Below are 223,409 nucleotides of genomic sequence, written 5' to 3' on the forward strand. Positions count from 1 at the left end.
TGTACATCATCGTGTCCTTCTTGCCCGTTCCCACGGGTATCGGCAACCGCACGGTGGACCGCGCCATCGAGTTCTTCATGCCTGTGGGCCAAAGCGGCGAATCGCAGCAGTGGATCACCTCCAGCATGCGGCTGCTCTCGCTGGCTGCGCGCGGTGGTTTTCTGGAGCGGGCTTTGTCCGACATGCGCAAGGTCGCGTGGGACCGGGGCCCTGTGCGCCTGGGCACCCACCAGCGTGCGGACGGCGCCATGGTGCCCATGTGGCATGACTCGGAAGTGGCTGCCATTGCCTTTGCGGTGCAAAACATCCTGGCGCGCCGCGTGGCCGAGCCGCAGCAGCAATCGCTGCCGCTGGACGAGCCCGAAGCCCCTCTGGGCATGCCCCCCGCCATGGCGGGCAAGAAGTGCAGCGAATGCGGTGCCCACGCGGTGATCCGCAAGGACGGCTGCGACTACTGCACGCAGTGCGGTCACCTGGGGAGCTGTGGATGAACAACCCCCGCCCCACCATTGCGCTGAAGGTGGCCTCGGGCAAGCCATCGCCTGAGGTGCTGGCCCAGCTCGACAAGCGCTGGCGCTGGCAGTACCTCATGCTGGCGCCGCACCGGCTCAGCTTCTTTTTGGCGATGGTGGTGCTGGTGGCTTCGGCGGTTTGGTGGCTGGCGGTGCAGGTCGACCGCGCCACCGGCTGGTGGGGGCTGGGGTACGCGCAGGCCCTGGCCTTGTCGCCCACGCTGGTGCATTCCACGGTGATGGTGCTGGGCTTCATTCCGCTGTACTTTGCGGGCTTTCTCTTCACGGCAGGCCCCAAGTGGCTGGGGGTAGACCCCTTGCCCGTGTCTGCCTTGCGCCCCGTGTTGTTTTTGCAGGCTGGTGGGTGGCTGCTGTGGCTGGCGGGGGCACACCTGGGGGCACCGTTGGCCTTGGCAGGGCTGCTGCTGGCCTGTGTGGGGCTGGGCTGGATGACGGCACAGTTCTGGGGCCGTGTGCGCCTGAGCCAGGCTGAAGACCAGCTGCACGCCCGCGCCATCGCCACGGCCTGTGTGGTGGGCAGCCTGAGCGCGGCTGGGGTGGCACTCGCGATGGTGTGGGGTTCGCATGCGCTGGCCCGTGTCTGCGTGTTCACCGCGCTGTGGGGCTTTGTGGTGGTGGTCTACGTCTCGGTGGCGCACCGCATGATTCCGTTTTTCACCTCCAGCGCCATGCCCATGGTGCAGGCGTGGCGCCCCTTCTGGGTGCTGTGGCTCATGTTGGCGGCAGCGGCCATGCAGGTGCTGGCGGCCTGGCTGGAGTTTGCCGGGGTGTCCGCCAGCGCCGCAGGCCCGGCATGGGCCGTGGTGCACGGTGGCTTGCAGGTGGCTGTGGGCTGCGTGCTGGTTTGGCTGGCCTGGGTGTGGGGGCTGGTGCAAAGCCTCAAGAACAAGTTGCTGGCCATGCTGCACATTGGCTTTTTTTGGCTGGGCGTGGCGTTTGTCCTGGGCGGCGCGGCGCAGTGGCTGGCGGTGGCTGGGGGGCTGGGTGGTTTGGGCCTGGGGGCGTTGCATGCGCTGTCCATGGGGTGCCTGGCATCGCTCATGCTGGCCATGGTCACACGGGTGTCTTGCGGTCACAGTGGCCGCGCGCTGGTGGCTGATCGCATTGCGTGGTCGCTGTTTTGGTTGTTGCAGGCGGCCACGCTGCTGCGCATAGGGGCCACGGTGCCCGGCCTGCCTGGCGTGTGGTTGCCCTGGGTATTGTTGGCCAGTGCCTGCACCTGGGCGGCCACTATGGGGGCCTGGGGTGTGCGGCTGGCGCGCTGGTATGGGCGCCTGCGTCCCGATGGCCGCCCTGGCTGAAATGATGTAGCGGAGGATCTTGCATGTCTGTCATCCCTTGGCCCCTGAAGCCGATGCCGCCCCACACGCCGTCTGGGCGCGCACACGGTAGTGCACGCGGCGGTGCCGTTGCATCCGCATCTGCCGCCCCTGCAGACCGCAGTGGGAGAGGCTGCGCCGCGTCAGCGGCCGCTGCCGGCCCGGACGACACGGCTGCGATGGCGGCTGCGCTGATCCAGTCGCGGCAAACCATCTTGCCCAAGCGCCTGGGCGCGCCTGGCCCCAACGTGGTCGAGCTGGCCGCCATCCTGGAGGCCGCAGCCCACGCGCCTGACCATGGGCAACTGCAGCCCTGGCGCTTTGTGCTGGTGCCCGACACGGCCCGAACCCTGCTGGCCGACGTGTTTGCTTTGGCATTGCAGGAGCGCGACGCAGAGGCCACGCCCGAACAAATCGAACAGGCCCGCGAAAAGGCCTACCGCTCGCCCGTGCTGCTGCTGGCGGTGGTGGACGCTGCGCGTGGCGACGCCGACATCGACCTGGCCGAGCGCCTGGTGTCGGCAGGCTGCGCCATCCAGAACATGCTGCTCATGGCCACGGCGCAGGGCTTTGGCTCGGCGCTCACCAGCGGCAAGGCGCTCAAGGCGGCCAGCCTGCGCGCGCTGTTCCGCTTGGGGTGCGATGAGCAGGCCCTGTGCTTTGTGAGCATCGGCACCGTGGTCTCGCGCAAGGCCGCCCGCGTGCGGCCCGCAGCCAGCAGCTATGTGAGCACGCTCGATGAGCACCGAGGTATCCTGCCCGGGTTTTGATGTGACCGACGGATTTTGAAGAGACCCCCATGAATATTGCCTCCTTTGACGACTTGCTGGTGGCTGCGCGCCAGCAGCCCGAGCCCCAGCGCCTGCTGTTTGTGTTTGCCGGTGTGGAGCTGCCAGACGACGCCACCGAAGCCCAGCGCGCCCGCTTTGAACAAGGGCAGGGCGGGGCCCTGGTGCCGCGGATGTGCGTGGACAAGACCCCGCAGGAGCTGCCCTCGTTCGCCGCCTTGGTCGCCGAGGCCCAGCAGTTCACGGCCCCCGGGCACGATTGGGTCATGGTGTTTGCGGCCGCCATGTCCGGCACGCTGAACCAGGCTCCCACCAGCGCCGATGCCGAGGCCCCCCTGCAGCGCATGGTCGATGCCATCAAGCGCGGCGTCATGGAGGGGTTCATCCCCTTCGACCGCCAGGGCCAGCCTGTGCGCTTGGGCTAGGGGCTGGCATGGCAACGTCTGCGGGCCTGCCCGGTTTCAACACCCCCGCCGTGGGGTTTGAACAACCCTTTGCCATGCTGGAGGCTTGCCACGAGCGCGTGGAGCGCACGCTGACCCTGTTGCAGCGGCTGCGCGCGTATGTGCGCGAGCAAGCCGCTGACGAGGCCGCCCGCCAGGCCGCGCGCGATGTGCTGCGTTACTTTGACATCGCTGCGCCCCTGCACCACCAGGACGAGGAGCTGCATGTGTTCCCGTTGCTGCTGGCGCAGGGCGCGCCGTCGGTGGTGGCGGTGGTGCAGCAGCTGCAGCACGACCACGTCTGCATGGCCGCCGATTGGGCTGCTGCCCGGGGCGCGCTGCAGGCCCTGGCCGAGGGCGCGGCCGCAGGCTTTGGGGCCGAGGACGAGGCCCGGCTCGACCAGTTCGCCCAGCGCTACCAGCAGCACATCCAGGCCGAAGAGGGCACCGCCTACCCCTGTGCCCAGGCCTTGTTGGCCCAGGGCGACCTGCATGCCATGGGCTTGGAGATGGCCGCCCGCCGTCGCGTGGGTTGATGCTATTGAATGTATAGCTGCTAGCGCTTATTGGATAAGCGCTAGGGGTGGATTTGATTGTGAATGGGTGTGCGCATTGCAGCGCAGGCCGTACCGCATGGCGATGGCAGCCCTGGCGGGTGGGCATTCCCTCCAGGCCCATGGCGGACTGGGTGGGCGCGATACTCGACGGGCTCTTTGGCCCCCGTCGCGTTCCATGTCTGTTCGATTTTTTCTCCACACCCTGTTGACCCTGCTGCTGGCCTGGGCCGCAGCCGCCACCTGCGTGGCCCTGCACACCCCGCTGCCGTGGATGCTGGGGCCGCTGGTGGCCACCTCGTTGCTGTCCATTGGCGGCGCACCCACCGAAAGCTGGGGCACGCTGCGCAACGCCGGGCAGTGGACCATTGGCGCCACGCTGGGCCTGTATTTCACGCCCGAGGTCACGGCCCTGGTAGGCAGCCTGTGGTGGGCGATTGCCCTGGGCATTGGGTGGGCGCTGCTGTTGGGCTGGGGCTTTGGTGCCTGGCTGTACCGGCTGCACGCACCGCGCATGCACGGTGTGCCCGCGCCCATGCTGCGCGCCACCAGCTACTTTGCCGGGGCCATCGGCGCTGCATCAGAGATGACGCTGCTGGCCGAGCGCGAAAGCGCCCGCACCGACCTGGTGGCGGCCAGCCACAGCCTGCGGCTGCTCATCGTCACCCTCACTATTCCGTTTGCCCTGCAGTGGAGTGGATTGCATGGACTGGACGTGCTGGCGCCCCCGGTGCGCGTGGTGGACTGGCAGGGGCTGGTGCTGCTGGGCGCCCTCACCGGCGCTGGCGCGCTGCTGATGGACCGGCTGGGCCGCGCCAACCCCTGGTTCATGGGCGCCATGTTGGTCTCCATGGGGCTCACCATGGCCAGCATCACCTTGTCAGCTGTGCCGCAAGGCTTGGTCAATGCGGCGCAACTGGTGATTGGGGTGAGTCTGGGCGTGCGGTTTCGGGCCGATTTCTTGCGCGCCGCCCCGCGCTGGCTGGCCTCGGTGGCGGTCGGTACGCTGGGGTTGATGGCCGTGTGCGCCGCTTTTGCCGCCCTGCTGGCCTGGGGCGCGGGCCTGCCCTGGGCCACGCTGGTGCTGGGCACTTCGCCCGGCGGCATTGCTGAAATGTCGATCACCGCCAAGGTGCTGCAACTCGGCGTGCCAGTGGTCACGGCTTTTCAGGTGTGCCGGTTGATGGCGGTGTTGATGCTGGTGGCGCCGCTGTACCGGCGGATTTACCCGCCAGAGGCGTCAGCAGGCGCAGCGGAGTGAAGGCAGGCGAGCCGCCCAGTTCGGGCGCTGCTCAGTGCACGATCACCGGGTTCTGCGCCAGCCCGGCGTAGCGGTCCAGCGCGTCCTCCACTTCTTCCTGCGTGGGGGTGTCGCGCTGCCAGGCCAGGATTTGCTCCTGGAACATTTCGGCCCAGGAGCCGTCCAGGTACACCTCTTTGCCCGAGCGCTTGTCCACGATTTCAAAGCCGTGGCGGGCCAGTTGGGGTTTGGGGGGCGCGGTGTCGTTGAGCGCCTGGGTCGATTTCTCCACGGCGTCAGGCAGCATGTGGACCACCACAAAGGATTCAGAGTCGTAGAGCATTTGCATGGTGTTCCCCCAGTCGATACAAAAGTCAGATGACAGCGGGTGGGCAGAGTTCAAGGGGCGGGCCCCTGAAACCGCATTCGCAGGCTCGCAACCAGTATTCCATGAATCCGCAACGCATTCAGGCTGGCGGTGCTTTTTTGCTGTTCCGCTGCGCTTTTGCACAACAGGTGGTGGGCGCACAGCGGTTCAGGGCGGGCCGCTGGCGCGCAGGCGCAGGTCGGCAAAGTCGCCGTTGGCCTGGGTGATCTTGATGCGCACGGGCAGGTAACCCATGCTGGGGGCCAGCCACAGCTCGGCCTTTTGGTCGTAGTCGCGCCGGGGCAGGCGCTGCAGCTTGAGGGTGGGTAGGGTGCCTGCGGGCAGGGTCAGGGTTTCCGGGGCTTCCACGGTGAAGGTCCAGCGGTCGGCGCTGGTGGCGCTCACGGTGGTCAGCGTCAGCTGGGTGCCGGGCACAAAGCGCTCAGGGGTTGCGGCCAGCAGGCCCGCGAGCTGGATGAAAACGCTCAGGCGGTCCTGGGCGCCAGGGCCCACGGCGGCTTCGGGGGTGTTGGCGCTGAAGGTGACACGGCCCCGGGCGTAGTCGAAGTGGGCGGCGCGTTCGCTGCGGTTGCGGTCGCCAAATCGCTCGGGTTGCAGGCCCTGGGGCGTGACCATGCCGGTGCTGCGCTGGGTACGTGAGCCCACCAAAAAGGCGCTGATCTCCTGGCGGGCCTCGTAGCGGGCGCCGTCGTGCTGCCACACCAGTTCGGCGCGGGCCTGGTAGTCAAACTTCTTGGCTTGCCCGGCCACATCAAAGGCCAGCTTGACGGGCGCAGGCAAGCGCACGGGGGGCGCGGCGGTGCTGGCACCTTCTCCAGGCTGGCCGCCCGGTGGGGTGATGTCTACGCCGGAGCCTTCCGCACTGGCCTGGGCCGGTGGCGCGCTGGCGGCGGGCTGGGGGGCTGAGGCCGCAGGGGCCATGTCCGGGGCGGCTGCGGAGGCTGGCGTGCCTGGGGCGTTTGCGCCACCAGCCCATAGCTCTGCGTTGGCTGCGGGGTAGGCCGCCGCAGGCCCATCGCCAGCGGTGTCTGTGGCCAGCGTGGTGTCAGCCGGCTCGGGGGGCTGCCCCGAGGGCGTTGGAGCCTTGTGGGCTGGAGGTCGTTTGGGAGGCGCAGGGCGCGGCTTGGCTGCCTGGGGCGCCGCCGCAGGGGTTGCGGCCGGGCTGGCTTGGCTGGGTGGTGGCAGGGCCGCTGCTGATGGGGGCGCGGCCACGCTGCGGGTGCTGAACACCTTGCCCGCAGGGGTGGTGGAGCCTTCCCACGCGAGAGGAATGCCGTGCAGCACCAGCCAGTGCAGGGCCAGTACCAGCGCCGTCAGGGCCAGCAGCGTGCGCCGTGGCATCAGCGCCTCAGGGGGCGGGGCTGTGGCGCCACGGGCTTCACGCGCAGCCCGCGCCCAGGTCGGCCGACAACTGGGCCGCTGCGGTGCGCAGCGGTGCCTCCACCGCGCCGCCCCATTCGGGGTCGAACGTGGCAAGGGAGCCCAGCGTAGTGATGCCCAGCGCCAGGTGGCCGTCGGCATCGAACACCGGGGCGCAAAAGGCGACGATGCCGGGCAGCAGCGTGTCCACCACCCGGGCCATGCCGCGCTCGCGCACCTCGGCCAGCATGGCCTGGGCCTCGGGCAGGGTGGCGGGCAGATCGGTGCGGCGCAGCTTGGCGGCCTGGGCCAGTTCGGTTTGCAGCAGGGGGGCTACGGCATCCGGTGGCATGTAGGCCGCAAAACAGCGCCCGGTGGCAGACGACAGCAGGGGCATCACGTCGCCCAGGCGCAGGTTCGCGGTGACGGCCTGGGGCGATTCCTCCCAGTGCACGATGGTGGGGCCGTGGTTGCCCCATACGGCCAGGGCCAGGGTGTGCTCAATCGCCTCCATCCAGCCGGGCACACGCTCGCGCGCCAGTCGCATGGCATCAAGGCGGGCCAGCGACGCCAAGCCCAGCTTGAGCGCGGCCGGGCCCAGGTCATAGCGGGCGGTGCGACTGTCCTGCGTGACCAGCCCCAGGCGCTGAAAGCTCACCAGATAGCGGTGCGCCTTGGCCGCGCTCATGCCTGCCGCAGCGGCCACGTCCTTCAGCATCAAAGGGCCGCGCGCGCGCGTCAGCCCTTCCAACAAGGCAAATCCGACCTCCACCGATTGGATCCCTGCACGTTCTTTGTCCATGTGCACTAGAATTTGCGAGTTTTGTTTAGTTAAATCAATTTACCAAATCGTAATTTCGCTAGGAAATCCGAATTTCGAAATCCGGTTTGGCGCCATTCCAACCCTGAGAGACAAAGGTCCTGCCACCATGAAACTCGCTACGTACAAAGACGGCTCGCGCGACGGCCAACTGGTTGTGGTCTCCCGTGATCTGGGCACGGCCCATTATGCGACCGGCATTGCCAGCAAGCTGCAGCAGGTGCTGGACGACTGGGGCTTCCTCTCGCCCCAGCTGCAAGACCTGTACGACCAGCTGAGCAGCGGCCGCGCGCGCCACGCCTTCCCCTTCGATCCCGCCCAGTGCATGGCACCGCTGCCGCGCGCTTACCAGTGGGCCGATGGCTCGGCCTACATCAACCACGTCGAACTGGTGCGAAAAGCGCGCAACTCCGAGGTGCCAGAGAGTTTCTATACCGACCCGCTCATGTACCAGGGCGGCAGCGACGACTTCATCGGCCCTTGCGACCCCGTGGTGGTGCCCAGCGAGGCCATGGGCATCGACTTTGAGGCGGAAATCGCCGTCGTCACCGGTGATGTGAAGATGGGCGCCACGCCCGAACAGGCGCTGGACGGCATCCGCCTGGTGATGATTGCCAACGATGTGAGCCTGCGCAACCTGATCCCGGCCGAGCTGGCCAAGGGCTTTGGCTTCTTCCAAAGCAAGCCCGCCACCGCGTTTGGCCCCGTGGCCGTGACGCTGGACGAACTGGGCGACGCTTGGGACAAGGGCCGCTTGAACCTCACCGTGCAGTCCACCTGGAACGGCCGTAAGGTCGGCATGTGCGATGCAGGCCCTGAGATGACCTTCCACTTTGGCCAGCTGATTGCCCACATTGCCAAGACGCGCAACGTGCGCGCGGGCTCCATCGTGGGCAGCGGCACCGTGAGCAACAAGGGCGTGGAGCAAAAAGGGCGCATGGAATGGCCCAAGGGCTACAGCTGCATTGCCGAAAAGCGCTGCATCGAGACCATCCAGGACGGCAAGCCCAGCACCGACTTCATGAAATTTGGCGACACCATCCGCATCGAGGTCAAGGGCAAGGACGGATCCAGCATTTTTGGCGCCATCGACCAAGAGATTGCGTCGCCCGAAGCGGTTTGACCCCTCCCCGGGGATGAGTAACACAACGCCCTGGGTATAGACAAAAAAATGGCACTAGCGCTTGCTGGATAAGCGCTAGCAGCTATCAAAAATAAAGCAAACGGAGACAAGCCATGCAACGCAGAACCCTTCTATCAGCCCTTCCCGCCCTGGCCGCCACAGGCGCGGCCCTGTCGGCCCTCTCTACTCCCTCGGCGCGCGCCCAAGCCGCCTGGCCTGACCAGCCCTTGCGCTGGGTGGTGCCGTACCCCGCAGGTGGCGGCACCGACGTGCTGGCCCGCACCGTGGCCGAGGCCATGCGCCAGACGCTGGGCCAGCAGATCGTGGTGGACAACCGCCCCGGCGCGTCCACCAACATCGGCGCGCAGATGGTGGCCACAGCCAAGCCCGACGGCAACACCTTCATGTCGGCCGACAACGCCGTGCTGGCCTTCAACGAGCATTTGTTCAGTAAGCTGCCGTTCAACCCCGAGAAAGACTTCACCTACGTGGGTGGCATCAGCCGCTTTCCGCTGGCGCTGGTGGTGAACCCGGCGTTTGAAGCCAAGACGGTGAAGGACTTTTTGGCCTACGCACGCGCCAACCCCGGCAAGCTCAACTACGCCTCGCCCGGCAATGGCTCGCCGCACCATCTGGCCATGGAGATGTTCAAGCACCGCACCAAGACCTTCCTCACGCACATTCCCTACCGGGGCGCAGCCCCTGCGCTACAGGACGTGATGGGCGGGCAGGTGCCCTGCATGTTTCTGGACCTGGCGGCGGGCCTGCCCGTCATCACCTCGGGCAAGGTGCGAGCGCTGGCCATCGGCTCGGCCCAGCGGGTGGCGGCTTTGCCGGATGTGCCCACGCTGGCCGAAGCCGGTGTCCCCAATACGGAAGTGTTTGCTTTCCAGGGCCTGTTGGGCCCTGCGGGCCTGCCTGCCGCCATCACCGCCCGCCTCAATGCCGACCTGAACAAAGCCTTGTCCAACCCCGCCGTGGTCAAACGCATGCAGGACTTTGGCATGGAAGCCTTGCCCGGCACGCCCGAGCAGTTCCGCGCCATGGCGCGGGCCGAGTCCAAGCGGTGGGGCGAAATCATCAAGGCTGCAGGCGTGCGCCTGGACTGACCTCTTGCGCAGCCTGGGCTGTCCGCGTCCCTGCACTTTGGGCACTGCGGTGCGGCAAACCATTCGCAAACATTTGCAAATGGCTGCATGTAACAGATGCTTACCGGCATTTGCATACTGTTAGCTAAAATTTTGTTCTCGGCCAAGAGCCTGTTCAGCCCCAAAAAAAGGGTTGAACAGGCTCTTCGCATTTTTCACCGCATAAAGCGGGCCGTTGCAGGGTGTTTGGCCGGTGTTTGAGTGCAACAGGCCCCAGTTCACGACGAGAGAGGGAAAGCCATGGTTTCAAAGTTCGTTGCCATTCGGGAAGGTGTTGTTGCGCCCGCCGCCGCAGCCCAAGGCGCCCAGGTGCCTGAGGGGCAGGTGTGGGCACCCCGTGCCACCACGGCGAGCCGTGCCAGCCTGCGGGCCATCGCCGCCTTCACCACCCTGGTGGCACTGACCGCCTGCGGTGGCGGCAACGACGATGGCAGCACGGTCTCGACGCCCGAGCCCCCAACGGCCGTCCCCACCACCCCGGCGCCAACCCCTGTGGCCGAGCCGAATCCAGTGCCGACCCCGGCACCTGCGCCGGCGCCGGTGCCAACACCGGTCCCGGCTCCGGCTCCCACACCGACTCCGGCTCCGGCGCCAACGCCTACTCCGGCCCCCGCACCGGCTCCGGCGCCAACGCCCACTCCGGCCCCCGCACCGGCTCCGGCGCCAACGCCCACTCCAGCCCCAGCGCCCACGCCTGCACCTGCACCTGCACCTGCACCTGCACCTGCACCTGCACCGGCTCCCACGCCAGCGCCTGCACCTACTCCGGCCCCCGCGCCAGCCCCAGCGCCTGCACCGACGTCCTCCGCCCGCATTGCCAGTGTCGAGCTGGCGCAGACCATGGTCTACCCGACCACCGATGCGGAACTGGTGCTTGTCAAAAACAAAAACGTTCTGCTGTTGGCCAAGGTCACCACCACCAACACCGCAGAAGCCAAGCCCACGGGCAGCCTGCGAGTGGAAAACGGCAGTGGCCAGTTGCTGCAGACCATTGCGATGACGGCCCCCACAGGCCCCATCCCCACCACAGCGCCTACTTCGCCCAGCTTGACCACGGCGTACTCGGCCACCATTCCGGCCGCGTTGATCAACAGCGGCGTCGTTTTGAAAGTTAGCCTGGCCAATGGCCAGACACCCACCACCGTCACGCCCCGCGTGGGCGCAGAAAACGCTATTACGCTCATGGCGGTGCCGGTCAAGATCGAGTCCACCACCGTCGACATGCCTACCGGCATGGCCGCCTACTTCCAGCCCAAGGTACCGGTGGGCAAGGTGACGGAGCAAATCCACGCCACGTTCACCTCCACCGCGGTGCCCACCTTCCCGGCCAACGAGTCCGAGTGGTCCACCGCCATGGGCAAGGTCCTGGGTGAGATGGCGGCCCTGCGCACCAGCGAAAGCGGCAGCAGCCGCACGTACTACTACGGCTTTCTGCCCAAAATCACCTACGGCCAAGTGGGGCTGGGCTATGTGCCCGGCAACGCGGCGGTGGGTGTGGGCAAGTTTGCCAACAACAACATGGGCGTGGCGCTGGACACCATGGTCCATGAACTGGGCCACAACCTGAGCCTGAGTCACGCCCCCTGCGGCGTGACCAACGGCGACCCGCAGTACCCCTACGCGGGTGGCACTCTGGGCGGCAGCGGTCGTTACATCTGGGGCTACAACCTCAGCACGGCCACCTTCATTGACGCCACCGACACCAGCAAGCACGACGCCATGAGCTACTGCGGCGGCAGCAGCTTCTCGGACTACAGCTACCGCAAGATGCAAAAGCACTTGACCCCTGCGGACGCCCTGTACGTCACCGAGACCAAGGCGGCCGAGCTGCCGCAAGAGCTGCTGCTCATCAGCGGCCAGCTCGATGCTTCTGGCGTCAAGGTCAACCCGCTCAAGGCCTTCCAGGGCCTGCTGCAAGCGCCTGCGCCCGGCCCTTACACCCTGCGCATCACCACCACCACGGGCACGGTGCAATATCCGTTTGCCACCGATACGCTGGACCACCGCTCAGACCTGGCCTTGTTCAGCTTCTCGGTGCCCAACCCGGGGCAGGTGTTGTCGGTGGCCATCCTGCGCGGCGACCAGGTGCTGTACAGCAGCCAGGCCGTGGCCAAGAACGGCATCTACACCAAAGCCAGTGCGCCGCAGATGTCTGCGGTGGAGCAGGGCGGGGTGCTGACGGTGCAGTGGGATGCGCAGACCTACCCGTACCTCATGGTCACCCATGTGGGCGACAAGCGCTCCACCCTCATCGTGGATGCCAAGGGCGGCAAGTTGCAGCTGCCCATCCAGGGCGTGCCTGCTGGTGGCCGTTATGAGCTGAGCTTCTCGGATGGCCTGAACGCCGTGCGCATCGAGCAAAAGCGCTGACGCCACCAGGCTGCGGCGGCATTCCACCCAAGGGGGCTTGTACGCCCCCTTTTTTGTGGCCGAAAGTGCCCGCCTCGGCGGATGCCCTGCGCATAGGCTGCACGCCAGGCAGGGTTGTCGCCAAGGTGGCGTGCCGCCGCTGCGCCGCAGCGTTAACCTTCGTGGCTGCAAACAAGCAGGTGCCGCAGGTTTGTCTCTGCAGGCCCGCCTCTCCACACCAAGGAACCCACGCATGCTGAACTTCGACTTCCACAACCCCACCCGCATCGCCTTTGGCCAGGGCCGCATTGCCGACTTGGACAAACTAGTGCCCGCCGCCGCCAAGGTGCTGATTCTGGTGGGTGGCGCCAGTGCCGAGAAGACCGGCACCCTGGCCGAGGTGCGCACAGCGCTGGGCAGCCGCCAGCACGCCACCTTCACGGGCATTGAGCCCAACCCCAGCTACGAAACCTCGATGAACGCCGTGGCGCAGATCCGCGAAGGCGGGTTTGACTTTCTGCTGGCTGTGGGCGGCGGCTCGGTCATTGATGCCACCAAGTTCATCGCTGCGGCGGTGCTGTTCGAGGGGGGTGACCCCTGGGCGATTTTGGAAAAATTTGGCCGCAACGTGCAGCGCGCGCTGCCGTTTGGCGCTGTGCTCACCTTGCCCGCCACGGGCTCGGAGATGAACAACGGCAGCGTCATCACCCACCGCGCCAAGGGCGCCAAGCTGCCCTTCAACAGCGAGCACACTTACCCCGTCTTCTCGGTGCTGGACCCCACCAAGACCTACACCCTGCCGCCCCAGCAACTGGCCAACGGCGTGGTCGACGCCTTCGTGCACACGGTAGAGCAGTACCTGACCTACCCCGTGAATGCCCCCGTGCAAGACCGCTTTGCCGAAGGCATCCTGCACACGCTGATCGAGGTGGGCCCGCGCTTGCTTACGGCCCCCGAGCCCGTGTACGACGACCGTGCCAACCTGATGTGGGCCGCCACCATGGCGCTCAACGGCCTGATTGGCGCGGGCGTGCCGCAAGACTGGGCCACGCACATGATCGGCCATGAGCTGACAGCCCTGCACGGCATCGACCACGCCCGCACCCTTGCCATTGTGCTGCCCGCGCTGCTCAACGAGCGCCGTGGCCCCAAGCGCGCCAAGCTGCTGCAGTACGCCGAACGCGTGTGGGGCCTCACCACCGGCAGCGAAGACGAACGCATCACCGCCGCCATCGCTCGCACCCGTGATTTCTTCGAAAGCATGGGCATCCGCACCCGCCTGTCGGGCTACGGCCTCGGTGCGGAAGTGATCGACACCGTCATCACCCAGCTGGAAGCCCACGGCATGGTCAAGCTGGGCGAGCAGCGCGAGATCACGCCTGCGGTGAGCCGCCGGATTCTGGAAGCGGCGCTTTAAGCCCTTTGCCGTGGCATTGCAGGCGCGGGTGGTGCAGCCCGCGCCTGCATGCTGTGGTTTCGCGCCGGTGCGGCGCGCTTCGTCGCAGACCGCTGGAATGCTGGGCGCGTCTTTTCTACAGTGCCCCCATGCCGCCGCACTGGCGGCCTTCCTTGAAAGGCGCACTGTGATCTCCTCCTCCCGCTCTGGCTTTTTTCCCTTCGTGGCTCGCATTCTTCCCGGCGCATGGCGCGGGGCCATCGTCGGTGCGTTGGCAACGGCCGCCCTGGCTGCGCCAGTACCGGCTCAGGTGCAAGGGCCGGCACAAGGTCCTGTGCAGCAGGCGGGCCTGCGCACCATGACGGTGGCAGGCGACGAGCCTGTGACCGTGGCTCTGTTCTACCCCACACCCGCCCAGGCACGTCCCATTCCCATGGGGCCTTGGAGCCCGGTGGTGGCTCCGGGGGCTCCGGTGTCTGCTGCGGCGCTCAAGGGCTTGATCCTGTTGTCCCATGGCACTGGCGGCAATGAATTCGGGCAGCATCACCTGGCTACGCGCCTAGCGGAGGATGGGTACCTGGTGGCGGCTCTGCGCCATCCAGGGGACAACTGGCAAGACCGGTCCATGGTCACCTCTGGCAGCTATTTCGGGGAGCGCCCACGCCAGGTCAGCCGTGTGCTGGACGCTTTACTGGCCAGCCCTGAATGGGCGCCACGCATTCCTGCCGGGCGCATTGGCGCGGTAGGACATTCCGCTGGCGGCTACACGGTGCTGGCGCTGGCCGGGGCGCAGGCCGAGCCCGCACGTGCCGGGCAACATTGCCGCACGGTGCAGGATGACACGGGCTTTTGCGGCCTGGCCAAGGGCTCCAACGGCGCAGAGGGGGCTCCCACAGCCGCTGCGGCACCGGCACCGATGGCAAGCAGTGCAGGCAGCGCCTCCACTGTGGTGCGGCCGCTGGATGGCGCACGGGTGTCGGCGCCTGATCCGCGCATCCGCGCCGTCGTCGCGCTTGCTCCCATGGCCGTGGTCTTTACCCCCGAAAGCTTGGCCGCTGTGCGTGTGCCGGTGCGGCTGATCCTGGCCGAACACGATCAGGTGCTCAACGGCCAGTACCACGGCAGCTACGTCGCGGCCCATGTGCCGGGTGCGGACGCCAGCACGGTGCCTGGGGCCGGCCACTTTGCGTTCATGACGCAGCCCTCCATGAGCCTGCCCTCTGCCGCAGGGGATGCTGCCGCCAACCCCACAGGCTTTGACCGCGTGGCCTTTCAGCCGCAACTGGACGCTCAGGTGCTGCAGTTCTTTGCTCGGCAGTTGCAGTGAGCAGGGGGTTGAAGAAAAAAGGCCTCTAGCGCTTATTGGATAAGCGCTAGAAGCTATTAATTCAATAGCAATGTTTCGAAGGAAGACCTTTCGGAGGAATCGTGCGCAGCATCACGCTGCGCAAGCCTCCACCTCCACCAGGCAGTCATAAAACGTGGGCGCGCGGCCCAGGTCGGTCAGGGCCTGGCTGGTCAACTCGTTCACGTTGGTGCCGTTCAGCCCCAGCTTGCGCCACCAAATGCCCAGGCCGTTCACCACGCCTGGGCGGGCGCGGGCTGACACCTCGGCGTGGCATTGGTAGCTGCCCCGGTCGTTGAACACGCGCACGGTGCTGCCGTCGGCAATGCCGCGTGCGGCGGCGTCGTCGGGGTGCATCTCCAGCAGCGGGCGGCCTTCGATGGTGCGCAGGCTCTTGACGTTGACGAAGGTGGAGTTGAGGAAGTTGCGTGCGGGCGGCGAGATCATCGCCAGCGGGTAGCGGGCGCTGGTGCCCTGCAGCTCGTGGTTGGGCAGGTGGTCGGGCAGGCCGTCCAGCCCCTGCGCAGCCAGCCGGGCGCTGAAGAATTCGCATTGACCCGATGGCGTGGGAAAACCGCCCTCGGCAAACGGAGCATCTGGCCCCGCCAGCGTTGCAAAGCCCTGCGATTCCAGCAGCGTGTAGTCCACCGCCTTGCCAAAGGCTTGGCGGCACAGGGCCTCGTCGCTGTCGGCAAAGCAGGGGTCGGTCAGGCCCATGCGGGCGGCCAGGTCGCGGAAGATCTGGGCGTTGCTGCGTGCCTCGCCCACGGGGGCGATGGCGGGGCGGTTGAGCATCACATCGGTGTGCCCATAGGCCAGGTGCACGTCCCAGTGCTCGAGCTGCGTGGTGGCGGGCAGGATGTAGTCGGCGTAGTCGGCCGTGTCGGTGTGAAAGTGCTCTAGCACCACGGTGAACAGGTCTTCGCGGGCAAAGCCTTGCGCCACCTTGCCTGAATCAGGCGCCACGGCCACGGGGTTGCTGTTGTAGACCACCACCGCTTCGACCTGGGGGCCGAATGCGGGCGTGGCCTCGCGCAGCAGGTCGTCGCCAATCGTGGACATGTTGATGGTGCGCGGTGTGCGCCCGGCCAGCAGGTCGGGGCGGTGCAGCGCCGCACGCTGCACCGGAAACTGCCCGGAGCTGGACAGCAGCAGCCCCCCCGCGCGGTGCCGCCACGCGCCGGTGAGCGCGGGCAGGCAGGCCACGGCGCGCACCGCATTGCCGCCGCCGCGTACGCGCTGCATGCCGTAGTTCAGGCGGATGGCGGCGGGCGTTGTGGTGCCGTAGTCCTTGGCGAGCTGGCGGATTTGCTCGACCGGGATACCGCACACCTCGGCCGCACGCTCGGGCGGCCATTGCAGGGCGCGCTCGCGCAATTGAGCCCAGCCCAGCGTGTGTTGGGCGATGTAGTCGTGGTCCAGCCAGTCACTGGCAATCAGTTCGTGCATCAGCGCCAGCGCCAGGGCGGCGTCGGTGCCGGGCAGCAGCGCAATGTGCTCGTGGCACTTGTCGGCGGTTTCGCTCTTGCGGGGGTCGATGCACACCAGCTTGGCGCCATTGCGCTTGGCCTGCTGGGCGTAGCGCCAGAAGTGCAGGTTGCTGCCAATCGAATTGCTGCCCCAGATAAGGATGAGCTTGGATTCGGTAAAGAACTCCACCTTCATGCCCACCTTGCCGCCCAAGGTCTGCACCAGGCCCTCGCCCCCGGCGGACGCGCAGATGGTGCGGTCCAGCAGCGAGGCGCCCAGGTGGTGGAAGAAGCGGCGGTCCATGCTCTCGCCCTGTACCAGGCCCATGGTGCCTGCGTAGCTGTAGGGCAGGATGGCCTCGGGGGCGCGCGCGGCAATGCTGGACAGGCGCTGCGCAATGTCAGCCAGCGCCTCGTCCCAGGTCACGGGGGTAAATTGGCCGCTCCCCTTGGGGCCGCTGCGCTTGAGCGGCGTGAGGATGCGCTCGGGGTGGTAAGTGCGTTCGGTGTACTTGCTCACCTTGGCGCACAGCACGCCATCGGTGTGCGGGTGGTCGGGGTTGCCTTGCACGCGGGTGGCCACGCCGTTGTCCACCGTGGTGATCAGGCCACAGGTGTCGGGGCAGTCGTGCGGGCAGGCGCCACGAATGTTCAATACCGGCGATGGTGTGGGGTTTACGCTAATAGATACAGACATTTTTTCGTGGTCATCTGAGAATTCGAATGTAATGAATTGTGTGCACTCGCTACGGCTGCGTGGCAGCTTAGGGCACCATCTCCAGGGCAACGGTTATACGTTCCCCTCCCTCTAAAACCAACAATGAGCCTGCCATGAATCCATCCGTTTTAAGTCGCAGACAATTTTCCGTGGGTGTCGGCGCTGCTGCCCTGGGCGGTTTTGGGTTGGCCCGTGCGCAGAGCGAGGGGCGCATCGTGTTGGGGCAATCTGCCGCATTCTCCGGCCCCGCGGCCCAATTGGGCATCCAGTTCAACCAGGGCGCCAAGCTGTTTTTTGACCAGCTTAACGCCGCTGGCGGCATCGGCAAGCGCACGGTGGAAATCCGCACCCTGGACGATGGGTATGAGCCCGACCGCTGCGCCGAAAACACCCGCAAGCTGATCGCCGACGAGGTGTTTGCGCTGTTTGGCTATGTGGGCACGCCCACCAGCATGGCGGCGCTGCCCCTGTTCACCCAGGCCAAGGTGCCGTTTTTTGCGCCGTTCACGGGGGCCGAATCGCTGCGCCAGCCGTTCAACCGCCTTGTGTTCCATGTGCGCGCCTCGTACTACGACGAAACCGCGCTCATCGTGCGCCAACTGGTCAACCTGGGGCTCAAGAAGATTGCCGTCTTCCACCAAAACGATGCCTATGGCAAAGCTGGGCTGGACGGCGTGAACAAGGCACTGGGCGAGCAAAAGCTGGCCCTGGTGGCCGCTGCCACGGTGGAGCGCAATTCGGTCGATGTTGCCGCTGCCGTGGAGAAACTGGTGGCTGCCAAGCCCGATGCCGTGGTTCAGATCGCAGCCTACGGTGCCAGCGCTGCCTTTGTGCGTGCAGCGCGCAAGGCCGGTTTTGGCGGCACGTTCTACAACGTGTCGTTTGTGGGCACACAGGCTCTGGCCGACGAGCTGGGCAAAGACGGTGCCGGGGTTGTGGTGTCGCAGGTCGTGCCCTCGCCCTACCAGCCCTCGCGCCAGATCACGCGCGAGTTTCTGGAGGCCATCAAAAAAGGCGGCGACAAGGTGCAGGCCAACTATTCCAGCATGGAGGGCTTTGTGGCGGCGCGCATCTTCACCGAGGGGCTGCGCCAGGCCCAGGGCAGCGGCAAGATCACCCGCGACAGCCTGATTTCCGGCCTGGAGGGCATTGGCACCCAGGTCATCTCGGGCTACCCGGTGTCGTTTGGCCCCAACGACCACTCTGCGTCGCATTTTGTGGAGATGTCTATGCTCACCGGGGATGGTCGGGTGAGAACCTGAACCTGCGTGTTCAGCCCCACAAAAAAGCCCGGCGCGCAAGCCCCGGGCTTTTTTGTGGGCGTTCGGCGGGTGTGGTTGATTCAGTCCAAAGACGTGGTCTGGGCCAGCCCCTGCAAAAACGCCTCGCAGCGTGCCAACTGCTCCAGGCTCACAAACTCGTCGGGCTGGTGGGCTTGCTGGATGCTGCCGGGCCCGCACACCACCGTGGGGATGCCCGCGTTTTTGAACAGCCCGGCCTCCGTGCCAAATGCCACCAGCGTGGTGCTGCGCTCACCACTGAGTTGCTGGGCCAGGCGGGTGACGGCGTCGTCCTTGCTGCCCAGAAAGCTGGGGATTTCGCAGATCGTCTCAAAGCCAAAGCCCGCGTCCGGTGCCACCTTCTTCATCGCGGGCTCCAGCGACTTGGCGTAGGCCAGCACCTCGGCCTGCATCTGCGCCGCGTTGGCGGTGGGCAGGTCTCGAAATTCGTAGCGGAACTCGGCGTCGCGCGGCACCACGTTGTCGGCAATGCCGCCGTGGAACTGGCCCACGCTGGCGGTGGAAAAGGGCACGTCAAAGCCCTCGAAGCGGGGCTCGTGCTGCTCAAAACCCTCGGCCATGTCGCGCACGCGGCCCACCACGCGGGCGGCCATTTCAATGGCGTTGACGGAGCTTGGGGTCAGCGACGAGTGCGCTTCCTTTCCGCGCACGCAGCACTTGTAGCGGTACACCCCCTTGTGGGCAATGGCGGGCACCATGAGCGTGGGCTCACCCACAATGCAGGCCAGGGGCTTGATGTCTGCGTCGCGCAAGTCGGCAATCAGCTCCTTCACGCCAAAGCAACCCACCTCCTCGTCGTAGCTGAACGCAAAGTGCACCGCGAACGGGGCCTGGCTGTTCAAGAAGGCTTCTGCATGCGCCAGCGCCAGGGCAATGAAGGCTTTCATGTCGGCACTGCCGCGGCCGTAGAGCTTGCCGTCCTGCACCCGCGCACTCAAGGGGTCCATGCTCCAGTTCTGCCCCGTCCAGGGCACGGTGTCGGTGTGGCCTGACAGGATGATGCCGCTGGGCTTGCCCTCGCCCAGGGTGGCAAACAGGTTGGCCTTGGTCTTGTCGGCGTTATACGTCAGGCGGCTTGCCACGCCCAGCTTGGCGAGGGTGTCGCGCACAAAGTGGATCAGCTCCAGGTTGGAGTTCTGGCTGACGGTGTTCATGCGCACCAGGGTTTGCGCAAGTTCAAGGGCTTGGGGGGAGAGCATGGGTTCTCGCTTTGAGCAGGTTGTGACGGCGGGCGGGGATGACCGAAATACCCGTCTCGCAACGGGTGGTCTGCCACAAGGGTGATGGCATGGGTGTTGCTGGCGGGCTAGACTGTGCCATCGTAAGGATACATACCATCATGAACGTTATCGACTCCATCGTGACCCAGGCTGCTGGTATTGCAGCGGTGCGCCGGGACATTCACGCCCACCCTGAGCTGTGCTTTGAAGAAGTGCGCACCGCCGATGTGGTGGCGGGCAAGCTCACCGAGTGGGGCATTCCGGTGCACCGGGGTTTGGGCAAGACGGGGGTGGTGGGTATCGTGCAAGGCCGTGATGGCGGGGCCTGCGGCCATGCCATTGGCCTGCGGGCCGACATGGACGCGCTGCCCATGCAGGAGTTCAACACCTTCGCCCATGCCAGCCGGCACGCGGGCAAGATGCACGCCTGTGGCCATGACGGCCACACCGCCATGCTGCTGGCCGCCGCCCAGCACCTGGCCCAGCACCGCGATTTTGACGGCACCGTGTACCTCATCTTCCAGCCCGCAGAAGAGGGCGGTGGCGGTGCCCGCGTGATGATTGAAGACGGCCTGTTCGAGAAGTTTCCCATGCAGGCCGTGTACGGCATGCACAACTGGCCGGGCATGCCCGCAGGCACCATGGCCGCCAGCGCCGGGCCGGTGATGGCGTCCACCAGCGAGTTCAAGATCACCGTGCGCGGCAAGGGCGGCCACGCCGCCATGCCCCACATGGGGGTGGACCCGGTGCCCATCGCCTGCCAGATGGTGCAGGCCTTTCAGACCATCATCAGCCGCAACAAAAAGCCGGTGGATGCGGGCGTGATCTCGGTCACCATGATCCACACGGGCGAGGCCACCAACGTGGTGCCCGACAGCTGCGAGCTGCAGGGCACGGTGCGCACCTTCTCGTTCGAGGTGCTCGACCTCATTGAAAAGCGCATGCGCCAGGTGGCCGAACACACCTGCGCTGCACACGACGCGGTGTGCGACTTCGAATTTGTGCGCAACTACCCGCCCACCATCAACACCCCGGCCGAGGCGCAGTTTGCCCGCCAGGTCATGGCCAGCATCGTGGGCGAAGCCAACGCGCTGGACCAGGAGCCCAGCATGGGCGCGGAAGACTTTGCCTACATGCTGCAGGCCAAACCCGGGGCCTACCTCTTCATTGCCAACGGCGATGGTAGCCACCGCGAGATGGGCCACGGCGGTGGCCCCTGCACGCTGCACAACCCCAGCTACGACTTCAATGACGACCTGATCCCCCTGGGGGCCACCTTCTGGGTGCGCCTGGCGCAGGAGTGGCTGGCCGCAGCCAAGGCGGGCTGATCTGCGGGGGGGCGCGGCGCCCGGTGGCCGATCGTCTGCGCCACGCCCCCACTTCCCTTTTCGCCTCTGTCATCGTCTTGGCCCACAGGGCGCGTAGCCTTCGTTTTTCACTCCGGAAAGAAACCCCTCCATGATCGGTATCTCCCAAGCGTTCTCGCCTACCTACGCGGTGGCCCGCAAGCAGTTTCTGGAAGCCGCCGCAGCGGCTGGGCTGCCTATGGAGTCGCACACCCACCCCCTGGCGGGGCGCGAGGGCGAGGTGCTGGCCATGGACGTAGCGCTGGACGGCCCCGCAGATGCCAAGCAACTGCTCATTGTGAGCAGCGCCTGCCACGGCGTGGAGGGCTACTGCGGCAGCGGTGTGCAGGTGTTTGCCCTGCACGATGCCGAGTGGCGCGCCAAGGCCCGTGATGCGGGTGTGGCCGTGCTCTACATCCACGCGCTCAACCCCTACGGCTTCTCACACATCCGCCGTGCCACGCACGAGAACGTGGACCTGAACCGCAACTTCCACACCTTCCAGGCGAGCCTGCCCGAGAACACCGCCTACCGCGAAGTCGCACCTTTGCTGCTGCCCAATGTGTGGCCGCCCAATGCTGCCAACGTGCAGGCCGTACAGGCCTTTTTGGCAGAGCGTGGCGAGGCCGCCTGGCAGGCCGCCATCACCCGGGGGCAGCATGAGTTTGCGCAGGGCTTGTTCTATGGCGGCACCGCGCCCACCTGGAGCAACCAGACCCTGCGCCAAGTGCTGCGCGAACACGGCACCCGTGCGCAGCGCCTGGCCTGGATCGATCTGCACACGGGCCTGGGCCCCAGCGGCCTGGGCGAGCGCATCTACGCAGGCAAAGACGATGCCGCCGCAGTGCAGCGCGCGCGCCAGTGGTGGGATGGCGGTGGCGCCACGCCCGTCACCTCCATCTACGACGGCTCGTCCACCTCGGCCTTCCTCACGGGGCTGATGTGGACCGCCATCTATGACGAATGCCCGCAGGCCGAGTACACCGGCATTGCTATGGAGTACGGCACCGTGCCGGTCACCGAAGTCATCCAGGCCCTGCGGGCCGAGCACTGGCTCAACATCCACCCCGAAGCCCCCGCCGAGCTGGCCGCACAGATCAAGGCCCAGATGCTGGCGGCCTTCTACACCGACACCGATGCCTGGAAGGGCCAGATCATCAGCCAGGCGCGGCAGTCGCTGTTCCAGGCGGTGGATGGATTGGCAAGGGTTTAAGGGAAATAGGCTGCTAGCGCTTGATTTATAAGCGCTAGCAGCTATCAAATTAATAGCATTCGATGGCTGGTGATGGCTGCTGATCGCTGTGGTAACCCGATGAAAGCGCGGGGCGGTGGCCGCATGCGGGCTGCGCAGTGTCGTCTTGGCGTCGCTCGCCCTCTGGGGGTGTACGCGCTGGCTGTTGGCAGGCCGTAAGATCGCTGCGGCCTGTTTTTTGCGTCTTTTTCGCGCCCCTTTTCATACCGATACGGAGACACCCGCATGTCTGACCTGAACGCCACTTTTGAAGCTGCCGTAGCCAACTCCAAGAACCTGGCCGAGCGCCCTGACAACCCTACGCTGCTCAAAATTTACGCTCTGTACAAGCAGGCCACCGCCGGTGACAACACCGAGAAGAAGCCCAGCTTCTCCGACGTGGTGGGCCGCGCCAAGTGGGAAGCGTGGGAAAAGCTCAAGGGCACCGAAGCCGATGCGGCTAAGCAGCTGTACATCGACCTGATCACCGAGCTGAGCTGAGCACTGCCTCAGCTTCTTCTTCGCGACGAGCGGCCTGTGGGCCGCTTTGTTTTGACGGGTCTTGTGTGCCTGTTCGCACGCATGCAAAAACAAGCGCGCTCACGTTGAGCCTGTCGACGCGCCGCGCAAGGCTTCGACAGGCTCAGCCCGAACGGCTTGGGTGGCGTCGAGGTGGGCTCCCATCACTCCCCGCTTGCGCTGGCGGCGCCCCATCCAGCGCCCACCATGCGGGCAGCAGGGCCCGCACCGGGGCGCGGCGGTAGCGGTCGTCGATCAGAAACACCACGCCCTCGTCCTGCTCGGTGCGAATCACCCTTCCTGCCGCCTGCACCACCTTGCGCAGGCCCGGGAAGAGGTAGGTGTAGTCATACCCCTTGCCCGCGCCAAAGTGCCGGTCCATCGCGCGGCGCATTTCTTCATTCACCGGGTTGACCTGCGGCAACCCCAGTGTGGCGATGAAGGCGCCAATGAGCCGGTGGCCGGGCAGGTCCACCCCTTCTGAAAACGCACCGCCCAGCACGGCAAAGCCAATGCCCTGGCCGCCCTCCTGAAAGCGGTCCAAAAAACCCTGGCGGGCCGCGTCGTCCATGCCCGCGGTTTGCTGCCACTGGGGCACCTCGGGGTGGGCCTGCTGCAGCTGGGCCGCAATGCGCTGCAGGTAGTCAAAGCTGCTGGCAAAGCACAGGTAGTTGCCCGGCAGGCGCGCAAACTGCTCGGCCATCAGCGCTGTCATGGGCGCCAGCGACTGCGCTCGGTCGGCAAAGCGGGTCGACAGGTGCCCCACCGTGTGCACCGCCAGCTGCCCGCTGTGAAAGGGCGACTCCACATCCACCCAGCCCGTCTCGGCCGGCAGGCCCAACAGGTCGCGATAAAACGCAGGCGGCGTGAGCGTGCCCGAAAACAGCACGCTGCTGTGCGCCGCTGCGTGGCGCGCCGCCAGGTGCGGGGCGGGCACCACGTTGCGAATGCACAGCGTGCTGAATGTGCCGCGCCGCCCATGGCGGTGGGCGTCCAGCGTCACGTCCAGCAGCGCGTGGCTGCCGAACTGCTCGGCCATGGCGGCAAAGTGCAGGGCGTCCAGGTACAGCGCCAGCACCGGGTCGCCGGGCAGCAGGGGCGCATCGGTCTGCGCCTCGGCCACCGCGCCAATGGCGCGCTGCAGTGCTTGCACAAAGGCCTCGGGCAGCGCTGTGTGTGCACAGTACGTATCCACTTGGTCGCGGTGGATGGCGTTCCACTGCCGTTGCAGTGCGTCCAGCGCCTTGCGCACGCCACCCGTGGCGGCAGCGCGGGCATCGGCCAGCGTGCCCTGGTGCAGCTCGGCGGTGTACATGCGGCGCGCGCGGTCGGGCAGGTTGTGGGCTTCGTCCACCAGCACGCCCACCCTCCAGCCATGCGCCACCGTCAGCGCATACAGCATGGCGGCGCTGTCGTAGAAGTAGTGGTAGTCGGCCACCGCCACATCGCACCAGTGCGCCATCTCCTGCGCCAGGTAGTAGGGGCAGATGCCGTGCGCCAGCGCGGTGGTGCGCACGGCCGGGCCGTCCCATAGGCTGGTGTGCTGCGCCAGGGCCTGGCGTGCAGCGGGCAGCCGGTCGTAAAAGCCCTGGGCCAGCGGGCAGGACTCGCCGTGGCAGGCCTTGTCGGGGTGCTCGCAGACCTTGTCGCGTGCCAGCACGTCCAGCACGCGCAGGGGGGGGACAGGGGTGATGGTCTGTGCGGGCGGGCTCAGTTGCTCGTGCACACGGGCCAGGGCATCAAGCGCCAGCGCGTGGCCGGTGCCCTTCGCGGTCAGAAAAAACAGTTTGTCCAGCCCCTTGCGGGCGCTGGCCTGCAGCAGCGGGAACAGCGTGCCCAGCGTCTTGCCAATGCCCGTGGGGGCCTGGGCCAGCAGGCAACGGCCGCCGTCTTCATTGCCATCTTGGCCAGGCCCCACGTTGCGGTACACGGCCACGGCCAGCTCGCGTTGACCCGCGCGAAAGCTGCCATGCGGAAAGGCCAGCGCGGCCAGGGCTGCATCCCGCGCCTGGCGGTGCTGCTGCTCGCTGTGCGCCCAGTCCAGGTAGCGTGTGCACAGCGCTTCAAAGTGCGCTTGCAGATCGGCGGCGGTGTGGGTTTCGACCAGCTCGGTCTCTTGCCCCGTGCCGGTTTGCACATAGACCAGTGCCACATGCAGCCGCGTGAGCCCCCGCGCATGACACATGAGGTGGCCGTACACGCGGGCCTGGGCCCAGTGCAGGGCACGTTGGTGGGGGCGCACGCCATCCAGCTGGCCCCGGTAGGTCTTGATCTCTTCAAGCTGCTGGCGCGGTGCGTCAAACCCGTCGGCCCGCCCGCGCACCGTGAGCTGCTGGAACAGGCCACTCAGCGCCACCTCGGCCTCATAGCCATCGCCCCGGCGGCCCTGCACCAGGCGGTGGTTTTCCATGCCTTCGAGTGCCGTGGGGGCGGGGGTAAAGCGCAGGTCCAGGTCTCCCGTGCGGGCTGTGAAGGCGCACAGGGCGCGCACCGAAACCGCCAGTGGGGCCGGGGTGGGAAGTGGGGCGGTCATGTGGCCGCCGCGCCTGTGGGATGTTCCACGCCGGGCGCACCTTGCCAGCGCACATGGCACACGCTGGCGGGCAGGCCGTGGGTGTGGAAGTACTGCAGCCAGCGGATCTGGTTGTCTTGCAGCTTGTCGCCCGGGCCTTTGACTTCGACCAGCTCGTAGCGCTGCCCTGGCGGCCGCGTGGGCCAGAACCGCACCAGGTCTGGCAGCCCACTGCGGTGCGCCACGGGGGCTTGCAGCAGGCGAGCAAACAGCAGGCGCAAATGTGCCGCGGGTATGCACTCCAGGGCCAATTGGAGCAGCGGCTCGCTCAGCGCCCCCCAAAACACATAGGGCGACTGGCGCCCTTGCTTGCTGGCAAAGCGATCGAGGATGAGGGCGCGGTAGCGGCCATCCTCCAGCGCGTGCAGGCATTCGGCAAAGAGGGCGATGCGGCGCTCCACAAAGTCGGGCGCATTCAGGTCGGCAGGGGCACTCTGGAAGGGGTGGAAGAACGCCCCCGGCAGCGGCGCGAACACAGCAGGCCAGCACAGCAGCCCGAACAGGCTGTTGATGAGCGCGTTCTCGGTGTAGAACACGGGGGCCTCGTCGGTGTGCCAGTGCTGGCGCAGCGCCCATTCCACCGAGGTGGTGGGGCCGGGGTGGGGCAGGGCCAGCTCCAGCGGTGCTGGCAGGGCCGCCGCTGCGCGTTGGGGCTTGTGCGGTGGCTGCGCAGCGCAGGCGGATGGCCCGGCAGCGCGTTGCAGGCGCGGCAGCATGCGTGCCAGGCGCTGGCTTTCTTCGTCGCTCTCCGGTGCGGCCTGGGCCAGCAGGGCCAGGGCCAACGCATCGGCATGGCGGCCCTGGTGTTCGTGCACGCGGATGCGCCGGTGCCGCGCGCCGGGGTGCGTGCAGTGGGCGTAGGCCTGCTCGGCCAGCGCCCAGTCGGCGGCCTTCTCGCAGGCCTGGCCGATGCGCATCAGCAGCTTGGCGCGGCGGCGCTCCAGCCAGGGGTTGGTGCTGGTGGCTTGCAGTGCGGCGGCCAGCAGGGGCGCGCGCTCGGCCCCCTCGTCCAGCGCCTGGCGCAGGGCGTGCAGGGCCAGGTAGTGATCCACATCGGCGCGGCATTGAAACGCCCGCGACTGCGCATCAAACGGCACCACTTCGTACTGGAACAGGCCCAGGTCGGCCAGCACGAATTCCGACCAGTCCTGGAACAGGTTGCCAAAGAACATGAGCCGCAGCCGCGTGCACAGCGCGATGACGTGTTCTGCCACGCGCCACACCGCCTCGGTGCTGGCGGGGTGCCATTGGCGGTAGGGCTGGGCGGCGGTGTGGTGCGGCAGCAGGGCCTGCAGCAGCGCGGCCTTGGTCAGCGACTTGGGTTGCGCCGGGTGTGGGCCGGGGGCGGAAAACAGCGCCGCCACCTCGCGGTGGGTGTGCAGTGCAAACAGCTCGGCCAGTGCCATGGGGGCAGCGGCATCGAGCCAGCCCAGGGCCAGCAGCGGCGCAGCGGCGGCGTCGATGTCGCCAATTTCCTCGTACACCAGCTTGCCCGCGCGAAACCACGGCCCGCGCCGCATCACCAGCCGCACCAGCAGCGCTTGCGCGGGCTCGGGCAGTTGTGCAAAGCGGGCGATGAAGTCCTGCTCGGGCGGGGCCAGCAGGTCGGCATAGCGCGCGCGCACCCAGTCCAGCGCCTGCACAAAGTTGTGCAGGTAGTACAGGCGGTGTGGGGGCAGGGCGGTGGGGCCCAAGGGTGGTCTCCGTGGGGCGTGGGTGGCCGTGTCAGGCCGCAGACTGCCAGCCCTTGGGCAGGCCAGCCAGCGGGGTCATGCCGTATAGGGGCTCGTTGGGCAGGCCGGCCTGCAGCGCTTGCCGTGCGGCCAGCAGGCGCTCGTAGTCCACCCCCGTGGCAATGCCCATGGCCTCGAACATGAAGACCAGGTCTTCGGTGACCACGTTGCCCGAGGCGCCGGGCGCGTAGGGGCAGCCGCCCAGACCGCCTTGTGAGGCGTCGAACGTGCGCACACCCACGTCATAGGCGGCCAAGCAGTTGGCCAGACCCAGGCCGCGCGTGTTGTGCATGTGGGCCGCGCCCGCCTTGGGGCCCAGCTCGGCACGCAGGCGCGTGAACAGGCGGCGCACCTGGGCCGGGTTGGCCATGCCGGTGGTGTCCGACAGGCCCACCTCGTCCACGCCCGCCTCGGCGCATTGCACGGCCAGGCGGATCACGTCGTCCTCGGGCACCTCACCCTGCAGCGTGCAGCCAAAGGCGGTCGACAGGCCCACTTCAATGAGTGCCTTCGGTGCGGTGGCGGCGCGCAGCTGCACCACGGCCTGCAGCTCTTGCACCATGGCGGCGGGTGTCTTGCGCACATTGGCCAGCGAATGCGCCGCGCTGGCCGACACGGGCAGCGTTACCTTGTGCGCCCCGGCCTGCAGCGCGGCCTCGGCCCCGCGCAGGTTGGGGGCTAGCGCCATCACGGTGATGTGCGGGTGCCGGGCTACGGCGTGGCGCACCACCTCGGCCACATCGGCCATTTGCGGCAGCAGCTTGGCGGGCACGAAGGAGCCGACCTCGATCTCGCGCAGGCCAGCGGCCACCAGCGCATCCACCCAGCGCAGCTTGTGCGCGGTGGGCATGGTGGTGGCGATGGACTGCAGCCCGTCGCGCGGGCCGACTTCGCTGATCAGGACGCTGGGGGGCGTGGCCATGCTGCGCACCTCAGGCCAGCGAGGTGGTGCTGGGCGTGCCCAGCAGCGCGTCCAGCTGGCCGCCAATCTCGGCTTCGATGCGGTCTTTGAAGGCGGTAAACAGGAAGCCGAGCTTGGCCGTCATGTCGAACTGCTGGGCGTCCACCACCAGGGTGCCGCTCACGCCTGCGCGGGTGAAGGTCAGGGTGTCCTGCGTGTCGCCTTCTTCGTAGCTGCATTCCATGTCAAATTTTTCCTCGGCCTTGCGGGCCCAGGCACGCGCCACCTCGCGGGCTTGGGGCAGGCCCAGTTGGTGGTCGCGTTGGATGTGAAGGTCAGACACCAGGTTTCTCCTTGGGTTGGGTCAGAGGCTGAGAGTTTTTTGCCAGTGCCCGCAGCGCGGCGTGGCGCTCGGGTTGGGGCAATTGGGTGAGTTGTCGCACGGCATCATAAAACCGGGGCCAGTCGCGGCCCTCCCGTTCAAACAGGGCTTCAAACGCGGGCACCAGTTCGTCATAGGCCGCCTGGGCCGCAAAGCTGGCGTTGTTGGCCTTGGCCACCCAGCGGTCGTAGCCCGCCAGTTGGGTGCTGGCGGCAGTGGCTGTGGGGGGCGCGGCCGCCAGCCACTGCGAACGCAGTTGTGCGTAGCCCGCACGAAAGCGCTGCATTGCTTCTGATTTGATAGCTGCCAGCGCTTGATTATCAAGCGCTACAGCCTGTTTTTTTTCGTAAATGGCTTGCAGCTCGGCGCGGGTGGTGCGGGTCAGGGCGCGCCACTGGGCGCGGCGCTGCTCGCTGGTGGCCAGGGCGGCGCGGGCCTCGGGGGTGCTGTGCTCGGCCATCCAGCGGGCGCTGCCCAGGCGCTCTACCGCCGTGGCAAACGATTCGTTGAAGACCGTATCGCCCTGGGCGTACACCACCTGGTGGGCCAACTCGTGGAACAGCAGGCGCACAAAGTCGCCCTCGGGCCAGCCCACAAAGGTGCTCAGCAGCGGGTCGCCCCCGGCCCAGTTCATGTAGCCCAGCGTGGAGTAGGCGGGCACGCCGTACACATCCACCTCCAGCCCCTGGGCCGCCAACCGGTCGGCCTCGGCCTGTGCATCGGCCTGGGCAAAGTAGCCCCGGTAGCCAATGCAGCCCGTCACCGGAAAGCACCAGGTGTGCAGTCTGAGCGCGTCGGGCGGCGCTGCCACCACGTTCCACACGGCGGCGGGGCGCTTGAGGTCGGCATAGCGGCGGTAGCTGGCGTTGTCGGGCAGGTGCAGCTCGGCCACCGCAAAGGCGCGGGCGCGCTGGGCCAGTTGCAGGCGCGTGCGCAGGGCGGGCGGGGTGTCGAGCTCGGCAATCCAGTCGTCCAGCGGCCGGGCGGCGCCCATCAACTGGGCGTGGCCGTGCGCCGACTGCCAGTAGTAGCCCAGGGCATCGCGCGTTTGGGCGCAGCCCAGCAGCAGGGCGGGCAGCGCCAGCGCGCCAACCAAGGCGATACAGCGGGGGCGGGAAAAACGAAAACGCGTGCGCATGGGGCAAGGGTACGACATGGCGCGGCCGTTGGCATGGGCGGGGTCGCAGTGGCCAGGCATCCCCTGTCAGCAGCATGGCGCGGCGCGTTCCTAGAATGGCGGCATGACCGACCCCACCACCACCGAGATCCCCGCCGGTGCACCGGCGCTGCCCGTAGGCCTGGTGGCCGATGCGGCCCATGATGCCGACGGCACCGCCCGAGCGCGCTGTGCGTGGTGCAAGGCCAGCCCCTTGTACCGCCACTACCACGACCACGAGTGGGGCTTCCCGGTTATGGATGACCGGCGCTTGTTTGAAAAAATCTGCCTGGAGGGCTTCCAATCGGGCCTGAGCTGGCTGACCATCCTGAACAAGCGCGAAGGCTTTCGCGCCGCTTTTGCCCAGTTCGATGCCGAGCAAGTGGCCGCCTTCGATCAGGCCGATGTGGAGCGCCTGGTGCAGGACGCCGCCATCGTGCGCCACCGGGGCAAGATCGAGTCCACCATCAACAACGCCCGCCGCGTGCTGGAGCTGCGCCGCGAGTTTGGCTCGCTGGCCCGCTACGTGTGGCAGTACGAGCCCGGCGCAGCCGACCGGCCTGCCGTGCTGACGCTCGAAGCCGCGCGCACCCTCACGTCCACCGCCGCTTCGGTGGCTTTGTCCAAAGACCTCAAAAAACGCGGCTGGAGCTTTGTGGGCCCCACCACGGTGTACGCCTTCATGCAGGCCATGGGCCTGGTCAACGACCACCTGGAGGGCTGCCACTCGCGGCCTGCGGCGCTGAAGGCGCGGGCCGCGTTGGTGTTGCCGGGCTGAGCATTGGTGGCTGCTGGTTGAGGACGGTATGTTGGTGCTTCAGCTATCCGTTCGGGCTGAGCCTGTCGAAGCCAGTGCACAGGCTGTGCCAGCCCTTCGACAAGCTCAGGGTGAACGGGGCAGGGGGTGTGCAGGTCATAGGCCCATCCATGCCTCTCTACACCTCCGCCCCCATCCGTTCGGGCTGAGCCTGTCGAAGCCAGGGCGCAGACCGTGCTAACCCTTTGACAAGCGCTGGGTGAACGCTTGACGGATGGATGCCCATCGCGGCGGATCAAAGAATCTCCAACACCGCCTCAATAGGCCGCCCTACGCGCGTGCCGCGGGGGCTGCTGGCCACGGGGCGGTTGAGCAGCACGGGGTGCGCGGCCAGGGCGTCCAGCAGCTGGTCGTCCGTGACACCAGGGGCGTCCAGGTGCAGCTCTTTGAACAGCGGCTCTTTGGTGCGCACCAGGCACAGCGCGCCTTGGCCGCTGCTGGCCACCAGGGCTTGCAGCGTGGCGCGGCTGGGTGGGTGCTTGAGGTAGTCCACCACCGTGGGCTCCACACCGCGCTCGCGGACCAGGGCCAGGGCGTTGCGCGAGGTGCTGCACTTGGGGTTGTGAAAAAAGGTGACGCTCATAGCGGGTTGGACTCAGTTGCTGTTGAAGTTGCAGTAGCGGGCGCCAGCTCAAAGTGGTCTAGCAGCACGAAGTCGTCTTGCGGGTGTTTTTGTGAAAACAGCGCCAGGCTGTCGATGTGTTGCGGCGGCAGGTCGGCAAAGAACTGCTGGGCCACGTCTTCCACCACGTCCTGCAGCGGCGGCTGCACCAGGTGCAGCGGGCCGGTCAGTGGCAGGTGAAAGGTCCAGGGCGTGTCGTCCCCTGCTTCGTGGCTTACCTGGCTCTTGGGTTGCGGCGCAGCAATCGCCTGCAGGGCTTGCTGGCATTGGGTGGCCCAGGCGTTCAGGGCCTGGTGGCTGCGGTGGCCTGGCGCGGGGGCCAAGGCCAGTGCGCCTGCGTGGCGCACCACCTGCAGCGGGGGCAAGGCCATGGGCTGCCACTGGGTGGCCAGCCGGTGCACGGTGGCTTGCAGGGTGAGCCAGTTCGTGCCCTCGGCCAGGGCAAAGCTGGGTGCCCAGGCGGCGCGCCAGCCCCATTGGCGGGGGCTGGCCGTGAGCAGGTGCAGCACCTCGGGCGGCACTTCGGCAATGTCGAGCTGGGGCAGGGGGCGCAATTGCGCGGCGCAGCGGCCCAGCCAGTGGCTGCCCGCCAGCCAGCCCAGCGTGCCGGGCTGGGGCGCCCAGGCCAGGGTGTAGCGGGGTGCGGTCATGTGCCGGTCTGCGCCGGGGCCTTGCCGGGCAGCCGCTTGCCCAAGTCCAGCGGCCGGTCTTCAAAGGCGGTGCTCAGCACCACGGTGCTGGTGGTGCGGGCCACGCCCTCAATGGCCTTGATCTGGTAGATGACGTCTTCCAGGGCGCGGGCGTGGGTGGTGCGGATCTTGGCCAGAAAGTCGTATTCGCCCGCCACGCTGTGCAGCTCCTGCACCTCGGGCATGGCGCGCAGGCGCGGGGCCACTTCGCGGCAGTGGATGCCACCGTCGTTGCGGATCGCCACAAAGGCGGTGAAGCTCAGCCCCACGCGGTCGGGGTCCACGCTGATGGAAAAGCGGCGGATCACGCCCTTGTCCAGCAGCTTCTTGACCCGTTCGTGCACGGCCGCTGTAGACAGCCCGACCTCGGCCCCGACATCGGCATAAGAACGACGGCCATCTTCACCAAGCGCCGAAATAATTCTGGCGTCCATGTCGTCTGTCTGAATATTTGCTTGCATAAGGCCTGTAATTCGGTAAAAATTCCTGAAACCGCTGGTTTTCCATAAATTATTCGGTCAGGTGAAGAATATGCCGACATTTTTCAATGTGCAAGGGTCCAAGTGGGGTCTGGGGCGCTCTGGGGCGCTGGTGCTGGCCTTGTTGCTGGTGTATGTGGTGTGGGGCACCACGTATTTCGCCATTGGCATTGCGCTGCAAAGCATGCCGCCACTGTGGATGAATGCCATCCGGTTTTTGTGCGCAGGCGGGGTGATGCTGCTCGTAGCGCTGTGGCAGGGGCACACCCTGCCCTCGGTCGTGCAGTGGCGCAACGCTGCTTTGGTGGGCGCGCTCATGGTGTTCGGCGCCATGAACTGTGTCGGCTTGGCGCAGAAGCTGGGCATTGGATCGGGCCTGATGGCCACGGTGGTCACCACCATGCCCATGTGGCTGGCCCTGTGGACGCGCTGGGGCGGCGAGCGCGTGCCGTTGACCAGTTGGGTGGGCCTGGCGCTCGGCGTGGTGGGCGCGCTGCTGCTGGCGCTGGAGGGCGACTTCTCGGCCACCTGGCAGGGCGCCTTGCTGGCGTTTAGTGCCCCGCTGTGCTGGAGCGTGGGCTCGTACGCGTCGCGCAAGCTCACGCTGCCGGCGCCCGCCATGGCCTCTGCCGCACAGTGGCTTGTGGGTGGTGTCCTCAGCCTGGTGGTGGCTGCCTGGGTGGAGCCTGTGGGCCGGTTGGCCGACGTCACTGCCAAGTCGTGGGCCGCTTGGGTGTATTTGCTGGTGTTTGGCACGCTGATTGCGCTGAACGCCTACCTGTGGCTGCTGCAAAACGCCTCGGCCGCGCTGGCGGGCAGCTACTCGTTCGTGAACCCTGCCGTGGCCCTGCTGGTGGGCGTAGCGCTGGGGGGCGAGCTGCTCACCGGCTGGGTGTTTGCCGCGCTGCCGCTGATTGCCGGGGCGCTGGTGTGCATTTTGTATGGGCCCCTGGTGCTGGGCCTGTGGCAGCGCAATGTGGCGCCCCGGCTGCGCGCTGCCTGGGCCCCTGGCAGTCGTCAGCGGCAGATGTAGTGCTATTGAAAGCATAGCTGCTAGCGCTTTGGGAATAGGCGCTAGCAGCCTTTTTTATTCAAATTGATGCAGGCAGTCCATTCTCCGGCCTGCCTGGCATCTGTCGGCATGCGCTGACATGCACTGGCAAGAAGGCGGTTAGGCTTGGGCTTTGATTGCCCTGCCGCTCAACCTTAGCCCTGGAGTGCTTTGCCATGCTCTACAAATTCAAATCCCGCGCTGCCGCCGACCTGATCTTGCTGGAACCCCAGGGGCGGCAGATTCTGCAAATCATTGGCAAAGCGCCAGCGTCCACCGGCATCGTGACTGCCGCGCAAATCCCCGCCGCGCTGGCTGCCCTGGAGGCTGCCGTGGCCGCTGACGAAGCCCGCCTGCGCGAGACTGCGCAACAGGCCACAGAGGCGGACCCGAACGCGCCGGAAGACGAGCCCCGCGACACGGTGCGCTTGCGTCAACGGGCGGCGCCCTTCATCGATCTTTTGCGCCGCAGCCTGCAAGAAGACTGCGATGTGGTCTGGGGTGTGTAGCGCAAGCCAGGCGCCGCGGTAGGACGCACTGCAGGGGCGCGCTGTATGGCCACTGCCATGTGTGACCGTGCGCTCTCAATCCACCTTGGCCCCTGATACCTTCACCACCCCCGCCCATTTCTGGTGTTCTTGCTCAATGTGGCGCGCAAACTCGGCCGGGGTGTTGCCGCCCGGGATGGCGCCTTGGGCGGTGAGCCGCTCTTTCACCGCTGGGCTGGCCAGTGACTTGGCGACCTCTTGCTGGATGCGGTTGACGATGTCCGGGGCGGTGCCTGCCGGGGCCAGCAGGCCGAACCAGGAGCTGGCCTCGTAGCCCTTGAGGGCCGGGCCGCCAGCCTGCTCCACCGTGGGCACGTCGGGCAGCGCGGCAGAGCGCTGGCTGCTGGTCACAGCCAGGGCCACCAGCTTGCCGGCTTTGATCTGCGCCATGGACGAAGGCAGGTTGTCAAACATCACATCGGCGTTGCCCGCCACCATGTCCATCAGCGCCGGGCCCGATCCGCGGTAGGGCAGGTGCAGCATGTAGGTGCCGGTCATGCTCTTGAACAGCTCGCCCGCCAGGTGGATGGAGGTGCCGTTGCCGCTGGACGCCATGTTCAGTTTGCCTGGGTTGGCCTTGGCGGCCTTGATGAAATCCTGCACGTTGGCGACGCCCAGGGCTTTGGCCTTGTCGGGGTTCATCACCATCACGTTGGGCACGGCGGCCACCAGGGTGATGGGCACAAAGTCCTTGATGGGGTCGTAGGGCAGCTTGGCGTACAGCGCGCGGTTGATGCCGTGCGTGCCCACCGTGCCCATGAGCAGGGTGTAGCCGTCGTTGGCAGACTTGGCCACGGCCTCGGCGCCCACGTTGCCGCCCGCACCAGCACGGTTTTCCACAATGAAGGGCTGCCCGAAGGCGCGGCCCAGCTCGGGCGCCATGGCGCGCGCCAGGATGTCGGTGGTGCCACCGGGGGCAAAGGGCACGATGATGCGCACGGGCTTGGTCGGCCAGCCAGCGGTTGCGGGTGCCGTCTGCGCGTGTGCCTTGCCTGGTGCCAGCAAAGAGGCCGCGGCGGTCAGCGCCAAGGCGCCCATGGCCGTCAGGGTGAGTGCGAGGGCCACGGCCTTGCGGCGGCTGCGTGCCTGGCTGCGGGCCTGGATTTGTGCACTGGAGCGGGCGGGGGGGTGGACGCGGTGCAGCGATGTCATGGGGCCATTCCTTTTCGAATCGATAGACATTGCAGGTGCTGTGACCTGCATGCTGGTGTTCTACGCGGGTGCGTGCGCAAAGGGCAGATGGGATTACCCGAACAGTGGGACCGCAGCGATAAAAAAAGCCACCGGGCCCGGAAGGCGCGGTGGCTTGTGCTGCACTGGCGTTGCCGCCAGCGGCAGGGGTCAGTCGGCGTAAGTGCCAGCGGCCTTGATGACGGCGCCCCACTTGTCGATCTCGGACTGCACAAACTTCTTGTGCTCGGTGGGCTCGATGCGCTTGTCGGTGGCCACCACGGCGCCCAGGCCTTCTTGCTTCTTGATGAACTCAGGGTCCTTCAGGGCGACCTTGATGGCTTCGTTGAGCTTCTTGAGCACGTCGGCAGGGGTGCCCTTGGGCGCGTACACGCCATGCCAGATCGTCACGTTGAAGTCCTTCACACCCGACTCGGCCAGTGTGGGCAGGTCTTTGAGGGCTGGCGTGGTGAGGCGCTTGGTGGTGGTCACGGCGTAGGCCTTGACCTTCTTGCCTTCGATCTGCGACGTGGTGTTGGTGGTCTGGTCGCACAGCAGGTCGATCTGGCCGCCGATCAGGTCGGTGATGGCGGGGGCGGTGCCCTTGTAGGGCACAGGGGTCATGTCCACCTGCAGCGCGCTTTGGAACATCAGGCCGCACAGGTGCGATGCCGAGCCCTGGCCCGCATTACCCAGGTTGATCTTGCCCTTGTTCTGGTTGATCCAGGCCGACAGCTCCTTGTAGTTGTTGGCGGCCATGCTGGGCTTGGCGATCAGCGTCATGGGCACGTCGTTGACGATGCCCAGGTACTCAAAATCGTTGGCCACGTTGAACGACAGCTTGCGGTACATCGTGGGCATGGTGGACATGCTGATGTGGTTGAGCAGCAGTGTGTAGCCATCGGGAGTGGCGCGGGCCGCCTTGGCGGTACCGATGGTGCTGCCTGCACCGGCCGTGTTGTCCACCACCACGCTCACACCCAGGGGCTTGCGCAGGGCTTCGGCCAGGTCGCGGGCCACGCGGTCGGTGGGGCCGCCCGCTGCGTAAGGAACCACCAGCGTGATCGTCTTGTCTTTGGACGGGAACTCTTGCGCTTGTACGCCGAAGGCGGTGACCACTGCGGCGGCGGCCAGCGAGAGTTTCAGCAGATTTTTCATGGATGCTCCTTTGATTGACGGGGCCATGATAGCGATGGCGTTTTCGCAGGGTAATACGGGTTGTCCGTAGCCTGTGCGCTGTGGTGTTTTAAATCAAAACAAGCTGCAGGTCTGATATATAGAGCGCTGAAAGCTATCTATTTGATAGCAAATGCAAGGGTTAACCCTGACGCCGAGGGACGTGCAAAGCCTTCCTGTCAGGGGTGCAGATTGCCTTGTTTTTGTGACAAATCAACAGCACCAGCACGGCCCGCGCAAGGGCGCGCGCTGGCCCTCTGGGTGGTATCGCTAGATCCCGTTTGCCGCGCTGTCAGCGGTAGCTGCGCGCATCTTCGATCACCCGGCCGTCGTTGGGCAGCGTGCCAGGCGGCACCATCTGCACCTCGCCGCGCAGCTTGGTCACCTCGCGGATGGCGTCCGAGAGTTGGTGGGCCAGGCCCTCGGCGGTCTCGGTGGTCTCAACCTGCAGCACCATCTGGTCGTTGGCCATCTCACCGCTGACCACGAGGCGCGCTCGCAACACTTGCGGAAAACGCTTGGCGATCTGCGCCACCTGCCCCGGGTGCACAAACATGCCGCGCACCTTGGTGGTCTGGTCTGCCCGGCCCATCCAGCCCTTGATGCGCGTGCCGGTGCGGCCTGTGGGGCAGGTGCCGGGCAGCACGGCCGACAGGTCGCCCGTGCCAAAGCGGATCAGGGGGTAGTCGGGGTTGAGCGTGGTGATGACCAGCTCGCCCACCTCGCCCTCGGGCACGGGGTCGCCGGTGCCAGGGCGCACGATTTCGACGATCACGCCCTCGTCCAGCACCAGGCCTTCGCGTGCACTGGTCTCGTAGGCAATCAAGCCCAGGTCGGCCGTGGCGTAGCACTGGTAGCCCGCAATGCCGTGCTCGGCAAACCAGTCGCGCAGTGATGGCGGAAAGGCCTCGCCCGACACCAGCGCCTTGGTCACTGTGGGCAGGGCCACGCCCATCTCGGCGGCCTTCTCGACAATGATCTTGAGAAAGCTGGGCGTGCCGATGTAGCCCGCAGGCTGCAGCTCGGCCATGGCTTGCACCTGCTGCTCGGTCTGGCCCGTGCCGCCGGGGAACACGGTGCAGCCCAGGGCATGTGCGCCAGTCTCCATCATCGAGCCCGCAGGCACGAAGTGGTAGCTGAAGCTGTTGTGGATCAGCTCGCCGCGCCGAAACCCCGCCGCGTAAATGGCCCGCGCCATGCGCCAGTAGTCGGGCCGCGTGCCTTCGGGCTCGTAGATGGTGCCGGGGCTGGCAAACACGCGCGTCATGCCCGGCCCAAAACCCAGCGCACTGAAGCCGCCAAACACGTTGCTGGCCCGGCCCGCCTGCTGGCGCTCCAGCAGCTCGTACTTGCGCGTGACAGGCAACTGCGCCAGCGCCGCGCGGCTGGTGACCGAGGCTGCATCCACCCCCGCCAGAATGCTGGCAAACCCAGGCGATGCCTGCTGCGCATGCGCCACCTGCCGAGGCAGCGCCGCCATCAGCGCCGCTTCACGCTCCGCAGGGCTGCGGGTTTCCAAGGCGTCATAAAACGTGCTCATGCCAGGGTTCCTTTGGGTAGGTTTGAATCAAAAAGGCCTCTAGCGCTTATCTATCCAGCGCAAGCAGCTATCAAATTGAGAGTGAAAACGTTTTGAACTGAGATCAATAAAGGGCGCTGCCTTGAACCCCGGCGCGGCCACCGCCAGCGCACCCGTGGAACTGGCTTTGCCAGGCCACCGGGTGCGTCCCCCTGAGGGGGAAGGCGCGCAGCGCCACAGGGGGCTCGTCAGGCCAACCAGCGCTTGCGCCGCTTGTAGCTTTTGACATCCTTGAAACTCTTGCGCTCGCCGCCGCCCACGCCCAGGTAAAACTCCTTCACGTCCTCGTTGCTGGCCAGGTCACTGGCGGCGCCGTCCATCACCACGCGGCCGCTTTCCATGATGTAGCCGTAGTCCGCGTACTTCAGCGCCATGTTGGTGTTCTGCTCGGCCAGCAAGAAGGTGACCTTCTCCTTGGTGTTCAGGTCCTTCACGATGTTGAACACCTCTTCCACGATCTGCGGCGCCAGGCCCATGGAGGGCTCGTCCAGCAGCACCATGCTGGGGTTGGCCATCAGCGCGCGGCCAATGGCGCACATCTGCTGCTCACCCCCTGAGGTGTAGGCCGCCTGCGAGGTGCGGCGTGTTTTGAGGCGCGGAAAGTAGTTGTAGACCTTCTCCAGATTGGCCTCGATCTCGCCCTTGCTGGTGCGGGTGTAGCTGCCCGTCATCAGGTTCTCTTCGATCGTCAGGTGGGCAAAGCAATGCCGCCCCTCCATCACCTGCACCACGCCGCGCTTGACGAGGTCGGCGGGCGAGAGGTTCTCGATGCGCTCGCCGCGCAGCTCAATGCTGCCCTTGGTCACCTCGCCGCGCTCACCCTTGAGCAGGTTGGAGATAGCCCGCAGCGTGGTCGTCTTGCCCGCCCCGTTGCCCCCCAAGATGGCCACGATCGAGCCCTCCTGCACCTGCAACGAGACGCCCTTGAGCACCAGGATCACATGGTTGTAAATGACCTCGATGCCGTTGACGTTGAGAACAATGTTTTTAGAGTCCATGGTGTTGCCTTCGCTGTGCCAATCGAAAGGGCTGCGGTACATCGCAATCCTTTCGATTGGCGGCTGCCGGGGAATGCTGCCGCTTCGTCATCAGCCGTTGAGACGGTCGCAGCCTGAAATACCAGGGCCACCGCGCAAGGGCCGCCCCGCTGCGCCGGTGGCGTCCCCCATCCCGAATCGCGCCAGCGATTCGAGAGAAGGGGGAAGCGGCAAAGCCGCTCAGGGGGATGTACTTAGCTACTGCAATCAGCAGGGTCCCGCCGCGTCATCTTCTTGTCGCCCAGGTACTTGTCCGCACCGGCCTTCACCATGGGCTTGAGGATCTGCTCGTCAGCCTGGTACCAGTCGGACGAGAAGTTCCACTTCTTGCCATCCCAGGTGTGCACGCGCGACCAGGTCGATCCCATGTGGTCGGCGCAGCTGGTGGACAGCGGACGCATCACATCGTTGAAGCCCAGGGCGTCCAGCTTCTTTTGGTCCAGGGCCAGGTTTTCCATGCCCCAGCGCACTTGCTCGCCGGTCATGACCTTGCCCTTGCCAAAGCGCTCTTGCGCACGGCGCACCGACTCCACGGCCAGCATCTGGATGATCACGCCGCGTGTGTACAGCACCGATCCCACTTCGTCCTTGGGCCCTGTGCCCTGGCCCTTGTCGTGCACGTGCTTCAGGATGTCCTGGATCACCTTGCTTTGCTGGCCGTAGCCGTTCAGCGCCAGCGCGTTGTAGCCCTTGGCGCCTTCGCCCACGTCGCGCACATCGGGCTCGGCACCGGCCCACCACACGCCATACATCTTGTCGCGGGGGTAGCCCGTGGCCTGGGCTTCCTTCAGGGCGGTGGAGTTCATCACGCCCCAGCCCCACAGCAGCACGTAGTCGGGGCGGCTTTGGCGCACTTGCAGCCAGGTGGCTTTTTGCTCCACGCCGGGGGCCGTCACGGGCAGCATCTGCAGCTCAAAGCCGTGCATCTTGGCCCGCTCTTGCAGCACCGGGATGGGCTCCTTGCCAAACGGACTGTCGTGGTAGACCAAGGCAATCTTCTTGCCCTTGAGCTTGTCCAGCCCGCCATTGGCCTTGCCCAAGTGCTGGATCAGGATGTCCGCGCCCGTCCAGTAGCTGCCCATGAAGGGGAAGTTCCACTTGAACGCCTGCCCATCCTGCGCGACTGAGAGGCCATAGCCCAGCGTCATCAGCGGGATCTTGTCCACGGGGGCCTTTTCGGTCAGCGCAAAGGTGATGCCGGTGGCCTGCGGGTCGAACAGCGACACGCCGGGCTTGCCCTTCAGGCGCTCGTAGCACTCCACCCCCCGGTCGGTGGCGTAGCCGGTTTCGCATTCTTCAAAAGTGAGCTTCACACCGTTGATGCCGCCATCGCGGGCGTTGATCATCTTGATGTAGTCCTGCTTGCCATTGGCCCATGGCACACCGTTGGGTGCGTACGGCCCCGTGCGGTACGACAGCAGCGGGAAGAACTGCTCCTTCGCTTGCGCCATCGCGCTGGTCGCCAGCGAGGACGCTCCAGCGGCAACCACCGCTGCGGCAATCACGATTTTGGAAAGCTTCATGGATGTCTCCTTTGGATGAATGTGTTGAAGCACGGGGAAAACTGGCAGGGGATCAATGCGGGAAGGGCCAGAGGCGGAGTTTTTGCTTGGCGGTGGACCACAGCTTGGCCAGGCCATGCGGCTCCACGATCAGGAACCACACGATCAGTGCGCCAAAAATCATCAGCTCGGCGTGCGAGACGCCTGCCGTGGAAATCTCGATACCGAACAGACCCATGAGCGCGGGCAGGAACTGGTTGAGCACGATGGGCAGCACCACGATGAAGGCGGCGCCAAAGAACGCGCCCATCACCGAGCCCAGTCCGCCGATGATCACCATGAACAAGAGGCGGAACGAGATTTCGACCGAGAAGGCTGCAGGCTCCCACGCGCCCAGGTGCACAAAGGCCCACAGTGCACCGGCCATGCCCACGATGAAGGAGCTCACGGCAAACGCGCTGAGCTTGGCGTACATGGGGCGGATGCCGATCACCGCAGCGGCCACGTCCATGTCGCGAATCGCCATCCACTCGCGGCCAATCGCGCCGCGCACCAGGTTCTTGGCCAGCAGGGCCACCACCACCAAAATGGCCAGGCAAAAGAGGTATTTGCTGGTGGCGCTTTCAATCGGAATGCCCAGCACCTGCAGGCCGTTGACCGACACCGAGCCCGAGTCCGAGTTGTTGGTGAACCACTTGATGCGCAGGAACATCCAGTCGCTGAAGAACTGCGCGGCCAGGGTGGCCACGGCCAGGTACAGCCCCTTGACGCGCAGGCTAGGCAGCCCGAACAGGATGCCGAAGAACGTGGCGCACAGGCCTCCCAGGATCAGTGCCGGGATCAGCGGCATGCCCGGAAAGCGCACAAAGAAGTTGTACGCCCCGTAGGCCCCCACGGCCATGAAGGCGCCCGAGCCCAGCGAGATCTGCCCGCAGTAGCCCACCAGAATGTTCACCCCCAGGGCCGCCAGCGCCATGATGACGAAGGGGATCAGGATGGCGCGGAAGATGTAGTCGCTGGCAAATGCAGGCACCACCAGGAAGGCCACCGCCAGGATGAGCCCGATGGCAATGCGGTCCTGCGCGATGGGGAAGATCTGCTGGTCGGAGCGGTAGCTGGTCTTGAACTGGCCGTTTTCGCGGTAGAGCATGGGGTGTCTCCTGTTGTTCTTGTGATGGTTCAGACGCGATCAATGATCTTCTCGCCAAAGAGCCCCTGGGGCCTGAAGAGAAGGAACACCAGCGCCAGCACATACGCAAACCAGATCTCGATGCCCCCGCCCACGAACGGGCCCAGGTACACCTCCGACAGCTTTTCGCCCACGCCAATGATCAGCCCGCCGATGATGGCGCCGGGCACCGAAGTGAGGCCGCCCAGGATCACCACGGGCAGTGCCCGCAGGGCCACGGTAGTGAGCGAGAACTGCACGCCGAGCTTGCTGCCCCAGATCATCCCGGCGACCAGCGCCACGACACCGGCCACGCACCACACGATCACCCAGATGCGGTTGAGCGGAATGCCGATGGACTGGGCGGCCTGGTGGTCGTCGGCCACGGCGCGCAGGGCGCGGCCGGTGGAAGTCTTCTGGAAGAACACCGACAGCAGGGCCACCAGTGCCGCGGCGATGGCGGCGGCAATCACGTCTTCCTTGTTGATCAGGATGCCGCCCTGGAACATGGACTCCAGCGCAAAGATCGGCTCCTTGGGCATGCCCACGTCGATCTTGTAGATGTCGCTGCCAAACAGCGTCTGGCCCAGGCCTTCGAGGAAGTAGGTGATGCCCAGCGTGGCCATCAGCAGCGTGGCGCCTTCCTGGTTCACCAGGTGGCGCAGCACCAGCTTTTCAATCAGCCAGGCCACCACGAACATGATGGCGCCCGCAATCACGAAGGCGGCCAGGTTGGCCACGATGGGGTTGTCGATGCCGGTCCACTTCGGAATCCATTCGGCAAAGCGGGCCATGGCCAGTGCTGCGAACAGCACCATGGCGCCCTGCGCAAAGTTGAACACGCCCGAGGCTTTGTAGATCAGCACAAAGCCCAACGCCACCAGCGAATACAGCATGCCGGCCATCAGGCCGCCGATCAGTGTTTCAAGAAAGAATGCCATGTTGTCTTCTCCTGATCAGTGCGAGGTGCCGAGATAGGCACTGATCACGTCTTCGTTGCTGCGCACTTCGTCGGGGCTGCCGTCGCCGATCTTCTTGCCGTAGTCCAGCACCACCACGCGGTCGCTGATGTCCATCACCACGCCCATGTCGTGCTCGATGAGCACGATGGTGGTGCCGAACTCATCGTTCACGTCCAGGATGAAGCGGCACATGTCCTGCTTCTCTTCCACGTTCATGCCTGCCATGGGTTCATCGAGGAGCAGCACCTGCGGCTCCATGGCCAGGGCGCGGCCCAGGTCCACGCGCTTTTGCAGGCCGTAGGGCAGTTGGCCCACTGGGGTCTTGCGGTAGGCCTGGATTTCCAGGAAGTCGATGATGTGCTCGACATATTCGCGGTGGCGAATCTCCTCGCGCTCGGCGGGGCCCCAGCGCAGGGCCTGCAAGAGCAGGTTGCTTTTGATCTTGAGGTTGCGGCCGGTCATGATGTTGTCGATCACGCTCATGCCCTTGAACAGCGCCAGGTTCTGGAAGGTGCGCGCCACGCCCATCTCGGCCACTTGGCGCGAGTTCATGTGGTCAAACGTCTTGCCCCGGAAGGTGATGGAGCCCTCGGACGGCGTGTACACGCCGTTGATGCAGTTGAGCATGGAGCTCTTGCCTGCGCCGTTGGGGCCGATGATGGCGCGGATCTCATGCTCGCGGACGTTGAAGGAGATGTCGGTGAGCGCCTTCACGCCGCCAAACCGGAGGCTGATGTTCTTGACGTCGAGGATGACGTCGCCGATCTTCTTGGTGGTCATGGTGGGGGGCTTCTCCAGCGGGTAGAGCGCGGGCTTCATGCGGCACTCTTCACAGGTGCAAAGGTCTTGGTGTCTGACAGCTTGAGCGTGGCGCTCACGCTGCCTGTGCGGCCGTCTTCAAACTTCACCTGGGTCTCGATGTATTGCTCGGTGCGGCCTGCGTACAGCGCATCCACCAGCACGCCGTATTTCTCGGCAATGAAGCCCCGGCGGACCTTGTTGGTGCGGGTGAGTTCGCCGTCGTCGGCGTCCAGTTCCTTGTGCAGCACCAGGAAGCGGCTGACCTGGCTGCCCGCCAGCAGGGCATCGGTGGCCAGGTCGGCGTTGACCTTCTCGATGCACTCGCGGATCAGTTCGTACACCTCGGGTTTTTGGGCCAGGTCGGTGTAGCCCGCGTAGGGCAGGTTGCGGCGTTCGGCCCAGTTGCCCACGGCGTCGAAGTCGATGTTGACCATCACGCAGACCTTCTCGCGCTTGTCGCCCAGGGCCACCACTTCCTTGATGTGCGGGAAAAACTTGAGCTTGTTCTCCACGTACTTGGGCGCAAACATGGCACCGTCGTTGGCGCCACCCTGGATGCGGCCCACGTCTTTCACGCGGTCAATGATCTTGAGGTGGCCGTGGGCGTCCAGAAAGCCCGCATCGCTGGTGTGGTACCAGCCGTCCGCCGTCAGCACCTCGGCCGTGGCGGCCGGGTTCTTGTAGTACTCCTTGAGCAGCCCGGCCGACTTGACCAGGATCTCGCCGTTGTCGGCCACCTTGATTTCCACACCGCGAATCGGCACGCCCACCGTGTCGGCGCGCGCCTGGTTGTCGGGCTGCAGGCACACGAACACGGCGGTTTCGGTGGAGCCGTACAGCTGCTTCAAGTTGATGCCGATGGAGCGGTAGAAGGTGAACAGGTCGGGGCCAATGGCCTCGCCCGCCGTGTAGGCCACGCGCACGCGGCTGAAACCCAGGTTGTTGCGCAGCGGGCCGTACACCAGCACATTGCCCAATGCGTACTTGATGCGGTCGAGGGTGCCCACGGGCTCGCCGTCCATGAGTGCGGGGCCCACGCGTTTGGCGACGCGCATGCAGGCCTCGAACATCTTGCGCTTCAAGGCGCCCGCGTCTTCCATGCGGATCATCACGCTGGTGAGCAGACCTTCAAAGATGCGCGGTGGCGCAAAGTAGTAGGTGGGGCCCACTTCCTTCAGATCGATGGTCACCGTGCTGGCCGACTCGGGGCAGTTGACCACGTAGCCGCAGGCCAGCCACTGCGCGTAGCTGAAGATGTTCTGTCCGATCCAGGCGGGTGGCAGGTAGGCCAGCACCTCTTCGCTGCTGGTGAGCTTGTCGAACTCGGCCCCCGCGCTGGCGCGGTCCAGCAGCGTGCTGTGGGTGTGCACCACGCCCTTGGGGTTGCCGGTGGTGCCTGAGGTGAAGAACATGGCTGCCACATCGTCGGGGCGGGCCTGGGCCACTTCGGCCTGGAACCAGCCTGGGTTTTGCGCCACAAAGGCGGTGCCCGATTCGATCAGCGCATCCAGCGACTCCAGGCCTTGTTCGTTGTAGTTGCGAAGGCCCCGTGGGTCGTCATAGAAGATGCGGGCGATCTGCGGGCATTGCTCGCGGATCTCCAGCATCTTGTCGACCTGCTCCTGGTCTTCCACCAGGCAAAACCGCACCTCGGCGTTGTTGAGTGGGTAGATGCATTCGGCCGCCACGGCGTCCTGGTACAGCGGTACGGGGATGGCGCCCAGCGACTGGGCGGCCAGCATGGTTGCGTACAGGCGGGGGCGGTTGGCGCCAATCACCACCATGTGCTCGTGGCGTTGCAACCCGGCTTGGCGCAGCCCCGCAGCCACAGTCTCCACCAGCCGTGCCAGGTCTGCCCAGCTGTGGGTCTGCCAGATGCCGTATTCCTTTTCACGCAGCGCCGGTGCTGTGGGGCGCTCGGCGGCGTGCTTGAGCAGCAGTTGCGGGAACGTGGTCAACATTGCAGGTTCCTAGAAGGTGAGGGCGGTCAGCCTGGGGACATTCTGAGGCGCCGCCCAAGGGCCGCGCTTTTGCCTATGGAGGGGATGCTAGGACCGACTTTGACGTTATCTTGTCTTGCCGACGACAATTTACGGGAAACTACTCCTCGGGTGAAACCCTCCTCTCTTGTGAAAGCCTCGTGAAAGTCTGATGACTTCGGGCTGGGCCGTGCGCGGTGGATGGGGGCGTTATCCTTGCCAGCATGTACGCCCCGTTCTTCGGTCTCCAGCACCCGCCGTTTTCGATTGCCCCTGACCCGCGCTATCTTTTCATGAGCGAGCGGCACAGAGAGGCCCTGGCCCACCTGCTCTATGGGCTGGATGCAGGCGGCGGCTTCGTGTTGCTGACAGGCGAGGTGGGCGCAGGCAAGACCACGGTGTGCCGCTGCTTTCTGGAGCAAATCCCGGAGCACTGCAATGTGGCCTATATCTTCAACCCCAAGCTCACCGTGGGGGAACTGCTGCGCTCCATCTGCGACGAGTTTGGCGTGCCCCACAAGCCCAATGTGCCGGGGGTAGAAACCGTCAAGGACTACATCGACCCCCTGAATGCCTCGCTGCTGGCGGCGCATGCGGCCGGGCGCAACACGGTGCTCATCATTGACGAGGCGCAGAACCTGGAGGCCGACGTGCTGGAGCAGCTGCGCCTGCTCACCAACCTGGAAACCAACGAGCGCAAGCTGCTGCAGATCATCCTGATTGGCCAGCCAGAGCTACGCACGATGGTGGCGCGCCCTTCGCTGGAGCAATTGGCGCAGCGCGTGATTGCGCGCTTTCACCTCGACGCACTGAGCCCGCAGGAAACCCAGCAGTACATTGCGCACCGCTTGGCCGTGGCCGGGCTGCGCGGCCCGGTGCCGTTCAGCCGCCGGGCGCTGCGGCGCGTGCATGTGCTGTCGCGCGGCATCCCGCGGCGCATCAACCTGCTGTGTGACCGCGCCCTGCTCGGTGCCTATGCGGCCGGGCAGCATGCGGTCAGCAAGGCCATCATTGAGCGGGCCGCGCGCGAGGTGTTTGGCACCCAGCCGCCAACCAGGGCTGCGAGCGGTGCACGCTCGCCCCTGCCACGGTGGGCGGTTGCGGGCATGGGCCTGGTGGCGGGGGCGGCCATGGTGGCTGCGGCTGGCTGGGCGTTGGGCGTTCGCCCAGCGCTGAAGGCGCCAGGCGCTGCGCAGGCCGGGGGGGCTGGCGTGGCCGGGCCGCTGGGCACTGCGTCCAGCGCACCGGCGAAGCTGCCGCAGGCCAAGGCCTCTGCGCCTGCACCGGCGGCATCCACCACGCTGGCCACGCTGGCGGCTGCAAGCGCTGCCGCGTCTGCACCGGGCAAGTCTGCATCCACCGCACCCTCCACGGCGCTTGCCGCGTCCGATGCGACCGCCACAGCGGCCACAGCAGTCCTTGGGCCTGCTTCCGGGTTGCAGCAGTTCCTGCAAGCGCAGTCACCTGGCGATGCTTCGGCTTGGCAGGCGCTGGCCTTGGCCTGGGGCGTGGCATTGCCCGAGGGGGCAGATGCGTGCGCCACGCTGGCGCGCGACGGGTTGCGCTGCTACCGCAATCGGCGTGCGGGCCTGAACCTGATCCGGCAGATCGACCGGCCGACGTTGCTCATGTTGTCCCCATCGAGTGATGGAGACGCGACAGTGCCTGCCGTGCTGCGTGGCCTGGACGAGGATGTGGCCACACTGCAAAGTGGTGGCCGCACGCTGCATGTGCCTGTGGCCGACCTGGCCCAGGTGTGGCGCGGGGACATGGTCACCTTGTGGCGCGTGCCGCCCGGCATGCCTGAAAAGGGCGAAATCACCGACAGCACGGCTGGGTTGGCCTGGCTGGACGCGCGTCTGGCATCCAAAGCGGCTGGTGGGGCTGGTCCCAGCGCCCGCCCGGTGACGCCAGCGCTGCGCCAGGCCCGCATCCACCGCTTTCAACTGGCCCAGGGGGTGACGCCCGACGGCCGGGCTGGGCCTCTGACCCTCATGCTGCTCAACCGCGCCACTGGCGTCAAAGAACCTCGTTTGCGCAACGGCGCCTGATTTTTATGTCCTACATCCTTGATGCACTGCGGCGCGCAGAAGCCGAGCGAGGCCGGGGCGCTGTGCCCGGTCTCCATACGCAGGCCATGTCGGCCCCGCGTGCTGATTCCCCCAGCCCGGGCCACTGGCTGCTGTGGGGGGGCGCCGTGGTGGCCGTGGCAGGCCTTGCGGCGGGGGGCACGTGGTGGGCCATGCAGCGCAGCGCGCCAGCGGCTGTCCCTGCCGTGGCGGTTCCTCCTGCGGCCCCCGTGGCCCCGGTGGCCGTGGCCACTGCGCCCACAGTCCCCGTGGCTCTCGCACCGGCACCTGCGCCTGTGCCTATGTCCGATCCCAGCCCCAGCCCACTTCTCCCGCCCGCCCCGGTCACGCTGGAGCCACGCCCCGTGGCACCCAAGCGCGTGGCCGAGCCCGTGCGTGAAAAGCCTGCCGCTGCGCCCGCGCCTGCCCAGGCGCGTGTTCGCGAAACTCCCTTGCCGCCGCCCGCTGCCGCCACCCGCTCGCAGCCCCCCGCACCGGTGACTCCACCTGCTGCCGCGCCTGCAGCAGCCCCGCCTGGGGCCACGCCGCCCAATGGCCCGGTGTTTGCGCAAAGCGACTTGCCGCCTTCGGTGCGGGAACAGTTGCCTGCGTTGACAGTGACGGGGGCGACCTACTCCAGCAATCCTGCGCACCGCATGGCCATCGTCAATGGGCAGGTGCTGCAGGAGGGTGACCAGGCTGCGCCAGGGCTCAAGCTCGAACGCATTGAGCAAAGCCGCACCGTCTGGTCGTTTCATGGCTATCGCTACGCAGTGCGCTTGCAGTAGGGGCGGCATGCCCTGCGCTGCCAATTGGCAGTAAATGGTGGATTGGGCGACAATTTGGCCTGCGATGTTCCGCGCCAATGCGGCCCCATTCCTCCTGCCCTGTGAGCTTCATGAACCAGGACCTGTCATTGCACCAGCGCCGCCGCCCGCCCACGGCGGCCGAGATGGCCAATATCCCGTGGCTGCAGAGGCTGCCGTCCCCTGAGCGCGAGCGCGCCGAGGCGGCGCTGTTGGTGGGCGATGCAGCGCCAGGGGATTTTGTGTGTCGCGTGGGGCGGCCGGTGACCTACTGGTTTGGGGTGGTGGAAGGCTTGCTCAAGATGAGCAGCGACAACGCCCAGGGGCAGACGATGACGTTCACCGGCGTGCCGCCGGGCGGCTGGTTTGGCGAGGGCACCGCCATGAAGCGCGAGCCCTACCGCTACAACATCCAGGCGCTGCGCAAAAGCGTGGTGGCGGGGCTGCCGATTGATACCTTTCACTGGCTGCTGGACCATTCCATTGGCTTCAATCGCTTTGTCATGCACCAGCTCAATGAGCGGCTGGGCCAGTTCATCGCAGCGCGCGAGATCGACCGGCTGACCAACCCCGACGTGCGCGTGGCGCGCAGCCTGGCATCGTTGTTCAACCCGGTGCTGTACCCCGGGGTGGGCGAAGTGCTGCGCATCACCCAGCAAGAGTTGGCCTACCTGGTGGGCTTGTCGCGCCAGCGGGTCAATGAGGCGTTGACAGCACTGCAGGCGCAAGGTGCCATTCGGGTGGAGTATGGCGGCTTGCGCGTGCTTGACCTGGGGGCGTTGCAGTCCAGCGTGTTTGCCCACAAGGCCGTCGTGGCGCATTCCACCACCGTTTGAGAGAACCCTTGCACGGGTGCGGTTGCGACCGCACCAGCCGCCCTGCCATCAGCCCCGAGGCAGAGCGATGCGTTGCGCGGGCCGCGCAACAGCGGGGGCGGGGGAGGGGGCTGCTGTTGCAGGCACTTCCCAGTTGCGGTCGTTGGCGTTGTCCCGCGTCAGGCGGAAGGTGTGCACCACCTGCGTCAGACGGCCCGCCTGGTCCTTGAGGCTTTCGGCCGCTGCCGCGCCTTCTTCCACCAGGGCCGCGTTTTGCTGGGTCATTTCTTCCAGCGACCCCACCGAATGGCTGACTTCGGTGATGCGCTGGCTTTGCTCCTGGGTGGCGGCCGTGATCTCGGCCATGATGTCCGACACCTGGCGGACGGACTGCACCAGCTGCGCGATGCTGGCGCCCGCGTGGTTGACCAGGGTGCTGCCTTCTTGCACCTGCTGGGCGCTGTCGTTGATGAGGGTCTTGATCTCGCGCGCAGCATTGGCCGCCCGGCCTGCCAGGCCACGCACCTCGCTGGCCACCACGGCAAAGCCCCGGCCCTGCTCACCGGCGCGGGCGGCTTCCACGGCCGCATTCAGCGCCAGGATGTTGGTCTGGAAGGCAATCGAATCGATCACCCCGGTGATGTCGGAAATCTTGCGCGAGCTGGCGCTGATGGCGTCCATGGTGCGCACCACTTGCGAGACCACCTCGCCGCCCTGCGTGGCCGCGCTGGACGCCTTGGAGGCCAGTCCGTTGGCCTGGTGGGCCGATTCCGCACTTTGTGCCACGGTGCCCGTCAGGTCGGCCAGGGCGTGCGATGCGCCTTGCAGGTTGTGCGAGGTTTGCTCGGTGCGCTGGCTCAGGTCCTGGTTGCCCGATGCCACTTCCGAGCTGGCCACGAGGATGGAGTCGGCCGTTTGCCCGATCTCGCCGACCAGACTGCGCAGCCGCTCTTGCATGGCCGCAATGGCTTCGAGCAGCCGCCCGGTTTCGTCGTTGATGCGCACCTCCACCTGCGAGGTCAGGTCGCCGCGCGCAATGCGCTCGGCCACCACCACGGCGCGGCCAATGGGCTGGGTGATGCTGGCGGTGATGCGCCAGGCAATCAGCACGCCCAAGCCCATGGCCATGGCCACCAGCAGCCCGCCGCTCCAGCGGGCGCGGCTTTGGGTGACTTCGGCAGAGGCCGTGGTTTCATCGTTCAGGCTGTTTTGCAACGCAATCAGCTCGGCCAGGCGCTGGCGCCACAGGGCTTCGGCGGGGGCTGCGCGCGTCATCAGGTTCAGGCTGGCGGCCACGGTGTCGCCGTCGTCTGCCGACTGCATGGCGCCTTCGATTTCAGGGCGCGCTTTTTTGCTGGCCTCTTGCACTTGCTGCAGCAGGGTCGTTTCAGCCGCCGTGGCTGTCGCGGGGGTGATGAGTTCGGCCAGCTGGGTTTCTTGCTTGGCGTAGTCCTGCAGCGTCTTGCGCACCGCCTGGATTTGCACCTGGGCTTGCTTAGGGTCGATTTCGTTGAGCATGGCGCTGGAGCGGCTTTGGATGCCCAGCGACCCTACGCTTTCAAGCATGCCGTTGACCAGCTTGGATTTCGCAGCCCCCGTGCCGGTGATGTCGCGCATCTGCTCGTGCACCTTGTTCAGCGACAGTTGGCCCACCGTCGCCACGGCAATCAACAGCACCAGCAGACAGCCGAACCCCAGCCCCAGGCGGGTGGAGATGGACAGGGATTTGAAGCGCGAGGGGGTCATGGTTTCCTTGGGGGCACTTGGTTGAAGTGGTCTGCGCAAACGAAGCAAGAAGAGGGCCTGCCTTGGCTGGTGCGGGTTGGAGCGGGGGCAGGCTGCGGCAACAGGGGTGAAGGGCGAAAGTTTAGAGAGAACAACGCATTTGCGTGATGAAGCTTTTGGATGACGTCATGCCGCTGTGGCATGACGGCTTTGTTACAAATGAAGAGGTGTGGTGCATCCGGTGCAAAGTCCAGCCGTTGGCACTCAAGTGGTGCAGATATTTGATGGAGATGCCTTGCAACGCTTTATATAGTGGACTTGTTGCTATCAAATTTATATTCTCAATTCCCCTCTTCTGTGTATGTGAAGACGGTGCAACAATGGCTTGCTGTGCCCCTATTTGTTACAACTGCAGGAGCTTGTTCTATGCCTTCCCGTTCCTCACTCCAGTCTCCGCGTCTGGCTTGGCGCGTTTCGTTGGTGGCGGCTGCTGCGCTCTCTTGGGGGTGCGCCCAAACGGTGGCCGATGGGGGCGCCTTGCGTGAGCAGGTGGTGGCCGTGACGGCCAGCCATGAGCTGATCACCTTCAATGCAGGGCGGCCTGACAACATCCTGGAGCGCAAGCCGGTGCTGGGCTTGCCTGCAGGCGACAAGCTGGTGGGCATCGACTTTCGTGTGGCGCGGGGCGTGCTGTATGCCTTGTCGCAGGCGGGGCGTTTGTACACGCTGGACCTGGGCAGCGGTGCGCTGACGGCTGTGGGCCCGGCGCCCTCGGCCATCGCCCTCAAAGGCACGGCCTTTGGCGTGGATTTCAATCCCGCGGCGGACCGGCTGCGCGTGGTCTCCAACCTCGGGCAAAACCTGCGCCTGCACCCTGACACCGGTGCGGCTGTGGATGGCGATCCCCTGCAGCCGGGCGTGCAGGCCGATCCCTACCTGCGCTATGCCTGGAGCGATGTGAACCACGCCCGCTCTCCCGACGTCGTTGCGGCGGCCTACACCTACAACCCCACCAACAGCAAGATCACCACCAACTACGCCATTGACCGCACCTTGGGGGTGTTGGTGATGCAAGGCTCACGCGAGGGGGAGACCCCGGTGGTGTCGCCCAACCTGGGCCAGTTGCGCACCGTCGGGCCGCTGGGCCTGGGCGCGCTGGCGGACGCTTCGCTGGACATCTCGGATGTGAACAACACCGCACTGGCCGCAGTGCGCACGGCCAGTGACCCCAAGACCCGCCTGCATCTGGTGGACTTGAACACCGGCAAGGCCACCCCGCTGGGCGTGGTGGGCGATGGCAGCCCGCTGGTGGGCATGGCGATTGAGCCATGACGCAACGCCGCACGCGATGGACTGGGTGGCTGGCCGCTGGGCTGGCATGCAGCGCTTGGAGCACGCAGGCGGCGACGGTGCAGGTGGACGTGGTGGACGACGCGGGGCGGCCTGTGGCAGGCGCCGTGGTGTTTCTGGAGTCGCCCGCCGCGCGGGCGCTGGTTAGACCCTTGCCCCAGGCCGAGGTGGCGCAGGAAAAAAAGCAGTTTCTGCCCGGGGTGCTGGTGGTGCCCGTGGGCACGCAGGTGCACTTCCCCAACCGCGATAGCGTGCGCCACCACGTCTATTCGTTCTCGCCCGCCAAGAAGTTTGAACTCAAGCTCTACGCCGGAACCCCCGCCAACCCGGTGTTGTTTGACCAGCCCGGCGTGGTCTCGTTGGGCTGCAACATCCACGACCGCATGGTGGGGTGGATTTTGGTGGTCGACACACCCTACTACGCACAGGCGCCAGAGGGTGGCCCTGGCGAAGGGGGCGCAGCCAGCGTCAGCAGCCCCGGCAGGGCACTGCTGCAAAGCGTGCCGCCCGGCAACTACAAGCTGCGCGTGTGGCACCCCAGGCTGGCGCCGGGGGCTGCGGCCCATGAGCAGGCGCTGGTGGTGCCTTCCACGGGCAATGCGCAGGCGGCCGTGAAGATGGCGGGGTTGGCCCCCTGATGTGGCAAACCCTCTGGCGTAGCCTGATCCTGCGCTTGGTCGGGGTTTCCTTGCTGCTGCTGTTGGTGGTGCAGCTGGCGGGCTTTGCTGTGGTGCGGGCCAGCATTGAGCGCAACGCACGGGGCCAGATTGCGCGGCAGCTGGATGTGGACGAAAACGTGTGGCGGCGCCTGCTGGAGCAGAATGCCGAGCGCTTGCGCCAGGGCTCGGCCCTGTTAGCCGCGGACTACGGGTTTCGCTCGGCCGTGCATTCGGGTGAAGAAGAAACCATCCAGTCGGTGCTGGAGAACCATGGTGAGCGCATTGGCGCTGCCGTGACGGCGCTGCTGGGCACCGATATGGCGCTGCGCGCCATCAGCGCCCCGGTGCCAGCGCAGGCCCTGGTGCCCACGCTGGCGCTGCTGGCGCCCCAGCTGGCCAGCAGCCCGCAGGGCAGCCAGGTGGCAGTGGTGGAGGGCGTGCCCTACCAGTTTGTGATGGTGCCCATGCGGGCACCGGTGGTCATCGGCTGGGTGCTGATGGGGTTCCCCCTGGGGCAGCCCCTGGCCGATGAAATGCGCCAGTTGCTGTCGGTGCATGTGGCGCTGGTGGTGCAAGGCACGCAGGGGCCTGCCGCCGTGCATGTCAGCACGCTGCCCGCGCCGCTGCATGGCCTGGTGCTGGCCATGGGCGCTGACGGGGGGGAACTGGTATCGGCCGACGGCTTGTTGCTGGCGCGCTCCAGTCCACTGCCCAGCCTGAACGGGCAGGTGCATGCGGTGCTGCTGCGCTCGGTCGATGCGGTGGTCGCCCCTTACCGCCAACTGCAAGTGTTGTTGTCCATCATCACCGCCGGGGGGCTGTTGTTGTTTGCCCTGGGCAGCGGCGTGATGGCGCAGCGCGTGATCAGCCCGCTGCGCTCGCTGATGCGGGCCACCCAGCGCCTGTCGCGCGGCGAGTACGACACCCCCATGGAGCACACCGGGCGACGGGATGAAATAGGGCAGTTGTCGCGCTCGTTTGACCGCATGCGGCTGGACATCGGTGCGCAGCAACGCGAGATCAAACACCTGGCGTACTGGGACCGCCTGACGGGCCTGCCCAACCGCGAGCGTTTTCGGGACGCTGTGGTGCAGGCCATGGCACAAAGCCCTGGCGAGGTCCGGCCACTGTGCGTTTTGACCCTGGACTTGGACCGCTTCAAGCATGTGAACGACGTGATGGGCTACGCCTTTGGCGACCGGTTGCTGCAGGCGGTGGCGGGGCGGCTGCAGGCCCTGGTGACCTTGCCTGGCGATATGGTGGCGCGCCTGGGCGGCAACGAGTTTGCCGTGTTGCTGCAAGGGGCGGGCGCTGCCGCGGCCCACACGGTGGCGCAGCAAATTTTGGCGTCGTTTGAAGCGCCTTTGGCGCTGGAAGAGCAAACCGTGGACCTGAGCGCTGGCATTGGCATTGCCTGCTGGCCTGCCGATGCAGAGGACGCCGATACGCTGCTGAGCCGCTCGGAGATTGCCATGTACGCCGCCAAGCGCAAGCTCAGTGGGGCGGTGCGCTACGACGCATCGATTGATTCGAGCAGCGCGCAAACCCTGTCGCTGCTGACCGAGCTGCGCCACGCGGTAGAGCACAACGAACTGCGGCTGTACCTGCAACCCAAGGTGCCCCTGCACGGCCAAAGCGGGTGGGCAGCCGAGGCCCTGGTGCGCTGGCAGCACCCGCAGCGCGGGCTGGTGCCGCCCATGGAGTTCATTCCGTTTGCCGAGCAAACCGGCTTTGTGCGCCAACTGACGCTGTGGATGTTTGAGGAGGTGGCCCGCTTCCTGGCGCTGCTGCCGGCTACGGCGGGCGCGTTGCGCGTGTCGGTCAACCTGTCCACGCGCGACTTGCTTGACCCCGAGTTGAGCCAGCGCCTGGGCGACATCCTGGCGCGGCATGGGGTGGCCGCCAGCGCGTTTTGCCTGGAGATCACCGAAAGCGCCATCATGGACGACCCCCAGCGCGCCGAGGCCATGCTCAACCGGCTGTCGGAGCAGGGCTTCAAGCTGTCCATCGACGACTTTGGCACCGGCTACTCGTCGCTGGCTTACCTCAAGCGCCTGCCGGTGGATGAGCTCAAAATCGACAAATCCTTTGTGATGGGCATGGAGGCGGGTGAGGACGACGCCATGATCGTGCGCTCCACCATCGACCTGGCACACAACCTGGGCCTGACGGTGGTGGCCGAAGGGGTGGAGACCGCTGCCATTCTGGAGCGTCTGCGGGCCCTGGCCTGCGATGAGGCGCAGGGCTACCACATCAGCCGCCCCGTGCCTGCGCAAGATTTTCTGGCGTGGCAGCAACGGCAGGGGTAATCTTCCACACGCTGGCCGTTGGCCCCCGTTCACCCCCTGTGACCAGCCCGTCGGCCCATTTGTCTGTTCGTATGCCCGCCCGCCGGTTCGCCAGCGACAATACGCCCAATGTCTTCATCCAGCTCCCGCCCACCCCAACGTCCCGCCCCCACGGCTGCGCCTGCCGAGGAAGCTCCTGCGCGGCCTGTGCTGCGCCGCCCCACCTTGTCGGCCAAGCCAGCCCCTGCTGCCCCCATGCCGTCCAGGGCCCCCGCAAAGCCTGCAGTCGCAGCGGGCGCGCGGCCTGCTGCTGCGCGGTCCGAGCGCGCCATCGGCCCCACATCGACCCGCACTTGGTCTGCTGATGCAGGCGGGCGGCCTGCGCCAGCGCAGCCACAGCGGCCCTCAGCCGCGCGCTCTGCCGCGCCCCGGCCCGCTGCAGGGCCTGTGGCCCGGTCCGCGCCGGGTGGTGGCGACACCTCGCGCTTGAACAAGCGCATGGCCGAGCTGGGCCTGTGCTCGCGCCGCGAAGCCGATGACTGGATTGCCCAAGGCTGGGTCAAGGTCAATGGCGAAGTCGCGCCCATGGGGTTGCAGGTCACTGCCGCAGACCGCATCGAGGTGGACAAGATTGCCCAGGGTTTCCAGGAGCAGCGTGTCACCATCCTGCTGAACAAGCCCATTGGCTATGTGAGCGGCCAGGCCGAGGACGGCCATACGCCCGCCGTGGCACTCATCAATCCCCGCACCCACTGGCGCGATGACGCCAGCCGCAACCGCTTCTCCCCGCCGCAGCTGCGGGGCCTTGCGCCTTGCGGGCGGCTCGATATCGACTCGGTGGGCCTCTTGGTGCTGACCCAGGACGGCCGCGTGGCCCGGCAGATCATTGGCGAAGACTCCGAGATGGAAAAGGAGTACCTGGTGCGCGTGGTCTACCAGGCACCGGGCCAGGCGGTGCCACGCCACCCCGGCGAGCGCTCTGCGCCGCTGCAGGAAATTGACGAGCGTGACCCTGTCAGCACCAATGTGCAGGCGGTGTTTCCCAAAGAGTTGCTGGAACGCCTGCGCCATGGCCTGAGCCTGGACGGCGAGCCGCTCAAGCCCGCCAAGGTCGATTGGCAAAACCCCGAGCAGCTGCGGTTTGTGCTCACCGAGGGCAAAAAGCGCCAGATTCGCCGCATGTGCGAGCAGGTGGGGCTCAAGGTGGTGGGCCTCAAGCGCATCCGCATCGGCCGGGTGACCCTGGGCAACCTGCCTGTGGGCCAGTGGCGCTACCTGGGGCCGCACGAGCGGTTTTGATGGGAAATTTTCGCGGCAGCACGGTGTGCTGCCCACGGGGCGTTGCTACCATGGCTGCACCCGCATGTTCAAACGAGGAGATGTCTGTGAGTGAAGAAAAATTCCGGTTGGTCACCCGCAGTGACTTTGATGGCCTGGTGTGTGCGGTGCTGCTCAACGAGCTGGAACTGATCGACGAGATCACCTTCGTCCATCCTAAGGACATGCAGGACGGCAAAGTGGCCATCACCAGCCGCGACATCACCACCAACTTGCCTTACGTGCCCGGCGCCCATCTGGTGTTTGACCACCATGAGTCGGAAACCGTGCGCAATGCGGGCCGCCGCGATGTCAACCACATCATCGAAGCCCACGCCCCCTCGGCTGCGCGCGTGGTCTACAACCACTACGGTGGCAAGGCGGCTTTCCCGCGGGTGACGGACGAGATGATGGCGGCGGTGGACCAGGCCGACTCGGCCCAGTATTCGCGCGAAGACATCCTGAACCCCCAGGGCTGGGTGCTGCTGAACTACCTGATGGACTCGCGCACGGGCCTGGGCCGTTTCCGCGACTTCCGCATCAGCAACTATGCGCTGATGATGGACCTGATTAAGTACTGCCGCGACCACACCATTGAGGAAATCCTGGCCTTGCCCGATGTGCAAGAACGCGTGGTGCTGTACCGCGAACACGCCATCAAGGCCAAGGAGCAACTCGAGCGTTGCGCCATCGTGCTGGGCAACCTGGTCGTGCTGGACTTGCGCAGCGAGGACACCATCTGGGCCACCAACCGGTTCATGATTTATGCGCTGTTCCCGCAGACCAATATTTCCATCCACGTGATGTGGGGCCTGCAAAAGCAGAACACCGTGTTTGCCACCGGAAAATCCATTCTGGACCGTGGCAGCAAAACCCATGTGGGCAACCTGATGCTGGAGTTTGGCGGTGGCGGCCACGCCGCCGCAGGCACCTGCCAGGTGGCGAACGACAAGGCCGATGCGGTGCTGAAGACGCTGGTGACGCGCATCAACGCCGACGGCTGATCGGGAGACGGTCAAGGGCGCGGTGAAGCGCCCCCTTGAAACCCCTTCCCGCTGCCCATAAATCACGCCTGCCGGTCTGGCATGCGTGATTTTCTTTTTTGCCAGCCCCTTTGCGTATTCCATTGAATCTACCGAGAGAGAGAACCCACCCATGAGCAAGCAAACCCTGTCGTTCCAGGCCGAAGTGGCCCAGCTGCTGCACCTGGTCACCCATTCGCTGTACTCCAACCAGGAAATTTTCCTGCGCGAGTTGATTTCCAACGCTTCAGACGCCTGCGACAAGCTGCGTTTTGAAGGCCTGAACAACTCCGCGCTGTTTGAAGACGCCCCCAACCTCGAAGTGCGCGTGAGCTTCGACAAAGATGCCAAGACGCTGACCATCACCGACAACGGTATCGGCATGAGCCAGCAAGAGGCCATCGACCACCTGGGCACCATCGCCAAGAGCGGCACCAAGGACTTCATGGGCAAGCTCAGCGGCGACCAGAAGCAAGACGCCCAGCTCATCGGCCAGTTCGGCGTGGGTTTCTACTCCGGCTTCATCGTGGCCGACAAGATCACCGTGGAATCGCGCCGTGCGGGCCTCCAGGCCGACGAAGGCGTGCGCTGGATCAGCGGCGGCACGGGCGACTTCGAGGTGGAAACCATCACCCGCGCCCAGCGCGGCACCAGCATCATCCTGCACCTGCGCGACGACGCCGAGGAATACCTCAACGCCTGGAAGCTCAAGCAAGTCATCGCCAAATACTCCGACCACATCAGCCTGCCCATCCTGATGGAAAAGGAAGAGTGGAAAGACGGCGAGTTGATCAATCCATCGGACGAAAACGGCGGCCGCCAGCCCGGCGGCATGGTCAAGACCGGTGAGTGGGAAACCATCAACAAGGCCAGCGCCCTGTGGTCGCGCCCCAAGAAAGACATCACCGAAGAACAGTACGCCGAGTTCTACAAAGCCATCAGCCACGACCACGAAGCCCCGCTGACCTGGGCACACAACCGTGTGGAAGGCAACACCGAGTACACGCAGCTGCTGTACATCCCTGCCAAGGCGCCGTTCGATTTGTGGAACCGCGACAAGAAGGCCGGCGTGAAGCTGTACGTGAAGCGCGTTTTCATCATGGACGACGCCGAGGCGCTGATGCCCACCTATCTGCGCTTCATCAAGGGCGTGATCGACTCAGCCGACCTGCCGCTGAACGTGAGCCGCGAGCTGCTGCAGGAAAGCCGCGACGTGCGCTCCATCCGCGAAGGCTCCACCAAGCGCGTGCTGAGCATGCTCGAAGACCTAGCCAAACACGACAAGCATGACACCGCAGCGGGCGCCGATGGCGTGACCGATGTGGTGGATGCCGACGACAAGGCCAAGGAAGGCAAGTACACCGCGTTCTACGCCGAGTTTGGCGCCGTGCTGAAAGAAGGCCTGGGCGAAGACTTTGGCAACCGCGAGCGCCTGGCCAAGCTGCTGCGTTTTGCATCCACCACCAGCGATGCCGTGACGGTGGGCTTTGCCGACTACAAGGCCCGCATGAAGGAAGGCCAGGAGGCGATTTACTACATCACCGCCGACACGCTCGCCGCCGCCAAGAACAGCCCGCAGCTCGAAGTCTTCAAGAAGAAGGGCATCGAAGTGCTCCTGATGACCGACCGCGTGGACGAGTGGGCGCTGAACTACCTGCAGGAGTTTGACGGCACCCCGCTGCAAAGCGTGGCCAAGGGCGCTGTGGACCTGGGCACGCTGCAAGACGAGGCCGAGAAGAAGGCGGCCGAAGAGGCTGCCGAAGCCTTCAAGCCCGTGCTGGCCAAGCTGAAAGAAGCCCTGAAGGACAAGGCCGAAGACGTGCGCGTGACCACGCGCCTGGTCGATTCACCCGCATGCCTGGTGGTGCAAGACGACGGCATGAGCACCCAGCTGGCGCGCATGCTCAAGCAGGCCGGCCAGCAGGCGCCCGAGACCAAGCCCGTGCTGGAAGTGAATGCCGAACACGCGCTGGTCAAAAAGCTCGACGGCAGCGTGCACTTCCATGACCTGGCGCACATCCTGTTCGACCAGGCCCTGCTGGCCGAGGGCGGCTTGCCCGAAGACCCCGCTGCGTACGTCAAGCGCGTGAATGCCTTGCTGGCGTAGTTTTGATGCCAAATAGGCTGCTAGCGCTTATGGAGTAAGCGCTAGCAGCTATAAAAATAATAGTAAACCCCGGTGTGCTTGCGCGCATCCGGGGTTTTTTTGTGGGGCAGCGGGAGCCACCAGGGGTTGGGGTGCTATGGATCTATGCGTCTGCCTTGCTCTGCGCCAGCACACGCGCATGCGCTTGGTTGCGCTGCGCCGGGTCTGCATCCAGCAGCTCTTTGAGCGCGGCATCGGGTAGCCATTGGTAGCTGCGCCGGTCATTCTTCACCGGCACATTGCGCCAGCCCGAGAGCACCAGCCAATCCCACAGCTCACGCGGCACGGGGTGGGTGACTTTCATCTTGACCGTGCCACGGATGAGGGCTGCCCCCACCTGCGGCAAGGGCCCTACGGGCGCGGTCTTGCGCTTTTGGCGGATGGACAACAGATTGCGGATCAGGTCTTTCATGGCGGTGGGCGATGAGCGTTGGGTACAAGGGCCTGCGAACCGGGCGTTGGAAATGCTTGCCGGTGCGGTTGTGATGCCGCCAGCGCAGGTGTGCGCTGGGCGACGGTCTGTGCACAGCATAGCGGGGTGGTGTTGCCTGATGGGGTTTGGGCCTGCTGGGCTGCCGATGTTGAGGCGATGGATTGGTGTGCGAAGGAGTGCTTTGGGCCCTGAGCCGCCGTTCGGAAACGCCACCCGTGCGCAGCCATTGACTTGCTACAGCGGCTGTTGGAAATCTCGGTGGCTGCCTACGGCAAGCTATAGTTTGCTGAGTTAACGCGTGCTAGGTTTCACGGAATTTTTATACTTGGACGTTTGAGCAGGTCATCCTTTGCAAACCTGCGCCGCAAGCCGCCTTCAGGAGAATTCAGTGTCCAGAATATCCCGCACAGTCCAGAGTATCTCGCAGGTTTTTCGGGATACATCACGTTGGACCGCATAGCACCATGGCCGACTCCAACCAGACCGAGGGCAAGCCAAAGTCCAAGTTCACGACGTTTCGCATTGTTCTCATTGTCATGGGAGTGTCTGCACTTTTCAGAATTGTGGGCCGGGAGGCTGATCGCGCATCAACTGAGCGCGGCTACGCCAATGCTGTCGCACAGGTTACGAACGAAGGCGCAAATGAAGGGCTGATCCACGCGAAGGCTGCAGCGATGGTGCTCGAGTCACACTACAAACAGCACTCGAACTTTCCAGACAGCTTGGCCGCAGTAGACTTTGATAGGCCTCTGCCCGAAACGGTGCAAAGCATTCGAGTCGAGGCTGACGGAACGCTCCGCGTTGTGCTTATGGGTAGCGGGCGGCAGGACCTAAGGAGCTTTCGACTGCGCCCCCAAATCGATGCCGCCGGGAAGTTCACCTGGGCATGTGTGTACGAGGAGATGCCAGCGGGCACCCTTCCTGCAGAGTGCTCTCGACGGACCAATGATGGCTGAGTTTGATGGCCTGCGGTCTGGCTGGGCGTTCAACACGGACACCTGGCGGCGTCGGCGCGTTGCACGCACTCCTGGCGCAAGCCGCCGGTTAACTCTGCTTTGAGCGTCCGCTTTCATCTGCGGCCACGGGCTGCTACTGGCCGAGAACCGCATCCTAGCGCAGACCAGCAGGCGCTCGAAACGGACATCTAGTTGCCGCTAACGACAATTGCTACGCGAGACGGCCATTTGTCGTCATCGACCCAAACCGCAACTCGGGTTCTCGGCGTCAGCCCGTCAATGCTCCCGAGCGATGCACCTTCGGATGTCATCACCCCAATGGAACCTGTGGGAGTTTGAACGTGGCCATCGAAAACAAGGCTAAGTCCTGAAGGGCCGACAAAACTTAGTGAAACTTCGGTTTCGCCGTCCACATCCGCCTGGGTTCCCACGCTTACACAGCTATCGCTGTGCGAGACCAAGGCTTCATACTCTGGAATCGCAGCGGCTTCGTTGCTTGGATCCAAAATGAAAAGGATGGCGTTAGGTACCGCTAGTTTCATGCTCGTCAATGTCCGTTTCTCCTAACCGCCTTCAGTGACCGCAGTTGGCCGATCAATCACTTTTAACCGATCACCTACCTGCGGTTGTTCTCAGCGAGCATATTGCAGAACATCGCGCCCTGTTCGATTGCGTCGTCAAGCGCAACATGAGTGTGTGGAAGGTCATCGAACCAATGCTTTGGCATATTCCGCTTGCTACTGTTGCGGTACTCACTTTTCAGCATGGCCATCGCGAATGACTTCACATCAAGGGCAGAGTGACTGAACGGGCTCTCCCCTGCAAAGCGCATGAGATACCAGTAAACGAAAAGGAAATCAAAGCCGGCTGGATATGCAACGAACACTGGCTTTCCTGGCAGTGTTTCTATCCATTTGACGTAGGCCCGCATGGCAACTGTCGGAGACAAGAGGTTAGACCTACATGCAGCCCAAGCTTCAGGTTGCGTTGACCACCATTCCGCTGTCTTTGCGTCAGGGATGGCATCGGGCAATGTCTCAAGATTTGCGCTGAATGTGGAAAGGAGTTGCTTATCTGCAGTGTAAGCCGCTGAAGCAAAACTGAGCATTGAATTGGGTCCGGGTATTGGCCCATCGGACTCCACATCCGTGCTGACATAGATTTCAGGCATTAATTTTCTTGTTCACTTCGAATGTCGGCTGCTGGCCGGATTCTGCCCCACGGCATGGGACGCTATCGGTCCCAAAAAGGATGTACGAATTTGCAGACTATTGACGCTCAGCAGGTCCTTGCTTGGAAGTCATGTAAATCTGCCGACCACATCGGGTGGCCACCCCGCTTAGCTCCCCCAGGAAATCTTGCCAGTCTGTCCATTTCGAGCCAAAGCCGGTCGAGCCAATGTCGCCCCAAGCCTTTGGATTGCACATCGAAACAATCCGTTCGCATGCATGCTGCGCCATCGAAGGAGTCGAGGCAGATGTGACTAGCTCTTCAACCGATGCAAGTACGCTGTGCGTAGCCGGGTATGACCGGAGCTGTTCGACTTTTGCGAGCAACGGTTGAAGTTCATGTATTTTGAGTCTCTGCATTTCGCAACGACCGGTTTTGCTAGCAAAACTGGCTAGTAAGTGAAGGACGGCTCCTGGCCGATAGCCGCATTCTCCACCCTTCACGCTGACGTCCCCTGCCCACGTTGCCCCTGATGCGGCGCTTGCAGTGCGCGCACATGGGCCCCCAATTGCGTCAGGCCTTGGCGGGCCAGGTGTTGCAGTTTGGGCAGGCAGCGGTCGATGGTGGCGGCGTCCTGGGCTTTGGCGGCAGCTTCCAGGGGGCGGGTCAGCTCGCCCAGGGGGCTCAGGCCAAAGCTGCCTGCGGTGCCGCCCAGGTCGTGGGCTTCGCGGCGCAGGGTTTCCCATTGGCGGCTGTGTGCGGCCTGGGTGATGCGTTCTACCCGGCGCTCGCAGTCCTGGATGAACTGGTCGATGAGGGGCAGCAGCCGCGCGGTGGGGATGGTGTCTTGCAGGTCTTGCAGCAGCGCTGCGTCGAACACGGCGGTGGTGGTGCTGGTGGCGGTCGAGGTCTGCGGACTCTCAGCGACGACGACGGGGGCTGGGGCTAGGCTGTTGGAGGGCTGCGTGGCCGGTGCGGGGGGCGGTGGCGGGCTGGGCGCGCGGGTGTTGCGGGCCTTGGCCAGCCAGCGCGATAGGGTGTGCCACAGCGGCGCTTCCAGCAACGGTTTGGCGATGTGGTCGTTCATGCCGCAGGCGCGGGTGCGCTCCACATCGGCGGTGCTGGCGTTGGCCGTCATGGCGATGATGGGCAGGGCCTCGAAGCGGGGCAGGGCGCGCAGGGCGCGCGTGGCGCTGAGCCCGTCCATCACGGGCATTTGCATGTCCATCAGCACGGCGGCATAGGTGTTGTCGCTGGCCCGGGTGAGTGTTTCCACGGCCTGGGCGCCGTCGTGGGCCATGTCCACGACCAGGCCTCCGGCTTCGAGCAGGCCTTTGGCCACTTGCCGGTTCAGGTCGTTGTCGTCCACCACCAGAACGCGCAGCCCCGCAGTGTGGGCGGGGGCCAGGGCCGTGGTTTGCAGGGGCTGGGTGAGCACGTCGCGCGCCCAGTCGGTGGCAGGGGCGCGCTGCAGGCGTGCGGTGAACCAGAAGGTGCTGCCTTGCCCGGGCTGGCTTTGCACCCCGGTGTCGCCCCCCATGGCCCGCGCCAGCTGGCGCGAGATGACGAGCCCCAGCCCCGTGCCGCCAAAGCGGCGCGTGATGGAGCTATCGCCCTGCCTGAAGGGCTCAAACAGCCCCTGCATCTGCTCGGGCGTGAGGCCTATGCCGGTGTCTTGCACCGCGCCATGCAGCAGCAGGCTGTTGCCGTCTTGCTGGGCCACGCTCAGGCGCACCAGCACTTCGCCCTGGTGGGTGAACTTTATGGCGTTGTGCACGTAGTTGATGAGGATTTGGGACAGACGCTGGCTGTCGCCCATCAGCTGTTCGGGCACCTCATCGGCCACTTCCAGGCGCAGTTGCAGCGCTTTGGCGTGGGCTTTGGGGCTGAGCAGGTCGACCAGCGTGGCCAGTACGGGCGACAGGGCAAAGGCCTTGTTCTCCAGCACCAGGTGGCCACCGTCGATTTTGGAGAAGTCCAGGATGTCGCTCAGGATGCCCAGCAGGTGCCGGCCTGCCCGGTGCATTTGCTCGATGCGCTCGCGCTGGGGCGGGGGCAACTCTTCTTTCAAAGCCAGCTGGGCCATGCCCAGGATGGCGTTGAGTGGGGTGCGGATCTCGTGGCTCATCACGGCCAGGAAGCGGGCGCGCTCTTGCGCGGCGCGCTCGGCCGCTTCCTTGGCGGTGGCCATGGCGCGGGTCTGGCTCTTGCGCTCGGTCACGTCCATCCATACGCCATGAAAAAGCACGCTGCCGTCTTCCAGCCGCCGCGCGGTGGCCGAGGTCTGCAGCCACCGGGATGTGCCTTCGTGCAGCACTTCGGTGTCAAAGTCGAGTGGGGCCTGGGTGTGCAGCCGTTCCATGAAGCGTGCTTGCACGCGCTGCTGCACGCTTTGCGGCACCGAATACGCCTCGCCCACCGAGCCGCCGCTGCGCAGCAGGGCCAGCACCTGCAGGCCCGGCATTTCCGCAGCCTTGTCGCTCACGAACAAAAAGCGGCAGGTGCCGTTGGGCTGCAGGTGCAACTGAAACACCACGCCAGGGATGGCACTGGTCAGGTCCACCAGCTGTTCAGACAGTTTGCGTGCTTCTTCGCTGCGTTGCACCTGTGCGGTGAGCTTGTCGGCGCGCTGCATGGTGTTCTTGAAGACCTGTAGTGCCCGGGCCATGGTGCCCACCTCGTCGCGGCGGCGGGTGGCGGGGATGGCATCGCCATACTGCTGCGAGGCTAGGCGATTCATGATACGCGCCAAGTCGGTGATGGGGCGCGAGATTTGCGTCACCGCCACGTACACCGACAGCACCAGCACCAGCGCCAGCGCGGCCACGACAGCCGCAGCCATGGACCACAGGGTGTCGCTGGTGGCGTCGTTTTGCTGCTCTACCAGCGCCTCGAACTCGGCGTGCGAGCGGCTGCGCAGGCTCTCCAGCCCTTGCTTGAGCTGCACCATCGCAGGCTCGAAGTCTTGGTACATGTGGTTGTTGGCGTGGGTGTTGAAGCCCGGTCGGGCGGGGGCTGCCTCTGCTGCGTTGAGGACTTGCTGGCCTGCATCGAACACCTCTTGCGAGCGCAGCCGCAGCGCCATCAGATCCCGCCCCTTGTGGGGCATGCGCTGTGCAATGTCGTTCAGCGTCATTTCAAAATCACGCTGCACCGCGCGCAGCCGCTGTGTGGGCTTGGCCGCTGCGGCCTGCACAGGGCTGCGGGGGGTGTTGGCCATGCCAGACACTAGGCCGTGGGTCTCGCTGAGCAGCACGCTCGCGTCGCCAAAGCTGTGGGTCAGTTCGGACTCCAGCGCGATCAAGGTGCGGTACTGCGTGTCCATCTGCCGCATGCTGACCATGGCGTAGCCAATGATGGCCATCGACACTAGACCCATCAGCCCGACCAGCAGGCTGATTTTGGCTGCCAGGGGCAGGTGGGAGAAAAAACGTTCGCGGCGCATGGGGCTCGGTGATGGCGTTCACACCCTGTCAGCAGGCGGACAGGACGGGCTGGTGGGTGAATGGACGGGGTGGGCTGATGGATTGTTGGGGCACTGTGCGCCCAGTTTCTGGGGATCGCAAGAGGAATATGACCCAGGTCAAATGGGCTAAAAGCGCACAGGTGAGGTGGCTATAGCCCCCTTGGGTCGGCGCAGTGTAGAAGGCTGTGGCGCGCGTTCCCAGGGCCCCAAAGGTTAACGATGTTGAACGCATCGCCGTGGCTGGGTAGGGTGGCCTTGCGGCGGGCTGCGGCACACCCGCACGGGATGCCAAGTTTTTGGTGCCATTCGAGGCAGATCGCTTGATAATCCGCACGCCCAACCGGCTGCCGGGTGGGGGTGGCCTGCTGGCACCCGTTTGCGCCCGGCTTCTCTCCCTTCTTTCTCGCTCCAGGTGGTTCATGGCCCGTTTCTTTCTCACATTTTTGGCACTGCAGCTGTCGCTGTTCGGCATCAACATGCTGGGCGTGGTGCAGCAGCATGTGGTGCTGCCCTGGACGATGCTGCTGGCCCGCATGTGCGCTGGGCTGGTGACCTGGTTTGACAGCAGTGCGGCGGCGGCAGGCAAGGTGCTGTGGAACACGGTGACGGGCTTTGGTGTGTCGATCGAGCCCGGCTGCAACGGCATTGAGGCGTGCATTGTGTTGTTTGCGGCGGTGGTGGCGTTCCCCTCGTCGTGGCGGCACAAGCTCATCGGCTTGGCGGCGGGGTTTGTGGCGGTGCAGGGGCTCAACATGGTGCGGGTCATCAGCCTGTTTTACCTGGGGCAGTGGAATACGCAGGTGTTCAACTTTGCGCACGAGTACCTTTGGCAGGCGCTCATCATGCTAGATGTGCTGATCGTGTGGCTGCTGTGGGTGCGCGCCGGCAACAAGGCCGCAGCGGCCCCCGCTGAAGCGGCTGCAGCTTGATGGGTGAGGGCTTGAAGACCATGCTCCGTCCTTCTCCGTTTGCCATTTTTGTCCTGTCCGCCTTTGGCTGGATGTTGGCGCTCACCGTGCTGTGGACGCAGATTTCTCCGTGGACTTCGTATCCCGTGGGCGTGCTGTCCAGCGTGACGCTGGAGCAGACGGCGCCCATGTGGGTGCGTGAGGTGCACCTGCGCCCGGGCGTGATGGACGTGGACACCCGGGTGGCCATTCCGGTGCCATCGGCCGGTGGCCGCAAGGCCGAGGTCACCATTGACGTGAACCCCGCGCGCTACGCCTATGGCCTGCCCATTTTCTTGGCGTTGCTGCTGGCAGCCCGGGGGCCTAAGCGCTGGCTGCGTGCGCTGGTGGGCTACCTGGTGCTGCTGCCCGCGCAGGCTTTCAGCCTGACGATGTATGCGCTGATGCAGGTGGTGCTGACCACCCAGGTGGATGCCCGGCTGCTGCGCATTGCGCAGTGGCAGCTGGAGGCCATCGTGTACGGCTACCAGGTGGGCTCGTTGGTGGTGCCCACCTTGGCGCCTATCCTGGTGTGGCTGTGGCTGGACCGTCAGTTTGTGGCCAAGGTGGTGGTGCCGGTCTGGCTGCCCTCACCGGCGGCTGTGGCTGCCACACCCGTTGTTTCTGCGGCTCCTGCGCCCTCAGAGCCTGGGGCATCCTGAGGACTGTGGTGCGCTGCGTGGGGGTCTACCGCATCCAGCCGGTAGCCCATGCCGTAGATGGCGCTGACCACATAGCCGTTGGCAGGGTTCAGGTCGAGCTTGCTGCGCAGGCGTGAGACATGGGTGTCCAGTGAGCGCGAGGGGGCCTCGCTGGTTTCGCCCCACACCACTTCGCGCAGGTGGGCGCGCGACAGCAGCCGCCCGGCGTTGCGGAACATGAACAGGGCCAGCTCGTATTCGCGGTTTTTCAGGTCCACTTCCACGTCATTGAGCAGCAGAGAACGCTTGTCGGGGTCAAACCGGTAGGGGCCAAACGCCAGGTTGTTGCCCATGGCTTGGGGGTATGCACGGCGCAACAGGGCCGTGGCGCGGGCCATCAGCTCACCCATGCGCAGGGGCTTGGTCATGAAGTCGTCCGCGCCGCAAGACAGCGCTTCGATCACGTCCTGCTCTTCGCGGCGGCGGGTGACAAACAGGATCGGCAATTGCCGTCCTGTGGACTGGCGCACGGAGGCGACGACTTCGGGGCCCTCCATGTCGGGCAAATGCCAGTCCACGATCAGCAGGTCAAACGTTTCGTGGCGGATGTCGCGCAGCAGTTGCGCGCCCGTTTGGTAGGTGTGGCAGACGTGGCCTTGGTGCTCGGTGGTTGCTTTGATCAGCTCCAGCAAGATCGGGTCATCGTCGAGGGCGGCTATTCGCATGGCTTGTGGTCAGCGCTTGAGCGCACTTTTCATAGAACAACAAAGGGGGCCTTTGGATGGTGCCCTAGAACCGCAGTGCAGGTCTTTGTGCTGACAATCGTTTGCAATCCGCGAGGAGCGGATTGGCCAACACACCGGAAACCACCAAAGTATCATTTGAGTGTCATTGTAAACACTTTATAGAAAATTGAAAATCATTTTTGCCATAAATGATATCTATACGCATTTGGACGCGATGCCATAGAAGAGGGCCGCTGAAAGCTGGCTGCGTCAGGCGTACAGCGGCTCTTCGCCCATGGCTTCGATCTGTTCGTGCAACATGTCCACCTGGCCGCGCCAGTAGTCGCTGCTGCCAAACCATGGGAAGTTGACGGGGAACACCGGGTCTTGCCAGCGCCGGGCCAGCCAGGCGCTGTAGTGGATGAGGCGCAGCGTGCGCAGAGGCTCGATCAGCGCCAGCTCGCGGCGGTCGAAGCTGCGAAATTGCTCGTAGCCTTCCAGCAAAGCGCTGAGCTGCTGCGTGCGCTGGCTGCGGTCGCCGGACAGCAGCATCCACAGGTCCTGCACAGCGGGGCCGGTGCGGGCGTCGTCCAGGTCCACAAAGTGGGGCCCCCCGCTGGGCTGGTCGGTGGGCGTCCAGAGGATGTTGCCAGGGTGGCAGTCGCCGTGCAGGCGTATCTGGCGTGCCTGGTTTAAGCCAAATTGGCCTCCATCGCCCGTTGATAAAGCGCTGCTAGCTATCAATTTAAGAGCGTCTTCGCAGGCGCCTTGCCAGGCCGACTGCATGTCCAGCGGGATGATCTCGTGGGCCAGCAGCCAGTCGCGTGGTTCGGTGCCAAAGGTCTGCACGTTGAGCGCCGGGCGGTGCGCAAAGGGCTTGGCCGCTCCCACGGTGTGGATGCGCGCCAGAAAGCGGCCAATCCACTCCAGCACTTCAAAGTCGTCCAGCTCTGGCCCCCGGCCTCCGCGCCAGGGGCTGACCGAAAACGCAAAAACACCATGGGTGTGCAGCGTGGTGCCGTTCAATTCCAGCGGGCCCACAGCGGGCACCTCGGCGGCGGTCAGCTCGGCGGCAAAGGCATGTTCTTCCAGAATCTGCGCGTGGCTCCAACGCTCAGGGCGGTAAAACTTGGCCACCACGCGCTGGCCGTCTTCCAGTGACACCTGGTACACCCGGTTTTCATAAGACGACAGCGCCATGAGCCGCCCGTCGCCGTACAGCCCCACACTGGCGAGTGCATCCAGCACGGCGTCGGGCGTCAGTGCGGCAAAAGGGTGTTGGGCGCTGGTGCCTGCGTCCGGCGGGTTGTCATGGTGTGGGTGCATGCAGCGATTGTCGTCGCTGGCTTGCTTTGCAAGGGGGTTGTGCGACCGGTGACCTGCGGGCGGTGGCAGACGGATGATTACGCCAGCAGGCTCGCCATATGCCCCAGGCGCGGGCTGCCCTGGCCGCCCAGCACCTGCAGGTACACCGCCTGCGTGGCGGCGCGGCCTTGGTGGTGCTGCACCACCAGCCAGGGCTGCGGCGGGGCCTGCACCGCTGCGCTGAACTGCTGCCACGCCTGCACCAGGCGCTCGTTCAGGCCCTGGGCTCCCCAGTCTGCGTTGCGCTTTTTGACCTGTGCCGGGGCGAAGAACATGGTGGGGCGGGGGCCGGGCAGGTCGCCCGCGCCGCCCAGGTCTTGCACATGGCTGGCCCCTACGGCGCAGCTGTAGGCCAGCCCTGTCAAATGCCGGTGGATGCGCCCGCGCAGCGCCACGCTGCCCGCAAAGTCCACGTACACGCTGGCAGGCTTGGCGGGCAGCTGTTCCAAGTCTTCATAAGCCAAGACCCGGTGGTAGCAGCCCAGGCTTTCGCAAAACGCCCGGTTGGTGGCTGAGGTCAGCCCCACCACCTGGATGCCTGGGCGTTTGGCCAGCTCGAACGCCGTGCCGTAGGCCGTTTTGCTGGACGCGCTGGACAGCAGCACGGCGCCCGCGCCAAAGAACTGCTGGTCGGCCAGAAAGTCGTCGATGAGCCACGAGGTGACAAACAGCGGTCGCAGCAGGGCCTGGATGTCCTCGTTGAAGGGTTGGTAGAACGGGTCGGTGCTGGTGCGCAGGTAGTAGTTGTAGACCGCATGCAGCCCCGCGCGGTGCGCAGCGCCGTCGCTGAATCCCGTGTTGCTCACGCGGTGCGGGGCCAGCACCGCATGGGTGGCCATGGGCCAGTAGCCATAGAGGTGCTCGCCCACCGGGATGTCGGGGTGCCGCGAGGCCTGCACCGTGCCAAACCCCCACACCGGAATGATCCCCCAGCCCGCCTCGCCCGAGGGGAAGAACTGCCAGTACTGAAGCATGTCGCCCATGGCCGCGTAGGTGATGTTGTTGCTGGTGAGGGCAAACCGGTCCACCTGGACGCGGATCTCTCCCTCCTGCAGCGCTGAATCGGCCGTGGTGCGCACAGCGGTGTCGGCCAGTTGGTTCTGGCGCACGAGGAGGGTGGTGGTGCTCATGCCGCTACGCTAATGCAAAGGGCGTGTGGGCTCAATAGCCAAGGGCCGCGTGGGTGACAGTTCGCCCATCACTTGCCGCTCTAAGCCGTCCCGGCCAAGCGCGTAAACGGCAGGGCCTGCTTGACCAGGATGACAGTGCACGGCGCGTCGCGGGCCACGCGCATCGGCACGGTGGCTATGAAGCGCTGGGTTTGCAAGCCGTGCGTGGCCGCGCCCAGGATCATCATGTTGACGTGGTTGCCCTCGGCATAGCGCACCAGGGCGTGGGCCACATCGCTGGATTCGAGCACGTGGTAGCTCACGGGGTGTTCGGTCAGGTCCAGCGGCTGGGCCCATTGGCGCAGGCGGGCGTGGTGCTGGCGGTGCAGCGCGGTTTCGCTGCGGGCGCTGTCGCTGGTGCTGCTGGCCGACGGGGACAGCACCGTGACGCACGCCAGCCGCGCCCCGGGCCGGATGCCCAGCGAGCGGGCCACCGCTTCGCGCAGCGAGTACAGCGTGGCGTCCGTCACATCGCTGTGCGGCACGGCCACCATCACGATGGGGGTTTCTTCGATTTGTTGCGAGGGCAAGGGGCTGGGCTGGTAGTGCATGCCCGCAGCCCGCAGCCAGCGCTTGAGGTGCGCGAGGAACGGCGTGCCCTGGGTGCGCCGCCCCCGCTCGGTAATGCGCACCTGGGTGGGGTTGGCCAAGTCCAGCGCCAGGTGGGCGGCTGAGGGGTAGCGCTGCGCGGCCTCGGGCTCCAGGCAGCGCAAGATGATTTCTTGCAGCCAGGGGGCCAGGTCGGGGCGGTGCTTGCGTGGCGGTGCGGGCACCATCCACAGCCGCTGGCGCAGGCCGCCATCGGTGGTGGGGGCGCCAAACGGCAGCTCGCCCGTGGCCAGTTCGTACAGCATCACGCCAATGGCGAAGAGGTCGCTGCGCGGGTCACCCCGCACGCCCACCACTTGCTCGGGCGCCATCCAGGCGGGCGAGCCCACAGCCTTGCGCTGCTCTTCGGCCAGCAGATCCGGGAAGTGCGCGTGGCACGACAGGCCAAAGTCCAGCAGCACGGCGTGGTCCTCGTGCGTGAAGAGCACGTTGCCGGGCTTGAGGTCGAGGTGGCAGGCGTTTTGCTGGTGCAGGCTGTGCACGGCGTGAGCCAGGGCTGCACCCAGGCGGGCGATCTGTGCCTCGTCTGGGCGTTCGCCAGCGTCCAGCCAATACTGCAGGGTGTGGCCCTGCAGGTATTCCATGGTGATGTAGGGCAGCCGGTGCAAGTCGCCAGCGGCCACAAAGCGCGGCACATGCGGGCCGGTAAGAGCAGGCAGGATTTGCAGCTCCACCTCAAACCCCACGATGTTCTCCGCCCCATCACCCACCGTCATGCGCGGGATCTTCATGGCCATGGGAAAGCCGGGGTCTGGCGCGCCGCTGGCGTATTCGACCCGGTAAATGTGGGCCATGCCCCCTGCGTGAATGCATTCGCGCACCACAAAGCCGTCCACCACGGCGCCGGGCTTCAGCAGTTTCATCGTCCTATCTCCAGGCGGTGGGCAAACGTGGGGGGCAGCGCGCCGCCGGTGGCCAAAATGGCGGTAGCAGCCTCGCTCACTGCGTAGGGCACGCGCTCAAATCGCAGCTGCCAGTGGTCGGTGTCCAGCAGGGCGTACATGGCGCGCGGGTCTCCATCACGTGGCTGGCCGACCGAGCCCACCGTGGCCACCCATTGCCGGTGCGGTGGCACGGGCACCGCGACCCCCGCCATGGGCGTAAAGCGCATCAGCCCTCGCCCGGCGCCCCGGTAGTAGAGGGTCTGCAGGTGCACATGGCCGCAAAAGACATGATGCACTCCGGGGTGCTGGGTCGCAGCCTCCAGGCATTGGGCGGCCACCACTTCGTTGTCCACATAGCGCCAGCTTTCGGGGGCATCGGCGCTGGCGTGCACCAGCAGCACGCCGCCCACCTCGGCGGTCAGGGGCAACTGGGCCAGAAAATCACGCTGCTGCGGGGTGAGCTGCTCGTGCGTCCATACCGCGCCTTGGGCGGCGATGCTGGTCGCGCCTTTGTCGGCCCCCACCGGGGGGTGCACGGCAAAGGCGTCGTGGTTGCCGCCAATCACGCTGTGTCCGGCTGCGGCCAGTTCCATGGCCTGCTGCACCACATAGGCGGGGTCAGCCCCGTAGCCCACCAGGTCGCCCAGCAGGGCAAAGTGCTCGGCCCCCTGGTCACGGGCGTGCTGCAGGCAGGCGTCCAGCGCCTGGCGGTTGGAATGGATGTCTGACAAGAGGGCCAGTTTCATGGTGATCTCCCCATGCCTGCATCATGCCCCACAGGGGGGCGCCTTCGGACTGCGGTTTGTCCGGGGTGTGGCGGGTGGCTGTTTGTCAGCCTGCAGCGGGTTTGGATGGCAATAATCAGGGGGCGTTTTCCCCCTCCCATCGCATGCCCTTGGGCTGTTTCCCATGCCGCAAAACCGCGCCTCTCAAAAAATCTACATCGCCCGCCGTGGGGTGATCTATTCGCTGGTGTTGTGCGGATTGATTCTGGGCTTGGGTGGCGTGGGTTTTTGGATGCTGGACCCTCGGGTCGATACTTTCACCGATGGCCTATGGCTGGCCTTCACCACAGCGGCCACTGTAGGTTATGGCGATCTGGTGCCCAGCACCCATGCATCGCGGGCGTTTTCAGTGGTCGTGGTGTTGCTGGGTTTGGCCGTGCTGTCGCTGGCCACGGCGTCGCTGGCCGCCATTTTTGTGGAGAAGGACGTGGCGGCGGAAGAGAGCCAGATCGAAGCGGACTTGCTCAATGAACTGGCACTGCTGCGCAATGAAGTGCGCCAGTTGCGCGCTGAGGTGCTGGCCTTGCACCCCGCAGCGGCAGCGCCCACCGCAGCAAGCGCAGTGCAGGCGCGCCAGCCCACGGATTGAGAACAGGTTCTGTGCGCACCCACCGCAATCCCTGAAAGAAAAACGCCGCTGCCCCCTGTCAAAAGGGGCGGCGGCGTTGCTTGCCTGAAGGGGCTTAGACCAGCGTGATGGTCACATCGATGTTGCCGCGTGTGGCGTTGGAGTAGGGGCACACCTGGTGGGCTGCGTCCACCAGCTTTTGGGCCGTGGCTTTGTCCAGGCCGGGCAGGCTGATGGCCAGGCGGGCGGCGATGCCGTAGGCGTTAGGGATGGGGCCCAGGTCGACTTCGGCGTCGATGGAAACGTCCTGCGGCACGGGGATGCCGATCTTGCCGCCCACGGCTTTCATGGCGCCGATGAAGCAGGCGGCGTAGCCGGAGGCAAACAGCTGCTCTGGGTTGGTGCCAGTGCCGGAGGTGCCGGGCGAGGAGAGCTTGACGTCCAGGCGGCCGTCGTCGGTCTTGGCTGCGCCATCACGGCCGCCGGTCACGTGGGACTTGGCGGTGTACAGGACTTTTTCGAGTGTCGTCATGGTGTCTTCCTTGCAGTGTTTGCCCAAAGGCGGGCGGTGGAGGGAATCGTTCAGCGCTGACCCAATCGGTCACGCAGTTGTTTGAGTTCGGTGGTCAGGGCCACCAGTTCGGGCAGGGTGCACTGGCTGCTTTCCAGCACGCAGGGCGGAATGGCTTCGGCCTTGTCCCGCAGTGCAAGCCCTTGGCCCGTGAGGCTGATGCGCACGCGTCGCTCATCCTCGGCATCGCGCAGGCGGCGGATGTTGCCACCCGACTCCAGCCGCTTGAGCAGCGGGGTGAGCGTGCCCGAATCCAGGTACAGGCGCTCGCCCAGCTCAGACACGGTGAGCCCATCTTGCTCCCACAGCACCAACATCACCAGGTACTGCGGGTACGTCAGTTCAATGGCTTCTAGCAGCGGCTTGTACAGCTTGGTCATGGCCAGCGATGCGGAGTAGAGCGCGAAGCAGACCTGGTTGTCCAGCCGCAACGACTGCGGCGTGGGGGTGGTGGGAGTGCTTGGGCGGGTGGGCATGGGCTGAATTATTGCTGGCAATTAAATTGTGTGCAATGTAATTGGATAAATGTCAGCACCGTTGACGTGGTTAATAAGCCAAGGCCATCCGGCGGGGGCTGTGCTGTTGTGCCCAAAAACGAAGCCACCCGCACGGAGTCCTCCGTGCGGGTGGCTTCAGGCACTGGTTCAAGCACCGGGGTCGCACGGACCCGGTGCGGTCACAGGTTTTGAACTGGCTTGGGAGTCTGTTGGCGACGCTCTGCAGGGTCGTCAACAGGGCTCTGAACCCTCAGGCGCCGTGCTGCGGGACTGCCGGAGTGCCAGGCGCCACGGCTTGGTGGTCGGCATGCGCCGCATCCGCTAACGCCGGGGTTTTGCCCCTTTGGCGGAAGAAGCTCACCATCTGCCACAGCACAAACACTGCAATCAGTCCGAGCAAGGTGCCACTGATGGGGCGGTTCACGAACACCTCAAAGCTGCCCCGGCTGAGCAGCATGCTGCGGCGGAAGTTTTCTTCCAGCATGGGGCCAAGGATGAAGCCCAGCATCAGCGGCGAGGGGTCCATCTCCAGCCGCATGAACAGGTAGCCCAGCAGGCCGAACACCACGGTGATGAACACATCGTCGAGGTTGTTGTTGATGCTGTAGGTGCCAATGCAGCAGAAGAACAGGATGGCCGGGAACAGCACGTTGTAGGGCACCTTGAAGACCGACAGCCAGTAGCGCACCAGGGGTACGTTCAGTGTCAGCAAGAAGCAGTTGCCAATCCACATGCTGGCGACCAGCCCCCAGAACAGCTCGGGGTGCCCGGCAATCATGTTGGGGCCGGGCTGTATGCCCTTGATGATGAAGGCCGCCATCATCAGCGCCATGACGGCGTTCTCGGGGATGCCAATGCTCATGAGCGGGATGAAGCTGGTGCGCGCAGCGGCTTCATCGGCGGCGGCTTGGCCGGCCACGCCTTCGATGCAGCCAGAGCCGATCTCGTGGCGGTATTTACTGACCTTCTTGTCCAGGGCGTAAGCCGCAAACTGCGCAATCACCGGGCCGCCGCCTGGCAGGATGCCCAGGAGGGAGCCGACCACGCTGCCGCGCAATGCGCTGGGGATGATGCGCTTGAACTCAGGCCAGGTCGGGATGAGCTTGATCTTGCCGTTGAAGGGCGAGCGCTCCTCGCGCGAGTCCAGGTTCTTGGTGATCTCGGCAATGCCGAAGCAGCCCAGCGCAATGCTGACAATGCCCACGCCGTCGGCCAGGAAGGGCAGGTCGAAGGTGAAGCGCGCGGTGCCGCTGTTCACGTCGGTGCCCACCGAGCCCAGCAACACGCCCACCAGGCACATGGCCAGGCCATTGATGAGGCTGCCGGTGGTCACAAAGCTCACGCACACAAAGCCGACCAACATGAGTGCGCAGTAGTCCGCCGGGCCAAACAGGAAGGCCACTTCGCCCAGGCTGGGGGCCAGGAAGGTCAGCACCACGATGGCCACCGTGCCACCGATGAAGCTGGAGAAGCCCGCAGTGAACAGCGCCAGCCCGGTCTGCCCCTTGAGCGTCATCGCATACCCGTCAATACAGGCCACGATGCTGCTCGCGTGCGGAATTTTCATGGTGATGGCGCTCACGCTATCTCCGTATTGCGCGCCGTAGTAAATGCCGGCGAGCATGATCAGCGCGCCCGTGGTGTCGATTGAGTAGGTCAGCGGCAGCAGCAGGCTGATGGTGGCCAGGGGGCCCAGGCCGGGCAACAAGCCCACCAAGGTGCCTACTGTGCAGCCGATGGCACAGTACATCAGGTTGTGCAGCGTGAGTGCGTGGCTGAAGCCGAACGCCAGGTTGTTGAGGACTTCCATGTCAGTACAGCGGCAGGTTCACGCCAAGAAGTTTCTGGAAGGCCAGTGCAATGAGCACCAGCACGGCGGCGATCTTCAGGTTGCGCGCGACCGAATAGGTGGTGCTGGCAAACCCGGAGCAGAACACCATGAACACGATGCCAACGATCATGTTGAGGTAGTGCGACAGCAAGGCAAAGCCGCACAGGCTGCCCAGGATGATGCTGATGTTGCGCACCTGGAAATTCAGTGGCACCGGCTTGACCAGGCGCGCGCGCACCACGGTGATCACGCCGATCACAAACAGCATGCAGCTCACGATGAAGGGAAACATCCCCGGCCCCGCCCTGCCCAGGGAGCCCAGTGAGTAGTTCACTGACGGCAGGCCAAAGCCCACCGCCAATGCCATGAGGACAAAGCCCCGTATGAGGTTGCGATCCATTGTCAAAATATGTCTCCTGTAGTGTTCGGCGAAGGGCCTCTGGCCTGCCAAAATCGCGCCGATGGCTGGGGTATGCTGGCCGTTGCACTATTCCCATCGAACCTGATCGCGGGCTGACCTGGCCCATGCGTAATTCCACGTAAACCGATGCGCATCCTCTTGGTAGAAGACGACCCCGTGCTCGGCCGCACCATGGCCCAGGGGCTGGAAAAAGCGGGCCACAGGGTGGAGCTGGCCCGCACGGTGGAAGAGGCCCAGCACTGGTGGGCCGTGCAAGGCTTTGATGCCGTGCTGCTGGACTTGAACCTGCCCCACGCTGCCAGCACCCGCAGCGGCCTGGGCAGTGGGCTGACCGCGCTGCGGGGTGCCCGGGCCCGGGGCGATCGCACCCCCGTGCTGATCCTCAGCGCCCGCGACAGCACCGAAGAGCGCATTGCCGGCCTGGATGCCGGGGCTGATGACTACCTGGGCAAACCATACGAACTCAAAGAGGTGGAGGCGCGCTTGCGAGCGCTGGTACGCCGCGCTAGCGGCACCGCTGACGTGGTCACCGTGGGCCAGCTGCTGCTAGACCGGCTGGCACGCCGTTGCAGCCTGGGCGGCCAGCCGCTGGAGCTGCCCTCCCGGGAGTTTGAGCTGCTGTGGGAACTGATGACGCCACCCGGCCGGGTGTTGAGCAAAAGCGAGCTGTCGCAGCGGTTGTCCGACACCAGCGAAGCCCTGGGTGACAACGCGCTGGAGTCCTTCGTCTCACGCCTGCGGCGCAAGCTGCAGGGCAGCGGCGCGGCCATTCGCACGCTGCGCGGGCTGGGCTATGTGCTGGAGGAAGATGCCAGTCCCTCGTAGCCCCGGCGGGTGGGCGCAGCGCCTGCCGTTGCCAGCACTGCGCCAGCGCATCGGGCGCCATGTGCTGGTGTCGCTGGTGCTGGTCTGGGGGCTGGGCAGCGCTGTCATTTTGGCGGTGGGCAACCACTTTGTGGCCGAGGCCTTTGACCGGGCCCTGCTGGACGATGCGCACGGGCTGGCAGCCCATGTGCGAGGTGGTGTGGGCGGCGTGCCTCTGGAGTTGGGCCTCACGCAGCGGGAGGTGGGCATCTTGTTGCTCGACCAAAGTGCCGCCGCCCCTTTCGCGGTGTATGGGCCCGATGGAGCGCTGGTGGCGGGTGACCCTGAACTGGCCGCCGATGCCATGCCTCGGGGCCGAATGCAGGCCTTTTCCACGATGGAGCGCGAGGGACGCGAGTGGCGCCGTGTGAGCTTGCACGTGGCTGGCCCGCCGTCCTTCACCGTGGTCATGGCCGAGGCCACCGAGAGTCGCACCCAGCTGCTGCACCGCTTGCTCATCTACTCGGGCCTGGCCCAGCTGTGGCTGCTGGTGGTGCTGGGATCGCGCCTTTTGGGCGGTATTGAAAAGCACTTGCGCCCCTTGGCTGCTTTGCAAGATGCCGTGCAGCAGCGGGATGCGGCCGACCTGCAACCGCTGCCCCCAGCGCTCACCGAGCAGGCCACCACCCTGGATGTGCAGCGCCTGGGCGAGGCGCTGGACGGGCTGCTGGCCCGTGTGCGCGAGGGCCTGCACGCCCAGCGCGAGTTTGCGGGCAATGTGGCGCATGAGCTGCGCACGCCGCTGGCAGGCATTCGTGCCCAGGCCGCGCATGCGCTGGCGCAGGATGATCCAGCCGTCTGGCGCAGCGAGCTGGAGGGCATTGCCCAGGCAGAGCAGCGCGCCAGCCGCACGGTGGACCAGTTGCTGGCCCTGGCGCGGGCGGCCGAGGGCGGCATTGCGCTGTCGGTGCAGACGGTGGCGCTGGACGCCGTGGTGCGCGATGTGGTGTTGCGGTGCCTGCCCCGTGCCGATGCTTTGGGGGTAGACCTGGGCGCGCAGGGGCTGGAGCCTGGCACCCAGGTGCGGGGGAACACCGGTTTGATCGAAGGCATCTTGCACAACCTGCTGGACAACGCCCTGCGTTACGGCCGGGGCCATCCGCCCCAGATCACCGTGGCCTTGCATTGCGAGCCGCCCTATGCCGTGCTGCAAGTGCTGGACAACGGCCCAGGCGTAGACGCCGAACTGGCCCGCCATGTCCAGCAGCGCTGGGCGCAAGGCGCGCCGGGGCTGGCGCCGGGGCAGGGGGCGGGCCTGGGGCTCTCCATCGTCGCGCGTTACGCCCAGTTGATGGGCGGTCGCTTGGCCCTGGAGGGCGCAGCCCACGGGTCGGGGCTGGTGGCCAGTGTGTGGCTGCCGCTGGCGGACCCCGCCGCCCCTTGACGCGATGGGGGGCGGCTGCACCCCCGTCGCTTCAGTAGGTGTAAACGCCCTGGCCCGTCTTGCGGCCCAGGCGGCCAGCGGCCACCATTTCCTTGAGCAGCGGGCAGGGGCGGTACTTGCTGTCGCCAAACTCGGTGAGGTACACGTCCATCACCGCCAGGCACACGTCCAGGCCAATCATGTCAGCCAATGCCAGCGGGCCAATGGGCTGGTTGCAGCCCAGCTTCATGCCCGCGTCGATGTCTTCGGGCGTGGCCAGGCCTTCGGCCAGCACAAAGAAGGCTTCGTTGATCATGGGCACCAGGATGCGGTTGACCACAAAGCCAGGCGCATTCTTCACGGTGATAGGGCTCTTGCCCAGCGCCTCGGCCAGTGCCTTGACGGCGTCGTGCGTGGCATCGCTAGTTTGCAGGCCGCGGATGATCTCCACCAGCGCCATCATGGGCACGGGGTTGAAGAAGTGCATGCCGATAAAGCGGTCGGCACGGCCGGTGGCGGCGGCCAGCTTGGTGATGGAGATGGAGGAGGTGTTGGAGGCCACGATCACCTCGGGGGCCACCAAGGCATCGACCTGCTTCAAGATCTTGAGCTTGAGTTCGTAGTTCTCGGTGGCGGCCTCGATCACCAGCTGCGCGGTTTTCAGCGCGTCGTAACTGGTGGAGGTCTGGATGCGCGCCAGGGCAGCCGCCTTGTCGGCCTCGGTGATCTTCTCTTTCTTGATCAGGCGGTCCAGGCTGCCGGCCACGGTGGCCAGGCCTTTTTGCACGGCCGCGTCAGAAATATCCACCATCACCACATTGATGCCCGACACCGCGCAAGCCTGCGCAATGCCGTTGCCCATGGTGCCCGCGCCGATGATGCCAACGGTTTGAATCGTCATAAAACAGAGCCTTCTTCCAAGTGAAACAGACGCCCGCATGGTACGTGACAAGAGTTACTTGGCCCTGTCGCCCCCGGGTAAGTTCCTGAGTAAAAAGCACGGGCGTTCGGTTAAGGTGCTCGCGGGGCTGCTGTGCACAGCCCGGGAGGAGGCAGCCATGTTCGATTACATCGTGGTGGGAGGGGGCTCGGCGGGGTCTGTGCTGGCGGGGCGCTTGTCAGAGGACCCCGCTGTGCGCGTGTGCCTTCTGGAGGCTGGTGCGGCCGATACCAGCGTGTTCATCCACTGCCCTGCGGGCCTGGCGGCCATGGCGCGGCTGCAATCGCACAGCTGGCACCAGAGCACCGTGCCGCAGCCTGGGCTGAACGGGCGCAGGGGCTACCAGCCGCGCGGCAAAGTGCTGGGGGGCTCCAGCTCGGTCAACGCCATGGTCTACGTGCGTGGGCAGGCTGCCGACTACGACCACTGGGCCGCGCAAGGCAACCCAGGGTGGGCCTGGGCCGATGTGCTGCCGTACTTTGTGCGTGCCGAGCACAACGAGCGCATCACCGATGCACTGCATGGCCAAGGCGGCCCCTTTAACGTGGCCGACCTGCGCTCGCCCCACCGCGTGAGCCAGCGCTTTGTGCAGGCGGGCGAGGAGGCGGGCTACCCCCACAACACCGATTTCAACGGCCCCACCCAAGAGGGGGTGGGCCTGTACCAGGTCACCCACAAAAACGGTGAGCGCCACAGCGCCGCCAAGGCCTACCTGACCCCGCACCTGGGGCGCGCCAACCTGCAGGTCATCACCCAGGCGCATGCCACGCGCATCCTGATGGACGGGCGGCGCGCCGTGGGCGTGGAGTACCGTCAGGGCGGGCAACTCAAGCAAGTGCGCGCGGCGCGCGAGGTGCTGCTGAGCGCCGGGGCTTTGCTGTCGCCGCAGCTGTTGATGCTCTCGGGCATTGGCCCGGCGGCACAGCTGCAGCAGCATGGCATTGCCGTAGTGCATGCGCTGCCCGGCGTGGGCGAGCACCTGCACGACCACCCCGATGTGGTGCTGCTGTACGACGCGCCGCACCTCAAAGACCTGTTTGGCGTGTCGGCAGCGGGCCTGCTGCGGGTGGTGCAGGGCATGGCCCAGTGGCGCAAAGAGCGCCGGGGCATGCTCACCACCAACTTTGCCGAGGCCGGGGGCTTTATCTGCAGCAGCGCGGCCGAGCCCGCACCCGACCTGCAACTGCACTTTGTGATTGGCAAGCTGGTGGACCATGGGCGCCAGACCGCGCTGGGCCACGGCTACTCGTCGCATATGTGCCTGCTGCAGCCGCGCAGCCGGGGGCGTGTTCGCCTGGCCAGCGGCGATGCCATGGCGCTGCCGCTGGTGGACCCGAACTTTCTGGCCGATGCGGACGACCTGCGGCGCATGGTGCTGGGCGTGCGCCGCATGCGCTCCATCCTGTCGCAGCCCGCGCTGGCCGACCTGGGCGCACGCGAGCTGCCTGCATCGGCCGCCGCGCACACCGATGCCGACATTGCCGCCTTCATCCGAAACCATGCCGACACCATCTACCACCCGGTGGGCTCGTGCCGCATGGGGCCCGGGCCCATGGATGTGGTGGACGCGCAGCTGCGTGTGCACGGCGTGCAGGGGTTGCGGGTGGTGGATGCCTCGGTCATGCCACGCATCGTCAGTGGCAACACCAACGCCCCCACGGTGATGATTGCCGAGAAAGCGGTGGACCTGCTGCGGGCCAGCGTTGCCTGAGTTTCTTGATCTGCATCAGGTGTCAGGTCCGTGGTGGGCCTGGAATGGGGAGGGGGCTGGGCGGCGTCCCTCAGAATGGCGGCTAGGGTTTACCCTTGGTTCTTGCCGCTGGCAAGAGACGCCGCCGCACCGCCGGCCCTGGAGCACCATGCAGACCGAAGCCGCACAACAGGCCCTGACCCAATACGCCCTGCGCCTGGAAGGCAGGCTGGAAAAACTGGACGAACGCATCGCCGCCCTGTCGCACTTGCTGGACGCCCGACTGGAGCAGCATGGGCAATTGCAGCAGTGGCTCCACCAGCAGCCCGCCACTCCCCAAAGCGGTCCCCACCAAAGCACCCGCGAAAGCCGCCTGCGCAGCGAGCTGCGCGGCCTGCTGGTGCTGCGCTACCAGGTCATCACCCGCTATTGCAACGAACTGGGCGCCCCGCTGGCCTTGCAACTGGTGTGCTACGCCGAAGAGCGCCTGCAAGCCAAGGGCTGGGCACCCGGGGTGGATGGGCTGGATGTGCAGGCCCTCCAGCGCCTGGATGGGGTGACCTGAGTCGCTGCAGCTGCGTGCCCTTCAGCCGCGAAAGCGCCGCCGCGTCAGCGCCAGCGCCAGCCAGAAGGCCACCACGGTGGTAGCCACCAGCACCAAACCATGGCGCAGTGGCTGCTGGGGCCACTGGTCCATGAACAGCGGGCGCACCAGCTCGACCGCATTGGTCAGCGGCAGCCAGTCTGAAATGGCACGCACCAGCGGCGGCAACTGCTCGCGCGGGAAGAACACGCCCGACAAGAACATCATGGGCGTGAGCACCAGCGTGAAGTAGTACGTGAAAAAGTCATACCCCTTGGCCAGCGCATTGAAGATGAGCGCAATGCTGGAGAACATGATGCCCACCCCCAGCAGCACCGGCCACGCCACCAGCAACTTGGGGCTGTGGCTGATGCCCAGGGCCAGCATCACCCCCAGGATGGCCGTGACGGTGAACAGCGCCTTGAAGGCCGCCCACAGCATTTCGGCCAGCACCACGTCGTCGAGCGTGACGGGCGCATTCATGATGCCGTCCCACGTCTTTTGCACATGCATGCGAGAGAAGGCGGAGTACAGCGCCTCAAAGCTGGCCGCGTTCATGGCGCTCATGCAGATCGAGCCGCTGGCCAGGAACAGGATGTAGGGCACCTTGGCATCCCCGCCTGCGGCGCCTACGCTCACCTGCCCCACCAGGGCCCCCATGCCGTAGCCAAAAGCCACCAGCCACATCAGCGGCTCAGCAATGTTGCCCACCAGGCTGGGGATGGCCAGCTTGCGCCACACCAGCAGGTTGCGCAAAAACACAGGCCACCAGCGGGCCGACAGCGCAGGCGGGCGCCAGACCGAAGCCGGCGCGGGCGGGCGGGGCCGCAAGGTGCTGGGTGGGGCTGCGTCGGTGGCCTGGGGCTGCAAGTTGGGCGTGGTACTCATGGGGGCTATTGTGCTGGGCTCCAGGAATCCCCGGCGCGGTGATTCGCGCAGAGGGTTCCCAGGCTTTGCGCAGCAGGCAAAATCCTGGCCGACCCTCTTCTATCCTCTTTTCCCCAATCACCGTTTGAAGGCCCTTGCCATGACCACCCTCGGAACCCCTTTGTCCCCCCACGCCACCAAAGTCATGCTCTTGGGCTCGGGAGAGCTGGGCAAGGAAGTGCTGATCGCGCTGCAGCGCCTGGGCGTGGAGACCATTGCGGTCGACCGCTACGAGAACGCCCCCGGCCAGCAGGTGGCCCACCACGCACGCACCATCACCATGAGCGATCCGGCCCAGCTCAAGGCCCTGATCGAGGCTGAGCGCCCACACCTGGTCGTGCCCGAGATCGAAGCCATCGCCACCCCCATGCTCGAAGAGCTGGAAGCCGCCGGTGTGGTGCGCGTCATCCCCACCGCCCGCGCCGCGCGCCTGACCATGGACCGTGAAGGCATCCGCGTGCTGGCCGCCGAAACGCTGGGCCTGCCCACCAGTCCTTACAAGTTCTGCAACTCGCTCGAAGAACTGCAGGCAGCGATCGATGCAGGCATCGGCTACCCCTGCATCGTCAAGCCCGTGATGAGCAGCTCCGGCAAGGGCCAAAGCAAGATCGACGGCCCGGCCGATGTACCAAAAGCCTGGGACTACGCCATGGCCGGTGGCCGCGTGAGCCACGGCCGCGTGATCGTCGAAGGCTTCATCGACTTTGACTACGAAATCACCCAGCTCACGGTGCGTTCGGTCGGTGCCGACGGCCAGATCGTCACCAGCTTCTGCGACCCCATCGGCCACGTGCAGGTGAGCGGCGACTATGTGGAGAGCTGGCAGCCGCACCCCATGCACCCTGCAGCGCTGGAAAAATCGCGCCAGATCGCCAAGGCCGTCACCGACAACCTGGGCGGCCAGGGACTGTTCGGCGTGGAGCTGTTCGTGAAGGGCCAGGACGTCTGGTTCAGCGAAGTCAGCCCCCGCCCGCACGACACCGGCCTGGTCACGCTGTGCACCCAGCACCAGAGCGAGTTCGAGCTGCACGCCCGCGCCATCCTGGGCCTGCCCGTGGACACCAGCCTGCGCAACCCCGGCGCCAGCGCTGTGATCTATGGCGGCATGGAAGCCCAAGGCATTGTGTTTGACGGCGTAGACGAAGCCCTGCGCGTGCCCGGCACCGACCTGCGCCTGTTCGGCAAGCCCGAGAGCTTTGCCAAGCGCCGCATGGGTGTGGCCCTGGCGCGTGCGGCCGATGTGGATGCGGCCCGCACCAACGCCAAGCTGGCGGCCAGCAAGGTCAAACCGCGCAAGGCTTGATGCTGCGTTTTAAGTGAAATTGGCCGCTAGCGCATATTCGGAAAGCGCTGGCAGCTATCATTTTTGGTATGACGGGTGGGCGCCGCGTCACCCGATGCCACGCTTCAGCCCTACTCCCGAATCTGCCGCCCCGTCAGCTTGAGGAACAAGTCCTCCAGGTTGGCGGGCCGGTGCAGTGTGCGCAGGTGCCCGTGCTGGCCCAGCGCTAGCAGCAAGGGCTGCGGCTGGTGGGTGTAGAAGAACACCGTCTCGCCGCTGACCTCCACGCGCGCAGCCAGGGCACGCAGGTTCGCATCCTCGGCCAGCGCCACGGCGCCCACGCCAAAGACTTCCACCACATCGCTTTCCAGGTGCTGGGCGATCAGCTCGCGCGGCTTGCCTTCGGCGATTTTCTTGCCATGGTCCAGCACCAGCAAGCGTGAGCACAGGCGCTCGGCCTCGTCCATGAAGTGGGTGGTCAGCAAGATGGAGGTGCCTTGCTGCAGCAGCAGTTGCAGGCGCTCCCACATCAGGTGGCGGGCCTGTGGGTCCAGGCCGGTGGTGGGTTCGTCCAGCAGCAGCAGGCGCGGGCGGTTGACGAGGGCGCGGGCCAGGGACAGGCGCCGCTTCATGCCGCCCGAGAGTTCGCCCGGCTTGGCGTGGGCCTTGTGCGTCAGCGCCGCAAACTCCAGCAGCTGCGGCACGCGCTCGTCCATGGTGTGGCCCTGGATGCCAAAGTAGCGGCCAAACACGCGCAGGTTTTCGGCGCAGGTGAAGTCCGGGTCCAGCGTGTCGAACTGCGTGACCACGCCGAGCTGCGCCTTGATGGCGAGCGCGTCGCGCGGCATGTACAGCGGCTCGGTCGCGCCCTCGGGGTAGAACAGCACGTCGCCGCTGTCGGGCGCCGTAAGGCCCAGGCACATGCGGATGGTGGTGGTCTTGCCCGCCCCGTTGGGGCCGATGACGCCAAGGCATTCGCCGGGGGCGATGGCAAAAGATACATCGTTCACCACCGTGGCATCGCCATAGTGCTTGTACAGGTTCTGGACGGCAAAGAGTTCGCTCATGCCGCCATTGTGGCGGCATCTGGGTGGCTCGGCCGCAGAGGTTGAAGCAAAATTGGCCTCTAGCGCTTATTTTATAAGCGCTGGCAGCTATTGAAAATATAGCGTTTTGGGTAGCGCGACTGCTCAGCGGGCCGCTACCAGCTGCCCCCGGCCTGCGGCTTTGGCGGCATACAGAGCGGTATCGGCCCGGGCCATGAGCGGGGCCAGTGCGTCGTCCTGCGGCGTCAGCACGGCCATGCCAGCGCTGTAGTTGAGCGCAAAGCCCAGCTCCGGCACGCTGCACTCGGCCAGCCGCTGGCGCAGGCGCCGGTCAAACGAGGTGCCTGCCGGGGCGCTGTTGTGCAGCAGTAGCACGCCAAACTCTTCACCGCCCAGGCGGCCCACCATGTCGCCGCTGCGGTGGCACTCTTGCAGCAGGCGGCCAAACAGTTGCAGGGCGCGGTCACCGGTTTCGTGGCCCAGGGTGTCGTTGATTTGCTTGAAGTGGTCGATGTCCAGCATCAGCGCCGTCAGGGGCAGGCGGTGGCGCTGGGCGTGCGAGATCATGGCCGCCCCTTGCGCGGCAAACGAGCGGCGGTTGGCCAGCCCGGTCAGCCCGTCGGTCATGGCCAGGTCGCGCAGCTTGCGTTCGGCCTCGGCATGCCAGGCCACCAGGATGGCAACGGTGCCCAGCACCAGGCTGATGTTGGTGGCCACGGCGGCCCCCAGGTTGACGGGGTGGGGCGTGCGAAAGCTGGGGTACTGGTCGGTGAACGCGCCTAGCACGCCGCGCGCCAGCGTGAAGCCCGCCGAAGTGAGCAGGCACAGCATGAGCAGGCGGCGCCAGCGCGCATCGGCCGGCGTGGTGGGTGCTGCCGGGTAGAGCGTGGCACGGGCCACGATGAGCAAAATTGCAGCCATCAAAAAGTTGGCCCAGCCCACGCGAAAGGCGTAGTGCCCAAAGCCGAGGGCGTAACCCAGCGGCATCAGGCACACCAGCGCCAGCAGCGTGCGCTTGAAGGGGCGCGCACCCAGCCATTCGCGCAGCGCCCGGTACAGCAGCCACTGTGCCCAGGCGTTGCAGGCCATCGACAGGGTGGACAGGGCCTGGTCCCACAGGGTGGACGAGGCAATGATGGCGGCCCACGCCAGGGCCTGCAGCAGCATGCTGGCCTGCACGTTGCGCGCAGCCTGGCTCACGTCGCGGCCCATGACGAGCGGCAGCGCCGCCGAGATGGCGAACAGGTTGGCCGCCATCACGGCCATCAGCGTGAGAAAGTCCAGGGTCATTGAAAAGTCAGCAGGCCCGCCACCCAGGCGTTGTGGGCCCGTGGGCAGTGGTCCAAACCGCCAGCGCGCAGTGGTGCGCGCGGCTTTTGAAACGGTGCAGAGCTTACTGGAAGGCGACTTCCGCAAAGCTGCGCAGCTTGCGGCTGTGCAGGCGGGCCATGCCTTCGGCGCGCAGTGTCTCCAGTGCGCGGATGCCGATGCGCAGGTGCTGGTCTACGCGCTCGCGGTAGAAGTGGTTGGCCATGCCGGGCAGCTTGATTTCGCCGTGCAGGGGCTTGTCGCTCACGCACAGCAGGGTGCCGTAGGGCACGCGAAAACGGAAGCCGTTGGCGGCGATGGTGGCGCTTTCCATGTCCAGCGCCACGGCGCGGCTTTGGCTGAAGCGGCGTTGGGGCTGGTTGTCGGGCAGCAGCTCCCAGTTGCGGTTGTCGGTGCTGGCCACGGTGCCGGTGCGCATGATGCGCTTGAGGTCGGCGCCGGTCACACCGGTCACGTCTTCCACCGCGGATTCAAGGGCGAGCTGGATCTCGGCCAGCGCGGGGATGGGCACCCACAGCGGCAGTTCTTCGTCGAGCACGTGGTCTTCGCGCACATAGCCGTGGGCCAGCACGTAGTCGCCCAGCTGCTGGCTGTTGCGCAGGCCTGCGCAGTGGCCCAGCATGATCCAGGCGTGGGGGCGCAGCACGGCGATGTGGTCGGTGATGTTCTTGGCGTTGGCCGGGCCCACGCCGATGTTGACCATGGTGATGCCGCTGTGGTCCGCGCGCACCAGGTGGTAGGCGGGCATTTGCGGCAGGCGCGGGGGCGGGGCGCCCAGCTCGTCACCGGGCTCGGCGGCCAGGCCGGTGCGGCGGGTAACCACGTTGCCGGGTTCGATGAAGGCGATGTATTCGCTATCGGGCTTGGCCATCTCTTCATGGCCCAGGCGCACGAATTCGTCGATGTAGAACTGGTAATTGGTGAATAGCACGAAGTTCTGGAAGGCGCGCGGCGAGGTGCCGGTGTAGTGGCGCAGGCGGTGCAGCGAGTAGTCCACGCGCGGCGCGGTGAACAGCGACAGGGGCTGCGCCTCGCCGGGCTTGGGCTCCCAGGTGCCGTTGGCAATGCCGTCGTCCATGGCGGCCAGGTCGGGCAGGTCGAACACGTCGCGCATCAGGGTGCGGCGCTCGGCGCTCATCTGGCCTTCGACATGGTCGTGCTCGCTGAACGAGAAGTGCACAGGAATGGGCTGGTGGCTGGTGCCCACTTCCAGCTCCACGCCATGGTTTTGCAGCAGCAGCTGGAATTGCTCCAGGTAGTACTCGTGGTACAGGTCGGGGCGGGTCAGCGTGGTCTCAAAGCGGCCGGGGCCGGCCACAAAGCCGTAGGCCAGGTGGGCGATGTCGGGGTTGGGCTTGGCGCGCGAGACGGTGTCGGTCTGGATGCGCACATAGGGGTAGCAGGCGCGCACGTGGCCGGGCAGGGTCTCGCCCGCGACAAAGCGCTGCATGCTGGCGCGCAGCAGGTCGATCTGGTGGTTGTAGATGTGGTGCACCTGCGCCAGGGCCGAGGCGGCCGTCGTGTGGCGGGTGGGGGCGATGAAGTCGGAGGATGTGGGGGCCATGGCGCTATTGTCCACAAGTCCGCTGGCGCGGGGCCGGGCTGGAGTATCGTGCCTGCCATGGGGTGTCCAAGGAAGGGTGTGGTCGTGGGGATGCAGGATTTACAAGGCTTTTATGCCGCACTGGCGGTCCTGGCCAGCGCGCTGGGTTGTGGCTTGCTGATGGGCATTGAGCGTGAGCGCCGCAAGGGCAGCGGGCCGCACCGGGCGCTGGCGGGGGTGCGCTCGTTCACGCTGGTCAGCCTGGCCGGGGCGGTGGCGGCGCTGTCGGGCTCGGTGGTGCTGCTGGGGGTGGGCGCCACCTTTGTGGCGGCGCTGGGCGTGGTGGCCTATGTGCGCGATCGCTCGGAAGACCCCGGTGTGGCCACCGAGATTGCCTTGCTGATGGCCTACCTGATTGGCGTGCTGTGCGCCAGCAACCGCTTGCTGGGGGCCGCGCTGGCCGTGACGGTGACGGGGATCTTGGCGCTGCGCGGGCCGCTGCATGAGTTTTCAAACCACTGGCTGCAGCCCGGCGAGGTGCGCAGCGGCCTGGTGCTGGCGGCGCTGGCGCTGCTGGTGTTTCCGCTGGTGCCCAACCAGCCGCTGCTGCAGGACCTGCTCAATCCGCAGGTGGTGCTGCGGCTGGTGATCGTGCTGTTGCTCATCCAGTCGCTGGCCCATGTGGCGCGGCGGTTGATGCAGGCGCGCCAGGCCGTGGCGCTGTCGGCGCTGGCGTCGGGCTTTGTCTCCAGCACCGCCACCATTGCCAGCCTGGGCATGGAGGTGCGCGCGGGCAAGTCCAGCGCCCGTGCACAGGCCAGCGGCGCGGTGCTGTCGTGCGTGGCCACCATGCTGCATGTGCTGGTGGTGGCCGCCACGGTGCAGCCGCAGTGGCTGCCGCGCCTGGCGCTGCCAGCGCTGGCCGGGGGCTTGGTGGCTGGTGCCTGGGGGCTGTGGCTGCTGCGGGGGGCGGGCGAGCAGACGGCCCCCTCCGCCGCCCTGGCCGCCGACGCTCCCATGTTCAAACTGCGCGATGTGGTGCTGATCACCTTGCTGCTGACGGGCATCCAGGTGGGCGTGCGCTGGCTGGACCGCACCCAGGGCGATGCAGGCATGCTGGCCGGTGCCCTGTTGGCCGGGCTGGCCGATGTGCACGCGGCCACCGCGGCGGTGCTGATGCATGCCTTGCCGGGGCAGCCTGCCGCTATGGGCGTGGAGCACGCCCTGATGGCCGCGCTGCTGGTGCATGCTGTGAGCAAAAGCGGGGTGGCCTGGGTGAGCGGTGGGGGCGCTTACGCAGCCACTGTGGCCCCTGGTGTGCTGGCCCATACGGTGGCATTTATCGGCGTGCTGGCGTTGCTCTGAATACGTTAGAAAGGCTCTTAGAAGCACGGGCCGGATAATCCACCCCATGACCTCCAAAGAAAACCAAGCCAGCACGGACTTCAGCACGCTGGCGCTGAGCCCCACGACGCTGGCCAACCTGCAGCAGCTGGGCTACACCACGATGACCCCCATCCAGGCGGCCAGCCTGCCGCCCGCGCTGCTGGGCAAAGACCTGATCGCCCAGGCCAGCACGGGCAGCGGCAAGACCGCCGCTTTTGCCCTGGCCCTGCTGGCCAACCTGAACCCCCGCCGCTTCGCCGTGCAAGCCCTGGTGCTGTGCCCCACGCGCGAGCTGGCCGACCAGGTGACCACCGAAATCCGCCGCCTGGCGCGGGCCGAAGAAAACATCAAGGTCGTGACCCTGTGTGGCGGCGTTCCGCTGCGCGGGCAGATGCTGAGCCTGGAGCACGGCGCGCACATCGTGGTGGGCACGCCCGGCCGCGTGATGGATCACCTGGAGCGCCAGCACCTGACGCTGGAAGCCCTGAACACCTTGGTGCTGGACGAAGCTGACCGCATGCTGGACATGGGCTTCTTCGACGACATCGTGACCGTGGCGCGCCAGTGCCCCAAAGAGCGGCAAACCCTGCTGTTCTCGGCCACCTACCCCGAAGGCATTGCCAAGCTCAGCGCCCAGTTCATGAAGCAGCCCGTGCAGATCACGGTGCAGGCACAGCATGCCGAGGGCAAAATCGAGCAGCGCTGGTACGAGGTGAAAAACAGCGAGCGGCTGCACGTGGTATCGCAGCTGCTCAACCACTTCCGTCCCGAATCATCGATCGCGTTTTGCAACACCAAGCAGCAGTGCCGCGACCTGGTGGGCGTGCTGCAAGCCCAGGGCTTCAGCGCGCTGGCGCTGTACGGCGAGCTGGAGCAGCGCGAGCGCGACCAGGTGCTGGTGCAGTTTGCCAACCGCAGCTGCTCGGTGCTGGTGGCCACCGATGTGGCCGCACGGGGCCTGGACATCGCCAATCTGGCGGCTGTCATCAACGTGGACGTGACGCCCGACCCCGAGGTCCACATCCACCGCATTGGCCGCACCGGCCGGGGTGATGCCCAGGGTTTGGCGCTGAACCTTTCGAGCATGGACGAGATGGGTTACGTGGGCAAGATCGAGGTGCTGCAAGGCCGCGAATCCACCTGGTTTGCACTGGCCGACCTCAAGCCCACAGGCGACGGCCCGTTGCAGCCGCCCATGGCCACGATCCAGATCGTGGGCGGGCGCAAGGAAAAGATCCGCGCGGGCGATGTGCTGGGCGCGCTGACCGGCGACCTGGGCTACACCCGCGAGCAGGTGGGCAAGATCAACGTGAATGACTTTTCTACCTATGTTGCGGTGGACCGGGCGATTGCCGCCCAAGTGGCCGCGCGCTTGAACAGCGGACGGGTCAAGGGCAAGAGCGTGAAGGCGCGGTTGATCGAAGACTGCTGATTGGCCTGCGTTGGGACCGGGTATGCGTGGCGTGCCTTGGGAGGGCGTCGCATGCATACGACAGGTTACGGTTTTTGCGGCTTGTGGTCTTTGCCGGTGGTGTCTAGAGTGCGTGGAATTTCGGGTTAACAATGATTGACATTCGCAAGAATGTGTATCGTCGACCTTTTCGCCCATTTCCATCGCCATGAACACCTTGCCTTCTGCCGTGCCATTTGCTGCGCCCGTTTCCCATCCGCGCCGTGTGTTTTTATCGCGAGGGCTGGTGGGGGCCGCTGCGGTGGCCGCTCCGGTGTTGGGGCAGGCCCAAAATGGCCCGGTGCGGCTGGTGGTGTCTTACCCGGCGGGCGGTGGCGCCGACCTGATGGCACGCCTCATTGCCCCCCACTTTTCAGCGGCCCTGGGCAGCACGGTCGAGGTGGAGAACATGCCCGGCGACAGCGGGCAAAAGGCGGCACTGCACGTGGCCAAAGCGGCACCCAATGGCCGCACCTTGCTGCTCGATGCGTCGTCCTTCTCGGTCAATCCATCGCTGTTTGCCCAGTTGCCTTACGACTCTGATACGGCTTTCTCGGTGTTGGGCGTGTTGGCGGTGTTCCCCAACGTGCTGGTGTGCCACCCGGCCTTTGAAGCCAAGACCGTGGCCGATCTGGTCCGCATGGCCAAGGCCAAGCCTGACCAGATTGCATTTGCCTCGTCGGGCAATGGCTCGGCCCAGCACCTGGCTGGCGCGCTGTTTGAAGACCTGACGCAGATTTCCCTGAAACATGTGCCCTACAAGGGCGGTGGCCCGGCCATGGCCGATGTGGCTGCGGGAAAGGTGCCGCTGTTTTTTGCCAATGTGGCCTCATCGCGCGAGCAGCTGCAGTCGGGCAAGCTGCGGGCGCTGGCTGTCACATCGCGCCGCCGCACCAAGGTGCTGCCGCAGGTGCCGTCCATGGCGGAAGCGGGTGTGCCCAATTACGAAGTGCAGGAATGGAATCCTGTGCTGGCGCAGGCGGGTTTGCCCAAGGAAGAGCGCCAGCGCTTGTTCGATGCGCTGAATAAGGCCTTGAAGGTGCCCGAGGTGGTATCGAAGGTGCAGGCCCTTGGGGGTGAGGTGTTTCCGAACGCCACCGATGGTTTGGCGGCGGGCTTCATCAAGACACAGCAAGTGCAGTGGCGCCGGGTGATCACGGCTCGCAAGATCCAAGCGGGGTGAATGCTCTAGGAACCCTCTGCTTGAATCGAGCGGAAAGTGTGCGCCGCAGACCGCCCGAGACCGAAGATGCACACGGCGCGGCGATTTGTGCGGAGGTTCCCTGGGCATTGCGAGGGCTGTTTTGGGCTGCGATGCCCGGGCAGATGTCGAATGGATGCAGTGGGGGCTGACCAGGGGCTTGCGGCGTGACCAAACCTGCGGCAAGGCCTCTAGGGCCTAGAGCCGACTCACTGGAGTCGGAAGCGTGCCACCACTGCGATGAGCCGCCCCGCCTGATCGCGCAGTGACTCTGACGCCGCAGCGGATTGCTCCACCAGCGCTGCGTTTTGCTGCGTCATGCCATCGAGCTGCGAGATGGCGGTGTTGACCTCGCCCACGCTTTGGCTTTGCTCTTTGATGGTGCTGGCGATCTCGCCGATCAGGTGGCTGACCCGTTGCACCGAGTCCACCACCTTGTCCATGGTCTGGCCCGCCTCGCCCACGAGCCGGGCTCCGCCCTCGACTTCGTCCACCGAACTCACGATCAATTGCTTGATCTCGCGGGCTGCTTGCGCGCTGCGTTGCGCCAATGTGCGCACCTCGGTGGCCACCACCGCGAAGCCACGGCCTTGTTCGCCCGCCCGTGCGGCTTCCACCGCCGCGTTGAGCGCCAGGATGTTGGTCTGGAAGGCAATGCTGTCGATGACGCCGATGATGTCGCCGATCTTGCGCGAAGAGGTCTGAATGCCGTCCATGGTGTGGATCACACGCGCGACCACTTGGCCGCCCGCCAATGCCACGTCGGACGCTGCCGATGCCAGCTGGTGTGCTTGTTGTGCGGATGCCGAGCTCTGGCGCACGGTATCGGTCACCTGTTGCAAAGCAGCCGAGGTTTGTTCGATGCTGGCTGCGGCAGCTTCGGTGCGCACCGATAGATCCTGGCCACCACTGCTGACTTCCTGGCTAGCGATGGAAATGCTGTCAGCACTGCGCCTTACGTCGCTGACGGAGGCATGAAGGGCCCCTTGCATGCGTCCCAGTGCGCGCAGCAAATCGCCCAGTTCATCCCCTCTCGCGGAGCGAAGTTCGCCTGTCAGGTCACCGTCTGCAATGCGGTCCGCGGTTTTCGCCGCAAAGCCCAGGGGCACAGTCAGCGAGCGCGTGAGAAACCAGCCCACGGCAGCCCCCGTGGCCAGCATCCCCGCCATCATGAGCCATATGCCCCAAAGCACCGTGCGGTAGCTTTGCTCTCCTGCCACATTGGCCTCCCGCGCCCCTTCATCGTTCACGGCACTGAGCTTGCCGATGGCGTCGGTGGTCGAGCGGAAGGCTACACGCGAGTCACCACGCAGGTAGGCGGTAGCTTCATCCGTCTTGGCATCGCGCAGCAGGGCCAGCAGCTTGCTCTGCGTCTCCTTGTACCGATCTACGGTGACTTTGAACACGTTGAAGAGCTGCTTCTCCTCCCCTTCGGAGAGGGTGTCGGCATAGGCTGTGAGCAGTTTGGGCACCAGGGTCCACTGCTTGTCGATGCGCGCGCTCTCGTCCTGGATGGTCTTGGCGTCGCCCCCCAGAATCATTTGCAGTTCGGCCCGCCGCATCTGGTTCAGTGCCTCGTTCAGGCCCGCGAGCTGTTGGGTGCTTGGCAGCCAGTTCGTGGCCAGATCGACCACCGTCCCATGCACACGGTTGACTCTGTGCACCGCAAACAATCCCATGGCCAACACCAGTAGCAGCAAGAGGCCAAAGCCCAGGCCCAGACGCAAACCGACTCGCAGATTCGACAGAGACATCGTCATCTCCTCTAGGGGTGAGCTGGGGCATGGGGATGCCCTGGATGGGCCCATCGCCGCGTTGCTGTTGCAAATGGTAACGCAGAGGCAGCGAATCAGGGCCTCTGTTTTCTTCAGGCAGCCTGGAAGACGGGGCACTTACCCAGGGCCGGGCGATCGCCGCGTGACGCTGAGAGATCGTCAACAGCCTTCTTGGAGGGGGTTCTTCGCATCTCACGCCAAGCGGTGCACTGGGAAATGTGAATAGATATTCACATTTTTGCCATGCATTGGACACGCCAAGGCCTTACACTGAAAGTCCTCTATAGGACTATATCTTTCAGCCATGCCGACACTCCCCACCATGCCCACGCAGGGCCTGGCCCGCTATGCCGCCCTGGCCGATGTGCTGCGCCAGCGCATCGTGCGGGGCGAATGGCAGCCCGGCACGGCCTTGCCTGCCGAGCAAGTGCTGGCCCACGACCATTCGGTGGCGCTGGGCACCATTCGCCGCGCGTTGCAGCTGTTGACCGAGCAGGGCCTGATCGAGCGGGTGCACGGGCGGGGCACGTTTGTGCGCTCGGGCATCCCGGGCGCTTCCATGCTCCGCTTCTTTCGGTTTGGCGACGAGTGGGATGCTGCCGTCCCTGCATCGGCCGCCTCTGCAGGGCAAGCCCCGCAGTCGCGCATCCTGTCCAAACAGCGTGTGGCGGCCCCCGCCGAGGTGTCCCGCGCGCTGGGGCTGCCCGCTGGGGCGCCTGTGCTGCGGCTGGAGCGCCTGCGGTTGCTTGCGCAGCAGCCGCGCTTGCTGGAGCACATCTGGCTGCCATGCGAGTTGTTTGCGGCGCTGGAGCATGACGATGCGGGCCAGTGGGAGCCCTTGCTGTACCCCCTGTTTGCCCAGCGCTGCGATGTGCACGTGCACCGCGCTTCTGACGACATCGGCTTTGGCGCCTTGCCCACCGATGTGGCGGCCCACCTGGCGCTGCCGCCGGGCTATCCCTGCGCCGTGGTGCGCCGCAAAGCCTTCAACCTGGCGGGGCGCTGCGTGGAGTGGCGCACCACCTGGGGCGATGCCAACGCCTTTCACTACACCGTGCACCTGACTTGACCCGGCCTGAGCACGCAGCGCCGGCCCCGGCTGGGGTGGCCTGCTGCCAGGGTTGTGCCCAGGTCCTGTGCCGGGCATCTCCTGATTTTTACTGAGCGAAAGAGAGGACCTCTCATGACACAAGCAACCCGCCTGTCCGCGCGCACGCCGCTGTCGCGCCGCACCCTGTTGGTGGCGTCGGCCGCTGCCGCCGTGGCAGTCCCCTGGCGCCTTGCCACGGCAGCCCCCATTGCCGGTGGCAAGACGATCACCCTGGTGGTGTCGTACCCCGCTGGCGGCGGTGCCGACCTGATGGCCCGCATCATCGCCCCCCGCCTGGGCGAGGCGCTGGGCCAGAACGTGGTGGTGGACAACAAGCCCGGCGCCAGTGGCCAACTGGCCGCATCGGCCGTGGCACGCGCCACCCCGGATGGCGCCACGCTGCTGCTGGACGCGTCCTCGTTTGCCGTCAACCCATCGCTGTACCCCAAGCTGCCTTACGACAGCAACAAAGCCTTTGTGCCGCTGGCCGTGCTGGCCACCTTCCCCAACGTGCTGGTGTGCCACCCCGGGTTTGGCGTCACCTCGGTCAAAGAGGTGATTGCCCGCGCCAAGGCCAAGCCGGACGACGTGGCCTACGCCTCGTCGGGCAATGGCTCGGCGCAGCACCTGGCGGGGGCGTTGTTTGAAGAGCGCACCGGCGTGCGGCTGTCGCACATCCCCTACCGTGGCGGCGGCCCTGCCATGAACGACGTGATGGGCGGGCAGGTGCCACTGTTCTTTGCCAACGTGGCGTCGTCGCTGGGCCACATCCAGTCGGGCAAGCTGCGGGCCTTGGCGGTCACGGCGCCGGTGCGTGCGCGCTCGCTGCCCGATGTGCCCACCATGGCCGAAGCCGGGGTGCCCAACTACGAGGTGCTGGAGTGGAACCCGGTGCTGGCGCCCGCAGGCATTGCAGCAGACACCCGCGCCCAACTGGTGGCCGCCATCCGCAAGGCGCTGGCCGATCCGGAAGTGCTGGGCCGCATCCGCGCCTTGGGGGGCGATGCCTTTGCCGACCCCACCCAGGCCAGCGCGGGCAAGTTCATCCTGGCCCAGCAGGCGCAGTGGGGCAAGGTCATCCGCGAACGCAAGATCGTGGTGGGCTGACCGATGGTTCAGTTGCAAGCGTCTCAGACTTCATCTCCCGCCTGGTCGGCCGATGCAGGCTGGGACTGCCATGTGCATGTGTTTGATGCCAATGCGCCGGTGCAGGGCGGCCACTACCAGCCCGCCCACCAGCCTCTGGAGCGCATAGAGGCGCAGGCCCATGCCCTGGGTGTCGGCCATCTGGTGCTGGTGCAGCCCAGCGTGTACGGCACCGACAACGGCGTGTTGCTGCAAGCGCTGGCGCGCGAGAGCGGCCGCCACCGGGGTGTGGTGGTGGTCGATGTGGACGTGACCGATGCCGAGCTGCAAACCATGCACGCCCTGGGTGTGCGGGGGGTGCGCTTCAACCTCGTCTCGCCCGTGGGCAATGGGCCCGAGGCCCTGCGCACGCTCAGCCCCCGGTTGCGGGCGCTGGGCTGGCATGTGCAGTGGTACGCGGGGCCGCAGCATTTGGCCCAGATTGCCGCCCTGCAGGCCGAATGCGAACTGCCCTGCGTGCTGGACCACCTGGCGGGCATGCATGCGCAGTTGCCCGTGCACGACGCTGCCTGGCAAGACCTGGCGCGGCTGGCCGATGCGGGGGCGTGGATCAAGCTGTCTGGCTGGTACCGGCTGCAGGCCACGGCGCCTTACGGCACGCTGCACGCGGCCACAGAGCGCGTGGCTGGGCTGTTTGGCCCGCGCACGGTGTGGGGCTCTGATTGGCCGCACACCTCTTTTGCGCCGGACGACCTGCCCGCCTATGCCTCGGTGTGGACGCCGGTAGCGGCAGCGCTGGGTCCAGAGCGCGCGCAGCAGGTGTTGCAAGCGGGCGCGCAGCTTTACGCCTGACAGCACAAAGCACAGGCGTGTAGACGTGTGCGTTTGGGAAAGCCGTTCACGCTGAGTCCCTCGGCGAGGCCGTGTGAACGGCACAATGGCGCGGTTTTGATTCTCAAGGAAAGAGGCCGCTTTTGATCGCAGTATTGCAACGCGTGCGCGAGGCCCGCGTCGAAGTCGACAGCCAAGTGGTGGGCGCCATTGGCCCTGGCCTGCTGGTGTTGGTGTGCGCCGAACGCGGCGACACCGATGCCGAGGCCGACAAGCTGCTGGCCAAGGTGCTCAAGCTGCGCATCTTCAGCGACGCTGCGGGCAAGATGAACCAGAGCGTGCAAGACACAGCGGGTGGCCTGCTGCTGGTCAGTCAGTTCACCCTGGCGGCCGACACCACCGGCGGCAACCGCCCCAGCTTTACCCAGGCAGCCGCCCCCGACGAGGGGCGCAGGCTGTATGACTACCTGGTGGCCCAGGCCCGCAAGGCACACCCCTATGTCGCCACCGGCCAGTTCGCCGCCGACATGCAAGTGCATCTGGTCAACGATGGGCCGGTGACGATACCGATGCGGATGGCGCCAACGGCAGCCACCTGAAGGTGTTTGGTATCAAATTGATAGCTGCTAGCGCTTATTGGATAAGCGCTAGGGCATGATTTGGTATGAAAAATCAGGCTATTGCCGCCAGAAAAACAACCCTGCCATCACCAGCCCGGTGATCACAATGCCCGCGCGCAGCCAGGGCGCCGGAATGCGCCGCGCCACGCGGGCGCCGCCCCAGCCGCCTGCGGTGGCAGCGGCCATCATCATCAGCGCCTGCGGCCACTGCACCACGCCGCCTGCGGCGTAAATGGCCACGGCAATGGCGGTGAGCAGGGCAGATACCCAGTTTTTGAGGCCATTCATCGCGTTGAGCTGGGTTTGCCCCAGCAGCCCAAACAGAGCCAGCAGCAAAATGCCCAGGCCCCCATTGAAGTAGCCGCCGTAGAGCGCCACGGCCAGCACACCCACGGTGGCTTTGGTGGTCGACGGGTGTCCCCCGGCCAGCCGGGCGCGCAGCCAGGGGCCAAAGGCAAACAGCGCCGTGGCGGCCAGCAGCAGCCAGGGCACGACGCTGCGAAAGGTGGTGTCGGGGGTAACGAGCAACAAGGCGGCACCGGCGGCACCGCCGATGAGCGAAAGCACCACCAGCAGGCGCATGGACAGCCCCGGTGGCGGCGCGGTGTCCTCCCTGAATCCCCAGGCCCCGGCGATGTAGCCGGGCAGCAGGGCCACCGTGCCCGTGGCGTTGGCCATGACGGGCGGAACGCCGGTGAACACCAAGGCGGGCAGGGTCAAAAAGCTGCCGCCCCCGGCCACGGCATTGAGGGCCCCGGCCACAAAGGCTGCGGCCAGCAGCAAAGCGCTGTCGAACATGTCTCCTCCAGATTCAGGATGTGCAGCCGCTGCTTTGGCGGCTTGCTTCGATCTTAGGAGGACTGCGGGGGCTTCTGCTGCTGGCCCTGCGCTGGGCGAAGTTAAGGTGCTTTGCTTAAAAGTCGCAAATAGCTCTGGGTGGCCCTGGATGACCCAGGCGCGGCGAGCTCAAGGCCAGGTGGGATGCGCTTTACACGCGCTGCTTGCCCAGTTTGCGGCTGAGGGTGCGCCGGTGCATACCCAGGCGGCGCGCGGCTTCGGAGATGTTGAAGTCGCTCTCGGCCAGCACTTCGTGGATGCGCTCCCACTCCAGCGTTTTGATGGAGCTGGAGCGGTTGGTGAGTTCGACCTCGGGGTTGCCCTCCTGCAGGGCAAAGGCGGCTTCGATGTCGTCGGTGTTGGAGGGCTTGGCCAGGTAGTGGCCCGCGCCGAGCTTGATCGCCTCGACCGCCGTGGCAATGCTGGCAAAACCGGTGAGCACAACGATGCGCATCTTGGCGCTGTGCTCGTGCAGCTTGCGCACACAGGCCAGACCCGTGGCTTCGCCTTTGAGTTTGAGGTCCACCACGGCGTACTGGGGCACATGCTCGGTCAGCAGCTCTTCCATCCGCGCCATGCCATCGGCGTGCAGCACCCGGTAGCCGCGACGCTCAAACGAGCGTGCCAGGGTGCGTGCGAAGGCGTCGTCGTCTTCCACGATCAGCAGCAGGCGTTCAGTGTCCATGGTCCTCGGGGGCGGTGGCTTGCAGGGTGATGGCGGGCAGCGATAGCGTGATGGTGACCTCGGCGCCACCGCCTGGTCGGTTGTGTGCGACCACACTGCCGCCCAGCGTGCGCGCCACGTTCATCGACAGGAACAGGCCCAAGCCGCCACCGGGGCGCCCTTTGGTGGACTGGTAGGGCGTCCCGAGGTGCGTGAGCACGTCGGTGGTGAAGCCCGGACCCCGGTCGGTGACCACGATTCGCAACGCATCGGCATCGCGCTGTGCCTGCAAGCTCACCCAGTGCGGCGATGCGTCCCGCGCATTGTCCAGCACATTGAAGACCATTTGCTCGAGCGTGACATCGGCCACCATGGGGCTGTCGTCTTCGATGAGGTTGTCGTATACGAACTCTTGCACCGACCGGGTGGTGCGCCAGTCCTGCACCAGGGTGTCCAGAAACTGGCGCACGGTGGTCTGGCTGGAGAGCTCGCCCCGTGTCTCGCCCGCTGAAAGCAGGATGCCGCTGACGATGGTTTTACAGCGTTTGACCTGGGCTTCCATCTCCGCAATGTCTTCTTGCAGCGTAGCGTCAGAGGCCAGGGCGGGGACGCGTTTCCAGTCACCCAGGATCACGGCCAGGGTGGCCAGGGGCGTGCCCAATTCGTGCGCGGCGCCAGAGGCGAGCAGCCCCATGCGCACGATGTGTTCTTCTTCCGCCGCACGCTGGCGCACGGCGGCCAGCCGCGCATCGCGCCGGCGCAGGTTGTGGCTGATGCGGGTGATGAAGATCACGACCAGGATGGCGTTGAGCATGAAGCACACCAGCAGGCCCAGCACATAGGGGCTGGCCCAGCCGTCGTGCACATTGGTGGCCAGCGGCAGGGGCTGGCTGTGCTGTGAAAGCAGCATGACGCAGGCCGATGCCACCACCACGATGGACCAGATGTAGCCCCCGCGCAGCAGCATGGCCCCCACGGCAATCTGCAGCAGGTACAGGAAGACAAACGGGTTGCCGATGCCGCCGCTCAGGTACAGCTGGGCGGTGAGCGCGCCCACGTCCACCAGCAGGGCAATGAACAGCTCCACGTCGTGCACACTGCGCCGGGTGCGCCAGCGCAGCAGGCTGAGCACGTTGAACACCACCATGCCCGCCACGATGGACAGCATGGCCTGCAAGGGCAGGGGCATGCCCAGGCTGTAGTAGGTGGCCTCGATGGTGAGCAACTGGCCCACCACCGCAATCCAGCGCAGTTGGATGAGCTGGTGCAGGTTTCTCAGCCCTGCAGAGGCGTTGGCCGAACGGGCCTTGCTCTGGGGCTGTGTGGGGGACTGCGCGTGTGGCGGTGTGTGGGGGGCGTTAGTGCTGCTGGTCATGGGCGGGGTTGGATGCGTGGGCCGCGCGCAGCCGACGCTCGTAGCGTGCCACAACCACGGCCGCCCCCACCACCATGAGTGCCAATCCAAACCAGGTCAGCGCATACACCAGGTGGCTGTTGGGGAAGCGCACCACTGTGAGGCCGGGGCGTGGCCAGGGGCCTGCCATGTCGGCGGGCAGGTCGGCCGCTGTAGACCCCAGGCGTGAAGGCAGACCGGCATCGACAAAGAAGGGGGCCGCCTGACCAAGCTGCTGCGCTTGGGCAATGGCGGCCACATCGCGCGAGTGCCAGCGCTGCTGGCTCGGGTCGTTGCTGCGCAAGAAGCCGCCGCCGGGCTCGCTCAGGCGCAGCAGCCCTACCACCGTGGCAGGGGGCTCGTCGGTGGTTGCAGCAGGGGATGCCTGCGGGGCTTGCCACTGCGCGCGCTGGTCTTGCGGCACAAACCCGCGGTTGACCAGCACTTGCACCCCGTCGGCCATCTGCAAAGGGGTCAGCACCCAGTAACCCGCTCCCAGGGCGGTGGTGGCCTGGGTCAGCACCGTTTTGTGGGCCAGCCACTGGCCTTGCAGGCGTACGGCCTGGTATTCGTGGCTGGCGGCGTTCAGCTGCGGCCACTGGTCTTGGGGCGGCAGGGCGCCGGGCGGGGCCTGGATGCGCGCGCTCACGCGTTCGATGAGGTCGAGCTTCCAGGCGCGGCGCTGCACCTGCCACACCCCCAGGGAAATGAAGCCCACAAAAAGGGCGATGCCCACCAAAGTGAGCATCGCCAGGGTCGCATGGGAATGCGGGCGCTTGCGGCCCGCTGCGGGTGTGTGCACGTCCGGTGCCGGTCAGGGCGCCGTGCTGTGCGCGCCACCGTGCTCGGCGGCGGGCTGCTGCTGGCCTGCGGCAGGCACTTGTGGGTGCTCGGGCATCATGTTCGCATTCATGTGGAACATGACCCACAGGGTGCCGGTGATGGCAATGGCCACGAACACCACCGTGAAGATGGTGGACAGCAGCGTCCAGCCGCCTTCGACCTTGCCGTTCATGTGCAGGAAGCACACCATGTGCACCAGAATCTGCACCACGGCAAAGCCGCCCAGTACCAGCACGGCGGTGTTGCGGTCGGCAATCACCTTGGACATGACCAGCCAGAATGGAATGGCGGTGAGGATGATGGACAGCACAAACCCGACCATGTAACCGGAGAAGGTGCTGTGGGGGCCCGCGTCATGGTGGTGATCGTCGTGCCCATGCGCATCGTGCGCGTGCGTTGCGTGTTGTGCGCTCATTTACAGCACCCCCATCAGGTACACAAAGGTGAATACGCCGATCCAGACCACGTCCAAGAAGTGCCAGAACATGGACAGGCACATCAGGCGGCGGTTGTTCTCGGGGATCAGGCCGTGCTTGTTGATCTGCAGCATCAGCACCACCAGCCAGACCAGGCCGAAGGTGACGTGCAAGCCGTGGGTGCCCACCAGCGTGAAGAAGGCCGACAGGAAGGCGCTGCGCTGAGGACCAGCGCCCTGGTGGATCAGATGCTGGAACTCGTACAGCTCCAGCCCCAGGAAGCACAGGCCAAACAGGCCTGTGATGCCCAGCCACAGCAGCGTGCCTTTGACGTCGCCCAGTTGCTTGCGCAGCATGGCAAAGCCGAAGGTGATGGACGACAGCAGCAGGAAGGCCGTGTTGATGGCCACCAAAGGCAGGTCAAACAGCTGGGCGCCGGTGGGGCCTGCCGCATAGCTGCGGCCCAGCACGCCGTAGGTGGCAAACAGGGCGGCAAAGATGAGGCAGTCGCTCATCAGGTACAGCCAGAAGCCCAGGGCGGTGCCGTTTTCGGGATGGGGCTCGTGCGCGAGGTGGTACTCGCGCGGGGCCAGGGCGCCTGCGGCGCCCGCTTGGATGCGGATATCAGACATGGCGTGCGAGTTGGAGTGTGCGGGCTTCTTCGGTGGCGACCACTTCGGAGGCCGGGATGTAGAAGTCACGCTTGTAGTTGAACGTGTGGATGATCGAAGCCAGCACCACGGCTGCGAACGACACCGCAGCCAGCAGCCACATGTGCCAGATCAGCGCAAAACCGAACACCAGCGAGAGGCCCGAGATGACCACGCCAGCCCCGGTATTGGCAGGCATGTGGATGGACTGGAAGCCGCTGAGCGGGCGTTGGTAGCCGTGCTTCTTCATGTCCCACCAGGCGTCGATCTCATGCACCACGGGGGTGAAGGCAAAGTTGTAGTTGGGTGGAGGAGACGATGTGGCCCACTCCAGCGTGCGGCCACCCCAGGGGTCGCCCGTCCAGTCGCGCAGTTGCTCGCGCTTGAGGTAGCTCACCACCAGCTGGATCAGGAAACAGCCAATGCCTGCCGCGATCATGGCGGCGCCCAGCGCAGCGATCACGAACCAGATTTGCAGCGACTGGTCTTCAAAGTGGTTGGCGCGGCGGGTGACGCCCATCAGGCCCAGCACATACAGCGGTGTGAACGCCACCCAGAAGCCCACCAGCCACAGCCAGAAGGAGTACACGCCCCAGGTGCGGTCCAGCTTGTAGCCAAACGCCTTGGGGAACCAGTAGTTGATGCCTGCAAACATGGCAAACACCACGCCGCCAATGATCACGTTGTGGAAGTGGGCGATCAGGAACAGGCTGTTGTGCAGCACGAAGTCGGCCGGGGGCACGGCCAGCAGCACGCCGGTCATACCACCGATGGCGAACGTCACCATGAAGGCCACGGTCCACATCATGGGTAGCTCAAAGCGGATGCGGCCCTTGTACATGGTGAACAGCCAGTTGAAGATCTTCGCGCCCGTGGGGATCGAGATGATCATCGTGGTGATGCCGAAGAAGGTGTTCACACTCGCGCCCGAGCCCATGGTGAAGAAGTGGTGCAGCCACACCAGGTACGACAAGATGGTGATACACACCGTGGCGTACACCATGGAGGTGTAGCCAAACAGGCGCTTCTTGCTGAAGGTGGCGACCACTTCGGAGAACACACCGAAGGCGGGCAGCACCAGGATGTACACCTCAGGGTGGCCCCAGATCCAGATCAGGTTCACGTAGAGCATGGGGTTGCCACCCAGCTCGTTGGTGAAGAAGTTGGTGCCGACATAGCGGTCCAGCGACATGAGGACCAGTGCGGCCGTCAGCACAGGGAAAGAGGCCACGATCAGCGCGTTGGTGCACAGGGCAGTCCAGGTGAAGACGGGCATCTTCATCAGGCTCATGCCCGGGGCGCGCATCTTGACGATGGTGACGATCAGGTTGATACCCGAGAGCGTGGTGCCCACCCCGGCAATCTGCAGTGCCCAGATGTAGTAGTCCAGCCCCGTGCTGGCGCTTTGCGAGCCCAGGTTGGACAGTGCCAGCCAGCCGGAGGTGGAGAACTCACCCAGGAACAGCGACACCATCACCAGCACGGCGCCAGCGGTGGTCATCCAGAAGCTGAAGTTGTTGAGGAACGGGAAGGACACGTCGCGTGCGCCAATCTGCAGCGGCACGAGGTAGTTCATCAGGCCCGTGACCAGCGGCATCGCCACGAAGAAGATCATGATCACGCCGTGGGCGGTGAAGATCTGGTCGTAGTGGTGCGGCGGCAGGTAGCCCATGTTGTCGCCAAAGGCCATGGCCTGTTGCAGGCGCATCATCACGGCGTCGGCAAAGCCGCGCAGCAGCATCACCAGGCCCAGGATCATGTACATGATCCCGATCTTTTTGTGGTCAATGCTGCAGATCCAGTCGCGCCACAGCGGGCCCCACAGGCGGAACTTGGTGATGCCTGCCAGGACGACCAGGCCGCCCAGCACAACGGCAATGAAGGTGGCCAGCACGATAGGCTCGTGCGCCATGGGCACAACGTCCCAGCTCAGGCGGCCCAGCGCCCAGTGGGCGGGAGTTACGGTTTCGGAGGTCATAGCGAGGCTCATTGGCGGATGCTGGCGCCGGAGGTTTGTGCCGGTGCGTTGCGGGTTTCAAGCGCTGCCACCACTTGGGCTGCGTTTTGTGCGTTGCACACGTCCTGGGGCAGGTTCAGGCCTGCTGCGCGCACATAGGCGTCGCCGCCCTGGGCGTCGATGGCCATCATGTGGTGCATGCACATCTTTCCGTCTTCCACGCAGCGGTTGAGCACCTTGTCGTACAGGCCGTCTTCCACCGACGCAAAGCGCTGCACGGGGTCGCGTTCGCTGGGCTTGACGAGGTTCAGGTAGGAGCCCTTGTCCAGGGGCTTGCCCTCGGTCTTGGCTTTTTGCACCCACTGGGCAAAGTCATCGTTGCTCAGGCCGTGGAACTTGAAGGTCATGCCCGAGAAGCCTGCGCCGCTGTAGTGCGACGACATGCCGTTGAACACGCCAGGCTTGTTGATGACGGCGTTCAGCTCGGTCTGCATGCCGGGCATGGCGTAGATCATGCCGGCCAGGTCAGGCACGTAGAACGCGTTCATGGTCGATGTCGCGGTCAGCTTGAACAGGATGGGGCGGTCCACCGGGGCGGCCAGCTCGTTCACGGTGGCAATGCCTTGCTCGGGGTAGAAAAACAGCCATTTCCAGTCCATTGCCACCACTTGCACTTCCAGGGGCTTGACGTTGGCGTCCAGGGGGCGCTGGGCGTCGATGCGGTCCAGGGGACGGTACGGATCAAGCTTGTGGGTGCCGATCCAGGTCAGGGCGCCCAGGGCAATGATGATGAGCAGCGGCACCGTCCAGATCACCAGCTCCAGCGTGGTGGAGTGGTGCCATTCGGGGTCGTAGTCGGCCTCGGTGTTGGCGGTGTTCGACTGGCGGTACTTCCAGGCGAAGAACAGGGTCAGGGCGATCACCGGCACGATGATGATGAGCATCAACAACGTGGCAGTAATGACCATCTGGCCCTGTTGGGCGGCAATGTCGCCGGCCGGGTTGAGTACGACGGCCTTGCTGCAACCGGCCAGGCCGGTGGTCAGGGCGATCGCGGCAAGCCAGGCGGGCCTGCGAGATTCTTTGTTTTTGAGCATGCTAGGGGCGCGACAAAGGGGCGCTTAGGTGTAAACACGAATGGCTGAGGTGTCGAAATGTAGTCTCGCTACCGATTTTGTCGATTGGACATTTTGTCCAACATCAAATGCCAGCCAGTGTTTTTTGGCTCTTTGGTCTGGGTTTGATCTGTCGCAGGCGGGTTTGGCGGGCTGGCAATCAGGGTTTTCCCACGCGCTGGGCTAGCGAAAGCTCACTTGTGAGGGCCCTCCTAGGGGTGTAGAACGGAGTTGTGTCAGTTTCTTGAGGAGCGTCAATATGTACAGCCCAGGTTCTGCAGCCCTGCCCGTCCCAGGCTTTGATAGTTCGGTGTCTTTGGCCAACGCCCACACCGATGAGGATGTGACCCCCGGTGAGATCGCTGTGGGGGTGATCATTGGGCGGTCTTCCGAATACTTTGACTTCTTTGTGTTCGGCATTGCCAGCGTGCTGGTCTTCCCGTCGTTGCTGTTTCCGTTCTTGTCACGGCTGGATGGGACTTTGATGGCGTTTGCCATATTTGCCCTGGCTTTTGTGGCCCGCCCGGTGGGTACCGCCCTCTCCATGGCGGTGCAGCGGCGCTGGGGGCGGGGCACCAAGCTGACGCTGTCGCTGTTTTTGCTGGGGGCCTGCACGGCGGGCATGGCGTTTTTGCCCAGCTACGCGTCGGTGGGCTCCAAGGCGATTGCGGCCCTGATCATTTTGCGCATTGGCCAGGGGCTGGCGCTGGGGGGCACCTGGGACGGTTTGCCCTCCCTGTTGGCCATGAGCGCCCCCAAGGAGCGGCGCGGCTGGTTTGCCATGATCGGGCAGCTGGGGGCGCCTGTGGGTTTTGTGCTGGCGGCCAGCCTGTTTGCTTATTTGTATAGCAGCCTGAGCGTGGCTGAGTTCCTGGACTGGGGCTGGCGCTATCCCTTCTTCGTGGCCTTTGCCATCAACGTGGTGGCCCTGTTTGCCCGTTTGCGCTTGGTGGTGGGGCAATCGTATGCCGAATTGCTGCAGCAGCGCGAGTTGCAGCCGGTGAGCGTGGCCCAGGTCATGCGCGATGAGGGGGGCAATGTGCTGCTGGGGGCCTTTGCCGCCTTGGCCAGCTTTGCGCTGTTCCATATCGCCACCGTGTTCCCGTTGTCGTGGATTGCGATGTACTCAGAGCAGTCCATCACCGAGGTGCTTTCGGTGCAGATCGTGGGTGCCTTCCTGGCGGCGGCGGCCATCATGCTGTCGGGCTGGCTGGCCGACCGGGTGGGGCGGCGCAATCTGCTGGGCTCCATGGCGGTGTTGATTGGGCTGTTCAGCTTCACGGCGCCGTGGTTGCTGGGGGCCGGGTCGACGGGCAACAACGTGTTCTTGCTGGTGGGCTTTGTGCTGCTGGGCTTGTCGTACGGGCAGGCTTCGGGCACCGTCACGGCCAATTTCTCGGCCCAGTACCGCTACACCGGCGCAGCGCTGTCGGCCGACTTGGCATGGCTGCTGGGGGCGGGGTTTGCCCCGCTGGTGGCCTTGGGGCTGTCGGCCAAGTTTGGGCTGGGGGCCGTGTCGCTGTACCTGCTGTCGGGCGTGGTGTGCACCCTGGTGGCTTTGCGTATCAACCGGCTGATTGAGCGCAAAGAGGCTTGAAGGTGGTGCCGGGTGGGGGCTGCCGCACTTGCGCGGAGTTCCTGAACCCCTTGGCCCCACGAGGGGCTCTGCGCCGGGGTTGGGTGTTGGTCTTTATTTAGCGTAAGGGTCGGCAAACCCCAGCTCTTGCAGGATGGCCGTTTCATAGGCCTCCATTTCATCGGCATCCTCGGCGCTGGTCTCGTGGTCCCAGCCCTGGGCGTGCAGGGCGCCGTGCACCAGCAGGTGCGCGTAATGCTCTTCCAGGCTTTTGTTTTGCTCTTGGGCCTCACGCTCCACCACGGGTGCGCACAGCACCAGGTCGGCGGTGACGATGGGCGCCATCGTGTAGTCAAACGTGAGCACGTTGGTGGCGTAGTCTTTTTTGCGGTACTCGCGGTTGAGCTGTTGGCCCTCTTCCGCGCCCACGATGCGCACCGTGATTTCCGCATCGGTAGACAAGGCGTGCCGAATCCAGCGCGTGACCTTGTGGCGGGGCAGGGTGGCGCGGTGTTCTGCCAGGTTGTCAAACTTGCCAAACTGCAAGGACAGGGAGAGTTGGTTGAGTGTCATTTTGGCCTCTAGCGCCTGATATATAAGCGCAAGCAGCTATAAAAATAATAGTAATTCAGTTCAGCCACGTGCCGCTTGGGCACGGCGTGGCGCGTCGTAGGCATCCACAATGCGCGCCACCAGGGGGTGGCGCACCACGTCGGCACTGGTAAAGCGCGTGATGGCAATGCCCTTGACCCGCTTGAGCACCCGCTCGGCGTCGATCAGGCCGCTCATGGCCCCCTTGGGCAGATCAATCTGGCTCACATCGCCCGTGACCACGGCACGCGCGCCAAAGCCGATGCGGGTGAGGAACATCTTCATCTGCTCCGGGGTGGTGTTTTGCGCCTCGTCCAGGATCACAAACGCGTTGTTCAGCGTGCGTCCGCGCATGAAGGCCAGCGGGGCGATTTCAATGGCGTTGCGCTCAAACGCCTTTTGCACCTTGTCGTGGCCCATCAACTCGTACAGGGCGTCGTACAGCGGGCGCAGGTAGGGGTCGACCTTTTGGGCCAGGTCCCCGGGCAAAAAGCCCAGGCGCTCACCCGCCTCGACCGCAGGGCGGGTCAGCACAATGCGCTGTACGGCGCTGCGCTCCAGGGCATCTACCGCGCAGGCCACGGCCAAGTAGGTTTTGCCTGTGCCCGCAGGGCCAATGCCAAAGGTGATGTCGTGCGAAGCAATGTTCTGCAGGTACAGGCTTTGGGTGGGCGTGCGGCCACGCAGGTCCGCGCGGCGGGTGTTCAGCACGATGGCGCCCTCAGGCGCTTCGATCAGCCCAGAATCGCCCGCCAGCATGATTTGCAGCGTGTCTTCAGGGATGGGCCGCTCCGCCATCTCGTACAGCGCCTGCAACAACTCCATGGCCTGGGTGGCTTTGGCCTTGGGGCCGTCCACCTTGAACTGTTCGTGCCGATGGGCGATGCTTACCTCCAGGGCCACTTCGATGGTGCGCAGGTGCGCGTCCGCCGGGCCGCACAGGTGGGTGAGCCGCGTGTTGTTGTGTGGGGTGAAGGTGTGGCGCAGGATCACGCTGATAATTCCAGTCGGCAAAAGCCAATGACGACAAAAAAGAGCGCGCCGCCTGCCTACGCATGCTGCGGCGCCAAAGGACACCAATGATAGGCAAATTGACCGGCACCCTGCTGGAGAAGAATCCCCCCGAGGTGCTGCTGGACTGCCACGGTGTGGGCTACGAGGTGAATGTGCCCATGAGCACCTTCTACAACCTGCCCGCAGTGGGCGAGCAGGTCAGCCTGCTCACGCATTTCATTGTGCGTGAGGATGCGCAGTTGCTGTACGGCTTTGGCACGGCGCAAGAGCGCCAGGCGTTTCGGGAGCTGATCAAGATTTCGGGCGTGGGTCCGCGCACGGCACTGTCCATCCTTTCTGGCATGGGCGTGGCCGACCTGGCACAGGCCATCACGCTACAAGAGGCCGGTCGCCTGGTCAAAGTGCCTGGCATCGGCAAGAAGACGGCCGAGCGCTTGCTGCTGGAGCTCAAGGGCAAGATGGGCGCAGACATTGGCGCCCCCGCCCACGCCGCCAGCGATGCCCAGGCGGACATCCTTCAGGCGCTGTTGGCCCTGGGCTACAACGACAAGGAAGCGGCAGCCGCCCTCAAAGCGCTGCCGCCAGACGTGGGTGTAAGCGACGGTATCAAGCTGGCGCTCAAGGCCCTTGCCCGCTGATAATCCCCCCGACGCGCCGCCGGGAGGTCGCTGCGTGGGCGCACGAAGTGAGCTAGAAGGCTGCTTGGTGCCCGCCAGCGAGTGGTGTCGCTAGAAATCATTGGTCTTTGCTGAACAAAGGAACCCAAAATGACAGGAATTTCCATCAGGCGTTGGGCTGGTGCCCTGACGGCCGTTGCCGCCATGTTGGCGGGGTGTGGCGGGGGGAGCAGTGATGCTGCCTCTACCGCAAAAACCCAGCCCATCACCAGCGTGGACAGCCGTGTCCAGCCCGCCAGTGCGGTGCAGGATGTGGCCAGCGTGAAGTCGCGCAGCGCCAACGCGGCCCCCAAGGCCGCCGTAGTGGCATTGGGCGAGTTGTCTCTGTCCAAAGTAGATACATCGTCCTCCATAGGTCCCCGTTTGGTGGGTCAGGCACGCGATATCGCTGCCACCAAGTCGGCTGCGGAAACCCAGACGCAGTGGCAGTGGAAGGACACAGCAGTGGGGGGCAAGGTCGCTGCCATCAGCTTCCGCTCGGAAGGCGCCTATGGTGTTCGCCTGGGGGTGTTGGTCAAGCAGCTTCCCGGTAGCGCCATTTTGCGGGTCTACACGCAGGCGACTCCTGGCTCGGTCTATCAGATTTCCGGCCAAGAAATCTTGCAACTCATCGAGCGCAACCAAGCTGCGGGTGACAAGACCGACCAGGGCCGCACCTGGTGGACGCCAGACACTGGCGAGGGCGAGGCCACCCTGGAGGTGGAGCTGCCCCCTGGCGTGGCCGTGAGCACCTTGGATATCGCGGTGCCGCAGCTGTCGCACATCTTCGTCAACTTGTCTCTTCCTACGGAGCAAGAGTACCAAGCCCAGGTGGCGACGACCAAAGTCAACGAGTCGGACCCTTGCAACCTGGATGCCACTTGCTACAGCGAAAACGCCACGGAGCGTAATGCTGTTGCTCGCATGAGCTTCGTCAGCGGCGGCTTGAGCTACCTGTGCACAGGCACGCTGCTGAACGACGGCAACTCTTCGGGCAAGCCTTACTTTTTGAGCGCCAACCACTGTATTTCTACGCAAACAGCGGCATCCACCCTGCAAACCAACTGGTTCTATCGGTCGCCCACCTGTAACAGCGGAACATTGCAGTCCACCAGCATTCGCAAGACGGGTGGAGCACAATTGCTGTACGCCAGCAGCAGCACGGACATGTCGTTCATGCTGTTGAACGATACGCCACCTGTGGGGGCCGTCTACGCAGGCTGGGATGCCAACACGGTGATTTCCGGAACGTCCGTCACTGGTTTGCACCACCCCAGCGGTGATTTGCTCAAAATCAGTTTCGGTAAGGTCAATAGCCAAACTTCCTGCCAGTCTTCTGCGGGCAATCAGTTCCAGTGCAATGGCGCGACCGGCAACTTTTATCAGGTGACCTGGAGCCAAGGAACCACGGAAGGCGGCAGCAGCGGTTCGGCACTCTTCCAAAATGGCCGCGTGGTGGGCACGTTGTATGGTGGTGCTGCAGTCTGTACCAACCGAGCGCTCTCTGACTATTACGGGCGCTTTGACGTCGCATACAACGCGGCACTCAAAAATTGGCTGGCGGCAACACCTACCTCTGGCTCGCGCACCGCTGTCTATCGCTTCTTTAACGCCAAGACAGGCGCTCACTTCTACACCGCCAACGCCGCTGAGCGTGATTTTGTGATTCGCACGTATCCCGATTTTTCTTACGAAAATGTGGCGTTCTATGCGTATCCAGATTCCAGCACGGGCAAGGATCCGGTTTTCCGTTTCTTCAACGCAACCTCGGGCGCCCACTTTTATTCAGGCAGCACGGCAGAGCGTGACTTTGTGATTGCAAACTTCCCGCAATTCAAATACGAGACGATCAGCTGGTATGCGCAAAGTGCAGCTGGCAACGGAGCCTCGCCGATGTACCGCTTCTACAACTCGAAATCAGGCGCGCACTTTTACACCATCAATGCGGCAGAGCGGGATTTCGTGATCCAGACATACAAGGACTTCCAGTACGAAGGCGCCATGTACTACGCTTGGACCGCTGCCCAGTAAGCGTTCCTTTTCGCTCTTCGCATGACCATCCAGACCGACGACTTCGTCCCAGCTCCTGCCAAACGCGTGGTTTCCGCCGCGCCTACCTCCCCTCAAGAGGAGGCGCTGGAGAGGGCGCTGCGCCCCAAGCTGCTGCAGGAGTACGTCGGCCAGGCCAAGGCGCGTGAGCAATTGGAGATCTTCATCGGTGCCGCCCGCAAGCGCGGGGAAGCGCTGGACCATGTGCTCTTGTTCGGCCCGCCTGGGCTGGGCAAGACCACGCTCAGCCACATCATTGCGGCGGAGCTGGGGGTGAACCTGCGCCAGACCAGTGGTCCGGTGTTGGAAAAGCCGAAAGATCTGGCGGCACTGCTCACCAATCTGGAAAAGAACGACGTTCTCTTCATCGACGAGATCCACCGCCTGTCGCCCGTGGTGGAGGAAATCCTCTACCCCGCGCTGGAGGACTACCAGATCGACATCATGATCGGCGAGGGCCCTGCGGCGCGCAGCATCAAGCTCGACCTGCAGCCCTTTACCTTGGTGGGGGCCACTACACGGGCGGGCATGCTCACCAATCCGCTGCGTGACCGTTTTGGCATCGTGGCGCGGCTGGAGTTTTATACCCCTGAGGAATTGGCGCGCATCGTCAAGCGCAGCGCCGGGCTGCTCGGCGCGCCCATGGACGATGAGGGCGGCTTTGAGATTGCCCGCCGCTCACGTGGCACGCCACGGATTGCCAACCGGCTGTTGCGCCGCGTTCGGGACTACGCCGAGGTCAAGGGCGATGGCCGCATCACCGTCGACATTGCCAACCGTGCCCTGGCCATGCTGGACGTGGACCCACAAGGTTTCGATGTGATGGACCGCAAGCTGCTGGAGGCGGTGATTCACCGCTTTGACGGCGGGCCGGTGGGGCTCGACAACATCGCGGCGAGCATTGGCGAAGAGGCTGGCACCATCGAAGACGTGATTGAGCCTTACCTCATCCAACAAGGCTATTTGCAGCGCACGCCCCGCGGGCGCATTGCCACACTGGCGGCTTTTCGGCATTTGGGGGTTTCGCCCCCGGCGTCAGGAGGTTACGGTCTGTTTGATGGGGCACCGGGCGCTGCCTGACAACGTTAGACCTGAGGCAGTCGCCCAGGAGGCCGCGTGGAGCCTTCCATCCTGAACGGGCAAGGCCAAGTGCCTTTCAGGTCAGCGCACCCCGCGCATCCACACGGATGATGCGCTCTACCGTTCCCAGCCCCAACCCGCCCCGCACCCCGATCATGAAGTCGTAAAGATTCACCGTGGGGTCGCAGTGCCCGGGGATCAGCCACAGCATGCGGCCCAGGGCGGGCAAGCGGGCTTTGTCACCTTCTGCATACAGCAGGCCGTGCTCGTCACCGCCATTGGCGTAGCGCAGCGCACGGCCGGTCGATAGTTGGCCCACGGTGGGCAGGCCTGAGTCGATGGCGTGGCTCTTGTGGCCTGCGTCGCACACGGCGTGGCTGTCTCGCGCCGAAATCACCTGGGTCTTGACGAACAGGGCGTGCTCAAACGCGGGTTGGGCGGGCTCGCGTTCGTTGCGGGCGTAGTCGGCGTCCATGAAGAGGAACGACCCCGCCTGCAGTTCGCCATACACGCCGCTGGCCGCTTCGTGTACCAGGGTGCCGGTGCCAGAGCCCGTGACCAGCGGAACGGGCAGCCCCGCTGCGACGATCAGGTCGCGCGTGTGGGCTGCCTGTTGCACCACCTGGGCGATGGCTTCGCGCCGCTCTGCGGCGGTGGCCAGGTGTTGGGCGCGGCCGTGGTAGGCCTGCAGGCCAGCGAAGCGCAGCCTTGGGTGCCGGGCCACGGCCAAAGCCAGGGCCACGGCGCTTTCACCGGGGGGTACGCCGCAGCGGCCCTGGCCCACATCGATTTCAACCAGCACGTCCATGCCTGCCTCGCTGCCCGAAAGGGCGATGGCCTCTGCCAGACGCTCAATGCCTTCGGTGCTGTCCACACACACGGCCAGGCGCCCACCACGGCTGGCCAGTGCTGCGGCCAGCCGCGCTGCGCGGTGCAGCTTGGGCATGGCAATCACTTCGTTGGTGATGGTGATGTCCAGCACGCCTCCGGCCGCCATGGCTTCGGCCTCCGACACCTTTTGCACACACACGCCCTGCGCACCGGCCTGTTGCATCAACAAGGCCAGCTCGGCGCTTTTGTGCATCTTGGCGTGGGGCCGCCAGCGCACCTGGTGCTTGCGGGCAAACTCGGCCATGCGCTGGATGTTGCGGTCCATCGCGTCCAGGTCAATGACGAGTGCTGGGGTGTCGATCTGGTCGACACGCTGGCCGATGAGAGAGGTCAGGGCTTCAGGTGTGGCTTTCATCGCGTGCAGCTTGGTCCAGGTGCTGTGTGTCGGCCCAGCCCACCAGGCTGAGGCCGTCGGGCGTCCACAGCAGGCGGTTGATGGCGGCGTTGCCCAGCAGCCAGGTGCGTGGGGCTTGGATGTCTTGGCGGGTGGCGGCGCGGTACAGCACGTCCAGCACACCGCCGTGCGCTACCAGCACGATCTGCCCGCCCAGGTGCTGGGCGGCGATCTCGTGCGTGGTGGCTGTGATGCGTTCGCGCAGGGCGATCAGCGATTCGCCATCCTGCGGGGCAAAGTCTGGGTCGCGCTTGCGCCAGCGGTGGGCTTGCTCTGGGGCCTTGGCCTCCAGCTCTGCAAACGTGTGGCCTTGCAGCACGCCAAAGCTGCGCTCGCGCAGCCCCTGGTGGGCGGTGAGGGGGGCCCGGGTGGTCTCTGCAATGGCGCTGGCGGTGACCCAGGCGCGCTGCAGGTCGCTGCTGTAGATGGCGTCGATGGGCTCATCGGCCAGCGCCAGGGCGGCCTGGCGCGCCTGCCACAGGCCGGTGTCGTTGAGCGGGATGTCCAGGTGCCCTTGCAAGCGGGTGTCCACGTTCCAGGCGGTTTCCCCGTGGCGGATGGCGATGATGCGGGTGGCTTCCATGCAAAGGTCAGGGTTGGGTCGGGAGGGGGATGCGCACTTGGCGCGGGCCCTGGGGGGGTTGTGGAAAGCCATTGAGTGCTGCTTCAAACAGCACGCCGTACACGGCCGGGTCAGACACCCACACATCTTCGTGCACGGCCGAGGTTTCATACACCACAGCCTGGGTGCGGGCGTCGCGCATCACGATGCTGACGGCGCGGCGGTGCAAGGGGGCTGGCTCACCCAGGTTCCACATGCCGCGCATGCCCCAGCCGCCACGGCCGCCGTACCAGCCCCAGCCGCCAAATGCCCAGCCGGGGCCGTCATAAAAAGGATCACGCCGTGGAGTGAAGCCGGCCTGTGCGCCCAGCTGTACCACCCATTGCCCACCGGCGTCGTCACGCGCCAAGCCCGCGCGCGCCAGGGCCTGCTCGGCCAGCGCAAGAATGGGGTCGAACGACGCGTCCTGCTGCGAGGGCAGACGCTCCAGCCGGTAGGTCATGGGTTGCTGTGCGTTGGCGGTGGCGGGCAGCTGCGAGAAGCTGCGCACATCACCCTCCACCACGCGGTGGGTGGCGCACCCTCCCAGCAAGGTCGCCATGCCCAGCAGCACGGCGTATTTTTTCCAAGACGAAGTGGTCATGTGAAGTCTCCTGAAACGTTGGCAGTGGACGGCTGCGGTGCAGCGCGTTGGCTGGGGTGGCCTTCAGGTTGGAGCGGGCTGCCTGGCTGGGGTTCAAAAGTGGTGGGGCGGGGCGCGCTGCAGGCAGATCGTCAGGGAGGACTCAGCCGATGTGTACCACCTGCAAGCCCGGCAGCGCTGGGGGTGCAGCAAACTCTTCCTTGTCAAACGCCTTGTCGCCGTCTTCGTTGGCAATGCCCGTGGCCTTGGCGTTCTTGAAGTCGTAGAGGCTGCCGTCCAGCAGGTGCGAGGGCACCACATTCTGCAGGGCATTGAACATGTTCTCGACCCGGCCAGGGAAGCGCTTTTCCCACTCGCGCAGCATCTCGCCCACCTGCTTGCGCTGCAGGTTCTCCTGGCTGCCGCACAGGTTGCACGGAATGATGGGAAAGTTGCGGTGCGCGGCCCAGCGGGTGGTGTCCTTTTCGGCCACGTAGGCCAGAGGGCGGATCACCACATGCTTGCCGTCGTCGCTGACCAGCTTGGGCGGCATGCTCTTCATCTTGCCGCCAAAGAACATGTTGAGCAGCAGCGTCTGCAGGATGTCATCGCGGTGGTGGCCCAGGGCGATCTTGGTGCAACCCAGTTCGTCGGCCACACGGTACAGAATGCCCCGGCGCAGGCGGCTGCACAGGCTGCAGGTGGTCTTGCCTTCGGGGATCAGCTTCTTGACAATGCTGTAGGTGTCTTCGTTCTCGATGTGGAACGGCACACCGGTGCTGGCCAGGTACTTGGGCAACACATGCTCGGGGAAGCCGGGCTGTTTCTGGTCCAGGTTCACGGCCACCAGGTCAAAGTGGATCGGCGCGCGGGCTTTGAGCTTGAGCAGAATGTCCAGCAGCGCATAGCTGTCCTTGCCGCCCGACATACACACCATCACCTTGTCGCCTTCTTCAATCATGTTGAAGTCGACGATGGCCTTGCCGACCTCGCGGCACAGGCGCTTTTCCAGCTTGTGGGTTTCGCGTTCGATTTTCAGCCGAGCCGCGTTGGCCGTGGGCTCTTGGGGGGCTTCGACCTCGTCGGTCCAGCCGCTGTGGGTAGAGGAGGGGTTGGGGTTGTTGATCACTGCGTTCATAGGTTTACCACTGCCCCGTTTCCATGCGAATCGCCACTTCGCAGTCGTCAAAAATTTCCAGCTTGGCGATCTTCACGCGCACGCCCAGAACGCCGGGCAGCTGCATCAGGCGGTTGGCCAGCTTGCCGATCAGGCTCTCGAGCAGGTTCACGTGCTCTGCGGTGCACTCGTCAATGATGATTTGGCGCACACGCCGGTAGTCCAGCACATGGCCAATGTCATCGTCGCGCGGGGCCAGGGGCTGCACGCCCAGGCTGAGTTCGGCGTCGACCTGGATGGGTTGCGGGTCGGTTTTCTCGTGGTCGAGGATGCCCAGGTTGGCATCAAAGCGCAAACCGGTGAGCGTCAAGGTCTGGAGGCCAGCCCGTGGGGAGATGTTCTGGGTTGGGGTGATCATGTTTGTCACCAGGGTTTGATGGCTATCCGTTCAATACCCACTGACGCGCAGTCGGGGTAGACATCGGGCTTTCGAGTGGAAACACGTACGGCGTGGATGTCTTGCCGTTTGAGCAATCCATCACAAATCCCATCACAAAGGGTTTCTTGCAATTCGTGATGCCGCTCGCCGACACATTCAAAAATCGCTTTTCTGACAAAGTCGTAATCGACGGTTTCCGAGATATCGTCTTTGGCCGCAGGGGCTAGGTCGAGCTTCACGCACAAATCCACATCAAACCAGATGCGCTGTGGTGCTTCACGTTCAAAGTCGTGTACGCCAATGCGTACCATTACCTCATGCTGGCGCAGGCTCAGCGCACGGCAATGTGTGGCCAGTCGTGGGTCTATGGCTCCAAAGGCCAGAAGAATAGAGTTCATCAATTGGCTGCCTCTTCAATGGCCCACATTACGTCCCTGCTCAGTGGAATGAGGTGCTGGCCATTGTCTGTCCTGAGTGTGCAGCCATTGATGCTGGCGTTCTGTGCCATGAAAAGGGCCCCCTGGGCCACATCTGCGGGGTCGATGCGTTTTTGCACCAGATTGACCAAGCTGGCTTTGTCGAAATTGGCTTGGGTTTGCGGGCCGCTGAGATACATCAGCCCGGGCGAGAGTCCGCACACCCTGACGGTGGGAGCCAGTGCCTGTGCCTGCAGCGCCACGCTACGTTCCAGCGCCAGTTTGCTGACCGTGTAAGAGAAGTAATCGGGATTCAGGTTGTGCACTTTCTGGTCTAAAACATGGATCACGCAGTGTGCCCCATGGGGCACGTCAGTTACCTCGCGCAAGCGGTTGTACAGGGCATTGGCCAAAAGCAGCGGGGTTGCCGTGTTGACCTGGAAGTGCTTTTGCAATCCCTCGGCGGTTGCTGATGGGGCGCCATCAGCCTCGAAAATCGAGGCGTTGTTGATGATGCACTGCGGAGGCTGTCCAGTGAGTTGCACACACTGATCCATCAGAAGCTCTGCTGCATTGCCTTGAGCAAGATCTATGTCCACCAGCAGGCAGTCCGCTCCAGCATCTTGCACTTCCTGTTGGGTTCTCTGCGCGCTGTCTTTCGAGGTGCGGTAGTGGCATAGAACGCTCCAGCCCGCTTTTGCGAAAGCCAGGGCGATTTCTCGGCCAAGCCGGTGGGCGCTGCCGGTGATCAAAACCCAGCTCTTAGCGTTCATGTGAGTTTTGCAATGGGTGTTGCTGTAGCGGGTTGCGCTGCTTCCTGCGCTTCAAGGATGCCGCGCACAAAAAAACCCAGATCCTGCGTGAAGTAGAGTTTTTCCATGGGGCGCAGCAGGAAATCATCAGGAAGAGCACGGAAGAAAAGAAGGGCTCTGCCGCCATCTTCGCCTCCGTACTCTGCCAACTCGGAGTTCAAGCGATAGCCCTCTGCTTGGGCTCCTGCAATCACATGCTGGTAGGCCGCAAGTGCCGGATTTTTATCCAGCAGTCCTGCGGGTTGGACGGTGTCGGGCAGGCTGAACATCACATTCACCTTGCGCACATTCAACTCTACGCTGAACCTCAGTGGATACTTGAGCGAGCTGTGTCCTTGCTGTGCGGTTAGTGTGTAGGTCGCCCTGCATCCCGTGCGCAGAAGTGGAGTGAGCTGGAGCTTTCGTGACTGACAGGCAATCTCTTGTACTTGCTGCGGAATGAGCTTGTCGAGAATGGCATTGGTAATGCTGGCAAGACGTTTTTCGCTGCGTTGACCAAACACCAGACCGATCACGATGAGGCTGACAGGCAGCGCTACGGTGAGCAAGCTGATGGCGGCCGTCATCGACTCTTTGTCCCGGTTTAAGGCCGCCCACACAACCAACCCGAGGCCGCCCAGCATGACGGCGAGAAATACAATGATCAGAACTCCACGCGCCCACAACGGCAGGGCTAAAGACTGTAACCAACGCACGACCTCAGAAGAGGGCTGTGCGCTAGAAGGGCTGGATGAATCGCTCATGTGGTGTGCTTAGGGGGCGTTTTGTCGGCGGGCGAATTATGACTGTCCTCACTGAAGAACTTGCTGAACACATTGTCAAGGCCATTGCCGCCGAGGGCGGGTGGCTGGGTTTTGACCGTTTCATGGCCCTGGCCTTGTACACGCCCGGCCTGGGCTACTACGCCAACGATTCCACCAAATTCGGCGCCATGCCCGAGTCGGGCAGCGACTTTGTGACCGCCCCTGAGCTCACGCCCCTGTTCGGCCAGACGCTGGCCATGCAGGTGGGCGAGGCCCTCGCGCAAACCGGCACCGACGAAGTCTGGGAGTTTGGCGCAGGCTCTGGCGCCCTGGCGCTGCAGTTGCTGGATGCGCTGGGCGACCAGGTGCAGCGCTACACCATCGTCGATCTGTCAGGCAGCCTGCGCGCGCGCCAGCAGGCCAAGCTGGTGGCGCATGCCCACAAGCTGCGCTGGGTGGATGCCTTGCCCGACCAATTCAGCGGCGTGGTGGTGGGCAACGAAGTGCTGGACGCCATGCCCGTGCAACTGCTGGCGCGACACGGCGGTCAGCAAAGTGGGGTGTGGCACGAGCGCGGCGTGGCGGTGGCCGAGGACGGCCGCTTCGCCTGGGCCGACCGCCCCACCGACCTGCGCCCGCCCATCGATATTGAAGGCCCGCAGGACTACCTGACCGAAATCCACGCGCAGGGTGAAGGCTTCATCCGCATGCTGGCCGATCGGCTCACGCGCGGCGCCGCGTTCTTGCTGGACTACGGCTTTGGCGAAGACGAGTACTACCACCCCCAGCGCCACATGGGCACGGTGATGTGCCACCAGGGCCACCTGGCCGACGGCGACCCGCTGGTGGAAGTGGGCCGCAAGGACATCACCGCCCACGTCAACTTCACTGCCATGGCGCTGGCCGCACAAGAGGCCGGGCTGCACGTGCTGGGCTACACCACGCAAGCGCATTTCCTCATCAACTGCGGCTTGCTATCAAAAATGGAGCTGCTTGTGCAAGCGGAACGTGCCACAGCGGCCAAATTGATCATGGAGCATGAGATGGGCGAGCTGTTCAAGGTGCTCGCCCTGGGCGCGGGCGATGCCTGGGAGCCCGTGGGGTTTGTGCACGGGGATCGGTCACACCGGTTGTAGGCAAAGCGCCCGCTGGGGCGCTGGACTGGGGCGCCGTTCATATCTGCCCAGCGCATAAGGTTCTGCGAGAAGCTTCGTTGCCGGGCCATCGGGTGGTGCCTAGCCTTGAGGGCTTCTTGCTCTCACGGCCGGGGTGCTCTCCTCGGTGTTGCCATGCGCGTTTTGCTCCACCCCTTTCTTTCGCTGTGCCTGCTGGCCAGTGCGGCCCTGGCGCCTTTGGCCCACGCCGACAGCTATCCGAACAAGCCCGTCCGCGTGGTGGTGCACAACACCCCCGGCAGTGCGCTCGACATCGTGGCGCGGCGCGTGGGCGCGCGCTTGGCCGATCAGTGGGGCCAGCCCGTGGTGGTGGACAACCGCGCAGGGGCGGGTGGCGTGATCGCCACCGACGCCGTGGCCAAGGCGGCACCCGATGGCTACACGCTGCTGGCCGGGGCAGACGGCCCCATCACCATCCTGCCCACGCTGGCCGCCAGCCTGCCTTATGACCCCCGCCGTGATCTGGTGCCGGTGGTGTCCTTGGGTGAGACAGACTTCCTGCTCGTGGCCCACCCCAAGACCGGCTTCAAGACGGTGGCCGACTTTGTGCGCGCGGCCAAGACCCGCCCGGGGCAATACAACTACGCCTCGGCTGGCAACGGCAGCCCCCAGCACTTTGCGGCAGAGCTGCTCAAGCAGCAGGCGGGCATCTACGTCACCCACATTCCGTACCGGGGCGGCCCGGTGGGCCTGGCCGATGTGGTGGCGGGGCAGGTGGATGTGATGTTCATTGCCGTGGGCCCCGCGCTAGCCCATGTGCAGGCCGGGCGCCTGGTGGCCCTGGCCAGCGGTGGCGAGGCGCGCCACCCGTTGCTGCCCAATGTGCCGACCCTGTCGGAGACCTATCCTGGCCTGCGCGCAGGCACCTGGTTTGGCCTGTTTGCCCCGGCCGCCACCCCGCCCGGCGTGCTGGAGGCCTTGGGCGCCGAGGTCGCCAAGGTGCTGGCCGATCCCCGCGTGCGCAGCGACCTGGCCGCGCAAGGCATCCGGGCCACCGGCTACCCGCAAGGCCGCTTCACAGCGTTTGTGAGCCAGGAATCGGGCAAATACGCCACCCTGGTCAAGTCCGCCGGCATCCGGGCCGAGTGAGCAGGGCTGCGCAATGACAACCCCCGTCTTTCCCCCGCTGCAACACGACCCTGCCATTGCCGCCGCAGGCCCACACTACGCCCCCGCCGGGCTGTACGCATACAGCAAATCGCTACCGTTCATCGGCCGCGTCACCTGCAACGTGACCGAGATCGAGGCGGGTAGCTGGCAGGAAATCGTCCTGGACTACGAGGTGGGCGCCTCGGGGGTTGCGGACGGCGCCTGGATCAAGGCCACCTTCAAGTTCTACTCGGACTGGGCCCTGTTCCAGACCTCCGACCCCACGGGCGCAAACTTCATCAGCGCCGAATACCAGGCGGGGCCGCTGTTGCCGGGGCAAAGCCCGGCATCGGTGCAGTCCCTGGCCGTGCGGTTTGACCAGAAAGGGCACGAGCGGCCCTACCAGAAGGCCGTCATCGTGGACGTGGTGGATGGCTACCTGAACGCGGGTGACCACATCATCATCCGCCTGGGGGACCGCCGCCGGGGCGGGCCGGGCACGCGGGTGCAGACTTTTGTGGAAGACGCCTTCCACGTGCGGTTCTATGTGGACCCGCTGGGCACCTCGCGCTTTGTGGCAGTGCCTGAGGACGTGGTGATCCGCGTCTCGCACGGCCCGGCGTCACAGCTCTTTTTGAATGCGCCGCGCTATGCACAACCCGGCCAGCCCCTGCCGCTGCGCATCTCGGCGCTGGACCGCTGGGGCAACATCGTGCGCCACTGGGCACAGCCCTTGGTGCTGCGGGTACTGAAGGAAGGCGCTGTGGTGCAAGAGCTGCCGTTGGCCTTTGACGCTGACCGTTGGGCCAGCACCGGCCTGGCGGGCGACCAGGCATTGCGCCTGCCCGAAGGCCGCTACGAGTTGCAAGCCCATCTGCCCGGTACGCCGCAGGTGCCTGTGGCGCAGTTCACCGTGGATGTGTCTGCCGCCTTCCCAACGGCACGCCCCTTGTATGCCGACCTGCATGTGCACGCCCACGACACCGTCGGCACCAACAGCCCGGCCTACAACGCCGCCTATGCCCGCGAGATCGGCGGGGTGGACATCTTTGGCTACACCGCCAACGATTTCCAGATCACCGACGCGAACTGGCAAACCGGCCTGCAGGCCGTGCAAGCCGCCAACCAGCCCGGCGAATTTGTGGCCTACGCGGTGCAAGAGTGGTGCGGCAGCTCCACCGCGGGCGGGGACCACAACGTGGTGTTTTTGGGCGAGGAGCGCCCCGGCTTTCCGCACAACGCCAAGGGCGAGCACAACCGCACCTTTGTGTGGAACGAAGACATGAAGGGCACGGGCGTGCAGCTGGGCCGCTGGCCCGTGCAAGAGCTGTGGGCTGCGTATGCGGATGATGCTGAGAACCACCTGGTCATGCCCCACGTGGGTGGGCGCCGCTACATCCCTGACTGGCACCACCCGCAGTTGGAGCGGCTGGTGGAGATTGCCTCCACCTGGGGGCACTTTGGCTGGCTGTACCAGGACGTGATCCGGCGCGGCTACCAACTGGGCGTGGCCGCCAGCAGCGACGAGCACCGGGGCCGCCCCGGCGGCGGAGCGCCCGGTGTGCAGGTGTTTGGCGTGCATGGCGGCCTGACCGGCGTGCTGGCCGACCAGTTGGACCGCACCAGCGTGGGCCGCGCCCTGCGCGCACGCCACACCTGGGCCACAACTGGCGAGCATGCCGCCGTCATCACCCGCGTGGGCGAACACCGCCAGGGCGACGCCTTTGACTGGCAGGGCGAGGCGCCCGTGCACTACCAGTTCCTGGGGCAAAGCGGGTGGGAGTATCTGGCGGCCTACGACCACACGGGCCGCATCTGGGAGCGCGATCTGCACCGCGAACTGGGCTACTCCGAGCGGCGCATCCGCCTGCGCTGGGGCGGGGCGCGCATCCCTGACCGCTACCGCTGGGCCGCCTGGCAAGGGCGTATCCAGATCTTGGGCGGCACGGTGCTGGGCTTTCGCAGCCATGGCTTTGAGCACGCCGAAGAATCCGCTTGGCGCGCCGGCCCCACCGAGCTGGGCTTTCGCAGCGACACCTATGGCGATGCCGATGGCATCGAGATCGAGGTCAGCCGCCTGGCAGACCTGCGCATCGTTGTCAGCGGAACCATCGACAGCTTCGTCAAGGTGGGCGATCCGCTGCAGCCCAACCCGTTCGTGCACCGCCCGGACTTTCACTGGGAAGTCTCGGGCGCTGATCTGCTGCAGGCCGGGCGCTTGCAACTGGAGCTGGGCGGCACCGAGCTGTTTGTGGCCATGGAGCGCCTGACCGATGCGCCCTTGCCCCAGTCTGTGGAGGGGGTGGTTGCGGTGGCGCCGCAGAACGCGCCCTTTGGTTTCAGGCCTGTGTACTTCCACGGGCGCCAGCGCAACGACAGCAAGGCCTGGTCTTCCGCGCATTTCATCCGTTTCAAAGAGTGAGCGCATCTCAAAAAACTCCCCTGGCGTTGTTGTCCCGTCTTGTCGTACCGCTTGTACTGCCTGCGACGGAACGCCTAGCCAGGGCCGCTTCGCTGAGTTTTTTGAGCCGCTTTCAGCGCGGCACGGGCGTGGCGCTCGGATGATTTGGTTTTAAACAACCAAATATTTATTCGTTTTGGTTATGGCGATCGCTCCGTACAGTAAAGGTCAGTCCCGTTTCATTGGTTCATCCACGGCGCCCCACCGGTTCGCCGATTTCCAGGTTTTGATGTATGTCCGCTGTCCTGACCCCCACCGCTGCGCCATCTCGCTCCACCTCGCCCATCACCATCGCTCCGCTGGGCGATGTGCTGGGCGCCGAAGTCATTGGGCTGGACCTGTCCCGCCCGCTGGCGGCTGAAGACTTTGCCCGCATCCACCGCGCGCACCTGGAGCACCACGTGCTGGTGTTCCGCGACCAGCACATCACGCCAGCCCAGCAGGTCGATTTCAGCCGCCGCTTTGGTCCGCTGCAAATCCATGTGCTGAGCCAGTTTGCGCTGGCCGGGCACCCCGAGATCCTCATCATCTCCAACATCAAAGAGCACGGCCAGCCCATCGGCCTGGGCGACGCCGGGCACTTCTGGCACTCGGACCTTTCGTACGTGGAAAAGCCCAGCCTGGGCTCCATGCTGCATGCGCAGGAGCTGCCCGCCGAGGGCGGCGACACGCTGTTTGCCAATCAGCACCTGGCTTGGGACAGGCTGCCTGAGCACCTCAAGACCGCTGTGCAGGGTCTGCGCGCCGAGCACACCTACCTGGCCCGCTACGAAGAGCTGCGTGCCCGCAACCCCTGGCGCCCCGCGCTCACGCAAGAGCAGATCGACAAGGTCCGGCCCGTGGTGCACCCCGTGGTGCGCACCCACCCTGAAAACGGCCGCAAGGCGCTGTTTGTGAGCGAGCATTTCACCACCCGCATCGTCGGCATCCCCGAGGACGAAAGCCGTGACCTGCTGGGCCAGTTGTTTGCCCACAGCACACAGCCCGCGCTGCAGTACCGCCATGCCTGGCAGCCGGGGGACATGGTGTTCTGGGACAACCGCTCCGTCACCCACCTGGCTGCAGGCACGCCCGAGCACCTGCGCCGCAAGCTCTACCGCACCACCATCGAAGGCTCTGTGCCTTATTGACCCACTCAGGCGCCCGTTGACGCGCCCGCCGATGTGGCAGGCGCCCCCATGTGATCAACCCCGCCGTTGTGCCTGGCAGAGCCCAGGCGGGCCGCTGCATTTTCTGGAGAAACCCACCATGACCTTTGCCTTCCTTCCCTCCCGCCGCCGCTGGGCGCGCCGCACCACCGCTTTGCTGGCCGGGGCCAGTCTGCTGGCTGCGGGCCTGTCCTTCTCTGCCGCCGCACGGGCCGAGGGGCAGCTGCGCATTGCCGAGCAGTTCGGCATCGTGTACCTGCTGCTCAACGTGGCCCAAGAACAAAAGCTCATCGAAAAGCATGGCCGGGAAGCGGGGGTGGACGTGAAGGTGGACTGGGTCAAGCTCTCGGGCGGCTCGGCCGTCAACGATGCGCTGCTGTCCGGCTCCATCGACATCGCCGGGGCGGGCGTGGGGCCGCTGCTCACGCTGTGGGACCGCACCCATGGCAAGCAGAACGTGCGCGGCGTGGCCTCGCTGGGCAACTTTCCGTATTACCTGGTCAGCAACAACCCCAACGTGAAGTCGATCGCTGACTTCACCGACAAAGACCGCATTGCACTGCCTGCCGTGGGCGTGTCGGTGCAGTCGCGTGTGCTGCAGCTCGCATCGGCCAAGCTGTGGGGCGACAAGGAGTTTGCGCGCCTGGACAAGATCAGCGTGGCCGTGCCGCACCCCGAAGCGGCTGCGGCCATCATCAAGGGCGGCACCGAAATCACCGGCCACTTTGGCAACCCGCCGTTCCAGGAGCAGGAGCTGGCAGGCAACCCCAATGCGCGCATCGTGCTCAAGTCCTACGACGTGCTGGGCGGCCCGGCATCGGCCACCGTGCTCTACGCCACCGAGAAATTCCGCAAAGAGAACCCCAAGACCTACAAAGCCTTCATCGGCGCCTTGACCGAGGCCGCGCAGTTCACCGCCGCCAACCCCGAGAAGGCAGCCGACATCTACATCAAGGTGGCCAACGCCAAGATCGACCGGGACTTCCTCGTCAAGATCATCAAGAACCCCGAAGTGCAGTTCAAGATCGCCCCGCAAAACACTTTTGCATTGGCCGACTTCATGCACCGCGTGGGGGCCATCAAGAACAAGCCTGCATCGTTCAAGGACTATTTCTTTGACGATGCGCATGTCGCCTCCGGGAGCTGATCCATGGCGCAGTCTTTGAACCGTTGGGTGCGCCGTAGCCTGTGGGCCTGCGTGGCGGCCCTGGCCGCGACGGCCACCGCCGCCCAGGCGGAAGGCCGTATCCGCGTGGCGCAGCAGTTTGGCATTGGCTACCTGCTGCTCGATGTGGTGCGCGAGCAGCAGCTCATCGAAAAGCACGGCAAGCAACTGGGTGTGGAGGTGCAGGTCGAGTGGGCGCAGCTCTCGGGCGCCACGGTCATGAACGAAGCCTTGCTGGCCGGATCGCTCGACATTGTCTCTGCGGGCATCCCCCCGGCCCTGGTGCTGTGGGACCGCACACGGGGCAAGCAAAACGTGAAGGTGGTGGCGTCGCTGGGTTCGTTGCCCAATTACCTGCTCACCAACAACCCCAATGTGCGCAGCCTCAAGGACTTGAGCGACAAGGACCGCATTGCCGTGCCCGCAGCGGGTGTGGGTTTTCAGTCGCGCACCCTGCAGATTGAAACCGCCCGCCAGTTTGGCGCTGCCGACTTCAAGCGCTTTGACACCATTTCGGTCAGTTTGCCGCACCCCGATGCCACTGCGGCGCTCATCAAGGGTGGCTCCGAGGTCAACACCCATTTCTCGAGCGCGCCGTTTTACTACCAGGCGCTGGAGAACAAGCAGGTGCGCAAGGTGCTGAGCTCGTACGACATTCTGGGTGGCCCGGCCACGTTCAATGTGCTCTACACCACCCAGAAGTTCCACGACGAGAACCCCAAGACCTACAAGGCGTTCTACAACGCGCTGGTCGAGGCCGAGCAGTTCGTCAAGGCCAACAAAGCCAAGGCGGCCGAGGTGTTCATCCGTGTGCAACAGTCCAAGCTGTCCCCAGACTTGGTGCGCCGCATTGTGGAAGACCCTGAAAACGACTTCACGGTGACCCCTCAGCGCACTTTCGTTTACGCCGACGAGCTGCAGAAGCTGGGCGTCATCAAGAACCGAGCCACTTCATGGAAAGACTATTTCTTTGAAGAGGCGCATGCATCGCCAGGGAGCTGACATGGCCACCATCACCCATTTACCCGGTGCTGCACCCGCCCATGCCGCGCCGCCAGGGCCTGCCACTGCGCTGCTGCAGGTGGACAACGTCAGCCTGGAGTACCGCACGCCGCAATCGGTGGTGCGCGCCACGCACCGCGTGAGCTTTGACGTGTACCAGGCCGACCGCTTCGTGTTGCTGGGTGCATCGGGCTGTGGCAAGTCCACGCTGCTCAAGTCGGTGGCGGGGTTCATTGCCCCGGCTGAGGGCGAGATACGCCTGGGCGGCCAGGTGGTGCGGGGCCCGGGGCCGGACCGCATCGTGGTGTTCCAGGAGTTCGATCAGTTGCCCCCGTGGAAGACCGTGGTGCAGAACGTGATGTTTCCGCTGCTCGCCTCGCGCACCCTGGGGCGGGCCGAGGCCCGCGAGCGTGCCTTGCACTACCTGGACAAGGTGGGCCTGGCGAAGTTTGCCGATGCCTATCCGCACCAGCTCTCGGGCGGCATGAAGCAGCGCGTGGCCATTGCCCGCGCCCTGGCCATGCAGCCCCAGGTGCTGCTGATGGACGAGCCGTTCGCAGCGCTTGATGCCCTGACCCGCCGCAAGATGCAAGAGGAATTGCTGGCGCTGTGGGAGGAGGTGCGCTTCACGCTGCTGTTCGTCACCCACTCCATCGAAGAGGCCCTGGTGGTGGGCAACCGCATCGGTCTGCTCTCGCCCCACCCAGGGCGTGTGCGGGCCGAGATCAACAGCCACGCCTTTGGCCTGCACAGCGCGGGCAGCCCCGAGTTTCAGGCGGCGGCGCAGCGCATCCATCACCTGCTGTTTGAGGGGGATACCCCCGCCGTGGCGACTGCCGCAGCCCCGGCCGAGCCCTGGAGGAAATCTGCATGAGCGCCGCCCCAGGAAATGCTGCCCTCGTCGGCGGCCTGCAGCCGCCGGTGCGGCCTGAATACGAACGCCCGCTGGAGCCCCTGACCGGCGTGGCACCGCAGCGCCCGCTGCCCTGGGCGGCGCGCCTGTGGCAACAGGGCTGGCTGCGCAAGACGGCCATCTTGTTGGTGCTGGCCCTGGTGTGGGAGCTGCTCGCGCGCTGGCAGGACAACGACCTGCTGCTGCCCACCTTTACGGCCACGGCCCGTGCGTTTGTCGATGGCATCGCCACAGGCGAACTGCTGGGCAAGGCCGCGCTGTCGCTGGGCGTGCTGCTGCAGGGCTACCTGGCGGGCATCGTGGCGGCCTTTGTGCTGACGACGCTGGCCGTGTCCACCCAGATCGGGCGCGACCTTTTGGCCACGCTCACAGCCATGTTCAACCCCTTGCCCGCCATTGCCTTGCTGCCACTGGCACTGCTGTGGTTTGGCCTGGGCCAGGGCAGCCTGGTGTTTGTGCTGGTCCACTCGGTGCTGTGGCCGCTGGCGCTCAACACCTATGCAGGGTTTCAGGCCGTGCCCGAGACTTTGCGCATGGCCGGGCGCAACTATGGCCTGCGCGGCGTGCCGTATGTGCTGCAAATTCTCGTGCCTGCCGCGCTGCCGTCCATCCTGTCGGGGCTCAAGATTGGCTGGGCGTTTGCCTGGCGCACCCTGATTGCGGCCGAGCTGGTGTTTGGTGCATCGTCAGGCAAGGGCGGGCTCGGTTGGTACATCTTCCAGAACCGCAACGAGCTGTACACCGACAAGGTGTTTGCAGGCCTGGCCATGGTGATTGCCATTGGCCTGCTGGTGGAGAACCTGGGCTTTCATGTGCTGGAGCGGGTGACGGTGCGCCGCTGGGGCGTGCAGCGCTGAGAGTCTGGTCAACGTGGTGGCGCAAGGCGGCGCAGCCCTACACTCGCAGCATGCTCCGCTGGCTCATCGTTGTCTTTCTCGCCCTGGTGTTGATCAATGGCTTCTCGCCCTGGCTGCAGCGCATGGGGCTGGGCCGCTTGCCGGGCGACTGGCGGTTTCGGCTCTTTGGGCGTGACTGGTACATCCCGTTGGCCAGCACCTTGCTGCTCAGTTTTGTGGCCAGCCTGATTGCCAAGTGGGTGTGATCTGTTGGGCGGGGTTGGTTGAATCGCAAGGGTGTGTCCCCAACTGCGAAGTCAATGCTCTGAGCCCCACGAGAATCCCATGACCGAAGCCCTGCACATCGTCTGCCCCCACTGCCACACCACCAACCGCGTGCAGGCCGCCCAACTGGGCAGCGCGCCCGATTGCGGCAGCTGCCATCGCCCCCTGTTTGCTGGCGCCCCGCTGGAGCTGGATGCCACCAGCTTTGACAAGCATGTGGCGCGCAGCCACATCCCGGTGGTGGTGGACTTCTGGGCTCCCTGGTGCGGCCCCTGCCGCCAAATGGCCCCGGCCTTTGCCCAGGCCGCGCGCGAGCTGGAGCCGCGCGTGCGCCTGGCCAAACTCAACACCGAAGACCAGCAGGCCATTGCTGCGCGCTATGCCATCCGCAGCATTCCCACCATGGTGATTTTCAAGGGCGGGGCCGAGGTGGCACGCATCTCGGGCGCTTTGGGCGCGGCGGACATTGCCCGTTGGGTGCGCACAGCGGTGTGACATAAATCGCGTTTGGCGAAGGTTTGATGGCGGCGTGTGGTGCGGCGGTGGCTTTGCAGCCCGACTGTGCCTCTGCCGCCCGTAAGATGGCGCGCTTTGAGTGGCCACCGCGCTGTGGACTGCTCTGCGTCACCCTATCGGACCCATCGACCATGACCCTCTTTCGCACCTTGTTCACCTGGCTGGCTGCTGCGGCACTGGCCGTCATCACGGCCATGTCCCCGGCCTACGCGCAAACGGACAAACCCATCGTCAACCCCTACGGCCAGTTTCTGGCGGGGGACGGACTGAAGCTGGAAATTGCCACCTACCTGGAGAAAAACCAGCACGGCATGAACGACATGCTGGTCAAGATCACCGGCGCGGCCGCTTACGAGGCGGGTATTGATGGCAAAACTTTGCGCTACTCCGCAGAGCCTGCGGGCACGGGCTACAACCTCAAGCGCGATGGGCGCAACCTGATGAGCGTGCGTTCGCCCTACGGCCGTTGGCAGCAGATCGAGGTGTACCTGGCGGGCCGCACCTACCAAGTCACTCCGCGCGAAGAGATGGCAGAGCGTGTGATGCCGTTGCACCTGTTGACGGACTACCGGCAAAACGGCGGTAAGTAAGCGCGGCTAACACTACTCCCCTGGCGTCGTTGTTCCGTCTTGTCGCGCCCCTCTGTCTGCGACGGAACGCCTACCCAGGGCCGTTTCGCTGAGTCGTTTTAGCCGCTCTCAATACGTCGCTCTTCATCGGTGGCTGCCCTCCGCCCTTCACCGCCGATGCAGCACCCGGGCCAGCGCATGGTCCAGCGCCAGCCACCCGCCACCGCGCCCGGTCAGGTAGAGCATCAGCCCCGCCCATGACAGGTGCGTAGGCCAGGCGTCGGGGTACACAAAGAGCTGAATCACCAGCGTCATGCCCAGCAGCGCCAGGGCCGACAGGCGCGTGCACAGGCCCAGCAACAGCAAGGTCGCAAACAGATGCTCTGACACCGTGGCCAGCTGCGCTGCCAGCTCGGGCGGCAGTATCGGCAGCCGGTACTCCTCGCGGAACAGGGCATAGGCCCCGTCGCTGATGGTGAACCAGCCATCGACCTTGGTGCGGGCCGATGCCCAGAAAATGCCCGCCAGCGCCACACGGGCCACCAGCGCCAGCAGGCTGTGGGGTGTCAGGCGCTGCGCCAGTGCAGCCAGGCGGTGGAGCCCGTGTGGCTCGCCGGGCTTTGTAGAGGTGGTGGGGCTCATGGTTTTTTCCATTCAAGGTGAAGGGGCTGCCAGCGCGCCTGCGTGGAGCAGCAGGGCCATCAGGGCGCTCAGGTCGGCGCCGGGCTCGGCGGCCAGGGCTGCTAGGGCCGCGGTCTCCAGCCGGTCGCCGCGTGCGCAGGCGTTCAGGAATGCCGTCCCGACCGCGGGCAAGGCCGTCCATTGCACAGCACCCTGCGGGCGCGTGAGCAAACCGCCATCGCCCTGCCACGCAATGTCTGCAGGCAGCGCCAGCCCATTGCGGTGAGCCTGCCACAGCGCAAATGCGGGGTGGGCGGGGCTGTGGTGCCAGCGGGCGGCGGGGTGCGGCCGCAGCGCCATGGTTGCCAAGGTGGATGTGTCTTGTGCCGCCAGCCAGGTGGCATCCAAAGCGTCGGCATCGGCAGCCAAGTGGCTTTCGGTCCAGCAGCGGTCCAGCCGTGCCACATCGGCCAGATAAGGCAACTCTGCCGCTGGCCCAAAGTGCTCCAGAAAGGTGGCAAAGCCCCCGCCGTAGTGGGTCAGCCGGGCATCCTGCGGCGGGTGGGCCTGGGCGTAGTGGTGCGCGGCAGCGCGAAACCAAGCCTCCCCCACCAGCGCGCACACCGTGGGGTAGTTGGCCTGCAGTGCATCGATGCAGCCTTTGGTGACGGTGTTGCGGTACACCGCAAAGGCAGGGTGCTGCACGACATCAGGCAGTGCCGCACCGCTGTGGGCGCTGGGCGAAGGCGTGTGCCACAGCGCGGCAGCGAATGCGTCTTGAAAGTGGCTCAAACGCATGGGATGGCCTCGGCCGTGGAGGCGCCCCGCGCCTGGGGTTTGCGGGCTACCTCGGTCAACATGCCATGTGCGCGGTCGCGCTCGGCCATCAGTTCGGCCAAGGCGGGCACATGCTCATCCCGCTCAATCAGGGTGGGGCGTGGGCCGGTGCGCGCCAGCACCTGCTGGTACAGCGCCCACACGGGCTCGGCCACGGGGGTGTCGTGGCCATCAATCAACAGGTTTGCGCCCAAGGCGGGGTCTGCGTGGTGGCCTGCCAGGTGGATCTCAGCCACGGCGTGCATTGGATAGGCGTCCAGATCGAAGGGTTCGCCCAGGTTGTGTGCGCCCAGGTACAGGTTGTTCACATCCAGCAGCAGGCTGCAGCCGGTGCGGCGCACCAGCTCGGCCAGAAAATCGGGCTCGCTCCAGTCGTGGCCAGGCAGGGGCAGGTAGTGCGTGGGGTTTTCGATGGCAATGGCGCGCCGCAGGGCATCCTGCGTGCGGCCAATGTTGTCGGCCACGCGGGCCAGGGCCTCGTGGGTGCGCGGAAACGGAAGTAAATCTGGGTGGTAGGTGCCGCGCCAGGCCGACCAGGCCAGGTGCTCTGACACCAGCACCGGCTCGATGCGCTGCACCAGGGCGGCCAGCCGCGCTAGGTGCGCAGCGTCCAGCGGTGCATCGGCCGCCAGCGACAGCGACACGCCGTGCAGGGAGATGGAGTGGCGGGCCCGGATGGCCTGCAGCCAGGCCAGGCGCGGGCCGCCGTCGGCCAGGTAGTTCTCGGGGTGCACCTCCCACCACAGGCCAGGGGCGGTGCACTGCAGTGCTTCATCAAAGTGCTGGGGCTTGAGGGACGAGCCCGCCGTCAGTGCGTGTGCCATGGCGTGGGTGAGGTTGGCGGTGCGAGGGGGCTGGTCAGGACTTCATGGGCATGAGCGAGCCCATGCCCTTGGGCGTCTTGATGCTGGCGCAGGTGCCTGCAGGCACAAACTTCCAGGCGTTGGCCTGGTAGTCCACCTTGGAGGTGCCTGCGCAGGTGGTACCAGGGCCGGCGGCGCAGTCGTTCTTGCCGGCCATCGACACGCCGTAGCACTTCTCCATGGCGGGCTTGGCGCCATCCATGGGGGCTGCGGTGTTTTGGGCCAAGGCGGCGCCAGAGACCAAGGCGGTGAGGGCCAGTGCGCCCAGGGTGATGTTGCGAGATGTCATGGTGATGGCTCCTGAAGGTGGGTTGAAAAATCCAGACCGTTTGCCGCATGCCGTGACAGCATGTGGGCGTCGATCTGCGTTGTAATTCGCGCTGTGGCGGCGCCGGGTTACACCAGCGGCCACAAAAAACCGGAAGATATTTTTTCGACCTGCTGTAACCGGCGGGGCTGCGGCTGCGAATACCCCGTCATGGAGAACGCATGGAGATAGAAGAACAGCTTCGAACGCTGCTGCTGCTCGGGTTGGCGGCCGATGCGGCGGCGTACCAGCGGTTTTTGAAACAGCTGAGTGCGCACCTGCGGGCGTTTTTGCGCCGCCGCCTGGCCCAGCGTCCCGACGAGGTGGAGGACCTGGTGCAAGAAACCTTGCTGGCCATACACAACCAGCGCCACACCTACCGCCCCGAGATGCCGGTGACGGCCTGGGCGCACGCGATTGCGCGCTACAAGCTCATCGACTGGCTGCGCTCGCACCGCGTGAAAGAGGCGCTGAACGACCCGCTGGACGATGCCAGCGAGTTGTTTGCCAGCACTGACAGCGAGGCCGCACTGGCCAAGCGCGACCTGGGCCAATTGCTGCAGACGCTGCCCGACCGCCAGCGCCTGCCCATCGTGCATGTGAAGCTGGAGGGGCTGTCCGTGGTTGAAACCGCGCAGCTCACCGGCATGTCAGAGTCCGCAGTGAAAGTCGGCGTGCACCGGGGGCTCAAGGCCCTGGCCGCCAAGATTAGAAACATGGCTTACGCCAACCAGGGCACCAGCCCATCGTTGGGTGCCGCAGACTGACCGTCGCAGCGCCTGGCCAGCACGGGCACTCTGATTTGCACAAGTCCCAAGGGGAATGACATGAAGACCGATGAATGGATTGAGATGCTGGCCGCAGGTGCCGCCCCCGTGCCAGCGCACGCGCTGGAGCGGCGCTTTGGCAGCGCCGTGGCTGCGGGCCTGGGGGGCGCCGTGGTGTTGATGCTGCTGGTGTTTGGCCTGCGGTCCGACCTGGCGCAGACGGCGGCGCTGCCCATGTTCTGGGGCAAGCTGGCGTTTGCTGCGGCCCTGGCTGTGCCCGGTGTGTGGGCGCTGCAGCGCCTGGCGCGCCCCGGCGCGCGGTGGGTGGGCCTGGCGTGGACGTTGGCCTTGCCCGTGGCCCTGCTGTGGGCCATGGCCGCCTGGGCCTTGCTGCAACAGGCCCCGGCAGACCGCTGGGCCCTGGTGCTGGGCAGCACTTGGCGCACCTGCCCGTTCAACATTGCGTTGCTGTCGGTGCCTGCGTTCATTGCCAGCTTTTGGGCCCTGCGCGGGGCCGCGCCCACGCGGCTGGCTTGGGCTGGCGCGGGGGCGGGCTTGCTGGCGGGGGCCTTGGGGGCGCTGGTGTATGCGCTGCACTGCCCCGAAATGGCCACGCCGTTTTTAGCGGTGTGGTACGTGGCGGGTATGGCCATGCCGACCGCGTTGGGCGCAGTGTTGGGGCCGCGTTTGCTGCGCTGGTAACCACGGGGCAGGGCGTTTAGAGCGGTTCACAAAACTCAGCAAAGCAGCCCTGGCTAAGGCTTTGGCTAAGCGTTTCGCCGCAGGCTTTACAGGCGCACGACAAGGCGATACAACGACGCCAGGGGAGTTTGGTGAGTCGCTCTCAGCCCACCCGGCGGGTGTAGGCCCGAAACACCGTGTCCAGCTCCCAGCCCATGGCCTCGTACAGCGCCTGCGCCGCGTGGTTGGTGTGCGCCGTGGTCAGGTCCATGCGCACACGCCCTTGCCTGCGGGCATGGTCTTCGGCGGCCAGCAGCAGGAAGCGCCCGGCGCCCTGGCCCCGGGCCGAAGACGCCACAAACAGGTCGTACAGCACATAGATCGGCGCGGCCTCCACCGAGCAAAAGCTGGGGTACAGCTGGCAAAAGCCCACAGCGGCACCCGCGTCGTCCTGCGCGATCAGGATGACGGATTCGTTGCGCTCCAGGCGCTCGTGGACGAAGCGCTGGGCGGCGGCCAGGTCGGCGGGCTGTTCATAAAACTGGCGGTAGGCGTCAAACAGCGGTGCAATGGCCGGGGCGTCGGCCAGCGTGGCGGGGCGGATGTGCAGGCTCATGGCTGGGGAGGTGTTTCGGGGGCTTCTGATGTCGGGGTTGGTGGGGTCGGGGCTGGTGTGGCGCGCAGCCACTGCGCTACGGCTTCCACCCGGGCCTGGTGGATCAAATCGCCCACCTGGGGGCCGGTCACGCCTTTGGCTGCCGCCTTGGCCGCAATCTCGCGGGTAACGACGCTTTGCACGGCCGCCAGCACGGCCAGCAGGCGCGGGCGCTGCGGGTAGGCGGCTTCGTCAAAGCCCAGGCGGCCCCGGGCATCGCACTCGCAAGCCAGCAGCACTTCGGCAAAACGCCCGGGCTTGCGGATGGCGTCGCAGCGCTCGAGCAGGCGCACCAGTGGCCCGGCACCCAGGTCGCCGCTGCGGTGGATGTGGCCGTGTTCGCGCGCCACCACCTCGGCGGTCTCGCGGCAGTCCACGGGCACGCGCAGGCGCTCGGCCACGCCTTGCAGCAGCTCGGCACTGCGCTCTTCGTGCCCGATGTGGCGCGGCAGGATGTCGGCGGGCGTGGTGCCTTTGCCCAGGTCGTGCGCCAGGCAGGCAAACCGCACCGTGAGCGGGGCCTGCAGCTGTGCGGCCATGTCCAGCACCATCATCAGGTGCACGCCCGTGTCCACCTCGGGGTGGTGCAGCGGGGGCTGGGGCACGCCCCACAGGCAGGCCACTTCGGGCAGCAGCACCTGCAGTGCGCCGCATGCGCGCAGCACCTCGAACATGCGCGAGGGCTTGTCCTCCATCAGCCCGCGCGCCAGCTCTTGCCACACGCGCTCGGGCACCAGGTGGTCCACCTCGCCCTCGGCCACCATCTCGCGCATCAGCTGCAGGGTCTCAGGCGCCACGGTGAAGTCGTGGTAGCGCGCCGCAAAGCGCGCCACCCGCAGGATGCGCACCGGGTCTTCGCGAAAGGCATCGGTCACGTGGCGCAGAACCTTGGCCTGCAGGTCTTGCACGCCGTGGTATGGGTCAAATAGCTCACTAGCGCTTGATGAATAAGCGCTGGCAGCTATTGAATTGATAGTGAGGTCGCGCCGCGACAGGTCTTCGGCCAGCGTCACGTCGGGCGAGCTTTGCACCGCAAAGCCCCGGTAGCCGCGCCCGCTCTTGCGCTCGGTGCGTGCCAGGGCGTATTCCTCGCGCGTTTGGGGGTGCAGAAACACCGGAAAATCCCGCCCCACCGGCAGGTAGCCCAGCTCCAGCATCTGCTCGGGCGTGGCCCCCACCACCACCCAGTCGTGGTCATTCACCGGGCGGCCCAGCAGCTTGTCGCGGACGGCGCCGCCTACCATGTAGATTTGCATGGGCATAGTTTAGGGTGGGCCCTCGGTCGTATATTCCAACCCACCATGTCCCTAGCCTCCGACCTCACCATCGCCCAACTCAACCCCGACGGCAGCGTGCCCGTGCCTACGGCGCCTGACGCCGCAGCCAATGCCGCCGCCGAGGCCTTGCAGCGCGAGGCGCAGTTCGAAGCCCTTCAGGCCAAGGTCGAGGGGTTGCAAGAAATCCTGGCGAAGCCGCTGGCCGACATCCTGGCCGAGCACGACAAGTTCAAGGAGGTGGCGGCCGCGTGGGATTCGTTTGGCGCGATGTGGATGCTGTCGCAGCGCGCCATGCGCCGCGTGGCGATGGACCTGGCGGCCCCACAGGGCGTGAGCGAAGAAGAGGTGGTGGCCCGCGCCATTGCCTATGCCAACCAGGTGCTCAATGTGGAAGACGAAGACCTGGGCGGCAGCGTGGCCCCGGCGCAGCTCGCGCACATTGCGCGGCACAAGGCGTTTTTACGCAAGCAGTTTCGCCAGCGCTGACCGCGCGTCCGCTGTCAGGCAAACACCGGCCTGAAAAAGCTCCGCTCGTAGCTCACGATGCAACCGGTTTCCTCGGCGTACCGAAACGCCGCCTGGCAGTCCGCGTCTTGCATGGACCGCTCGCGGTACACCTCGTAGGCCGCGAGGCTCTCAAAGGTGAACAGGGCCAGCGCAATGTTGTTGGCGCCTTCGCTGGGCATGAAGTAGCCGTGGTGTTGGCCGCCGAATTTCTCGACCAGGGGAATCCACAGTTTTCCGTAGTGCTCAAACTCTTTCAGTTTGCTGGTGTTGAGCACGTAGCGCAGGTAGATGGTGACCGCCATGGGCTCACTCCTGGCCAGGGTTCAGGCGGTAGGGTTCCTCGAAGTCGAGAAAGTCCTTCTCGGCCAGCGCGTCGGTGATCCAGGCTTTCACGCCGGGCAGCTCGCGCACACGCTGCACGTAGGCGGCGATGGGGGCGGGCAGGGGCAGTGCGTAGGTGTGCAGGCGCATGCACACAGGGGCAAAGTAGGCATCGGCCACCGAGAACGCACCAAACAGCATGGGGCCGCCGTGTTCTTCCAGCAGCGCGCCCCACATGCCCACCAGGCGGGCCACATCGGCGCGCACGGCGGGCTGGTCGCGCCAGATCAGGGCGCCGGTGTCGGCCAGGTCGGCCTCGATGTTCATGGGGCAGTGGCTGCGCAGGGCGGTGAAGCCGCTGTGCATCTCGGCGCAGATGCTGCGGGCACGTGCGCGGGCCTTGGGTTGGGCGGGCCAGAGTTGCTTGTCGGCCCAGGTCTCGGCCACGTATTCGGCAATGGCCAGGGTGTCCCACACCACCAGGTCACCATCGACCAGCACGGGCACCTTGCCTGTGGGGCTCACGGGGCCCATGGTGCGCTTGAACTCTGAGTCGGCCTCGAAGCTGTCAAAGCGCACGCGCACTTCTTCAAAGACGATGCCCGCCTGCTTGAGCAGCACCCAGGGGCGCATGGACCAGGATGAGTAGTTCTTGTTGCCGATGTAGAGCTTGAGCATGGGGTACCTGCCGATGGAAATCAGGGAAAAGAAAGTCGGACCGCCATGCTAGCGGCAGTGGCGCGCGCCAGCGATGCGAAAAAGCGGCCTGAATGATGCGCAACGCGCATCACAGGCCATCGTGCTGTTCTGGGCGGGCCTGGGCGAGGGGGTCAGACCGGCCAGACCACGCCGTTGTCGTTCAGGATGGCATCGAGCGGCAGGTCAAACTCCTCGGGCTCGAAGTCGTCCAGGTAGCCGTTGGTGAAACCCAGACCCACCGTAAACGGCTTGGGTTGCAGTGTGGCCAGCGTGCGGTCGTAAAAACCGCCACCGTAGCCCAGGCGGTAGCCGCCCGGCGCGTAGCCCACGCAGGGTACGAACAACAGCGTGGGCACGATGACCTCGGTGTCCTTGGGTTTGGGGATGCCGTAGGCGTCCTCTTCCATGGGGCAGCCGGGGTACCAGGCGTGGAAGGTGAGCGTTTTGTGCTGCTTGTTGACCACCGGCAGGCCGATGCGCCGGCGCAGGGGCTCGTCCAGCAGCTCGCCGTCTTCCTTCCAGCGGTGCAGGGCGGGCAGGGGGTCAAACTCGCCCTTGATGGGCCAATAGGCGCCAATCACGGTGTCGGGCCGGTTGACCAGCCAAATGCGCATGACCTGCTGTAACAGGTCGGCCCGTTGTAGGCGATCGGGCAGGTTGAGACGTTCTTCAATCAATGCGCGCCGAAGGGCTGCTTTGTCCATCAGATAATTCCCCCATGCAATTGCTCAGAGCGATTTTGACACCCCTTGTGGCCGCCGCCGTGCTGGCCACCGCTGCGCCCCTTGTCCAGGCGCAAAACCGTGGCGACGATGCCCTGCTGGAGATGGGCCAGGCCTTTCGCAAAGGCGACCGTAAAAAACTGGACCAGCTGCTGCCCACCGTACGTGGCCATGCGCTGGAGCCCTGGGCCGCCTACTGGGAGTTGAAGCTGCGCCTGGGAGAGGCGTCGCCCCAGGAGATCCAGGGCTTTTTGCAGAAATACGCTGGCACCTACCAGGAAGACCGGCTGCGCAACGACTGGTTGCTGCTGCTGGGCCAGCGCCGCGACTGGGCACAGTTTGCCGAGCAGCACCCCAGCTACCGCATGTCGGACGACAAGGAGGTGCGCTGCTACGCGCTGCTGATCGACACCTTGAAGGGCACAGCCCCCGCCACGGCGGCCGATGAGGTGCGCCGCAACTGGTACGCGCAGCGCGACAACGACGACGGCTGCACCCACGCGGCGGGCGAGCTGTATGGCTACAAAAAGCTCACGGCCCAGGACGTGTGGCGCAAGGCCCGCCTTGCGGTGGAGGCCAACCGCGTGCGCGCAGCGCGCAGCGCCGTAGAGATCGTCTCGCCCGAATCCTCTGCCCAGGTCAAGGAACTGATGGACTCGGCTGCCAAGTACCTGCACAGCCGCGCCACGGCCCGCGGCAAGGCGCGCCAGGAGCTGGTGGCGCTGGCCCTCATCAAGCTGGCGCAGGGCGATGTGGACAACGCCGCCGCCCAGCTTGACAGCAAATGGGGCGTGCACCTGTCGCCCGAAGAGCGCAACTGGGTGTGGGGCGTGATTGGCAAGCAGGCCGCACAGCGCCTGTCGAACGACGCCATGACCTACTTTGGCAACGTGACCAAAGATGCCGACCTGAACGACGACCTGCTGGGCTGGAAGGTGCGCGCCGCCCTGCGCGCAGGCCAGTGGAAGGTGGTGCGCAAAGCCGTGGAGGCCATGAGCGACGAAGCCCGCAGCGACAGCACCTGGGTGTACTGGCGTGCCAAGGCTGTGCTGGCCGAAAAGCCCAGCGAGGCCGAACGCACCGAAGCCCGCCAGTGGCTGCAGGGCATTGCCAGCACCCGGGGCTTTTACGAACAGCTGGCGCTGGAGGAGCTGGGCCAGCGCATCAGCATGCCGCCCGCGCCTACGCCGCTGACGGCCGAAGAAAAGGCCGCTGCCCGCGCCAACCCGGCGCTCAACCGCGCGCTCTACGCCATCATGCTGGGCCTGCGCAGCGAGGGCGTGCGCGAGTGGAACTACGCCACCAACCTGCACAACCCCGGTGGCATGGCCGAGCGCGATTTGCTGGCCGCTGCCGACTTTGCCTGCCAGCGCGAGGTGTGGGACCGCTGCATCAACACCAGCGAGCGCACCAAGACCGTCATCGACACCACGCAGCGCTTTCCTACGCCGTTTCGCGCCACCGTGGTGGAGCGCGCCCAGGGTATTGGCCTGGACCCGGCCTATGTGTACGGCCTGATCCGGCAGGAAAGCCGCTTTGTGATGGACGCTCGCTCGCACGTCGGGGCCTCGGGCCTGATGCAGGTGATGCCTGCGACGGCCCGCTGGACGGCCAAGAAGATTGGCCTCACCAACTTCACCCCGGACCAGATCTCCGACCGCGACACCAACATCACCATCGGCACCGCCTACCTCAAGCTGGCGCTGGACGACTTTGCAGGCTCCATGCCCATGGCCGCCGCCGCCTACAACGCAGGCCCCGGCCGTCCGCGCAATTGGCGCAACGGCCCCGTGCTGGACGCCGCCATCTGGGCCGAAAATGTGCCCTTTGCAGAAACGCGTGACTACGTGAAGAAGGTGCTGGCCAACACCACCAACTACGCGGCCATGCTCACCGGCCAGCCCCAGTCGCTGCGCAGCCGCCTGGGCACCGTGGGCCCGCGCGATGCGGCCGCCCCGGCGGTGAATACCGATCTGCCGTGAGCGGTGCAGGGTCTGCTATCAAAAAAGAAGCTGCTGGCGCTTGATAGGTAAGCGCTAGCGGCCTATTTCATTCAAAAGAGGGTGCTATGGTGCAATGGAAGGCAGCGGCGATGGCCGCCATGGTGGTGTGGGCAGTGGGCGTGCAGGCGCAGCAGGTGTACAAGTGGGTGGATGCGAACGGCAAGACGCATTACGGCTCGCAACCCCCGGCCAGCAAGGACGATGTGGAGCCCATGAAGCTGCAGAGCACCAATGGCACGACCACAGGCAGCGACACAGGATCGGGGGGCGCGGAGGGCCGCAAGAGCGCCTCGGGCAGGGGCGGCACCGAGTACAACGCCGACGGCACCAAGAAGGTTTCCAAGGACGTGCAGGAGTTTGGCGAGGGCCTTAAAAAGGCCCTGGGCACGGTCGACAAAAAGGAAGTGCCGATGAACTGCGCGGTGGCGGTGAGCAACATCCACTACCAGGCCGATCTGATGCTGGAGGTGGGCCAGAAGAACGTGCGTGATGGCTACATGACCCAGGCGGCTTTTGACGCCACGGCCCCGAAGATCAAGGAGGCCAAGGGCAAGTACAGCGTGGGCGATTGCCAGATTGCCAGCGGCAACAAGAAATCGTTCTACCAATGCATGTCCAGCAGCAACAACCACGTGACGGGGTGCGATAGCCAGTTCAAACACTGAGCGGTTGCATGGGGCCTGACAGCTTGGCTGCAGGCCTGTGGACACCGCCGTGTAGGTTGGGTTAGCGCAGCATAACCCGACATCAACGCTGCGTGCCCTGTGGGCGTCGGGTGATGCCCTTGCGGGCTAACCCGACCTACGAGGTCTGCGGATACAGAAGAAGCCCGCTACACGCGGGCTTTTTTACGGGGGCGTGAGGGCGGCAGTGGTGGGCTCAGCCATTGAACAGCGCCTCGCCCTGGCGCACCGCTGCACCCGAGCGTTCCAGGTCGGCCACCAGGCTGTGCAGCCAGGCGGCCTGCGGCTGGTCGGCAAAGTGGGCGCGGTGCAGCATGCCAAAGTAGGGCGTGCCCTCGGCCCACTGCTGCAGGGCGGGCACGGTGGTGTGCTGCAGCTCCAGCAGTTTGTACTTGAGCAGCACTTTGGCGGCATACAGCGCGTGCTTGCGCGGGGCGGCCACAAAGCCCTGCAGCCGCTGGCGTGCGGCGGCAATGGCGCGCGGCGCATCGGTAAACACGGGGCCGTGGCCGGGGATGACGCTGCGCGGGGCCAGGCGCTCGATCACATTGAGCGTGGCGGCTACTTCATCGAAAGCGGCGGTGCCTTCCAGCTCTGGAAAGACGACGCCAAAGCCGTTCTCCCACAGCGCGTCGGCCGAGATGAGCGTGGCGCTTTGCGGCTCAAACAGCACCACCGAATGCGGGTCGTGCCCCGGTGCGGCGTGCACCTGCCAGTCGCGCCCGGCCAGGCGCACGGTGGTGCCGGGCTGCAAGGCGGCGTCGGCCTTGAAGCGCGGGCAGTCCTGGCCCGTGGGGGTGTAGCTCAGGGCGTAGGCGTCCCATTGCGCCACCAGCGCCATTTGGCCGGGGGGGATGTGGGTGGCGGCACCGGGCCAGGCCGCCTGCAACGCGGCATTGCCACCACAGTGGTCGCTGTGCAGGTGGGTGTTGAGGATGCGCTGCAGCGGCTGTACGCCCAGCACGCTTTGCACCAAGGCCACAGTCTGGTCGCTGTGGGTGCAGTAGCCGGTGTCCACCACGGCCGCGCCTTCGGGCCCGATGCACACCACGTTATTGGCCGAGAGCCAGCCGCGCTCCAGCACGGTGATGCCGGGCGGCAGGGATGCGGTCAACGGGGCGGTCGAGGGTGCGGGCATGGCGTGAGGGGCAGTGGCTGCGGCTGCGGCAGCGGCAGAGCCTGCAGCGTAGCGCACCGCACGGGCGCGCGGCCTCTCCAAAACCCCGAGAGGGCTTGCGCAGAGAGGGAGCGGGCACTGCCGCTGCCCGTTTGGGGCTTAGCCCGAGCGGTGGAGGTGTCGCTCTGGTGCTGGCAGTCGTGTAGGTCGGGTTAGCGCAGCGTAACCCGACGATAGTGCCGCGCTAGCCCCAGGGTGTCGGGTGATGCCCTTGCGGGCTAACCCGACCTACGGGGGGCGGGGGCTGGCTTCAAGATATTCCGCCCAAACGGTGGTGCACCCGATCAGAACGTGACGCCAGCCACCAGGATCACGTTGGCATACGGCGTGCACTCGCCCGTGCGCACCACCACGCGTGCGCGCTCGGTCAGGCGCTTGAATTCATCGTGGCTGACGGTTTGCGGTGTGACGGGCAGCTGGCACCAGCCGGGCAGCAGGCCCTGGGCGCGCTCCACGGCTTCGGTGGCGATCACGGCTTTTTCCACTTGCAGCTCGGTCAGCACCACGCGCAGTACATCGGCCACGGCGGGGATGCCGGGCGTCAGTGCCAGGTCGATGCGGCGTGGGCCGTTCGGGATGGGCAGGCCCACATCGCCAATCACCAGCATGTCGCCGTGGCCCATGGAGGCAATGGCGTGGGAGAGTTCGGCGTGCAGCAAGGCGGTGCGTTTCACAGGGGGCTCCAGTCAGGGGGCAGGGGGCTTTGCGCCACGGCGGCGCGGGTGGGGATGGAGGGTTGGGCGCCCGCCTGCGTCACGCACAGGGCCGAGGCGCGGATGCCTTCACGCACCGCCAGGTCGAGCGATTGGCCCTCGGCCAGCGCCACGGTAAGGGCGCCCAAAAAGGTGTCGCCCGCCGCCGTGGTGTCCACCGCCTGCACCTTGCGGCCGGGGTGGTAGCGGCTGCCTTGGGCATCGGCCGCCACGGCACCGGCGGCGCCCAGCGTGACCACGACTTGCTGTGGGCCCTTGGCGCGCAGCGCCTGGGCCGCCTGCGCTGCCTGGGCCGGGGTTGCTACCGCAGTGCCTGCCAGCGCGGCGGCTTCCACCTCATTGACCACCAGCACATCGACCAGCGGCAGCAGCGCTTCGGGCAAGGGTTGGATGGGGGAGGGGTTGAACACCACACGCCGCCCGGCTTTGTGGGCGCACTGCGCGGCCGCCAGCACTTCGGGCATGGGGCTTTCCAGCTGCATGACCAGTGCGCTGGCGCGGGTCAGCAGGGATTGCAGGGCCGGTGTGTCGAGCGTGAAACGGGCATTGGCGCCGGGTACGACCACGATGCGGTTCTGGCCCGAGGCTTCCACCGTGATGGCGGCCAGCCCGGTGGGGGCTTCGGGGTCGGTGAGCACGGCGCTGTGGTCGATGCCATCGCGCTCCAGTTCGGCGCGCAGCGTGGCGCCGTTGGCGTCGTTGCCCACACGGCCCAGCAGGTGCACCTGCGCGCCCTGGCGGGCGCAGGCCACGGCCTGGTTGCCGCCTTTGCCACCGGGCACATAGTGCAGGCCCTGGGCCAACACGGTCTCACCTGCGCCGGGGGCGTGCTGCACCTGCAGCACCAGGTCCATGTTCAGGCTGCCCAGCACGGCGATGCAGGGCGCCGATGAGTGCGTCGATGAAGGCGTTGAGGGGGCAGGGGTTGAAGGGGGCGTCGTCATGCTTTGGTTTTTTTGGAGTTTTATTGGGGGCGGGGCGCGGTCGATGCGCGCACGCGCAGCTCGGGCTGCAGCATCACCTTGCGGGCGTCCTGGCGCTTGCCGTCGATGCGCTCGAGCAGCATGTCCACGGCCAGCGCGCCGATGCGCTGCTTGGGCTGGGCCACGGTGGTCAGCGGCGGGCTGGTGAAGGCGGTGAGTTCAATGTCGTCAAAGCCCACCATCGACAGGGCCTCGGGCAGGCGCAGGCCGCGCTCGTGCGCGGCGCACAGGGCGCCCATGGCCATCAGGTCGTTGCAGACAAACACGGCGGTGGGCGGTGTGGCCGCGCGCAGCAGTGCGTGCATGGCCTCGTAGCCGCCCTGGCTGGTGAAGTTGCCGTGCCACAGCAGGCCGTCACCCTGGCCCAGGCCTGCGGCGGCCAGGGCGCTGCGCCAGCCGGCAATGCGCTGCTCGCTGGGGGCCAGGCCCGTGGGGCCGCCAATGCAGGCAATGCGCTGGTGGCCCAGTTGCAGCAGGTGCTGTGTGGCCAGCAGGCCGCCCTGCATGTGGGCGGTTTCCACCAGGTCGCAGGGTTGCTCGGCAATCTCGATCTCACGGTCCACCAGCACGGTGGGAATGCCCAGGCCCGCCAGCTGGTTGGGCAAGGTGGCGTCGTGCCCGGTGGAGACGACGATCAGTCCGTCAATGCGCCGCTCGGCCAGCACCTGCAAATAGGTGCCCTGGCGGTGGGCCTCGTCGTTGGTGTTGCACAGGATGAGGTTGTAGCCCGCGCCAAAGCAGCGGTCTTCCACCGCGTGCACGATTTCCGCAAAGTAGGGGTTGGAGCTGTTGGGGATCAGCATGCCCAGCGTGCGCGTGTTGTTGCTCTTGAGGCTGCGCGCAATGGCGCTGGGCACATAGCCCAGGGCGCGGATGGCGGTCTCTACGCGCGCTCGGCTTTCGGGGCTGACATGGCGGGTGCCATTGACCACGTGCGAGACGGTGGTGACCGATACGTCGGCGTGGCGGGCAACGTCCTTGATGGTGGCCATGGGCGGCTCCCGTGCGGGCTCAGGCCTTGGCCGCGCGGCGCTGGCGCAGCGTGTCCACGATCACGGCGGCCACGATCACGATGCCGGTGATGATGCGCTTGCTGGGCTCGCTGGCGCCCACCTGGGCCAGGCCTGCCTCCAGCACGGCAATGATGAGCACGCCAAACGCGGTGTTCACCACCGAGCCACGCCCGCCCATCAGGCTGGTGCCGCCAATCACCACAGCGGCAATCACCTGCAGCTCCATGCCCGTGCCTGCGTTGGGGTCGGCGGCTTCCAGGCGGGCCGATTGCATCAGCCCCGCCAGCCCGGCCAGCAGCCCGGTCACAGCGAACACAATGATGCGGATGGGGCGCGGGTCCACGCCTGCCAGGCGCATGGCTTCCTCGTTGGTGCCAATGCCCACCACGCTGCGACCAAACACGGTGCGCGACAGCACCAGTTGCGCCACCACCACCAGCACCACGGCCAGCAAGAAGGCGAACGAGATGCCGCCAAAGAACGGTGCCGACAGCCACGAGATCGCATCGCCCACGTACTGCGTGCGCGAGTCGGTGACCACGTAGGCGCTGCCGCGCACGGCTTCGAGCATGCCCAGCGAGACGATGAACGAGGGCAGGCGCCACGCCACCGAGATGGTGCCGGTGATGGTGCCGCACACCAGGCCGGTGGCCAGGGCCAGCGCGGCGGCGGCAGGCACCGTCCAGCCCCACTGCAGGATGGCGGCGGCCGAGGTGGCGGCGGCCAGCGCCATCACCGAGCCCACCGACAAATCGATGCCCGCGATGATGAGCACAAACGTCATGCCCACGGCCATCACGGCCAGGGCCGGGATTTCGTTGGCAATGGTGATGAAGGTCTCGGCGCTCCAGAAGTATTCGGACAGCGACGAGAACAGCGCCACCATGCCCGCCAGCACGGCGATCAGCCCGAGGTAGGTGCCCAGCTGGCTGCGCCAGGCGGAGGGGGTACGCGGTGCAGGGGCCGCTGCCGTGGGGGGGGATGTGGGGGCGTTCATGCGAAGGGCTCGGTCAGGAAAAGGGTCAAAACAGGGCGGTGAAATAGGGCGGTGGTTGGGAGGTGCGTGGGGGCTATGCAGCCGCTGGTTGCTCGGCGGGCGCATGGCCTTGCTCCGAGAAGGCGGCGGCCAGCAGCGATTGCTGCGTCCACTCGCCGCGCTCGAACACGGCCACCATGCGGCCACCGCTCATCACGCCAATGCGGTCGGCCATAGCCATCAGCTCGCGCAGGTCGGACGACACCATCAGCAGGGTGCGACCTTGGTCGGCCATGCGGTCCAGCTCGCTGTAAATCTCGGCGCGTGCGCCCACGTCCACGCCACGGGTGGGCTCGTCCAGCAGCAGCACCTTGCAGGGGCGGTGCAGCCAGCGGGCAAACACCACCTTTTGCTGGTTGCCGCCCGAGAGCTGGCCCACGGGCTGCTCACCGCCCCGGCAGCGGATGCGCAGGGTTTGGATGAAGCCCTGCACCAGCCGGTTCTCCAGCCCCCGCTGCAACCAGCCCCCGCGCGAGACGGCGCCCAGGTCGGACAGCGTGGCGTTGATGCGGATGGGCTGCGCCAGCAGCAGGCCTTGCGATTTGCGGTCTTCCGTCACCAGGCCCACCCCGGCGGCAATGGCCTGCAGCGGCGTGGCAAAGCCCCGCGCCAGGGTGCGCAGCACCGGGGGGTGGGGGGTGGACGGAGTGGAATCAGGGTTTGCTATTGAATTGGTAGCTGCTTGCGCTTGATGGTCGGGCGCTGGAGGCACTTTTTGATCAAAATTTTCATACAGGGTCACGTTGCCCCGGTCGGCACGGTCTGCGCCAAACAGCAGGCGCAGCAGCTCGGTGCGGCCCGAGCCCACCAGCCCGGCAATGCCGAACACTTCCCCCGCGCGCAGCTCCAGGCTCACGTCCTGCACGGCGGTGCCCCGGCCAATGCCTTGCACGCCCATGACCACCGGGCCTGCGGTGCGGCGCGGGCGGTCTTCCAGGTCGTTGACCGAGCGGCCCACCATGCGCTGCACCAGCGCGTCTTCCGTCAGGCCCGCCATGGGCAACACGTCCACCAGGCGGCCGTCGCGCAGCACGGCGGCGCGGTCGGCAATGCGGCGCAGCTCTTCGAGGCGGTGCGACACGTAAATGATGGCCACGCCGCGTGCGGTGAGGTGGGCGATCTGGTCAAACAGGTAATTCGTCTCACGCGGGGTGAGCATGGCGGTGGGCTCGTCCAGCACCAGGATGCGCGTGTCGTCGTGCAGGTTGCGCGCAATCTCCACCATCTGCTGCTGGCCAATGCCAAGGGCCGACACGGGCGTGGCCGGGTCGATGTGGGTCAGGCCAATCTTGGCCAGCTGCTGGCTGGCGGCGGCGTGCAGTGCATCGCGGCGCAGCCACCCAGCGCGGTGGGGCAGGCGCCCCATCAGCAGGTTCTCGGCTACCGACAGGGTGGGGATCAGCCCCAGCTCTTGCATCACCATGCGCACGCCGTGCTGCTCGGCATCGCGGCGCGAGGTGGGGGTATAGGTTTGCCCACCCAGGCGCATACCGCCCCGCGTGGCCGACTCCAGCCCGCAGATGATCTTGGACAGCGTGCTCTTGCCCGCGCCGTTCTCGCCCGTCAGGGCCAGCACCTCGCCCGCGTTCAGGGCCAGCGTCACGTTGTCGAGCACGGTGGCGGTGTAGTCCTTGCCCACGGCGTCAATGGACAGCAGGGGCGAAGGGGGCGTGGCGGAGGTGTGGGGCGTCATGGCGGGGCAGTGCCTTCAAAAAACAAAAAAGGCGCGCGGCGGTCAGGCCACGCGCCTCAGACTGCGCGTGGCTTACTTGCTGTCTTTGGTCACCAGCACCACGTCGGTCTTCACGGCTGCAGGCAGTTGGGCCTGGGGCGTCTTGGCGGCCAGGGCTTTCTGGGCCAGCTCAATGCCGAACACGGCTTGCTTGGCGGCAAACTGGTCGGCCGTGGCCAGCACGCGGCCGTCGGCCAGCATGGGCTTGATGGCGGCGATGTTGTCGTAGCCCACCACTTGCACCTTGCCGGTCTTGCCCGCGGCCTTCACGGCGGCCACGATGCCCAGCGCCATGCTGTCGTTGCCCGCCAGCAGGGCCACCAGGTCAGGGTGCTCGCGCATCATGCCGGCGGCCACGGTGTTGCCCTTTTCGATTTCCCAGTTGCCGGACTGCACGCCCACCACGGTGATGCCTGCGGCCTTCATGGCGTCCTGGTAGCCCAGGGTGCGTTGCTGGGCATTGAAGGTGGTGGACACGCCTTCGATGATGCCGACCTTGTCGCCCGCCTTCAGCGTCTTGGCCAGGTGGTCGCCCACCAGCTTGGCGCCCACCCGATTGTCAGGGCCGACGAAGGGCACGGTGATGTTCTTCTCTTTGAGGGCGGCGGCGTCGAGCTGGTTGTCGATGTTCACCACGATGATGCCCTTGTCGATGGCGTTCTTCACCACGGGCACCAGGGCCTTGGAGTCGGCCGGGGCCAGCACGATGGCGCTGACCTTTTGCGCCACGGCCTGCTCGATCATCTTGATCTGCGCGGCGGTGTCGGTCTCGTTCTTGATGCCGTTGGCGATCAGTGTGTACTCGCTGGCGTGGGCCTTTTGGTGGGCCTTGGCGCCGTCTTCCATGGTGCGGAAGAACTCATTGGCCAGCGACTTCATCACCAGGGCGATCTTGGGCTTGTCTTGCGCCCAGGCGGGGCTGGCCAGCAAGCCGCCCAAAACGGCGATGGCGGCAGCGGTTTGAACGGAACGGCGGGTGAACTGCATGGTGTCTCCAGTTGGGATTGGGGGGCTTCAAAGCGCCGAAAGGCGCCCACAAAAACGCTTCGGGCGACCCGCCAAAGCGATGCCGCGGCGCGAATCATAGCGAAAGCAAACGTTTGCGCAAACGTTTGCTTACTGGGAAAAACCCTGAGGTTGTGTCAGGTAGTTGGACGGGAGAGGTGGGGAAACGGCTTTGCCACTATGCCCGCGCAGGTAGCGCTAAGGAGGTGAGCATGTAGTGGACGTACCTGCATCAAACTCTGGATCCTCGATGCCGGGCATTGCCTGGGCATGAGGCGTGGCAGAGGGCGCGATGCATTGGCATGCGAAAAGCGCTGGAAGCAGGCGCGCTGCCTTATGCCAGAAACACCGCGCAAGGGCCGCCCCGCCGCGCTGGTGTTGTCCCCCTTCCCGAGCGCGAAGCGCGCAGAGAGAAGGGGGAAGCGGCAAAGCCGCTCAGGGGGATGTTCTCAATTCCCGCCGCAGGATCTTGCCGACGTTGCTCTTGGGCAGCTCGTCGCGGAACTCGATGTACTTGGGGCGCTTGTAGCCGGTGAGGTTCTCGTGGCAGAACGCCGCCACATCGTCCTCGGTCAGAGCTGGGTCGTTCTTGATGATGAACACCTTGATGGCCTCGCCCTGCTTCTCGTCGGGCACCCCAATGGCCGCGCACTCCACCACGCCGGGGCACAGGCTGATGACCTGTTCCAGCTCGTTGGGGAAGACGTTGAAGCCGCTCACCAAAATCATGTCCTTTTTGCGGTCGATGATGCGGGTGTAGCCCTGGGCGTCCATGATGCCGATGTCGCCCGTGCGCATGAAGCCGTCGGGAGTGAAGGCCTTGGCGTTCTCTTCAGGCTGGTTGTAGTAGCCGGTCATCACGTTGGGGCCACGGATGCAGATCTCGCCCGAGGCGCCCTGGGGCAGGCTGTTGCCCGCATCGTCCTTGATGGCAATGTCGATGCCCGGCAGGGGCAGGCCGATGGAGCCCGAGAACTCGGTATTGGTCACCGGGTTGTTGGTGCCGATGGCGCAGGTCTCGCTCATGCCCCAGCCTTCGATCATGGTGCTGCCCGTGACCTTCTGCCATTGCTTGGCCGTGCCCTCCGATGCCGCCATGCCCCCGGCCTGCGACACGCACAGGTGTGAAAAATCGAGCGCGCGGAACTGCGGGTTTTGCAGCAGCGCGTTGAACAAGGTGTTCACGGCGGGCAGCATGTGGAAGGGGCGCTTTTTCAGCTCGGCCACAAACTTGGGGATGTCGCGCGGGTTGGGGATGAGCGTGAGGCTAGAGCCCTGGCGGATGGCCAGCAGGCACAGCGTGAGCGCGAAGATGTGGTACAGCGGCAGCGCGGCAATGCTGTTGGCTTTGGTCACATCGCCAATCTTGGACAGCGCGGGGGTGAACCACGCCTCGGCCTGCAAGGTGGCGGCCACGATGTTGCGGTGCGTGAGCACGGCGCCCTTGGACAAGCCCGTGGTGCCGCCCGTGTACTGCAAAAAGGCAATCGAGTCGAGCGTGGCGGGGCTGGGGCTCAGGGTGCGGTGTTCGCCCAGGGCCAGCGCCTTTTTGAAGGTGACCACCTTGCGCCCGTTGGTCAGTGGCAGGTCATACGCGGGCACCATCTTGGCCAGGTGGCGCACGGCAAAGGTGATCCATTTGCCAAACCAGAAACCCAGCAGGTCGCCCATCGAGGCCATCACCACATGCTGGATGCCGGTGTGGTCCACCACCTCGGCCAGGGTGTGGGCAAAGTTTTCGAGAATGACGATGGTGGTGGCGCCGGAGTCTTTGAGCTGGTGCTCCAGCTCGCGGGCGGTGTAGAGCGGGTTGACGTTGACGCAGGTGTAGCCCGCGCGCAGCACGGCCGCCATGGTCACGCCAAACTGGGGAATGTTGGGCAGCATGATGGCCACGCGCGAGCCGGGCTGCAGCCCCAGCCCCTGCAGGTAGGCGCCCAGGGCGCCCGACAGGCGCTCGAGGTCGCCGTAGTTCATCCAGCGGTCCATGCAGACGGAGAACGGACTGCTGGCGTGCTTGCGGAACGACTCTTCCAGCAGGTGGGCCACAGAGCGGTATTGCTCGGGTTGCACGTCGTGCGGTACGCCCGGGGGGTAGCTCTTGAGCCAGATCTTTTCCATGCGAATTCCTTGTGCTCGCCAATGAGGGCCTGAGGCGCAATGGCGGGTTGATAAACCGAGTGGCCGCTGGGATAAACGGCTTGCATTCCCATTCTGGGAGCACGCGGGGCAGCGCGGTTATCGGGCTTGTCCTAGGGTGGATGCGTTCTACGTCTCGCAGGCGACAGAACCCGATGGAAATTGCGGGGCGGCGCCCGTAGCCGGGCGCCCCTGGCCGGGCTGGTGCACACTGCCCGCCAACGTGCTCTGGCCTTGCCGGGCCCTCAAATTTCCCTACCGCGCCACCGCCCATGCTTGCCCGTTCTCAGAAGGTGTTTTTGTTTTCGTTGCTCTTGTACGCCGTGGGGTGTCTGGTGTGGTGGTGGTCTGAGCGGCCGTGGCTGGCCTGCGGGGCGGCGTTGCTGCCGCTGCTGGTGTTTGTGGCCGTCATGGGCCTGGAGTTCATGGCCATGCAGCGCCTCAATCGGCGCGATGCCGTGCCGGTGGCCTCGGTGCCTCAATTGCTGCGTGCCTGGTGGTGCGAGCTGGGGGTCGCCTTGCTCGTGTTTTGCTGGCGCCAGCCTTTTTTTGCCCATACCGAACCCGATTGGCTGCCTGCCCAGCCCAATGGGGCGCGGGGTGTGGTGCTGGTGCATGGCTTCATGTGCAACCGGGGCGTGTGGCTGCATTGGCTGCCCCGCTTGCGGGCTGCGGGCCATGCCCATGTGGCGGTCAATCTGGAGCCCGTCATCGGCTCCATTGACGCGTATGTCGATGCCATCGAGCAAGCCGTGCAGCGCGTCACGGCCGCGACGGGTCAGCCCCCGGCACTGTTGTGCCACAGCATGGGCGGGTTGGCCGCCCGGGCGTGGCTACGGGCCAGGGACGGCGACGCGCGCGTGCACCGCGTGCTGACTTTGGGTACGCCCCACGCAGGCACCTGGCTGGGCCGCTTCAGCCATGCTGAAAATGGCCGCCAGATGCGGCTGGACAGCCCCTGGCTGCAAGCCTTGGCGGGGCAAGAGTCACCCGAGCGGCGCAGCTTGTTCGTGTGTTGGTACTCGCCTTGCGACAACATCGTCTTTCCCGCTTCCACCGCTGCCTTGCCGGGCGCGCAGCACCGCCTCATCAGCGATGTGGCCCATCTGCAAATGGCGTTGCATCCGTTGGTGGTGCAAGCGTGTCTGGACGAAATCGCCAGGCCCTGAAGTCGATTTCAGGCAGGTTTCAGGCTGGCACGGCGGCTTCGCGCTCGTCGGCCGCAAACTCCGGCAAGCCGTGCAATTGCTCGTACAGGGGGGTGAAGTCCGCTGCGGTCATGTCAAACAGCTGCTCAAAGCTGTCGATCACGAAGTAGGTCTGCTGGTAGGTGTCGATCTTGTAGCGCGTGCGCATGGTGCGCTGCAGCTGTAGCGGCAGGCGTTGTGGTTCAGGGCTTTGCACGGCATAGGGCAGCTCGCCCGACGAGCTGAGAATGCCTGCACCGTAAGCCCGCAGGCCGTTGGTCTGGCGGATCAGCCCAAACTCGATCGTGTACCAGTACAGGCGGCTGAGCATCTCGCACGCCCCCAGCCCCTGGGCCTTGAGCCCGCCCTGGCCGTAGCGTTGCACGTAGTCGGCAAACACGGGGTTGAAGAGCAAGGGCACATGGCCAAACAGGTCGTGGAAGATGTCGGGCTCGACGATGTAGTCAAACTCTTCAGGCTTGCGAATCCAGTCGGTGACAGGGAACTTGCGGTTGGCCAGCAGCGTGAAGAAGGGCACCTCAGGGATCAGCCCCGGCACGGCCACAATTTCCCAGCGTGTGGCGCGGTACAGGCGGTCGTTGATTTCTTCAAAGCGCGGAATGTGGTCCTTCACGCCCAGCGAGGGCAGGGCCTCTATGAAGGCATCGCTGGCCAGGCTGGGTAACAGGGCGCATTGGCGTTCGTAAAGGCGCCGGTAGGTGTCGTGGTCGGCAGCGGTGTAGGCCGCGTGGTTTTGCGCGCAGGTGTAGCCCTCGTCTGCGCGAGAGTAGTCGCCACGGGGTGGGCGGGTGGATTGGCCGTAGACGACAGGGGGTTGTCCCATGGTTTGCTCCTGTGCCGCCCAGGCCCTGTTCACTCTGCGGGCCGCGTGCGCCCGACCTTTGGCGGCTAATTGATTTTGATTTTTGCGGCCTTGATCAAGAACTCGTACTTGTTGTACTCAGACTTCACGAACTGCGAAAAACCGTCCAGGCTCAGCTCTTCTGGCGAAATCCCCATCTTTTGCAGGCCTGCCTTGCCCGGCGCCGACTGCATCACTGCAGTGAATGCGTTGGCATAACGGCGAGCGTCGGCGTCAGGCAGACTGGCGGGTGCAAACAGCCCAAACCAGGTCGACACATTGAAGCCTTGCACCGAGTCGTTGATGCTGGGCACGTCCGGCAGCGCCTTGTCGCGGCTGAGGGTGGTGACCCCCAGGGCCTTGAACTTGCCCGATTGGATGTGGGGCAGGGCCGATGCCAGGTTGTCAAACACCAGGCCCACCTGCCCCGAAGTCAGCGCCGCCAAGGCGGGGGCAGACCCTTGGAAGGGGGTGTGGCCCATCTTGGTGTTGGTCAGCGACTTGAACATTTCTGCCGCAATGTGGCCGATGCTGCCGTTGCCGCCAGAGCCGTACTTGAGCTGGTCCGGGTTCTTCTTAAGGTACTGCACCAGATCGGCGGTGGTGTTGATGCCGAGTTTTTTGGCTTGCTCTGCATTCATCACCAGCACATTGGGTGTGCGCGCCACGAGCACCAGCGGCTTGAAGTCCTTGATCGGGTTGTAGGGGAAGCTTTTGTACAGCCAGGGGTTGACGGCATGGGTGGCAACAGCGCCCATGAGCAGCTGGTTGCTGCCCTTGGGTGACTTGGCTACCAGCTCTGCGCCGGTGTTGCCACCTGCGCCGGGCTTGTTCTCCACTGCAATGGCGCCCAGTTGGGCTTTGGCACCGTCTGCCAGCAGGCGGGCAGCGGTGTCCAGCGGGCCTCCCGCAGGGTAAGGCACCACAATGGTCAGCGGTGCGCCGGGGTTTTGTGCCAACGCAAGCGTGGCACCGCCGCACAGCAGTGCGCCAATGAAGAGGGAACGAAGCAGCATGTGGGTTTCTCCGGATGCGAATGCTGCTCAGTATAGGTAACGGTCTGTTTCCGCAGGCGTGCTATTTGGTCAGCACACCCCTGCGCATTTGGTCCAGCTCGATGGACTCGAACAGCGCCTTGAAATTGCCGTTGCCAAAACCGTCGTCCCCCTTGCGCTGGATGAACTCGAAGAAGATCGGGCCCAACTGGTTCTCGCTGAAGATTTGCAGCAGCAATTTGCCCGCCACGCCATCCACCAGGATCTTGCGGTCCTTGAGGGCCTGCAGTGGCTCGCCGTGGCCGGGGATGCGCTTGTCCACCAGCTCGTAGTACGTGTCGATGGTGTCGAGCAGGCGCACACCGCTGGTGCGCAGGGCGTCCACGGTGCCATACAGGTCGTCCGATCCCATGGCGATGTGCTGGATGCCTTCGCCTTTGTACATGTCCAGGTATTCCTGGATCTGGCCGGCCTTTTCCTTGCCTTCCTCATTGATCGGGATGCGGATCTTGCCGCAGGGGCTGGTCATGGCCTTGCTCTTGACGCCGGTGACCTGGCCTTCGATGTCGAAGTATTTGATCTCGCGGAAGTTGAACACGCGCTCGTAAAAGTCGGCCCACTCGGTCATGCGGCCCCGGTGCACGTTGTGTGTGAGGTGGTCGATGTAGGTCAGGCCGTGGCCCTTGGGGTTCAGTGCATCGTCGGCCGAGACGCCAGGCAGGGGCTCGAAGTCCACGTCAAAAAAGCCGATGTTGCCAATGTCGCCCGGCTTGGCGCCGTTCTTGCCGCGCCAGCGGTCCACCAGATAAATCAGGCTGTCACCCACGCCCTTGATGGCGGGGATGTTCAGCTCGCCCGGGCCTGCGGTGCCAGCGTAGCCCCAGGCTCCCAGGCCCAGTGCGCGTTCATAGGCGGCTTTGGCATCGTGCACGCGAAACGCAATGGCGCAGACGCTGGGGCCATGCAGGCGCGCAAAGCGCTGGGCAAAGCTGTCGGGCTCGGCATTGATGATGAAGTTGATCTCTCCCTGGCGGTACAGGGTGACCGCCTTGTGGCGGTGCCGGGCCACGGGCTTGAAGCCCATGCCCTCAAACACCTTGCCCATGGCTTGGGGATCGGGGGCGGCGAATTCGATGAATTCAAAGCCGTCGGTGCCCATGGGGTTCTCCCAGGCGGCGGTGGCCTGGGCGGCCTGTTGGGGCAATGCTGCGTTCATGGTTGGGGCTCCGTTGTGAGGGACGTGTGGCCAGCTGCCACGGTGGAGTCCACTTTAGAAGCCACCCAGATCAATAAAACAGCGTTTGGAGAAAGTGCCCCGAGTGAGTTGCAAGAAAAATCTGTGTTTTTGCATTGGGCGCAGGTTTTGTGCGCATTCAGGGTTAACCATGATGTTTGTGTGCTGGTTTGCGCTGTGGCGTCGATCCGCCGCTTTCATAATCCCGGGCATGACTGCAGCACACACGCTGGATCGCCTGGACAGTGCTGTCCTTCGCATCCTTCAAATCAATGGGCGCGCCACTTACGACGACATTGGCGCCCAGATTGGCCTCTCGCCCAGCGCGGTGCTGCGCCGCGTCAAGCGGCTGGAAGAGGCTGGGGTGATTGACCGCTACGTAGCCCTGGTCAAGCCCGAGGCGGTGGGGCTGGGGCTGATCGCCTACCTGAATGTGCGCCTGGAAAAGCACACCGAGAGCCACAAGCGCAACCCCATGGACCTGTTTCGCGCCAGCGTGCAGACCTGGCCAGAGGTTGTGGAGTGCTCTTCGCTGACCGGGGAGATGGACTATTTGCTGCGGGTGGTGGTGCAGGACATGGCGCACTACAGCCGCTTCATCATGGACACCCTGCTCAAGCACCCCAGCGTGCAAGACTGCAAGACCAGTTTTGTGCTGGACAGCGTGAAGGCCACGACCGCTGTACCGGTCTAGCAAAAGCCGATGTTGCGTATCTTGCGCAGAGCGTGACCAAAGTCACGACAAGCGCGCAATGCATGGCCGTCAGGCGCATGCGGCTGCATAAGGCGCCCTGGTGCGCAGACATAATCCGCCAGCCCGCAGGACGGGCGGGAGGCGGACATGATCCAGATAGAAGGCCTGCACTACGGCTATGGCCGGGCAGCGCTGTATGCCGATTTTTCAGCCCAGATTGGGCAGCCGGGTATTTATGGCGTGTTTGGCCGCAACGGCAGCGGAAAGTCCACCTTGTTGCGGCTGCTGTGTGGCTTGCTCACGCCCTGGCAGGGGCGCGTACGGGTGCTGGGTTTTCAGCCCCGGCAACGTGCGGCGGAGTTTCTGGCCTCGGTCTACATCGTGCCCGAGGAGTTTCATCTGCCCAACCTGACTGCCGCCCAGCTGGCGCGCACCCACGGCAGCTTTTACCCCCGGTTTTCGCACGCTCTGTTCAGCGATTACTTGCAGGTGCTGGATGTGCCGGTGGACAGCCGGTTTGAGGCCATGAGCCTGGGCCAGAAGAAGAAGGCCGCCATTGCCTTTGCCCTGGCCACCCAGACCCCGTTGCTGTTGATGGACGAACCGACCAACGGTCTGGACATCGTGGGCCGGGGGCAGTTTCGTGAGTTGATGCGGCGGCCTGAGCAGGCACAGCGCGTGGTCATGATCAGCACCCACCAGGCGCACGACCTCGAGAGCATCCTGAGCCATATCTGGTTCATCGACCAGGGACGGCTGGCCCTGGCCGCCCGCATGGACGAATTGGCTGAGCGCCTGACCATGGGGGTGGCGGCCACTGCGCAGGCCTTGCCGACGGACGGCCTTTTGTACCAGGAGGCCTTGGGCGCACAGGTGGCCTATGTGGCCCGGCGCGTGGCGGGGGTGCCAGAGGAAGGTGCCTTGCAACTGGAGCTTTTGTACAAAGCCTTGAGTTTGAACCGGGACGCCATGCTGCAAGCCCTGGCCACGGCGGATGGTGCACGCACCGCAGAAGGAGCCCTCGCATGAGCCAAGACACACCGTCGACACCGCCATCCACGCAGGCGTGGAACTGGCAGCGTTTTGAATGCCTGGCGCTGGCCCATTGGGCAGAGCAGCGCCGCCACTACCTGGGCTACCTGCTGGTGCTGGCCATTTTGTATGCGGTGCTGCTGCTGTTGACGCTGGGTGTGTCCAGCTTCAAGGCCTTCGATGCAGAAGTCCAGGCTGCGTTTTATTTTTCAGGGCTTTTCCTCACGGGCTATGTGTTTGCAGGCCGGTACTTTGATGGCATTGCGCAGCGCGAGTCGGCCTTGCTCATCCTGATGCGGCCGGCATCGGTGCTGGAGAAGTGGGCCTTGTGCGTGCTGGTGGTGGCGGTGTTTTACCCGCTGGCCTACAGCGCCCTGTTTTTGCTGATGTCCTGGCCCGTGCTGCAACTGGTGGTGTTTGTGCGGCCCCTGCTCAGCGAAGGGGTGGTGTCGCTGGACAAGTACTTTTTGTTTGTGCCGTGGTGGCCGCACGGTGGAGAGCACGCGGTGATCTCGCTGCGCGCCCAGATGGGGTTGTGGATGGCACTGTGGGCGAGTCAGGCGTTTGTCTTGGCGGGCACGCTGTACTTTCGCAAGGCGGGCATGCTCAAGGCACTGGTGGTGGGGTTTGCGCTGTTTGTGCTGACGGTGCTATGGACGGTGGTGACGGGGGCCCGCACGGAATCCTTGTCCGTATGGTGGAGCTTGGAAGCCGAGGTGTTCACGCCCTGGCTGCATGGGCTCAATGCTTTGGTGTGGATCGTGGTGCCGGGCCTGCTGTGGGGCCTGGTGTATGTCAACCTGCAAGAGAAAGAGCTGCTGTGATGGCCTTCACCACGGCACAGGGCCGTCGCCGCCGAGGCCCCTGGATTTTCATGGCCGCCTTGCTGCTCTTTTGGGGTGGTTTGGGGTTGACGGGCCTCAAGGTGCTCAAGCCACGCTATCGGTCAGACCCCGCCTTTGTGCTGGATGCTCAGGACATTGCAGGCCTGACCCGCTTGCAGATTGTGCAGGGCGCCGATGGCAGGGGCTATCGGCATTCGGTCGATGTCCAAGTGGGGGTTGGCCAAGGTATTCAGGTACACGCCTACACCTCTGGGCTGACGGCCACTGATGCAGGTGATGGCGCGCTCCAACCGAGCGTGTTCCGTGAAGGCAACACCCTGGTCATCATTGAGGCCCGGGAGCCTGCGACGCAGACCCCTGGGCAGCGCAGGCGCTGGCTGCGGCTGAATTCTGTCACGGTGCCATCGCAGTTCCGTCATCTGGTGGTGGCCGAGGCCGACATCCATTCCGCAGAGCCCCTCGCTCGGCTGCGAGTGGATGGTGTGGCCGTGCGGGTCAGTGGCAATGTGGCGTCGCTCGATTTGCGTGCGGCCCAGGCGGATTGCCGCGACTGCACTACGCTCCAAGGTGGTCGTGCTGAGCCCGAAATACCAGGCTGTGAACCGGTACGCCCTTCAGAGCGCAAAGTAGCGCTGCGCGTGGATGCCTCTTCCATGCGTGATGTGGTGGTGAGTGCCGACACGGGCAGCGTGGCGCTGACCCATTCGGCGGGGCTGCAACGCCTGAGCCTGCTCATAGGGCATGGGGTGGGGGTGTCTGTGGACCGTGCCCAGGTCTTGCTGCCCGGTGCTCAGCCGGTGCTGGAGGCGGGGGCTCAGCCTTTGCCGGGCGATTCTGCATGTGCGCAGGCTCAGCCCATCGTGTCGAAGCCGTCGGTTCGGCAGGCGCTGTACTGGAAACCCCTGTCTTGAAAGCCTGGGGGCCCCCGGGTAAGGTGATTTGGCTGCGTTGGCAGCGACCATGAGGCAGTTTGGGTGCACTTGGCAGGTGCCGGAGGTCTGGGGTAGTGGCTCTATTTTGCTGCGTTGCAGCAAAACTGCTGGAAAAAATCAGGGAAAACCCTTAAAGTTCACCCCATGATCGCAACCAAAGCCCTGCTCAAGGCATCCTGGCACGCCAGCACCGGCATGCTGCGCACCCGAAACAGTCATTCTTCCAAGGAGGCAGGCATGCCTTCCACGCCCTTGATGGTTCCTATCCGCTCGCTGGGCCCTTCGTACCGCGAGCGCATTACCGCCCACTTGCTCAAGCTGGAGCCCGCAGACCGTTACCTGCGTTTTGGCTACGCCGCCAATGACGAGCAAATCCGCCGCTACGCCGAGCAACTCGACTTCAGCCGCGACGAAATTTTTGGCATCTACAACCGCCGCCTGGAGCTGGTTGCCATGGCCCACCTGGCTTTCTCCGAGCATCCCCAGCACAAGCACTGCGCAGAGTTCGGTGTTTCCGTACTCAAGCAGGCCCGTGGCCGGGGCTTTGGTGCCCGCCTGTTCGAGCGTGCTGTCATGCACGCCCGCAACGAAGGCGTGAACATGGTGTTCATCCACGCCCTGTCTGAAAACACGGCCATGCTCAAGATCGCCCGCAAAGCCGGTGCCACCGTGCAGCGCGATGGCTCCGAATCCGAGGCCTACCTGCACATCCAGCCTGCCAGCTTTGACACCCGCGTGGCCGAGATGGTGGAGCAGCAGTTTGCCGAGGTGGACTATCAGTTCAAAAAGCAAGCCAAGCAGTTCTGGGATTTTCTGTCCGGCGTGCAGGAAGTGCGCCGGGGTGTGCAGCACGCACGTCACCAGTCGGCTGAGTAAGCGCTGACATGGGCAGGGCTTTCGGCCAAATGGGCCGCACTGCCCTGCGATTTCCTGGGCGCCGCGCACCTGCTGCGCCATAACGCGCCCACACCGTGCCCCTGAGTCTTGTGTGAGCAGCCGCCCTGCGCTGCGTCGTTGCCTTGTCAACGCAATCCGCTATCCTTGGGCTCTGTTCACCACTACTGCAAGTCCTGCAATCCACGACAGTGTCTGACCCGCACCCTGGGCGTTTGCCCGAAAAGGAAGACAAGCGCACTTTTCTGCAAAAGGTGGCCGAGTTCATACACCCCGGCCCTGACTCTGCAGAAGAACTCATTGAGACCCTGGCGGAGGCCGAGGACAACCAAGTCATCGGCGCCGACTCGCGCGTGATGATTGAGCGAGTGATTCGCATGGCCGACATGACCGCCAGCGATGTCATGGTGGCCTCACCCCGCATGGACATGGTGGATATCGACGAGCCGCCCGACGTGCTGCTGCGCTCGGTGATCGACACGGCCCACTCGCGCTTTCCGGTGTTCCAGGGTGGGCGGGAGAACATCATTGGCATCCTCATGGCCAAAGACCTGCTCAAGCTGCAGCGGGCGCCAGAACTCAATATCCGCGCCTTGCTGCGGCCCGCCGTGTTTGTGCCCGAGAGCAAGGGCCTGAACGACCTGCTGCGCGAGTTTCGCGGCAACCGCAACCACCTGGCCATCGTGATCGACGAGTTTGGCCGCGTGGCCGGGCTGGTCACCATTGAAGATGTGCTTGAACAGATCGTGGGCGAGATCGAGGATGAATTCGACATTGCCGAAGACTCGGGCGACATCTTTGGCCTGGCCGACAAGACCTACCGCGTGAGCGGCGACACCCCCATCGAGCGGGTGTCTGAAGCCTTTGGCGTTCACATCCAGGGCAGCGAGCCCGTGGACGCATTTGACACCATTGGCGGCCTGATCGCCCACGAAATGGGCCGCGTGCCCAAGCGCGGCGAACACCTGCAACTGTGCGGGCTGCATTTTGTTGTGCTGCACACCAAGGGTGGCGCGGTGCGCTGGTTCAAGGTGTCGCGGGTGGAAGCGCCTGGCGCTGCCGAACATTGATGGCCCGGGCGTTGATGTCGCGCAGCCGCCCTGCGATGGTGGCTGCCACGGGGCTATCTGCCTTGGCCGGTCTGGCCCAGGCCGCATCGCTCGCCTGGCCCGGCACGGGCGAGCCTGTGTGGTGGCTGCAGTGGCTGTCGATGCTGGTGTTGGCAGGGCTGCTGCACCACCTGCGCCCCAGCGGGCGGCAGGGGGCCTGGCTGGGTTTTTCGTTTGCCCTGGCCTGGTTGTGCGGCACCTTCTGGTGGCTGTTCATTTCCTTGCATACCTATGGCGGGCTGGCTGCTCCGCTGGCCGTGGCCGCTGTGCTGGCCTTGGCGGCGTTCCTGGCGCTGTACTATGCGGCGGCTTTATGGTTTTTTTGCACGCTAGCGCCCGCCAATAAAGCGCTGGAAGCTATGCTTTTTGCAGCGCTTTGGCTGCTGGCGGAGCTGGTGCGTGGCACCTGGTTCACGGGCTTTCCGTGGGGCGCAGGGGGCTATGCCCATGTGCAGGGGCCGCTGGCGTCGCTGCCCCGCTGGGTGGGGGTGTATGGGGTGGGGGCGGTGTCCGCAGGGCTGGCCATGGCGTGCGTGCAGTGCCGCGGGTCGGATCTGCGCCGTTGGTCCACCTGGGTGGCCGTCTTGGCTGTGGTGGCGGTTGGCGGCTGGGCGGCCTTGCAGCGCCACTGTGCGGTAGAGCTGTGTTACACCCCGTCGCGGGCCCCGGCGCCACCGCTGTCACTGGCCCTGCTGCAGGGCAATATCCCGCAAGACGAAAAATTTGAGGAAGGCAGCGGTGTGCCGCTGGCGCTGCAGTGGTACGCGCAGCAGTTGCGCAGCGAGACGGCCACGCTGGTCGTGGCCCCTGAGACGGCGATACCGCTGCTGCCGCAGCAGCTGATTCCGGGCTATCTGGAAGGGCTGCAGGCCCGGTACACCGAGGGCGCTCAGGCCGCTTTGGTGGGCATACCCCTGGGCAATGCCCGTGCGGGCTACACCAACTCGGTGCTGGGCTGGCGCCCCTCCAGCCCGTCCAGCATGCCCGGCATGCCCGGCATGCCCAGTGGCGGGGCGGCCGAGCCCGTCTACACCTACAGCAAGCACCACCTGGTGCCCTTTGGTGAATTCATTCCGCCGCTGTTCAAGTGGTTCACGGCCATGCTCAACATACCGCTGGGGGATTTCAACCGGGGCACGGTGGGCCAGGCCTCGTTTGAATGGGCGGGGCAGCGCATTGCCCCCAACATTTGCTACGAAGACTTGTTTGGCGAAGAGCTGGCCGCGCGCTTTGCCGACCCAGCCCAGGCACCCACGGTGATGGTCAACTTCAGCAACATTGGCTGGTTTGGCAACACGCTGGCCATTGACCAGCACCTGCAGATCAGCCGCATGCGCACCCTGGAACTGGAGCGCCCCATGGTGCGCGCCACCAACACCGGCGCCACGGCCATCATTGACCACCGGGGCGTGGTCACCCACCAGCTGGAGCGTCACACCCGTGGGGTGCTGCGCGCCGAGGTACAGGGACGTGGGCAGGGCGTGTCGGCCGATGGCGGCGTCACCCCCTTTGCATGGTGGGCGTCGCGCTGGGGGCTGTGGCCCCTGTGGTGCGCGGGCCTGCTGGTGGTGTGTGTGGCGTGGGTGGCACGTCGGCGCGGCCCGGCGCCTGGGGCGTATTCCAGGCACCTGCCGTTTGGTATGGAGTGAGCCGCCGACCGACTTTGGCCTGAAGCGGGCGGTGCTGAAACCTCCCCACGGGCCGTGCCTTGGGCGTGCGCTGGCTTGATCCAGGTCATGTTGCGAAAGGGAGCCCCGAGCGCAATCAGGGTGTATCCCGTCCGGCGGACATGCCAAGCCTTGATAATAGAGGCCCGCAACCAGGGGTGAAGGTTGCACGAACGATGATTTGAGGCGGCCAAGCCGCCGTTCTGGAGCACGACTGAACATGGCAGATTCCTTTTCCTACGAACAACTGATCGCCTCGGGCGAGGGCCGGCTGTTCGGCGCTGACAGCGGGCGCCTGCCGCTGCCACCCATGCTGATGTTTGATCGCATCACGCACATCGACAGCGATGGGGGCGCGCACGGTTTGGGAAAGATCCGCGCGGAACTGGACGTCAAGCCCGACCTGTGGTTTTTCGCCTGCCACTTTCAGGGTGACCCTGTCATGCCCGGCTGCCTGGGCCTGGATGCCATGTGGCAACTCATCGGTTTTTACCTGACCTGGCTGCAACTGCCCGGCCGTGGCCGCGCATTGGGTGCGGGCGAGGTCAAGTTCACCGGCGAAGTGGGCCCAGACGTGAAGCTGGTCACCTACGAAATCGACATCAAGCGCGTCATCAAGCGCAAGCTGGTCATGGCCATTGGCGATGCCCGTTTGCTGGCCGATGGCAAAGAAATTTATGTAGCCAACGACCTGCGTGTGGGCTTGTTCAAGCGCGAGGAAGAAGGCAAGGACGCAGCATGACCAAAAAGCGCGTAGTCATCACCGGCGCGGGCATCGTCTCGTGCATTGGTAACGACCTGGCCACGGTAGAAGCCTCGCTGCGTGCGGGCAAGAGCGGCATCAAGGCCGTGGAAAAGTTCAAGGAACTGGGCCTGCGCAGCCAGGTGGGCGGCGCGCCGGAGATCGATATCGAAGCGCGCATCGACCGCAAGCAACTGCGCTTCATGGGCGATGCGGCGGCCTACGCTCAGATCGCCCTGGAAGACGCGATCCAACAAGCGGGCCTGACGCCCGAGCAGGTCAGCCACCCCCGCACCGGCCTCATCATGGGCTCGGGCGGCGGCTCGCCCGCCAACCAGATCGAAGCGGCCGACACGCTGCGCGAAAAGGGCATCCGCCGCGTGGGGCCGTACCAGGTCACGCGCTGCATGAGCTCCACCGTGTCCGCCTGCCTGGCCACCAACTTCAAGGTCAAGGGCATCAACTACTCCATCACCTCGGCTTGCTCCACCTCGGCGCACTGCATCGGCGCTGCGGCACAGCAGATCGCCTGGGGTGTGCAGGACGTGATGTTTGCCGGTGGTGGTGAAGAACTGTCCTGGGGCATGTCGCTGCTGTTTGACGGCATGGGCGCCATGTCCAGCAAGTACAACGAGACGCCCGAGCAAGCCTCGCGCGCCTACGACGCGAACCGCGATGGTTTTGTGATCGCAGGCGGCGGCGGCGCCGTGGTGCTGGAAAGCCTGGAGCACGCTCTGGCCCGTGGCGCCCACATCCTGGCCGAAGTGGTGGGCTTTGGTGCCACCAGCGATGGCGAAGACATGGTGGCCCCCTCGGGCGACGGCGCCATTGCCTGCATGCAGCAGGCCATGGAAGGGCTGAACACCCCCATCGACTACATCAACACCCACGGCACCTCCACCCCGGTGGGTGACATGCAGGAAGTGCGCGCCATGCGTGCCCTGTTTGGCGACAAGGTGCCCCCGTTCTCGTCCACCAAGTCGCTCACCGGCCACTCGCTGGGCGCCACGGGCGTGCAAGAGGCGATTTACTGCGTGATCATGCTGAACCAGGGTTTCATCGCCGGTTCGGCCAATGTGGAAACGCCCGACCCTGCCCTGGGCGACATGCCCCTGGTGAGGCAAACGCGCGATGCGCAGCTGACCACTGTGCTGTCCAACAGCTTCGGCTTCGGCGGCACCAACGCCAGCCTGGTGCTGCGTCGCTTGGAGGCTTGAACGCCCCCTGACGCAGCGCCCCGCGCTGCCGTCGCGCACGGCCTGCCTGTCTTTGGACACGCAGGCTTTTTTGATGCCCTGCACCCGGGGGCGTCAGCGCCTGGCCGGTTTGCCGTTGCCATGCAGCGCCTCGTGCAGCAAGTGCGGCAGCATGGCCAGCATGCGGGTGGCTGGCAGGCTGGGCGGGGACGACCTGGCGTGGTAGCTGTACAGCGACATGGGGGCCAGCTCGTGCAGCTCCAGCGCCACCATCTGCGCGGGGTCCAGCCCCGTGGCGGTCAAAAAGTCCACCACCGTCCAGCCCATGCCCCGGCGCACCAGCTCCAGCGCCAGGCGCGAGGTCTGCACCTGGATGCCCGGCCCGGCCGGGGAGCCCAGCCGCTGCGCAATCTCGTCAATGGACTGGCGCATGGGGTCGTCACCCACCAGCCGGATCACCGGCACCTGGGCCAGCCGGGCGCCGGGGCTGGCGGTGCGCGGGGCCTGCCCCCACACCGTGGCGGCCACGGCCAGGTACAGCCGCCCACTCACCAGCAGGTCGCTGGCCACCTGTGGGTGCGGGTGTTTGTAGAACCCCAGCCCAAAGTCCACGCTGCGCGTGAGCAAAGCCTGCGTCATCTGGTCCTGGTGCAGTGTCCGCACCTCCACGCCGACCTGGGGGTGCTGCTGGGCGTGGTGTTGCAGCAGGCGTGGCAAGAATTCGTGCGTGATGGAGGGGATCGCGGCCAGCCGCACATCGCCCGAGTCGCTGGCCGCCAGGTTGCGCGCGGTGCGTTTGAGCGCGTCCAGCTGGCGGTAGATGCCCGTGGACTCGGTCGCCAGCACCTGCGCTTCAGGGGTGGGCGTGAGACCCGATGGCGTGCGCAGAAACAGCCGGTAGCCCAGCTGCAGCTCGGTGTGCGCCACGGCCTTGCTGACGGCCGACGGGGTGATGCACAGCAGGCGGGCGGCCGCGCTCATGTTGCCGGTTTGTAAAACGGCTTGAAAGACTTCCAGCTGTCGCAGGTTCATGGCGCGCTCGGTGCGGTGGGCCCGCCGCCATCTTGGGTATGGCGTGCTGCAGGCGTCTAGATGGATGTGAATTCAACTCACAGGGTTGGGTTAATTATTCCACTTCACTGTGTGTGGGTTTCTCATAGGATGCGGCACCGTTCTACAAGACGGGCAAGGGGCCGAAGCCGCAACCGGCGGGCCCCGCAAAATCATCTGGAGACTTTTTCATGCACATTTCTTCTTCGTCCTCGTCCATCACCCGCCGCTGGTTTGCGGGTGTGGTGCTCTCGGCCCTGTCTGCAGCCGCCATGGCCCAGGCAGCCCAGCCCCATGTGGTGGTGCTGGCCACGGGCGGCACCATTGCGGGTGCAGGCGCCTCGGCCGCCAACAGCGCGACCTACGCCGCCGCCAAGGTGCCGGTGGACAAGCTGCTGGCAGGCCTGCCAGAGCTGGCCAACGTGGCCAAGGTGTCGGGCGAGCAAGTGTTCCAGATCGCCTCTGAAAGCTTCACCAACGAGCACCTGCTCAAGCTCGGCCAGCGCGTCTCGGCCCTGGCCAAGCAGGCCGATGTGGACGGCATCGTCATCACCCACGGCACCGACACGCTGGAAGAAACTGCGTACTTCTTGAACCTGGTGGTGCGCACTACCAAGCCCATCGTGGTGGTGGGCTCCATGCGCCCTGGCACGGCCCTGTCGGCCGACGGCACGCTGAACCTGTACGACGCTGTGAGCGTGGCGGCCAGCAAGGACGCCGCTGGCAAGGGCGTGCTGGTCACCATGAACGACGAAATCCAGAGCGGCCGCGATGTGAGCAAAACCATCAACATCAAGACCGAAGCCTTCAAGAGCCAATGGGGCCCACTGGGCATGGTGGTGGAGGGCAAGAACTACTGGTTCCGTGCCCCCGTCAAGCGCCACACCGCGCAGTCTGAATTCAACATCGACGACATCAAGGCCCTGCCCGCTGTGGACATCGTGTACGGCTACGGCAACATGAACACCACGGGTATCGAGGCTTACGGCAAGGCAGGCGTCAAGGCGCTGATCCACGCTGGCACGGGCAACGGCTCGGTGGCGGCCCAGGCCGTGGAATCGCTCAAGACCCTGCGTGGCCAGGGCGTGCAGATCATCCGCTCGGCCCGCGTGCCCGATGGCTTTGTGCTGCGCAATGCCGAGCAGCCCGATGACAAGTACGACTGGGTGGTGGCCCACGACCTGCGCCCCCAGAAGGCCCGCATCCTGGCCATGGTCGCTTTGACCAAGACCCGTGACAGCAAGGAACTGCAGCGCATTTTCTGGGAGTATTGATCCCCCCTGAGTCGCTTCGCGCCTTCCCCCTGAGGGGGACGCACCCGGTGGCCTGGAAAAGCCAGCTCCACGGGTGCGCTGGCTTGAAGACGCGCCCTGTGGATGCGTCTTCTGGCGATGAAAGCTGCAGGCGACATTTGGAACGAGACTTGGCGCACCCAATGTGCGCCGACAGGCTGCCCGCAACGGTGGTCACTGGTGCGCAACGGCTTACGGCTGGCGTGACTGGTTGGGAAGGCTGGGGCTCCAAAAGAGCACCGGCCTTTTTTCATGGGCGCGTACTGTCGGCGCGTCAATCGGTGGCCGGGCTGGCTGCGCCGTAAAATCAGGGGTTGCACCGGCGGCCGGGGTGCTGTGCTTTGAGCGCAGTGCGCTGGTCGACCCGCCTTTTCATTCTTTCTTATTGCCCGGCCCTGGCCCTGCCAGAGTGCCTTTCAAAGCCATGTTGACATTCCAGCAAATCATTCTGAAGCTGCAGTCCTATTGGGACGCGCAGGGTTGCGCCCTTTTGCAACCCTATGACATGGAAGTGGGCGCAGGCACCTCGCACACCGCCACCTTCCTGCGCGCCATTGGCCCCGAGCCTTGGAAGGCCGCCTACGTGCAGCCCAGCCGCCGCCCCAAGGACGGCCGCTACGGCGAGAACCCCAACCGCCTGCAGCACTACTACCAGTACCAGGTGGTCCTGAAGCCCGCACCGGCCAACATCCTGGAGCTGTACCTGGGCTCGCTCGAAGCCCTGGGCTTCGACCTAAAAAAGAACGACATCCGCTTTGTGGAAGACGACTGGGAGAACCCCACGCTCGGTGCCTGGGGCCTGGGCTGGGAGGTCTGGCTCAACGGCATGGAAGTCACGCAGTTCACCTACTTCCAGCAAGTCGGCGGCATCGACTGCAAGCCCGCCACGGGCGAGATCACCTACGGCCTGGAACGCCTGGCCATGTACCTGCAGGGCGTGGACAACGTCTACAACCTCAAGTGGACCGACACCCTGAGCTACGGTGACGTGTACAAGCAAAACGAGGTGGAGCAGTCCACCTACAACTTCGAGCACAGCGACGCCGACTTCTTGTTCACCGCATTCAATGCGCACGAAAAGCAGGCCAAGTACTTGATGGAGCAGCAACTCGCGCTGCCTGCGTACGAGCAAGTGCTCAAGGCTGCGCACAGCTTCAACCTGCTGGATGCCCGTGGCGCCATCAGCGTGACCGAGCGCGCTGCCTACATCGGCCGCATCCGCAACCTGGCCCGCGCCGTGGCGCAAAGCTACTACGAGAGCCGCGAACGCCTGGGCTTCCCCATGGCGCCGCGCGAGTGGGTGGAGCAAATGGCACCCACGGCCAAGAAGGCCGCCTGATGGTTCTGGAGATTGCCACCCTGCAGATCAAGCCCGGCCATACGGCCGCGTTTGAGCAGGCCTTTGCCCAGGCGCAGCGCATCATTGCGTCCACGCCCGGGTACCAGGGGCACGAGCTGCAGCACTGCGTGGAAGATGACCACCAGTACGTGCTGCTGGTGCGCTGGGCCACGCTGCAAGACCACACCGAGGGCTTTCGTGGCTCTCTCCAATACCAGGAATGGCGCACGCTGCTGCACCATTTCTACGACCCCTTTCCTACCGTGCTGCACTACAGCGCAGTCACGCCGTCTTTGAGCTGATTGATCCCATGACCACCCAAAATCTCCTCGTCGAACTGTTTGTGGAAGAGCTGCCCCCCAAGGCGCTGCAGAAGCTGGGCGATGCCTTCGCCAGCGTGCTGGCAGACCAGCTCAAAGCGCAAGGTTTGGCCACAGCGGCATCTGCCGTCACGCCGTTCGCCTCACCCCGCCGCTTGGCCGCGCATGTGACCGCCGTGGCTGACAAGGCCGCTGACAAGGCCGTGCAGCAAAAGCTGATGCCTGTGACCGTGGGCCTTCAAGCGGACGGCACCGCCACGCCTGCGCTGCTCAAAAAGCTGCAGGCGCTGGGTGCCGATGTGTCCGACCCTGCAGCCGCAGTGGCGGCCTTGAAGCGCGCACAGGATGGCAAGGCCGAAGCCCTGTTCTATGACAGCGTGGTGCCCGGTGCAACGCTGACTGCTGGCTTGCAAAAGGCCATCGATGAAGCCATCGCCAAGCTGCCCATCCCCAAGGTGATGAGCTACCAGCTCGAAACCGACTGCGAGCTGCCCGGCTGGAGCAGTGTGAACTTTGTGCGCCCCGCGCATGGCCTGGTGGCGCTGCACGGCAGCACGGTGGTGCCCGTGAAGGCGCTGGGCCTGACGGCAGGCAACAGCACCCAAGGCCACCGCTTTGAAGCGGCCGTGTCGCCCGTGGTGCTGGCAGACGCCGACAGCTACGCCGCCACGCTGAAAAAAGACGGTGCCGTGATCGCATCGTTTGCCGAGCGCAAGGCCGAGATCGCCCGCCAGCTTGCTGCTGCCGCGGCCAAAGTGGGCAACGGTGCCCGCCCCATTGAAGACGAAGCCCTGCTGGACGAAGTGACCGCGCTGGTCGAGCGGCCCAATGTAGTCATCTGCCAGTTTGAAGAGCAGTTCCTGGGCGTGCCGCAAGAGTGCCTCATCCTCACGATGAAGGCCAACCAGAAGTACTTCCCGCTGCTGGACGCCGCAGGCAAGCTGACTAACAAGTTCCTGGTGGTCAGCAACATCAGCCCCGAAGACACCAGCTTTGTGACCGGTGGCAACGAGCGCGTGGTGCGCCCGCGCCTGGCCGATGCCAAGTTCTTCTTTGACCAGGACCGCAAAAAGACGCTGGCCTCGCGCGTTGAAGGCCTGGGCAAGGTGGTCTATCACAACAAGCTGGGCACGCAGGGCGAGCGCGTGGAGCGCGTGCGCGCCATTGCCAAGGCCATTGCCGCACAACTGGGCGATGCCGCTTTGGTGGCCGATGCCGACCAAGCCGCTTTGCTGGCCAAGACCGACCTCGTGACCGACATGGTGGGCGAATTCCCTGAGCTGCAGGGCATCATGGGCGGCTACTACGCCCTGAACGACGGCCTGGGCGAGACCGTGGCCCACGCCATTGAAGACCACTACAAGCCCCGCTTTGCAGGCGATGCACTGCCCCGCAACACGGCAGGCGTGGTGGTGGCCCTGGCCGACAAACTCGAAACCCTGGTCGGCATGTTCGGCATTGGCAACCTGCCCACGGGCGACCGTGACCCGTTTGCGCTGCGCCGCCACGCACTGGGTGTGATCCGCATGCTGGTCGAGAAGGACCTGCCACTGGACTTGAGCGCCTTGCTGGCCGGTGCTGTGCCCGCCTTTGGCGACAAGATCACCGACGCATCGGCACAGCTCGCTGACTTCATCTACGACCGCCTCGCAGGCAGCCTGCGCGAGCAGGGCTACCGGGCGCAGGAAGTCGACGCCGTCATGGCCCTGCGCCCGCAGCGCCTGGCCTTGGTCGAAAAGCAACTCGCCGCCGTGCGCGCCTTTGCGGCCTTGCCCGAAGCCCCTGCGCTCGCAGCCGCCAACAAGCGCGTGGGCAACATCCTGAAAAAGGCCGAGGTCGAAGGCCCGGTGGATGCGCATGTGAACCCCGCCTTGCTGCAAGAGCAGGCCGAGAAAGACCTGTTTGCCGCCCTGCAGCGCTTTGTGCCCGAGGCCAACGCGCAGTTTGACGCGGGCGACTACACCGCCAGCTTGCAAACCCTGGCCGTGCTGCGCGCGCCGGTGGATGCGTTCTTTGACGACGTGATGGTGAACGCCGAGCAGCTGGACCTGCGCCTGAACCGCCAGGGCCTGCTCAAAAGCCTGCACGAGGCGATGAACCGCGTGGCCGACTTGTCGCGCCTCGCCGCTTGAGGCGCTGCGGGCGAATGCGCGCTTGGCGCCTCTGGTAGGCTGGTGCTGGTGACCCCCTTCAACGGAAGCAACCCATGAAACTCGCCATCCTGGACCGTGACGGCCTGCTCAATGCCTTGGGCGATGACTACATCACCTCGGCAGACGACTGGGTGCCCGTGCCTGGCGCGCTGGAGGCCATTGCCCGGCTTAACCATGCGGGCTGGCATGTGGTGGTGGCCACCAACCAGCCTGGGCTGGGGCGGGGGTTGCTGGACGTGGTGGCGCTCAATGCCATCCACGCCAAGCTGCACCGGCAGGTGGCCGCTGTGGGCGGGCGCATTGACGCGGTCTTCTACTGCCCCCATGCGGCCGACGAAGAGTGCACTTGCCGCAAGCCCGCACCGGGCCTGCTGGAGCAGATTTGCGACCGCTATGGCGTGGAGCCGCACGATGTGCTGGTGGTGGGCAATTGCTTGGCGCACCTGCAGGCCGGGGCCGCCCTGGGCGCGCAGCTGCATGTGGTGTGCACCGGGCACGCCGCCGCGCTGGTGCCCGGGCAGCCCTTGCCCGCTGTGTGGCCGCAAGGCACGCAGGTGCATGCCAGCCTGGCGCAGTGGGTGGATCAATTGCTGCCCGCCACGGCCCAGGCATCGCCCCCACCTGCGCCACCCTCGGCGCCCCCTGCAGTGCCTGGCGTGGCGGTTTGATACTATAAAAACAATAGCTGCTAGCGCTTATGTATCAAGCGCTAGCGGCCTGAAAGACTCATAACTATGGCGTTGATCCGATCCATCATCCACATGCTGTGGATGGCCATCACCGTGGTGCCCTACACGCTCGCCATTTTGCTGGCGTCGCTGGTGGGCCTGCGCGGTGCGCCGGTTTACCGCATTGCGCGCGCCTGGCTGGCGCTGAGCGTGAACAGCGCCCGCCCGCTGCTGGGCATTCACTACCGCATCACTGGTGCGGAGTATTTGCCCAAGGATGCGCAGGGCGGTGCGGTGCTGCTGGTCAAGCACCAGTCCACCTATGAGACGTTTTTGATGCCCGCGATCATGCCGCGCCCGCTGGCCTACGTGTTCAAGAAAGAGCTGCTGTACGTGCCGTTCTTCGGCTGGTCCATTGGGCGGCTGGACATGATCCACATCGACCGCAGCGCCCGTGCCCGGGCTTTTCACAAAGTGGTGCAGCAGGGCAAGGCGCTGCTGGCCAAAGGCACCTGGGTCATCATGTTCCCTGAAGGCACGCGGGTGGAGCGGGGCGAGAAGGGCCAGTACAAAAACGGCGGCACGCGCCTGGCCATCGACGCGGGCGCGCCGGTGATTCCGGTCGCCGTGACCTCGGCCAAGGTGTGGCCGCGCAAGGCCTTCATCAAGCGCCCGGGCGTGGTGGACGTGTCCATTGGCCAGCCCATCCCCACGGCGGGCCGCCAGGCCGATGAGCTGATGCGCGAGGTGGAGGCCTGGATCGAAGCCGAAATGCGCCGCCTGGACCCAGACGCCTACCGTGATGCCCCCGAGCTGGCATCCACCCCAGACGCAGCGGCGCAGCCGCCAGCGCCCACCGACCTCAGCGACGGCCTGTGATGGAGCGATTGGTGCAACTGGCGCTGGACCTGTTTGACCCGCAGGGCGTGCAGCGCAGCGTGGCGCCCGCCCCGGGGGCTGCGCCCGTGCCCTCGCCCAACCAGGCCAAGGCACCGAGGGGCCGCACCCCACCCGCGCCGCCTGGGCGCCAGCGGGCGGTCCCGGTGCCACAGGGTTTGAAGCAAAAAAGGCCGTTAGCGCCCATTAATAAAGCGCTGGCAGCTCCTGAAGTCATAGCAATGCAGCCTTTGCGCAGCGCTCTGCCTGCGCCCATCGCATCCTTGCTGCCCCCCACCGAATTCCGCCACCCCCAGGCCAACCGCGAGGTGCTGCTGGGCGATGCGCTGGTGGCTTACTCGCTGCACCGCTCGCGGCGCAGCACCATTGGCTTCACCGTGGGAGCCGATGGCCTGGCCGTGCGCGCCCCGACCTGGGTGGCCTTGTCGGCCGTGGATGGCGTGCTGCGCGAGCGCAGCGCCTGGGTGATGACCAAGCTGGTGCAGGCGCGCGAACGCCAGCAGCGGCTGGAGGGTGGGCGCATCTGTTGGGCCAATGGCGTGGTGCTGCCCTACATGGGCCACCCCCTGCAAGTGGTGCTGGACCCGACCCAAAGCCGCAGCGGGCGGGGCGGGGCGCTGGTGGCCGCAGTGCCAGCCCTAGCTAACGCTGACCAGCCTGCCGATGCCCCGGCCGCAGGCACCCCTGCGCAACTGTTCATCGGCCTGCCCGCCGACGCCAGCGCCGCGCAAATCCGCGACGCCGTGCTGGCCTGGCTGATGCGCGATGCGCGCCGCTACTTCATCGAGCGGCTGGACCACTTTGCCCCGTTGCTGGGCGTGCAGTGGACGAGCCTGCGCCTGTCCAGTGCCGAAACCCGCTGGGGCAGCGCCAAGGCCGATGGCTCCATCCGCCTGAACTGGCGGCTGGTGCACTATCGCCCGGCCGTCATCGACTACGTGGTGGCCCACGAACTGGCCCACCTGCAGGTGATGGACCACAGCCCCCGCTTTTGGAACACCGTGGCCACCGTGGTGCCCGACTACGCCGAATTGCGCAACCACCTGCGCGAAGAGCCTGCGCCGCTGCTGGATTAGCCACGCCGGTACCCACTGCCCCATCTGCCCAACGTCCCAGAGTCACAAGGAAACCGCCCATGACCTCCCCCCAAGCCATCGCCCCGGCCGCAGGCTACGCCGGTGACATCACCCCCCAGCAAGCCTGGCAGTGGGTGCAAGACGGCACCGCCGTGCTGGTGGACGTGCGCAGCAGCGCCGAGCTGGAATGGGTGGGCCGCGTGCCCAACGCCGCCGCTGTGCCGTGGAAGCAATGGCCCGGCATGGCCATGAACCCTGACTTTGACGCCCAACTGCGCGCCGCCGTGCCCCAAGGCCAGAGCGTGGTGCTGCTGTGCCGCAGCGGCGTGCGCTCCATCGCTGCCGCGAAGCGCGCGACCGAGCTGGGGCTCACGGCCTACAACATCCTCGAAGGCTTTGAAGGCGACCCCGATGACAACGGCCAGCGCGGGCGCAAGGGCGGCTGGCGCTTTCACGGCCTGCCCTGGCGGCAGGGCTGAGCGCTCACCCTGAGACCGCCTCTGCGGGGGCTTTTCATCCAGGCATAGGCGATGGATGAAATGGGTGCTCCTAAAAAAAGAGCTGCCAGCGCTTGATAGATAAGCGCTGGCAGCTCTTTTTGCTTAAAGACTGCAGCTCACGGAGCCAGTGGTGGAATGCGCAGCTTCTGACCGGGGTAGATCTTGTCGGGGTGGCTGAGCATGGGCTTGTTCGCCTCGAAAATCACGGGGTACTTGTTGGCGTCGCCGTAGAACTTCTTGGCAATGGCCGACAGGGTGTCGCCGCGCACCACGTCGTGGTACTGGGCTTCGGGCGCAGGGGCCGACACGGCCATCAGGTTGTCCACGTCTTTCACGCTGGCCACGTTGCCGCAGCACAGGGTGACTTTCTCCTTGGCCTCCTGCGTGGGGGCCTGGCCTTGCACCACCACCTTGCCGCTGGTGCCGTCAAACGCCACCTGCACGCCTTGTACGCCCAGGTTTTGCGAGGCGATATAGGCCTCAATGGCGCGTGCGGCCTTGTCGTTCAGGTCTTGCAAGGGAGCGGGGTTGCTGCCCGCCTGGGCCGCCGCGGCCTCCACCTCTTTGCCGCCAAACAGCTTTTCGCCCGCCTCTTTGATGAAACTGAAAAGACCCATGAGATACCTCCTAGTGGTGCCAATGTCGGGAGGCCCACTGTAGAGCGAATGTGCGACAAAAGGGTGTAGGCCAAGCGCGCATGAAAATTTTTGACAATTGCACGGAAGTGCATGCAGAGTGCTTTGGCATGCACCGGGGGTGGACTATTCCGGTAACGGAGACTCATCAAGCCAGCGACATGAACAGCAGCAGCGGATATCCTCGGTCACCGGCAGCAAACGGCCAAAACCCGTCATTCACTATCAACCCAAGACGAAGATGAGTCGCGTGACTATTTCAACCGCGCCGTGCGACGCTTCTGCCTCGCTGGTGAGCTCTGTTCGCCGTATTACGAAACTGGGTATTCTCGACGTGCGTGACCGTCTCTCTGCAGGGGAGCCACTCTTTGACCAAGAGCTTTTTGGCAACCGAACAGAAGACGTCTTCGCAAAAGCGCGTGCGCTGCTATCTGCCTTGGAGCAAGGCGGGCATCAACCTGTTGTCGTAGAGGGGGACAGGCGAATCACGCCGGAGGTCCTGCGAAACATCTTTCAAGCGTCAGAGGACTCTGCCGAAGAGCTTAGGCGGCTTGATGAGATGGGCCATTCGTAGGCAAATGCAGAATCGGCCAATAGCAGACATGAGCCGCGTCGGGAGGACTACTGTGGCGGAAGCGCGGAATCTAATCGTCGGGGCTGTAGGGCTCATCAAATGCCGTATCAAAGGCGACGGCCAAGCCGCGCTCGCAGCTAGGAACACTCTCGAGCCAGCGTTGGTGGAGCATGAATTCTTGCGTACTGCACCGTTCAAGACAATCAGCCTGATATTGCGCTATGGAGAGCGCGACAACCTAAATCCTGAGATTGGTTCTGTCGACTTAAAGCGCGCATTCCTTCCCGTGGCGGTTGAACTCAATGCACGGCGCTTGGAGAAGCTTGATGTGTTAACGATGACTCAAGAATTTCGAACGGTGATGATCGAAGTGCTTTGCGATGTGGCAGCCAATTTCGACTTGCCGTACAGATTTCTGGACGAACTCAGGCTGCCTGTATCAGCGCCGAACTCTTGACCTTGCCAATGTGGGCCTTGGGAAAGTCGAACTTCGGCTTAGGGCCCATTGCGGCCTTTGCTTATGCTTGAAACCGATCCTCTCTAAGGAAGGACTTTCCTCGCTACCTTAAAACTGCCCCACAGCGAAAATGGGATGGCGACAAAAAGCACGGGCAGAACCGAAAACATGAGGACCATACCTAACCCCATGTCGTTCGAGAGATCCTCTTGAACCGGAATGCCGTATTTGTTCCTGTACCAAGCGACAGCGAGTGCGGAGGCGCCCCAGGCGACGCCAATCTCGAGCAAGACAAAGGAAGCGATGCAAAGAAGAATCCGAAAAACACTTCGCGGCCGGTTTGGCATTTTGTTCCCTGCTGATGATGTGGAATGTCACTTTTCGTCCGCTTCTGGCCGACTGCGGGTTACCCCATGCGTTCTCCAGCTTCGGCACGTGGGTAGATGATGGTGAAGTCTGCTGGTCGCTCCGACTGATCGAGCGGTGAAGCCCCCACCTTGGCAGAATCGGCAAGCCGGTTGTCGTAGATCATTTCGTTCTCCAAGACTTCGATCACGAAGGGGAGCGCTGCGTCCAAGTTTGCAGTGGAGAGGTAGATGAGCATTGCATTTGTGATTTCCTCATAGTCGCAGCCGCTGTCTGCCAGCAGGCCGTTCGAAATTTCAGCCAAGCGATCAGGCACGATGTACCGAAGATCAGTGTCTGGGTTCACCATGTGCCGGGGATCAAGACGGATCAGGACTGACGGCATATTCCTATCTCAATTTTTGGATGACCAGTTTGCGGAAACTCCTACCAGCAAACGAACGACTCGTTGTGGCCGAAAGAAGTCCAGTCATCAGGTATCAACTCTCGGATCCGAACAGCTTCGGCAGCGTTCGATCCACGTACTCATGCAGGTAGGAATTGCCGCCGCAAAACTCTAAAGTCTTTTCACTGGTGCGGAATGTCAGCATTGGTGAAACACTTTCCCCGTCAGCAACGAATCCTGCCGTATCGTCGATGAGGCAGGCAATTGCAAAGCCTATGCTACTGGTGAGGTGATGGACCATATCCTCAGGCGCATCAACCTTTTCCAGCTCCGACTTGATAGCTCGTAGAAGTTCGGTTGTTAACGCTTGTTGGAGGCGGTCAAAGGCCCCGGTGTTGACCAAATTCATGTTGTTCCCTCGGCTTTTCTCGGCCGTTAGTGGATGTCAGTTTGTGGCCGAATTCTGACCGACAAGATCGCCGTTTACGGATCTCAGCGACCTACATCGCTGCCAGCGGCGTGACCAGATCAAAAGGGGCTGAGCGTTCAGGAATGACCGGAAGCTGGTTCGTCCGGCAGGTGACAGTGCCTGTATCTTTGTGTATCCCCCGTTTCGGGGGGCTTGGCAAAACTCGGGATAATCCGCGCCATGACATTTCTGGCCATCGACGTCGGCAACACCCGTCTCAAATGGGCGTTGTACGACGCTCACCGCCCCGGCGCAGCGCTCATTGCGCACGGTGCCGAGTTCCTCGATCACATCGACCGCCTGGCCGAAAGCAGCTGGGCCCAATTGCCCGTGCCCACGCGCATGCTGGGCTGTGTGGTGGCAGGGGACGCCGCCAAGCGCCGGGTGCAAGAACAGATGGAGCAAATGGTGCGCTGGGACGTGGCGCCGCAGTGGGTGGTGTCTTCGGCCCAGGAGGCGGGGCTCACCAACGGCTATGACTACCCCTCGCGCCTGGGTTCGGACCGCTGGGTGGCCATGGTGGGGGCACGCCACCATGTGCTGGCCCAAGGGCCCGCGCGGCCGCTGGTGGTGGTGGTGGTGGGTACGGCGGTAACGGTGGAGTGCATCGACGCCGAGGGCAAGTTTCTGGGTGGGCTCATCCTGCCGGGCCACGGCATCATGCTGCGCGCGCTGGAGACCGGCACCGCCGGGCTGCATGTGCCCACGGGCGAGGTGCAGACCTTTCCGACCAATACCAGCGATGCCCTGACCAGCGGTGGCACCTATGCCATCGCCGGGGCTGTGGAGCGCATGTACCAGCATCTGCTGCAGCACAGTGGGCAAGAGCCCGCCTGCATCATGACCGGCGGCGCTGGCTGGAAGATGGCGCCCAGCATGACCCGGCCGTTTGAGCTGGTGGACAACCTGATTTTTGACGGTCTCTTGGAGATTGCGGCACGCCGCTTTGGCGGTTGATTGGGGCGATGTGCTTGGGGCTTGGCAGGTCCCTGTCCACTTGCCTCACCGTCGTACCGCCACCTGTACGCGCCTGCCGTTGCTATGTCCCCAACCGATCGGGCTGAGCCTGTCGAGGCCGGGGCACAGGCTGCGCCAGCCCTTCGACAGGCTCAGGGTGAACGGGTCGGGGTGTGTGCTGGTCAGTTGCCTATCCGCCCCCTCGGCACAACCTAATCCAATCCCCAAAACCGTTCGGGCTGAGGTTCTATGGTTCCCGTCAAGCTCTGCCAGCGACCAGCGCGGGATCGAACAGAGCTTGCTGCTTGAACAGTGAGAAAGCCACACGCAAGAGCTTACGGGCAAGCACGACAAGTGCAGCGGTCGTGCTCAAGCCTTTGTCACGCTGAGCACAGTAAAACCCGTTCCAGGTCTTTGTGCGCGCCGCCGACATGGCCGCTGCGTACATCAAACGCCTTGTCTCCGGCCAGCCCCTCTTGGACAAGCGCCTTTGCCCCGTCTTCTTGCCGGAGTCATTGGGGCGCGGGTCAAGCCCGGTGAATGCGATCACAGCATCCGCACTGCGTGTTTGCAAACGCCCAAACAGCATTACCAGCAGCGACCCACAGATCAGGCCTAGGCCGGGCACAGACGTGATGCATTTGAACGTTTCTTGGCTTGCGGGATCGGCCTGAACGGTGCTGGCGAGTTGCTCGTCGATATGTTCGATGGCTTGCTGCAGAGCTGCCAGCACCGGCTCGTCCAGGCGTGCAAGCGTCTTGCTGTGGCAGCCGGCTTGAGCCAGTGCACTGCGCTGACGCACCAGAGTTGCCCGGTGTGCGAGGAGTTCGCGCAATGCGGCTTGGCAAGCGGTGGGTGGCTGCCATTGGCGCAGTTGCGCGTGTTCACGGCAAATATAGCGTGCCAGCACGAGCGCATCCATCCGATCGGTCTTACCGCGCTGGCCAACGGACTGGGCGTAGCGGCGTGCATCCAGGGGATTGAGGACATAGACATGCAGGCCTGCGGCGTGCGCTGCCAGCGCAAGCGGCACGTGGTAGCGGCCGGTGGACTCCAGCGCCAGTACGCTTGCAGGGCGCAACGTGCGCAGCAGCAGGGCAATGCCCTGGGGTGTATTGGCAAACCTGCGCACGCTGGCTTGGCCCTGCACGGCCACGTCCAGATGGGCGCTGGCGACATCCACGCCGACAAACTCAGTAGCTTGTTGAGGGTTCATCGCTCAAAATACGAGCGCCGGGATGTGTCCTGCTGTCGGCGTGAGCTTGCAAGAATTGACGATCGGTGCTGCCAAGCGCAGCTTGCCCTCGTCAGGTTCCTTATCGACGCTCGGCGCAGGGATGGGGTAATGACTCAGTAGGTCGGTCAGTTGGATCTGAAGCAACTGCCGATGCCTGTCGATGTCCCTGCATCCCGGCTCCTCGCCCTTTCTTACTGGTTGGTTGATGGGAGCTAAACCATACAAGCCTGTCGAAGCCAGGGCACAGGCTGCGCAATCCCTTCGACAAACTCAGGGTGAACGGACTCAATCGCACAGTATGGCGATCGGCCCTTTCAGCCCTTTCAGCCCTCTTCGTGCAGCTCGGTGCGGGCCATGGCCACGTGCAGCTCTTCCATCGCATCCAGTGGCTCGCAGGCGGTGGCCCGCTCGTACAGCGCCGTTGCTTCGTCCATGCGGGCCTCGCCTTCGAGCATGACCAGGGCGTTGGCGTAGTCCACCAGGCCAATGGCCGAGCCGGGGTGCAGCGCCAGCGCCTCTTCAAACAGCTGCAAGCCCGTCTCTTTCTTGGCGCCGTAGGTCATGCCGCCAATCAAGGCCCCCACCTTGTCGATCACCTCGGCGTGAAAGGTGCCCAAGGCAATGCGCGCTTCGACATGCCGGGGCGACAAGGCGATGGCTTTTTCCAGCGACTCCTTGATTTGCTGCCCCAGCCCTTGCGCCAGGGCCTTGGCCACGCTGATGCCCTGGCAATACCGGCCCAGGGCATAGGCGTTCCAGTACCAGGCGTTGGCTTGCTGTGGGTCTGCAGCCGCCTGGGCCTGGGCACGTTCTGCCATCTGCATGAACAGGTCGAGCCGGGTCTTTTCGCGCGGCTCCAGGTAGGTGGCGTAAACCGCCGTGGCTTTGTTGGCTGCCGTGATACCCGCGCCGCCCGCCGCCAGCCCGGCGGCCACGGCCTGCTCGAACTCGCCGTTATGGAACAGCACCCAGGCCTGCAGCGCAGCGGGGTCTTGAGGGCAAGGCTCGGCATCGCCCAGGTGCAGCCGGGCCCATTGTTGTTGCACACGGATGGCGTCCCAGGCGTAGTCGCTGGTGTGGGGGAAGGGGGTCCAGTGGGCCATGGTGTGTCTCCTTGGTGTTGTTGTGGGCTGGGTGGCTGGTGATGGGTGGAGTGGCGTGCTGGCGGCCTTGGGCGGTCAGGGGGCTGTGCCTTCGGCCTGGGGCGGGGCATAGGCCCCCGTCAGCGCTTGCAGGTGGCTGCGCTGCGCAGCGTCCAGGTAGGGCGGCAGCAGGCTCAGCACATGCTGGGCGCCCCGCAGCAGGGCCTGCTGGGCATTGGCGGGCTCCAGCGCATGGCGCGGGTTACGCACGTATTCGTAGCTGAGCCAGTAGGTCAGCACCACCACCATGCTGGTGGCGGTGGTGTGTCGGGTGGGGGTGTCCATGTGCAGTGCCTGGGCCGCGCACATGCCTTGCAGCAGGGTTTGCACGGCCTGCTCCTTGCGCTGCAGTACGGCTTGCAGGTGGGTTTCGAGCCTGCGGTTTTTGGACAGCAGGTCGTTCAGGTCGCGGTACAAAAACCGGTACTGCCAGATCAGCTCAAACAGGGTGTGCAGAAAGAACCACGCGTCTTCCACGTTGTGCACGCTGTCGCTGGCCTGCAGCAGCTCGTTCAGCGCGGCTTCGTACTGATCGAACAGCGTGTTGATCAGCGCGTCTTTGGCGGGGTAGTGGTAGTACAGGTTGCCGGGGCTGATGCGCAGCTCGGCAGAGATCAGGGTGGTGGAGACATTGGGCTCGCCGAACCGGTTGAACAGGTCCAGCGTCACTTCCAGAATGCGTTGTGCCGTACGGCGCGGCGCTTTCTTGGCCATGGGTGTCGCCCCCTTTTGCGGTGTTGTAGGTGTCTCCGGGGCGCTGCTGTCACATCGCGTTGCCAAAGGCTACCGAGGTACACGGCGCCGCGACTCGCTTAGAAGCTCCCTGGCACTTACTCTAACCCAGCCAAAAATGCTGCAGTGCGGCATACCCCCGTGAATTTCCTAGGGATTTCCCATGCCGCGGTACGGCAGCACCGCAGGCTAGGGGCACCACGCCCTGCCACCAGCGGCCAGGTGCTGAGCCGACCCGTGCTGGCCGCTGGCCAGGTTGCGCCGTGCAGGCGGTTACTTGGCCGCTGGCTTGCGTGCGCGGGGCGCGGCCTTTTTGGTGGGGGTGGGGTGGGCTGCCTTGCCCGCGGTCTTTCCGGCGGCGGTGCTGGTGGCCTTGCCCGCTGCTCTGCCTGCGGTTTTGGCAGGCGCCTTGGCGGTGCGTGGTGCGCTGGTCTTGCGGGCCTGGGCCAGTTCGGCGGTCAGGGCGTCAATGCGGTCGTGCAGGGCTTGCAGGTCCCGCGCGGTGGGGATGCCCAGCCGCCCCAGGGCCTTGGCCACGCGGTCTTCAAAAATGGTCTCCAGTTTGTCCCACTGGCCTGCGGCGCGCGAGCCCATCTCGTTGGCTGCGCTGGCCATGCGTTGCGTGGCCTCGGTGATTTTTTCCTCGGCCACGGTTTGGGTCTTGCGCTGCAGGGTGGTGCCTTCCTTCACCAGCGCTTCAAACACCTTGCCGCCTTCTGCCTGGGCCTTAGAGAACGCGCCCAGCCCCGCCAGCCAAATCTGCTGCGCCGATTCCTTGACCGCATCGCTCAACGGAACGCCGCCCAAGGGGTTGCCGTCTGTGCCAAAGGGAAAAGATTTCTTGCTTGCCATCGAGAGCCTCCTGTCAGGGATAGTGAATACACACAACAAGCACTGTACGGTGCGCGCTGGTCTATGGGCTAGGTGAGGCTGTCTAGACCCATCCGGGCTGGCGGTAAATCCCGTTACATGCCTGTGCCGGTGGGTGGGATAATCCCCAGCTTCGCCTGCAGGCGTATCAACACTGCCCTTCTTATGATTTTGGTAACTGGCGGCGCCGGCTTCATTGGCGCCAACTTCGTGCTCGACTGGATTGCCAACGGCGACGAGCCCGTGGTCAACCTCGACAAACTCACCTACGCAGGCAACCTGCATAACCTCGCTAGCGTGCAGGGCAACCCCCGCCACATCTTTGTGCAGGGCGACATTGGCGACACCGCTTTGCTCGTGCGCCTGCTGGCCGAGCACCAGCCCCGTGCCATCGTCAACTTCGCAGCCGAATCGCATGTTGACCGCTCCATCCACGGCCCCGAAGACTTCATCCAGACCAATGTCGTCGGCACCTTCAGGCTTTTGGAGGCTGCAAGGCAATACTGGCAAGCGCTGCCAGCTATCAAAAAAGAAGCGTTCCGCTTCCTGCACGTCTCTACCGACGAGGTCTACGGCACCCTCTCGGCCACCGACCCGGCCTTCACCGAAGACAACACCTACGAGCCCAACAGCCCGTACTCGGCCAGCAAGGCCGCCAGCGACCACTTGGTACGCGCTTGGCACCACACCTACGGCCTGCCGGTGCTCACCACCAACTGCAGCAACAACTACGGCCCGCTGCACTTCCCGGAAAAACTCATCCCCCTCATGATCGTCAACGCCCTGGCAGGCAAAAACCTGCCCGTGTACGGCGACGGCATGCAGGTCCGCGACTGGCTGTACGTGCGTGACCACTGCAGCGCCATCCGCCGCGTGCTCGAAGCCGGCCGCCTGGGCGAGACCTACAACGTGGGCGGCTGGAACGAAAAGCCCAACATCGAGATCGTCAACACGGTGTGCGCCCTGCTCGACGAACTGCGACCCCGCGCCGATGGCCAGAGCTACAAGACGCAGATCACCTACGTCACTGACCGACCCGGCCACGACCGCCGCTACGCCATCGATGCCCGCAAGATCGAGCGCGAGCTGGGCTGGAAGCCCGCCGAAACCTTTGACACCGGCATCCGCAAGACCGTGCAGTGGTACCTGGACAACCCCGAGTGGGTGGCCCAGGTGCAATCGGGCGCTTACCGGGAGTGGGTGCAGAAGCAGTATCAGGCTGATCCAGCCGCAAAGGCCTTGGCATGAACATCCTGCTCTTCGGTAAAGGCGGTCAGGTCGGCTGGGAGCTGCAACGCAGCCTGGCCGTGCTGGGCCGTGTGACCGCGTTGGACCATGACAGCACCGATCACTGCGGCGACTTTGCCAACCCCGAAGGTATCGCCGCCACTGTGCGCGCCCTCAAGCCTGACGTCATCGTCAACGCCGCCGCCCACACCGCTGTAGACAAGGCCGAGAGCGAGCCCGAGCTGGCCCGCCTGCTCAACGCCACCACGCCCGGCGTGCTGGCCCGCGAGGCGGCCGCCCTGGGCGCCTGGCTGGTGCACTACAGCACCGACTATGTGTTCGACGGCAGCGGCACCCGCCCCTGGGTTGAAACCGCCCCCCCCGCGCCCCTGAGCGTGTACGGCCGCACTAAGCTCGAAGGCGAGCAGCTCATCCAGCAATCGGGCGCCAAGCACCTCATCCTGCGCACCAGCTGGGTGTATGCCGCGCGCGGCGGCAACTTCGCCAAAACCATGCTGCGCCTGGCGCAAGAGCGTGAACGCCTTACCGTCATCGACGACCAGTGGGGCGCACCCACGGGTGCCGAGCTGCTGGCCGATGTGACGGCCCACGCCATCCGCCACCTGCAGCAGCGCCCGCAAGACGCGGGCCTGTACCACTTGGTGGCGGGCGGCGAAGTGACCTGGAATGGCTACGCAAAATTCGTGATTGAGCACGCCAATAAAGCGCAATCAGCTATGAAAATAGTAGCTAAAGAGGTTGCGCCCGTGCCTACCAGCGCCTTCCCCACCCCCGCCGTGCGCCCCCACAACTCGCGCTTGGACACCACCAAGCTGCAAACCACCTTCGGCCTCACCTTGCCGCACTGGCAAGCAGGGGTTGAGCGCATGCTGACCGAAATCCTGTAAGCACATCGGCTGCGGCGCCCCGTGCGCCTGCACGTACTTCCAAGCCCTTTTACGGACCCGCCCCACATGACCCCATCCACCCCCCAGCGCAAAGGCATCATTCTGGCCGGCGGCTCTGGCACGCGCCTGCACCCGGCCACGCTGGCCATCAGCAAGCAACTGCTGCCGGTGTACGACAAGCCCATGATCTACTACCCGCTGAGCACCCTCATGCTGGCGGGCATCCGCGACATCCTGGTCATCAGCACCCCGCAAGACACGCCACGCTTTGAGCAACTGCTGGGCGACGGCAGCCAATGGGGCCTGAACCTGCAATACGCCGTGCAAGCCAGCCCCGACGGCCTGGCGCAGGCCTTTGTGATTGGCGAGCAATTCGTCGGCAACGCCCCCTCAGCCCTGGTGCTGGGCGACAACATCTTCCACGGCCACGACTTCCATGAACTGCTGGGCAGCGCCAGCGCCCGCACCGAGGGCGCCAGCGTCTTCGCCTACCACGTGCACGACCCCGAGCGCTACGGCGTTGCCGAATTCGACGCCCAAGGCCGAGTCCTGTCCCTGGAAGAAAAGCCCAAGGCTCCCAAGTCCAACTACGCCGTCACGGGCCTGTACTTCTACGACAACCAGGTCGTCGACCTGGCCAAGGGCCTCAAGCCCTCCGCCCGGGGCGAATACGAAATCACCGACCTGAACCGCCTGTACCTGGAGCAAGGCCAGCTCAACGTCGAAATCATGGGTCGAGGCTACGCCTGGCTGGACACCGGCACCCACGAAAGCCTGCTCGAAGCCGGCCAATTCATCGCCACCCTGGAACACCGCCAGGGCCTCAAAATCGCCTGCCTGGAAGAAATCGCCTGGCGCCAACGCTGGATCGACGACGCCCAGCTGGAACGCCTGGCCCAGCCGCTCACCAAGAGCGGGTATGGGCAGTACCTGATGCGGGTGCTCAAAGAGAAGATTTACTAAATTGCCGCTGCCTACCGTTATTTGCATCCAACGCCATTGCCCATGAAAGCCACCCGCCTCGCCATTCCCGACGTTGTGTTGATCGAACCCAAAGTGTTCGGAGACGCCCGTGGTTTTTTCTTTGAAAGCTTCAACCAAAAAGCCTTCAACGAAGCCACGGGAACCCAGCACGAATTTGTGCAAGACAACCACAGCCGCAGCGCCAAGGGGGTGCTGCGCGGCTTGCACTACCAGATCCAGCAACCCCAAGGCAAGCTGGTGCGCGTGGTGCGTGGGGCGGTGTTTGATGTGGCGGTGGACATCCGCAAAAGCTCGCCCAGCTTTGGCCAATGGGTGGCCGAGGAGCTGAGCGAAGACAACCACCGCCAACTATGGGTGCCACCGGGCTTTGCGCACGGGTTTGTGGTGCTCAGCGAGATGGCGGAGTTTCTGTACAAGACCACGGACTACTACGCGCCGCAGTTTGAGCGCTGCATTGCGTGGAACGATCCCGCGCTGGCCATTGACTGGCGCCTGCAGGGTGCGCAGCCGCTGCTATCGGCCAAGGATGCGCAGGGGCTGGCTTTGAGCCTGGCGGAGGTGTTTGACTGAGTTGCCGATCGGCTTGGTCGGCTGGATCGGCTTGGCCGGTTTAGCGGCTGCCTGGGTTGCCGGGCGCGGAGTGCTCCAGCGTTTGCTGTGCAGCCCGGTACAGGGCGTCTGACCGAAACTGCTGGTTCTCCGGGTCAATGGAGAAGATGTTGTGACCGCGCTCCACCCGCTGGCCTTCCCAGCGGGGCTCCATGAAGAATGACAGGAATGCAGCGCCGCGCCGCTGGTGGGCTTGCAGTGTCTTGTTCCACTCGGTGGCATCCATGCCCTTGAGCGGGTGGAACTCTGTCACGCCATAGGCCTCTGGGCCGGAGCGGGGGGCTCGCAAGCGTTGGCGCTGGGCGTACCACGCGCCGAATGAGTCCCCGTAGCTGGCTTCTCCGTACAGGCTTACACCGAGACGGATGTTGTGCAGACCCGCCAGTGATTCCTCGACAGCAAATTTCTGTGCATCCCAACCGGGGTTGGAGAACGGCACGATCTGGTGCGTGTAGGTGGGCACATTGTGTAGGCAGGATGGCTGCACCACTGCTTTGCCAAACGCTTCGATGTACCGCGCCACTTGCTTGGCCCTGAAGGTGTGCCAAAGGGGCACCAAAGGGTTGTAGTAGTAGGAGCTGAGCTGGGCAGGGCTGTCGATATGCGCCTGCCAGGCCGCAGCGGCTGGTGCCGCTTGGGTTGCGGTTTGCGGCAAATGGCCTGTCAAGGGCTGCTCCAACGGGGTGGCTTGTTGTCGGTCCATGATCGCCACTTGGCGGGTTCCCAGTGGGAGCAGGGGGCGCAGATCCTCTTGCAGATAAAAGTCCAGCCGGTGTAGCCCAGCGGGCCAGTGGCGAAAGTCCAGGTCCACCCGCCAGCCTGTGTTGGCTTCGCCAAACTCTGGCTTGGCTTGCAGCACATCCTGGCGGCTCAGGCTGATGGGGGTGCGCCCCGCCAATTCGCCATTGCGATAGACCAGCACTTGGGCGTGGCTGCCTGGTGCGCGGTCCGCACGGAATGCCCAGCCTGATACGGGCAGCACCCCTTGGGCGTAGGAGTCGATGTGTTCATTGAAGTGGGCAAGGGGCTCTGTGCGGATGTCCTTGGACGGGGGGGTGATCGCCTCCCATGAGGCAAAGCTGCCACCCACGGCCTGGTTGAGCGCCTCGATCGTGCCGAATTGGGTGCGCAGAAAGTCCTGAAAGCCTGCTTGCGATGCCGGGCTGTAGTCGGTGACGCGGTAGGGCCCGACAAAGCCCATGCCCTGCTCGAAGTCCGGAAAGTAGTGGTGTACCTCGCCCAGCAGCGTGACCGCGCGGATCTTGCTGCGGTGGCGGGGCTCCAGCGCGCACAAGGCGCCCACCATGGCAGCAGCAGCCTCTCTGCGCCGCAGATTGACGGGGGCTTCGGGGTCGGCAATGTTCCAGTAGTACACCGGCTCGCCGTAGTACTTGCCTGCGGGCATGGGGCCGTCGCGGGTTTGCGCCAGGTTGCGTGGATCGGCAGCCAGAGCCTGTTCCAACGGGGCGTGGGACGCGAAGTGGGTTGCAAACAGGTACACCACCACGGGGCGCTCACTGTCGCGCACAGTGCGCGCCAGTTTGTCCACCAGCGGTTGGTCAATCTGCCAGCCCCCTGCTTGTTCTTTGAAGAGTTGCAGCAGCGGTACGGGCAAGGTGTAGCCCAGCTCCCAGCCCTCCCGCACAGCCGAGTGGCTTACTCCAGCGGTTGTGCGGGTGGATGCGAGTTCCCGCAGGGTGGCCTCTACCAGCGCAGCTGCCGAGCCCTGTGCGTTGCTGCACTGTGTTTGCAGTGAGTCCGGTTGCGGTGCGCTGCTGGCGGGCAGGATGCAGGGTTCGATCACCCCAATCATGGGCGCCAGCACCATGGGCTGCTGGCGGGGTAGTGGGCCGTCAGGTTGGGTGAGATGGGAGTGCAGCCTCCATCCCCCCGCACCCAGTGCTCCCGCCAAGCTGGCTGCCAGCGCACTGAGCCACCAGCCAGAGCGCAGAAGAGAGGGAGAGGTGTTCATGGGCACGTGCGGGCAAAGGTAAAGTTTTGAAATTATGCCCAAATTGGCTTCTGGCGCTTTATTTAAAAGCGTTAGAAGCTATAAAAATAATAGCGTTTATGCGTGTGCTTGCGCCCGGTACGCCTTGTCGCGTAGAGATTGCAAGACCTGGCACAGCCAGCGCATGCAGCCCTGACGAGGCGGCGCAGCTACACTCTGGCCCTTCCACGCTGTTGGTGCCTGCCTGAATTTCCCGCTCCCGGGAAGCGCAGGTGCTAAAAAACCACGGCACGTGATCCTTGATCCGCATGACCCTCACAGAACCCACCTTTGCAAATCCTTTGTCACAGCCCGCGCCTGAGCGTGAGCGACTGGGCGAAATGCTGGTTAAAGCCGGCAAGCTGTCGGCCCGCGACTTGGAGCGCGCCCTTTCTGCGCAGCAGGAGTTGGGCAATCTGCTGGGGCAGGTGCTGGTCCAGTTGGGGGTAGTGTCTGAGCTGGATGTAGCGCATGCGCTGGCCCGTCAGCTCAATATCCCGTTCCTTGCTGTGGATGCGTTTCCGGTAGAGCCACCCGAGGTGCCTGGGCTGCTGTCGGAGTTCCTGCATACCAATGCGGTGTATCCGCTCTCGGTGACGGATGGTGAGCTGGCCGTGGCCATGGCACGTCCGCAAGATGCGTTTGTGCTCAAGGCGCTGCGCCTGTCCACCGGGCTCGCCATCCGCCCTCACCTGGCGCTGGAAGCCGACATTGAAAAAGCCCTGTCCGAGCCGGTGAGCGAGGAGGTGCAGGAAGAGTCCGACGATTTCGACACCGGCAATGATGCGGGCGACTTTGTCGAGCACCTCAAGGACCTGGCCAGCGAAGCGCCGGTGATCCGCCTGGTGAACGCCATCGTCAGCCGTGTGATCGATATGCGGGCCTCGGACATCCATCTGGAGCCCTTTGATGACGGCTTGCATGTGCGGTATCGCGTGGATGGCGTCATCCACAACGCCGATGTGGTTCCCCCTCGACTGAGTGCCGCCGTCAACTCGCGGGTGAAGCTGCTGGCGCACCTGGACATTGCAGAGCGCCGACTTCCGCAGGACGGGCGCATCAAGATGCGTGTGAAGGGCCGCGAGTTGGATCTGCGTGTTTCTACCGTGCCTACGGTGCACGGTGAAAGCGTGGTGATGCGGGTTCTTGACCGTGCCAGCGTGCGCTTGGATCTGGAAAAGATGGGGTTTGAATCCGATCTGCTGGTGCGCTTCAACGCACTGTTGGCCAAGCCGCACGGCATCCTGCTCGTCACGGGGCCCACAGGCTCTGGCAAGACCACTACGCTCTATGCCGCGCTGGCCAAGCTTGATTCGGCCACGCAGAAAATTATCACCGTCGAAGACCCGGTGGAATACCAGCTCGAAGGCATCAACCAGATCCAGGTGCACGCGCAGATCAATCTGACGTTTGCCAATGCCTTGCGCTCTATCCTGCGCCAAGACCCTGACATCATCATGATCGGGGAAATGCGCGACGGCGAGACCGCTCAAATTGCGGTGCAGTCCGCGCTCACCGGCCACTTGGTGCTTTCCACACTGCACACCAACACAGCAGCGGGGGCGATCATCCGCATGCAGGACATGGGAGTGGAGCGCTATCTGATCACCTCCGCAGTCAACGGCGTGTTGGCCCAGCGCCTGGTGCGCACGCTGTGCGAACACTGCAAGGAGCCCTACACCATGGAGCCTGCTCTGATGCAGGGCTCGGGTCTGGAGCGCTTTTGCAAACCCGGCACGCAGGTCTACCGCCCTGTCGGGTGTGAAGAGTGCCGCGGCTCTGGCTACAAGGGGCGCACCGGTATCCACGAACTGCTTGTGCTGGACGAACCCATGCGCCGTGCCGTGCTGGATGGGCGCGATGCCAGCGTGCTGCATGGCATTGCCCTGCAGTCGGGCATGTTGAGCCTGCACGAAGATGGCCTGCGCAAAGTGGCTGCAGGCGTGACCACCTTGGACGAATTGGCCCGAGTGACGCAGGACCAGTCCGATGCCTGATTTTTTCTGGCGAGCCGCTGCCGCAGACGGCAATGTAGCCACTGGGCGGCTGAGTGCTGCCAACGAAGTCGCGGCTATCCGCCAGTTGCGCAGCCAAGGCCTGACCCCTTTGGCCGTTCAGGATGCGGAGCAGGCTGCGCGCACGGGTATGGCACAGGCCGTACAGTCGGCTGCCCCCGTGGCTGGCGAGGGAGGCTTTCGACCTGCCAAGGTGCGAGTCGACAAAAGCCCCGTCAAGGCCAAGGACGTGTTGGCCTTCACTTCTGAGTTGGCCATCATGCTGCGCGCCGGGCTAGCGCTGGACAACGCTTTGCGCGTGCTGATCGAGATGAGCTACAAGCCCGCAGTGGGGGCCTTGCTGCAGGGTGTTTTGGAGGCCGTCAAGGGCGGTACCCCACTCAGCCGCGCCTTGCAAGCCCATCGCGACCTGTTTGGTGACTTCTATATCAACATGGTCCGCTCTGGCGAGGCCAGTGGCCAGATGTCTGGCGTGTTGGACCGGTTGGTGGAGCATCTGGAGCGCCAGCGCGCGCTGCGCGAGAGTGTTGTCTCCGCCACCATCTACCCCGCCATTCTGGTCACGGTGGCCATCATTTCGTTGGTGGTCATGCTGGGCTTTGTGGTGCCCCAGTTTGAAAAGCTGTTTGCCGAGATGGGCGATGCCTTGCCCATGCCCACGCGCATCGTGATGGGGCTTGGTAAGGCCTTCACACAGTACGGTTTGGTCATCGGCATTGCGGTGGTGGGGCTGGGCGGGCTGGTTGGCCGCTGGCTGCGCTCTCCTGGTGGGCGCAGCTGGTGGCAGTCGCGCCTGTTGCGTCTGCCACTGGTGGGTGGTATCGCGCTGAAATACCAACTCACACTTTTCTCGCGCTCGTTGGGAACCCTGCTCGGCAATGGTGTTCCCATGCTCACGGCTCTGCACATCGCTACCGATACGGTGGGCAATGTCGTGTTGCAACAATCGTTGGTGCGGGTCGCCCCCATCGTCAAGGAAGGGGGGCGGGTCGTGCAGGCCCTTCAGTCCACAGGCATTTTTGAGCCCCTGGCCATCAATCTGGTCCGTGTGGGCGAAGAAACGGGCCGCGTGGGCCCCATGATGCTGGAGCTGGCGGCTATTTTGAACCGCGAGGTGGAGACCGGCATCAAACGCCTGCTGACCCTGGTCGAGCCCGTGCTGATTTTGGTGCTGGGGGTACTGATTGCCGCCATCATCGTGTCCATCCTGATGGGGATTCTCTCGGTCAACGATCTGGCGGTGTAGCCCGCGCAGGTTTCCCATTGCATCTCAGTCTTGTCCGTCTTTCATCTGTTTTCACTATTTCGTGCAAGGAGCCTCTTCATGGCAATTTCCCTCATTCAACGCATTCTTGGCAAAACGCCCCGTGCTACGGTGCGTCGCTCCAAGGGCTTCACCCTGATCGAATTGCTGGTGGTGTTGGCCATTCTCACCATGCTGGCAGGTTTGGTCGGGCCTAGGGTGCTGAGCCAGTTGGGCGGTGCCAAGTCCAAGACGGCCAGTGTCCAGATTTCCGATCTCGACAAATCGATGGAGCTGTTCAAGCTGGACGTGGGCCGCTATCCCACGACGGAAGAGGGGCTGGAGGCACTGATGAAGCGCCCAGGCTCCGTCAATGGCTGGAACGGCCCCTACCTCAGGGGTGAGCTGCCCAAAGACCCATGGGGCAATGCCTACCGTTATGCAAACCCTGGTAACGGTAACTTTGAAATCGTCTCGCTTGGCTCCGATGGCGCCCCTGGGGGCGAGGGAGAAGCTGCAGACATCCGCAACAAGCCCTGAGGCCTGAGTCATTTGCATGGAGCGGCCCATTGGGTGCCGTGCAACAGGAGCCGTCGTGTACGCAGCCGCAGCTTTTTCTGACCGGCGCAGGGGCTTGCAACGCCCGGGCGGCTTCACCTTGGTGGAGCTGCTGGTGGTGTTCGCCATCATGGCGCTGCTGGCCGCGCTGACGCCCTTGGCATATGACCGCTTCAAAGCCTCATCCGAATACCGGGACACCGTGCGAACCATGATGGGGCAGATGCGGGCAGCCCGGCAAAAGGCGCTGACCGAGGGGCGTGAAGTACGCTTCTCGCTGGACATGCGCCAGCGCCTGTATCGGGTGGATGGTGCCGCGCCCAAAGTGCTGCCAACCTCATTGGATGTCAAAGCCACGGTGGCGAGCACCGAGACCACCCAGAACGTAGCCGCCATCCGCTTCCTGCCCCAAGGTGGGGCTACCGGCGGGAGCATTGAGATTCTGCGGGCCACAGGTGCAGGCACTCGGCTGCGCGTGGACTGGCTGTCAGGGCGTGTCACACAGGAGGCACTTCTGCCGTGACATCGTCTGCACGCCATCAAGGCGGCTTCACCATTTTGGAATTGCTGGTGGCATTTGCCATCATGGCCATTTCCTTGGGCATGCTCTATCGCGCATCGGGCGGCAGCGTCCGGGCTGTCGGAGACATGGAGCACTATCAGCGTGCCACCGTGCTGGCGGAGTCGATCTTGGCCATGCGCGATGCAATCCCTGAAGAGGGTTGGGCCGAAGCGGGGCAGGTGGCTGGGTTTGACTGGCGTGTGGCCAGTGCGCCCTATCCCACGGAAGTCAACAGCCCTACCGCCACGCCCCTGCACGAAATCCGCGTGGTGGTTTCTTGGCCGCAGGGGGGGCGCATTCGGCAACTGGAATTGGCAACCCTGCGCCCGCAAAAGAAACCCACCCAAGGAGGTGCAAGGCTATGAGACGCGGTGCTTCCTCCTGGCGGCCTCAGGTGCAACTTCGCAGTTCAGGCGGTTTCACCCTGGTGGAAATGCTCGTGGCCATGACCTTGCTGTCGTTGCTGGTGCTTGCCATGGGCTCAGCGCTGCGCGCTACGGCCCAGACGGAGGAGCGTGTGGACCAACGCCTCGCCCGCAACGACGAACTTCGGGTGACATCAGGCTTTTTGCAGTCTGTGCTGGGCCGCGTTTCCGGCCAGCGGCGCGCGGGCATCACGTCGGTGGATGAAAGTCCCTTTCTCTTTCGCGCCGATTCCAAGGAGTTGGTCTGGGTCGGTGTCATGCCTGCCCGCTACGGTGCTGCGGGTCGCCAGTTTTTCCGATTGAGTCAGGCGAACTCTGGTAACTCTGGGGCTCTGCTCCTTCAGTTCATGCCCATGGATGAGCCTGTACTCCCAGCCAATTGGGACGGTGCAACCACCGAGGTGCTGGTGCGTGATCTGACGGATTTCTCTTTGCAATACCAGGATGCTGGGCTTGACAAACCTGAGTGGCAAGCCGCATGGGAATCCAAAGAGCGCGTGCCCACCCATGTTCTGGTGTCGCTTGCCACCCGCAATGGTGGAATGTGGCCTCCCCTGGTGGTGGCCATGCGCCCCTTGATTGGGAGCGATCCATTTGCCGCAGGCATGGCCACATTTGGTGGGTCGCGTTGAGCATGTTGTCTGTGTCGCAATCGTCTGTTGCCTCTCGCTCAACCCGTCGCGCGGTTGGTGGGCGGGTGATCCACCGCCGTGGTGTGGTCTTGGTTGCCGTGCTGTGGATTGTCATGGCGCTTTCCATCATCGTCACCGGCTTGAGCCGTTCCGTGCGCGACGAGGCTCGCATGTTGTCATTGGCGAGGCAAGGTGCCCAGGCCAGTGCTTTGGGGGATGCCGCGATCCAGCTGGTGCTGCAGCAGATGGGCGCGGAGCCGAAGCCGGTAGATCGCATGACCACGGTACAAGTCCAATATATGGGCCAAGAGATTGGCGTGCAGGTCATGCCTCTCAATGGGTTGGTGGACATCAACAGTGCCCAGATTCCTTTGCTTGTGCGTTTGCTGACGGTCGCAGGCGGTTTGGCCGAAGGCGCTGCGACACCGGTGGCTCAGGCCATCGTGGATTACCGTGAACAGCGTTCGGCGCAAGGCGTTCCCCGACGGTTTGAGGCGGTGGAAGATCTCATGCGCGTGCCTGGGGTCAATTACGACCTCTATGCTAGACTTTCTGGCCTCGTTACGGCCGACATACGCAGCAGTGGCATGGTGAACCCCCTGGCCGCGCCGCCTGCGGTCTTGCAGGTGCTGGCAGGGGGCAATGCCGAGTTGGTCAGCCAGATCGACGCTCGTCGTCAGTCGGGCCAGCCGGGGATTGACATGACCGGACTGGATGCTGCCTTTGTTGGTTCAGGAACCGTCCGGCGCTATCGGCTGCAGGCCCGTGTTTCTGCGGCAGACGGCGGCGCCTACTTCGTCACGCGCTACGTGGATATCAACCCTCGTTCTCGCGATGGATTTCCCTGGACCACCTTTCATATGCAGCGCGAGGTTGAGCCCATTCCGCTTCGCTCAAGTCCCTGACAGAAAGATTCATGTCTCTCATATCCTCTGATGCCCGGTTTTTGGGCGTTGATCTTGCCTTGCTGTGGCGTGACATGCGCGAGCCTTGGCGCAATGTCCACCAATGGCCAGTGTTTGCGTGGCTCACCCCTCAACCTGCAGTGCTTTTGCACCAGGCCGACGGTCAGCAGTCGATCTGGGAGGGGGGGCAAAAAACCAGCGCCCGAATTGCTCCGCAATTCTCGGCGGTGGAGTTGCCTGACGAGTATGTTCTTCGCAGATCCTTGCGGCTGCCTGCTATGGCGCATGAAGACGCGATAGCCGCCATGACCCTTGAGGCGCGCAGTGCCAGTCCATTTGATCCTGCTGATTTGGTTTGGGGATACAGCAGTCAGGGCCGAGGTCTTTCAGGAGGGGGGCTGTTGGAGCTCGTCATCGCCTCGCGTAAGCAGGTCGCAGAGTATCTGGCTGCCCTGCCTGCGGGTGTTTCGGCAGCGTTGGCCAAGGCTGCGCCCGAAGTCTGGGTGCTGGGTGGCGCCGGGGCGCCGGCAATACTTTCTGGTTACGGCGAGACTGCCCGCGAAGCCTTTTGCGCGCGCCGCCGACGCTGGGGCTTCATGCTGCTGGCCGGACTGGCGCTAGGGGCCGCGGTGATTGCAGTCACGCCCTCCATTCAGTTGCGCGCGCGTGCGATGGACGCTGCTGCTGCCTATGAAGATATCGCTGCGAAGTCGGCCTCGGCCGTTCGGCAGCGAGAGCAGCTCATGGCTTCGGTCGATTCATTGGGTGCGCTGGCAGAGTTGACCAATGGACGCATCGAGCCTTTGTTGGTGCTTGACAAGCTGACGCAAGTGCTGCCCGACGATGTGGCGCTACAAAGTTTCAAGCTCCAAGGAAATAAGCTTTCTTTTGGTGGGCAGACGGGCAATGCTTCTGCTCTGATGCAGCTGCTGGGAGAAGTGCCGGGCTTTAAAGAGGTGCACGCGCCCACGGCGGCAACCCGTTTTGGAATCACCGGGAAAGAGGTGTTTTCCGTGGAGTTGGTGCTGGATCCGGAGGTGTTCGGTATCAAGACGGTGCCCTTGGCAGCACCTGCGGGATTGGGTAGCGCAATGGCGCCATCGCCAGATACCAGTGCGTCGGCGCCTGTGGAGGCTGCCTCTGCTCCTGTGCAACCTGCGTCGGCTGCATCGCTTGCTGCCAGCAATCCTCAGGCTGCAGCCGGTGTACAGCCGCCTGTACCTGTGCCTAGTGGCTCAACGGGGGCGAGTGGAGGGGCCACTTTTGGTGGGGGTGCTACGTTTGGCGGTCGGGCTACAGTCGCTGCGCCGACACCGGCGGCCTCGTCTCCTGCGACGGCCCCCGCACGCAAAGGGGGGCAGCCATGAACATGCAGAAAAACCGCCGCCAGCTCGCCTTATTGGTCAGTCTGCTGCTCGTTTTGGCGCCGCTGGTGGCGCTTGGGCTCTATGTCTATGAAAAGCACCAAGGCGCCAGTGCCCGTTTGGAGCAATTGGAGCCACGTTACGCGCGTCTGAAGGGGCTTGCTGCCCAAGAGTCCGATATTGCTCTTTTGCTGGAGCATGTCCGCAAGGCGGGCGATCAGTACGTGTACCCAGCTTCTCAGGATGCGGCGCAGGCTGGAAATGCTGCGCAGCAGCGCATCCGCGAGATCCTTACCGCCGCAGGTCTGCAGATCAGCAGCAGCCAAGTCTTGCCACCCAAGCCTGAGAAAGGTTTTGAGCGCATTCCTCTGTCTTTTCGTGCAGAAGGTGAGCTGTTGGCCCTTGAAAGCGCCTTGGCGGTGCTCTCCACTCAGTTGCCCCTCATTCTGATCCAGGACATGGAGGTTCAGCCGATAGGGGGGCTGCAAACCCTTCCTGCCGGTGTATCGCCGCGTTTGGCTGTGCAGTTCAGTTTCAGTATTTTGCGGGGGCAAAAATGAGGCGTAACGCACTTGCACTGCTTGTGGTGCTGAACCTGTCGCTGCTGGGCGCTATCTGCTGGATTTGGATCACGCCTGGGGGAGAGCTGCGCAACATGCAGTGGCAATCCCCTTCGTCTGTCAAAGTAGACCTGCATGCGCTGCTTCCGTCTTTGCCGGGACCCGGCCAGAGTGACACCAGCCAGTTCTTGCGTATGCTTGAGCGGCCGCTTTTTTCTGTGACCCGGCGGCCTCCCCCGCCTCCACCTCCGCCCAAAGTGGAGTCCCCCGAGCCCGTCAACTGGTTTGCTCAGGCAAAGCTCACTGGTGTGTATGAGGGGCAGGCGGGGGGCGGCATCATCATCTTCTATGAAGGCAAAGATCGCAGGGTTGCACTCAATGGTTATTTGGATGGCTGGAAGCTGCAGTCCGTCAGTGGTGCACAGGCCTCTTTTGAAAAGAGTGGCCAGACCCGTGTAGTTCCGTTGCAGCGAGCAGCCCTTGCCACCTACTCGGGGTTGCCGCAAGCGCGGCCAGCTGCTGTTCCACCCAGAGAGGGCGCAGGGCGAGATGCGGCGGCACAGCAGCCACCTGCACCGCCACCGGCAGCGGGCTCCAATGCCGCTCCCGAGAATCGTTCTCGTGCCGTTTTTGGTGGGTCGCGCTGAGTGCGTCGCCCACATTCAACCCGTTTTTTACGATGAACTCTTCACGCTACGTACTTGCCGCTTCTGTCATTGCAGCCTGTCAATTGGCTCAGGCGCAGCCCGTGCCCACTACCCCTGCGGTCAGTGCTCAGCCTGTACCGCAGTCTTCCTCTGCCCCCCAGCCGACATCGCAAACGCCGCCCGAAAAGCCGCGCGTTGCTGGGGAAAAGGCCGCGGTAGATGGAAAGCCTGCTCCTGAGTCCCTTCCAGAGGCGGAGCCACGCATCATCAGAGGGAGCGGCCAAGTCATTGCCGCTCCCAAAGCCGTCGCTGCGGTGAGTGGCGCACCCGTCTCCTTTCGTTTTGAGGAGGCTCCAGTCGCTGAGGTCATCCGCACTGTGTTGGGTGACATTCTGGGGGTGGACTATGTGATGCACCCACCGCTGCAAGGCACGGTGACTTTGGCAACACGCAACCCCATCGCCCCAGACCAAGCGGTGTTTTTGCTGGAGAGTGCGCTCCAGGCCAATGGCTTGGCACTGGTGCGTGATGCGCGTGGAACCTTTCATGCGGGCCGAGCCGATGCGCTCAAAGGAATATCGGGTTCTGTGAGGCAGATGGGAGGCAGCAGTCCTGTGATTGCGCCTGGCTATGGCGCCGTCATTATTCCGTTGCAGTACATCGGTGCCGCGGAAATGGCCTCCATCTTGCGCCCCATGGTGTCTGCGGATGCCTTGGTGCGGGTGGATTCCGTGCGCAATCTCCTCGTGATGATGGGGACGCGTACTCAGGCGGAAGGCTGGATGGAACTGGTTAATACCTTCGATGTGGATCTGCTAAAGGGCATGTCGGTCGGGGTGTTTCCCCTGAAGTACGCATCCGTCAAGGAGGTTGAGGCGGCCTTGCGCTTGGTAAGCGGTGGTGGAGTTGCTTCTGCACCAGCCACAGCCACTGGGGTATCTGCCGCTGGTGGCGCTCTCTCTGCCGCAGGTGGAGGTACGGCTGCGTTGGGGGAGGGTAACCCGCTATTTGGTGCGTTGCGCATCATGCCCATTGAGCGGATCAACAGCATCCTCGTCGTGACGCCGCGTGCGTCTTATCTTGAAGAGGCCAAGCGCTGGATTGACAAATTGGATAAGCCCAGTGACGGTGGGTCCGAACCCCAGTTGTATATCTATCAAGTGCAAAACGGAAATGCGCGTCATCTGGCGGGTGTGCTGGCCGGTTTGTTTGGTGGCTCCGGCTCTGGTGCAGGCTCTGCCAATAGTGGCGTTGCTCCGGGCTTGGGAGCCACTGCGTCCAATACGTTCGGACAGAGTGGGGTGAGCAATGCATTCGGCGGCAATACCTTCGGGAGCGCCGCTGGAAGCGCCAGCAGCACTCGGCTTGGATCGGGCAATTCAGGCTCCGTCGGCTTGAACAGTTCGAACACTCGCAATACCCAAGGGGCCTCCGGGCAAGCTTCAGTGTCGGCCACGCTTGGCACGATTCGTGTTGTGGCGGACGAACTCAATAACTCCGTTCTAATATGGGGCACGCGCGCCGAGTTCAATAAAATCGAAGCTGCACTCAAGCGGCTCGATTTGCCACTGACGCAGGTCCTGATAGACGCCAGCATTATTGAGGTCACACTCAATGACGACCTGCAGTACGGGTTGAAGTGGGCATTCAGCGGTGACGCTCAGTCGGGATACAGTGGCAGCGGCACGGTCGGCTCCATCCCGGCTCTCGCGCAAGGGTTTACCTACACATTGAAGAATGCCGCAGGCGTGACGAAGGCCACATTGTCCGCGTTGGCTGAGAAGTCGCTCGTCAAGATGTTGTCAAACCCCTCATTGATGGTGCTGGACAACCACACTGCAACCATTACGGTCGGTGACCAAATCCCGGTGGCAACCAGCTCCACTGCTACGCCGACCACCGGTAGCACCACCACAACCACCACGATCCAGTACAAGGATACGGGCGTCAATTTGTCCGTCACGCCATCGGTAACGGCAGGCAATATTGTGGCCATGCAGATTGACCAAACAGTAACGGATGCCGGCTCACCGGACACTAAAACCACTGCAGGCGGCGGCGAGCGGCCATTTTTGCAGCGGCAGATATCCAGCAAGGTGGCCGTACGCTCCGGCGAGTCGATTGTGTTGGGTGGCCTTATCAAGAACAACCAAACCAACAAGAAAAGCGGTGTTCCGCTGCTGCAAGACATTCCGTTGGTAGGGAACCTGTTCACGGAGAAGGTGTCAACTGGCGTGCGCACGGAATTGCTGGTCATCATCACCCCTCGCGTGGTTCGCTCGGATGTGGACATTCGTGAGGTCAGTGAAGACTTGCGGGAGCGCTTGCGAGGGCTCAAAGACATTTCCAGCAACAAAGAGGCAAACCGGCCTCAAGCTGCGGAGCCTTTTGTTCCTGCAACTGCAAACTAATTGTGCAAAAAAGGGCAACCCGCTGGCGCAGTGGCTGCGGGCTCTTGGCGTCGCCTGGAATGGGGTTGCCGCTCCTTTGTATGACACCTCTGTGCTCGTCTCTCGCACTGGGCCTGTGCGAACTTTAATCAATTTGATCAACGTGGAGCTTTTATCTTATGAGTAGTAAGTACCCTCACTATCGTCGCCTCGCACTTCTTGCCTTGGCCGCTGGGGTTGTTGGGCTGGCTGGCTGCGCATCTATTGGCACGCAGACGCCAGAGCAGGTCGTAGAAAAGCGCGCTACGGACTATTGGAAGGCGCGAATGGGTGCGAAGTACGAGGTCGCGTACCAGTTTTCTACGCCGGGCTACCGCAAGGTGCGCACGGCTGAGCAGTACAAGCTGCAGTTTGGTGCTGGTGTATCTGTGGTGGATGCATCTGTGTCAAAAGTCGTGTGTGAGCCAGAAAAATGCGAGGTGCAGATGAAATTGGGTGTGAAACCCGCTATCCTCATGCTCAAGCTCGACAAGGTGGAAACCTACATGAACGAGACATGGCTGCTGGAAGACGGCCAGTGGTGGCACTATCAAGACCTTTGAGAGTGCTGGTCCGTACGCTAGTCGAGCAAGGCAACTGCTGCGCATCAACTAGTGTTGCATTTCTTCAACAAGAGGGGTTTTTTGGATGCCTTGTGCTGGACATGCCTCTCGCGCGCTGTGCTACCATACCTTAGCGTAATCAATCGTGGTAGTTGCGCTTACCAACTTTTTAACTGGAGTTCTTGATATGAGAAAAAATGTTCTGGCCCTGAGCATTGCTGCCATGATTGGTGGCCTGGGCTTTGCCGGCGTCGCCTCTGCTGATGTGGTTCCTGGCTCTGGCGTGTTCAACGGCTCAACGTTGATGACCACGACTGACGCCACTTCGCTGCAAGTGTCGCAAGGCGGTATCGGTCACTCGCTGATCGTTCCTTATTTCAACGCTCAAAACGGCAACATGACCGTTCTGCACGTTGTGAACACCGACACCCTGAACGGTAAGGCTGTTAAGGTTCGCTTCCGCGGCGCCCTGAACTCTGACGACGTTCTTGACTTCCAAGTCTTCATGTCGCCTGGCGACGTGTGGACTGCTGCTGTGTCGGCTGGTGCCGATGGCGTGGCCACCCTGGTGACCGGCGACGGCACTTGCACATTGCCTACTCTGGCTAAGGGCGTTGCTCAGTCGTTCGTTCAAGACCGTCTGAACTCTGTTCTGACTGCTGCTGACAAGGCTAACAACACACGTGAAGGCTACGTTGAAATTTTCAACATGGCTGACATTCCAGCTAACCCTGCAACGAGCTCCCTGTACACTGCTATCAAGCACGTGAACGGCGTGGCACCTTGCACAGGTTCCGTGTTGAACGCAACCCTGGTGAACCACACAACCGAAGCTTCTGCAGCAGCTGCTGGTTTCAACACACCTACAACAGGTCTGTACGGTGACTGGTACATCATCAACGTTGCTCAAACGACAACGTTCTCCGGTGGTGCTACTGCTATTACAGCTCTGACACCTGCTGGTGTTGCTGGTCGTGGCAACTTTGTGCACTTCCCACAAAATGCTAACGCCAATGGCAGCCCCATCAACTTCTCGGCAGACCCTCTGTTCCGTACTGACTCCAAGGACGCTGCTGGCGTTACTGTGAGCGGTGCCAAGATTGCTGCTGCGAACTATGACCTGCCTGACCTGTCCACACCTTACACGGTTCTGGCTGGCCTGAGCGCTACCCCAGCTCTGCGCCCTCTGGCACAAGCTACCAACCTGACGAACGCGATCAAGGTGACTTCCATCACCAACCAGTACGCTAACGATGCATCCATCTCTGCTAAGACAGACTGGGTGTTCTCTATGCCTACACGTCGCTACAACGTGGCTGCGAACTACGCAGCTACCAGCAACGGTGCTTTCAGCACTGCTGCTAGCGACTACCGCCTGTTCTCGGACTTGGCAGCTGTTGGTTTCGGCGACGAAATGTTCACTGCAGCCAACACGACTGCTCTGGCAACCAATGGTGCTATCTGCGTGAACGCTGATGCTCAGACATTCTATGACCGTGAAGAAACCACCAAGACCAGCGGTGCCGTGTTCTCTCCAGGTACAGTGTCTGCTACTCGCTTCTGCGGCGAAACCAGCGTTCTGAGCTTCGCTGACTCCGGCGTGTCGGTGTTGGGTGGTGCTGTTGCACGTCAAAACGTGTCCGGCGTGTACACCAACGGCTGGGCTGTTCTGTCCACCAACAACAGCGGCAAGGGTCTGCCAATCTTGGGTTCTTCGTTCATCAAGCTGTCTAACCCAAGCGCAACTGCCAACACATCTGGCACCTACGGTATCACTTGGGATCACCGCTTCACACGTTAATTCGTGGGCACTTAATCACAGCAATGTGATCTGAAAAGGCGGGGGGCTTCCCCCGCCTTTTTTTTTAACTGCTTGGAACGTACTGTCGATGTCTCAAACACTGAAAAGCTTGAATTCACCCTTCTTGTCACGTGCTGTATTGGTTGCTGCGGCCGTGTTGTGTGCTCCCGTTTGGGCTGCTGATGATGCCTTGGTCGAAGGTGAAAAAATAAAAATTACGGTGCAAGACATGCATGCCGATGCGTTGCGTATGCCTGCTGAGATGCGGCCGCAAGTGTTGGGTAAGCCGCAGACAGTGACGCAGATCGCATCCAACTTGTACGCACGCAGAGCCATGGCGTTGCGTGCAGAGAGTGATGGCCTTGAAAAAGATCCCGCTGTAGTTGCGGCACTGCGCATTGCCCGAGACAAAGTACTGTCTGATGCGTACTTGGAAAAATTGGACAAAGCGGCAGCTCCTACCGATGAGGCTGCCGAAAAAATGGCACAAACCGTTTACAAAGCGAAGTCAGATCGCTTCAAGGTAGACGAGCAGATTCGGGTCCGTCACATTCTGATCAGTCCCACAACTCCCAATGCCCGCGAGAAAATTGACGAGATCGTCAAAAAATTAGCATCGGGTGCTGAGTTTGCGGCCCTGGCCAAAGAAGTCTCTGCAGACCCAGGCAGTGCTGCCAAGGGAGGCGATTTGGGCTTCTTTGCAAAAGGCAGAATGCTGCCCGAGTTTGAAACAGCGGCGTTTGCTTTGAAGAAAAAAGGCGATCTCAGTGGTGTTGTCGAAACAAAGTTTGGCTTCCACGTACTGCAGCTGGAAGAAAAGCGTCCCGCTGGCATTCGACCATTTGAAGACGTTCGAGATGAGTTGATCAAGGAAGTCAAAAGCTCTGTGGTTCAAGAGGCGCGGGTAGCTGAAGCGCAAAAATTGCAACAAGGTGCGAAAGTCAATGCACCTGCAGTATCTGCATTTGCAGCAGAATACTCAAACACACCCACGCAAAAATAATTAAATTGCTTTTCGCTAGGCCAATTAAATAGCAATACCTATTGGCTTGGTATGAGCTAAACCAAACCCGCCCGGTAGGCGGGTTTGGTGTTTTTGCTGGAATACATATTTGCTACTGTGAGTGGCGTGACCTTATGATGATTTTGATGGATGAAGCTCGAACCTTGTGGCGCTCCCGCACTCTGGTTTGGGGGCTTACACGTCGAGAGGTATCGGCCCGTCATAGTGGTACCGTGTTGGGCGTGCTATGGCCTTACCTGCAGCCTTTGCTTACGGTTGCTGCTTATTATTTGGTATTTGACGTTGTGTTCTCTATGCGCCTGGGTGATGGTGCCCCAACGCATGCGGTCGGTGCATTTCTTATCGTCGGCGCGCTGCCGTGGATGGCGTTCTGTGACGCAATATCCCGTGGCATGAACAGTTTGCTAGATGCTGGCGGGCTGCTTCAAAAAAATCCGCTACCGCCTGTTCTGTTTGTTACCCGGACGGTCTTGGCGAGCCTCGTCGTTTATGTGCCCCTGTTGCTCGTTGTTGCAATTCTGTATACGCCATCACATCGCTTCAATATTGCAGTGTTGGCCTTTCCTGTATTTTTAGCCTTGCAAGTGCTTTTGAGTCTGCTGCTGGGTTTTATATTGGCCATATTGGCTGCCGCATTGCGTGACACTGTGCAGCTGGTTGGCTTCTTATTGTCTGTTGGAATTTATCTCTCACCGGTCCTTTTTCCACTTACCATGTTTCCAGAAAAATGGAGGTGGGTTTTGTGGCTCAATCCTATGACTTCGCTGGTGCAGGGCTACCAAGAGATTCTTCTTCGCGGCGTATGGCCCCCTTTGAGCGCATGGTTGGTAACTTTGGGTTGGCTGGGGTTGGCCGCAGTTTTGCTGTCGGTGCTGGTAAGCCGCAGTAGGGACCAGTTGGTAGACTGGTTATGACAGTGCAAGCTCCGCAATATTCCAGCGCCGCGAATCCCGTACTTAGGGTTCGATCGGTTAGCAAAGAGTACAAGCTATACCCCTCACCACGGTCGCGCTTGCGCGCGTTACTGACTGGCAGGGCAACGCATCGCAGCCATTGGGCGTTACGAGATGTCTCGTTCGAACTTCAACGCGGCGAATGTATTGGAGTCATTGGCGACAATGGTGCAGGGAAAAGCTCGTTGCTTAAATTGTTGGCGGGGACCATGCAGCCAAGCCAAGGCACTATTGAGCGTGTAGGGCGAGTTACCGCCATTTTGGAGTTGGGCGCAGGCTTTCACCCCGACTTCAGTGGGCGTGACAACCTGTACTTCGGCGGCAGCCTGATTGGTATCAGCCGTGAAGAGATGGAGCGGCTGGAGCCTGAGATCATCGAATTTTGCGAACTGGGCGAGGCGCTGGACAGGCCGGTGAAGACGTATTCATCGGGCATGACGGTGCGCTTGGCGTTCGCGTTGGTCACGGCGGTGCAGCCCGATGTGCTGATCATTGACGAGGCATTGGCAGTGGGCGATCAGCACTTCCAGAAGAAGTGCGTGGAGCGTATTACTGCCTTTCGCAACAGCGGGTGCACCATTTTGTTTTGCTCGCACAGCCCGTACCACATCCGGCATTTGTGTGACCGGGCCCTGTGGCTCAAGGCCGGGCAAGTGGCCCAGTTCGGCGGCACCGAAGAGGTGTTGGCGGCCTACGACGTGTACACCCGCCAGCGAGAAGCGGGCGATTTGGCAGAGGCAGCGCAGCCCATAGCCCCCGCTTTGCCTGTGGACTCTGAATCTGCGGGTTCATGTGAGGCCTCCGTGTCTGCTGTTGCGGAGCCCGCCCCATCGCCTGGTGGCCCTGTTGTCCCTGCCGCCTCCGTCGCTGCCGCCGACGGTGGCGGTGGCGGTGGTGCCTGCATTTTGTCCGTGGATATTTCTAATCTGGCAGAGCCGCAAAATGGGCAGCCTGCTGTACTGCAAGGCCAGGATTTGGTGGTCACGATCAAGGCGCGCGGACGGGGTGCAGAGCGCCCGCACATTGGGTTCATGATTGAGCAGTCCAAAGGGGTGGGCATCACTTCGCTGGCAACCCATGAGGATGGCGCACATCCGGTGCAGCAGCCCGATGGGACATGGTGCTCGGTGCTTACGTTCCCTGACCTTCCGCTGCACAGCGGCGACTACGTGATCAGCGCGTTTTTGTTCGACGAGACAGGGTTGGCGGTGTACGACGAGTGGTTTCAGTTCATGCACTTTCGGTTTATTTTTCCCAAGCCCCTGCCGGGCTTGGTGCGTTTGCCCCACCACTGGAGTTGATGGGCTGGGGCACTTTGGCCCTATAGACAGTGACAGACATTGCAGAGAAAAAGATGAACGATGAACAAGGCCGAATGGACGGCAATGCACATGCTCCCGCTTTGGGTTGCAAGCCAGACCAGCCACCCAGTGCAGGCCAGCAGCTATTGCAAGAGGGGCTGTTCTTGCTGGGCCAGGGTGACCGCACGGGTGCCGCCCAGGTGCTTGCGCGCGCCCGCAGCGAGCGCGACACGCTGTTGCAAGCCCATGCGCTGATCGAGTCCAACGACTTGGTAGGCTCGTTTCGCAACATCATGGGGTTGGACTGCACCATTTCCCCGCAAGACGATATTTTTGGCTTCTTTGCCGGGCATGCCTCCAGCACCAACCCCTTGCGCGACTACCTGGCAGACGGGTGGCGCACGTTGTCGGAGTTGATGCTGCTGCTGGAGGCAGTGGGCCAGCCTTTGCTGCAGACACCCAGCGTGCTGGAGTTTGCCAGCGGCCACGGGCGATTCACCCGCCACCTGGTGAAGGTGCTGGGGCCGAGCCGGGTCACGGTGTCTGACGTGGTGCCCGATGCCGTTGGCTTTGCAAAGCAAACCTTTGGCGTGCAAGGCTTCATGTCTGCCAGTGTGCCTGAGCAGGTGCAATGGCCCCGGCGCTATGGGCTGGTGTTTGTGCTGTCGTTGTTCAGCCACCTGCCGCGCAGCACGTGGTCGCGCTGGCTCAAGGCGTTGTGGGATGCGGTGGAGCCCGGTGGTTTGCTGGTGTTCACCACCCACGGGATCAAGGCGGCAAACTTTGACCATGTTACGCTCGATGAGGAAGGCTATTTCTTCGCTCCCTCGAGCGAGTCCAACGCCATCGACGGCCATGAATACGGCACGGCCTTCACTGCCGAGCCCTTTGTGCTGGCGCGCATTGCTGAGACGGTGGGGGCTGGGAGTTTGGTGCACAAGTCCTTGGTGCATTTCTGGAACCACCAAGACGCCTACGTGCTGCGCAAGCAGTAAAACACCACGGAGCGCGCTGAGGATTGCGGTGGCGCGGCATCCATAGGAGGTTATTCATGGGTTTGATCGCGCGCCTGCAAGAGCGGCTTCTAGGGGTCGCGCCCTGGGATGCTGGGCAAATCACCGACGAATGGTTTCGAGCCCATTTTGAGTACGCCGCCGATGTGGTGAACCACTGGGTGGGCGGCGTTCTGGACATACCCAAGTCGCGGTTTTTGAACTTTGGCTGTGGTGATGGCATTACCGATCTGTCGCTGGCGCTGCGCTATGGCGCCACCTCCATTCATGGGGTGGACGTGCGGCGCGAGTACCAAAAGCTGCCACGCATTGCACGTGAGCAATTGGGCATGCAGCGTGTGCCCGTGGCGCTTACGTTTGAGACTATCCAGTCGGGCGATGCTTTGGCCCAGGCTGGCGTGCAATACGACGGCATCATGAGCTGGTCCACCTTCGAGCATGTGCGGCGTGACCAGTTGGCAACCATCCTGGCCGATTTGCACGCTTGCTTGCGTCCGGGAGGCTATTTCTTCATCCAGATCGAGCCGCTGTATTTCTCCCCGTATGGCTCGCACTTGCGCCGCTACGACGACACACCCTGGCACCATTTGCTGGCGACGGAAGATGAGCTGTGGAAGGTGATCGAAAACCACCAGGGGCCGATCGACCCGGCCGAAGTAGATTTTGGTTTTGCTGATTTTGGTGTGGATGGCTACAAGCGGTTTGTCTTCAATGAATACAAGGCGCTGAACCGGCTGACAGCGGACGAATTGGTGCAATTCGCCAAGGGTGCAGGCTTTAGCGTTGCCCGGGAAGAGCGGCGCACCGTGGACCTTGAGGTGCCCGAAGGTTTGCTGTCGCAGTACCCTCGCGACTGGTTGGTGAACAACGAGATTTTCCTGCTGCTACGCAAGGACTGAGCCCCTGAGGTCGCGACAGGCTCGATCACGCGATGGTGTCCACACTGCGGACCACATCGTAAAAGGCTAGATGCTCTTAAATTTATAGCTGCTAGCGCTTATTCCATAAGCACCAGGTGGTTAAAGCACTGCGCAGGTATGCCGATGGTGCTGTGAAGCCGTGGTGGTGCGAGTCTGTGTTGCGATTTACCGCAGTTTGTTTCTGAATTGCTCATATATTGATAGCTGCTAGCGCTTATAAAATAAGCGCTAGCAGCTACAAAGCGGTAGGCCAGTGGCTGCGGCGCCACCGGGCGGCGCTGCCAGCATGCTAAGCGCGAAGCCAGTTTTTCACCTGAGTTTGCCAGTGCCGTGGAATGCACCGGGCCACGCCGCGCAAAGGGGGCAGAGAACGCAGCCACACGAGGGTTTGCAGCGCTTTGGAGCGGGTTTCTTGCGCGGGCGTTAGTGCTGGCATGTGTGCCCGGAAAAAGTCCAGCGACATTTCGGCAGGCGCCAGCGGGATGGGGGCCATGCTGCGCATGTAATCCGTGGTGTATGCCCATGCTGTGGTTGCAGGATCTGCCGTGTGATGGCGTGCGGCGGTTGCGTGCTCTACCGGTTTGGGTGAGTGTTGGGGCACAAAATTCACTTGCCGGATGTGCGTGAAAAACGCCAGCCAATCGGCAGGAGTCTGGTCCCAGTGTTCGACCCAGCTCCATTCACGGCCTTCCAGCCGCTCGGCAAATGCCCCAATGTCGGGTGCCACAATGGCAAGCCCTGCTTGCAGCGCAGCACTGAGCGTGTAGCTGTAGGTTTCTGGCCACTGTGCGGGGAACCACACCAGATCTGCGTTCAACCACTCCAAAAGCTGCGGAAGCTCTTCCTCTTCATACCCTCCGTGCACCGTGAGGTGTGCTTTGGGCTGGGTCTGTAAATGGCGATACCCATACCCAAGCAAGTGGAAGTCGATGGGTGCTTTTTGCTTGCCCGCCAGTTGGGCTACGGCTTCTAGTACATCGGCACCCTTGATCGTGCTGAGTGCCCCAAGTACCACTACTTTGAGGCGTTCGCCCGAGGCAATGCCTTTGACTGAAACGGGTGGAATGGCCGATTTCAGATCTGTATGTGGTATAGCCATCACGTTGGCATCGGGGGCGAAGGCCGCTATTCTTCGCGCCGTGTCTATGCTGGGTGCAATGACATTCCGAGCGCACTGTAGAAAGCTCTGATTGGCTGCCCGCCATTGGGCCATGGTGCCCCCATCGGGTGCTGCACTGTGGTCTGGGCAGCACCCGCATTTACCGGGCGCTGGCTCTGGTGCGTAGCGATTACCGTTATCTGTGAGTGAAATGCGTGCACAGTAGCTGTAAAAATCATGTGCCGTAAAGTCATATGCAACGCCGAGCAATGCCGGAATATCACGCACTATGGCTTGATGTCCGAGCAAATGGTGGTAATGAACATGGCTAACACGCAAGGCTCGCAAGGCTAAAAGTAGCTCATCCAATTGAGACGGCAGCGAAAACTGCAATGCCATCGCTTCCTCTTCTGCCGCCATGCAAAGCTTCACTGCTTGCCCGGGCAATGGTGTCAATGTGAGGGTATTGACCTGGTCTTGCAGATGTTTAGCAAGCTCCCGTACATGCCTGACAGTACCTCCGGCACGATCATGCAATATTGCCAAAACGGTTGGGCGTTGAGAAGCTTGGATGCGGGCAAAATCCAATGCTGTCCGGTAGGGGCGTGCGGGGTCGGCTTGCACAAAAGCCATGACGTCGGCCTCGTAGCTTGGATGTAGCCGACGCAAAATTTCCATTGCGGCTTGTTCGCGAGGGCTTTTGCTGGCGCCGAAACTTACACCCCCGGTGTGTAGAACGAAGGTGTCCAGCAAATGTAGATTTCTCCAGCCGGCGGAGTGCGCTCGTTGGCAGAAGTCATTTTCTTCGCCGTAGCCTTTGCCAAAATTGGCAACGTCGAAAAGCCCCACCCCTCTGAGGCAGTCTCGACGTATATACATACAAAACCCTACCCCTGTGGGGACATCCACCACGGCTCCAGGGTTGGTTGCTGCACACAGCAGATCCAAGGTGCGAGTGGTGTGGCCATGAGGCAATTCATTGCCTTTGCAGAAATTCGGATAACTGCAAATCGTGGCATTGTTCGACAGGGGCGTGACGGACCCTACTCTTGCGTCACTGTACGCGGCTCGGCGAATGCGATCCAGCCAATCATTGGCCACTTCTGTATCACTGTTCAGTAGCAGGACGTCATTGTCTTTGCTGAAGGCCATTCCTCGATTGACCGTCCCCACAAATCCCAGATTTGCCTCGTTTTCCAGAAGGACAATCCGATGGTCGTCGTCAGCTTTAGCGCGCAGCCATTCAGTCACCTCTGCTTCGGGGCTTGCATCATTGATCACGATCAGACGATATGGCGTCTTGTTATCGCTGGCCAATACCGTGTTGATGCATAGCTGAGTGTCTGCCAAACCGCGATAGACCGGAACGATAATGTCAACGGGGTGATTTGGCTGTGCGATAGGGGTTGCTGGCCTCTCGCTAGTTGCTGGATTGGATTTTGATGGTGTCCGTCCCAACCATTGATCCAATTTCATTTTGATGTTAACCAATGGACGCGTTGCTCGGAAAACTGTGGAATTCTCTATCGACTTCAGATAAGAGGCCAAAGCATCAAATTCCTTGGAAAGTTTTTGGTGCTCATAGATCAGGATTTGTCGGTGGGCAACCAGCTCTTGCTTTTCTTTTTGCATCGCAAGCTGTGATCCCTCTTTCTTTTGGAGCTCGATCGTCAGGTTTTTGAGTTGGGACTGTGTATCCCCAAGCTGGGACGCAATGTCGTCAGCGCGTTGTCGAGTTTGATCCGCAAGTTTTTTTAACCCGCTGTTTTCAATCTGTAGTGGCAACACCTGGCTTGAAAGTGCGAGGTAATCCGCAGACATTGGCCAACCCATTTCGACATCAAGCGCTATGTGGGGTGAATTTTGCGCTGCTGTCGCAAGTATTTCGCTGGGAATCGATATCTGGAACCAAGGGTCATCACCCGTCAGCAGAACCAATACGGCTCCGCTAGCAGCTGGAAGCAGTGTTTGCCAGACGATTTGTTGATGCGCCTCCACGTCTGTGGGTGTGGGTAGACCATTTGTTGGGGTCCAGCGCCATAGCACTTGGTTTTGACCGCCTCGCAAGGTCAGCGCGTAAAGATGCGCGAACCCCGGACGATCTGCTGGGTCCAGCCGCAGATGTGTTATTTGGGGGGCATTCAAATCTCTAGCAGGGAGCTCAAATCGCAGTGTCTGGCGTCCCTCGCCCATGACGCCAGTGGCCGTGAGTTTCTTGTCTTCTGCATATTCACCATTGGTGCCAAGGTAAAGCTGGCTTGTGAACAGTGCTTTGGCCGTAGGCAACGGTGTTTCGCTGGGAGGCGAGATGCCGGTGTCGCTTATGGGGCGTGCAACGCCAATGAACTGGTAGGTCAGTGCATCGGGTGTTCCCAGCATGTGCCTGGCCACTGCCGGTGGCAGATTGTCAAATCGAGTTTGAAACTCGGAATCAGGCAGTTCGCGAGTCACCACGTCCAACGCATCAAGTGACCAATTTTGCTCATTCAGGAATCTGGTGAGCGATCGCCGTGTGAAAAATCGCAGATGGGTCTTGTCCAGCAAACCCTCTTCGCGATAGCGAAACTCGCCTTGCAGTAGTTCTGCGATCAGGCCGCAATAGGCCGCGTTAGGCACGGAGATCAGCAACTTGCCGCCTGTGCTCAGCAGTTGCCTGCAGGCTTGCAAAATCCGTTCGGGCTTGCGCAAGTGCTCCAGTACATCTGCGCAGATGATGTAGTCGTATCGTTGACCAGAAAACATCTTCAGGAGATCGCAGGTCTCCAAATCGCTGACCTCGACCCTGCGGTAGTGAGGGCGGGCATGCTCTGCTTCGGCCTCACTCAGCGTGAGTCCGTCCATGGTGCAGCTGCGGTGCTCTTTCAAATACTGCCCGAGGGCACCACTGCCACAACCTAGATCCAGTACCACGGCTTCCGGATGCACCAGACTGGCCAGTACCGATAGCGATGTGCGTTCATCTGCCTTGATGCTGCGAAGATAAACGTGCAAGTCCTCAATTGAATGCGTCATTCTTTGATTATCGCCGTCGTGTCTGTGCTGCCGGGGCGGGATGCGTTCGATGATTGGAGTCTCATTGCGCAAAGCTGTAACAATGACGGACTTATGGCGCATGAAACATGGGCATCTACAGGGCTGGTGCTATCTCTGGTAAGCCACGGACATCGGGAGCTGGTGCAGGCGTTGCTGCAGGATTTGGCGCACTTGTGCGCAATGTCTGTTACGCGGGTCGTACTCACTCTGAATGTGCCTGAGCCGCCGCCCATTCCGCCAGCGGGGGGCTGGCCTTTTCAGTTGGATGTCCGCATGAACCAACATCCACTGGGCTTTGGTGCCAACCACAATCGTGCCCTTGAGGGGGCTTCTGAACGATTTGTCGGGGTTTTGAATCCTGATGTTGGTCTGCGTGGGCAAGATCCCTTCGTGGAAATGGTCGCCCTGGCCGGAGAACTGGGTGTTGGTTGTGTCTATCCCCAACAGGTGGATGGACTTGGGCGTTTACAGGCGGGGGAGAGGCAATTGCCCACTCCTTGGTCTTTATTACTCCGTAGGGCTTGGGGCCGAGTGGAGACCCGTGTGGACTGGGTTAATGCTGCATGTCTGGTGCTGCCTCAACACACTTGGCAGACGTTGGGTGGCTTTGATGAGTCGTATTTCATGTATTGCGAGGATGTTGATTTGAGCCTTCGCTTGCGCCTTTCGGGCAAGACTTTGGTTTGTGCACAGGCCAAGGTAGAGCATGTCGGTCAGCGGGCTAGTGGGCGAAGCTTGAGGCATCTCTCGTGGCATATTCGAAGCCTTTTGAGGCTCTGGTGCTCCCCCACTTTTTGGCAGGCGCGCCAATTGTTACAGTCAGATGTAACAAGCGGGGGTAGGATCAGCCCCCCATGATTTGGCTGTCCTTTTTCGGTTTTTTGATCTCCGCCATCGTTGCTGCCGGGGTGGTGCGCTGGGCGCACGACCACGCTGAGCATTATGGCGAAGGCATGCCTCAGCGGTTTCATCTGGGGCATGTGCCGCGCCTGGGCGGGCTGGCGGTTTTGCTGGGGGTGGGGGGCAGTTGGCTTTTGGGGGTGGCGCAGTCCGTATGGGGTGATCCAGGGTCGTTGCGTCTGGGGTCTGGTCTGGTGCTGTGGTGGCTGGCAGTGTTGTTGCCCGCGGCACTGGGGGGCATTGCGGAGGACATGACCCAGCGTCTTCGCGTCAGCTACCGGTTGTTTTTGACGGGGCTCTCTGGCTCGGTTGCAGTTTGGGGGCTAGGGTTGACACTGCCTCGTCTGGGACTGCCCTGGCTGGATGCCTTGTTGGCATTTGCCCCGTGGATTGGCGTGGGCATTGTTTTGCTTGCCGTGGCGGGGTTGCCGCATGCTTTCAACATCATCGACGGCTACAACGGCCTGGCGGGCATGGTGGCCTTGATCGTCTGCCTGGCGCTGGCCCATGTGGCTTTGCAGGTGGGGGACCGGGCGCTGGCGGCGCTGTTGGTGACTACGGCAGCGGCTACCGGGGGGTTTTTGATCTGGAACTATCCGCGCGGCATGTTGTTTGCCGGGGATGGGGGGGCGTACATTTGGGGGGTGGTGATCGCTTTGGCCAGCATCTCGTTGGTGCAGCGCAATGCCGACGTGTCGCCCTGGTTTCCGATGCTGCTGTTGATTTACCCGGTGTGGGAAACCATTTTTTCGATCTACCGCAAGGCGGTTCGGGGCATCTCACCGGGCGTGGCGGATGCGCTGCATTTTCACCAGCTGATTTATCGCCGCATCGTGCGGGGGGTTTTCCATGACGATGAATCCCGCCGGGTGCTGATGCGCAACAACCGCACTTCGCCGTACCTCTGGGGCTTTACCTTGCTCACCGTCGTGCCGGCGGTGCTGTTTTGGAACAACACATGGCTGCTGATGGGCTTTTGCTGCCTGTTTGTGATCAGCTATGTGTCGGCTTACTTGGCCATTGTTCGGTTCAAAGTGCCGTCCTGGTTGCGCCATTGAGGGCGTGGGTGGCGGCATTGCCACCATAAACCAGGACGGGGTCTCGTTAGCGGGCGAGGGTGGTCCAGGCTTGCGTCAGGTGCTTGACAAGGTCTTGGGGGCGACGTACCAGCGCATACCCTTGTGCGCCGAACAGCAGAGGCAGGTACTGGTGGGCTTCGTGGTCAATGGTCACGCAAAAAGGGCTGAGGCCTTGGGCGCGTGCCTCCTGGATGGCGTGGCGTGTGTCCTCCAGTCCGTAGCGTCCTTCGTAGATATCAATGTCGTTGGGCTTGCCGTCCGTCAACACCAGCAGCAGGCGTTGGCGTTCGGGGCGCTCTGCCAGCCGCCGCGTTGCGTCGCGTATGGCAGCGCCCATGCGGGTGTAAAAACCAGGCTTCAATGCGCCGATGCGGATGTGCACTGCGTCGTTCCAGGGCTCCGTAAAGCCTTTGATGTGCTGGATGCGCACATGCTGCCGACGCACTGAGCTGAAGCCCAGAATCTCGAAGGCGTCTCCCGATCCTGACAGCGCCGAGCCGAACACGTAAAGTGCCTCGCGGATGACATCGATCACGCGGGCCTGCGATGTGGCATAGGCGTCAGTCGAGAGTGAGAGGTCGGCCAGCAGCAGGGTGGCCAGGCTGCGTTCGGTGCGTTGGCGTTGGGCATACACCGGGGGGGCTTCGCTGTGTTGGGCGCTGCCGCAGGATTCGCTCTGGAAGCGCACCCAGGCGTCGATGTCGATTTCGTCGCCCGAGGCCTGGGCCTTGTGCCAGCGTGGGGCCGCTTGCAGGATTTCCAGGCGCCTGCGCACCTTGCGCGCGGTGGCTTTCAGGTGGGCAGGGGGGCAGTAGGGAGCGCCAGCCCGGGCCACAACGCATTGAACGGCGCAGTGGTCGGGCTGAAGCCGGTTGCGCCGCCAGTCCCATTCCGGGGTCTTGGTTCCAGGCCCCAAGGGCAGGTCGTCGGCGCTGGCGCTGGGCAGGTCAAGGTCAAAGCGCACGCGCGATGCGGTGGTTTGCTCCGACCGGACGAGTGACAGCGTGTCCATGTCGTTGGCGGCCATGGCGGCGTTGGGGTCTGGTTCATCGTCGGTGCCGCGGTCCAGGCGCACCAGCTCGCTCCAGCTGGTCAGTGAATCTGTCTTGGCCGCCAGCAGCATGCTGTTGCGCGATGGCTGGTGCTCTGTTTTGCGGGCGCGGCGGCGGTGGGCGTCTGTGTCCAGCGGCGTGTCCTGGGGGTTGGCGGGCGTTTGCGCTGCCGCGCCAGGTGCCGAATTCTCTGCGCTGAACGTGTCCGTTGCGTTGAGCCACAGCCACACGGGCGCTACCTGTCGGGGTGTCACAAACAGGGGCGTGTGCTCTTCGCCCCGCAAGGCTGCTTGCACCGCCACCTCCCAGGGCACGTCTTTGCCGCGCAGGCTGTGCAGGGCCGGGCGCTGGGCCAGGTGGGCGGTGACCAAGCGGTGGTGGCGCTCGCGCAGGCCGGCAAAGCGCTGCAGTGCGCGGGCCGTGGCGGCCCGGTTGTCAGCGATCCAGTCGCCCGTGGGCTCGAACACCGCTGCCAGGGCGGCAAGCCACAGGTACAGGTCGCGATTGAGCTCGGTGCGATCGAACACGTCGATGTGCGGGGGCAGTGCCAGCGTCTGGGCGTCCAGCTCGGGCAGGGCGCTGCGCAGGCCGCTACCGGCCACCTTTTGCAGCCAGCGGCGGGGGCCGCCGTGGCTGCTGGCTGCCACGGGCGCTACGCGCACGGCAGCATCCCCGCCGCCCGCACGAAAGAGCAGCGTGATGCTGCGTTGCATGTCTTGCAGTGCCACCTGGGCTTCTGTGCGTTGCGGCTCTGCCAGGTGGGTGATGGCACGGTGCCACCATTGGCCAATCCACTCTTCCATCAGGGGGCTCCATCGCGCCGTTGGCGCAGGGTCTCTCGAACGGCGTCCAGTCCAATCTGCCATTGCAGCGAGGGGGTACGCCCTTGTTCCGTTTGGGTTGTGTCGCAAGCGCTCAGGCATTGGCCGCATTGCACGCACGAAAACATCATGCGTTTGATGTTGCGCGGGTGCAGGCGCATGGGGCACGCATGGTCACAGGCGCTGCCGCGTGGGCTGTCGCAGGTTTTGCATTCGCGGGCGCGCTCGCGTGCAAAGGCCACGACCATGCCTTTGGGGTTGGCCATCCAGGCCAGGCTTTGGAACAGCCCCACCGCGCAGCCAAAGCGGCAAAACAGATGCCGGGCCAGTGTGAACTCCAGCGTAAACAGCAGCGTGCCAATGCCAATGAAGCGGGCCTGGTTGGCGGTGAGCGTGCCCGCGTACAGGTTGCCCCAGATCTCCGTGGGCGGTAAAAGGTAGGTCAATAGCGTGATGGCCCACACCAAGCCGCAGCCCAGGCAGGTGGCCAGAAACACGGGCCACCACCTTGCGTTGGGGGTGCGTGTGGGATGCGGTGTGCGTGAGGTGTCCCACAGGCTGAGCTTGCCGGTGGCGCGGTGCAGCAGGCCGTTGAGGGTCTCAACGATGGAGAAGTGTGGGCACAGCCAGCCGCAGTACACCCGTCCATACTTGTAGGCGATGCCCAGAAACACGGCCACCAGGCCCAGTGCGGGTAAAAAGCCGCGCCACAAAATGGCCCAGCCGGTTTGCATGGCACTGGCTTCGCCACGCTGAAAGGCGCCGATGCCCAAAGACCAGCGCATGCCCAGAACCCACAACTGGGTTTCGTTCAAATCAAAGCGAAAGAGATTCAGGGACGGCGCGAGCAGGAACAAAGCCATGAAAGCGCCTTGCAGCCAGCGGCGGCGCTGCTGCAAGGGCATGGCGCGCCAGAAGTTGCGGCCACGGCCCTGCGCGCCAAGGTGCACGAGGCTGTGGCCAGCGGGGGGCTCGGTCTCAGTCTTCATCACCCACCACGGCGCGCACGACTTCGTCGAGCGCCAGGACGGTGTCATGGTCGTCGCTCAGCGCATCGACCACGGCGGCACGGCAGGCTTGCCGCAGGCCCATGCCTGCAGAAGCCAGGCGGGCGGCCATGACCAGCAGGCGGGTGCTGGCGGTTTCTTCCAGATCATGGTCGGTGAGCCGACGCAATGCCTGCGCCAATTGCACCAGCCTGGCCGCTATGGCGGGCGAGGCGCGCCCCTCGGTTTCCAGAATGCGACGCTCTACAGCAGGGGCTGGGTAGTCCAGCGTCAGTGCGGTAAAGCGCTGGCGCGTGCTGGGCTTGAGTCCTTTGAGCAGGTTCTGGTAGCCGGGGTTGTACGAAATCACCAGCATGAAATCTGCCGGGGCCTTGAGCTGCTCGCCGGTGCGTTCGATGGGCAGAATGCGCCGGTCGTCCGCCAGCGGGTGCAGTACCACCGTGGTGTCTTTGCGTGCCTCCACCACCTCGTCCAGGTAGACGATGGCGCCCTCGCGCACTGCGCGGGTGAGTGGGCCGTCTGCCCACACGGTGCTGCCCTGTCCAATCAGGTGCCGCCCCACCAGGTCAGCGGCACTCAGGTCGTCGTGGCAGGACACGGTGATCAAAGGCCGCCCCAGACGGGCCGCCATGTGCTCCACAAACCGTGTTTTTCCGCAGCCGGTGGGGCCCTTGATAAGCAGCGGCAGTTGCTGCGCGTGGCACTGCGCGAACAGGGCGCATTCGCTGCCCTGTTCTGCGTAGAACGGCAGCCCGGGCTGGGCTGGGCTGCTGCCGGTGCCGGCAGCAGCCACCTGGCGCTCTTGGGCGTAGGTGGCAGCCATGGTCAGGCCCGTTGCAGACGGGTACCGATGCCGACGGCCATGCCTTCTTCATCGGCCGCAGGGCCGACAAAGAAGCTGCTCAGGTAGGTCAGCAGACCCAGCAAGAACATCACGCCGCCAGCCACGCGCACCCAGTAGAAGAACACCAGCTGGTCTTGCGTGGCCATGAAGGGCATGGCGCCCGTGGTGGGCATGCGTTGCAGCCACACTTGCAGGATACCTGCGCCGCTCAGGGCCAGCACCATGACGGCCATGCCGATGCTCATGATCCAGAAGCTCCACATCTCGACGCGCTGCGCCCGCAGGGGGTTGGCCTCACGCCCGCGCAGGATGGGCATGGCGTAGCTGATGATGGCCAGCACCACCAGCACATAGGCGCCATAGAACGCCAAGTGCCCGTGTGCAGCGGTGACTTGCGAGCCGTGGGTGTAGTAGTTGACGGTGCTGAGGGTGTGGATGAAGCCCCACACGCCAGCGCCCAGGAACCCGATCACGGCGGTGCCCACAGCCCACAACACAGCGGCCTGGTTGGGGTGTTCGCGGCGGCGGCGTTGCACCATGTTGAAGGCGAACAGCGTCATCATGAAGAAGGGGATGGGCTCCATGGCAGAGAACACGCTACCCACCCAGTGCCAGTAGCCTGGCAGGCCGATGAAGTAGAAGTGGTGGCCTGTGCCCAGAATGCCGGTGATCAGTGCGAAGGCCACGATCATGTACATCCACTTGTCGATCACTTCGCGGTCCACGCCGGTGGTCTTGACCAGCACGAACGCCAGCAGCGACGCCATGATCAGTTCCCATGTGCCTTCCACCCACAGGTGCACCACAAACCACCAGTACATCTTGTCGCGCACCAGGTTGCTGGGGTTCACAAAGCTGAACAGGAACATCAGCGCCAAGCCCCACAGGCCCATCAGCAGCACCATCGAGATGGCGGTCTTGCGGCCTTTGAGCACGGTCATGCTGATGTTGAAGAGAAAGCCCAGGGCCACGATCACGATGCCGACCTTGGTGGGCAAGGGTTGCTCCAGGAACTCCCGCCCCATCGTGGCCAGGAAGTCATTGCCGGTCATTTCTGCCAGCTTGGCATAGGGCACCAGCAAATAGCCGAGGATGGTGGCCGCACCTGCTGCCAGGAAGATCCAGAACAGGACCTTGGCAAACAAGGGGCTGTACAGCTCGGTCTCGGCCTCTTCGGGCACCATGTAGTAGGCGGCGCCCATGAAGCCGAAGAGCAGCCACACAATCAGCAGATTGGTGTGGACCATGCGGGCGATGTTGAACGGGATCGCCGGGAAGAACAGGTCACCGATGACGTACTGCAGGCCCAGCGAAAGGCCGAAGACGATCTGTCCGGTGAACAGGCCCAGTGCCGCAATGAAGTAGAGCTTGGCTACCGCCTGCGACTGGTATTTAAGGGTTGCGGGTTGCATATGAGGGTCCTGAAGGGATGGATAGGACATCACGGGGAGCGCGGGCGCTCAACCTTCGATGTTGGGTGGCCACTTCTCGGTATTGATGCCGTTCGACCAGCGCAGGAACTCCACCAGATCGTTGAGCTGATCGTCGGTGAAGTTGAACTGGGGCATCTGGCGGCGGCCCGGCGTGTTGGTGGGCATTGCCTTGATCCAGCCCTTGATGAAATCGGGGCCACGGCGCTCGTACACATTGCCCAACTCGGGGGCAAAGTAGGCGCCTTCACCCAGCAGCGTGTGGCAGCCGATGCAATTGCGCGTTTCCCAAAGGTGCTTGCCGCGCACCACGGCGGGGGTCAACTCCGCAGCTTTGGACCGCTCGGGAATCTTGGTTTCGGTGTGGAAGATCAGCGCTGCAAACAGCAAGACGAAGAACGTGGTGCCTCCGTAGAAGATGTTGCGCGCCATCTGGCTGGTAAAGCCTTGGCTCATGGTGGGATACCTCTCTGTAGTGGGATGAGGGATACGGTACCGATCCCCCGCCGGTGGGTCGTTGATCTCTCTCAATAAGATTCATGTTGTTTGAATCTTTGATTATCATACCCACACTTACTTCGGCAATCCAGCCTTCAGGCGCATCGACAAAGCGGTTTTTGGCTATTGCTTTTGGGGCCTGGGCGTTGGCTGCTGTGGACCCCGGGTTGCGCCCGCGTGTGCCGGATTTCGTCTGCTTTTTTGGGGAGGTCTCACTGTGTCTTCAACATCAGCATCTGGCTTGCCGCTACCGGCGCTGCGCTTGCGGGGTGACCTGGGGGTGTGGTTGATCATCCTGGCGGAGTTGCTGACCTTTGGCATCCTGTTCGTGTCGTATGCCTTCGCCCGTGCGCGGGATGTGGACGCGTTCAACGCCGCGCAGGCCACGCTGGACTTGCACTCCGGTGCGCTCAATACGGTGTTGCTGATCACCGGCAGCTGGTGTGTGGCCCGTGCCGTGCAGGCGGTGCGCAGCGACGCGCGGCAGCCCGGTTTGCGCTGGTTGTTGGCGGCCATGTTGTGCGGCGCAGGGTTTGTGGGCGTCAAGCTGGCCGAATACGCCGCCAAGCTGCGCGAGGGGATTGACCTCACCTCAAACACCTTCTACACGCTGTACCTCATGCTGACTGCATTTCACTTTCTGCACGTGGTGGTGGCCATGCTGGCCTTGGGCTACCTGGCGGTGCGCCTGCGCGGGGGGGCTTATGGCCGCCAGGACTTTCATGCGATGGAGACGGGCGCCGCGTTTTGGCACATGGTCGATCTGCTGTGGATCGTGCTGTTTCCGCTGGTCTACGTGTTGCGCTGAGGGCGTAAGGAGCTTTCATGAAAGAAACACGGGTGCTGAATGCCGCCTGGTGGTTGCTCTTGGGCGCCACAGCGGTCACTTATGTGCTGGGTGAGATGGGCTTGGTGGCTGCGGGCAGCGGGTGGGCATTGGCAGGCCTGTGGGCGCTGACCTCAATCAAGGGCGTGGTGGTGACCCAGGTGTTTCTGGAAATGCGCCATGCGCCCCTGTTGTGGCGCTGGCTGCTGCTGGGCTGGCTGGGCTTGGTGCTTGCCTTGATTGCCGTGGCCTATGCGGTGGGGAGAGGGTAGGGCGACAAGTTCTGAGGGTGGAACTGTGAAAAGATCGTGAATCGCGGCTTGGCCGGACGGCAGCGCGAATGCGGCACAATTTGCGCCTCATTGTTTTCACCGGATGGCACGCCTCCATGACCGACCTTCTTTCGATTGCCCCCCGCGACAAGGCAGAAATTCTGGCCCAGGCGCTGCCTTACATCCGCAAGTTCCATGGCAAGACCATGGTCATCAAGTACGGCGGCAACGCCATGACCGACCCCGCCTTGCAGGCCGACTTTGCCGAAGACGTGGTGCTGCTCAAGCTGGTGGGCATGAACCCCGTGGTGGTGCACGGCGGTGGCCCGCAGATCGAGACCGCCCTGAACCGCCTGGGCAAGAAGGGCCAGTTCATCCAGGGCATGCGCGTGACCGATGCCGAGACCATGGAAGTGGTGGAGTGGGTGCTGGCCGGGGAAGTGCAGCAAGACATCGTGGGCCTGATCAACCAGGCCGGCGGCAAGGCTGTGGGCCTGACAGGGCGCGACGGCGGCATGATCCGCGCACGCAAGCTCAAGATGGTGGACAGCAAGGACCCCAGCGTGGAGCATGACGTGGGCCAGGTGGGCGATATCGTCTCCATCGACCCCAGCGTGGTCAAGGCGCTGCAGGACGATGCATTCATCCCCGTCATCAGCCCCATTGGCTTTGGCGAGAACAACGAGAGCTACAACATCAACGCCGACGTGGTGGCCAGCAAGCTGGCCGAAGTGCTCAAGGCCGAAAAGCTCATGCTGCTGACCAACACCCCCGGCGTGCTGGACAAGGCGGGCAACCTGCTGACCGACCTGACAGCCCGCCGCATTGATGAGCTGTTTGCCGACGGCACCATCTCGGGCGGCATGCTGCCCAAGATTGCGGGCGCGCTGGACGCCGCCAAGGCCGGTGTCAACGCCGTGCACATCATTGATGGCCGCGTGCCGCACGCCATGCTGCTGGAAATCCTGACCGATCAGGCTTACGGCACCATGATCCGTAGCCACTGAAGAGAGGCTCCCCCTGAGTCGCTTCGCGCCTTCCCCCTCTCTCGCTGCGCGGGAGGGGGACGCAGCCAGCGCGGCGGGGCGGCCCTTGCGCGGCTGCCTCTGCCCCAGGTCCCGACCATGGCAGACGCCATGGGCCGTATCCGTTGCACAAGGTCACTGAAAGATGCGCCTCCTCCTAGTCGAAGACGATGTGATGGTGGCCAGCGGCGTCAAGCTGGGGTTGGCCGATGCGGGCTATGCGGTGGACTGGGTGGGCAGTGGCGAGCGGGCGGAGGATGTGCTGCGCACCGAGTCGTTTGATGCGGCCATCATCGACATTGGCCTGCCTGGCATGGACGGGCTGGAGCTGACCCGGCGCCTGCGCCGCCCTGAAATGCCCAGTCGCAGCATGCCGGTGTTGATTCTGACGGCGCGCGATGCGCTGCATGACCGGGTGCAAGGGCTGGACCTGGGGGCGGATGACTACATGGTCAAGCCCTACGAATTGCCCGAGCTGCTGGCGCGTCTGCGTGCGTTGCTGCGCCGCTCGCAAGCCGCCAGCACGGCCGTGCTGAGCTTTGGCCCGCTGGAGCTGGACACCGCCGGGCGCCGTGCCTGTGCACGGGTGGGTGATGTAGAGCACCCCATTGAGCTGGGGCCGCGCGAGTGGACGGTGCTGGAATACCTGCTCATCCACGCCCCCAAGCCCGCCAGCAAAGACAAGCTGCTGCAAGCGCTCACCGGGTGGGACAAGGAAATCACCCCCAATGCCGTCGAGGTATATGTCTCGCGCCTGCGGGGCAAGCTGGAGCCCCATGGCGTGGCCCTGCGATCCATCCGGGGCTTTGGCTACCGGCTCGAACTGGCGCCGCTCTGAGATGCGTTGGCACGGGCCTGCTCCATGGATGCGGGCAGCATGAGCCCGCCCGCCTCTGCAAACAAGGCCCAGCGCCCTGGGCTGCGCGGCATGACCTCTGATTTGCGCAACCGGCTTTTGCTGTTGCTGGTGCTGCCGCTGTGCCTGTTGGCTGTGGTGGGCGTTTGGATGGACTACCGATCGGCCGACGACGCCGCCAGCCGCCACGACCAGCGCCTGCTGCGCTTGTTGCCCGCACTGGCCGACTCGGTGGTGGCCCCCCCCATCCACGACCACCAGCCGCCGTTGCTCTTGCTGGCGCCCCCGGTCGAAGACTTTTTGCGCCAGAACGCCGGGTTTTCAGGCTACAGCGTGCGCGACAGCGAGGGCCAGTTGCTGCTGGGAGATGCCTGGGTGGATGGCGCGGTGCCCGCCACGGCCCAGCCAGAGTTCCACAGCCTCGAATACGGCGGCGTGACCTACCGCGTGGCCGTGCAGCGGGGGCGCACCGGTGCGGGCGAGTTGGTGGTGTCCATTGCCGATGGATCAGACCCGCGCCAGCAGTGGGCCCAGCAACTGCTGCTGCGCGTGCTGCTGCCCAACCTGGTGTTGGTGGCGGCGGCGGCCCTGGCCATCCACTGGGCCGTGGGCCGGGCCTTCAAGCCGCTGGTGGATTTGGCCGAGGCGGTGGAATACCGCTCGCCGCGCGATCTGAGCCCCATTGACGAAGCCGCTTCGCCCAGCGAAGTGCGCCCGCTCGTGCATTCTTTGAACCACCTGTTTGCCCTGGTGAATGCGCAGGCCGAGGGGCAGCGCCGCTTCGTGGCCGATGCGGCCCACCAGCTGCGCACGCCGCTGGCGGGCCTGCAAGCGCAGGTAGAGGCCTGGGCGCTGATGGCCAAGGCCGCGAGTGCAGACCCCCATCCACCCCCGTCGGACGGGGGGGATTCACATCAAAATAGGCCTCTAGGGCGCAAAGGACAAGCGCAAGGTGCTATTGTTTTAGGAGTGGATCAGATCGAAAAGCTGCGCAACGCCACGCGCCGCACCTCGCAGCTGGCGCACCAGTTGCTGGCGCTCTCACGGGCCGATGCCCGCAGCCTGGACGCGCAGCCCCCCCAGCGGGTGGATTTGAAGGACCTGTGCGAGGCGCTGCTGGAGAGTTTTCTGGATGCCGCCACCGCCAAGGGGCTGGACCTGGGGCTGGAAGTGCAGCCCGTGCACGTCACCGGCCACGGCTGGCTGCTGCGCGAGCTGATGTCCAACCTGGTGGACAACGCCATCAAATACACGCCCGCAGGCGGTGTGGTGACCATGCGCTGCGGCATGCGCCAAGGCCCCTTGGGCCCGCCCCGGGTGTACCTGGAGGTGGAAGACGACGGCCCCGGCGTGCCCGAGGGCGAGCGCGGCCGCGTCATGCAGCGCTTTTACCGTGTGCCTGGCTCGGCGGGGGAGGGCACGGGCCTGGGGTTGGCCATTGCCGACGAGATCAGCCGTGTGCACCGCGCCTCGCTCACCCTGGAGACTGGCGCCCAGGGGCGTGGCTTGCGGGTGGCGGTTCTTTTCCCGAATTAGCTTTGCTATGTGAGTGCCTGCTTTGGATGGGGGCGCTGAAGTCATTGAGTTTGCGTAGGGGTTTTCTGTGCCCTGGTGGGGGCTGTGGCCATGCCCCTGTAGGGTGGTCGGCAACCCCTGGCGTGGCACGGCGGCGTGCGGTTACCATGCCGCCGCGCCCCCGTGCCTGGGCAAGGGCCCGATGCAGGGTTTGCAAACCATTTGCAAACCGCATCCGAACGGGTGTGCGAGAATCATTTGCATACAGGATTTACGCCCTGCCGCACGTCCCCCGCTGTAGCCCCCTTTTTTAGCCGTCTCTTGGCATGCTGGGCGCAGGGCTGTGAGGCCTCCACAGGGTGCTGGTGCACCCATCCCCTTGTTGGTTTTTCTTTGCTTGGTTTGCGCATGTCTGATACCTCGTCCCTGATTGAATCTGCCGATACCGTTGACGCCGAAGATGCGCCGGTGGCCCGCAAGCGGCCCAAGCCGGGCGAGCGGCGCGTGCAGATCCTGCAAGCACTGGCCTCCATGCTGGAGCAGCCTGGGGCCGAGCGCATCACCACCGCTGCGCTGGCCGCGCGCCTGTCGGTGAGCGAGGCCGCGCTGTACCGCCACTTCGCCAGCAAGGCGCAAATGTTTGAAGGGCTCATCGATTTCATCGAGCAGTCCATCTTCACGCTGGTGACGCAAATCACCGGGCGCGACGTGCCGCCGCCCGACCAGGCCGCCGAAGTGGGCCAACGCCAGGCCGGCCGCATCATTGCGTTGCTGCTGCAGTTTGGCGAACGCAACCCCGGCATGGTGCGGGTGATGGTGGGCGATGCGCTGGTGTTTGAGCACGAGCGCCTGCAGCAGCGCATGAACCAGTTTTTTGACCGCATCGAGTCCACCCTGCGCCAGTGCCTGCGCACCAGCGCCAGTGGCTCGGACACCCCCACCGTGCATGCGCAGGTGCAAGCCAGCGTGCTGACGTCGTTTGCGCTGGGGCGCCTGCAGCGGTTTGCCCGCTCGGGTTTTCGCCGCAACCCCACAGAGCATCTGGACGCCAGCCTGGCGTTGATGCTGCACTGATCCCCTGCCGCTGACCGGCCACAAAAGGCCCCGCACCCTTGGTGCGGGGCCTTTTGCTTTGGGCCGCGTTTACCCTGCTGCACGCCGGGGTGTGCCTCGGTACACTGTTTTGACAGGTTGGCGCCCCTTGGCAGGCACTGTCCCGCAGGTGGCAGCGCTGCAACAGCTTTTGGGTGTTATTTCTTTTTTTTGCGGGGGCTTTCGCCGCAGATCAAAAATGTTGCAAAATAGAACGAACGTTCGTTTTTATTTGCACGCATGTCCGCCACTTCCGAGTCCCTCACGCCGCGCGCCCCCAGAACCCGTGCCACCTCCGGCCGGGCCATGCAAAAAGGCCAGCAGACCAAGGCCGCCATTGTCGAGGCCGCCCTGGGCCTGGCCACCCACATCGGGCTGGAGGGGCTGTCCATTGGCGCCCTGGCCGACATCACCGGCATGAGCAAGTCGGGTGTGTTCGCCCACTTTGGCTCACGCGAAGAACTGCAGATCTCGGTCATCCGCGAGTACCACGCGCGGTTTGAGCAAGAAGTTTTCTACCCCGCCATGTCGTCCCCCCGGGGCATTGCGCGCCTGCGCGCCATGTTCGACAACTGGATGAAGCGCACCTCCATCGAAATCGACTCGGGCTGCATTTACATCAGCGGCGCGGTGGAGTTTGACGACCGCACCGGCCCCGTGCGCGATGCGCTGGCCAGCTCGGTCATGACGTGGCACGCCGCCATGCGCCGCGCCATCGAGCAGTGCAAGGACTGCGGCGAGTTGCGCGCTGACACCAATGAAGAGCAGATGCTGTTCGAGATCCACGGTCTCATCCTCGCGCTGCACTACGAAGCCCGCTTCCTGCAAAACCTGGGCTCCATCGAGCGGGCCGTGATGGGGTTCCAAAACATCCTCGCGCGCTACAGCGCTGCGGGTGCCGCCGCCGTGGTGGCCGCGCCTGCCAAAGCCGCCCCGGCTGCGCACCGCCCCGCCGCTGCACGGCGCAAAGTTTCCGTTTCAACGACCACCACCTCCAAGGAGTAAACC

General features: G+C 64.4%; 209 protein-coding genes (1 of these 209 only partly in view). 114 read left to right on the forward strand and 95 right to left on the reverse strand.

All coding sequences use genetic code 11. The annotated features are described in order from the left end of the window. From CLU86_RS20195 to CLU86_RS20220, 6 genes are all read left to right on the forward strand, one after another. On the forward strand, nt 1-491 hold the end of the coding sequence (locus CLU86_RS20195; RefSeq protein WP_099742862.1) for an adenosylcobalamin-dependent ribonucleoside-diphosphate reductase. The gene continues 1,957 nt to the left of window position 1, outside the view; 491 of the gene's 2,448 nt are visible here — the last part of the coding sequence; its start codon lies beyond the left edge, outside the window; its stop codon occupies nt 489-491. After that, complete coding sequence (locus CLU86_RS20200) at nt 488-1,834, forward strand: NnrS family protein (RefSeq protein ID WP_099742863.1); 1,347 nt, start codon at nt 488-490, stop codon at nt 1,832-1,834. The genes CLU86_RS20195 and CLU86_RS20200 overlap by 4 nt, the downstream gene beginning before the upstream one ends. Nucleotides 1,835-1,857: 23 nt before the next feature. Then, a complete protein-coding gene (locus CLU86_RS20205) occupies nt 1,858-2,622 on the forward strand; it encodes a nitroreductase family protein (RefSeq protein WP_369803852.1) in 765 nt (254 codons plus the stop codon). A gap of 29 nt (nt 2,623-2,651) precedes the next feature. Beyond that, nucleotides 2,652-3,065, forward strand: a complete 414-nt coding sequence (locus tag CLU86_RS20210) for a ribonucleotide reductase subunit alpha (protein ID WP_099742865.1) — start codon at nt 2,652-2,654, stop codon at nt 3,063-3,065. An 8-nt stretch (nt 3,066-3,073) separates the two neighbouring features. Beyond that, nucleotides 3,074-3,619, forward strand: a complete 546-nt coding sequence (locus CLU86_RS20215; RefSeq protein WP_099742866.1) for a hemerythrin domain-containing protein — start codon at nt 3,074-3,076, stop codon at nt 3,617-3,619. A 196-nt stretch (nt 3,620-3,815) separates the two neighbouring features. Continuing rightward, a complete protein-coding gene (locus CLU86_RS20220; RefSeq protein WP_099742867.1) occupies nt 3,816-4,898 on the forward strand; it encodes an AbrB family transcriptional regulator in 1,083 nt (360 codons plus the stop codon). 31 nt (nt 4,899-4,929) lie between these two features. On the opposite strand, the gene CLU86_RS20225 is transcribed toward CLU86_RS20220, so the two are convergent. The 3 genes from CLU86_RS20225 to CLU86_RS20235 all read right to left on the reverse strand — a co-directional run bounded on the left by CLU86_RS20225 (nt 4,930) and on the right by CLU86_RS20235 (nt 7,426). After that, entirely contained in the window at nt 4,930-5,226 is a 297-nt protein-coding gene (locus CLU86_RS20225; protein WP_099657663.1) for a DUF3567 domain-containing protein, read from the reverse strand. Between the two features lie 186 nt (nt 5,227-5,412). Beyond that, complete coding sequence (locus CLU86_RS20230; RefSeq protein WP_099742868.1) at nt 5,413-6,606, reverse strand: DUF3108 domain-containing protein; 1,194 nt, start codon at nt 6,604-6,606, stop codon at nt 5,413-5,415. A gap of 37 nt (nt 6,607-6,643) precedes the next feature. Further along, nucleotides 6,644-7,426, reverse strand: coding sequence for an IclR family transcriptional regulator (locus CLU86_RS20235; RefSeq protein WP_099742869.1), 783 nt, complete (start codon nt 7,424-7,426; stop codon nt 6,644-6,646). Nucleotides 7,427-7,553: 127 nt separating this feature from the next. On the opposite strand from CLU86_RS20235, the gene CLU86_RS20240 reads away from it, so the two are divergent. The 5 genes from CLU86_RS20240 to CLU86_RS20260 all read left to right on the forward strand — a co-directional run bounded on the left by CLU86_RS20240 (nt 7,554) and on the right by CLU86_RS20260 (nt 14,787). After that, nucleotides 7,554-8,567, forward strand: a complete 1,014-nt coding sequence (locus CLU86_RS20240; protein WP_099657666.1) for a fumarylacetoacetate hydrolase family protein — start codon at nt 7,554-7,556, stop codon at nt 8,565-8,567. Nucleotides 8,568-8,680: 113 nt separating this feature from the next. Further along, a complete protein-coding gene (locus tag CLU86_RS20245; RefSeq protein ID WP_099742870.1) occupies nt 8,681-9,676 on the forward strand; it encodes a tripartite tricarboxylate transporter substrate binding protein in 996 nt (331 codons plus the stop codon). A 279-nt stretch (nt 9,677-9,955) separates the two neighbouring features. Continuing rightward, a complete protein-coding gene (locus CLU86_RS20250) occupies nt 9,956-12,085 on the forward strand; it encodes a M66 family metalloprotease (protein ID WP_099742871.1) in 2,130 nt (709 codons plus the stop codon). A gap of 232 nt (nt 12,086-12,317) precedes the next feature. Beyond that, on the forward strand, nt 12,318-13,481 hold the full coding sequence (locus tag CLU86_RS20255; protein WP_099742872.1) for an iron-containing alcohol dehydrogenase: 1,164 nt from the start codon (nt 12,318-12,320) through the stop codon (nt 13,479-13,481). Between the two features lie 202 nt (nt 13,482-13,683). Then, on the forward strand, nt 13,684-14,787 hold the full coding sequence (locus CLU86_RS20260; RefSeq protein WP_233195127.1) for an alpha/beta fold hydrolase: 1,104 nt from the start codon (nt 13,684-13,686) through the stop codon (nt 14,785-14,787). A 111-nt stretch (nt 14,788-14,898) separates the two neighbouring features. On the opposite strand, the gene CLU86_RS20265 is transcribed toward CLU86_RS20260, so the two are convergent. Continuing rightward, entirely contained in the window at nt 14,899-16,971 is a 2,073-nt protein-coding gene (locus tag CLU86_RS20265; RefSeq protein ID WP_099742873.1) for a molybdopterin-dependent oxidoreductase, read from the reverse strand. Between the two features lie 134 nt (nt 16,972-17,105). Between CLU86_RS20265 and CLU86_RS20270 the strand changes: the two genes are divergently transcribed. Next, nucleotides 17,106-18,254 (forward strand): ABC transporter substrate-binding protein, encoded by a 1,149-nt coding sequence (locus tag CLU86_RS20270; RefSeq protein ID WP_099742874.1) that lies wholly within the window; start codon nt 17,106-17,108, stop codon nt 18,252-18,254. Between the two features lie 80 nt (nt 18,255-18,334). On the opposite strand, the gene argE is transcribed toward CLU86_RS20270, so the two are convergent. Continuing rightward, complete coding sequence (argE, locus tag CLU86_RS20275; protein ID WP_099742875.1) at nt 18,335-19,492, reverse strand: acetylornithine deacetylase; 1,158 nt, start codon at nt 19,490-19,492, stop codon at nt 18,335-18,337. Nucleotides 19,493-19,632: 140 nt separating this feature from the next. Between argE and CLU86_RS20280 the strand changes: the two genes are divergently transcribed. The 3 genes from CLU86_RS20280 (at nt 19,633) to CLU86_RS20290 (ending at nt 22,591) form a co-directional block, all read left to right on the forward strand. Continuing rightward, entirely contained in the window at nt 19,633-20,841 is a 1,209-nt protein-coding gene (locus tag CLU86_RS20280; protein WP_099742876.1) for a M20 aminoacylase family protein, read from the forward strand. A gap of 130 nt (nt 20,842-20,971) precedes the next feature. After that, a complete protein-coding gene (locus CLU86_RS20285) occupies nt 20,972-22,072 on the forward strand; it encodes a M14 family metallopeptidase (RefSeq protein WP_099742877.1) in 1,101 nt (366 codons plus the stop codon). Between the two features lie 264 nt (nt 22,073-22,336). Further along, nucleotides 22,337-22,591 carry an acyl-CoA-binding protein gene (locus CLU86_RS20290; protein WP_099742878.1) on the forward strand — a complete coding sequence of 85 codons (255 nt, stop codon included), beginning with the start codon at nt 22,337-22,339 and terminating at the stop codon, nt 22,589-22,591. Nucleotides 22,592-22,733: 142 nt separating this feature from the next. On the opposite strand, the gene CLU86_RS20295 is transcribed toward CLU86_RS20290, so the two are convergent. From CLU86_RS20295 to CLU86_RS20315, 5 genes are read right to left on the reverse strand one after another with little or no spacing between them, the layout of a single operon-like run. Continuing rightward, on the reverse strand, nt 22,734-25,142 hold the full coding sequence (locus tag CLU86_RS20295) for an ATP-dependent DNA helicase (RefSeq protein ID WP_099742879.1): 2,409 nt from the start codon (nt 25,140-25,142) through the stop codon (nt 22,734-22,736). Then, on the reverse strand, nt 25,139-26,875 hold the full coding sequence (locus tag CLU86_RS20300; RefSeq protein ID WP_233195129.1) for a VRR-NUC domain-containing protein: 1,737 nt from the start codon (nt 26,873-26,875) through the stop codon (nt 25,139-25,141). The genes CLU86_RS20295 and CLU86_RS20300 overlap by 4 nt, the downstream gene beginning before the upstream one ends. A 31-nt stretch (nt 26,876-26,906) precedes the next feature. After that, nucleotides 26,907-27,836, reverse strand: a complete 930-nt coding sequence (locus CLU86_RS20305; protein ID WP_099743734.1) for a hydroxymethylglutaryl-CoA lyase — start codon at nt 27,834-27,836, stop codon at nt 26,907-26,909. A 10-nt stretch (nt 27,837-27,846) separates the two neighbouring features. Continuing rightward, on the reverse strand, nt 27,847-28,158 hold the full coding sequence (locus CLU86_RS20310) for a polyhydroxyalkanoic acid system family protein (RefSeq protein WP_099657678.1): 312 nt from the start codon (nt 28,156-28,158) through the stop codon (nt 27,847-27,849). After that, on the reverse strand, nt 28,151-29,335 hold the full coding sequence (locus CLU86_RS20315) for an aminopeptidase (protein ID WP_099743735.1): 1,185 nt from the start codon (nt 29,333-29,335) through the stop codon (nt 28,151-28,153). The genes CLU86_RS20310 and CLU86_RS20315 overlap by 8 nt, the downstream gene beginning before the upstream one ends. Before the next feature lie 103 nt (nt 29,336-29,438). On the opposite strand from CLU86_RS20315, the gene CLU86_RS20320 reads away from it, so the two are divergent. Beyond that, nucleotides 29,439-30,131, forward strand: coding sequence for a DNA-3-methyladenine glycosylase I (locus tag CLU86_RS20320; protein WP_099742880.1), 693 nt, complete (start codon nt 29,439-29,441; stop codon nt 30,129-30,131). A gap of 274 nt (nt 30,132-30,405) precedes the next feature. On the opposite strand, the gene arsC is transcribed toward CLU86_RS20320, so the two are convergent. The 3 genes from arsC to CLU86_RS20335 are packed head-to-tail and all read right to left on the reverse strand — an operon-like array spanning nt 30,406 to nt 31,915. Continuing rightward, nucleotides 30,406-30,753, reverse strand: a complete 348-nt coding sequence (gene arsC / locus CLU86_RS20325) for an arsenate reductase (glutaredoxin) (RefSeq protein ID WP_099742881.1) — start codon at nt 30,751-30,753, stop codon at nt 30,406-30,408. Next, nucleotides 30,750-31,442, reverse strand: coding sequence for a DUF1045 domain-containing protein (locus CLU86_RS20330; protein ID WP_099742882.1), 693 nt, complete (start codon nt 31,440-31,442; stop codon nt 30,750-30,752). The genes arsC and CLU86_RS20330 overlap by 4 nt, the downstream gene beginning before the upstream one ends. Beyond that, entirely contained in the window at nt 31,439-31,915 is a 477-nt protein-coding gene (locus tag CLU86_RS20335) for an Lrp/AsnC family transcriptional regulator (protein WP_099658974.1), read from the reverse strand. The genes CLU86_RS20330 and CLU86_RS20335 overlap by 4 nt, the downstream gene beginning before the upstream one ends. Before the next feature lie 97 nt (nt 31,916-32,012). On the opposite strand from CLU86_RS20335, the gene CLU86_RS20340 reads away from it, so the two are divergent. Together CLU86_RS20340 and CLU86_RS20345 are read left to right on the forward strand one after the other, a co-directional pair. Then, nucleotides 32,013-32,993, forward strand: a complete 981-nt coding sequence (locus CLU86_RS20340; RefSeq protein ID WP_099742883.1) for an EamA family transporter — start codon at nt 32,013-32,015, stop codon at nt 32,991-32,993. A gap of 194 nt (nt 32,994-33,187) precedes the next feature. Next, nucleotides 33,188-33,520 (forward strand): DUF1840 domain-containing protein, encoded by a 333-nt coding sequence (locus CLU86_RS20345; RefSeq protein ID WP_099742884.1) that lies wholly within the window; start codon nt 33,188-33,190, stop codon nt 33,518-33,520. 75 nt (nt 33,521-33,595) lie between these two features. On the opposite strand, the gene CLU86_RS20350 is transcribed toward CLU86_RS20345, so the two are convergent. The 9 genes from CLU86_RS20350 to CLU86_RS20390 all read right to left on the reverse strand — a co-directional run bounded on the left by CLU86_RS20350 (nt 33,596) and on the right by CLU86_RS20390 (nt 44,915). Then, nucleotides 33,596-34,597 carry a tripartite tricarboxylate transporter substrate binding protein gene (locus tag CLU86_RS20350; RefSeq protein WP_099743736.1) on the reverse strand — a complete coding sequence of 334 codons (1,002 nt, stop codon included), beginning with the start codon at nt 34,595-34,597 and terminating at the stop codon, nt 33,596-33,598. Nucleotides 34,598-34,900: 303 nt separating this feature from the next. After that, nucleotides 34,901-35,887, reverse strand: coding sequence for a tripartite tricarboxylate transporter substrate-binding protein (locus CLU86_RS20355; protein ID WP_099742885.1), 987 nt, complete (start codon nt 35,885-35,887; stop codon nt 34,901-34,903). Between the two features lie 310 nt (nt 35,888-36,197). Continuing rightward, complete coding sequence (locus CLU86_RS20360) at nt 36,198-37,445, reverse strand: phenylacetate--CoA ligase family protein (RefSeq protein ID WP_099742886.1); 1,248 nt, start codon at nt 37,443-37,445, stop codon at nt 36,198-36,200. Between the two features lie 227 nt (nt 37,446-37,672). Beyond that, nucleotides 37,673-38,482 (reverse strand): ABC transporter ATP-binding protein, encoded by an 810-nt coding sequence (locus CLU86_RS20365; protein ID WP_099743737.1) that lies wholly within the window; start codon nt 38,480-38,482, stop codon nt 37,673-37,675. A 233-nt stretch (nt 38,483-38,715) separates the two neighbouring features. Further along, a complete protein-coding gene (locus tag CLU86_RS20370) occupies nt 38,716-40,044 on the reverse strand; it encodes an ABC transporter substrate-binding protein (protein ID WP_099657696.1) in 1,329 nt (442 codons plus the stop codon). Between the two features lie 52 nt (nt 40,045-40,096). Beyond that, nucleotides 40,097-41,173 carry a branched-chain amino acid ABC transporter permease gene (locus CLU86_RS20375; protein WP_099742887.1) on the reverse strand — a complete coding sequence of 359 codons (1,077 nt, stop codon included), beginning with the start codon at nt 41,171-41,173 and terminating at the stop codon, nt 40,097-40,099. Between the two features lie 29 nt (nt 41,174-41,202). Further along, a complete protein-coding gene (locus CLU86_RS20380) occupies nt 41,203-42,132 on the reverse strand; it encodes a branched-chain amino acid ABC transporter permease (RefSeq protein WP_099742888.1) in 930 nt (309 codons plus the stop codon). Between the two features lie 15 nt (nt 42,133-42,147). Next, nucleotides 42,148-42,933: an ABC transporter ATP-binding protein gene (locus CLU86_RS20385; RefSeq protein WP_099743738.1), complete on the reverse strand. Its 786-nt coding sequence runs from the start codon at nt 42,931-42,933 to the stop codon at nt 42,148-42,150. A 35-nt stretch (nt 42,934-42,968) separates the two neighbouring features. Then, a complete protein-coding gene (locus CLU86_RS20390; protein ID WP_099742889.1) occupies nt 42,969-44,915 on the reverse strand; it encodes a long-chain fatty acid--CoA ligase in 1,947 nt (648 codons plus the stop codon). 242 nt (nt 44,916-45,157) lie between these two features. Here CLU86_RS20390 and CLU86_RS20395 point away from each other — a divergent pair, with 242 nt between their 5' ends. The 3 genes from CLU86_RS20395 (at nt 45,158) to CLU86_RS20405 (ending at nt 48,644) form a co-directional block, all read left to right on the forward strand. Further along, complete coding sequence (locus CLU86_RS20395; RefSeq protein ID WP_099742890.1) at nt 45,158-46,984, forward strand: ExeA family protein; 1,827 nt, start codon at nt 45,158-45,160, stop codon at nt 46,982-46,984. Between the two features lie 5 nt (nt 46,985-46,989). Further along, a complete protein-coding gene (locus CLU86_RS20400; RefSeq protein ID WP_099742891.1) occupies nt 46,990-47,790 on the forward strand; it encodes a general secretion pathway protein GspB in 801 nt (266 codons plus the stop codon). 110 nt (nt 47,791-47,900) lie between these two features. Further along, a complete protein-coding gene (locus CLU86_RS20405; RefSeq protein WP_099742892.1) occupies nt 47,901-48,644 on the forward strand; it encodes a Crp/Fnr family transcriptional regulator in 744 nt (247 codons plus the stop codon). A 48-nt stretch (nt 48,645-48,692) separates the two neighbouring features. Here CLU86_RS20405 and CLU86_RS20410 read toward each other — a convergent pair whose 3' ends face one another. Next, nucleotides 48,693-50,369, reverse strand: a complete 1,677-nt coding sequence (locus tag CLU86_RS20410) for a methyl-accepting chemotaxis protein (protein WP_099742893.1) — start codon at nt 50,367-50,369, stop codon at nt 48,693-48,695. Between the two features lie 405 nt (nt 50,370-50,774). On the opposite strand from CLU86_RS20410, the gene CLU86_RS20415 reads away from it, so the two are divergent. The 6 genes from CLU86_RS20415 to htpG all read left to right on the forward strand — a co-directional run bounded on the left by CLU86_RS20415 (nt 50,775) and on the right by htpG (nt 59,091). After that, nucleotides 50,775-51,680 (forward strand): DUF4394 domain-containing protein, encoded by a 906-nt coding sequence (locus CLU86_RS20415; protein WP_099742894.1) that lies wholly within the window; start codon nt 50,775-50,777, stop codon nt 51,678-51,680. Beyond that, complete coding sequence (locus tag CLU86_RS20420) at nt 51,677-52,336, forward strand: methylamine utilization protein (RefSeq protein ID WP_233195131.1); 660 nt, start codon at nt 51,677-51,679, stop codon at nt 52,334-52,336. The genes CLU86_RS20415 and CLU86_RS20420 overlap by 4 nt, the downstream gene beginning before the upstream one ends. Then, on the forward strand, nt 52,336-54,666 hold the full coding sequence (locus tag CLU86_RS20425) for a bifunctional diguanylate cyclase/phosphodiesterase (protein WP_099742895.1): 2,331 nt from the start codon (nt 52,336-52,338) through the stop codon (nt 54,664-54,666). Before CLU86_RS20420 ends, CLU86_RS20425 begins: the two co-directional genes overlap by 1 nt. A 465-nt stretch (nt 54,667-55,131) precedes the next feature. Next, nucleotides 55,132-55,944 (forward strand): pseudouridine synthase, encoded by an 813-nt coding sequence (locus CLU86_RS20430; RefSeq protein WP_369803880.1) that lies wholly within the window; start codon nt 55,132-55,134, stop codon nt 55,942-55,944. A gap of 86 nt (nt 55,945-56,030) precedes the next feature. Continuing rightward, nucleotides 56,031-56,966: an exopolyphosphatase gene (locus CLU86_RS20435; protein ID WP_099658978.1), complete on the forward strand. Its 936-nt coding sequence runs from the start codon at nt 56,031-56,033 to the stop codon at nt 56,964-56,966. A 151-nt stretch (nt 56,967-57,117) separates the two neighbouring features. After that, nucleotides 57,118-59,091 (forward strand): molecular chaperone HtpG, encoded by a 1,974-nt coding sequence (gene htpG, locus CLU86_RS20440; RefSeq protein WP_099742897.1) that lies wholly within the window; start codon nt 57,118-57,120, stop codon nt 59,089-59,091. Between the two features lie 142 nt (nt 59,092-59,233). On the opposite strand, the gene CLU86_RS20445 is transcribed toward htpG, so the two are convergent. Further along, entirely contained in the window at nt 59,234-59,542 is a 309-nt protein-coding gene (locus CLU86_RS20445) for a hypothetical protein (RefSeq protein ID WP_099657707.1), read from the reverse strand. Nucleotides 59,543-60,027: 485 nt separating this feature from the next. Between CLU86_RS20445 and CLU86_RS20450 the strand changes: the two genes are divergently transcribed. Then, entirely contained in the window at nt 60,028-60,519 is a 492-nt protein-coding gene (locus tag CLU86_RS20450) for a hypothetical protein (RefSeq protein ID WP_099742898.1), read from the forward strand. A gap of 188 nt (nt 60,520-60,707) precedes the next feature. Here the strand turns inward: CLU86_RS20450 and CLU86_RS22735 are convergent, their stop codons facing one another. From CLU86_RS22735 to CLU86_RS20460, 3 genes are all read right to left on the reverse strand, one after another. Continuing rightward, a complete protein-coding gene (locus CLU86_RS22735; protein ID WP_143226759.1) occupies nt 60,708-61,061 on the reverse strand; it encodes a hypothetical protein in 354 nt (117 codons plus the stop codon). A gap of 74 nt (nt 61,062-61,135) precedes the next feature. Further along, nucleotides 61,136-61,690, reverse strand: coding sequence for an exonuclease (locus CLU86_RS20455; protein ID WP_099742899.1), 555 nt, complete (start codon nt 61,688-61,690; stop codon nt 61,136-61,138). Between the two features lie 498 nt (nt 61,691-62,188). After that, nucleotides 62,189-65,134 (reverse strand): hybrid sensor histidine kinase/response regulator, encoded by a 2,946-nt coding sequence (locus CLU86_RS20460; protein WP_099742900.1) that lies wholly within the window; start codon nt 65,132-65,134, stop codon nt 62,189-62,191. Nucleotides 65,135-65,574: 440 nt separating this feature from the next. Between CLU86_RS20460 and xrtH the strand changes: the two genes are divergently transcribed. Both xrtH and CLU86_RS20470 read left to right on the forward strand, forming a co-directional pair. Continuing rightward, entirely contained in the window at nt 65,575-66,084 is a 510-nt protein-coding gene (gene xrtH / locus CLU86_RS20465) for an exosortase H (protein WP_121454183.1), read from the forward strand. A gap of 20 nt (nt 66,085-66,104) precedes the next feature. Next, complete coding sequence (locus CLU86_RS20470) at nt 66,105-66,764, forward strand: exosortase H-associated membrane protein (protein WP_199175158.1); 660 nt, start codon at nt 66,105-66,107, stop codon at nt 66,762-66,764. Here CLU86_RS20470 and CLU86_RS20475 read toward each other — a convergent pair. The 5 genes from CLU86_RS20475 to CLU86_RS20495 form a co-directional block, all read right to left on the reverse strand. Further along, nucleotides 66,653-67,468 carry a response regulator transcription factor gene (locus CLU86_RS20475; protein ID WP_099742901.1) on the reverse strand — a complete coding sequence of 272 codons (816 nt, stop codon included), beginning with the start codon at nt 67,466-67,468 and terminating at the stop codon, nt 66,653-66,655. The two genes, CLU86_RS20470 and CLU86_RS20475, sit on opposite strands and share 112 nt — an antisense overlap. A 270-nt stretch (nt 67,469-67,738) precedes the next feature. Next, complete coding sequence (locus CLU86_RS20480) at nt 67,739-68,794, reverse strand: serine/threonine protein kinase (RefSeq protein WP_099742902.1); 1,056 nt, start codon at nt 68,792-68,794, stop codon at nt 67,739-67,741. Nucleotides 68,795-68,871: 77 nt separating this feature from the next. After that, entirely contained in the window at nt 68,872-69,963 is a 1,092-nt protein-coding gene (locus CLU86_RS20485) for a DUF2855 family protein (protein WP_099742903.1), read from the reverse strand. Between the two features lie 80 nt (nt 69,964-70,043). Next, nucleotides 70,044-71,474 (reverse strand): bifunctional serine/threonine-protein kinase/universal stress protein, encoded by a 1,431-nt coding sequence (locus CLU86_RS20490; protein WP_099742904.1) that lies wholly within the window; start codon nt 71,472-71,474, stop codon nt 70,044-70,046. Beyond that, nucleotides 71,471-72,241 carry a metallophosphoesterase gene (locus tag CLU86_RS20495; RefSeq protein WP_099742905.1) on the reverse strand — a complete coding sequence of 257 codons (771 nt, stop codon included), beginning with the start codon at nt 72,239-72,241 and terminating at the stop codon, nt 71,471-71,473. Before CLU86_RS20495 ends, CLU86_RS20490 begins: the two co-directional genes overlap by 4 nt. A gap of 163 nt (nt 72,242-72,404) precedes the next feature. Between CLU86_RS20495 and CLU86_RS20500 the strand changes: the two genes are divergently transcribed. Further along, nucleotides 72,405-72,869 (forward strand): potassium channel family protein, encoded by a 465-nt coding sequence (locus CLU86_RS20500; RefSeq protein ID WP_099742906.1) that lies wholly within the window; start codon nt 72,405-72,407, stop codon nt 72,867-72,869. 94 nt (nt 72,870-72,963) lie between these two features. Here CLU86_RS20500 and CLU86_RS20505 read toward each other — a convergent pair whose 3' ends face one another. The 4 genes from CLU86_RS20505 to CLU86_RS20520 form a co-directional block, all read right to left on the reverse strand. Beyond that, nucleotides 72,964-73,380, reverse strand: a complete 417-nt coding sequence (locus CLU86_RS20505) for an organic hydroperoxide resistance protein (protein ID WP_099658980.1) — start codon at nt 73,378-73,380, stop codon at nt 72,964-72,966. A 50-nt stretch (nt 73,381-73,430) separates the two neighbouring features. Further along, nucleotides 73,431-73,895 (reverse strand): MarR family winged helix-turn-helix transcriptional regulator, encoded by a 465-nt coding sequence (locus tag CLU86_RS20510; protein ID WP_099742907.1) that lies wholly within the window; start codon nt 73,893-73,895, stop codon nt 73,431-73,433. A 271-nt stretch (nt 73,896-74,166) separates the two neighbouring features. Beyond that, complete coding sequence (locus tag CLU86_RS20515; RefSeq protein WP_233195133.1) at nt 74,167-75,726, reverse strand: tripartite tricarboxylate transporter permease; 1,560 nt, start codon at nt 75,724-75,726, stop codon at nt 74,167-74,169. A gap of 1 nt (nt 75,727) precedes the next feature. Further along, complete coding sequence (locus CLU86_RS20520) at nt 75,728-76,147, reverse strand: tripartite tricarboxylate transporter TctB family protein (RefSeq protein WP_233195135.1); 420 nt, start codon at nt 76,145-76,147, stop codon at nt 75,728-75,730. Between the two features lie 147 nt (nt 76,148-76,294). On the opposite strand from CLU86_RS20520, the gene CLU86_RS20525 reads away from it, so the two are divergent. Together CLU86_RS20525 and CLU86_RS20530 are read left to right on the forward strand one after the other, a co-directional pair. Next, nucleotides 76,295-76,993: a response regulator transcription factor gene (locus CLU86_RS20525; protein WP_099742908.1), complete on the forward strand. Its 699-nt coding sequence runs from the start codon at nt 76,295-76,297 to the stop codon at nt 76,991-76,993. After that, nucleotides 76,977-78,416 carry a sensor histidine kinase gene (locus CLU86_RS20530; RefSeq protein ID WP_099742909.1) on the forward strand — a complete coding sequence of 480 codons (1,440 nt, stop codon included), beginning with the start codon at nt 76,977-76,979 and terminating at the stop codon, nt 78,414-78,416. The genes CLU86_RS20525 and CLU86_RS20530 overlap by 17 nt, the downstream gene beginning before the upstream one ends. Before the next feature lie 31 nt (nt 78,417-78,447). Here CLU86_RS20530 and CLU86_RS20535 read toward each other — a convergent pair whose 3' ends face one another. Next, the gene (locus tag CLU86_RS20535; RefSeq protein ID WP_099742910.1) at nt 78,448-79,296 is read right to left on the reverse strand and encodes a 3-hydroxybutyryl-CoA dehydrogenase; all 849 of its coding nucleotides are present in this window, start codon (nt 79,294-79,296) and stop codon (nt 78,448-78,450) included. Between the two features lie 157 nt (nt 79,297-79,453). On the opposite strand from CLU86_RS20535, the gene CLU86_RS20540 reads away from it, so the two are divergent. After that, nucleotides 79,454-81,046 (forward strand): GMC family oxidoreductase, encoded by a 1,593-nt coding sequence (locus CLU86_RS20540; RefSeq protein ID WP_099742911.1) that lies wholly within the window; start codon nt 79,454-79,456, stop codon nt 81,044-81,046. Nucleotides 81,047-81,194: 148 nt separating this feature from the next. Beyond that, nucleotides 81,195-81,590: a hypothetical protein gene (locus tag CLU86_RS20545; RefSeq protein WP_099742912.1), complete on the forward strand. Its 396-nt coding sequence runs from the start codon at nt 81,195-81,197 to the stop codon at nt 81,588-81,590. Between the two features lie 21 nt (nt 81,591-81,611). Here the strand turns inward: CLU86_RS20545 and CLU86_RS20550 are convergent, their stop codons facing one another. Then, nucleotides 81,612-82,496, reverse strand: a complete 885-nt coding sequence (locus tag CLU86_RS20550; protein ID WP_233195136.1) for an ABC transporter permease — start codon at nt 82,494-82,496, stop codon at nt 81,612-81,614. A gap of 139 nt (nt 82,497-82,635) precedes the next feature. On the opposite strand from CLU86_RS20550, the gene purT reads away from it, so the two are divergent. After that, the gene (gene purT / locus CLU86_RS20555) at nt 82,636-83,838 is read left to right on the forward strand and encodes a formate-dependent phosphoribosylglycinamide formyltransferase (RefSeq protein ID WP_099742913.1); all 1,203 of its coding nucleotides are present in this window, start codon (nt 82,636-82,638) and stop codon (nt 83,836-83,838) included. A gap of 110 nt (nt 83,839-83,948) precedes the next feature. Here purT and CLU86_RS20560 read toward each other — a convergent pair whose 3' ends face one another. The 3 genes from CLU86_RS20560 to CLU86_RS20570 all read right to left on the reverse strand — a co-directional run bounded on the left by CLU86_RS20560 (nt 83,949) and on the right by CLU86_RS20570 (nt 87,756). After that, complete coding sequence (locus CLU86_RS20560) at nt 83,949-84,884, reverse strand: ATP-binding cassette domain-containing protein (protein ID WP_099742914.1); 936 nt, start codon at nt 84,882-84,884, stop codon at nt 83,949-83,951. Between the two features lie 123 nt (nt 84,885-85,007). Beyond that, the gene (locus CLU86_RS20565; protein WP_099742915.1) at nt 85,008-86,153 is read right to left on the reverse strand and encodes a GGDEF domain-containing protein; all 1,146 of its coding nucleotides are present in this window, start codon (nt 86,151-86,153) and stop codon (nt 85,008-85,010) included. 103 nt (nt 86,154-86,256) lie between these two features. Further along, nucleotides 86,257-87,756, reverse strand: coding sequence for an AMP nucleosidase (locus CLU86_RS20570; RefSeq protein ID WP_099742916.1), 1,500 nt, complete (start codon nt 87,754-87,756; stop codon nt 86,257-86,259). A 90-nt stretch (nt 87,757-87,846) separates the two neighbouring features. On the opposite strand from CLU86_RS20570, the gene CLU86_RS20575 reads away from it, so the two are divergent. The 3 genes from CLU86_RS20575 to CLU86_RS20585 all read left to right on the forward strand — a co-directional run bounded on the left by CLU86_RS20575 (nt 87,847) and on the right by CLU86_RS20585 (nt 91,754). Beyond that, nucleotides 87,847-89,100 carry a DUF4010 domain-containing protein gene (locus CLU86_RS20575; protein WP_099742917.1) on the forward strand — a complete coding sequence of 418 codons (1,254 nt, stop codon included), beginning with the start codon at nt 87,847-87,849 and terminating at the stop codon, nt 89,098-89,100. Between the two features lie 46 nt (nt 89,101-89,146). Then, nucleotides 89,147-90,553, forward strand: coding sequence for an ATP-dependent RNA helicase DbpA (gene dbpA, locus CLU86_RS20580; RefSeq protein WP_099742918.1), 1,407 nt, complete (start codon nt 89,147-89,149; stop codon nt 90,551-90,553). A 187-nt stretch (nt 90,554-90,740) separates the two neighbouring features. After that, nucleotides 90,741-91,754 (forward strand): tripartite tricarboxylate transporter substrate-binding protein, encoded by a 1,014-nt coding sequence (locus CLU86_RS20585; RefSeq protein WP_099742919.1) that lies wholly within the window; start codon nt 90,741-90,743, stop codon nt 91,752-91,754. Nucleotides 91,755-91,981: 227 nt separating this feature from the next. Here CLU86_RS20585 and CLU86_RS20590 read toward each other — a convergent pair whose 3' ends face one another. Continuing rightward, nucleotides 91,982-93,526: a methyl-accepting chemotaxis protein gene (locus tag CLU86_RS20590; protein ID WP_099742920.1), complete on the reverse strand. Its 1,545-nt coding sequence runs from the start codon at nt 93,524-93,526 to the stop codon at nt 91,982-91,984. Nucleotides 93,527-93,851: 325 nt separating this feature from the next. Between CLU86_RS20590 and CLU86_RS20595 the strand changes: the two genes are divergently transcribed. From CLU86_RS20595 to dtd, 4 genes are all read left to right on the forward strand, one after another. Beyond that, nucleotides 93,852-94,616, forward strand: coding sequence for a GntR family transcriptional regulator (locus CLU86_RS20595; RefSeq protein ID WP_099742921.1), 765 nt, complete (start codon nt 93,852-93,854; stop codon nt 94,614-94,616). Between the two features lie 114 nt (nt 94,617-94,730). Continuing rightward, nucleotides 94,731-95,744, forward strand: coding sequence for a tripartite tricarboxylate transporter substrate binding protein (locus CLU86_RS20600; RefSeq protein WP_099742922.1), 1,014 nt, complete (start codon nt 94,731-94,733; stop codon nt 95,742-95,744). Between the two features lie 3 nt (nt 95,745-95,747). After that, nucleotides 95,748-96,575, forward strand: a complete 828-nt coding sequence (locus CLU86_RS20605) for an amidohydrolase (protein WP_099742923.1) — start codon at nt 95,748-95,750, stop codon at nt 96,573-96,575. A 122-nt stretch (nt 96,576-96,697) separates the two neighbouring features. Continuing rightward, nucleotides 96,698-97,153, forward strand: a complete 456-nt coding sequence (dtd, locus tag CLU86_RS20610) for a D-aminoacyl-tRNA deacylase (protein ID WP_099742924.1) — start codon at nt 96,698-96,700, stop codon at nt 97,151-97,153. A 78-nt stretch (nt 97,154-97,231) separates the two neighbouring features. Here the strand turns inward: dtd and CLU86_RS20615 are convergent, their stop codons facing one another. From CLU86_RS20615 to cyoA, 8 genes are all read right to left on the reverse strand, one after another. Beyond that, entirely contained in the window at nt 97,232-97,972 is a 741-nt protein-coding gene (locus CLU86_RS20615) for a sulfite exporter TauE/SafE family protein (RefSeq protein WP_099742925.1), read from the reverse strand. Nucleotides 97,973-98,162: 190 nt separating this feature from the next. Further along, on the reverse strand, nt 98,163-98,696 hold the full coding sequence (locus CLU86_RS20620; protein WP_099742926.1) for a response regulator transcription factor: 534 nt from the start codon (nt 98,694-98,696) through the stop codon (nt 98,163-98,165). After that, on the reverse strand, nt 98,686-100,050 hold the full coding sequence (locus CLU86_RS20625) for an ATP-binding protein (RefSeq protein WP_099742927.1): 1,365 nt from the start codon (nt 100,048-100,050) through the stop codon (nt 98,686-98,688). Before CLU86_RS20625 ends, CLU86_RS20620 begins: the two co-directional genes overlap by 11 nt. Further along, nucleotides 100,034-100,816, reverse strand: a complete 783-nt coding sequence (locus CLU86_RS20630; protein WP_099742928.1) for an SURF1 family protein — start codon at nt 100,814-100,816, stop codon at nt 100,034-100,036. The genes CLU86_RS20625 and CLU86_RS20630 overlap by 17 nt, the downstream gene beginning before the upstream one ends. A 66-nt stretch (nt 100,817-100,882) precedes the next feature. Next, nucleotides 100,883-101,326 carry a cytochrome o ubiquinol oxidase subunit IV gene (gene cyoD / locus CLU86_RS20635; RefSeq protein ID WP_099657739.1) on the reverse strand — a complete coding sequence of 148 codons (444 nt, stop codon included), beginning with the start codon at nt 101,324-101,326 and terminating at the stop codon, nt 100,883-100,885. Then, nucleotides 101,327-101,959 (reverse strand): cytochrome o ubiquinol oxidase subunit III, encoded by a 633-nt coding sequence (gene cyoC, locus CLU86_RS20640; RefSeq protein ID WP_099657740.1) that lies wholly within the window; start codon nt 101,957-101,959, stop codon nt 101,327-101,329. After that, entirely contained in the window at nt 101,952-103,955 is a 2,004-nt protein-coding gene (gene cyoB, locus CLU86_RS20645; protein ID WP_099742929.1) for a cytochrome o ubiquinol oxidase subunit I, read from the reverse strand. The genes cyoC and cyoB overlap by 8 nt, the downstream gene beginning before the upstream one ends. Before the next feature lie 8 nt (nt 103,956-103,963). Next, nucleotides 103,964-105,031 (reverse strand): ubiquinol oxidase subunit II, encoded by a 1,068-nt coding sequence (gene cyoA / locus CLU86_RS20650; RefSeq protein WP_099742930.1) that lies wholly within the window; start codon nt 105,029-105,031, stop codon nt 103,964-103,966. A gap of 277 nt (nt 105,032-105,308) precedes the next feature. On the opposite strand from cyoA, the gene CLU86_RS20655 reads away from it, so the two are divergent. After that, nucleotides 105,309-106,646 carry an MFS transporter gene (locus CLU86_RS20655; RefSeq protein WP_099742931.1) on the forward strand — a complete coding sequence of 446 codons (1,338 nt, stop codon included), beginning with the start codon at nt 105,309-105,311 and terminating at the stop codon, nt 106,644-106,646. A gap of 93 nt (nt 106,647-106,739) precedes the next feature. On the opposite strand, the gene ybeY is transcribed toward CLU86_RS20655, so the two are convergent. Together ybeY and CLU86_RS20665 are read right to left on the reverse strand one after the other, a co-directional pair. Continuing rightward, on the reverse strand, nt 106,740-107,198 hold the full coding sequence (gene ybeY / locus CLU86_RS20660; protein ID WP_099742932.1) for an rRNA maturation RNase YbeY: 459 nt from the start codon (nt 107,196-107,198) through the stop codon (nt 106,740-106,742). A 60-nt stretch (nt 107,199-107,258) separates the two neighbouring features. Then, nucleotides 107,259-108,209, reverse strand: coding sequence for a PhoH family protein (locus tag CLU86_RS20665; RefSeq protein WP_099657745.1), 951 nt, complete (start codon nt 108,207-108,209; stop codon nt 107,259-107,261). Nucleotides 108,210-108,295: 86 nt separating this feature from the next. Between CLU86_RS20665 and ruvA the strand changes: the two genes are divergently transcribed. The 3 genes from ruvA to ruvB all read left to right on the forward strand — a co-directional run bounded on the left by ruvA (nt 108,296) and on the right by ruvB (nt 112,015). Continuing rightward, nucleotides 108,296-108,868, forward strand: coding sequence for a Holliday junction branch migration protein RuvA (gene ruvA / locus CLU86_RS20670; RefSeq protein ID WP_099742933.1), 573 nt, complete (start codon nt 108,296-108,298; stop codon nt 108,866-108,868). 129 nt (nt 108,869-108,997) lie between these two features. Further along, a complete protein-coding gene (locus tag CLU86_RS20675) occupies nt 108,998-110,917 on the forward strand; it encodes a trypsin-like peptidase domain-containing protein (RefSeq protein ID WP_099742934.1) in 1,920 nt (639 codons plus the stop codon). A 21-nt stretch (nt 110,918-110,938) separates the two neighbouring features. Beyond that, nucleotides 110,939-112,015 carry a Holliday junction branch migration DNA helicase RuvB gene (gene ruvB, locus CLU86_RS20680; protein ID WP_099742935.1) on the forward strand — a complete coding sequence of 359 codons (1,077 nt, stop codon included), beginning with the start codon at nt 110,939-110,941 and terminating at the stop codon, nt 112,013-112,015. A gap of 76 nt (nt 112,016-112,091) precedes the next feature. Here ruvB and CLU86_RS20685 read toward each other — a convergent pair whose 3' ends face one another. The 8 genes from CLU86_RS20685 to CLU86_RS20720 all read right to left on the reverse strand — a co-directional run bounded on the left by CLU86_RS20685 (nt 112,092) and on the right by CLU86_RS20720 (nt 118,011). Continuing rightward, complete coding sequence (locus CLU86_RS20685) at nt 112,092-113,261, reverse strand: DSD1 family PLP-dependent enzyme (protein ID WP_099742936.1); 1,170 nt, start codon at nt 113,259-113,261, stop codon at nt 112,092-112,094. Beyond that, complete coding sequence (locus tag CLU86_RS20690; protein WP_099657750.1) at nt 113,245-113,883, reverse strand: histidine phosphatase family protein; 639 nt, start codon at nt 113,881-113,883, stop codon at nt 113,245-113,247. Before CLU86_RS20690 ends, CLU86_RS20685 begins: the two co-directional genes overlap by 17 nt. A gap of 7 nt (nt 113,884-113,890) precedes the next feature. Further along, entirely contained in the window at nt 113,891-114,505 is a 615-nt protein-coding gene (locus CLU86_RS20695; RefSeq protein ID WP_099742937.1) for a DUF4136 domain-containing protein, read from the reverse strand. Between the two features lie 142 nt (nt 114,506-114,647). After that, on the reverse strand, nt 114,648-115,622 hold the full coding sequence (gene ttcA, locus CLU86_RS20700) for a tRNA 2-thiocytidine(32) synthetase TtcA (protein ID WP_233195137.1): 975 nt from the start codon (nt 115,620-115,622) through the stop codon (nt 114,648-114,650). Between the two features lie 4 nt (nt 115,623-115,626). Continuing rightward, nucleotides 115,627-116,019, reverse strand: a complete 393-nt coding sequence (locus CLU86_RS20705) for a dihydroneopterin aldolase (RefSeq protein ID WP_099742938.1) — start codon at nt 116,017-116,019, stop codon at nt 115,627-115,629. 5 nt (nt 116,020-116,024) lie between these two features. Continuing rightward, nucleotides 116,025-116,438, reverse strand: coding sequence for a dihydroneopterin aldolase (locus tag CLU86_RS20710; RefSeq protein WP_099742939.1), 414 nt, complete (start codon nt 116,436-116,438; stop codon nt 116,025-116,027). Beyond that, a complete protein-coding gene (locus CLU86_RS20715; protein ID WP_099742940.1) occupies nt 116,438-117,229 on the reverse strand; it encodes an SDR family oxidoreductase in 792 nt (263 codons plus the stop codon). Before CLU86_RS20715 ends, CLU86_RS20710 begins: the two co-directional genes overlap by 1 nt. Further along, complete coding sequence (locus CLU86_RS20720; protein ID WP_143226760.1) at nt 117,226-118,011, reverse strand: hypothetical protein; 786 nt, start codon at nt 118,009-118,011, stop codon at nt 117,226-117,228. Before CLU86_RS20720 ends, CLU86_RS20715 begins: the two co-directional genes overlap by 4 nt. 38 nt (nt 118,012-118,049) lie before the next feature. On the opposite strand from CLU86_RS20720, the gene CLU86_RS20725 reads away from it, so the two are divergent. From CLU86_RS20725 to CLU86_RS20775, 11 genes are all read left to right on the forward strand, one after another. Next, on the forward strand, nt 118,050-119,147 hold the full coding sequence (locus CLU86_RS20725) for a class I SAM-dependent methyltransferase (protein ID WP_099742942.1): 1,098 nt from the start codon (nt 118,050-118,052) through the stop codon (nt 119,145-119,147). 153 nt (nt 119,148-119,300) lie between these two features. After that, entirely contained in the window at nt 119,301-120,275 is a 975-nt protein-coding gene (locus CLU86_RS20730; RefSeq protein WP_099742943.1) for a tripartite tricarboxylate transporter substrate binding protein, read from the forward strand. Between the two features lie 13 nt (nt 120,276-120,288). Then, a complete protein-coding gene (locus CLU86_RS20735; RefSeq protein WP_099742944.1) occupies nt 120,289-122,697 on the forward strand; it encodes a hypothetical protein in 2,409 nt (802 codons plus the stop codon). Nucleotides 122,698-122,969: 272 nt separating this feature from the next. Continuing rightward, nucleotides 122,970-123,866, forward strand: coding sequence for a TauD/TfdA family dioxygenase (locus tag CLU86_RS20740; protein WP_099657757.1), 897 nt, complete (start codon nt 122,970-122,972; stop codon nt 123,864-123,866). Between the two features lie 118 nt (nt 123,867-123,984). After that, entirely contained in the window at nt 123,985-125,031 is a 1,047-nt protein-coding gene (locus CLU86_RS20745; RefSeq protein ID WP_099742945.1) for an ABC transporter substrate-binding protein, read from the forward strand. 3 nt (nt 125,032-125,034) lie between these two features. Then, nucleotides 125,035-126,051, forward strand: a complete 1,017-nt coding sequence (locus tag CLU86_RS20750) for an ABC transporter substrate-binding protein (protein ID WP_099657758.1) — start codon at nt 125,035-125,037, stop codon at nt 126,049-126,051. Between the two features lies 1 nt (nt 126,052). Beyond that, nucleotides 126,053-126,925: an ABC transporter ATP-binding protein gene (locus tag CLU86_RS20755; RefSeq protein WP_099742946.1), complete on the forward strand. Its 873-nt coding sequence runs from the start codon at nt 126,053-126,055 to the stop codon at nt 126,923-126,925. Further along, nucleotides 126,922-127,821: an ABC transporter permease gene (locus CLU86_RS20760; protein WP_099742947.1), complete on the forward strand. Its 900-nt coding sequence runs from the start codon at nt 126,922-126,924 to the stop codon at nt 127,819-127,821. Before CLU86_RS20755 ends, CLU86_RS20760 begins: the two co-directional genes overlap by 4 nt. Nucleotides 127,822-127,871: 50 nt before the next feature. Next, complete coding sequence (locus CLU86_RS20765) at nt 127,872-128,066, forward strand: DUF2905 domain-containing protein (protein ID WP_099657761.1); 195 nt, start codon at nt 127,872-127,874, stop codon at nt 128,064-128,066. Between the two features lie 79 nt (nt 128,067-128,145). Continuing rightward, on the forward strand, nt 128,146-128,580 hold the full coding sequence (gene trxC, locus CLU86_RS20770; RefSeq protein WP_099742948.1) for a thioredoxin TrxC: 435 nt from the start codon (nt 128,146-128,148) through the stop codon (nt 128,578-128,580). A 152-nt stretch (nt 128,581-128,732) separates the two neighbouring features. Beyond that, a complete protein-coding gene (locus tag CLU86_RS20775; protein ID WP_099742949.1) occupies nt 128,733-129,191 on the forward strand; it encodes a hypothetical protein in 459 nt (152 codons plus the stop codon). Between the two features lie 147 nt (nt 129,192-129,338). Here CLU86_RS20775 and CLU86_RS20780 read toward each other — a convergent pair whose 3' ends face one another. Genes CLU86_RS20780 through CLU86_RS20795 form a run of 4 tightly spaced genes read right to left on the reverse strand, consistent with a single transcriptional unit; the run spans nt 129,339 to nt 131,780 of the window. After that, complete coding sequence (locus tag CLU86_RS20780; protein WP_199175160.1) at nt 129,339-129,812, reverse strand: DoxX family protein; 474 nt, start codon at nt 129,810-129,812, stop codon at nt 129,339-129,341. A 12-nt stretch (nt 129,813-129,824) separates the two neighbouring features. After that, nucleotides 129,825-130,589, reverse strand: coding sequence for a DNA-binding domain-containing protein (locus tag CLU86_RS20785; RefSeq protein WP_099742951.1), 765 nt, complete (start codon nt 130,587-130,589; stop codon nt 129,825-129,827). Next, on the reverse strand, nt 130,580-131,452 hold the full coding sequence (locus CLU86_RS20790) for a DUF692 domain-containing protein (protein WP_099742952.1): 873 nt from the start codon (nt 131,450-131,452) through the stop codon (nt 130,580-130,582). Before CLU86_RS20790 ends, CLU86_RS20785 begins: the two co-directional genes overlap by 10 nt. A 34-nt stretch (nt 131,453-131,486) precedes the next feature. After that, nucleotides 131,487-131,780, reverse strand: coding sequence for a DUF2282 domain-containing protein (locus CLU86_RS20795; RefSeq protein ID WP_099742953.1), 294 nt, complete (start codon nt 131,778-131,780; stop codon nt 131,487-131,489). A 200-nt stretch (nt 131,781-131,980) separates the two neighbouring features. Between CLU86_RS20795 and CLU86_RS20800 the strand changes: the two genes are divergently transcribed. Beyond that, nucleotides 131,981-132,565, forward strand: coding sequence for a sigma-70 family RNA polymerase sigma factor (locus tag CLU86_RS20800; protein WP_099657768.1), 585 nt, complete (start codon nt 131,981-131,983; stop codon nt 132,563-132,565). 60 nt (nt 132,566-132,625) lie between these two features. After that, nucleotides 132,626-133,267, forward strand: coding sequence for an NrsF family protein (locus CLU86_RS20805; protein ID WP_099742954.1), 642 nt, complete (start codon nt 132,626-132,628; stop codon nt 133,265-133,267). 142 nt (nt 133,268-133,409) lie between these two features. Here CLU86_RS20805 and CLU86_RS20810 read toward each other — a convergent pair whose 3' ends face one another. Both CLU86_RS20810 and CLU86_RS20815 read right to left on the reverse strand, forming a co-directional pair. Further along, on the reverse strand, nt 133,410-133,862 hold the full coding sequence (locus tag CLU86_RS20810) for a GNAT family N-acetyltransferase (RefSeq protein ID WP_099742955.1): 453 nt from the start codon (nt 133,860-133,862) through the stop codon (nt 133,410-133,412). Then, complete coding sequence (locus CLU86_RS20815) at nt 133,859-135,157, reverse strand: multifunctional CCA addition/repair protein (RefSeq protein ID WP_099743742.1); 1,299 nt, start codon at nt 135,155-135,157, stop codon at nt 133,859-133,861. Before CLU86_RS20815 ends, CLU86_RS20810 begins: the two co-directional genes overlap by 4 nt. 45 nt (nt 135,158-135,202) lie before the next feature. Between CLU86_RS20815 and CLU86_RS20820 the strand changes: the two genes are divergently transcribed. Further along, nucleotides 135,203-135,664: a hypothetical protein gene (locus CLU86_RS20820; RefSeq protein WP_099742956.1), complete on the forward strand. Its 462-nt coding sequence runs from the start codon at nt 135,203-135,205 to the stop codon at nt 135,662-135,664. Between the two features lie 14 nt (nt 135,665-135,678). Here the strand turns inward: CLU86_RS20820 and CLU86_RS20825 are convergent, their stop codons facing one another. From CLU86_RS20825 to CLU86_RS20835, 3 genes are all read right to left on the reverse strand, one after another. Further along, nucleotides 135,679-135,987, reverse strand: coding sequence for an NIPSNAP family protein (locus CLU86_RS20825; RefSeq protein WP_099742957.1), 309 nt, complete (start codon nt 135,985-135,987; stop codon nt 135,679-135,681). Nucleotides 135,988-135,991: 4 nt separating this feature from the next. Continuing rightward, complete coding sequence (locus tag CLU86_RS20830; protein WP_099742958.1) at nt 135,992-136,684, reverse strand: glutathione S-transferase family protein; 693 nt, start codon at nt 136,682-136,684, stop codon at nt 135,992-135,994. Nucleotides 136,685-136,836: 152 nt separating this feature from the next. Beyond that, a complete protein-coding gene (locus CLU86_RS20835; protein ID WP_099742959.1) occupies nt 136,837-137,409 on the reverse strand; it encodes a 5-formyltetrahydrofolate cyclo-ligase in 573 nt (190 codons plus the stop codon). A gap of 14 nt (nt 137,410-137,423) precedes the next feature. Here CLU86_RS20835 and CLU86_RS20840 point away from each other — a divergent pair, with 14 nt between their 5' ends. Both CLU86_RS20840 and CLU86_RS20845 read left to right on the forward strand, forming a co-directional pair. After that, nucleotides 137,424-139,409 carry a lytic transglycosylase domain-containing protein gene (locus tag CLU86_RS20840; RefSeq protein ID WP_099742960.1) on the forward strand — a complete coding sequence of 662 codons (1,986 nt, stop codon included), beginning with the start codon at nt 137,424-137,426 and terminating at the stop codon, nt 139,407-139,409. A gap of 86 nt (nt 139,410-139,495) precedes the next feature. After that, a complete protein-coding gene (locus tag CLU86_RS20845; protein ID WP_099742961.1) occupies nt 139,496-140,095 on the forward strand; it encodes a DUF4124 domain-containing protein in 600 nt (199 codons plus the stop codon). Nucleotides 140,096-140,309: 214 nt separating this feature from the next. Here CLU86_RS20845 and CLU86_RS20850 read toward each other — a convergent pair whose 3' ends face one another. The 8 genes from CLU86_RS20850 to CLU86_RS20885 all read right to left on the reverse strand — a co-directional run bounded on the left by CLU86_RS20850 (nt 140,310) and on the right by CLU86_RS20885 (nt 149,893). After that, the gene (locus tag CLU86_RS20850; protein WP_099743743.1) at nt 140,310-141,251 is read right to left on the reverse strand and encodes an MBL fold metallo-hydrolase; all 942 of its coding nucleotides are present in this window, start codon (nt 141,249-141,251) and stop codon (nt 140,310-140,312) included. A gap of 323 nt (nt 141,252-141,574) precedes the next feature. Next, nucleotides 141,575-141,964 (reverse strand): D-ribose pyranase, encoded by a 390-nt coding sequence (gene rbsD / locus CLU86_RS20855; RefSeq protein WP_099742962.1) that lies wholly within the window; start codon nt 141,962-141,964, stop codon nt 141,575-141,577. After that, nucleotides 141,961-142,947 carry a ribokinase gene (gene rbsK / locus CLU86_RS20860; RefSeq protein WP_099742963.1) on the reverse strand — a complete coding sequence of 329 codons (987 nt, stop codon included), beginning with the start codon at nt 142,945-142,947 and terminating at the stop codon, nt 141,961-141,963. Before rbsK ends, rbsD begins: the two co-directional genes overlap by 4 nt. Before the next feature lie 20 nt (nt 142,948-142,967). After that, nucleotides 142,968-143,978: a LacI family DNA-binding transcriptional regulator gene (locus CLU86_RS20865; RefSeq protein ID WP_099742964.1), complete on the reverse strand. Its 1,011-nt coding sequence runs from the start codon at nt 143,976-143,978 to the stop codon at nt 142,968-142,970. A gap of 19 nt (nt 143,979-143,997) precedes the next feature. Then, nucleotides 143,998-144,996: an ABC transporter permease gene (locus CLU86_RS20870; protein WP_099742965.1), complete on the reverse strand. Its 999-nt coding sequence runs from the start codon at nt 144,994-144,996 to the stop codon at nt 143,998-144,000. Between the two features lie 73 nt (nt 144,997-145,069). Beyond that, nucleotides 145,070-146,728, reverse strand: coding sequence for a sugar ABC transporter ATP-binding protein (locus tag CLU86_RS20875; RefSeq protein ID WP_099742966.1), 1,659 nt, complete (start codon nt 146,726-146,728; stop codon nt 145,070-145,072). A gap of 72 nt (nt 146,729-146,800) precedes the next feature. Then, nucleotides 146,801-147,754: a sugar ABC transporter substrate-binding protein gene (locus tag CLU86_RS20880; RefSeq protein WP_099742967.1), complete on the reverse strand. Its 954-nt coding sequence runs from the start codon at nt 147,752-147,754 to the stop codon at nt 146,801-146,803. 453 nt (nt 147,755-148,207) lie between these two features. Then, nucleotides 148,208-149,893, reverse strand: coding sequence for an AMP-binding protein (locus CLU86_RS20885; RefSeq protein ID WP_099657784.1), 1,686 nt, complete (start codon nt 149,891-149,893; stop codon nt 148,208-148,210). Between the two features lie 290 nt (nt 149,894-150,183). On the opposite strand from CLU86_RS20885, the gene CLU86_RS20890 reads away from it, so the two are divergent. Further along, nucleotides 150,184-151,080, forward strand: a complete 897-nt coding sequence (locus CLU86_RS20890) for an alpha/beta fold hydrolase (RefSeq protein ID WP_099742968.1) — start codon at nt 150,184-150,186, stop codon at nt 151,078-151,080. A 19-nt stretch (nt 151,081-151,099) separates the two neighbouring features. Here the strand turns inward: CLU86_RS20890 and phhA are convergent, their stop codons facing one another. The 3 genes from phhA to hppD all read right to left on the reverse strand — a co-directional run bounded on the left by phhA (nt 151,100) and on the right by hppD (nt 154,171). After that, on the reverse strand, nt 151,100-151,942 hold the full coding sequence (phhA, locus tag CLU86_RS20895) for a phenylalanine 4-monooxygenase (RefSeq protein WP_099743744.1): 843 nt from the start codon (nt 151,940-151,942) through the stop codon (nt 151,100-151,102). A gap of 65 nt (nt 151,943-152,007) precedes the next feature. Beyond that, nucleotides 152,008-152,976: a tripartite tricarboxylate transporter substrate binding protein gene (locus CLU86_RS20900; protein ID WP_099742969.1), complete on the reverse strand. Its 969-nt coding sequence runs from the start codon at nt 152,974-152,976 to the stop codon at nt 152,008-152,010. Between the two features lie 61 nt (nt 152,977-153,037). Next, the gene (gene hppD, locus CLU86_RS20905) at nt 153,038-154,171 is read right to left on the reverse strand and encodes a 4-hydroxyphenylpyruvate dioxygenase (RefSeq protein WP_099742970.1); all 1,134 of its coding nucleotides are present in this window, start codon (nt 154,169-154,171) and stop codon (nt 153,038-153,040) included. A gap of 229 nt (nt 154,172-154,400) precedes the next feature. On the opposite strand from hppD, the gene CLU86_RS20910 reads away from it, so the two are divergent. From CLU86_RS20910 to fabB, 9 genes are all read left to right on the forward strand, one after another. Further along, complete coding sequence (locus CLU86_RS20910; RefSeq protein WP_099657788.1) at nt 154,401-154,883, forward strand: Lrp/AsnC family transcriptional regulator; 483 nt, start codon at nt 154,401-154,403, stop codon at nt 154,881-154,883. 147 nt (nt 154,884-155,030) lie between these two features. Beyond that, the gene (locus CLU86_RS20915) at nt 155,031-155,912 is read left to right on the forward strand and encodes an ABC transporter ATP-binding protein (protein ID WP_099742971.1); all 882 of its coding nucleotides are present in this window, start codon (nt 155,031-155,033) and stop codon (nt 155,910-155,912) included. Beyond that, complete coding sequence (locus tag CLU86_RS20920; RefSeq protein ID WP_099657790.1) at nt 155,909-156,739, forward strand: hypothetical protein; 831 nt, start codon at nt 155,909-155,911, stop codon at nt 156,737-156,739. Before CLU86_RS20915 ends, CLU86_RS20920 begins: the two co-directional genes overlap by 4 nt. Next, nucleotides 156,739-157,671, forward strand: coding sequence for a hypothetical protein (locus CLU86_RS20925; protein ID WP_099742972.1), 933 nt, complete (start codon nt 156,739-156,741; stop codon nt 157,669-157,671). The genes CLU86_RS20920 and CLU86_RS20925 overlap by 1 nt, the downstream gene beginning before the upstream one ends. Nucleotides 157,672-157,836: 165 nt before the next feature. After that, a complete protein-coding gene (locus tag CLU86_RS20930; RefSeq protein ID WP_099657792.1) occupies nt 157,837-158,568 on the forward strand; it encodes a GNAT family N-acetyltransferase in 732 nt (243 codons plus the stop codon). 209 nt (nt 158,569-158,777) lie between these two features. Next, nucleotides 158,778-159,656, forward strand: coding sequence for an HlyC/CorC family transporter (locus CLU86_RS20935; protein ID WP_099742973.1), 879 nt, complete (start codon nt 158,778-158,780; stop codon nt 159,654-159,656). A 14-nt stretch (nt 159,657-159,670) separates the two neighbouring features. After that, the gene (lnt, locus tag CLU86_RS20940; protein WP_233195142.1) at nt 159,671-161,344 is read left to right on the forward strand and encodes an apolipoprotein N-acyltransferase; all 1,674 of its coding nucleotides are present in this window, start codon (nt 159,671-159,673) and stop codon (nt 161,342-161,344) included. A 238-nt stretch (nt 161,345-161,582) separates the two neighbouring features. After that, entirely contained in the window at nt 161,583-162,104 is a 522-nt protein-coding gene (fabA, locus tag CLU86_RS20945) for a 3-hydroxyacyl-[acyl-carrier-protein] dehydratase FabA (protein WP_099657795.1), read from the forward strand. Then, nucleotides 162,101-163,321, forward strand: a complete 1,221-nt coding sequence (gene fabB / locus CLU86_RS20950) for a beta-ketoacyl-ACP synthase I (protein ID WP_099742975.1) — start codon at nt 162,101-162,103, stop codon at nt 163,319-163,321. The genes fabA and fabB overlap by 4 nt, the downstream gene beginning before the upstream one ends. Nucleotides 163,322-163,414: 93 nt before the next feature. Here fabB and CLU86_RS20955 read toward each other — a convergent pair whose 3' ends face one another. Then, on the reverse strand, nt 163,415-164,332 hold the full coding sequence (locus CLU86_RS20955; protein ID WP_099742976.1) for a LysR family transcriptional regulator: 918 nt from the start codon (nt 164,330-164,332) through the stop codon (nt 163,415-163,417). Between the two features lie 209 nt (nt 164,333-164,541). Between CLU86_RS20955 and CLU86_RS20960 the strand changes: the two genes are divergently transcribed. The 8 genes from CLU86_RS20960 (at nt 164,542) to CLU86_RS20995 (ending at nt 172,574) form a co-directional block, all read left to right on the forward strand. Beyond that, complete coding sequence (locus tag CLU86_RS20960) at nt 164,542-165,624, forward strand: type II asparaginase (RefSeq protein ID WP_099742977.1); 1,083 nt, start codon at nt 164,542-164,544, stop codon at nt 165,622-165,624. Between the two features lie 442 nt (nt 165,625-166,066). Continuing rightward, the gene (glyQ, locus tag CLU86_RS20965; protein ID WP_099657799.1) at nt 166,067-166,981 is read left to right on the forward strand and encodes a glycine--tRNA ligase subunit alpha; all 915 of its coding nucleotides are present in this window, start codon (nt 166,067-166,069) and stop codon (nt 166,979-166,981) included. Continuing rightward, entirely contained in the window at nt 166,981-167,283 is a 303-nt protein-coding gene (locus CLU86_RS20970; protein WP_099742978.1) for an antibiotic biosynthesis monooxygenase, read from the forward strand. The genes glyQ and CLU86_RS20970 overlap by 1 nt, the downstream gene beginning before the upstream one ends. An 8-nt stretch (nt 167,284-167,291) precedes the next feature. After that, nucleotides 167,292-169,433 (forward strand): glycine--tRNA ligase subunit beta, encoded by a 2,142-nt coding sequence (gene glyS, locus CLU86_RS20975; protein WP_099742979.1) that lies wholly within the window; start codon nt 167,292-167,294, stop codon nt 169,431-169,433. Between the two features lie 74 nt (nt 169,434-169,507). Further along, the gene (gmhB, locus tag CLU86_RS20980; protein WP_099742980.1) at nt 169,508-170,122 is read left to right on the forward strand and encodes a D-glycero-beta-D-manno-heptose 1,7-bisphosphate 7-phosphatase; all 615 of its coding nucleotides are present in this window, start codon (nt 169,508-169,510) and stop codon (nt 170,120-170,122) included. A gap of 66 nt (nt 170,123-170,188) precedes the next feature. Then, nucleotides 170,189-171,001, forward strand: a complete 813-nt coding sequence (locus CLU86_RS20985; protein WP_099742981.1) for a 1-acyl-sn-glycerol-3-phosphate acyltransferase — start codon at nt 170,189-170,191, stop codon at nt 170,999-171,001. Further along, the gene (locus CLU86_RS20990; protein WP_099742982.1) at nt 171,001-172,095 is read left to right on the forward strand and encodes a M48 family metallopeptidase; all 1,095 of its coding nucleotides are present in this window, start codon (nt 171,001-171,003) and stop codon (nt 172,093-172,095) included. The genes CLU86_RS20985 and CLU86_RS20990 overlap by 1 nt, the downstream gene beginning before the upstream one ends. 59 nt (nt 172,096-172,154) lie before the next feature. Further along, a complete protein-coding gene (locus CLU86_RS20995) occupies nt 172,155-172,574 on the forward strand; it encodes a rhodanese-like domain-containing protein (RefSeq protein WP_099742983.1) in 420 nt (139 codons plus the stop codon). A gap of 137 nt (nt 172,575-172,711) precedes the next feature. On the opposite strand, the gene lysM is transcribed toward CLU86_RS20995, so the two are convergent. After that, nucleotides 172,712-173,212: a peptidoglycan-binding protein LysM gene (lysM, locus tag CLU86_RS21000; RefSeq protein WP_099742984.1), complete on the reverse strand. Its 501-nt coding sequence runs from the start codon at nt 173,210-173,212 to the stop codon at nt 172,712-172,714. 139 nt (nt 173,213-173,351) lie between these two features. Between lysM and CLU86_RS21005 the strand changes: the two genes are divergently transcribed. After that, the gene (locus CLU86_RS21005) at nt 173,352-173,804 is read left to right on the forward strand and encodes a hypothetical protein (RefSeq protein ID WP_233195145.1); all 453 of its coding nucleotides are present in this window, start codon (nt 173,352-173,354) and stop codon (nt 173,802-173,804) included. Nucleotides 173,805-173,832: 28 nt separating this feature from the next. Then, nucleotides 173,833-174,261, forward strand: a complete 429-nt coding sequence (locus tag CLU86_RS21010; RefSeq protein ID WP_158236361.1) for an Imm39 family immunity protein — start codon at nt 173,833-173,835, stop codon at nt 174,259-174,261. Between the two features lie 406 nt (nt 174,262-174,667). On the opposite strand, the gene CLU86_RS21020 is transcribed toward CLU86_RS21010, so the two are convergent. Beyond that, nucleotides 174,668-175,012 carry a hypothetical protein gene (locus tag CLU86_RS21020; protein ID WP_143226761.1) on the reverse strand — a complete coding sequence of 115 codons (345 nt, stop codon included), beginning with the start codon at nt 175,010-175,012 and terminating at the stop codon, nt 174,668-174,670. A gap of 94 nt (nt 175,013-175,106) precedes the next feature. After that, the gene (locus CLU86_RS21025) at nt 175,107-175,421 is read right to left on the reverse strand and encodes a hypothetical protein (protein ID WP_099742989.1); all 315 of its coding nucleotides are present in this window, start codon (nt 175,419-175,421) and stop codon (nt 175,107-175,109) included. A gap of 240 nt (nt 175,422-175,661) precedes the next feature. Here CLU86_RS21025 and CLU86_RS21030 point away from each other — a divergent pair, with 240 nt between their 5' ends. Further along, entirely contained in the window at nt 175,662-176,438 is a 777-nt protein-coding gene (locus CLU86_RS21030) for a type III pantothenate kinase (RefSeq protein ID WP_099742990.1), read from the forward strand. Between the two features lie 259 nt (nt 176,439-176,697). On the opposite strand, the gene CLU86_RS21035 is transcribed toward CLU86_RS21030, so the two are convergent. From CLU86_RS21035 to CLU86_RS21050, 4 genes are all read right to left on the reverse strand, one after another. Next, nucleotides 176,698-177,654, reverse strand: coding sequence for a transposase (locus CLU86_RS21035; RefSeq protein WP_099740934.1), 957 nt, complete (start codon nt 177,652-177,654; stop codon nt 176,698-176,700). Nucleotides 177,655-177,998: 344 nt separating this feature from the next. Continuing rightward, entirely contained in the window at nt 177,999-178,778 is a 780-nt protein-coding gene (locus CLU86_RS21040) for a hypothetical protein (RefSeq protein ID WP_099742991.1), read from the reverse strand. A 75-nt stretch (nt 178,779-178,853) separates the two neighbouring features. Continuing rightward, the gene (locus CLU86_RS21045) at nt 178,854-179,531 is read right to left on the reverse strand and encodes a TetR/AcrR family transcriptional regulator (protein ID WP_099742992.1); all 678 of its coding nucleotides are present in this window, start codon (nt 179,529-179,531) and stop codon (nt 178,854-178,856) included. A 291-nt stretch (nt 179,532-179,822) separates the two neighbouring features. Next, nucleotides 179,823-180,401 (reverse strand): phasin family protein, encoded by a 579-nt coding sequence (locus tag CLU86_RS21050; protein WP_099742993.1) that lies wholly within the window; start codon nt 180,399-180,401, stop codon nt 179,823-179,825. 183 nt (nt 180,402-180,584) lie between these two features. Here CLU86_RS21050 and rfbB point away from each other — a divergent pair, with 183 nt between their 5' ends. From rfbB to rfbC, 4 genes are all read left to right on the forward strand, one after another. After that, nucleotides 180,585-181,667 carry a dTDP-glucose 4,6-dehydratase gene (gene rfbB, locus CLU86_RS21055; RefSeq protein ID WP_099742994.1) on the forward strand — a complete coding sequence of 361 codons (1,083 nt, stop codon included), beginning with the start codon at nt 180,585-180,587 and terminating at the stop codon, nt 181,665-181,667. Then, a complete protein-coding gene (rfbD, locus tag CLU86_RS21060; protein WP_099742995.1) occupies nt 181,664-182,554 on the forward strand; it encodes a dTDP-4-dehydrorhamnose reductase in 891 nt (296 codons plus the stop codon). Before rfbB ends, rfbD begins: the two co-directional genes overlap by 4 nt. Nucleotides 182,555-182,620: 66 nt before the next feature. Then, entirely contained in the window at nt 182,621-183,517 is an 897-nt protein-coding gene (rfbA, locus tag CLU86_RS21065) for a glucose-1-phosphate thymidylyltransferase RfbA (protein ID WP_099742996.1), read from the forward strand. A gap of 42 nt (nt 183,518-183,559) precedes the next feature. Continuing rightward, nucleotides 183,560-184,108 (forward strand): dTDP-4-dehydrorhamnose 3,5-epimerase, encoded by a 549-nt coding sequence (gene rfbC, locus CLU86_RS21070; protein ID WP_099742997.1) that lies wholly within the window; start codon nt 183,560-183,562, stop codon nt 184,106-184,108. Nucleotides 184,109-184,148: 40 nt separating this feature from the next. Here the strand turns inward: rfbC and CLU86_RS21075 are convergent, their stop codons facing one another. Then, complete coding sequence (locus CLU86_RS21075) at nt 184,149-186,119, reverse strand: beta-galactosidase (protein WP_233195146.1); 1,971 nt, start codon at nt 186,117-186,119, stop codon at nt 184,149-184,151. Nucleotides 186,120-186,406: 287 nt separating this feature from the next. On the opposite strand from CLU86_RS21075, the gene gspE reads away from it, so the two are divergent. From gspE to CLU86_RS21165, 18 genes are all read left to right on the forward strand, one after another. Further along, complete coding sequence (gspE, locus tag CLU86_RS21080) at nt 186,407-188,134, forward strand: type II secretion system ATPase GspE (protein WP_099742998.1); 1,728 nt, start codon at nt 186,407-186,409, stop codon at nt 188,132-188,134. Next, entirely contained in the window at nt 188,127-189,398 is a 1,272-nt protein-coding gene (locus CLU86_RS21085) for a type II secretion system F family protein (RefSeq protein WP_099742999.1), read from the forward strand. The genes gspE and CLU86_RS21085 overlap by 8 nt, the downstream gene beginning before the upstream one ends. 78 nt (nt 189,399-189,476) lie before the next feature. Next, nucleotides 189,477-189,935: a type II secretion system major pseudopilin GspG gene (gene gspG, locus CLU86_RS21090; protein ID WP_099743000.1), complete on the forward strand. Its 459-nt coding sequence runs from the start codon at nt 189,477-189,479 to the stop codon at nt 189,933-189,935. 55 nt (nt 189,936-189,990) lie between these two features. Next, entirely contained in the window at nt 189,991-190,476 is a 486-nt protein-coding gene (locus tag CLU86_RS21095) for a GspH/FimT family pseudopilin (RefSeq protein WP_233195149.1), read from the forward strand. After that, on the forward strand, nt 190,473-190,880 hold the full coding sequence (locus CLU86_RS21100) for a prepilin-type N-terminal cleavage/methylation domain-containing protein (RefSeq protein ID WP_099743001.1): 408 nt from the start codon (nt 190,473-190,475) through the stop codon (nt 190,878-190,880). The genes CLU86_RS21095 and CLU86_RS21100 overlap by 4 nt, the downstream gene beginning before the upstream one ends. A 29-nt stretch (nt 190,881-190,909) precedes the next feature. Continuing rightward, nucleotides 190,910-191,572, forward strand: coding sequence for a prepilin-type N-terminal cleavage/methylation domain-containing protein (locus tag CLU86_RS21105; protein WP_233195150.1), 663 nt, complete (start codon nt 190,910-190,912; stop codon nt 191,570-191,572). Nucleotides 191,573-191,637: 65 nt separating this feature from the next. After that, nucleotides 191,638-192,477, forward strand: coding sequence for a general secretion pathway protein GspK (locus CLU86_RS21110; protein ID WP_233195151.1), 840 nt, complete (start codon nt 191,638-191,640; stop codon nt 192,475-192,477). Nucleotides 192,478-192,488: 11 nt separating this feature from the next. After that, a complete protein-coding gene (locus tag CLU86_RS21115) occupies nt 192,489-193,844 on the forward strand; it encodes a PilN domain-containing protein (RefSeq protein ID WP_099743003.1) in 1,356 nt (451 codons plus the stop codon). Continuing rightward, the gene (gene gspM / locus CLU86_RS21120; RefSeq protein ID WP_099657824.1) at nt 193,841-194,401 is read left to right on the forward strand and encodes a type II secretion system protein GspM; all 561 of its coding nucleotides are present in this window, start codon (nt 193,841-193,843) and stop codon (nt 194,399-194,401) included. Before CLU86_RS21115 ends, gspM begins: the two co-directional genes overlap by 4 nt. A 23-nt stretch (nt 194,402-194,424) precedes the next feature. Continuing rightward, the gene (locus CLU86_RS21125; protein ID WP_233195152.1) at nt 194,425-195,048 is read left to right on the forward strand and encodes a hypothetical protein; all 624 of its coding nucleotides are present in this window, start codon (nt 194,425-194,427) and stop codon (nt 195,046-195,048) included. A 32-nt stretch (nt 195,049-195,080) separates the two neighbouring features. After that, nucleotides 195,081-197,459, forward strand: coding sequence for a type II secretion system secretin GspD (gspD, locus tag CLU86_RS21130; protein WP_099743005.1), 2,379 nt, complete (start codon nt 195,081-195,083; stop codon nt 197,457-197,459). Between the two features lie 158 nt (nt 197,460-197,617). Then, on the forward strand, nt 197,618-198,040 hold the full coding sequence (locus tag CLU86_RS21135) for a hypothetical protein (protein WP_099743006.1): 423 nt from the start codon (nt 197,618-197,620) through the stop codon (nt 198,038-198,040). 187 nt (nt 198,041-198,227) lie between these two features. Beyond that, nucleotides 198,228-199,841, forward strand: coding sequence for a cell surface protein (locus tag CLU86_RS21140; RefSeq protein WP_099743007.1), 1,614 nt, complete (start codon nt 198,228-198,230; stop codon nt 199,839-199,841). Nucleotides 199,842-199,929: 88 nt separating this feature from the next. Further along, a complete protein-coding gene (locus CLU86_RS21145; RefSeq protein ID WP_099743008.1) occupies nt 199,930-200,844 on the forward strand; it encodes a peptidylprolyl isomerase in 915 nt (304 codons plus the stop codon). 134 nt (nt 200,845-200,978) lie between these two features. Next, nucleotides 200,979-201,779, forward strand: coding sequence for an ABC transporter permease (locus CLU86_RS21150; protein WP_099743009.1), 801 nt, complete (start codon nt 200,979-200,981; stop codon nt 201,777-201,779). Continuing rightward, nucleotides 201,776-203,119, forward strand: coding sequence for an ABC transporter ATP-binding protein (locus tag CLU86_RS21155; RefSeq protein ID WP_099743010.1), 1,344 nt, complete (start codon nt 201,776-201,778; stop codon nt 203,117-203,119). The genes CLU86_RS21150 and CLU86_RS21155 overlap by 4 nt, the downstream gene beginning before the upstream one ends. Before the next feature lie 53 nt (nt 203,120-203,172). Further along, nucleotides 203,173-204,114: a bifunctional 2-polyprenyl-6-hydroxyphenol methylase/3-demethylubiquinol 3-O-methyltransferase UbiG gene (locus CLU86_RS21160; protein WP_233195153.1), complete on the forward strand. Its 942-nt coding sequence runs from the start codon at nt 203,173-203,175 to the stop codon at nt 204,112-204,114. Between the two features lie 56 nt (nt 204,115-204,170). Further along, complete coding sequence (locus CLU86_RS21165) at nt 204,171-205,031, forward strand: cyclopropane-fatty-acyl-phospholipid synthase family protein (RefSeq protein ID WP_099657830.1); 861 nt, start codon at nt 204,171-204,173, stop codon at nt 205,029-205,031. Nucleotides 205,032-205,341: 310 nt separating this feature from the next. On the opposite strand, the gene CLU86_RS21170 is transcribed toward CLU86_RS21165, so the two are convergent. Beyond that, on the reverse strand, nt 205,342-209,163 hold the full coding sequence (locus tag CLU86_RS21170) for a methyltransferase domain-containing protein (RefSeq protein ID WP_099743748.1): 3,822 nt from the start codon (nt 209,161-209,163) through the stop codon (nt 205,342-205,344). A gap of 875 nt (nt 209,164-210,038) precedes the next feature. On the opposite strand from CLU86_RS21170, the gene CLU86_RS21180 reads away from it, so the two are divergent. Then, entirely contained in the window at nt 210,039-211,142 is a 1,104-nt protein-coding gene (locus tag CLU86_RS21180) for a glycosyltransferase (RefSeq protein WP_099657832.1), read from the forward strand. A gap of 46 nt (nt 211,143-211,188) precedes the next feature. Here the strand turns inward: CLU86_RS21180 and CLU86_RS21185 are convergent, their stop codons facing one another. From CLU86_RS21185 to CLU86_RS21205, 5 genes are read right to left on the reverse strand one after another with little or no spacing between them, the layout of a single operon-like run. Continuing rightward, nucleotides 211,189-213,018, reverse strand: a complete 1,830-nt coding sequence (locus tag CLU86_RS21185) for a nitric oxide reductase activation protein NorD (RefSeq protein ID WP_099743011.1) — start codon at nt 213,016-213,018, stop codon at nt 211,189-211,191. Beyond that, nucleotides 213,018-214,073: a 4Fe-4S binding protein gene (locus CLU86_RS21190; RefSeq protein ID WP_233195154.1), complete on the reverse strand. Its 1,056-nt coding sequence runs from the start codon at nt 214,071-214,073 to the stop codon at nt 213,018-213,020. Before CLU86_RS21190 ends, CLU86_RS21185 begins: the two co-directional genes overlap by 1 nt. After that, entirely contained in the window at nt 214,015-214,866 is an 852-nt protein-coding gene (locus tag CLU86_RS21195) for a CbbQ/NirQ/NorQ/GpvN family protein (protein ID WP_099657835.1), read from the reverse strand. The genes CLU86_RS21190 and CLU86_RS21195 overlap by 59 nt, the downstream gene beginning before the upstream one ends. A gap of 2 nt (nt 214,867-214,868) precedes the next feature. Continuing rightward, nucleotides 214,869-216,299 (reverse strand): cbb3-type cytochrome c oxidase subunit I, encoded by a 1,431-nt coding sequence (locus CLU86_RS21200; protein WP_099657836.1) that lies wholly within the window; start codon nt 216,297-216,299, stop codon nt 214,869-214,871. Nucleotides 216,300-216,347: 48 nt separating this feature from the next. Next, nucleotides 216,348-216,773, reverse strand: a complete 426-nt coding sequence (locus tag CLU86_RS21205; protein ID WP_099657837.1) for a cytochrome c — start codon at nt 216,771-216,773, stop codon at nt 216,348-216,350. A gap of 259 nt (nt 216,774-217,032) precedes the next feature. On the opposite strand from CLU86_RS21205, the gene CLU86_RS21210 reads away from it, so the two are divergent. The 7 genes from CLU86_RS21210 to CLU86_RS21245 all read left to right on the forward strand — a co-directional run bounded on the left by CLU86_RS21210 (nt 217,033) and on the right by CLU86_RS21245 (nt 223,406). Further along, nucleotides 217,033-217,623 carry a cytochrome c oxidase subunit 3 family protein gene (locus CLU86_RS21210; RefSeq protein WP_099743013.1) on the forward strand — a complete coding sequence of 197 codons (591 nt, stop codon included), beginning with the start codon at nt 217,033-217,035 and terminating at the stop codon, nt 217,621-217,623. A gap of 17 nt (nt 217,624-217,640) precedes the next feature. Further along, on the forward strand, nt 217,641-217,913 hold the full coding sequence (locus tag CLU86_RS21215) for a cytochrome C oxidase subunit IV family protein (protein WP_099657838.1): 273 nt from the start codon (nt 217,641-217,643) through the stop codon (nt 217,911-217,913). Between the two features lie 116 nt (nt 217,914-218,029). Continuing rightward, on the forward strand, nt 218,030-218,920 hold the full coding sequence (gene argB, locus CLU86_RS21220) for an acetylglutamate kinase (protein WP_099657839.1): 891 nt from the start codon (nt 218,030-218,032) through the stop codon (nt 218,918-218,920). A gap of 163 nt (nt 218,921-219,083) precedes the next feature. Continuing rightward, nucleotides 219,084-219,776, forward strand: a complete 693-nt coding sequence (locus CLU86_RS21230) for a response regulator transcription factor (protein WP_099657840.1) — start codon at nt 219,084-219,086, stop codon at nt 219,774-219,776. Between the two features lie 90 nt (nt 219,777-219,866). Continuing rightward, on the forward strand, nt 219,867-221,330 hold the full coding sequence (locus CLU86_RS21235) for a sensor histidine kinase (RefSeq protein ID WP_099743750.1): 1,464 nt from the start codon (nt 219,867-219,869) through the stop codon (nt 221,328-221,330). 387 nt (nt 221,331-221,717) lie between these two features. Next, nucleotides 221,718-222,383 carry a nucleoid occlusion factor SlmA gene (gene slmA, locus CLU86_RS21240; protein ID WP_099657841.1) on the forward strand — a complete coding sequence of 222 codons (666 nt, stop codon included), beginning with the start codon at nt 221,718-221,720 and terminating at the stop codon, nt 222,381-222,383. 258 nt (nt 222,384-222,641) lie between these two features. Next, nucleotides 222,642-223,406, forward strand: a complete 765-nt coding sequence (locus CLU86_RS21245) for a TetR/AcrR family transcriptional regulator (protein ID WP_099743014.1) — start codon at nt 222,642-222,644, stop codon at nt 223,404-223,406. The last annotated feature ends 3 nt before the right edge of the window (nt 223,407-223,409 follow it).

Source organism: Acidovorax sp. 62 (assembly GCF_002754495.1).
In the GTDB taxonomy this organism is placed as follows: Bacteria; Pseudomonadota; Gammaproteobacteria; order Burkholderiales; family Burkholderiaceae_C; genus Acidovorax.

What these genes read in the sequence shown, in the direction of transcription:
- CLU86_RS20200 (WP_099742863.1), top strand. Translation starts at nt 488, where the DNA reads ATGAACAACCCCCGCCCCACCATTGCGCTGAAGGTGGCCTCGGGCAAG.
- CLU86_RS20205 (WP_369803852.1), top strand. Translation starts at nt 1,858, where the DNA reads ATGTCTGTCATCCCTTGGCCCCTGAAGCCGATGCCGCCCCACACGCCG.
- CLU86_RS20210 (WP_099742865.1), top strand. Translation starts at nt 2,652, where the DNA reads ATGAATATTGCCTCCTTTGACGACTTGCTGGTGGCTGCGCGCCAGCAG.
- CLU86_RS20215 (WP_099742866.1), top strand. Translation starts at nt 3,074, where the DNA reads ATGGCAACGTCTGCGGGCCTGCCCGGTTTCAACACCCCCGCCGTGGGG.
- CLU86_RS20220 (WP_099742867.1), top strand. Translation starts at nt 3,816, where the DNA reads ATGTCTGTTCGATTTTTTCTCCACACCCTGTTGACCCTGCTGCTGGCC.
- CLU86_RS20225 (WP_099657663.1), bottom strand. Translation starts at nt 5,226, where the DNA reads ATGCAAATGCTCTACGACTCTGAATCCTTTGTGGTGGTCCACATGCTG.
- CLU86_RS20230 (WP_099742868.1), bottom strand. Translation starts at nt 6,606, where the DNA reads ATGCCACGGCGCACGCTGCTGGCCCTGACGGCGCTGGTACTGGCCCTG.
- CLU86_RS20235 (WP_099742869.1), bottom strand. Translation starts at nt 7,426, where the DNA reads ATGGACAAAGAACGTGCAGGGATCCAATCGGTGGAGGTCGGATTTGCC.
- CLU86_RS20240 (WP_099657666.1), top strand. Translation starts at nt 7,554, where the DNA reads ATGAAACTCGCTACGTACAAAGACGGCTCGCGCGACGGCCAACTGGTT.
- CLU86_RS20245 (WP_099742870.1), top strand. Translation starts at nt 8,681, where the DNA reads ATGCAACGCAGAACCCTTCTATCAGCCCTTCCCGCCCTGGCCGCCACA.
- CLU86_RS20250 (WP_099742871.1), top strand. Translation starts at nt 9,956, where the DNA reads ATGGTTTCAAAGTTCGTTGCCATTCGGGAAGGTGTTGTTGCGCCCGCC.
- CLU86_RS20255 (WP_099742872.1), top strand. Translation starts at nt 12,318, where the DNA reads ATGCTGAACTTCGACTTCCACAACCCCACCCGCATCGCCTTTGGCCAG.
- CLU86_RS20265 (WP_099742873.1), bottom strand. Translation starts at nt 16,971, where the DNA reads ATGTCTGTATCTATTAGCGTAAACCCCACACCATCGCCGGTATTGAAC.
- CLU86_RS20270 (WP_099742874.1), top strand. Translation starts at nt 17,106, where the DNA reads ATGAATCCATCCGTTTTAAGTCGCAGACAATTTTCCGTGGGTGTCGGC.
- argE (WP_099742875.1), bottom strand. Translation starts at nt 19,492, where the DNA reads ATGCTCTCCCCCCAAGCCCTTGAACTTGCGCAAACCCTGGTGCGCATG.
- CLU86_RS20280 (WP_099742876.1), top strand. Translation starts at nt 19,633, where the DNA reads ATGAACGTTATCGACTCCATCGTGACCCAGGCTGCTGGTATTGCAGCG.
- CLU86_RS20285 (WP_099742877.1), top strand. Translation starts at nt 20,972, where the DNA reads ATGATCGGTATCTCCCAAGCGTTCTCGCCTACCTACGCGGTGGCCCGC.
- CLU86_RS20290 (WP_099742878.1), top strand. Translation starts at nt 22,337, where the DNA reads ATGTCTGACCTGAACGCCACTTTTGAAGCTGCCGTAGCCAACTCCAAG.
- CLU86_RS20295 (WP_099742879.1), bottom strand. Translation starts at nt 25,142, where the DNA reads ATGACCGCCCCACTTCCCACCCCGGCCCCACTGGCGGTTTCGGTGCGC.
- CLU86_RS20305 (WP_099743734.1), bottom strand. Translation starts at nt 27,836, where the DNA reads ATGGCCACGCCCCCCAGCGTCCTGATCAGCGAAGTCGGCCCGCGCGAC.
- CLU86_RS20315 (WP_099743735.1), bottom strand. Translation starts at nt 29,335, where the DNA reads ATGCGCACGCGTTTTCGTTTTTCCCGCCCCCGCTGTATCGCCTTGGTT.
- CLU86_RS20320 (WP_099742880.1), top strand. Translation starts at nt 29,439, where the DNA reads ATGACCGACCCCACCACCACCGAGATCCCCGCCGGTGCACCGGCGCTG.
- arsC (WP_099742881.1), bottom strand. Translation starts at nt 30,753, where the DNA reads ATGAGCGTCACCTTTTTTCACAACCCCAAGTGCAGCACCTCGCGCAAC.
- CLU86_RS20330 (WP_099742882.1), bottom strand. Translation starts at nt 31,442, where the DNA reads ATGACCGCACCCCGCTACACCCTGGCCTGGGCGCCCCAGCCCGGCACG.
- CLU86_RS20335 (WP_099658974.1), bottom strand. Translation starts at nt 31,915, where the DNA reads ATGGACGCCAGAATTATTTCGGCGCTTGGTGAAGATGGCCGTCGTTCT.
- CLU86_RS20340 (WP_099742883.1), top strand. Translation starts at nt 32,013, where the DNA reads ATGCCGACATTTTTCAATGTGCAAGGGTCCAAGTGGGGTCTGGGGCGC.
- CLU86_RS20345 (WP_099742884.1), top strand. Translation starts at nt 33,188, where the DNA reads ATGCTCTACAAATTCAAATCCCGCGCTGCCGCCGACCTGATCTTGCTG.
- CLU86_RS20350 (WP_099743736.1), bottom strand. Translation starts at nt 34,597, where the DNA reads ATGGGCGCCTTGGCGCTGACCGCCGCGGCCTCTTTGCTGGCACCAGGC.
- CLU86_RS20355 (WP_099742885.1), bottom strand. Translation starts at nt 35,887, where the DNA reads ATGAAAAATCTGCTGAAACTCTCGCTGGCCGCCGCCGCAGTGGTCACC.
- CLU86_RS20360 (WP_099742886.1), bottom strand. Translation starts at nt 37,445, where the DNA reads ATGAGCACGTTTTATGACGCCTTGGAAACCCGCAGCCCTGCGGAGCGT.
- CLU86_RS20365 (WP_099743737.1), bottom strand. Translation starts at nt 38,482, where the DNA reads ATGGACTCTAAAAACATTGTTCTCAACGTCAACGGCATCGAGGTCATT.
- CLU86_RS20370 (WP_099657696.1), bottom strand. Translation starts at nt 40,044, where the DNA reads ATGAAGCTTTCCAAAATCGTGATTGCCGCAGCGGTGGTTGCCGCTGGA.
- CLU86_RS20375 (WP_099742887.1), bottom strand. Translation starts at nt 41,173, where the DNA reads ATGCTCTACCGCGAAAACGGCCAGTTCAAGACCAGCTACCGCTCCGAC.
- CLU86_RS20380 (WP_099742888.1), bottom strand. Translation starts at nt 42,132, where the DNA reads ATGGCATTCTTTCTTGAAACACTGATCGGCGGCCTGATGGCCGGCATG.
- CLU86_RS20385 (WP_099743738.1), bottom strand. Translation starts at nt 42,933, where the DNA reads ATGACCACCAAGAAGATCGGCGACGTCATCCTCGACGTCAAGAACATC.
- CLU86_RS20390 (WP_099742889.1), bottom strand. Translation starts at nt 44,915, where the DNA reads ATGTTGACCACGTTCCCGCAACTGCTGCTCAAGCACGCCGCCGAGCGC.
- CLU86_RS20395 (WP_099742890.1), top strand. Translation starts at nt 45,158, where the DNA reads ATGTACGCCCCGTTCTTCGGTCTCCAGCACCCGCCGTTTTCGATTGCC.
- CLU86_RS20400 (WP_099742891.1), top strand. Translation starts at nt 46,990, where the DNA reads ATGTCCTACATCCTTGATGCACTGCGGCGCGCAGAAGCCGAGCGAGGC.
- CLU86_RS20405 (WP_099742892.1), top strand. Translation starts at nt 47,901, where the DNA reads ATGAACCAGGACCTGTCATTGCACCAGCGCCGCCGCCCGCCCACGGCG.
- CLU86_RS20410 (WP_099742893.1), bottom strand. Translation starts at nt 50,369, where the DNA reads ATGACCCCCTCGCGCTTCAAATCCCTGTCCATCTCCACCCGCCTGGGG.
- CLU86_RS20415 (WP_099742894.1), top strand. Translation starts at nt 50,775, where the DNA reads ATGCCTTCCCGTTCCTCACTCCAGTCTCCGCGTCTGGCTTGGCGCGTT.
- CLU86_RS20420 (WP_233195131.1), top strand. Translation starts at nt 51,677, where the DNA reads ATGACGCAACGCCGCACGCGATGGACTGGGTGGCTGGCCGCTGGGCTG.
- CLU86_RS20425 (WP_099742895.1), top strand. Translation starts at nt 52,336, where the DNA reads ATGTGGCAAACCCTCTGGCGTAGCCTGATCCTGCGCTTGGTCGGGGTT.
- htpG (WP_099742897.1), top strand. Translation starts at nt 57,118, where the DNA reads ATGAGCAAGCAAACCCTGTCGTTCCAGGCCGAAGTGGCCCAGCTGCTG.
- CLU86_RS20445 (WP_099657707.1), bottom strand. Translation starts at nt 59,542, where the DNA reads ATGAAAGACCTGATCCGCAATCTGTTGTCCATCCGCCAAAAGCGCAAG.
- CLU86_RS20450 (WP_099742898.1), top strand. Translation starts at nt 60,028, where the DNA reads ATGGCCGACTCCAACCAGACCGAGGGCAAGCCAAAGTCCAAGTTCACG.
- CLU86_RS22735 (WP_143226759.1), bottom strand. Translation starts at nt 61,061, where the DNA reads ATGAAACTAGCGGTACCTAACGCCATCCTTTTCATTTTGGATCCAAGC.
- CLU86_RS20455 (WP_099742899.1), bottom strand. Translation starts at nt 61,690, where the DNA reads ATGCCTGAAATCTATGTCAGCACGGATGTGGAGTCCGATGGGCCAATA.
- CLU86_RS20460 (WP_099742900.1), bottom strand. Translation starts at nt 65,134, where the DNA reads ATGCGCCGCGAACGTTTTTTCTCCCACCTGCCCCTGGCAGCCAAAATC.
- xrtH (WP_121454183.1), top strand. Translation starts at nt 65,575, where the DNA reads ATGGCCCGTTTCTTTCTCACATTTTTGGCACTGCAGCTGTCGCTGTTC.
- CLU86_RS20470 (WP_199175158.1), top strand. Translation starts at nt 66,105, where the DNA reads ATGCTCCGTCCTTCTCCGTTTGCCATTTTTGTCCTGTCCGCCTTTGGC.
- CLU86_RS20475 (WP_099742901.1), bottom strand. Translation starts at nt 67,468, where the DNA reads ATGCGAATAGCCGCCCTCGACGATGACCCGATCTTGCTGGAGCTGATC.
- CLU86_RS20480 (WP_099742902.1), bottom strand. Translation starts at nt 68,794, where the DNA reads ATGCACCCACACCATGACAACCCGCCGGACGCAGGCACCAGCGCCCAA.
- CLU86_RS20485 (WP_099742903.1), bottom strand. Translation starts at nt 69,963, where the DNA reads ATGAGCACCACCACCCTCCTCGTGCGCCAGAACCAACTGGCCGACACC.
- CLU86_RS20490 (WP_099742904.1), bottom strand. Translation starts at nt 71,474, where the DNA reads ATGAAACTGCTGAAGCCCGGCGCCGTGGTGGACGGCTTTGTGGTGCGC.
- CLU86_RS20495 (WP_099742905.1), bottom strand. Translation starts at nt 72,241, where the DNA reads ATGAAACTGGCCCTCTTGTCAGACATCCATTCCAACCGCCAGGCGCTG.
- CLU86_RS20500 (WP_099742906.1), top strand. Translation starts at nt 72,405, where the DNA reads ATGCCGCAAAACCGCGCCTCTCAAAAAATCTACATCGCCCGCCGTGGG.
- CLU86_RS20505 (WP_099658980.1), bottom strand. Translation starts at nt 73,380, where the DNA reads ATGACGACACTCGAAAAAGTCCTGTACACCGCCAAGTCCCACGTGACC.
- CLU86_RS20510 (WP_099742907.1), bottom strand. Translation starts at nt 73,895, where the DNA reads ATGCCCACCCGCCCAAGCACTCCCACCACCCCCACGCCGCAGTCGTTG.
- CLU86_RS20515 (WP_233195133.1), bottom strand. Translation starts at nt 75,726, where the DNA reads ATGGAAGTCCTCAACAACCTGGCGTTCGGCTTCAGCCACGCACTCACG.
- CLU86_RS20520 (WP_233195135.1), bottom strand. Translation starts at nt 76,147, where the DNA reads ATGGATCGCAACCTCATACGGGGCTTTGTCCTCATGGCATTGGCGGTG.
- CLU86_RS20525 (WP_099742908.1), top strand. Translation starts at nt 76,295, where the DNA reads ATGCGCATCCTCTTGGTAGAAGACGACCCCGTGCTCGGCCGCACCATG.
- CLU86_RS20530 (WP_099742909.1), top strand. Translation starts at nt 76,977, where the DNA reads ATGCCAGTCCCTCGTAGCCCCGGCGGGTGGGCGCAGCGCCTGCCGTTG.
- CLU86_RS20535 (WP_099742910.1), bottom strand. Translation starts at nt 79,296, where the DNA reads ATGACGATTCAAACCGTTGGCATCATCGGCGCGGGCACCATGGGCAAC.
- CLU86_RS20540 (WP_099742911.1), top strand. Translation starts at nt 79,454, where the DNA reads ATGTTCGATTACATCGTGGTGGGAGGGGGCTCGGCGGGGTCTGTGCTG.
- CLU86_RS20545 (WP_099742912.1), top strand. Translation starts at nt 81,195, where the DNA reads ATGCAGACCGAAGCCGCACAACAGGCCCTGACCCAATACGCCCTGCGC.
- CLU86_RS20550 (WP_233195136.1), bottom strand. Translation starts at nt 82,496, where the DNA reads ATGAGTACCACGCCCAACTTGCAGCCCCAGGCCACCGACGCAGCCCCA.
- purT (WP_099742913.1), top strand. Translation starts at nt 82,636, where the DNA reads ATGACCACCCTCGGAACCCCTTTGTCCCCCCACGCCACCAAAGTCATG.
- CLU86_RS20560 (WP_099742914.1), bottom strand. Translation starts at nt 84,884, where the DNA reads ATGAGCGAACTCTTTGCCGTCCAGAACCTGTACAAGCACTATGGCGAT.
- CLU86_RS20565 (WP_099742915.1), bottom strand. Translation starts at nt 86,153, where the DNA reads ATGACCCTGGACTTTCTCACGCTGATGGCCGTGATGGCGGCCAACCTG.
- CLU86_RS20570 (WP_099742916.1), bottom strand. Translation starts at nt 87,756, where the DNA reads ATGGCCCCCACATCCTCCGACTTCATCGCCCCCACCCGCCACACGACG.
- CLU86_RS20575 (WP_099742917.1), top strand. Translation starts at nt 87,847, where the DNA reads ATGCAGGATTTACAAGGCTTTTATGCCGCACTGGCGGTCCTGGCCAGC.
- dbpA (WP_099742918.1), top strand. Translation starts at nt 89,147, where the DNA reads ATGACCTCCAAAGAAAACCAAGCCAGCACGGACTTCAGCACGCTGGCG.
- CLU86_RS20585 (WP_099742919.1), top strand. Translation starts at nt 90,741, where the DNA reads ATGAACACCTTGCCTTCTGCCGTGCCATTTGCTGCGCCCGTTTCCCAT.
- CLU86_RS20590 (WP_099742920.1), bottom strand. Translation starts at nt 93,526, where the DNA reads ATGTCTCTGTCGAATCTGCGAGTCGGTTTGCGTCTGGGCCTGGGCTTT.
- CLU86_RS20595 (WP_099742921.1), top strand. Translation starts at nt 93,852, where the DNA reads ATGCCGACACTCCCCACCATGCCCACGCAGGGCCTGGCCCGCTATGCC.
- CLU86_RS20600 (WP_099742922.1), top strand. Translation starts at nt 94,731, where the DNA reads ATGACACAAGCAACCCGCCTGTCCGCGCGCACGCCGCTGTCGCGCCGC.
- CLU86_RS20605 (WP_099742923.1), top strand. Translation starts at nt 95,748, where the DNA reads ATGGTTCAGTTGCAAGCGTCTCAGACTTCATCTCCCGCCTGGTCGGCC.
- CLU86_RS20615 (WP_099742925.1), bottom strand. Translation starts at nt 97,972, where the DNA reads ATGTTCGACAGCGCTTTGCTGCTGGCCGCAGCCTTTGTGGCCGGGGCC.
- CLU86_RS20620 (WP_099742926.1), bottom strand. Translation starts at nt 98,696, where the DNA reads ATGGACACTGAACGCCTGCTGCTGATCGTGGAAGACGACGACGCCTTC.
- CLU86_RS20625 (WP_099742927.1), bottom strand. Translation starts at nt 100,050, where the DNA reads ATGACCAGCAGCACTAACGCCCCCCACACACCGCCACACGCGCAGTCC.
- CLU86_RS20630 (WP_099742928.1), bottom strand. Translation starts at nt 100,816, where the DNA reads ATGCTCACTTTGGTGGGCATCGCCCTTTTTGTGGGCTTCATTTCCCTG.
- cyoD (WP_099657739.1), bottom strand. Translation starts at nt 101,326, where the DNA reads ATGAGCGCACAACACGCAACGCACGCGCACGATGCGCATGGGCACGAC.
- cyoC (WP_099657740.1), bottom strand. Translation starts at nt 101,959, where the DNA reads ATGTCTGATATCCGCATCCAAGCGGGCGCCGCAGGCGCCCTGGCCCCG.
- cyoB (WP_099742929.1), bottom strand. Translation starts at nt 103,955, where the DNA reads ATGACCTCCGAAACCGTAACTCCCGCCCACTGGGCGCTGGGCCGCCTG.
- cyoA (WP_099742930.1), bottom strand. Translation starts at nt 105,031, where the DNA reads ATGCTCAAAAACAAAGAATCTCGCAGGCCCGCCTGGCTTGCCGCGATC.
- CLU86_RS20655 (WP_099742931.1), top strand. Translation starts at nt 105,309, where the DNA reads ATGTACAGCCCAGGTTCTGCAGCCCTGCCCGTCCCAGGCTTTGATAGT.
- ybeY (WP_099742932.1), bottom strand. Translation starts at nt 107,198, where the DNA reads ATGACACTCAACCAACTCTCCCTGTCCTTGCAGTTTGGCAAGTTTGAC.
- ruvA (WP_099742933.1), top strand. Translation starts at nt 108,296, where the DNA reads ATGATAGGCAAATTGACCGGCACCCTGCTGGAGAAGAATCCCCCCGAG.
- CLU86_RS20675 (WP_099742934.1), top strand. Translation starts at nt 108,998, where the DNA reads ATGACAGGAATTTCCATCAGGCGTTGGGCTGGTGCCCTGACGGCCGTT.
- ruvB (WP_099742935.1), top strand. Translation starts at nt 110,939, where the DNA reads ATGACCATCCAGACCGACGACTTCGTCCCAGCTCCTGCCAAACGCGTG.
- CLU86_RS20685 (WP_099742936.1), bottom strand. Translation starts at nt 113,261, where the DNA reads ATGAAAGCCACACCTGAAGCCCTGACCTCTCTCATCGGCCAGCGTGTC.
- CLU86_RS20690 (WP_099657750.1), bottom strand. Translation starts at nt 113,883, where the DNA reads ATGGAAGCCACCCGCATCATCGCCATCCGCCACGGGGAAACCGCCTGG.
- CLU86_RS20695 (WP_099742937.1), bottom strand. Translation starts at nt 114,505, where the DNA reads ATGACCACTTCGTCTTGGAAAAAATACGCCGTGCTGCTGGGCATGGCG.
- ttcA (WP_233195137.1), bottom strand. Translation starts at nt 115,622, where the DNA reads ATGAACGCAGTGATCAACAACCCCAACCCCTCCTCTACCCACAGCGGC.
- CLU86_RS20705 (WP_099742938.1), bottom strand. Translation starts at nt 116,019, where the DNA reads ATGATCACCCCAACCCAGAACATCTCCCCACGGGCTGGCCTCCAGACC.
- CLU86_RS20710 (WP_099742939.1), bottom strand. Translation starts at nt 116,438, where the DNA reads ATGAACTCTATTCTTCTGGCCTTTGGAGCCATAGACCCACGACTGGCC.
- CLU86_RS20715 (WP_099742940.1), bottom strand. Translation starts at nt 117,229, where the DNA reads ATGAACGCTAAGAGCTGGGTTTTGATCACCGGCAGCGCCCACCGGCTT.
- CLU86_RS20720 (WP_143226760.1), bottom strand. Translation starts at nt 118,011, where the DNA reads ATGAGCGATTCATCCAGCCCTTCTAGCGCACAGCCCTCTTCTGAGGTC.
- CLU86_RS20725 (WP_099742942.1), top strand. Translation starts at nt 118,050, where the DNA reads ATGACTGTCCTCACTGAAGAACTTGCTGAACACATTGTCAAGGCCATT.
- CLU86_RS20730 (WP_099742943.1), top strand. Translation starts at nt 119,301, where the DNA reads ATGCGCGTTTTGCTCCACCCCTTTCTTTCGCTGTGCCTGCTGGCCAGT.
- CLU86_RS20735 (WP_099742944.1), top strand. Translation starts at nt 120,289, where the DNA reads ATGACAACCCCCGTCTTTCCCCCGCTGCAACACGACCCTGCCATTGCC.
- CLU86_RS20740 (WP_099657757.1), top strand. Translation starts at nt 122,970, where the DNA reads ATGTCCGCTGTCCTGACCCCCACCGCTGCGCCATCTCGCTCCACCTCG.
- CLU86_RS20745 (WP_099742945.1), top strand. Translation starts at nt 123,985, where the DNA reads ATGACCTTTGCCTTCCTTCCCTCCCGCCGCCGCTGGGCGCGCCGCACC.
- CLU86_RS20750 (WP_099657758.1), top strand. Translation starts at nt 125,035, where the DNA reads ATGGCGCAGTCTTTGAACCGTTGGGTGCGCCGTAGCCTGTGGGCCTGC.
- CLU86_RS20755 (WP_099742946.1), top strand. Translation starts at nt 126,053, where the DNA reads ATGGCCACCATCACCCATTTACCCGGTGCTGCACCCGCCCATGCCGCG.
- CLU86_RS20760 (WP_099742947.1), top strand. Translation starts at nt 126,922, where the DNA reads ATGAGCGCCGCCCCAGGAAATGCTGCCCTCGTCGGCGGCCTGCAGCCG.
- CLU86_RS20765 (WP_099657761.1), top strand. Translation starts at nt 127,872, where the DNA reads ATGCTCCGCTGGCTCATCGTTGTCTTTCTCGCCCTGGTGTTGATCAAT.
- trxC (WP_099742948.1), top strand. Translation starts at nt 128,146, where the DNA reads ATGACCGAAGCCCTGCACATCGTCTGCCCCCACTGCCACACCACCAAC.
- CLU86_RS20775 (WP_099742949.1), top strand. Translation starts at nt 128,733, where the DNA reads ATGACCCTCTTTCGCACCTTGTTCACCTGGCTGGCTGCTGCGGCACTG.
- CLU86_RS20780 (WP_199175160.1), bottom strand. Translation starts at nt 129,812, where the DNA reads ATGAGCCCCACCACCTCTACAAAGCCCGGCGAGCCACACGGGCTCCAC.
- CLU86_RS20785 (WP_099742951.1), bottom strand. Translation starts at nt 130,589, where the DNA reads ATGCGTTTGAGCCACTTTCAAGACGCATTCGCTGCCGCGCTGTGGCAC.
- CLU86_RS20790 (WP_099742952.1), bottom strand. Translation starts at nt 131,452, where the DNA reads ATGGCACACGCACTGACGGCGGGCTCGTCCCTCAAGCCCCAGCACTTT.
- CLU86_RS20795 (WP_099742953.1), bottom strand. Translation starts at nt 131,780, where the DNA reads ATGACATCTCGCAACATCACCCTGGGCGCACTGGCCCTCACCGCCTTG.
- CLU86_RS20800 (WP_099657768.1), top strand. Translation starts at nt 131,981, where the DNA reads ATGGAGATAGAAGAACAGCTTCGAACGCTGCTGCTGCTCGGGTTGGCG.
- CLU86_RS20805 (WP_099742954.1), top strand. Translation starts at nt 132,626, where the DNA reads ATGAAGACCGATGAATGGATTGAGATGCTGGCCGCAGGTGCCGCCCCC.
- CLU86_RS20810 (WP_099742955.1), bottom strand. Translation starts at nt 133,862, where the DNA reads ATGAGCCTGCACATCCGCCCCGCCACGCTGGCCGACGCCCCGGCCATT.
- CLU86_RS20815 (WP_099743742.1), bottom strand. Translation starts at nt 135,157, where the DNA reads ATGCAAATCTACATGGTAGGCGGCGCCGTCCGCGACAAGCTGCTGGGC.
- CLU86_RS20820 (WP_099742956.1), top strand. Translation starts at nt 135,203, where the DNA reads ATGTCCCTAGCCTCCGACCTCACCATCGCCCAACTCAACCCCGACGGC.
- CLU86_RS20825 (WP_099742957.1), bottom strand. Translation starts at nt 135,987, where the DNA reads ATGGCGGTCACCATCTACCTGCGCTACGTGCTCAACACCAGCAAACTG.
- CLU86_RS20830 (WP_099742958.1), bottom strand. Translation starts at nt 136,684, where the DNA reads ATGCTCAAGCTCTACATCGGCAACAAGAACTACTCATCCTGGTCCATG.
- CLU86_RS20835 (WP_099742959.1), bottom strand. Translation starts at nt 137,409, where the DNA reads ATGGACAAAGCAGCCCTTCGGCGCGCATTGATTGAAGAACGTCTCAAC.
- CLU86_RS20840 (WP_099742960.1), top strand. Translation starts at nt 137,424, where the DNA reads ATGCAATTGCTCAGAGCGATTTTGACACCCCTTGTGGCCGCCGCCGTG.
- CLU86_RS20845 (WP_099742961.1), top strand. Translation starts at nt 139,496, where the DNA reads ATGGTGCAATGGAAGGCAGCGGCGATGGCCGCCATGGTGGTGTGGGCA.
- CLU86_RS20850 (WP_099743743.1), bottom strand. Translation starts at nt 141,251, where the DNA reads ATGCCCGCACCCTCGACCGCCCCGTTGACCGCATCCCTGCCGCCCGGC.
- rbsK (WP_099742963.1), bottom strand. Translation starts at nt 142,947, where the DNA reads ATGACGACGCCCCCTTCAACCCCTGCCCCCTCAACGCCTTCATCGACG.
- CLU86_RS20865 (WP_099742964.1), bottom strand. Translation starts at nt 143,978, where the DNA reads ATGGCCACCATCAAGGACGTTGCCCGCCACGCCGACGTATCGGTCACC.
- CLU86_RS20870 (WP_099742965.1), bottom strand. Translation starts at nt 144,996, where the DNA reads ATGAACGCCCCCACATCCCCCCCCACGGCAGCGGCCCCTGCACCGCGT.
- CLU86_RS20875 (WP_099742966.1), bottom strand. Translation starts at nt 146,728, where the DNA reads ATGACGCCCCACACCTCCGCCACGCCCCCTTCGCCCCTGCTGTCCATT.
- CLU86_RS20880 (WP_099742967.1), bottom strand. Translation starts at nt 147,754, where the DNA reads ATGCAGTTCACCCGCCGTTCCGTTCAAACCGCTGCCGCCATCGCCGTT.
- CLU86_RS20885 (WP_099657784.1), bottom strand. Translation starts at nt 149,893, where the DNA reads ATGGAAAAGATCTGGCTCAAGAGCTACCCCCCGGGCGTACCGCACGAC.
- CLU86_RS20890 (WP_099742968.1), top strand. Translation starts at nt 150,184, where the DNA reads ATGCTTGCCCGTTCTCAGAAGGTGTTTTTGTTTTCGTTGCTCTTGTAC.
- phhA (WP_099743744.1), bottom strand. Translation starts at nt 151,942, where the DNA reads ATGGGACAACCCCCTGTCGTCTACGGCCAATCCACCCGCCCACCCCGT.
- CLU86_RS20900 (WP_099742969.1), bottom strand. Translation starts at nt 152,976, where the DNA reads ATGCTGCTTCGTTCCCTCTTCATTGGCGCACTGCTGTGCGGCGGTGCC.
- hppD (WP_099742970.1), bottom strand. Translation starts at nt 154,171, where the DNA reads ATGAACGCAGCATTGCCCCAACAGGCCGCCCAGGCCACCGCCGCCTGG.
- CLU86_RS20910 (WP_099657788.1), top strand. Translation starts at nt 154,401, where the DNA reads ATGACTGCAGCACACACGCTGGATCGCCTGGACAGTGCTGTCCTTCGC.
- CLU86_RS20915 (WP_099742971.1), top strand. Translation starts at nt 155,031, where the DNA reads ATGATCCAGATAGAAGGCCTGCACTACGGCTATGGCCGGGCAGCGCTG.
- CLU86_RS20920 (WP_099657790.1), top strand. Translation starts at nt 155,909, where the DNA reads ATGAGCCAAGACACACCGTCGACACCGCCATCCACGCAGGCGTGGAAC.
- CLU86_RS20925 (WP_099742972.1), top strand. Translation starts at nt 156,739, where the DNA reads ATGGCCTTCACCACGGCACAGGGCCGTCGCCGCCGAGGCCCCTGGATT.
- CLU86_RS20930 (WP_099657792.1), top strand. Translation starts at nt 157,837, where the DNA reads ATGATCGCAACCAAAGCCCTGCTCAAGGCATCCTGGCACGCCAGCACC.
- lnt (WP_233195142.1), top strand. Translation starts at nt 159,671, where the DNA reads ATGTCGCGCAGCCGCCCTGCGATGGTGGCTGCCACGGGGCTATCTGCC.
- fabA (WP_099657795.1), top strand. Translation starts at nt 161,583, where the DNA reads ATGGCAGATTCCTTTTCCTACGAACAACTGATCGCCTCGGGCGAGGGC.
- fabB (WP_099742975.1), top strand. Translation starts at nt 162,101, where the DNA reads ATGACCAAAAAGCGCGTAGTCATCACCGGCGCGGGCATCGTCTCGTGC.
- CLU86_RS20955 (WP_099742976.1), bottom strand. Translation starts at nt 164,332, where the DNA reads ATGAACCTGCGACAGCTGGAAGTCTTTCAAGCCGTTTTACAAACCGGC.
- CLU86_RS20960 (WP_099742977.1), top strand. Translation starts at nt 164,542, where the DNA reads ATGCACATTTCTTCTTCGTCCTCGTCCATCACCCGCCGCTGGTTTGCG.
- glyQ (WP_099657799.1), top strand. Translation starts at nt 166,067, where the DNA reads ATGTTGACATTCCAGCAAATCATTCTGAAGCTGCAGTCCTATTGGGAC.
- CLU86_RS20970 (WP_099742978.1), top strand. Translation starts at nt 166,981, where the DNA reads ATGGTTCTGGAGATTGCCACCCTGCAGATCAAGCCCGGCCATACGGCC.
- glyS (WP_099742979.1), top strand. Translation starts at nt 167,292, where the DNA reads ATGACCACCCAAAATCTCCTCGTCGAACTGTTTGTGGAAGAGCTGCCC.
- gmhB (WP_099742980.1), top strand. Translation starts at nt 169,508, where the DNA reads ATGAAACTCGCCATCCTGGACCGTGACGGCCTGCTCAATGCCTTGGGC.
- CLU86_RS20985 (WP_099742981.1), top strand. Translation starts at nt 170,189, where the DNA reads ATGGCGTTGATCCGATCCATCATCCACATGCTGTGGATGGCCATCACC.
- CLU86_RS20990 (WP_099742982.1), top strand. Translation starts at nt 171,001, where the DNA reads ATGGAGCGATTGGTGCAACTGGCGCTGGACCTGTTTGACCCGCAGGGC.
- CLU86_RS20995 (WP_099742983.1), top strand. Translation starts at nt 172,155, where the DNA reads ATGACCTCCCCCCAAGCCATCGCCCCGGCCGCAGGCTACGCCGGTGAC.
- lysM (WP_099742984.1), bottom strand. Translation starts at nt 173,212, where the DNA reads ATGGGTCTTTTCAGTTTCATCAAAGAGGCGGGCGAAAAGCTGTTTGGC.
- CLU86_RS21010 (WP_158236361.1), top strand. Translation starts at nt 173,833, where the DNA reads ATGAGCCGCGTCGGGAGGACTACTGTGGCGGAAGCGCGGAATCTAATC.
- CLU86_RS21020 (WP_143226761.1), bottom strand. Translation starts at nt 175,012, where the DNA reads ATGCCGTCAGTCCTGATCCGTCTTGATCCCCGGCACATGGTGAACCCA.
- CLU86_RS21025 (WP_099742989.1), bottom strand. Translation starts at nt 175,421, where the DNA reads ATGAATTTGGTCAACACCGGGGCCTTTGACCGCCTCCAACAAGCGTTA.
- CLU86_RS21030 (WP_099742990.1), top strand. Translation starts at nt 175,662, where the DNA reads ATGACATTTCTGGCCATCGACGTCGGCAACACCCGTCTCAAATGGGCG.
- CLU86_RS21035 (WP_099740934.1), bottom strand. Translation starts at nt 177,654, where the DNA reads ATGAACCCTCAACAAGCTACTGAGTTTGTCGGCGTGGATGTCGCCAGC.
- CLU86_RS21040 (WP_099742991.1), bottom strand. Translation starts at nt 178,778, where the DNA reads ATGGCCCACTGGACCCCCTTCCCCCACACCAGCGACTACGCCTGGGAC.
- CLU86_RS21045 (WP_099742992.1), bottom strand. Translation starts at nt 179,531, where the DNA reads ATGGCCAAGAAAGCGCCGCGCCGTACGGCACAACGCATTCTGGAAGTG.
- CLU86_RS21050 (WP_099742993.1), bottom strand. Translation starts at nt 180,401, where the DNA reads ATGGCAAGCAAGAAATCTTTTCCCTTTGGCACAGACGGCAACCCCTTG.
- rfbB (WP_099742994.1), top strand. Translation starts at nt 180,585, where the DNA reads ATGATTTTGGTAACTGGCGGCGCCGGCTTCATTGGCGCCAACTTCGTG.
- rfbD (WP_099742995.1), top strand. Translation starts at nt 181,664, where the DNA reads ATGAACATCCTGCTCTTCGGTAAAGGCGGTCAGGTCGGCTGGGAGCTG.
- rfbA (WP_099742996.1), top strand. Translation starts at nt 182,621, where the DNA reads ATGACCCCATCCACCCCCCAGCGCAAAGGCATCATTCTGGCCGGCGGC.
- rfbC (WP_099742997.1), top strand. Translation starts at nt 183,560, where the DNA reads ATGAAAGCCACCCGCCTCGCCATTCCCGACGTTGTGTTGATCGAACCC.
- CLU86_RS21075 (WP_233195146.1), bottom strand. Translation starts at nt 186,119, where the DNA reads ATGAACACCTCTCCCTCTCTTCTGCGCTCTGGCTGGTGGCTCAGTGCG.
- gspE (WP_099742998.1), top strand. Translation starts at nt 186,407, where the DNA reads ATGACCCTCACAGAACCCACCTTTGCAAATCCTTTGTCACAGCCCGCG.
- CLU86_RS21085 (WP_099742999.1), top strand. Translation starts at nt 188,127, where the DNA reads ATGCCTGATTTTTTCTGGCGAGCCGCTGCCGCAGACGGCAATGTAGCC.
- gspG (WP_099743000.1), top strand. Translation starts at nt 189,477, where the DNA reads ATGGCAATTTCCCTCATTCAACGCATTCTTGGCAAAACGCCCCGTGCT.
- CLU86_RS21115 (WP_099743003.1), top strand. Translation starts at nt 192,489, where the DNA reads ATGTCTCTCATATCCTCTGATGCCCGGTTTTTGGGCGTTGATCTTGCC.
- gspM (WP_099657824.1), top strand. Translation starts at nt 193,841, where the DNA reads ATGAACATGCAGAAAAACCGCCGCCAGCTCGCCTTATTGGTCAGTCTG.
- gspD (WP_099743005.1), top strand. Translation starts at nt 195,081, where the DNA reads ATGAACTCTTCACGCTACGTACTTGCCGCTTCTGTCATTGCAGCCTGT.
- CLU86_RS21135 (WP_099743006.1), top strand. Translation starts at nt 197,618, where the DNA reads ATGAGTAGTAAGTACCCTCACTATCGTCGCCTCGCACTTCTTGCCTTG.
- CLU86_RS21140 (WP_099743007.1), top strand. Translation starts at nt 198,228, where the DNA reads ATGAGAAAAAATGTTCTGGCCCTGAGCATTGCTGCCATGATTGGTGGC.
- CLU86_RS21145 (WP_099743008.1), top strand. Translation starts at nt 199,930, where the DNA reads ATGTCTCAAACACTGAAAAGCTTGAATTCACCCTTCTTGTCACGTGCT.
- CLU86_RS21150 (WP_099743009.1), top strand. Translation starts at nt 200,979, where the DNA reads ATGATGATTTTGATGGATGAAGCTCGAACCTTGTGGCGCTCCCGCACT.
- CLU86_RS21155 (WP_099743010.1), top strand. Translation starts at nt 201,776, where the DNA reads ATGACAGTGCAAGCTCCGCAATATTCCAGCGCCGCGAATCCCGTACTT.
- CLU86_RS21160 (WP_233195153.1), top strand. Translation starts at nt 203,173, where the DNA reads ATGAACGATGAACAAGGCCGAATGGACGGCAATGCACATGCTCCCGCT.
- CLU86_RS21165 (WP_099657830.1), top strand. Translation starts at nt 204,171, where the DNA reads ATGGGTTTGATCGCGCGCCTGCAAGAGCGGCTTCTAGGGGTCGCGCCC.
- CLU86_RS21170 (WP_099743748.1), bottom strand. Translation starts at nt 209,163, where the DNA reads ATGACGCATTCAATTGAGGACTTGCACGTTTATCTTCGCAGCATCAAG.
- CLU86_RS21180 (WP_099657832.1), top strand. Translation starts at nt 210,039, where the DNA reads ATGATTTGGCTGTCCTTTTTCGGTTTTTTGATCTCCGCCATCGTTGCT.
- CLU86_RS21185 (WP_099743011.1), bottom strand. Translation starts at nt 213,018, where the DNA reads ATGGAAGAGTGGATTGGCCAATGGTGGCACCGTGCCATCACCCACCTG.
- CLU86_RS21190 (WP_233195154.1), bottom strand. Translation starts at nt 214,073, where the DNA reads ATGACACCGTCCTGGCGCTCGACGAAGTCGTGCGCGCCGTGGTGGGTG.
- CLU86_RS21195 (WP_099657835.1), bottom strand. Translation starts at nt 214,866, where the DNA reads ATGGCTGCCACCTACGCCCAAGAGCGCCAGGTGGCTGCTGCCGGCACC.
- CLU86_RS21200 (WP_099657836.1), bottom strand. Translation starts at nt 216,299, where the DNA reads ATGCAACCCGCAACCCTTAAATACCAGTCGCAGGCGGTAGCCAAGCTC.
- CLU86_RS21205 (WP_099657837.1), bottom strand. Translation starts at nt 216,773, where the DNA reads ATGAGCCAAGGCTTTACCAGCCAGATGGCGCGCAACATCTTCTACGGA.
- CLU86_RS21215 (WP_099657838.1), top strand. Translation starts at nt 217,641, where the DNA reads ATGAAAGAAACACGGGTGCTGAATGCCGCCTGGTGGTTGCTCTTGGGC.
- argB (WP_099657839.1), top strand. Translation starts at nt 218,030, where the DNA reads ATGACCGACCTTCTTTCGATTGCCCCCCGCGACAAGGCAGAAATTCTG.
- CLU86_RS21230 (WP_099657840.1), top strand. Translation starts at nt 219,084, where the DNA reads ATGCGCCTCCTCCTAGTCGAAGACGATGTGATGGTGGCCAGCGGCGTC.
- CLU86_RS21235 (WP_099743750.1), top strand. Translation starts at nt 219,867, where the DNA reads ATGACCTCTGATTTGCGCAACCGGCTTTTGCTGTTGCTGGTGCTGCCG.
- slmA (WP_099657841.1), top strand. Translation starts at nt 221,718, where the DNA reads ATGTCTGATACCTCGTCCCTGATTGAATCTGCCGATACCGTTGACGCC.
- CLU86_RS21245 (WP_099743014.1), top strand. Translation starts at nt 222,642, where the DNA reads ATGTCCGCCACTTCCGAGTCCCTCACGCCGCGCGCCCCCAGAACCCGT.